The organism is Serratia sp. K-E0102, from assembly GCF_029962625.1.
GTDB lineage: Bacteria > Pseudomonadota > Gammaproteobacteria > Enterobacterales > Enterobacteriaceae > Serratia > Serratia sarumanii.
The window spans coordinates 572,009-800,991 of sequence record NZ_CP124754.1; the positions used below are offsets into that span (position 1 = coordinate 572,009).

At 61.2% G+C, this 228,983-nt stretch carries 204 protein-coding genes, 3 tRNA genes, 1 riboswitch and 1 other annotated feature (2 of these 209 running past the window's edge); of the genes, 132 read left to right on the forward strand and 75 right to left on the reverse strand.

The window, feature by feature from the left end:
• The 9 genes from hpaE to hpaC form a co-directional block, all read left to right on the forward strand.
• Positions 1–528 carry the 3' end of a 5-carboxymethyl-2-hydroxymuconate semialdehyde dehydrogenase gene (hpaE, locus tag SSARUM2_RS02590; RefSeq protein WP_033636981.1) on the forward strand. It extends 927 nt beyond the left edge of the window, so only the last 528 of its 1,455 coding nucleotides appear in the window; its start codon lies off the left edge, out of view; it ends in the stop codon at positions 526–528.
• Positions 529–565: 37 nt separating this feature from the next.
• Positions 566–1,639 (forward strand): 3,4-dihydroxyphenylacetate 2,3-dioxygenase, encoded by a 1,074-nt coding sequence (hpaD, locus tag SSARUM2_RS02595; RefSeq protein ID WP_004933173.1) that lies wholly within the window; start codon positions 566–568, stop codon positions 1,637–1,639.
• 50 nt (positions 1,640–1,689) lie between these two features.
• The gene (locus tag SSARUM2_RS02600; protein WP_060452795.1) at positions 1,690–2,076 is read left to right on the forward strand and encodes a 5-carboxymethyl-2-hydroxymuconate Delta-isomerase; all 387 of its coding nucleotides are present in this window, start codon (positions 1,690–1,692) and stop codon (positions 2,074–2,076) included.
• A gap of 14 nt (positions 2,077–2,090) precedes the next feature.
• The gene (hpaH, locus tag SSARUM2_RS02605) at positions 2,091–2,894 is read left to right on the forward strand and encodes a 2-oxo-hept-4-ene-1,7-dioate hydratase (protein WP_039567496.1); all 804 of its coding nucleotides are present in this window, start codon (positions 2,091–2,093) and stop codon (positions 2,892–2,894) included.
• Positions 2,895–2,972: 78 nt separating this feature from the next.
• Complete coding sequence (gene hpaI / locus SSARUM2_RS02610; protein WP_033636985.1) at positions 2,973–3,767, forward strand: 4-hydroxy-2-oxoheptanedioate aldolase; 795 nt, start codon at positions 2,973–2,975, stop codon at positions 3,765–3,767.
• Between the two features lie 3 nt (positions 3,768–3,770).
• On the forward strand, positions 3,771–5,141 hold the full coding sequence (hpaX, locus tag SSARUM2_RS02615; protein WP_033636986.1) for a 4-hydroxyphenylacetate permease: 1,371 nt from the start codon (positions 3,771–3,773) through the stop codon (positions 5,139–5,141).
• A gap of 34 nt (positions 5,142–5,175) precedes the next feature.
• The gene (hpaA, locus tag SSARUM2_RS02620; protein ID WP_033636987.1) at positions 5,176–6,072 is read left to right on the forward strand and encodes a 4-hydroxyphenylacetate catabolism regulatory protein HpaA; all 897 of its coding nucleotides are present in this window, start codon (positions 5,176–5,178) and stop codon (positions 6,070–6,072) included.
• 178 nt (positions 6,073–6,250) lie between these two features.
• On the forward strand, positions 6,251–7,813 hold the full coding sequence (hpaB, locus tag SSARUM2_RS02625) for a 4-hydroxyphenylacetate 3-monooxygenase, oxygenase component (protein ID WP_047569441.1): 1,563 nt from the start codon (positions 6,251–6,253) through the stop codon (positions 7,811–7,813).
• 16 nt (positions 7,814–7,829) lie between these two features.
• The gene (hpaC, locus tag SSARUM2_RS02630; RefSeq protein WP_060452794.1) at positions 7,830–8,345 is read left to right on the forward strand and encodes a 4-hydroxyphenylacetate 3-monooxygenase, reductase component; all 516 of its coding nucleotides are present in this window, start codon (positions 7,830–7,832) and stop codon (positions 8,343–8,345) included.
• Between the two features lie 33 nt (positions 8,346–8,378).
• On the opposite strand, the gene ampH is transcribed toward hpaC, so the two are convergent.
• The gene (gene ampH / locus SSARUM2_RS02635; RefSeq protein WP_047569437.1) at positions 8,379–9,521 is read right to left on the reverse strand and encodes a D-alanyl-D-alanine-carboxypeptidase/endopeptidase AmpH; all 1,143 of its coding nucleotides are present in this window, start codon (positions 9,519–9,521) and stop codon (positions 8,379–8,381) included.
• Positions 9,522–9,647: 126 nt separating this feature from the next.
• Positions 9,648–10,406, reverse strand: a complete 759-nt coding sequence (locus tag SSARUM2_RS02640; protein WP_033636991.1) for a FadR/GntR family transcriptional regulator — start codon at positions 10,404–10,406, stop codon at positions 9,648–9,650.
• A 235-nt stretch (positions 10,407–10,641) separates the two neighbouring features.
• Here SSARUM2_RS02640 and SSARUM2_RS02645 point away from each other — a divergent pair, with 235 nt between their 5' ends.
• The 7 genes from SSARUM2_RS02645 to fucP are packed head-to-tail and all read left to right on the forward strand — an operon-like array spanning position 10,642 to position 16,803.
• The gene (locus SSARUM2_RS02645) at positions 10,642–11,382 is read left to right on the forward strand and encodes an SDR family oxidoreductase (protein ID WP_049194555.1); all 741 of its coding nucleotides are present in this window, start codon (positions 10,642–10,644) and stop codon (positions 11,380–11,382) included.
• 25 nt (positions 11,383–11,407) lie between these two features.
• Positions 11,408–12,253, forward strand: coding sequence for a fumarylacetoacetate hydrolase family protein (locus SSARUM2_RS02650; RefSeq protein WP_033648523.1), 846 nt, complete (start codon positions 11,408–11,410; stop codon positions 12,251–12,253).
• Positions 12,254–12,267: 14 nt separating this feature from the next.
• Positions 12,268–13,545: an L-fuconate dehydratase gene (locus tag SSARUM2_RS02655; RefSeq protein WP_041037809.1), complete on the forward strand. Its 1,278-nt coding sequence runs from the start codon at positions 12,268–12,270 to the stop codon at positions 13,543–13,545.
• 14 nt (positions 13,546–13,559) lie between these two features.
• A complete protein-coding gene (locus tag SSARUM2_RS02660) occupies positions 13,560–14,423 on the forward strand; it encodes an amidohydrolase family protein (RefSeq protein ID WP_060452793.1) in 864 nt (287 codons plus the stop codon).
• Positions 14,401–15,177, forward strand: coding sequence for an SDR family oxidoreductase (locus tag SSARUM2_RS02665; protein ID WP_033636997.1), 777 nt, complete (start codon positions 14,401–14,403; stop codon positions 15,175–15,177). Before SSARUM2_RS02660 ends, SSARUM2_RS02665 begins: the two co-directional genes overlap by 23 nt.
• Positions 15,174–15,533 carry an L-rhamnose mutarotase gene (locus tag SSARUM2_RS02670; protein ID WP_033636999.1) on the forward strand — a complete coding sequence of 120 codons (360 nt, stop codon included), beginning with the start codon at positions 15,174–15,176 and terminating at the stop codon, positions 15,531–15,533. The genes SSARUM2_RS02665 and SSARUM2_RS02670 overlap by 4 nt, the downstream gene beginning before the upstream one ends.
• Before the next feature lie 40 nt (positions 15,534–15,573).
• On the forward strand, positions 15,574–16,803 hold the full coding sequence (gene fucP / locus SSARUM2_RS02675) for an L-fucose:H+ symporter permease (RefSeq protein ID WP_033641777.1): 1,230 nt from the start codon (positions 15,574–15,576) through the stop codon (positions 16,801–16,803).
• A gap of 1 nt (position 16,804) precedes the next feature.
• On the opposite strand, the gene SSARUM2_RS02680 is transcribed toward fucP, so the two are convergent.
• Positions 16,805–18,007, reverse strand: a complete 1,203-nt coding sequence (locus SSARUM2_RS02680; RefSeq protein WP_049212457.1) for an MFS transporter — start codon at positions 18,005–18,007, stop codon at positions 16,805–16,807.
• 108 nt (positions 18,008–18,115) lie between these two features.
• On the opposite strand from SSARUM2_RS02680, the gene SSARUM2_RS02685 reads away from it, so the two are divergent.
• Positions 18,116–19,027: a LysR family transcriptional regulator gene (locus tag SSARUM2_RS02685; protein WP_049212455.1), complete on the forward strand. Its 912-nt coding sequence runs from the start codon at positions 18,116–18,118 to the stop codon at positions 19,025–19,027.
• 10 nt (positions 19,028–19,037) lie between these two features.
• On the opposite strand, the gene SSARUM2_RS02690 is transcribed toward SSARUM2_RS02685, so the two are convergent.
• Positions 19,038–20,234: an MFS transporter gene (locus SSARUM2_RS02690; protein WP_060452792.1), complete on the reverse strand. Its 1,197-nt coding sequence runs from the start codon at positions 20,232–20,234 to the stop codon at positions 19,038–19,040.
• Positions 20,235–20,371: 137 nt separating this feature from the next.
• Between SSARUM2_RS02690 and SSARUM2_RS02695 the strand changes: the two genes are divergently transcribed.
• Entirely contained in the window at positions 20,372–20,968 is a 597-nt protein-coding gene (locus tag SSARUM2_RS02695) for a TetR/AcrR family transcriptional regulator (RefSeq protein ID WP_060452791.1), read from the forward strand.
• 13 nt (positions 20,969–20,981) lie between these two features.
• On the opposite strand, the gene SSARUM2_RS02700 is transcribed toward SSARUM2_RS02695, so the two are convergent.
• Positions 20,982–22,067, reverse strand: coding sequence for a GGDEF domain-containing protein (locus SSARUM2_RS02700; RefSeq protein ID WP_033652865.1), 1,086 nt, complete (start codon positions 22,065–22,067; stop codon positions 20,982–20,984).
• Between the two features lie 259 nt (positions 22,068–22,326).
• Here SSARUM2_RS02700 and SSARUM2_RS02705 point away from each other — a divergent pair, with 259 nt between their 5' ends.
• Positions 22,327–22,611 (forward strand): DUF1435 domain-containing protein, encoded by a 285-nt coding sequence (locus SSARUM2_RS02705; RefSeq protein ID WP_033637006.1) that lies wholly within the window; start codon positions 22,327–22,329, stop codon positions 22,609–22,611.
• Between the two features lie 89 nt (positions 22,612–22,700).
• Here SSARUM2_RS02705 and SSARUM2_RS02710 read toward each other — a convergent pair.
• The 4 genes from SSARUM2_RS02710 to SSARUM2_RS02725 form a co-directional block, all read right to left on the reverse strand.
• Positions 22,701–22,787, reverse strand: a tRNA-Leu gene (locus SSARUM2_RS02710).
• A gap of 42 nt (positions 22,788–22,829) precedes the next feature.
• Positions 22,830–22,916, reverse strand: a tRNA-Leu gene (locus SSARUM2_RS02715).
• 36 nt (positions 22,917–22,952) lie between these two features.
• A tRNA-Leu gene (locus tag SSARUM2_RS02720) sits at positions 22,953–23,039 on the reverse strand.
• Positions 23,040–23,111: 72 nt separating this feature from the next.
• On the reverse strand, positions 23,112–24,056 hold the full coding sequence (locus SSARUM2_RS02725; RefSeq protein ID WP_041037819.1) for a LysR family transcriptional regulator: 945 nt from the start codon (positions 24,054–24,056) through the stop codon (positions 23,112–23,114).
• A 118-nt stretch (positions 24,057–24,174) separates the two neighbouring features.
• Here SSARUM2_RS02725 and SSARUM2_RS02730 point away from each other — a divergent pair, with 118 nt between their 5' ends.
• Positions 24,175–25,167: an aldo/keto reductase gene (locus tag SSARUM2_RS02730; RefSeq protein WP_060452790.1), complete on the forward strand. Its 993-nt coding sequence runs from the start codon at positions 24,175–24,177 to the stop codon at positions 25,165–25,167.
• Positions 25,168–25,217: 50 nt separating this feature from the next.
• On the opposite strand, the gene rsmC is transcribed toward SSARUM2_RS02730, so the two are convergent.
• Positions 25,218–26,258: a 16S rRNA (guanine(1207)-N(2))-methyltransferase RsmC gene (gene rsmC / locus SSARUM2_RS02735; RefSeq protein ID WP_060452789.1), complete on the reverse strand. Its 1,041-nt coding sequence runs from the start codon at positions 26,256–26,258 to the stop codon at positions 25,218–25,220.
• A gap of 146 nt (positions 26,259–26,404) precedes the next feature.
• Between rsmC and SSARUM2_RS02740 the strand changes: the two genes are divergently transcribed.
• The 14 genes from SSARUM2_RS02740 to yjjJ all read left to right on the forward strand — a co-directional run bounded on the left by SSARUM2_RS02740 (position 26,405) and on the right by yjjJ (position 40,190).
• Positions 26,405–26,842 carry a DNA polymerase III subunit psi gene (locus SSARUM2_RS02740; protein ID WP_033637012.1) on the forward strand — a complete coding sequence of 146 codons (438 nt, stop codon included), beginning with the start codon at positions 26,405–26,407 and terminating at the stop codon, positions 26,840–26,842.
• Positions 26,787–27,230 (forward strand): ribosomal protein S18-alanine N-acetyltransferase, encoded by a 444-nt coding sequence (rimI, locus tag SSARUM2_RS02745; RefSeq protein WP_033649119.1) that lies wholly within the window; start codon positions 26,787–26,789, stop codon positions 27,228–27,230. The genes SSARUM2_RS02740 and rimI overlap by 56 nt, the downstream gene beginning before the upstream one ends.
• A gap of 151 nt (positions 27,231–27,381) precedes the next feature.
• Positions 27,382–28,971 carry a peptide chain release factor 3 gene (prfC, locus tag SSARUM2_RS02750; RefSeq protein ID WP_004933094.1) on the forward strand — a complete coding sequence of 530 codons (1,590 nt, stop codon included), beginning with the start codon at positions 27,382–27,384 and terminating at the stop codon, positions 28,969–28,971.
• A gap of 516 nt (positions 28,972–29,487) precedes the next feature.
• Positions 29,488–30,102 carry a molecular chaperone OsmY gene (gene osmY / locus SSARUM2_RS02755; RefSeq protein WP_049213064.1) on the forward strand — a complete coding sequence of 205 codons (615 nt, stop codon included), beginning with the start codon at positions 29,488–29,490 and terminating at the stop codon, positions 30,100–30,102.
• Between the two features lie 161 nt (positions 30,103–30,263).
• Complete coding sequence (locus SSARUM2_RS02760; protein ID WP_004857650.1) at positions 30,264–30,425, forward strand: DUF1328 domain-containing protein; 162 nt, start codon at positions 30,264–30,266, stop codon at positions 30,423–30,425.
• Between the two features lie 68 nt (positions 30,426–30,493).
• Positions 30,494–30,679, forward strand: a complete 186-nt coding sequence (locus tag SSARUM2_RS02765; protein WP_033649120.1) for a stress response protein — start codon at positions 30,494–30,496, stop codon at positions 30,677–30,679.
• A gap of 10 nt (positions 30,680–30,689) precedes the next feature.
• Positions 30,690–31,808 (forward strand): patatin family protein, encoded by a 1,119-nt coding sequence (locus SSARUM2_RS02770; protein WP_049196002.1) that lies wholly within the window; start codon positions 30,690–30,692, stop codon positions 31,806–31,808.
• Positions 31,805–32,587 (forward strand): TatD family hydrolase, encoded by a 783-nt coding sequence (locus SSARUM2_RS02775; RefSeq protein ID WP_033649122.1) that lies wholly within the window; start codon positions 31,805–31,807, stop codon positions 32,585–32,587. The genes SSARUM2_RS02770 and SSARUM2_RS02775 overlap by 4 nt, the downstream gene beginning before the upstream one ends.
• 183 nt (positions 32,588–32,770) lie before the next feature.
• Positions 32,771–34,048 carry a NupC/NupG family nucleoside CNT transporter gene (locus SSARUM2_RS02780; RefSeq protein ID WP_033637021.1) on the forward strand — a complete coding sequence of 426 codons (1,278 nt, stop codon included), beginning with the start codon at positions 32,771–32,773 and terminating at the stop codon, positions 34,046–34,048.
• A 370-nt stretch (positions 34,049–34,418) separates the two neighbouring features.
• Positions 34,419–35,198, forward strand: a complete 780-nt coding sequence (deoC, locus tag SSARUM2_RS02785) for a deoxyribose-phosphate aldolase (RefSeq protein WP_033641793.1) — start codon at positions 34,419–34,421, stop codon at positions 35,196–35,198.
• Between the two features lie 66 nt (positions 35,199–35,264).
• Positions 35,265–36,587 (forward strand): thymidine phosphorylase, encoded by a 1,323-nt coding sequence (gene deoA, locus SSARUM2_RS02790; RefSeq protein ID WP_049196005.1) that lies wholly within the window; start codon positions 35,265–35,267, stop codon positions 36,585–36,587.
• Positions 36,588–36,657: 70 nt separating this feature from the next.
• Positions 36,658–37,881 (forward strand): phosphopentomutase, encoded by a 1,224-nt coding sequence (deoB, locus tag SSARUM2_RS02795; protein ID WP_033649124.1) that lies wholly within the window; start codon positions 36,658–36,660, stop codon positions 37,879–37,881.
• 96 nt (positions 37,882–37,977) lie between these two features.
• Positions 37,978–38,709, forward strand: a complete 732-nt coding sequence (gene deoD, locus SSARUM2_RS02800) for a purine-nucleoside phosphorylase (protein ID WP_004933059.1) — start codon at positions 37,978–37,980, stop codon at positions 38,707–38,709.
• A gap of 137 nt (positions 38,710–38,846) precedes the next feature.
• Complete coding sequence (gene yjjJ / locus SSARUM2_RS02805) at positions 38,847–40,190, forward strand: type II toxin-antitoxin system HipA family toxin YjjJ (protein ID WP_049213065.1); 1,344 nt, start codon at positions 38,847–38,849, stop codon at positions 40,188–40,190.
• Position 40,191: 1 nt separating this feature from the next.
• On the opposite strand, the gene SSARUM2_RS02810 is transcribed toward yjjJ, so the two are convergent.
• Positions 40,192–40,875: a YtjB family periplasmic protein gene (locus SSARUM2_RS02810; RefSeq protein WP_033637029.1), complete on the reverse strand. Its 684-nt coding sequence runs from the start codon at positions 40,873–40,875 to the stop codon at positions 40,192–40,194.
• 110 nt (positions 40,876–40,985) lie between these two features.
• On the opposite strand from SSARUM2_RS02810, the gene serB reads away from it, so the two are divergent.
• The 4 genes from serB to SSARUM2_RS02830 all read left to right on the forward strand — a co-directional run bounded on the left by serB (position 40,986) and on the right by SSARUM2_RS02830 (position 46,267).
• Positions 40,986–41,963 carry a phosphoserine phosphatase gene (gene serB, locus SSARUM2_RS02815; RefSeq protein WP_016929162.1) on the forward strand — a complete coding sequence of 326 codons (978 nt, stop codon included), beginning with the start codon at positions 40,986–40,988 and terminating at the stop codon, positions 41,961–41,963.
• Between the two features lie 19 nt (positions 41,964–41,982).
• The gene (radA, locus tag SSARUM2_RS02820; protein ID WP_025159617.1) at positions 41,983–43,368 is read left to right on the forward strand and encodes a DNA repair protein RadA; all 1,386 of its coding nucleotides are present in this window, start codon (positions 41,983–41,985) and stop codon (positions 43,366–43,368) included.
• 58 nt (positions 43,369–43,426) lie between these two features.
• Positions 43,427–44,701 (forward strand): multifunctional transcriptional regulator/nicotinamide-nucleotide adenylyltransferase/ribosylnicotinamide kinase NadR, encoded by a 1,275-nt coding sequence (gene nadR, locus SSARUM2_RS02825; protein ID WP_049196006.1) that lies wholly within the window; start codon positions 43,427–43,429, stop codon positions 44,699–44,701.
• 132 nt (positions 44,702–44,833) lie between these two features.
• Entirely contained in the window at positions 44,834–46,267 is a 1,434-nt protein-coding gene (locus SSARUM2_RS02830; RefSeq protein ID WP_060452788.1) for a glycosyltransferase family 39 protein, read from the forward strand.
• Positions 46,268–46,298: 31 nt separating this feature from the next.
• On the opposite strand, the gene SSARUM2_RS02835 is transcribed toward SSARUM2_RS02830, so the two are convergent.
• On the reverse strand, positions 46,299–47,300 hold the full coding sequence (locus tag SSARUM2_RS02835) for a zinc-binding alcohol dehydrogenase family protein (RefSeq protein ID WP_043148173.1): 1,002 nt from the start codon (positions 47,298–47,300) through the stop codon (positions 46,299–46,301).
• Positions 47,301–47,397: 97 nt separating this feature from the next.
• Between SSARUM2_RS02835 and SSARUM2_RS02840 the strand changes: the two genes are divergently transcribed.
• Positions 47,398–48,309, forward strand: coding sequence for a LysR family transcriptional regulator (locus SSARUM2_RS02840; protein WP_033649131.1), 912 nt, complete (start codon positions 47,398–47,400; stop codon positions 48,307–48,309).
• A gap of 41 nt (positions 48,310–48,350) precedes the next feature.
• Here SSARUM2_RS02840 and SSARUM2_RS02845 read toward each other — a convergent pair whose 3' ends face one another.
• Both SSARUM2_RS02845 and SSARUM2_RS02850 read right to left on the reverse strand, forming a co-directional pair.
• Complete coding sequence (locus tag SSARUM2_RS02845) at positions 48,351–49,346, reverse strand: NADP-dependent oxidoreductase (RefSeq protein ID WP_060452787.1); 996 nt, start codon at positions 49,344–49,346, stop codon at positions 48,351–48,353.
• Between the two features lie 13 nt (positions 49,347–49,359).
• Positions 49,360–50,328, reverse strand: a complete 969-nt coding sequence (locus tag SSARUM2_RS02850; RefSeq protein ID WP_060452786.1) for an SDR family NAD(P)-dependent oxidoreductase — start codon at positions 50,326–50,328, stop codon at positions 49,360–49,362.
• Positions 50,329–50,491: 163 nt separating this feature from the next.
• Between SSARUM2_RS02850 and SSARUM2_RS02855 the strand changes: the two genes are divergently transcribed.
• Entirely contained in the window at positions 50,492–51,397 is a 906-nt protein-coding gene (locus SSARUM2_RS02855) for an AraC family transcriptional regulator (protein ID WP_060452785.1), read from the forward strand.
• 29 nt (positions 51,398–51,426) lie between these two features.
• Here SSARUM2_RS02855 and ettA read toward each other — a convergent pair whose 3' ends face one another.
• The 4 genes from ettA to SSARUM2_RS02875 all read right to left on the reverse strand — a co-directional run bounded on the left by ettA (position 51,427) and on the right by SSARUM2_RS02875 (position 55,634).
• The gene (gene ettA, locus SSARUM2_RS02860) at positions 51,427–53,094 is read right to left on the reverse strand and encodes an energy-dependent translational throttle protein EttA (protein ID WP_025159620.1); all 1,668 of its coding nucleotides are present in this window, start codon (positions 53,092–53,094) and stop codon (positions 51,427–51,429) included.
• 142 nt (positions 53,095–53,236) lie between these two features.
• On the reverse strand, positions 53,237–53,734 hold the full coding sequence (locus SSARUM2_RS02865; protein WP_033649136.1) for an OmpA family protein: 498 nt from the start codon (positions 53,732–53,734) through the stop codon (positions 53,237–53,239).
• Between the two features lie 38 nt (positions 53,735–53,772).
• Positions 53,773–55,032, reverse strand: coding sequence for a diguanylate cyclase (locus SSARUM2_RS02870; RefSeq protein WP_060436093.1), 1,260 nt, complete (start codon positions 55,030–55,032; stop codon positions 53,773–53,775).
• Complete coding sequence (locus SSARUM2_RS02875; RefSeq protein ID WP_033637038.1) at positions 55,029–55,634, reverse strand: YfiR family protein; 606 nt, start codon at positions 55,632–55,634, stop codon at positions 55,029–55,031. The genes SSARUM2_RS02870 and SSARUM2_RS02875 overlap by 4 nt, the downstream gene beginning before the upstream one ends.
• Before the next feature lie 639 nt (positions 55,635–56,273).
• Between SSARUM2_RS02875 and sltY the strand changes: the two genes are divergently transcribed.
• Positions 56,274–58,202 (forward strand): murein transglycosylase, encoded by a 1,929-nt coding sequence (gene sltY, locus SSARUM2_RS02880; RefSeq protein WP_049196015.1) that lies wholly within the window; start codon positions 56,274–56,276, stop codon positions 58,200–58,202.
• Between the two features lie 54 nt (positions 58,203–58,256).
• Entirely contained in the window at positions 58,257–58,586 is a 330-nt protein-coding gene (gene trpR / locus SSARUM2_RS02885; protein WP_004933017.1) for a trp operon repressor, read from the forward strand.
• A gap of 11 nt (positions 58,587–58,597) precedes the next feature.
• Here trpR and yjjX read toward each other — a convergent pair whose 3' ends face one another.
• Positions 58,598–59,116 carry an inosine/xanthosine triphosphatase gene (gene yjjX, locus SSARUM2_RS02890; RefSeq protein WP_033637040.1) on the reverse strand — a complete coding sequence of 173 codons (519 nt, stop codon included), beginning with the start codon at positions 59,114–59,116 and terminating at the stop codon, positions 58,598–58,600.
• 101 nt (positions 59,117–59,217) lie between these two features.
• On the opposite strand from yjjX, the gene gpmB reads away from it, so the two are divergent.
• Positions 59,218–59,865, forward strand: coding sequence for a 2,3-diphosphoglycerate-dependent phosphoglycerate mutase GpmB (gene gpmB, locus SSARUM2_RS02895; RefSeq protein ID WP_025305227.1), 648 nt, complete (start codon positions 59,218–59,220; stop codon positions 59,863–59,865).
• Here gpmB and robA read toward each other — a convergent pair.
• Complete coding sequence (gene robA, locus SSARUM2_RS02900) at positions 59,862–60,731, reverse strand: MDR efflux pump AcrAB transcriptional activator RobA (protein ID WP_033637041.1); 870 nt, start codon at positions 60,729–60,731, stop codon at positions 59,862–59,864. The genes gpmB and robA overlap by 4 nt on opposite strands.
• Positions 60,732–61,073: 342 nt before the next feature.
• Between robA and creA the strand changes: the two genes are divergently transcribed.
• On the forward strand, positions 61,074–61,553 hold the full coding sequence (creA, locus tag SSARUM2_RS02905) for a protein CreA (protein ID WP_060430907.1): 480 nt from the start codon (positions 61,074–61,076) through the stop codon (positions 61,551–61,553).
• A 51-nt stretch (positions 61,554–61,604) separates the two neighbouring features.
• On the opposite strand, the gene arcA is transcribed toward creA, so the two are convergent.
• The gene (gene arcA, locus SSARUM2_RS02910; RefSeq protein ID WP_004933003.1) at positions 61,605–62,321 is read right to left on the reverse strand and encodes a two-component system response regulator ArcA; all 717 of its coding nucleotides are present in this window, start codon (positions 62,319–62,321) and stop codon (positions 61,605–61,607) included.
• Positions 62,322–62,950: 629 nt separating this feature from the next.
• Here arcA and SSARUM2_RS02915 point away from each other — a divergent pair.
• The 5 genes from SSARUM2_RS02915 (at position 62,951) to thrC (ending at position 68,683) form a co-directional block, all read left to right on the forward strand.
• Positions 62,951–63,637 carry a tRNA/rRNA methyltransferase gene (locus SSARUM2_RS02915; RefSeq protein ID WP_060439101.1) on the forward strand — a complete coding sequence of 229 codons (687 nt, stop codon included), beginning with the start codon at positions 62,951–62,953 and terminating at the stop codon, positions 63,635–63,637.
• A gap of 212 nt (positions 63,638–63,849) precedes the next feature.
• Positions 63,850–63,918 (forward strand): thr operon leader peptide, encoded by a 69-nt coding sequence (thrL, locus tag SSARUM2_RS02920; protein WP_086581142.1) that lies wholly within the window; start codon positions 63,850–63,852, stop codon positions 63,916–63,918.
• Positions 63,857–63,974, forward strand: a sequence feature (Thr leader region). Its footprint overlaps the gene before it by 62 nt.
• Before the next feature lie 25 nt (positions 63,975–63,999).
• Complete coding sequence (gene thrA / locus SSARUM2_RS02925; protein WP_060422500.1) at positions 64,000–66,459, forward strand: bifunctional aspartate kinase/homoserine dehydrogenase I; 2,460 nt, start codon at positions 64,000–64,002, stop codon at positions 66,457–66,459.
• 1 nt (position 66,460) lies between these two features.
• Positions 66,461–67,390, forward strand: coding sequence for a homoserine kinase (gene thrB / locus SSARUM2_RS02930; RefSeq protein WP_049213070.1), 930 nt, complete (start codon positions 66,461–66,463; stop codon positions 67,388–67,390).
• Between the two features lie 3 nt (positions 67,391–67,393).
• Entirely contained in the window at positions 67,394–68,683 is a 1,290-nt protein-coding gene (gene thrC, locus SSARUM2_RS02935; RefSeq protein ID WP_033649143.1) for a threonine synthase, read from the forward strand.
• Between the two features lie 46 nt (positions 68,684–68,729).
• On the opposite strand, the gene yaaA is transcribed toward thrC, so the two are convergent.
• Both yaaA and SSARUM2_RS02945 read right to left on the reverse strand, forming a co-directional pair.
• The gene (yaaA, locus tag SSARUM2_RS02940; protein ID WP_049213071.1) at positions 68,730–69,506 is read right to left on the reverse strand and encodes a peroxide stress protein YaaA; all 777 of its coding nucleotides are present in this window, start codon (positions 69,504–69,506) and stop codon (positions 68,730–68,732) included.
• 106 nt (positions 69,507–69,612) lie between these two features.
• Positions 69,613–71,049, reverse strand: a complete 1,437-nt coding sequence (locus tag SSARUM2_RS02945; protein WP_033637048.1) for a sodium:alanine symporter family protein — start codon at positions 71,047–71,049, stop codon at positions 69,613–69,615.
• A 383-nt stretch (positions 71,050–71,432) separates the two neighbouring features.
• On the opposite strand from SSARUM2_RS02945, the gene tal reads away from it, so the two are divergent.
• The 3 genes from tal to SSARUM2_RS02960 all read left to right on the forward strand — a co-directional run bounded on the left by tal (position 71,433) and on the right by SSARUM2_RS02960 (position 74,556).
• Positions 71,433–72,386, forward strand: a complete 954-nt coding sequence (gene tal / locus SSARUM2_RS02950; RefSeq protein WP_033637049.1) for a transaldolase — start codon at positions 71,433–71,435, stop codon at positions 72,384–72,386.
• A gap of 150 nt (positions 72,387–72,536) precedes the next feature.
• Positions 72,537–73,124: a molybdopterin adenylyltransferase gene (gene mog, locus SSARUM2_RS02955; RefSeq protein ID WP_004932980.1), complete on the forward strand. Its 588-nt coding sequence runs from the start codon at positions 72,537–72,539 to the stop codon at positions 73,122–73,124.
• Between the two features lie 124 nt (positions 73,125–73,248).
• Positions 73,249–74,556: an MFS transporter gene (locus tag SSARUM2_RS02960; RefSeq protein ID WP_033637050.1), complete on the forward strand. Its 1,308-nt coding sequence runs from the start codon at positions 73,249–73,251 to the stop codon at positions 74,554–74,556.
• Between the two features lie 44 nt (positions 74,557–74,600).
• Here SSARUM2_RS02960 and satP read toward each other — a convergent pair whose 3' ends face one another.
• Positions 74,601–75,200, reverse strand: a complete 600-nt coding sequence (satP, locus tag SSARUM2_RS02965) for an acetate uptake transporter (RefSeq protein WP_033638663.1) — start codon at positions 75,198–75,200, stop codon at positions 74,601–74,603.
• A 325-nt stretch (positions 75,201–75,525) separates the two neighbouring features.
• Here satP and dnaK point away from each other — a divergent pair, with 325 nt between their 5' ends.
• The 4 genes from dnaK to nhaR all read left to right on the forward strand — a co-directional run bounded on the left by dnaK (position 75,526) and on the right by nhaR (position 81,165).
• Positions 75,526–77,439, forward strand: coding sequence for a molecular chaperone DnaK (gene dnaK, locus SSARUM2_RS02970; RefSeq protein ID WP_004932972.1), 1,914 nt, complete (start codon positions 75,526–75,528; stop codon positions 77,437–77,439).
• A gap of 106 nt (positions 77,440–77,545) precedes the next feature.
• Positions 77,546–78,670, forward strand: a complete 1,125-nt coding sequence (gene dnaJ, locus SSARUM2_RS02975) for a molecular chaperone DnaJ (protein ID WP_033637051.1) — start codon at positions 77,546–77,548, stop codon at positions 78,668–78,670.
• 236 nt (positions 78,671–78,906) lie between these two features.
• Positions 78,907–80,073 carry a Na+/H+ antiporter NhaA gene (gene nhaA, locus SSARUM2_RS02980; RefSeq protein ID WP_033649145.1) on the forward strand — a complete coding sequence of 389 codons (1,167 nt, stop codon included), beginning with the start codon at positions 78,907–78,909 and terminating at the stop codon, positions 80,071–80,073.
• Positions 80,074–80,265: 192 nt separating this feature from the next.
• Positions 80,266–81,165 (forward strand): transcriptional activator NhaR, encoded by a 900-nt coding sequence (gene nhaR / locus SSARUM2_RS02985; protein ID WP_004932962.1) that lies wholly within the window; start codon positions 80,266–80,268, stop codon positions 81,163–81,165.
• Between the two features lie 71 nt (positions 81,166–81,236).
• On the opposite strand, the gene rpsT is transcribed toward nhaR, so the two are convergent.
• The gene (rpsT, locus tag SSARUM2_RS02990) at positions 81,237–81,500 is read right to left on the reverse strand and encodes a 30S ribosomal protein S20 (protein WP_004932960.1); all 264 of its coding nucleotides are present in this window, start codon (positions 81,498–81,500) and stop codon (positions 81,237–81,239) included.
• A 390-nt stretch (positions 81,501–81,890) separates the two neighbouring features.
• Between rpsT and ribF the strand changes: the two genes are divergently transcribed.
• From ribF to ispH, 5 genes are read left to right on the forward strand one after another with little or no spacing between them, the layout of a single operon-like run.
• Positions 81,891–82,829 (forward strand): bifunctional riboflavin kinase/FAD synthetase, encoded by a 939-nt coding sequence (gene ribF, locus SSARUM2_RS02995; RefSeq protein WP_060452783.1) that lies wholly within the window; start codon positions 81,891–81,893, stop codon positions 82,827–82,829.
• 32 nt (positions 82,830–82,861) lie between these two features.
• Positions 82,862–85,678, forward strand: coding sequence for an isoleucine--tRNA ligase (ileS, locus tag SSARUM2_RS03000; protein WP_033649149.1), 2,817 nt, complete (start codon positions 82,862–82,864; stop codon positions 85,676–85,678).
• Positions 85,679–85,691: 13 nt separating this feature from the next.
• A complete protein-coding gene (gene lspA / locus SSARUM2_RS03005) occupies positions 85,692–86,201 on the forward strand; it encodes a signal peptidase II (RefSeq protein ID WP_033637056.1) in 510 nt (169 codons plus the stop codon).
• A gap of 1 nt (position 86,202) precedes the next feature.
• The gene (fkpB, locus tag SSARUM2_RS03010; RefSeq protein WP_033637057.1) at positions 86,203–86,673 is read left to right on the forward strand and encodes an FKBP-type peptidyl-prolyl cis-trans isomerase; all 471 of its coding nucleotides are present in this window, start codon (positions 86,203–86,205) and stop codon (positions 86,671–86,673) included.
• Entirely contained in the window at positions 86,654–87,607 is a 954-nt protein-coding gene (gene ispH / locus SSARUM2_RS03015) for a 4-hydroxy-3-methylbut-2-enyl diphosphate reductase (protein ID WP_033637058.1), read from the forward strand. The genes fkpB and ispH overlap by 20 nt, the downstream gene beginning before the upstream one ends.
• A gap of 274 nt (positions 87,608–87,881) precedes the next feature.
• On the opposite strand, the gene SSARUM2_RS03020 is transcribed toward ispH, so the two are convergent.
• A complete protein-coding gene (locus SSARUM2_RS03020) occupies positions 87,882–88,808 on the reverse strand; it encodes a LysR family transcriptional regulator (RefSeq protein WP_039568761.1) in 927 nt (308 codons plus the stop codon).
• A gap of 190 nt (positions 88,809–88,998) precedes the next feature.
• On the opposite strand from SSARUM2_RS03020, the gene pvcA reads away from it, so the two are divergent.
• The 4 genes from pvcA (at position 88,999) to dapB (ending at position 93,293) form a co-directional block, all read left to right on the forward strand.
• On the forward strand, positions 88,999–89,964 hold the full coding sequence (pvcA, locus tag SSARUM2_RS03025; RefSeq protein ID WP_033649152.1) for an L-tyrosine isonitrile synthase: 966 nt from the start codon (positions 88,999–89,001) through the stop codon (positions 89,962–89,964).
• A gap of 96 nt (positions 89,965–90,060) precedes the next feature.
• Entirely contained in the window at positions 90,061–90,924 is an 864-nt protein-coding gene (locus SSARUM2_RS03030; RefSeq protein ID WP_049213074.1) for a TauD/TfdA family dioxygenase, read from the forward strand.
• A gap of 24 nt (positions 90,925–90,948) precedes the next feature.
• On the forward strand, positions 90,949–92,208 hold the full coding sequence (locus SSARUM2_RS03035) for a nucleotide disphospho-sugar-binding domain-containing protein (RefSeq protein WP_060452782.1): 1,260 nt from the start codon (positions 90,949–90,951) through the stop codon (positions 92,206–92,208).
• A gap of 263 nt (positions 92,209–92,471) precedes the next feature.
• Positions 92,472–93,293 (forward strand): 4-hydroxy-tetrahydrodipicolinate reductase, encoded by an 822-nt coding sequence (gene dapB, locus SSARUM2_RS03040; RefSeq protein WP_033649157.1) that lies wholly within the window; start codon positions 92,472–92,474, stop codon positions 93,291–93,293.
• 126 nt (positions 93,294–93,419) lie between these two features.
• On the opposite strand, the gene SSARUM2_RS03045 is transcribed toward dapB, so the two are convergent.
• Positions 93,420–93,647 carry a hypothetical protein gene (locus tag SSARUM2_RS03045; RefSeq protein WP_133160031.1) on the reverse strand — a complete coding sequence of 76 codons (228 nt, stop codon included), beginning with the start codon at positions 93,645–93,647 and terminating at the stop codon, positions 93,420–93,422.
• Between the two features lie 116 nt (positions 93,648–93,763).
• Between SSARUM2_RS03045 and carA the strand changes: the two genes are divergently transcribed.
• The 4 genes from carA (at position 93,764) to kefC (ending at position 100,733) form a co-directional block, all read left to right on the forward strand.
• Complete coding sequence (carA, locus tag SSARUM2_RS03050) at positions 93,764–94,912, forward strand: glutamine-hydrolyzing carbamoyl-phosphate synthase small subunit (protein ID WP_049234046.1); 1,149 nt, start codon at positions 93,764–93,766, stop codon at positions 94,910–94,912.
• A 16-nt stretch (positions 94,913–94,928) separates the two neighbouring features.
• Positions 94,929–98,153: a carbamoyl-phosphate synthase large subunit gene (gene carB, locus SSARUM2_RS03055; protein WP_038873387.1), complete on the forward strand. Its 3,225-nt coding sequence runs from the start codon at positions 94,929–94,931 to the stop codon at positions 98,151–98,153.
• Positions 98,154–98,329: 176 nt separating this feature from the next.
• Positions 98,330–98,887, forward strand: a complete 558-nt coding sequence (gene kefF / locus SSARUM2_RS03060; RefSeq protein WP_033637069.1) for a glutathione-regulated potassium-efflux system oxidoreductase KefF — start codon at positions 98,330–98,332, stop codon at positions 98,885–98,887.
• Positions 98,880–100,733, forward strand: coding sequence for a glutathione-regulated potassium-efflux system protein KefC (gene kefC / locus SSARUM2_RS03065; protein WP_033637070.1), 1,854 nt, complete (start codon positions 98,880–98,882; stop codon positions 100,731–100,733). The genes kefF and kefC overlap by 8 nt, the downstream gene beginning before the upstream one ends.
• 35 nt (positions 100,734–100,768) lie before the next feature.
• Here kefC and SSARUM2_RS03070 read toward each other — a convergent pair whose 3' ends face one another.
• Positions 100,769–101,383: a LysE family translocator gene (locus tag SSARUM2_RS03070; RefSeq protein WP_015376619.1), complete on the reverse strand. Its 615-nt coding sequence runs from the start codon at positions 101,381–101,383 to the stop codon at positions 100,769–100,771.
• Positions 101,384–101,510: 127 nt separating this feature from the next.
• Between SSARUM2_RS03070 and SSARUM2_RS03075 the strand changes: the two genes are divergently transcribed.
• The 4 genes from SSARUM2_RS03075 (at position 101,511) to SSARUM2_RS03090 (ending at position 105,468) form a co-directional block, all read left to right on the forward strand.
• Positions 101,511–102,311: a threonine/serine exporter ThrE family protein gene (locus SSARUM2_RS03075; RefSeq protein ID WP_041033215.1), complete on the forward strand. Its 801-nt coding sequence runs from the start codon at positions 101,511–101,513 to the stop codon at positions 102,309–102,311.
• Positions 102,308–102,772 carry a threonine/serine exporter gene (locus SSARUM2_RS03080; RefSeq protein WP_033637072.1) on the forward strand — a complete coding sequence of 155 codons (465 nt, stop codon included), beginning with the start codon at positions 102,308–102,310 and terminating at the stop codon, positions 102,770–102,772. The genes SSARUM2_RS03075 and SSARUM2_RS03080 overlap by 4 nt, the downstream gene beginning before the upstream one ends.
• Before the next feature lie 143 nt (positions 102,773–102,915).
• Positions 102,916–103,398 (forward strand): type 3 dihydrofolate reductase, encoded by a 483-nt coding sequence (gene folA, locus SSARUM2_RS03085; RefSeq protein ID WP_033637073.1) that lies wholly within the window; start codon positions 102,916–102,918, stop codon positions 103,396–103,398.
• A gap of 180 nt (positions 103,399–103,578) precedes the next feature.
• Complete coding sequence (locus SSARUM2_RS03090; RefSeq protein WP_043148156.1) at positions 103,579–105,468, forward strand: PhoX family phosphatase; 1,890 nt, start codon at positions 103,579–103,581, stop codon at positions 105,466–105,468.
• Between the two features lie 44 nt (positions 105,469–105,512).
• On the opposite strand, the gene apaH is transcribed toward SSARUM2_RS03090, so the two are convergent.
• From apaH to lptD, 6 genes are all read right to left on the reverse strand, one after another.
• Entirely contained in the window at positions 105,513–106,364 is an 852-nt protein-coding gene (gene apaH, locus SSARUM2_RS03095; RefSeq protein ID WP_033637075.1) for a bis(5'-nucleosyl)-tetraphosphatase (symmetrical) ApaH, read from the reverse strand.
• Between the two features lie 2 nt (positions 106,365–106,366).
• A complete protein-coding gene (gene apaG, locus SSARUM2_RS03100) occupies positions 106,367–106,744 on the reverse strand; it encodes a Co2+/Mg2+ efflux protein ApaG (RefSeq protein ID WP_016929119.1) in 378 nt (125 codons plus the stop codon).
• Between the two features lie 12 nt (positions 106,745–106,756).
• Positions 106,757–107,575, reverse strand: a complete 819-nt coding sequence (gene rsmA / locus SSARUM2_RS03105; RefSeq protein WP_033637076.1) for a 16S rRNA (adenine(1518)-N(6)/adenine(1519)-N(6))-dimethyltransferase RsmA — start codon at positions 107,573–107,575, stop codon at positions 106,757–106,759.
• Complete coding sequence (gene pdxA, locus SSARUM2_RS03110; RefSeq protein WP_033649277.1) at positions 107,568–108,560, reverse strand: 4-hydroxythreonine-4-phosphate dehydrogenase PdxA; 993 nt, start codon at positions 108,558–108,560, stop codon at positions 107,568–107,570. The genes rsmA and pdxA overlap by 8 nt, the downstream gene beginning before the upstream one ends.
• A complete protein-coding gene (gene surA / locus SSARUM2_RS03115) occupies positions 108,547–109,848 on the reverse strand; it encodes a peptidylprolyl isomerase SurA (RefSeq protein ID WP_033637077.1) in 1,302 nt (433 codons plus the stop codon). The genes pdxA and surA overlap by 14 nt, the downstream gene beginning before the upstream one ends.
• 65 nt (positions 109,849–109,913) lie before the next feature.
• Positions 109,914–112,274: an LPS assembly protein LptD gene (gene lptD, locus SSARUM2_RS03120; protein ID WP_049213076.1), complete on the reverse strand. Its 2,361-nt coding sequence runs from the start codon at positions 112,272–112,274 to the stop codon at positions 109,914–109,916.
• Positions 112,275–112,501: 227 nt separating this feature from the next.
• Here lptD and djlA point away from each other — a divergent pair, with 227 nt between their 5' ends.
• Positions 112,502–113,323, forward strand: a complete 822-nt coding sequence (gene djlA / locus SSARUM2_RS03125; RefSeq protein ID WP_033637079.1) for a co-chaperone DjlA — start codon at positions 112,502–112,504, stop codon at positions 113,321–113,323.
• Positions 113,324–113,465: 142 nt separating this feature from the next.
• Here the strand turns inward: djlA and rluA are convergent, their stop codons facing one another.
• From rluA to SSARUM2_RS03140, 3 genes are all read right to left on the reverse strand, one after another.
• Positions 113,466–114,116, reverse strand: a complete 651-nt coding sequence (rluA, locus tag SSARUM2_RS03130; RefSeq protein ID WP_033637080.1) for a bifunctional tRNA pseudouridine(32) synthase/23S rRNA pseudouridine(746) synthase RluA — start codon at positions 114,114–114,116, stop codon at positions 113,466–113,468.
• A 57-nt stretch (positions 114,117–114,173) separates the two neighbouring features.
• A complete protein-coding gene (gene rapA, locus SSARUM2_RS03135; RefSeq protein ID WP_033637081.1) occupies positions 114,174–117,080 on the reverse strand; it encodes an RNA polymerase-associated protein RapA in 2,907 nt (968 codons plus the stop codon).
• Between the two features lie 245 nt (positions 117,081–117,325).
• Positions 117,326–119,692 carry a DNA polymerase II gene (locus SSARUM2_RS03140; RefSeq protein ID WP_060452781.1) on the reverse strand — a complete coding sequence of 789 codons (2,367 nt, stop codon included), beginning with the start codon at positions 119,690–119,692 and terminating at the stop codon, positions 117,326–117,328.
• 214 nt (positions 119,693–119,906) lie between these two features.
• On the opposite strand from SSARUM2_RS03140, the gene SSARUM2_RS03145 reads away from it, so the two are divergent.
• Complete coding sequence (locus SSARUM2_RS03145; RefSeq protein WP_033637083.1) at positions 119,907–120,677, forward strand: DedA family protein; 771 nt, start codon at positions 119,907–119,909, stop codon at positions 120,675–120,677.
• Positions 120,678–120,703: 26 nt separating this feature from the next.
• Here SSARUM2_RS03145 and ilvN (SSARUM2_RS03150) read toward each other — a convergent pair whose 3' ends face one another.
• The 7 genes from ilvN (SSARUM2_RS03150) to sgrR all read right to left on the reverse strand — a co-directional run bounded on the left by ilvN (SSARUM2_RS03150) (position 120,704) and on the right by sgrR (position 128,144).
• Positions 120,704–120,997, reverse strand: coding sequence for an acetolactate synthase small subunit (ilvN, locus tag SSARUM2_RS03150; protein ID WP_016929110.1), 294 nt, complete (start codon positions 120,995–120,997; stop codon positions 120,704–120,706).
• A gap of 3 nt (positions 120,998–121,000) precedes the next feature.
• A complete protein-coding gene (gene ilvB, locus SSARUM2_RS03155; RefSeq protein WP_060452780.1) occupies positions 121,001–122,695 on the reverse strand; it encodes an acetolactate synthase large subunit in 1,695 nt (564 codons plus the stop codon).
• 111 nt (positions 122,696–122,806) lie between these two features.
• On the reverse strand, positions 122,807–122,905 hold the full coding sequence (ivbL, locus tag SSARUM2_RS03160) for an ilvB operon leader peptide IvbL (protein ID WP_099785722.1): 99 nt from the start codon (positions 122,903–122,905) through the stop codon (positions 122,807–122,809).
• A gap of 103 nt (positions 122,906–123,008) precedes the next feature.
• A complete protein-coding gene (thiQ, locus tag SSARUM2_RS03165; protein WP_025301552.1) occupies positions 123,009–123,713 on the reverse strand; it encodes a thiamine ABC transporter ATP-binding protein ThiQ in 705 nt (234 codons plus the stop codon).
• Complete coding sequence (gene thiP, locus SSARUM2_RS03170) at positions 123,700–125,307, reverse strand: thiamine/thiamine pyrophosphate ABC transporter permease ThiP (protein WP_060452779.1); 1,608 nt, start codon at positions 125,305–125,307, stop codon at positions 123,700–123,702. The genes thiQ and thiP overlap by 14 nt, the downstream gene beginning before the upstream one ends.
• Positions 125,283–126,269, reverse strand: a complete 987-nt coding sequence (thiB, locus tag SSARUM2_RS03175) for a thiamine ABC transporter substrate binding subunit (protein ID WP_033637088.1) — start codon at positions 126,267–126,269, stop codon at positions 125,283–125,285. The genes thiP and thiB overlap by 25 nt, the downstream gene beginning before the upstream one ends.
• Positions 126,270–126,326: 57 nt before the next feature.
• Positions 126,327–126,445: riboswitch (TPP riboswitch) on the reverse strand.
• A gap of 37 nt (positions 126,446–126,482) precedes the next feature.
• On the reverse strand, positions 126,483–128,144 hold the full coding sequence (sgrR, locus tag SSARUM2_RS03180; protein WP_060452778.1) for an HTH-type transcriptional regulator SgrR: 1,662 nt from the start codon (positions 128,142–128,144) through the stop codon (positions 126,483–126,485).
• 88 nt (positions 128,145–128,232) lie between these two features.
• Here sgrR and sgrT point away from each other — a divergent pair, with 88 nt between their 5' ends.
• The 3 genes from sgrT (at position 128,233) to SSARUM2_RS03195 (ending at position 131,377) form a co-directional block, all read left to right on the forward strand.
• On the forward strand, positions 128,233–128,409 hold the full coding sequence (gene sgrT, locus SSARUM2_RS03185) for a glucose uptake inhibitor SgrT (RefSeq protein WP_170310358.1): 177 nt from the start codon (positions 128,233–128,235) through the stop codon (positions 128,407–128,409).
• 154 nt (positions 128,410–128,563) lie between these two features.
• Complete coding sequence (locus SSARUM2_RS03190) at positions 128,564–129,760, forward strand: sugar efflux transporter (protein WP_033652907.1); 1,197 nt, start codon at positions 128,564–128,566, stop codon at positions 129,758–129,760.
• 144 nt (positions 129,761–129,904) lie between these two features.
• Positions 129,905–131,377, forward strand: a complete 1,473-nt coding sequence (locus tag SSARUM2_RS03195; protein ID WP_033649188.1) for a DASS family sodium-coupled anion symporter — start codon at positions 129,905–129,907, stop codon at positions 131,375–131,377.
• Between the two features lie 38 nt (positions 131,378–131,415).
• On the opposite strand, the gene leuD is transcribed toward SSARUM2_RS03195, so the two are convergent.
• Genes leuD through leuA form a run of 4 tightly spaced genes read right to left on the reverse strand, consistent with a single transcriptional unit; the run spans position 131,416 to position 136,098 of the window.
• Positions 131,416–132,018, reverse strand: a complete 603-nt coding sequence (gene leuD / locus SSARUM2_RS03200; protein ID WP_025159634.1) for a 3-isopropylmalate dehydratase small subunit — start codon at positions 132,016–132,018, stop codon at positions 131,416–131,418.
• Between the two features lie 9 nt (positions 132,019–132,027).
• Complete coding sequence (gene leuC, locus SSARUM2_RS03205) at positions 132,028–133,428, reverse strand: 3-isopropylmalate dehydratase large subunit (protein ID WP_033637093.1); 1,401 nt, start codon at positions 133,426–133,428, stop codon at positions 132,028–132,030.
• Position 133,429: 1 nt separating this feature from the next.
• Positions 133,430–134,521 (reverse strand): 3-isopropylmalate dehydrogenase, encoded by a 1,092-nt coding sequence (gene leuB, locus SSARUM2_RS03210; RefSeq protein WP_033649192.1) that lies wholly within the window; start codon positions 134,519–134,521, stop codon positions 133,430–133,432.
• Between the two features lie 2 nt (positions 134,522–134,523).
• Positions 134,524–136,098 (reverse strand): 2-isopropylmalate synthase, encoded by a 1,575-nt coding sequence (gene leuA, locus SSARUM2_RS03215; protein ID WP_004932820.1) that lies wholly within the window; start codon positions 136,096–136,098, stop codon positions 134,524–134,526.
• Between the two features lie 872 nt (positions 136,099–136,970).
• On the opposite strand from leuA, the gene leuO reads away from it, so the two are divergent.
• The 5 genes from leuO (at position 136,971) to cra (ending at position 143,945) form a co-directional block, all read left to right on the forward strand.
• Entirely contained in the window at positions 136,971–137,918 is a 948-nt protein-coding gene (gene leuO / locus SSARUM2_RS03220; protein WP_033649194.1) for a transcriptional regulator LeuO, read from the forward strand.
• Positions 137,919–138,384: 466 nt separating this feature from the next.
• On the forward strand, positions 138,385–140,193 hold the full coding sequence (locus SSARUM2_RS03225) for a long-chain fatty acid--CoA ligase (protein ID WP_060452776.1): 1,809 nt from the start codon (positions 138,385–138,387) through the stop codon (positions 140,191–140,193).
• Positions 140,194–140,509: 316 nt separating this feature from the next.
• Complete coding sequence (ilvI, locus tag SSARUM2_RS03230; RefSeq protein ID WP_049213085.1) at positions 140,510–142,228, forward strand: acetolactate synthase 3 large subunit; 1,719 nt, start codon at positions 140,510–140,512, stop codon at positions 142,226–142,228.
• A 2-nt stretch (positions 142,229–142,230) separates the two neighbouring features.
• Positions 142,231–142,722 (forward strand): acetolactate synthase small subunit, encoded by a 492-nt coding sequence (gene ilvN / locus SSARUM2_RS03235; RefSeq protein ID WP_004932806.1) that lies wholly within the window; start codon positions 142,231–142,233, stop codon positions 142,720–142,722.
• 218 nt (positions 142,723–142,940) lie between these two features.
• The gene (gene cra, locus SSARUM2_RS03240) at positions 142,941–143,945 is read left to right on the forward strand and encodes a catabolite repressor/activator (RefSeq protein WP_004932801.1); all 1,005 of its coding nucleotides are present in this window, start codon (positions 142,941–142,943) and stop codon (positions 143,943–143,945) included.
• A 37-nt stretch (positions 143,946–143,982) separates the two neighbouring features.
• On the opposite strand, the gene SSARUM2_RS03245 is transcribed toward cra, so the two are convergent.
• The gene (locus SSARUM2_RS03245; protein WP_033637098.1) at positions 143,983–144,423 is read right to left on the reverse strand and encodes an L-alanine exporter AlaE; all 441 of its coding nucleotides are present in this window, start codon (positions 144,421–144,423) and stop codon (positions 143,983–143,985) included.
• Positions 144,424–145,285: 862 nt separating this feature from the next.
• Between SSARUM2_RS03245 and mraZ the strand changes: the two genes are divergently transcribed.
• From mraZ to lpxC, 16 genes are all read left to right on the forward strand, one after another.
• Positions 145,286–145,744: a division/cell wall cluster transcriptional repressor MraZ gene (gene mraZ / locus SSARUM2_RS03250; protein ID WP_025159638.1), complete on the forward strand. Its 459-nt coding sequence runs from the start codon at positions 145,286–145,288 to the stop codon at positions 145,742–145,744.
• A 2-nt stretch (positions 145,745–145,746) separates the two neighbouring features.
• On the forward strand, positions 145,747–146,688 hold the full coding sequence (gene rsmH, locus SSARUM2_RS03255) for a 16S rRNA (cytosine(1402)-N(4))-methyltransferase RsmH (RefSeq protein WP_060452775.1): 942 nt from the start codon (positions 145,747–145,749) through the stop codon (positions 146,686–146,688).
• Positions 146,685–147,005 carry a cell division protein FtsL gene (gene ftsL, locus SSARUM2_RS03260; protein WP_012005204.1) on the forward strand — a complete coding sequence of 107 codons (321 nt, stop codon included), beginning with the start codon at positions 146,685–146,687 and terminating at the stop codon, positions 147,003–147,005. The genes rsmH and ftsL overlap by 4 nt, the downstream gene beginning before the upstream one ends.
• A gap of 42 nt (positions 147,006–147,047) precedes the next feature.
• A complete protein-coding gene (locus SSARUM2_RS03265) occupies positions 147,048–148,811 on the forward strand; it encodes a peptidoglycan glycosyltransferase FtsI (RefSeq protein ID WP_004932790.1) in 1,764 nt (587 codons plus the stop codon).
• The gene (gene murE / locus SSARUM2_RS03270; protein WP_033652911.1) at positions 148,798–150,285 is read left to right on the forward strand and encodes a UDP-N-acetylmuramoyl-L-alanyl-D-glutamate--2,6-diaminopimelate ligase; all 1,488 of its coding nucleotides are present in this window, start codon (positions 148,798–148,800) and stop codon (positions 150,283–150,285) included. The genes SSARUM2_RS03265 and murE overlap by 14 nt, the downstream gene beginning before the upstream one ends.
• Entirely contained in the window at positions 150,282–151,643 is a 1,362-nt protein-coding gene (murF, locus tag SSARUM2_RS03275) for a UDP-N-acetylmuramoyl-tripeptide--D-alanyl-D-alanine ligase (protein ID WP_049196039.1), read from the forward strand. The genes murE and murF overlap by 4 nt, the downstream gene beginning before the upstream one ends.
• On the forward strand, positions 151,637–152,719 hold the full coding sequence (gene mraY, locus SSARUM2_RS03280) for a phospho-N-acetylmuramoyl-pentapeptide-transferase (RefSeq protein ID WP_004932782.1): 1,083 nt from the start codon (positions 151,637–151,639) through the stop codon (positions 152,717–152,719). The genes murF and mraY overlap by 7 nt, the downstream gene beginning before the upstream one ends.
• Before the next feature lie 2 nt (positions 152,720–152,721).
• A complete protein-coding gene (murD, locus tag SSARUM2_RS03285; protein ID WP_033652914.1) occupies positions 152,722–154,041 on the forward strand; it encodes a UDP-N-acetylmuramoyl-L-alanine--D-glutamate ligase in 1,320 nt (439 codons plus the stop codon).
• Positions 154,038–155,240: a cell division protein FtsW gene (gene ftsW / locus SSARUM2_RS03290; RefSeq protein ID WP_047569331.1), complete on the forward strand. Its 1,203-nt coding sequence runs from the start codon at positions 154,038–154,040 to the stop codon at positions 155,238–155,240. The genes murD and ftsW overlap by 4 nt, the downstream gene beginning before the upstream one ends.
• A 3-nt stretch (positions 155,241–155,243) precedes the next feature.
• Complete coding sequence (gene murG, locus SSARUM2_RS03295) at positions 155,244–156,308, forward strand: undecaprenyldiphospho-muramoylpentapeptide beta-N-acetylglucosaminyltransferase (protein ID WP_004932773.1); 1,065 nt, start codon at positions 155,244–155,246, stop codon at positions 156,306–156,308.
• 84 nt (positions 156,309–156,392) lie between these two features.
• Positions 156,393–157,868, forward strand: a complete 1,476-nt coding sequence (gene murC / locus SSARUM2_RS03300; protein WP_033637105.1) for a UDP-N-acetylmuramate--L-alanine ligase — start codon at positions 156,393–156,395, stop codon at positions 157,866–157,868.
• Positions 157,861–158,781: a D-alanine--D-alanine ligase gene (locus SSARUM2_RS03305; protein WP_033641257.1), complete on the forward strand. Its 921-nt coding sequence runs from the start codon at positions 157,861–157,863 to the stop codon at positions 158,779–158,781. The genes murC and SSARUM2_RS03305 overlap by 8 nt, the downstream gene beginning before the upstream one ends.
• A gap of 1 nt (position 158,782) precedes the next feature.
• A complete protein-coding gene (ftsQ, locus tag SSARUM2_RS03310) occupies positions 158,783–159,634 on the forward strand; it encodes a cell division protein FtsQ (protein WP_033637108.1) in 852 nt (283 codons plus the stop codon).
• On the forward strand, positions 159,631–160,887 hold the full coding sequence (ftsA, locus tag SSARUM2_RS03315; protein WP_004932758.1) for a cell division protein FtsA: 1,257 nt from the start codon (positions 159,631–159,633) through the stop codon (positions 160,885–160,887). Before ftsQ ends, ftsA begins: the two co-directional genes overlap by 4 nt.
• Before the next feature lie 74 nt (positions 160,888–160,961).
• Positions 160,962–162,116 (forward strand): cell division protein FtsZ, encoded by a 1,155-nt coding sequence (ftsZ, locus tag SSARUM2_RS03320; RefSeq protein ID WP_004932757.1) that lies wholly within the window; start codon positions 160,962–160,964, stop codon positions 162,114–162,116.
• A 103-nt stretch (positions 162,117–162,219) separates the two neighbouring features.
• Positions 162,220–163,137, forward strand: a complete 918-nt coding sequence (gene lpxC, locus SSARUM2_RS03325) for a UDP-3-O-acyl-N-acetylglucosamine deacetylase (RefSeq protein WP_025159644.1) — start codon at positions 162,220–162,222, stop codon at positions 163,135–163,137.
• Between the two features lie 104 nt (positions 163,138–163,241).
• Here lpxC and SSARUM2_RS03330 read toward each other — a convergent pair whose 3' ends face one another.
• Complete coding sequence (locus SSARUM2_RS03330) at positions 163,242–163,757, reverse strand: DUF721 domain-containing protein (protein WP_060452774.1); 516 nt, start codon at positions 163,755–163,757, stop codon at positions 163,242–163,244.
• Positions 163,758–163,783: 26 nt separating this feature from the next.
• Between SSARUM2_RS03330 and secM the strand changes: the two genes are divergently transcribed.
• The 3 genes from secM to mutT all read left to right on the forward strand — a co-directional run bounded on the left by secM (position 163,784) and on the right by mutT (position 167,589).
• On the forward strand, positions 163,784–164,314 hold the full coding sequence (secM, locus tag SSARUM2_RS03335) for a secA translation cis-regulator SecM (protein ID WP_033649205.1): 531 nt from the start codon (positions 163,784–163,786) through the stop codon (positions 164,312–164,314).
• An 82-nt stretch (positions 164,315–164,396) separates the two neighbouring features.
• A complete protein-coding gene (gene secA / locus SSARUM2_RS03340) occupies positions 164,397–167,105 on the forward strand; it encodes a preprotein translocase subunit SecA (protein WP_049213091.1) in 2,709 nt (902 codons plus the stop codon).
• Positions 167,106–167,184: 79 nt separating this feature from the next.
• Positions 167,185–167,589 carry an 8-oxo-dGTP diphosphatase MutT gene (gene mutT, locus SSARUM2_RS03345; RefSeq protein WP_033652916.1) on the forward strand — a complete coding sequence of 135 codons (405 nt, stop codon included), beginning with the start codon at positions 167,185–167,187 and terminating at the stop codon, positions 167,587–167,589.
• Between the two features lie 39 nt (positions 167,590–167,628).
• On the opposite strand, the gene yacG is transcribed toward mutT, so the two are convergent.
• Genes yacG through coaE form a run of 3 tightly spaced genes read right to left on the reverse strand, consistent with a single transcriptional unit; the run spans position 167,629 to position 169,244 of the window.
• Positions 167,629–167,820: a DNA gyrase inhibitor YacG gene (gene yacG / locus SSARUM2_RS03350; protein WP_004932737.1), complete on the reverse strand. Its 192-nt coding sequence runs from the start codon at positions 167,818–167,820 to the stop codon at positions 167,629–167,631.
• 51 nt (positions 167,821–167,871) lie between these two features.
• A complete protein-coding gene (zapD, locus tag SSARUM2_RS03355) occupies positions 167,872–168,624 on the reverse strand; it encodes a cell division protein ZapD (protein WP_033637118.1) in 753 nt (250 codons plus the stop codon).
• Between the two features lie 5 nt (positions 168,625–168,629).
• Entirely contained in the window at positions 168,630–169,244 is a 615-nt protein-coding gene (gene coaE / locus SSARUM2_RS03360) for a dephospho-CoA kinase (protein ID WP_060439090.1), read from the reverse strand.
• A 362-nt stretch (positions 169,245–169,606) separates the two neighbouring features.
• On the opposite strand from coaE, the gene SSARUM2_RS03365 reads away from it, so the two are divergent.
• Complete coding sequence (locus tag SSARUM2_RS03365) at positions 169,607–170,650, forward strand: GMP reductase (protein WP_015376656.1); 1,044 nt, start codon at positions 169,607–169,609, stop codon at positions 170,648–170,650.
• A gap of 53 nt (positions 170,651–170,703) precedes the next feature.
• On the opposite strand, the gene hofC is transcribed toward SSARUM2_RS03365, so the two are convergent.
• From hofC to nadC, 4 genes are all read right to left on the reverse strand, one after another.
• On the reverse strand, positions 170,704–171,903 hold the full coding sequence (gene hofC, locus SSARUM2_RS03370; RefSeq protein ID WP_060452773.1) for a protein transport protein HofC: 1,200 nt from the start codon (positions 171,901–171,903) through the stop codon (positions 170,704–170,706).
• Positions 171,900–173,342 (reverse strand): type II secretion system protein GspE, encoded by a 1,443-nt coding sequence (gspE, locus tag SSARUM2_RS03375; protein WP_060452772.1) that lies wholly within the window; start codon positions 173,340–173,342, stop codon positions 171,900–171,902. The genes hofC and gspE overlap by 4 nt, the downstream gene beginning before the upstream one ends.
• Positions 173,343–173,347: 5 nt before the next feature.
• Complete coding sequence (ppdD, locus tag SSARUM2_RS03380; protein WP_033649215.1) at positions 173,348–173,785, reverse strand: prepilin peptidase-dependent pilin; 438 nt, start codon at positions 173,783–173,785, stop codon at positions 173,348–173,350.
• 189 nt (positions 173,786–173,974) lie between these two features.
• The gene (gene nadC / locus SSARUM2_RS03385; RefSeq protein WP_019455086.1) at positions 173,975–174,865 is read right to left on the reverse strand and encodes a carboxylating nicotinate-nucleotide diphosphorylase; all 891 of its coding nucleotides are present in this window, start codon (positions 174,863–174,865) and stop codon (positions 173,975–173,977) included.
• An 84-nt stretch (positions 174,866–174,949) separates the two neighbouring features.
• On the opposite strand from nadC, the gene ampD reads away from it, so the two are divergent.
• Entirely contained in the window at positions 174,950–175,546 is a 597-nt protein-coding gene (gene ampD, locus SSARUM2_RS03390) for a 1,6-anhydro-N-acetylmuramyl-L-alanine amidase AmpD (protein WP_039568845.1), read from the forward strand.
• Positions 175,546–176,400 (forward strand): beta-lactamase regulator AmpE, encoded by an 855-nt coding sequence (ampE, locus tag SSARUM2_RS03395; protein ID WP_025301586.1) that lies wholly within the window; start codon positions 175,546–175,548, stop codon positions 176,398–176,400. The genes ampD and ampE overlap by 1 nt, the downstream gene beginning before the upstream one ends.
• Positions 176,401–176,460: 60 nt before the next feature.
• Here ampE and hemL read toward each other — a convergent pair whose 3' ends face one another.
• Entirely contained in the window at positions 176,461–177,750 is a 1,290-nt protein-coding gene (gene hemL / locus SSARUM2_RS03400; RefSeq protein WP_060452771.1) for a glutamate-1-semialdehyde 2,1-aminomutase, read from the reverse strand.
• 174 nt (positions 177,751–177,924) lie between these two features.
• Between hemL and clcA the strand changes: the two genes are divergently transcribed.
• On the forward strand, positions 177,925–179,364 hold the full coding sequence (clcA, locus tag SSARUM2_RS03405) for a H(+)/Cl(-) exchange transporter ClcA (RefSeq protein WP_033637129.1): 1,440 nt from the start codon (positions 177,925–177,927) through the stop codon (positions 179,362–179,364).
• Positions 179,365–179,453: 89 nt separating this feature from the next.
• A complete protein-coding gene (erpA, locus tag SSARUM2_RS03410; RefSeq protein ID WP_004932708.1) occupies positions 179,454–179,798 on the forward strand; it encodes an iron-sulfur cluster insertion protein ErpA in 345 nt (114 codons plus the stop codon).
• A 56-nt stretch (positions 179,799–179,854) separates the two neighbouring features.
• On the opposite strand, the gene SSARUM2_RS03415 is transcribed toward erpA, so the two are convergent.
• From SSARUM2_RS03415 to mtnN, 4 genes are all read right to left on the reverse strand, one after another.
• A complete protein-coding gene (locus SSARUM2_RS03415; protein ID WP_072270130.1) occupies positions 179,855–180,100 on the reverse strand; it encodes a hypothetical protein in 246 nt (81 codons plus the stop codon).
• A gap of 200 nt (positions 180,101–180,300) precedes the next feature.
• On the reverse strand, positions 180,301–180,915 hold the full coding sequence (locus tag SSARUM2_RS03420; protein ID WP_033637131.1) for a TRIC cation channel family protein: 615 nt from the start codon (positions 180,913–180,915) through the stop codon (positions 180,301–180,303).
• Positions 180,915–181,700, reverse strand: coding sequence for a vitamin B12 ABC transporter substrate-binding protein BtuF (gene btuF / locus SSARUM2_RS03425; protein ID WP_060452845.1), 786 nt, complete (start codon positions 181,698–181,700; stop codon positions 180,915–180,917). Before btuF ends, SSARUM2_RS03420 begins: the two co-directional genes overlap by 1 nt.
• Before the next feature lie 22 nt (positions 181,701–181,722).
• Complete coding sequence (mtnN, locus tag SSARUM2_RS03430; protein ID WP_033637132.1) at positions 181,723–182,424, reverse strand: 5'-methylthioadenosine/S-adenosylhomocysteine nucleosidase; 702 nt, start codon at positions 182,422–182,424, stop codon at positions 181,723–181,725.
• A 129-nt stretch (positions 182,425–182,553) separates the two neighbouring features.
• Between mtnN and dgt the strand changes: the two genes are divergently transcribed.
• Positions 182,554–184,071 carry a dGTPase gene (dgt, locus tag SSARUM2_RS03435; RefSeq protein ID WP_033649226.1) on the forward strand — a complete coding sequence of 506 codons (1,518 nt, stop codon included), beginning with the start codon at positions 182,554–182,556 and terminating at the stop codon, positions 184,069–184,071.
• A gap of 180 nt (positions 184,072–184,251) precedes the next feature.
• Entirely contained in the window at positions 184,252–185,691 is a 1,440-nt protein-coding gene (gene degP, locus SSARUM2_RS03440) for a serine endoprotease DegP (protein WP_033649228.1), read from the forward strand.
• A 65-nt stretch (positions 185,692–185,756) separates the two neighbouring features.
• On the opposite strand, the gene barA is transcribed toward degP, so the two are convergent.
• Positions 185,757–188,483: a two-component sensor histidine kinase BarA gene (gene barA, locus SSARUM2_RS03445; RefSeq protein ID WP_120150917.1), complete on the reverse strand. Its 2,727-nt coding sequence runs from the start codon at positions 188,481–188,483 to the stop codon at positions 185,757–185,759.
• Positions 188,484–188,549: 66 nt separating this feature from the next.
• Here barA and rlmD point away from each other — a divergent pair, with 66 nt between their 5' ends.
• The 5 genes from rlmD (at position 188,550) to eno (ending at position 196,400) form a co-directional block, all read left to right on the forward strand.
• Positions 188,550–189,899, forward strand: a complete 1,350-nt coding sequence (gene rlmD, locus SSARUM2_RS03450) for a 23S rRNA (uracil(1939)-C(5))-methyltransferase RlmD (protein ID WP_060452770.1) — start codon at positions 188,550–188,552, stop codon at positions 189,897–189,899.
• 9 nt (positions 189,900–189,908) lie between these two features.
• Entirely contained in the window at positions 189,909–192,140 is a 2,232-nt protein-coding gene (gene relA / locus SSARUM2_RS03455; protein WP_033637137.1) for a GTP diphosphokinase, read from the forward strand.
• A gap of 102 nt (positions 192,141–192,242) precedes the next feature.
• Positions 192,243–193,037: a nucleoside triphosphate pyrophosphohydrolase gene (gene mazG / locus SSARUM2_RS03460; protein ID WP_060452769.1), complete on the forward strand. Its 795-nt coding sequence runs from the start codon at positions 192,243–192,245 to the stop codon at positions 193,035–193,037.
• A gap of 348 nt (positions 193,038–193,385) precedes the next feature.
• Entirely contained in the window at positions 193,386–195,023 is a 1,638-nt protein-coding gene (gene pyrG / locus SSARUM2_RS03465) for a glutamine hydrolyzing CTP synthase (protein WP_033637139.1), read from the forward strand.
• 81 nt (positions 195,024–195,104) lie between these two features.
• Positions 195,105–196,400 carry a phosphopyruvate hydratase gene (gene eno, locus SSARUM2_RS03470; protein WP_033637140.1) on the forward strand — a complete coding sequence of 432 codons (1,296 nt, stop codon included), beginning with the start codon at positions 195,105–195,107 and terminating at the stop codon, positions 196,398–196,400.
• A gap of 116 nt (positions 196,401–196,516) precedes the next feature.
• On the opposite strand, the gene SSARUM2_RS03475 is transcribed toward eno, so the two are convergent.
• From SSARUM2_RS03475 to SSARUM2_RS03490, 4 genes are all read right to left on the reverse strand, one after another.
• On the reverse strand, positions 196,517–197,911 hold the full coding sequence (locus SSARUM2_RS03475; RefSeq protein WP_060427209.1) for an amino acid permease: 1,395 nt from the start codon (positions 197,909–197,911) through the stop codon (positions 196,517–196,519).
• Between the two features lie 102 nt (positions 197,912–198,013).
• Complete coding sequence (hutH, locus tag SSARUM2_RS03480) at positions 198,014–199,549, reverse strand: histidine ammonia-lyase (protein ID WP_060452768.1); 1,536 nt, start codon at positions 199,547–199,549, stop codon at positions 198,014–198,016.
• Positions 199,546–201,237: a urocanate hydratase gene (gene hutU, locus SSARUM2_RS03485; RefSeq protein ID WP_025159649.1), complete on the reverse strand. Its 1,692-nt coding sequence runs from the start codon at positions 201,235–201,237 to the stop codon at positions 199,546–199,548. Before hutU ends, hutH begins: the two co-directional genes overlap by 4 nt.
• Positions 201,238–201,616: 379 nt before the next feature.
• Positions 201,617–202,957: an aromatic acid/H+ symport family MFS transporter gene (locus SSARUM2_RS03490; protein ID WP_060452767.1), complete on the reverse strand. Its 1,341-nt coding sequence runs from the start codon at positions 202,955–202,957 to the stop codon at positions 201,617–201,619.
• A 326-nt stretch (positions 202,958–203,283) separates the two neighbouring features.
• On the opposite strand from SSARUM2_RS03490, the gene queE reads away from it, so the two are divergent.
• Entirely contained in the window at positions 203,284–203,955 is a 672-nt protein-coding gene (gene queE, locus SSARUM2_RS03495; RefSeq protein ID WP_041033308.1) for a 7-carboxy-7-deazaguanine synthase QueE, read from the forward strand.
• Positions 203,956–203,984: 29 nt separating this feature from the next.
• Here the strand turns inward: queE and queD are convergent, their stop codons facing one another.
• Entirely contained in the window at positions 203,985–204,344 is a 360-nt protein-coding gene (gene queD, locus SSARUM2_RS03500; protein WP_004932638.1) for a 6-carboxytetrahydropterin synthase QueD, read from the reverse strand.
• Positions 204,345–204,780: 436 nt separating this feature from the next.
• Here queD and cysJ point away from each other — a divergent pair, with 436 nt between their 5' ends.
• The 3 genes from cysJ to SSARUM2_RS03515 all read left to right on the forward strand — a co-directional run bounded on the left by cysJ (position 204,781) and on the right by SSARUM2_RS03515 (position 209,095).
• A complete protein-coding gene (gene cysJ, locus SSARUM2_RS03505; RefSeq protein ID WP_033649245.1) occupies positions 204,781–206,583 on the forward strand; it encodes an NADPH-dependent assimilatory sulfite reductase flavoprotein subunit in 1,803 nt (600 codons plus the stop codon).
• On the forward strand, positions 206,583–208,298 hold the full coding sequence (gene cysI, locus SSARUM2_RS03510; RefSeq protein ID WP_060452766.1) for an assimilatory sulfite reductase (NADPH) hemoprotein subunit: 1,716 nt from the start codon (positions 206,583–206,585) through the stop codon (positions 208,296–208,298). The genes cysJ and cysI overlap by 1 nt, the downstream gene beginning before the upstream one ends.
• Before the next feature lie 62 nt (positions 208,299–208,360).
• Positions 208,361–209,095: a phosphoadenylyl-sulfate reductase gene (locus SSARUM2_RS03515; RefSeq protein ID WP_016929052.1), complete on the forward strand. Its 735-nt coding sequence runs from the start codon at positions 208,361–208,363 to the stop codon at positions 209,093–209,095.
• Between the two features lie 55 nt (positions 209,096–209,150).
• Here SSARUM2_RS03515 and SSARUM2_RS03520 read toward each other — a convergent pair whose 3' ends face one another.
• Positions 209,151–210,221: an aminopeptidase gene (locus SSARUM2_RS03520; protein WP_060419678.1), complete on the reverse strand. Its 1,071-nt coding sequence runs from the start codon at positions 210,219–210,221 to the stop codon at positions 209,151–209,153.
• 261 nt (positions 210,222–210,482) lie between these two features.
• Here SSARUM2_RS03520 and cysG point away from each other — a divergent pair, with 261 nt between their 5' ends.
• The 5 genes from cysG (at position 210,483) to SSARUM2_RS03545 (ending at position 215,322) form a co-directional block, all read left to right on the forward strand.
• Positions 210,483–211,913 carry a siroheme synthase CysG gene (gene cysG / locus SSARUM2_RS03525; RefSeq protein ID WP_060439083.1) on the forward strand — a complete coding sequence of 477 codons (1,431 nt, stop codon included), beginning with the start codon at positions 210,483–210,485 and terminating at the stop codon, positions 211,911–211,913.
• A 22-nt stretch (positions 211,914–211,935) separates the two neighbouring features.
• A complete protein-coding gene (gene cysD / locus SSARUM2_RS03530; RefSeq protein WP_004932620.1) occupies positions 211,936–212,844 on the forward strand; it encodes a sulfate adenylyltransferase subunit CysD in 909 nt (302 codons plus the stop codon).
• 11 nt (positions 212,845–212,855) lie between these two features.
• On the forward strand, positions 212,856–214,283 hold the full coding sequence (gene cysN / locus SSARUM2_RS03535; RefSeq protein WP_049196054.1) for a sulfate adenylyltransferase subunit CysN: 1,428 nt from the start codon (positions 212,856–212,858) through the stop codon (positions 214,281–214,283).
• Entirely contained in the window at positions 214,222–214,911 is a 690-nt protein-coding gene (gene cysC / locus SSARUM2_RS03540; protein WP_077791443.1) for an adenylyl-sulfate kinase, read from the forward strand. Before cysN ends, cysC begins: the two co-directional genes overlap by 62 nt.
• Before the next feature lie 84 nt (positions 214,912–214,995).
• Positions 214,996–215,322 (forward strand): DUF3561 family protein, encoded by a 327-nt coding sequence (locus tag SSARUM2_RS03545; protein WP_004932611.1) that lies wholly within the window; start codon positions 214,996–214,998, stop codon positions 215,320–215,322.
• A 52-nt stretch (positions 215,323–215,374) separates the two neighbouring features.
• Here the strand turns inward: SSARUM2_RS03545 and SSARUM2_RS03550 are convergent, their stop codons facing one another.
• The 3 genes from SSARUM2_RS03550 to SSARUM2_RS03560 form a co-directional block, all read right to left on the reverse strand.
• Positions 215,375–216,097 (reverse strand): amino acid ABC transporter ATP-binding protein, encoded by a 723-nt coding sequence (locus SSARUM2_RS03550; RefSeq protein ID WP_049234102.1) that lies wholly within the window; start codon positions 216,095–216,097, stop codon positions 215,375–215,377.
• Positions 216,081–216,848 carry an amino acid ABC transporter permease gene (locus tag SSARUM2_RS03555; RefSeq protein ID WP_120150918.1) on the reverse strand — a complete coding sequence of 256 codons (768 nt, stop codon included), beginning with the start codon at positions 216,846–216,848 and terminating at the stop codon, positions 216,081–216,083. The genes SSARUM2_RS03550 and SSARUM2_RS03555 overlap by 17 nt, the downstream gene beginning before the upstream one ends.
• Before the next feature lie 180 nt (positions 216,849–217,028).
• Positions 217,029–217,799, reverse strand: coding sequence for a basic amino acid ABC transporter substrate-binding protein (locus SSARUM2_RS03560; protein ID WP_060422407.1), 771 nt, complete (start codon positions 217,797–217,799; stop codon positions 217,029–217,031).
• A 403-nt stretch (positions 217,800–218,202) separates the two neighbouring features.
• Between SSARUM2_RS03560 and ftsB the strand changes: the two genes are divergently transcribed.
• The 8 genes from ftsB (at position 218,203) to rpoS (ending at position 224,508) form a co-directional block, all read left to right on the forward strand.
• Complete coding sequence (gene ftsB / locus SSARUM2_RS03565) at positions 218,203–218,523, forward strand: cell division protein FtsB (protein ID WP_016929043.1); 321 nt, start codon at positions 218,203–218,205, stop codon at positions 218,521–218,523.
• 3 nt (positions 218,524–218,526) lie between these two features.
• Entirely contained in the window at positions 218,527–219,234 is a 708-nt protein-coding gene (ispD, locus tag SSARUM2_RS03570) for a 2-C-methyl-D-erythritol 4-phosphate cytidylyltransferase (protein ID WP_033649254.1), read from the forward strand.
• 10 nt (positions 219,235–219,244) lie between these two features.
• Positions 219,245–219,718 carry a 2-C-methyl-D-erythritol 2,4-cyclodiphosphate synthase gene (gene ispF, locus SSARUM2_RS03575; RefSeq protein ID WP_004932594.1) on the forward strand — a complete coding sequence of 158 codons (474 nt, stop codon included), beginning with the start codon at positions 219,245–219,247 and terminating at the stop codon, positions 219,716–219,718.
• Between the two features lie 4 nt (positions 219,719–219,722).
• The gene (truD, locus tag SSARUM2_RS03580; protein ID WP_060426881.1) at positions 219,723–220,769 is read left to right on the forward strand and encodes a tRNA pseudouridine(13) synthase TruD; all 1,047 of its coding nucleotides are present in this window, start codon (positions 219,723–219,725) and stop codon (positions 220,767–220,769) included.
• Positions 220,750–221,511 (forward strand): 5'/3'-nucleotidase SurE, encoded by a 762-nt coding sequence (surE, locus tag SSARUM2_RS03585; protein ID WP_033637163.1) that lies wholly within the window; start codon positions 220,750–220,752, stop codon positions 221,509–221,511. The genes truD and surE overlap by 20 nt, the downstream gene beginning before the upstream one ends.
• Positions 221,505–222,131: a protein-L-isoaspartate(D-aspartate) O-methyltransferase gene (locus tag SSARUM2_RS03590; protein WP_033637164.1), complete on the forward strand. Its 627-nt coding sequence runs from the start codon at positions 221,505–221,507 to the stop codon at positions 222,129–222,131. The genes surE and SSARUM2_RS03590 overlap by 7 nt, the downstream gene beginning before the upstream one ends.
• A gap of 325 nt (positions 222,132–222,456) precedes the next feature.
• Positions 222,457–223,455, forward strand: coding sequence for a murein hydrolase activator NlpD (nlpD, locus tag SSARUM2_RS03595; protein WP_033652940.1), 999 nt, complete (start codon positions 222,457–222,459; stop codon positions 223,453–223,455).
• A 54-nt stretch (positions 223,456–223,509) separates the two neighbouring features.
• The gene (gene rpoS, locus SSARUM2_RS03600; RefSeq protein WP_004932578.1) at positions 223,510–224,508 is read left to right on the forward strand and encodes an RNA polymerase sigma factor RpoS; all 999 of its coding nucleotides are present in this window, start codon (positions 223,510–223,512) and stop codon (positions 224,506–224,508) included.
• Positions 224,509–224,587: 79 nt separating this feature from the next.
• Here the strand turns inward: rpoS and mutS are convergent, their stop codons facing one another.
• On the reverse strand, positions 224,588–227,143 hold the full coding sequence (gene mutS, locus SSARUM2_RS03605) for a DNA mismatch repair protein MutS (RefSeq protein ID WP_060439187.1): 2,556 nt from the start codon (positions 227,141–227,143) through the stop codon (positions 224,588–224,590).
• A 392-nt stretch (positions 227,144–227,535) separates the two neighbouring features.
• On the opposite strand from mutS, the gene SSARUM2_RS03610 reads away from it, so the two are divergent.
• The gene (locus tag SSARUM2_RS03610) at positions 227,536–227,703 is read left to right on the forward strand and encodes a hypothetical protein (protein ID WP_162846236.1); all 168 of its coding nucleotides are present in this window, start codon (positions 227,536–227,538) and stop codon (positions 227,701–227,703) included.
• Here the strand turns inward: SSARUM2_RS03610 and SSARUM2_RS03615 are convergent.
• Positions 227,700–228,317: a Fic family protein gene (locus SSARUM2_RS03615; RefSeq protein WP_041033331.1), complete on the reverse strand. Its 618-nt coding sequence runs from the start codon at positions 228,315–228,317 to the stop codon at positions 227,700–227,702. The two genes, SSARUM2_RS03610 and SSARUM2_RS03615, sit on opposite strands and share 4 nt — an antisense overlap.
• Positions 228,318–228,513: 196 nt before the next feature.
• Positions 228,514–228,983, reverse strand: partial view of a hypothetical protein gene (locus SSARUM2_RS03620; protein WP_223915604.1) — the final stretch only. Its footprint extends 523 nt past the window's final position; 470 of the gene's 993 nt are visible here — the last part of the coding sequence; the start codon falls outside the window, past its right edge — the gene reads right to left on this strand; the stop codon is at positions 228,514–228,516.

The following is a 228,983-nucleotide window of genomic DNA, read 5'->3' on the forward strand; positions in this document are numbered from 1 at the left end:
CCGCAAGATCCCAACACCCAGGTGGGGGCGCTGATCAGCCCGCAGCACTGGGAAAAAGTCTCCGGCTATATCCGCCTCGGGGTGGAAGAAGGGGCGACCCTGTTGGCCGGCGGCCCGGACAAACCGGCCGGTTTGAGCCACGGCAACTTCCTGCGCCCGACGGTGCTGGCGGATGTCGACAACCGGATGCGCGTGGCGCAGGAAGAGATCTTCGGGCCGGTGGCCTGCCTGCTGCCGTTCAAGTCGGAAGAAGACGGCCTGCGCATGGCCAACGACGTGGAATACGGCCTGGCGTCGTACATCTGGACGCAGGATGTGAGCAAGGTTCTGCGCCTGGCCCGCGGCATCGAAGCGGGCATGGTTTTCGTCAACACCCAAAACGTACGCGATCTGCGCCAACCGTTCGGCGGCGTGAAAGCCTCCGGCACCGGCCGCGAAGGCGGCGAATACAGCTTCGAAGTGTTCGCCGAAATGAAGAACGTGTGCATTTCCATGGGCGACCACCCGATCCCGAAATGGGGCGTCTAAGCCTCGGGCCACAATAATAACGAAAGAGATGAGAACAATGACGACAAAACTTACCACTAATGCTGTCCCTGCTCCCGACGTCGTGCGCTGTGCCTACATGGAAATTCAGGTCACGAACCTTAAAGCCGCACGCGAATTTTACGTCGATATCCTCGGCCTGGTCGTGACCGCCGAGGATGACAAAACCCTCTACCTGCGTTCGATGGAGGAGTTCATTCACCATAACCTGGTGCTGCGCGAAGGCCCGGTCGCCGCCGTTGCGGCGTTTGCTTTCCGCGTGCGCACGCCGGAAGACGTCGATCGCGCCGAAGCGTATTTCAAGGCGCTTGGCTGCCGCACCGAGCGGCGGGTGAACGGGTTCGCCAAAGGCATCGGCGATGCGGTGCGGGTCGAGGATCCGCTCGGCTTCCCGTATGAGTTTTTCTACGACGTGCAGCACGTCGAGCGTCTGGCCTGGCGCTACGATCTGTATACGCCGGGCGCGCTGGTGCGCCTCGACCACTTTAACCAAATCACCCCTGACGTGCCGCGCGCCGTGGAATACATCCAGGGGCTGGGCTTCCGCGTAACGGAAGACATCCGCGATGAAGACGGCGTGGTTTATGCCGCCTGGATGCGCCGCAAGGCGACGGTGCACGATACCGCGATGACCGGCGGCGCCGGGCCGCGCATGCACCACATCGCCTTCGCCACCCATGAAAAGCACAATATTTTGGCCATCTGCGACAAGCTCGGCGCGCTGCGCAAATCCGATTTGATCGAACGCGGCCCCGGCCGTCACGGCGTCTCCAACGCGTTCTACCTCTATCTGCGCGATCCCGATGGCCACCGCGTGGAGATCTACACGCAGGATTACTACACCGGCGATCCGGACAACCCGACCGTGACCTGGGACGTGCATGACAACCAGCGCCGCGACTGGTGGGGCAATCCAGTGGTGCCGAGCTGGTATACCGAAGGATCGCTGGTGCTGGATCTCGATGGGCAGCCGCAGCCGGTCATCGAACGCAGCGCGCCCAGCGAAATGGCCGTCACCATCGGCGCAGACGGTTTTTCCTACACCCGTGAGGGCGATACGGAAAAAGGTTTCAAACTTGGCAATACGCTGTAAATGCCGCTGCGCGGGCCGCGCCCGCGCCTATGCGCCGTCTGGAGAACGCTATGCCCCATTTTTACGCTGAATGTACCGACAACATCCGCCGCGAGGCGGATTTGCCCACCCTGTTCGCCAAGGTCAACGAAGCGCTGGCGGCGACCGGCATGTTTCCGCTGGCCGGCGTACGCAGCCGCGCCATCTGGCTCGACACCTGGCAGATGGCCGACGGCAAGCAGGACTACGCCTTCGTGCACATGACGCTGAAGATCGGCCACGGCCGCAGCCTGGAAAGCCGGCAGCAGGTGGGCGAGATGCTGTTTGCGCTGATCAAGGAACACTTCGCCGCGCTGATGGCGCAGCGTTACCTGGCGCTCTCTTTCACTATGGAAGAGCTGGATCCGGTGCTGAATTACAAACAGAACAATGTCCACGCGCTGTTCAACAAGGCGTGAATAAGGGGTCGTAAATGCTGGATAAAGAGCAGGTTAACCGCGCCGTACAGCGCCTGCATCAGGCGGAAAAGAGTCGTGAACAGATCCGCGCGCTGTCGCTCGATCATCCCGAGATCACCATCGAGGACGCCTACGCCATTCAGCGGCAGTGGGTGGAGCTGAAGATCGCCGAGGGGCGCAAGCTCAAGGGCCACAAGATAGGCCTGACCTCGCGCGCCATGCAGGTGAGCTCGCAGATCACCGAGCCGGACTACGGCGCGCTGCTGGACGACATGTTCTTCAATGACGGCAGCGACATTCCGATCGATCGCTTTATCGTGCCGCGGGTGGAGGTGGAGCTGGCGTTCGTGCTGGCCAAGCCGCTGCGCGGGCCGAACTGCACGCTGTTCGACGTCTACAACGCCACCGACTACGTCATTCCGGCGCTGGAGATCATCGACGCGCGCAGCCACAACGTCGATCCCGAGACGCAGCGGCCGCGCAAGGTGTTCGACACCATCTCCGACAACGCCGCCAACGCCGGGGTGGTAATGGGCGGGCGGCCGATCAAGCCGGATGCGCTGGACCTGCGCTGGATAGCCGCGCTGCTGTACCGCAACGGCGTGATTGAAGAATCCGGCGTGGCGGCGGCGGTGCTCAACCACCCGGCCAACGGCGTGGCCTGGCTGGCCAACAAGCTGGCGCCGTATGAGGTGGAGCTGGAAGCGGGGCAGGTGATCCTCGGCGGCTCCTTCACCCGGCCGGTGCCGGCGCGGCGCGGCGACACCTTCCACGTCGACTACGGCCCGATGGGCTGCATCAGCTGCCGCTTTGTCTAATAAGCAGGCTCGGCGAACCGGGCCGCAATAAACCGGGCGGGGGGCCACGCGCCGCGCCCGCTTGTCAGGGAGAATGCGATGTTAACCAACCACTTCAAGCGTGCGCTGCAGGAAAAACGCCCGCAGATCGGGCTGTGGCTCGGGCTGTGCAGCAGCTACAGCGCCGAGCTGCTGGCCGGCGCCGGTTTCGACTGGCTGCTGATCGACGGCGAACATGCGCCCAACAACGTGCAAACGGTGCTGGGGCAGCTGCAGGCGGTCGCGCCTTACCCGAGCCGGCCGGTGGTGCGGCCGCCGTGGAACGACGCGGTGATCATCAAGCAACTGCTGGACGTCGGCGCGCAAACCTTGCTTATCCCGATGATTCAAAACGCCGAACAGGCGCGCGATGCGGTGCGTGCCACGCGCTATCCGCCGCACGGCGTGCGCGGCGTCGGCAGCGCCCTGGCGCGCGCTTCGCGCTGGAACCGGGTGCCCGATTACCTGCAGCAGGCCGACGAGCAGATGTGCGTGCTGGTGCAGATTGAAACCCGCGAAGCGGTGAAAAACCTCGACGCCATTTTGCAGGTGGAAGGGGTGGACGGCGTGTTTATCGGCCCGGCGGATCTCAGCGCCGATATGGGCTTCGCCGGCAATCCGCAGCACCCGGAGGTGCAGCGCACCATCGACGACGCGATTGCGCGCATCCGCGCCGCCGGCAAGGCGCCCGGCATTTTGATGGCCAACAAGGCACTGGCGCAGCGCTATCTGGAAGCCGGCGCGCTGTTCGTCGCGGTGGGGGTGGACACCACCCTGCTGGCGCGGGCGGCGGAAGCCCTGGCTGACGAGTTCAAACAGGGCGGGGTGCAAGCGCCTTCATCGGGAGTTTACTGAACCATGAACCACGTCGATTCGCTGCCGCCGGCCAACCCGGCGCAGCAACATAAAGCGTTAACCGCCGCCGAGCAATCGGTGATTAAAAAGTTGTTTCGGCGCCTGATCATTTTCCTGTTCGTGTTGTTTGTTTTCTCTTTCCTCGACCGTATCAACATCGGCTTCGCCGGGCTGACGATGGGCAAAGATCTCGGCCTCAGCTCGACCATGTTCGGGCTGGCGGCGACGTTGTTCTATGTCACCTACGTGATCTTCGGCATTCCGAGCAACATGATGCTGAGCCGGGTCGGCGCGCGGCGCTGGATCGCCACCATCATGGTGCTGTGGGGCATCGCCTCCACCTGCACCATGTTCGCCACCGGACCGACCAGCCTGTACGTGCTGCGCATGATCGTCGGCATCACCGAGGCCGGTTTCCTGCCGGGCATTCTGGTGTACCTCACCTACTGGTTCCCGGCGTTCTACCGCGCCCGCGCCAACGCCTTGTTCATGATCGCCATGCCGGTGACCATGGCGATCGGCTCGCTGGTCTCCGGCTATATCCTGGCGCTGGACGGGGTGATGAACCTGAAGGGCTGGCAGTGGCTGTTTCTGCTGGAAGGCATTCCGTCGGTGCTGCTGGGCGTGGTGGTGTGGTTTTACCTCGACGATACGCCGGCCAAGGCCAAGTGGCTGACCGACGAGGAAAAATCCAGCCTGCAGGCGATGATGGAGGCCGACAAGCTGCAGCTGGTGCAGCCCAACGGGCCGAGCAGCCACCGCGCGCTACAGCAACGCAGCCTGTGGCGCGAAATTTTCACGCCGATCGTGCTGATGTACACGCTGGCTTATTTCTGCCTGACCAACACCCTGAGCGCGATCAACATCTGGACGCCGCAGATCCTGCAAAGCTTCAACCAGGGCAGCAGCAACGTGACGATCGGCATTCTGGCGGCGATCCCGCAGATCTGCACCATCGCCGGCATGGTGTGGTGGAGCAAACGATCCGACAGGCTGCAGGAGCGCAAGCATCACACCGCGCTGCCATACCTGTTCGCCGCCGCCGGCTGGCTGCTGGCGTCCGCCACCGATCACAGCCTGATCCAGCTGCTGGGGATCGTGATGGCCTCGGTCGGCTCCTTTACCGCCATGGCGATCTTCTGGACCACGCCGGATCAGTCGATCAGCCTGGAAGCGCGCGCGGTGGGGATCGCGGTGATCAACGCCACCGGCAATATCGGATCGGCGCTCAGCCCGCTGTTGATCGGCTGGTTCAAGGATCTGACCGGCAGCTTCAACTCCGGGCTGTATTTCGTCTCGGCGCTGCTGATCGTCGGCGCCGTGCTGGTGTGGCGCATCCCGATGAAGGATTCGCGCCCGAGGGCGACGCCTTGATGCGCAAGTGGGCATGATTGCAGGAGGTCATGAGGTGCGGAAAAGTACCGGCTTTATCGCCAACATCGATATTTGCAAAGAGTATGACGCGCGCTACGCCGCCGACGAGGTGCACTACGAAACCTTCGCCGGGCTGGCGGCATTCTTCGGCCGCGACATGCAGGTGCACTGGCACGACTGCTTCTTTCAGGTGCATTTCCTGGAAACCGGCAAGATAGAGCTGCAGCTCGACGATCAGCACTATTCGGTGCAGGCGCCGCTGTTCATCCTCACGCCGCCGTCGGTGCCGCATGCGTTCTTCACCGAACCGGACAGCGACGGCCACGTGCTGACGGTGCGCCAGGAGCTGATTTGGCCGCTGCTGGAGCGCCTGTATCCCGGCAGCAACCTGGCGCTGGACATGCCGGGCATCTGCCTGTCGCTGGCCGATGCGCCGCAGGAGCTGACGGCGCTCAGCCACTACTGGGCGCTGATCCGCCGCGAGTTCGGCCAGAACCTGGCCGGGCGCGAACAGACGCTGGCGCTGCTGGCGCAGGCGGTGTTCACGCTGCTGCTGCGCAACACCGCGCTGGAAGACAACGCCAACAGCGGCGTGCGCGGCGAACTGCAGCTGTTTCAGCGGTTCAACAAGATGGTGGACGAGCGTTTTCGCGAGCACCTGCCGGTGCCGGAGTATGCGCAGGCGCTGGGAGTGACCGAATCGCGGCTCAACGACCTGTGCCGGCGCTTCGCCAACCGGCCGCCCAAGCGGCTGATCTTCGATCGGCTGCTGCGCGAGGCCAAACGCATGCTGTTGTTCAGCGCCTGCACGGTGCATGAAACCGCCTACAGCCTCGGCTTCAAGGATCCGGCCTATTTCGCCCGTTTTTTCAATCGGCTGGAAGGCTGTTCCCCCTCGACCTACCGCGCGGCGCAACACGCCCTTTCGTAACCGCGATCACAGTTTGCCGCGAAAGCGGCAAACTGACCTGAAAAGTACCGGCGATTGCCGCAAAAGTCTCTTCTCGAAACCGGCTTTGGCAGCTTCAATTAAGCAACCAAAAGAAAACATTATTTTAACAAATGGCCGGATCCACGGCCTGAAAAATGCCGATGACGAGGAAGACCCGATGAAACCAGAAGACTTTCGTGCCGACAGCAAACGCCCGTTTACCGGCGCCGAATACCTGAAAAGTTTGCAGGACAGCCGCGAAATCTACATTTACGGCGAGCGCGTGAAAGACGTCACCACCCACCCGGCGTTCCGCAACGCGGCGGCGTCTGTCGGCCAGCTGTATGACGCGCTGCACGATCCGGCCAGCCAGGATCGCCTGTGCTGGAATACCGACACCGGCAACGGCGGCTACACCCACAAGTTCTTCCGCTATGCCCGCAGCCCGGAAGAGATGCGCCAGCAGCGCGACGCCATCGCCGACTGGTCGCGCCAAAGCTACGGCTGGATGGGGCGCACGCCGGACTACAAGGCGGCCTTCGGCTGCGCGCTGGGCGCTTATCCGGAGTTCTACGGCCAGTTCGCCGACAACGCGCGCCACTGGTACAAACGCATTCAGGAAACCGGGCTCTATTTCAACCACGCCATCGTCAACCCGCCGATCGACCGCCACAAGCCGGTCAACGAGGTGAAGGACGTTTACATTCAGGTGGAGAAAGAGACCGACGCCGGCATCGTGGTCAGCGGCGCCAAAGTGGTGGCCACCAACTCGGCATTGACCCACTACAACTTCATCGGCTTCGGTTCGGCGCAGGTGATGGGTGATAACCCGGACTTCGCGCTGATGTTCGTGGCGCCGATGGACGCCGAAGGGGTGAAGCTGATTTCGCGCGCCTCTTACGAGCTGGTGGCCGGCGCCACCGGATCGCCGTTCGACTACCCGCTCACCAGCCGCTTCGACGAGAACGACGCGATCCTGATTATGGATCATGTGCTGATCCCCTGGGAAAACGTGCTGATCTACCGCGATTTCGACCGCTGCCGGCGCTGGAGTACCCAAGGCGGTTTCGCCCGGCTGTTCCCGCTGCAGGCCTGCGTGCGCCTGGCGGTGAAGATGGACTTCATCACCGCGCTGCTGCAAAAGAGCCTCTCTTGCACCGGCGTGCTGGAGTTCCGCGGCGTGCAGGCCGATCTGGGCGAAGTGGTGGCCTGGCGCAACCTGTTCTGGTCACTGAGCGACGCGATGTGCGCTGAAGCCACAAAATGGGAAAACGGCGCCTACCTGCCGGATTCCGCCGCGCTGCAAACCTACCGCGTGATGGCGCCGATGGCCTACACCAAGGTGAAACACATCATCGAGAAGAACGTCACCAGCGGCCTGATCTACCTGCCGTCCAGCGTGCGCGACATGAACAACCCGGAGATCGACAAGTACCTGGCGCGCTACGTGCGCGGATCGGACGGTATGGATCACGTCGAACGCATCAAGATCCTCAAGCTGATGTGGGATGCGATCGGCAGCGAATTCGGCGGCCGTCACGAGCTGTATGAGATCAACTACGCCGGCAGCCAGGATGAGATCCGCCTGCAGTGCCTGCGCCACGCGCAGGGATCCGGCAACATGGATCGCATGATGCAGATGGTCGACAAGTGCCTGGCCGATTACGATCAGCACGGCTGGAAGGTGCCGCACCTGCGGAACAATGACGATATTAATCAGTTGGATAATCTGCTGAAGTAATTCAGGAGGAGGTTGTATGTCTCAGGAAAATGAACAGCGCCTGCGCTTTCGCGACGCCATGGCCAGCCTGTCGGCGGCGGTGAATATCGTCACCACCGACGGCCCGGCGGGGCGCTGCGGCATCACCGCCACGGCGGTGTGCTCGGTAACCGATACGCCGCCGACGCTGCTGGTGTGCATCAACCGCAACAGCGCGATGAACCCGGTGTTTCAGGAAAACCGCAGGCTGTGCGTCAACGTGCTCAACCACGAGCAGGAGCTGATGGCGCGCCACTTCGCCGGCATGACCGGCGTCAGCATGGAAGATCGTTTCCGGCTGGAAGAGTGGCAGCTCGGCGCGCTGGGGCAGCCGGTGCTGCGCAATACCCTGGCCAGCCTGGAAGGGGAGATCGAGCAGATCCAGAGCATCGGCACCCACCAGATGTACCTGGTGCAGATCAAACAGATCGCGCTGAGCGAAGCCGGCAACGGGCTGATCTACTTCAAGCGCAATTTCCATTCGGTGATCCACCCGATGGCGATGCCGGCCTGAGGCGTTGGGGCGCAGCCCGCTGCGCCCCGCATATCAACTCTTGTTGGCCGCCAGATCGCTCACCAGGCGGTTGACCGGATCGCTCATGTTGGTGAACTTGCTCAGTTCCGAGCGGGTCACCACCACGAACACCCCGACGTTTTTCGCCGGGATCATCGCCATGTAGGTAATGAACCCGCCGCCGCCGCCGGTCTTCTGAATGATGCCCGGCAGCCCGTCCTTCGGCGCCATATACACCCAGCCCAACCCTAGCGCATCCGCTTGCCCCGGCACGTCCATGCCCTTCAGCGACACCAGATCGTGACGCTGGAAGTACATGGTTTGCTCGCTGGCGGCGGTGGCTTTGCGCGGGCCGCTGGCGCTGGAGGAGAGGAACTGTTGCATCCAGCGCTGCATGTCGCGCGGGGTGGAGTAGACGCCGCCGCTGCCGGCCGCGGCGGTGGTGTCGCGGCAGGCGCTCGGGCCGGCCGCCGCCACCATCAGGCGCGAGCACTGTTCGGGGCTCGGTGTCAGCGTGGTGTCGACCATGCCGAGCGGCGCGGTGATTTTCTCTTTCAGCAGCGCGTTGTAAGGCTTGCCTGCGGCGCGCGACAGCGCGTCGGCCAGCAGGTCATACGCCAGGTTGGAGTAGGCGGCGCGTACGCCCGGCGGCACCGTAACGTTGGCATGCGCCAGCCACTGCCAGCGCTGGGCCTTGGTCGGCCAGGTGAACACCGGCGTCTTCGGCGGCTTCTTGCCCGGCTGCTCGCGCGGCAGCGCGCTGGTGTGCGTCGCCAGGTTCAGCAGGGTGATCGGCTGCCCGGCGTTGTAAGCCGGCACATAGGCGCCTTTGGGGGCGTACTTGCGCAGCGGGTCAGTCAGTTTGACCTGGCCTGCCGCCGCCATTTTCACCATCACTTCGCTGGTCATCAGCTTGGTGATCGAAGCGATGCGGATCAGCGAATCCGGGCGCGGGCGCAGGTTGTTGCCGGGTTTGGTATCGCCAAAGCTGCGGTTAACCACCTGATTGCCGTCGATCACCACCAGCGCCATGCCGGTGGCGCCGCTGTTGTAGAAAATATGTTCGGCATACTGGTCGACGATTTGCGAAGCCAGCTGCGGGGGGGCGGCCAGCGCGGCCAGCGGCGCGGCGCACAGGCCCAGCGCCAGCAATAAAGCGGAGACAGAGTTCTTCAACGGTCGTTATCCATTTAACAATGCAGCGGGGAAAGGGCTTATTCGTCGCCCAGTGTAATGCGCTCAGGCCCCGGCTGCATGTAGAAAAAAGAGCGGTGGCGATAAAATTTTTTGACCGCTGGCGGCCTACTGCGCGCGGGCGAAAATGGCGATCACTTCATCGAGGTGCGCCTTCATCGCCTTGCGGGCGCCGCGCACGTCGCGCGCTTCGATCGCCGCCAGGATCGCCCGGTGTTCCAGCTCGGAACGGTGCGGCATGTCGTCCGGCGTATAGTGGCGCTGCAGCACGCGAAACATGCTGCCGTAACGGTGGCCGAGCAGGTGGCCGATAATGAACGCATAGGCCGGGTTGCCGCTGGCCTGGGCGATGCGGATGTGGAACAGCCGATCGCCGGGGTGAGTGGCGGAGCCGGCGCGGTTATCGCGGCAGTTCTGCTCGTAGGCGGCGCGGATGCCCGCCAGCTCTTCGTCGGTGGCGTGGCGCGCGGCCAGCGCGGCGGTCTCCGGTTCGATCAACAGGCGGGTTTGCAGCAGTGAAAACGGCGGCAGCTCGGCGTTGAAATCCAGTTCGATATTCAGTTCGTCGTCGATCTCCGCCCATTGGTTGCGGCCGGCCTGCGCCATCACCGGCTCCTGCGACGGCGCCAGCGGCGTTTGCGAGCGCACGATCACCCCGTTGCCGACCTTGACGTCCACCAGGCCGATCACTTCCAGCGCGATCAGCGCTTCGCGCACCGACGCGCGGCTGACCTGCAACTGCTGGGCGAGATCGCGCTCCGAGGGCAGGCGGCTGCCCGGCGGAAATTCGTTATTTTCGATCAGACGTTTGAGCTGGTCTGCTATCTGTCTGTAAATTCTTGGGTTTTCCAGTCGGGTAATCGGCATTTTTGACCTTTGACGATTCGGCGTTCAGTGATTTGGCGCACAATTATGCGACAAGGCGCTTGAGTAATCGTTATTCAAGTGTAAAAAAATGGTTAATTGAAATGCGGTTTCAAGGCTGTTTTATTAACTTCTTCCCCCAACGATAACGCGTAAAGCGTCTTTTGTCATGTTAGAGGCCTGACCTTTAACCGCCTTTAGTGGCCTGACCATTAGACCTTTAGGCCGAGGAGTCAAGATGGATTTAACCGGGAAACGCGTACTGATCACCGCCGCCGGGCAAGGGATCGGTTTTACCACCGCCAGGCTGTTCGCCGCCGCCGGTGCCGAGGTGATCGCCAGCGACATCAACCTCGAGCGCCTGCAGGGCTGCGCCGGGATCCGCGCACTGACGCTGAACGTCACCGATCCGGCCGCCATCGCGGCGGCGGCGGAAGCGATCGGCCCGATCGACGTGCTGTTCAACTGCGCCGGCGTGGTGCACAGCGGATCGATCCTCGATTGCAGCGAAGATCAGTGGGCGTTCGCGCTCGATCTCAACGTTACCGCGATGTTCCGCATGATCCGCGCCTTCCTGCCGGGCATGTTGGCGCGCGGCAAAGGCTCGATCATCAACATGTCCTCGGTGGCCTCGAGCGTGAAAGGGGTGCCGACCCGCTTCGCTTACAGCGCCAGCAAGGCGGCGGTGATCGGCCTGACGCGCTCGGTGGCGGCGGACTACGTCACGCAGGGCATCCGCTGCAACGCCATCTGCCCCGGCACGGTGGAGTCGCCGTCGCTGCGCCAGCGCATTGCCGAGCAGGCGCGCGAGCAGGGGCGCAGCGAGCAAGAGGTGTATCAGGCGTTCGTCGCCCGTCAACCGATCGGGCGCATCGGCACCACCGAGGAAATCGCCCAACTGGCGCTGTATCTGGCCTCCGACGCCAGTTCGTACACCACCGGCACGGTGCAGATCATCGACGGCGGCTGGAGCAACTGAGCCGCCATTTTTGAGAGAGGAACGCATGAAACTTTTACGTTACGGGCAACCCGGGCAAGAGCGCCCCGGCATGTTGGATGCGCAGGGCCGCCTGCGCGATCTGTCGCAGCATATCGCCGACGTGGGGGGCGCCGCGTTATTGCCGGCGTCGCTCGCCAAACTGCGCGCGCTGGACAGCGCCGCGCTGCCGCTGGTCGAAGGGCAGCCGCGCCTCGGCGCCTGCGTCGGCGGCATCGGCAAGTTTATCTGCATCGGCCTGAACTACGCCGATCACGCGGCGGAAACCGGCGCGGCCATTCCTGAAGAACCGGTGGTGTTCAACAAATGGACCAGCGCGGTGGTCGGCCCCTATGACCAGGTGGAGATCCCGCGCGGCTCGCAGAAAACCGACTGGGAAGTGGAGCTGGGCGTGGTGATCGGCCAGGGCGGGCGCTACATCAGCGAAGCTGACGCCATGCGCCACGTCGCCGGCTACTGCGTGATCAACGACGTTTCAGAACGCGAATATCAAATTGAACGCGGCGGCACCTGGGACAAGGGCAAAGGCTGCGACACCTTCGGGCCGATCGGCCCCTGGCTGGTGACTGCCGACGAGATCGCCGATCCGCACAGCCTGAACCTGTGGCTGGAGGTGGACGGCAAGCGCTATCAGGACGGCAACACCAGCACCATGATCTTCCGCATTCCGCAGATCGTCAGCTACCTCAGCCGCTTTATGAGCCTGCAGCCGGGCGACGTGATCTCCACCGGCACGCCGCCGGGCGTCGGCATGGGGCAGAAACCGCAGCCCATCTACCTGCGGGCGGGCCAGACGATGCGTCTGGGCATCGAAGGGCTGGGCGAACAGCGCCAGCAAACCGTACAGGCCTAACCGGGAGCGCCGCCATGACCACCATTACCGCACTGCGGGTTGAAGACATTCGTTTCCCCACGTCGCTGGGGCTGGACGGATCCGACGCCATGAATCCGGATCCCGACTATTCCGCCGCCTACGTGATCCTGGAGACCGATCGCGCGGATCTCAGCGGCCACGGGCTGACGTTCACCATCGGCCGCGGCAACGAGATCTGCTGCGCGGCGATCCGCGCGCTGGAGCATCAGATCGTCGGCGAGCGGCTGGAGGATATCGCCGCCGACATGGGCGCCTTCTGGCGGCGCTTCACCAGCGACAGCCAGCTGCGCTGGATCGGGCCGGACAAGGGGGCCATTCATCTGGCGACCGGTGCGGTGGTCAACGCGGTGTGGGATCTGTGGGCCAAATCGGTCGGCAAGCCGGTGTGGCGGCTGGTGGCGGAGATGACGCCGGAGGAGCTGGTGCGCTGCATCGACTTCCGTTACATCACCGACTGCATCACGCCGCAGGAAGCGCTGGCGCTGCTGAAACAGCGTGCCGAGGGCAAAGAAGAGCGTCTGGCGCGGCTGCTGCAGGAGGGGTATCCCTGCTACACCACCTCCGCCGGTTGGCTGGGTTATCCGGACGACAAGCTGCGTCGCCTGTGCCAGGAAGCAGTCGACGCCGGTTTCTCCTACCTGAAGCTGAAGGTCGGGCGCGATCTGGAAGATGACATCCGCCGGGTGCGCATCGCCCGCGAGGTGATCGGCCCGGATCGCCGGCTGATGATCGACGCCAACCAGGTGTGGGAGGTGGACGAAGCCATTCCGTGGGTGAAGCATCTGGCGTTCGCCAAACCCTGGTTTATCGAAGAACCGACCAGCCCGGATGATGTGGAAGGGCACCGCCGCATCCGCGAAGGGGTGGCGCCGGTCAAGGTGGCCACCGGCGAGATGTGCCAGAACCGCATCATGTTCAAGCAGTTCATCATGCGCGGCGCGGTAGACGTGGTTCAGATCGACGCCTGCCGCCTCGGCGGCGTCAACGAAGTGCTGGCGGTGATGCTGATGGCGGCCAAATACCAGCTGCCGGTCTGCCCGCACGCCGGCGGCGTCGGGCTGTGCGAGTACGTGCAGCACCTGTCGATGATCGACTACCTGTGCATTGCCGGCAGCCACGAAGGCCGGGTGATCGAGTACGTCGATCATCTGCATGAACACTTTGTCGATCCCTGCGTGATCAACGGCGCGGCCTACATGCCGCCGAGCCGCCCCGGCTATTCGATCGAGATGCATCCGTCGTCGATCGAGCAGTATCGGTTCCGCGGGTGAGGCGGGAGGAACGCATGCCGCGCATCGACGCTCATCAGCACTTCTGGCGCTATCAGCCACGGCACTACCCGTGGATCGACGAGCGGATGCGCGTGCTGCGGCAGGATTTCGATCCGCCCCGGCTGCGGCCGCTGTTGCAGGAACAGGGGTTCGACGGCGCGCTGGCGGTGCAGGCGCGCCCCAGCGAGGGCGAGACGCTGGCCCTGCTGGCGCTGGCTGAGCAGAGCGAGGGCGTATGCGGCGTGGTGGGCTGGCTGGATATCGCTTCGCCACAGCTGGCGCAGCGTCTGGAGGCCTTGCGGCCTTATAGCGCGCTGCGCGGGGTGCGCCATCAGGTGCAGGACGAAGCGGATCCGGCGGCCTGGCTGGCGCGGCCGGAAGTGGGGCACGGCATGCAAACGCTGCAGCGCGCCGGGTATGTGTACGAGATCCTGGTGACGCACCGGCATCTGGCGGCCGCGGCGGCGTTCGCCGCCCGCCACGATGAGCACTGGTTGGTGTTGGATCATCTCGGCAAGCCGGATATCGCGCGCGGCGCGCGGCACTGGGCGCAGCAAATCCGGCCGCTGGCGGCGCTGCCGCACGTGGCCTGCAAGCTGTCGGGGCTGATCACCGAAGCGCCGAGTGGCCGGTGGCGGGCGGAAGAACTGCTGCCGTTCTTCGACGCCGCGCTGGAGGCGTTCGGCCCGCAGCGGCTGATGTTCGGCTCCGACTGGCCGGTGTGCCTGCTGGCCGGCGATTACCGCCAGGTGGTGCAACTGTGCGAACGGGCGCTGTCGACGCTGGGGGCCGCCGAGCAGGCGGCGATTTGGGGCGACACCGCCTGGCGAATTTACGGTTTAACGGAGTCTGGTTATGGATCTGTATCTGCAAGATAAGGTGGTGCTGGTCACCGGCGGCGGTGCCGGCATCGGCGCGGCGATTGCACATGTGCTGGCCGAAGAAGGGGCGATCCCGGTGTTGGTCACCAACGCCGCGCCGGAGGCGGCGCTGCTGGCCGATTTGCAGCGGCTGCAGCCGCGCACCGAGGTGATCCTCACCGAACTGTGCGACGAGGCGGCCTGCCGCCGCGCGGTCAGCCAGACGCTGGCGGCCTTCGGCCGCATCGACGGGCTGGTGAATAACGCCGGAGTCAACGACGGCGTCGGGCTGGAGGCGGGGCGCGAAGCCTTCGTCGGCTCGCTGGAAAAGAACCTGGTGCACTACTACCTGATGGCGCACCTGTGCCAGGCGGCGCTGCAGGAGAGCCGGGGCGCTATCGTCAACATCGCCTCCAAGACCGCGCTCAGCGGCCAGGGCGGCACCAGCGGTTACACCGCCGCCAAGGGCGCGGTGCTGGCGCTGACGCGCGAATGGGCGGTGTCGCTGCGCCATGACGGCGTGCGGGTGAACGCGGTGGTGCCGGCGGAGGTGATCACCCCGCAGTACCAGCGCTGGCTCAACACCTTCGCCGAGCCGCAGCGGCAGATGGCGAAAATCACCGCGCGCATTCCGCTCGGGCAGCGCATGACCACGCCGCAGGAGATCGCCGATACCGTGGCGTTTCTGCTGTCGTCGCGGTCATCGCATACCACCGGGCAGTGGCTGTCGGTGGACGGCGGCTACCTGCATCTCGATCGGGCGCTGACGTGAGCGGCGCGGCGGCAGGGCGGCGCCGTTTCTGCCAGGCGCTCGATCTGATTGACTCACCGGCGCTGATTGCGGAGTACCAGCAGCAGCATCAGCGCATCTGGCCGGGCATCGCCGCGCATTTGCGTGAGCACGGCATTCTGGACATGGAGATTTACCGGTTGGGCACCCGGCTGTTCATGATCGTGGAGGTCAGCGCCGATTTCGACGCCGCGCGTTTTGACGCCGCCAGCCTGAACAACCCCGAAGTACAGCGATGGGAAGCGCTGATGTGGCACTACCAGGCCGCCACCCCCTGGACGCCGCAGGGCGAAAAATGGGTGGAAATGGCGCGGATATTTTCTCTGCAACAGCAATAACGCCAACATCATCATCGCCAGACGATACGAGGGTATCACCATGCTTGCTGAAAAAAGTGCGGCCTCCGCGCAGCCGGGCGTCGCCGTGACCGCCAATCTGCGCTGGGCCTTTATCCTGGTCACCAGCCTGTTCTTCATGTGGGGGCTGTCCTATGGCCTGCTGGACGTATTAAACAAACATTTTCAGGAGACGTTGCACGTCACCAAGGCGCAATCGGGGCTGCTGCAGGCGGCCTATTTCGGCGCCTATTTCCTGGTGGCGCTGCCCGCCGGGTACTTTATGGACCGCAAGGGCTATAAGGCGGGCATTCTGGTCGGGCTGTGCCTGTATGCGCTGGGAGCGCTGCTGTTCGTGCCGGCGGCGTCGGCCAACAGCTTCGGCGTGTTCCTGTTCGCGCTGTTCGTTATCGCCAGCGGTTTGGGCTGCCTGGAAACGGCCGCCAACCCGTACGCCACGGTGCTGGGCGACGCGCAGGGCGCCGAACGGCGGCTCAACCTGGCCCAGTCGTTCAACGGCCTCGGGCAGTTTATCGGCCCGCTGATCGGCGGCACGCTGTTCTTCTCCGCCAGCCAGTCCGCCGGCGGCGGCGATCAGAGCGCGGTGAAGATGACCTATGTGGCGATCGCCGTGCTGGTGCTGCTGATCGCGCTGTTGTTCAGCCGCACCCGGCTGCCGGCGATCCGCGAAGAGGAAAAACCGGTGCACGGCGTGATAGCGCAGGGATTATGGCAGCATCCGCATTTCGTCGGCGGGGTGATCACGCAGTTCTTCTACGTGGCGGCGCAGGTGGGCGTGGGGGCGTTCTTCATCAACTACGCCACCGAACACTGGCGCGAGGTGTCTAACCAAAGCGCCTCTTACCTGCTGTCGATCGCCATGATCTGCTTTATGGTCGGGCGCTTCTTCAGCACCTGGCTGATGGGGCGAGTCAAACCGGCGACGCTGCTGGCGGCCTATGCGCTGATCAACATCGCGCTGTGCGGCGTGGTGATGCTGAGCGTCGACGGGGTGTCGGTGGTGGCGCTGATCGCGGTGTTCTTCTTTATGTCGATCATGTTCCCGACCATTTTCGCCCTGGGGGTGAAAAACCTGGGTAAACACACCAAGCGCGCCAGCTCCTTTATGATCATGGCGATCGTCGGCGGCGCCATCATGCCGTACTTTATGGGGGCGCTGGCCGACCGTTACAGCACCGCGCTCTCTTATCTGTTGCCGCTGCTGTGCTTCGCGGTGGTGCTGGTTTACGGCCTGCGGCAGCGCCGCGCCTGATTCACCCCGGCGGCGAATCGGCCTTCGCCGCCGTTGTCAGCGCCTGTGGGCGCGTTCGCATCAGGATCGCCAGCGCCAGCAGCAGCACGATGCCGGATAGCACGCCGTTTATCGTCAAGCCTCCGGCGTCCACCACCAGCCCGCCCGCCAGCGAGCCGCAGGAAATCGCCATATTAAACAGCGCGATATACAGCGAAGAGGCGACCTCGACCGCGTCGGGTGCCGCCTTGAGCATCCACGCCATCAGCGAAACGGAAACGCCGCCGTAGGCGATGCCCCACAGCAGGAGGAAGGCACCGCCGCTCAGCGGCGCGCGGCCCAGCAACGGCAGCAGCAGGACGGCGAGCGTCAGCCCGAAGGCGATCAGCGCCAGGGTGCGGCGCAGCCGTTTGGCGGCGGCCTGGCCGGCGATGAAATTCCCGACGATACCGGCGACGCCGTAGGCGAACAGCAGCGGCCCCACCCAGCGGCTCTCGATGCCGGCGACCGTCTGCAGCAGCGGGCGGACAAAGGTGTAAGCCATAAAGTGGCCGGCGACCAGCAGAAACGTCAGCAGCAGCCCGAGGAGCAACCGGCGATTCGCGCGCTGCGCGGTGAACGACCGCCAGCTCACCGCCTGCGTGACCGGCAGCGGCGGCAGCACGCACAGCAGCAGGAGCAGGGTCAGCGCCGCCAGGACGGCGACGGCCAGAAACGCCATGCGCCAGCCCAGCGCTTCGCCGAGGAACACCCCGAGCGGCACGCCGAGCACCGAGGCCGCCGCTACGCCGCCGAAGATGACGGACAGCGCCAATCCGACGGAGGCCGGCGGCACCAGACGTTCCGCCAATCCGCCGGCGATGGCCCAGATACCGCCGATGCAAAAGCCCAGCAGGATGCGCGCAGCGAACAGCAGCGCCATGGAGGTAGCGGCGGCGGCCAGCAGGTTGGCGGCGATCAGCAGTAGCAGAAAGACGATCAGCAGGCTGCGGCGATCTGTGCGCCGGGCGCCCAGCACCACCAGCGGGGCGAACAGCGCGGCGAACAGGGCAGGCAGGGAAATCAGCAGCCCGGCGCGGCCTATCGATGCGTTCAAGGTGCTGACTATCGGGGTCAGCAGCCCGACGGGCAGCATTTCTGCCGTGACGACGGTAAAGGTGGATAGGCCGATGGCGAAGGTCGCCAGCCAGGGTTTTGCGCCGCCGCCGGCGTGTAAGGCACTCATAATGACTCTCCCAACAGATGAAGAGCCTCAGTGTATCCGCGCCAAAATGGCTGATAAACTGGCCTGAATGCGCAACATTGGGGACAAATCGTGGCTAATTTACCGTCTATGCCGTTGGATAACCTGACCGACCTGCTGGTGTTCATTCGCGTCGCCGACGCCTGCAGCTTCACGCTGGCGGCCGAGAGGCTGGGCATCTCCCGCTCGGCGGCGGGCAAATGCGTGATCCGATTGGAGGAGCGATTGGCCACCCGGTTGCTGCAGCGCACCACGCGCAGCGTCAGCCTGACCGAAGACGGCGCGGTGTTTTACGAGTATGCGCAGCGCATCCTGTCGCAGGCCGAAGAGGCGGAAACGGCGCTCAATACGCGGCGGCAAACCCCACGCGGGCGGCTGCGGCTGGATCTGCCGGTCTCGTTGGGGCGGTTGCATATCCTGCCGATTCTGCGGGAGTTTTTGGCGCAGTGGCCGGAGGTGGACGCCGACGTCAGCTTCTCCGATGATTACAGCGATCTGGTGCGCGACGGCATAGACGTGGCTGTCCGCGTCGGCGGCAACGACGACAGCCGGCTGGTGCGGCGGGTGCTCGCGCCACATCGCCTGATCACCTGCGCGGCGCCGGATTATCTGGCGCGGCACGGCACGCCTGCGAAACCGGAGGCGTTGGGCGATCACGAGACGCTGGTCTTCAGCCATCAGGGGCTGCCGGCGCCCTGGCGCTATTTGGTCAACGGCCAACTGCACGAACAGCCGGTGCGCGGCCGGATGCGTTTCAACAACGTCGAGGCCTTGCGGGATGCGGCCGTCGCCGGAGCCGGCCTGTGCCAGGTGGGGGCGTTTCTGGTCGGCGAGCAGATTGCGGCCGGCACGCTGGTGCCGGTGCTGGAGCGCTATTGCCGCCCGGGGCCGCCGATCTGCGCCGTCTATCCCAGCCGGCGCCATCTCTCCCCCAAGGTGAAACTGTTCCTGGCGGCGATCGAAGGGCGCTGGCAGGGCAAGGCGATTTGGGAAACCGCTTAGCGCGGGCGATTCACGCCGCTTTCAAGGCCAGCGTTCGCCGCATTAAGCGGTAGCCGCCGGCCGCCACCAGCAGCACGATCAGCCCGGCGGTGAGCGTGACGCCGAAGCCGGCCGCTATCCCGGCGGCATCGATCGTCAGGCCCGCCAATGCGGCGCCGAGCGCCACGCCTATCCCCAGGCCGGTGACCATCCAGGTCAACCCCTCCGTCAGCCGGGAGGGCGGCACGATGTTTTCAACCAGCCCCATGGCAATGATCATGGTCGGAGCAAAAAACAGTCCGGCGACAAACATCGCCGCCGCCAGCGTCAAGACATCGTGCACCCACAGCAGCGGCAGGGTGGTGAAGGCGGTGGCGAACGCTGCGTATAAGAACAGGCGAGGCAAGGGGACGGGGATCTTCATTGCGCCGAAAATCAGCCCGGCCAGGCAGGAGCCGAACGCGTAAACCGACAGCACGATGCTGGCGGCGGCCGGCTGTCCTTGCTGCTCGGCGAAGGCCACGCTGATGACGTCCACGGTGCCGACGATGGTGCCCAGGGCGATCAGCGCCAGCAGCAGGATCTGCATTGACGGCATGGCCAGGATGGCGCGCTGCCGCTGGTTATTGCGGGTGTAGACCGGGGGCTGAGTGCTTTTTTGCGAGGCGAATGCCGCAACGCCCGCCACCAGAAGCAGCGCGGCCACCAGAGGGCCGGCTTCTGGGAAGAGTGAAACGCTAAGCCCCACGGCGATCGGTGGGCCGACGATAAAGGCCACTTCATCTAACACGGACTCGAATGAAAATGCCGTGTGCAGCTGTGGTGTGCCGCGATAAATTTCGCTCCAGCGGGCTCTGACCATCGCGGAGATGCTGGGCATGCCGCCCGCAAGCGCGGCGAAGACGAACAGCGTCCAGTCCGGCGCCCGATAGTGGGTGCAGAGCAACAGCAGTAGCAGGGCGAGCGTACTGATCCCGGTGGCATACGGCAGCACGCGGCTTTGGCCGTGACGATCCGCCGCGCGCGCGATTTGCGGCGCAAGCAGCGCCATGGAAAAGGCGAACGTCGCCGCCACCGCGCCCGCCAACCAATAAGAGCCGCGTACCTGTGAGAGCATGGTGATGATGCCGATACCGGTCATCGAGACCGGCAGGCGCGCGATCAGCCCGGCAGAGGAAAACGCCTTGCTGCCCGGGACGTTGAACAGGTTGAAATAAGGATTTGCCATGGAAAGGGCTCCAGAAGTTGGCGGCTCAGTATTCGCTCAATGGCCATCATTGACATACGCCACGTATGTTACGTTAATTGACATACATGGTGTATGTCAATTATAACGTTCATCAATAACGAGGCGGGAGTGGACCCATGGCACGTAAAGCGCGCGCAGAAATGATTGAAGAAACCCGACAAAAACTGGTGGCTGCCGCCCGTCAGCAGTTCGGCAGCGTGGGGTATGCCGAGACGGTGATGGATGAACTCACCGCGCAAGCCGGCATGACGCGCGGTGCGCTCTACCACCACTTTGGGGACAAGAAAGGTTTGTTTTTGGCCGTCGTGCAAGAAATCGACGCCGAGATAGATGCGCGCCTGGCCGACATTACCGCGCGTACGGCGGATGACTGGGAGGCGTTTGCGGCGCGTTGTCGCGGTTATTTGATCATGATGACGGAGCCGCAAGCGCAACGCATTTTGTTGCGCGATTCACCTTCGGTGCTGGGGGCTGAATATTTGCAGGCCAGTAAGCTGCAATGCATTGTCTGGATGACGGGCGCATTGCAGGCGTTGATGGCGCAGGGGCGCATCGCCGTCGCCGAGCCGGAATCGCTGGCGCATTTGATCAACGGCGGCCTGATGGATGCCGCGCTTTGGATCGCGCACCAGCCGGATGAGAAAACCGCTTTGGAGCAGGCGTTGGCCGGTTTGTCGCTGTTGCTGAACGGCTTGCGGCCAATGGCCGCTTAACCGGGCAGGGTATTTACTCCTGCGGCAGCAGCAGGGCGGGCTGGACGTTTTGCGCCAGCTGAATATTGTTGCGGCCGCTGTGCTTCGCCAGATAGAGCGCGGCGTCGGCCGCGCCGATCGCCGATTCGACGTCCAGTTTTTCCAATGCCGAGATGCCGGCGCTGAGCGTCAGCGTACCGCTGTGCTGCGGGCTGGCGCCGTGCGGGATATTCAGTTCCGCCACCCGTTGGCGCACCCGTTCGGCCAGCTGCGCCGCGTAGCCTTCGTGCACGTTGGTCAGCAGCACCAAAAACTCTTCCCCGCCGTAGCGCACCACGATGTCGCGCGAACGCACCGCATCGCGGATGGCGATCGCCACCTGCACCAGCGCCCGGTCGCCCATGGCGTGGCCGTAGCTGTCGTTGTAGACCTTGAAGTGGTCGATATCCAGCAGCAGCACGTAGTGGCGGCCGGTTTGCGGTTCCAGCAGCATGTTGATCTTATTCTCCAGCCCGCGGCGGTTATAAAGGCCGGTCAGGGGATCGAGCATGCTCAAATTATTGAATTTGTCCCGCTCGTTATACAGGTTGGCCACCAGCGCGTGGGTAAAGATTTCACTGCGTTTCAACATCAGGTGATGAATGGAGAAAGCGATAATAGGCAATAGCGTGGTGAATAATATCCGCAGGGTATTATGCATACCGTCTAAAGCCAGGATCATCATTGCGGAAGGCACAGCGTGTAAACAAAAGGCGGTAAAGTTGTCCGTCAGAGAAATAGCGCTGATAAAAAAGATGCTGAACAAACTAATTAATAAAAAATCTTGGTTATTCGGCAGGCAATATTGACTTTTAACGTAGATATGCGCAGCCCACAGCAGGCCGAGCACGCTGGCGAACAGGTTGAGTTTGTACAGGTATTGCCGCGGCGTATGCAGAGAAAATAGCGCCGCCGCCAGACAAAATAACGGGATGCATAATAAAGGCAGAGTAAAAGAAGGGACATCCCTAAAAGGGAACAATAACGTAAATATGGAAGAGGCGGCATTCATCATTAGAAAAAGAAATAATGCCAGGCGCTGCTTGCTGTTCAGTAATTCCTGATAAGAACGGGCGTTCATACGGAGGTCACTCTTTGCAAAGTCGTACTGTCGAATAATTAAGGTTGAGAAGCATTCCCTTGGCGCGAAATATCCACTTGAATTGCATGGTTGACCGTTGTGATTATTATCATGCAAACAGGACTAGGAATTTTCTTATGTCAAATTATCATTTTTTCCTGCTGGTGTCATCTGGGTTTGGTCATCGCAGCGAAAATGATGCGGCGGCCAAAAAAGTGTTATATGATATTGGTTATCATTATCACTTGAGGGGGTTGTCATGCTCACTGCCATGATTGCCGCATGCGGGCTGTGGGGCGTCAGCTGGTGCCTCGGCGATCGCCTGGCCAGCGCCTGGGGCGTTTTGCTGCCGTGCGCGCTGATGCCGCTGCTGGCCTTGATCGATCTCGATATGATGCAGCTGCGCAGCCTGATCGTGATAGCGATGTTGGCAACGCTGGTGATGCTGTTCAACAGCCGGCTGCGTCATTATCTGCTGCTGCCTTCCTGCATGGCGCTGGCGGGCGGCCTGGCGGCGGTCAGCCTCAACTTCAGCTTCGGGTAAAACGCCGGAAACGGCAAAACCACGCTTAGGCGTGTTTTTCATCAATGCGTTGGGATTTTTTCGAAGGAACTACCGGAGAGATCATCAATTGGTGCGAAGAGAGGGACTTGAACCCTCACGTCCGTAAGGACACTAACACCTGAAGCTAGCGCGTCTACCAATTCCGCCACCTTCGCACAGTCGATGTTGTTGCTTTGATTTATATTACGTCGCCAGCGTGGTGCGAAGAGAGGGACTTGAACCCTCACGTCCGTAAGAACACTAACACCTGAAGCTAGCGCGTCTACCAATTCCGCCACCTTCGCATCGATGCTGAGTGCAATATAAATCATGTGGTTATTTGGTGCGAAGAGAGGGACTTGAACCCTCACGTCCGTAAGGACACTAACACCTGAAGCTAGCGCGTCTACCAATTCCGCCACCTTCGCGTACCAGAAACATTACCGGAGTAACGTTACCACGGAGGCGAATTCTAGAGATTTTGGCGGGCACGTCAACAGTTATTTCCCCGCATTGCGGGCGTTTGCTGGAAAAACAGCCATATCGCCGCTTTTCCGCTGGTCAAACAGCCAAATCAGCCAATCAATCAACACCCTGACCCGTGGCGCCAGGAAACGGCCGGGCGGATACATGATGTAAATCGGCATCGGCGGCGGCGGCGTGTCCGCCAGCACTTCCACCAGTTCGCCCCGTTCCAGCCAGGGGGCAAGCGAATAGCGCGCCGCCTGAATCAACCCCATGCCGGCCCGCGCGCCGGCGATGTAGGCGTCGGCGCCGCTGACGCTCAGCCGGGCGGGGAGTTCGCGCAGTTCCACTTTGCCGCCGCGGCAGAATTCCAGCGGGTAATCGCGGTTGCTGGCCAGGGAAAAATACCCTACCGCGCGGTGCGGCTCCAGGCTATCAATGTCGCGTGGCATGCCGCAGGCCTGCAGGTAAGCGGGAGAAGCGCAGGTGACCTGTGGCAGCTGGGCGATGCGCCGCGCCACCAGGCTGTCGTCTTCGGTTTCCCAGGCGCGCAGCACGCAGTCCACGCCTTCGCGCAAAAGATCGACGTGGGTGTCGTTGGCGCCCAGCGCCAGCGTGATGTCGGGATAGCGGCGGTAAAAGTCGTCCAGCGCCGGAATGACAATCTGGCGCGCCAGCGAATGGGGCATATCGATGCGCACTTTGCCGGACGGTTGCAGCTTATGGTGGCTGAACAGCGTGTCCGCCTCCTCAAGCGCCCCCAGCAACTGTACGCAGCGTTGATAGTAGAGGCTGCCTTCGCTGGTCACCTGCACCTGGCGGGTGGTGCGGATCAGCAGGCGCACGCCCAGCCGCTGCTCCAGCCGTTTCAACGCGTTGCTGACCGTGGCGCGCGGCAGCTGCAGGCGCTCGGCCGCCCGGCTGAAGCTGCCCAGTTCGACGATGCGGGTAAAAATGCGCATGGCTTGAACCTGATCCATGTCCACTCCGGATTGTTGGTGATTTTTGAACAGTGATGTGCAATCTGCATTATTTATCTTTGTAGCGTAAACAACCAGACTTTGCTGCGTTATCCGTTCATCGCATGAGGGCAGCACAATGCAACAACGTAAACTGGGTTCTCACGGCCCCCTCGTCTCCGCCCTGGGGTTGGGATGCATGGGCATGAGCGACTTCTACTCCACCGGCGCCGATCGGCAGGAAGCCATCGCCACGCTGCACCGGGCGCTGGAGCTGGGCGTCACGCTGCTCGACACCGCCGACATGTATGGCCCGCACACCAACGAGGAATTGGTGGGGGAAGCGATCAAGGGCAAACGGCAACAGGTGTTCCTGGCCACCAAGTTCGGCATCCTGCGCGATCCGGTGGATCCTTCGGCGCGCGGCGTCAGCAGCCGGCCCGAGTATATCCGGCGCTCGGTGGAAGGCAGCCTGCGGCGCTTGGGCGTAGAAGAGATCGATCTTTATTATCAGCATCGGGTCGATCCGCAGGTGCCGATCGAAGACGTCGTGGGCACGATGGCGGATCTGATCCGCGAAGGCAAGATCCGGCATATCGGCCTGAGCGAGGCGTCGGTCGCCACGCTGGAGCGGGCGCACAAGGTGCATCCGATCACCGCGCTGCAGACCGAGTATTCGCTGTGGACGCGCGATGCCGAACAGGGCGTGCTGGCGGCCTGTGAGCGCCTCGGCATCGGCTTTGTGCCTTACAGCCCGTTAGGGCGCGGTTTCCTCACCGGCGCTATCCGGCGGCCGGAGGATCTGGCCGAGGACGATTTCCGCCGCGGCAACCCGCGCTTCCAGGGGGAAAACTTCGCCCGCAACCTGGCGCTGGTGGAGAAGGTGGGGGAGCTGGCGGCACAGAAGGGCGTCAAGCCTTCACAGCTGGCGCTGGCCTGGGTGTTGGCGCAGGGCGAGCACATCGTGCCGATCCCCGGCACCAAACGCCGTCGCTACCTCGAAGAGAACGTCGCGGCGGCGGAGATAACGCTGAGCGCGGCCGAGCTGGCGGCGATCGACGCGGTGTTTCCGCTGAGTGCGGCGGCCGGCGATCGCTACGGCGCTGAGTCGATGGCCTATATCAACGGCTAAAAAAAAGCGCGGCCTCAGGCCGCGCTCTGTCGTTTTCCGCCAACGGCGAATTATTTCTTCTTCGGCGCGCGCGGCGGGCGGCCGACGGTGGCCTGATACACCTTGAAGCGGCCGTTCTGCGCCAGCACTTCGTGGCTGCCAAAGGTGGCGTCCAGAATGTCCGGGTACGGCAGGAAGGCGTTGGCGACGATGCGCAGCCGGCCGCCGATCGGCAGGTGTTTCACCGCGCCGCGGATCAGGGTTTCGGCGGCGGTCAGGCTGGTCTGCAGCCCGTCGTGGAACGGCGGGTTGGAGATGATCATGTCGAAACGGCCGGTGATGTCGGAGTAAACGTTGCTGACGATCACTTCGCCTTCGATGCCGTTGGCGGCCAGCGTCGCGCGGCTGGACTCCACCGCGGCGGCGTTAACGTCGCTGAGGGTCAGTTTCACCTTCGGCGACAGCTTGGCCATCACCGAGGCCATCACGCCGGCGCCGCAGCCGATGTCCAGCACCTTGCCTTTCATGTGTTTTTCCAGCGTCGACAGCAGCAGCGAGCTGCCGACGTCCAGGCCGTCGCGGCTGAACACGCCCGGCAGCGTTTTCACTTCCAGATCGTGCAGCTGATAGCTGTCCCACCAGTCGTCCAGGCTGAACTCGGTCTGTGCGTCCAGGCGGCCGTGATACAGGCCGCAGCGGCGCGCGCTGTCGATTTTCACCAGCGTGGCGTGGCCTTCCAGCGTTGGCTCGGCGCTGCGCACGCCGCTGCGGTTTTCACCGACCACGAACACGTCTACGCCCACCGGCAGCAGCGCCAGGATGTTGCACAGCTGGAATTGCGCTTCCTGCTTGCTCTTCGGCCAGTAGTAAACCAGCGTGTCGCAGTTGGCGACGAAAGCGGGATCGACGGTCAAACCGAACTGCACGTTATCGCCCATCGTCCGGTTCAGTAACTGCCAGTGATGGTATTGCTGAGTGTGGACGCGCACGTCCGCGGCCTCGAATTGGGCCGGCAGGCTGTCCTGCAGGTCGCCGGCAAACAGCACGCGGCGTTCGATAAATTCATCACTGTGGCGCAGCATGACTTCACTGGCGGGGGTTAATGCAGACATCAGATATTGGCTCCTGGAAATGAGACCGGGGATTATAGAGCTTTGTGGCGATATGTTCGACGGGTTTGTTGGCGCGGGCTGCGCGGGTTTGTTAGCATAGCGCGGCGCATGGCAGGCATGGCGCACCACAACGGGTAGGAATCGGCATGGCATCAAAACGCGACTGGCTGTTACAACAACTGGGTATTACGCAGTGGACATTGCGCCGCCCGGGCGTGTTGCAGGGCGAAGTGGCGGTCAGTCTGCCACCCGAGGCGCGCCTGCTGGTGGTGGCGCAGACGCTGCCCGCACCGGACGATCCGCTGTTTTGCGACGTGCTGCGCAGCCTGGGGCTGACGCCGGCGCAAACTTACAGCCTGACGCCGGAACAGGCGGCGATGCTGCCTGAAGAGACCGCATGCAACAGTTGGCGGCTGGGCGTGGCGGAACCGCTTGCGGTCGCCGGTGCGCAGCTACACAGCCCGGCGCTGGCCGAGCTTTCCCAAGACGCGGGGGCCAAACGCGCCCTCTGGCAGCAGATTTGTCATCATGAACACGATTTCTACCCTGACGGCGGCCGACCTGGCCACGGCCTTCACCATTGAGCAAGCCAGCCACGCTTTCCCCTGGACGGAAACCACCTTCGCCAGCAATCAGGGCGATCGCTATCTTAACCTGAAGCTGAGCGCCGACGGGGAGATGGCGGGGTTCGCCATCACGCAGATCGTGCTGGACGAAGCCACGCTGTTCAACATCGCCATTCATCCGCAGTACCAGCGCCGTGGCTTTGGCCGCCTGTTGCTCAACGCGTTGATTGAACGGCTGGAGAGCCGCGGCGTGGTCACGCTGTGGCTGGAAGTGCGCGCCTCCAACCAGGCGGCGATCGCGCTGTATGAAGATCTCGGTTTCAACGAGGTTACCGTGCGCCGCAATTATTACCCGAGCGCCCACGGCCGCGAAGACGCGATCGTGATGGCGCTGCCGCTGGCGTAATCCGCCCGGCCGGTAAAAGCATTGATTGTCACCGGTTGGCAAATCGGCGAAAATGCCCGGCTGTTATCTTTTATTCACCGCTTTGCCCGGCGCCGCGATCGGCGCGTTCTGATGATGTCGCAGGGCGGACTAACCGTAGAACCTGAAAACCATGTCTCCTAGTGAATTTGCCCGCGAAGTCTCCAAAAGAAGAACTTTCGCCATCATCTCGCACCCCGATGCCGGTAAAACCACCATTACCGAAAAAGTGCTGCTGTTCGGACAGGCGATCCAGACCGCCGGTACGGTAAAAGGCCGCGGCTCCAGCCAGCACGCCAAATCCGACTGGATGGAAATGGAAAAGCAGCGTGGGATCTCGATCACCACCTCGGTGATGCAGTTCCCGTACCGCGACAGCCTGGTCAACCTGCTGGATACCCCGGGGCACGAAGACTTCTCCGAAGATACTTACCGTACTCTGACCGCCGTCGACTGCTGCCTGATGGTGATCGACGCCGCCAAGGGCGTTGAGGATCGCACCCGCAAGCTGATGGAGGTTACCCGTCTGCGCGACACGCCGATCCTGACCTTCATGAACAAACTGGACCGCGATATCCGCGATCCGATGGAAGTGATGGATGAAGTCGAGCGCGAACTGAAGATCGCCTGCTCGCCCATCACTTGGCCGATCGGCTGCGGCAAGCTGTTCAAGGGCGTTTACCACCTGTACAAGGATGAAACCTACCTGTACCAGACCGGTAAAGGCCACACCATTCAGGAAGTGCGCATCGTCAAGGGCCTGAACAACCCGGAGCTGGATGCGGCGGTGGGTGAAGATCTGGCGGCGCAGCTGCGCGATGAGCTGGAGCTGGTGCAGGGCGCTTCCCACGAATTCGATCAGGAAGCCTTCCTGAGCGGCGAGCTGACCCCGGTGTTCTTCGGGACCGCATTGGGCAACTTCGGCGTGGATCACATGCTGGACGGCCTGGTGGCCTGGGCGCCGGCGCCGATGCCGCGCAAAACCGACACCCGCGAAGTGACGGCGGCGGAAGAGAAATTCACCGGCTTCGTGTTCAAGATCCAGGCCAACATGGATCCGAAACACCGCGACCGCGTGGCCTTTATGCGCGTGGTTTCCGGCCGCTACGAGAAGGGCATGAAGCTGCGCCAGGTGCGCACCGGCAAAGACGTGGTGATCTCCGACGCGCTGACCTTTATGGCCGGCGACCGTTCGCACGTGGAAGAAGCCTATCCGGGCGACATCATCGGCCTGCACAACCACGGCACCATTCAGATCGGCGATACCTTCACCCAGGGTGAAGACATGAAGTTCACCGGCATCCCGAACTTCGCGCCGGAACTGTTCCGCCGCATTCGCCTGCGCGATCCGCTGAAGCAGAAACAGCTGCTGAAGGGGCTGGTGCAGCTGTCCGAAGAGGGCGCGGTGCAGGTGTTCCGTCCGATCGCCAACAACGATCTGATCGTCGGTGCGGTCGGTGTGCTGCAGTTCGACGTGGTGGTAGCGCGCTTGAAGAGCGAGTACAACGTGGAAGCGCTGTACGAGTCGGTCAACGTGTCGACCGCGCGCTGGGTCGAGTGCGACGACGTGAAGAAGTTCGAAGAGTTCAAGCGCAAGAACGAGATCAACCTGGCGCTGGACGGCGGGGACAACCTGTCCTATATCGCGCCGACCATGGTGAACCTCAACCTGACGCAGGAACGTTATCCTGACGTGACCTTCCGCAAGACGCGCGAACACTGATCAATCGGCAGGGCGCCCAGTGCGCCCTGCACGCCTCTCCTATTCCCACTGCGCTAATTAATAAACCTCCCTCATATTTTTCTTGCGAACCTAGGACACCAGGCGATGTTCGTTCGGCCTGCATTTTCTGTCTAATGGTCTATCTTTAACGGGATGTCCGCACATTGCTTGAGAGTAAATCACTGTAATATGTTGTTTGTTTGGTGAGTTATTCTGATGTGTTGCCGATAGGAGACAGTCAGTATCTTTAAATATCAATGAGATAACTATATTTCAGTTTTGTGTGACTTAGCCTGTCGTCAATAGGCGACAGTTTTTTGGCTAAAAATCCAACGTCTGATTTGTTTTCTTTGATTTTTAAGGTTTTTTTTGAGTTGGCACGGCCGTTGCAATATTCCTGTCGTGAACGCTTAATCGTATAGCGATGATGAAGTATTTACCGAGAAGGCCGCGTGAAGGTGGCCGCAGGGTTCCGGCGCTCTGGCGTTGTGAGCCCCCAACAAAAGGAAGAGATCGATGAAAAAGACCAAATTTGCACACTCGTTGATGGCTGTTGTATTGGGTTCTGTCTTGGTCAGCGGCAGTGCGCTGGCCGAAGAGAGTCTGCTCAACAAGGCGTCTAACACCGCGGACAGTGCCGGTGCCAAAATCGATAGCTCCATGAAAAAAGTTGACGGTTACATGGATGACAGCGCGATAACGGCTAAAGTTAAAAGTGCGTTGGTGGAAGATAAAACCATCAAAAGTTCCGACATTTCGGTGAAAACCGAAAAAGGCGCCGTGACCCTGAGCGGGTTCGTCGGCAGCCAGGCGCAGGCGGAGCATGCGGTCGCTGTCGCCGGCAAGGTGGAAGGCGTCAAGACCGTCAGCGACAAGCTGCACGTGAAAGATGAAGCCAACCAGTCGATCAAATCGTATGCCGGCGACACCGCCACCACCAGCGAGCTGAAAGCCAAGCTGCTGGCCGATGACATCGTGCCGTCGCGCAATGTGAAAGTGGAAACCACCGATGGCGTGGTGCAGCTTTCCGGTGAGGTGAAAACGCAGGCGCAGTCTGAGCGTGCGGAAAGCATCGCCAAGGCCATCGACGGCGTGAAAAGCGTGAAAAACGACCTGGTGGTCAAGCCGTAATCCCGCCAGGCGCCCGTAACAAGTAACAACAAGCCGCATCGGTCGGGCCGTGAAGGCGGCCCGACATGTACCACCAAAAAAAGAAACTGATTTGCCGTCGACGCCCCGTTGTCGGGGCGGTAGACAGCAGCGAATTTTTTCACAATGGTAAGGAGAAGCTTATGTTTCGTTGGGGCATTATCTTTTTAGTCATCGCGCTTATCGCTGCGGCACTGGGGTTCGGTTCGCTGGCGGGCACCGCCGCCTGGGCGGCTAAAATCGTGTTTGTCGTCGGCATTATCCTGTTCCTGGTCAGCCTGTTCACCGGCCGCCGGCGCCCTTAGCCGGCCGGTATTTTCCTGCAAACTGTAACAAAGCTTAATTCCTTTTCTCACGTCGGGGAGGGCCGGCCATGAACAGCGACATCATCGTCGGGCGCTGGAAACAGCTGAAAGGCCAGGTATGGCAGGCATTGGCCGAATGGTCCGGCAGCGATTGCGTCTGGTTGGCCGGCAGCAATGATTTCCTCGCCGGCGTGCTGCAAGAGGATTACGGAAGAGAGCGAGACGCGGTATCCTCGGAGAAAACGTCTCACTGAGGATGCCAAGTTGGGATACAGAATACCCATCACGCTCGGCAATATAGAACCGCTGGCGTCTAAGCCCTTTCGGCCAGGCAAGATGGCGTTGGTCTGCGAAGGCGGCGGCCAGCGCGGCATTTTCACCGCCGGCGTGCTGGACGAGTTTCAGCGCGCGGGCTTTAACCCTTTCGACCTACTGATCGGCACGTCGGCCGGCGCCCAGAATCTGTCCGCCTACATTTGCGGGCAGGTGGGCTACGCGCGCCGGGTGATCACCCGTTACACCACCTCGGCTCAATTCTTCAATCCGCTGCGCTTCGTGCGCGGCGGGCATCTGATCGATCTCGATTGGCTGGTTGATACGGCGGCGGCGCAGATGCCGCTGGCGATGGACGTAGCGGAACGGCACTTTACCGACGGGCGCGAGTTTCTGCTGTGTGCCTGCCGCAGCGACGATTTCGAACCGACCTATCTGCCGGCGCAGCGCGAGCGCTGGCTGCCAGCCATCAAGGCGTCCAGCGCCATTCCCGGCTTCTATCGCCAAGGCGTGGAGCTGGACGGCATCAGCTATCAGGACGGCGGCATCAGCGATGCGATCCCGGTGGAAGAGGCCTATCGCCGCGGCGCCGACACCATCGTAGTGATCCGCACCGTGCCTTCGCAGATGTACTACACCCCGCAGTGGATGAAGCGCATGGAGCACTGGCTGAGCGACAGCAGCCTGCAGCAGATGGTGCGTATCCTGCAGCATCACGAGCAAAGCTATCACCGCATCCAGCGCTTTATCGAGAAGCCGCCGGGCAAGCTGCGCATCTTCGAGATCTTCCCGCCGAAGCCGCTGGCCAGCAATGCACTGGGCAGCCGACTGGGGTCGCTCAATCAGGATTATCACCTGGGGCGCCGCTGCGGCCGCTATTTCCTGGCCACCGTCGGCCAGTGGATGGCGCAGCCGGAGCCGGACGGCATGAGGGTGAAAAAAGCGCTGTCGCGCCGCCTGATCCAGCCGGAGAACGTCAGAATGCCTTCGCCGATCGTGACCGACATCGTCATGCCGTCCGATCTTGGCGCGCAGCCGGAGGCCGCGGTGGCGGCGCCGAAGATCATTCTGCCGGGCGATCTGCCGCCGGGTGAAGGGGGCGCGCTGTGAGTTATGCCTTTACCGACACCCACTGTCATTTCGATTTCCCGCCCTTTACCGGGCATGAGGGCGAGAGCCTGGTGCGAGCGGCAAGCGCCGGCGTCACGCGCATCATCGTCCCGACGGTCACCGCCGATCGCTTCGCGCGGGTGCTGCGGCTGGCGCAGGATCACGCGCCGCTGTTCGCCGCGCTGGGGCTGCATCCGCTGTATATCGCGCAGCATCATGAGCCGCAGTTGGAGCAACTGGCGGCGCTGCTGGCCGAACGGCCGCGCAAGCTGGTAGCGGTGGGGGAGGTCGGGCTCGATCTGTATATGGACAACCCACAGTTCGAGCGCCAGCAAAGCGTGCTGCTGGCCCAGCTGCGGCTGGCGAAACAGCATGACCTGCCGGTGATCCTCCATTCGCGCCGCACCCACGATCAGCTGGCTGCAGCCCTGCGGCGCGTGCAGCTGCCGCGTCGCGGCGTGGTGCACGGCTTCGCCGGCAGCCTGTCGCAGGCGCAGGCGTTTATCCGCCTCGGCTATTACATCGGCGTGGGCGGCACCATCACCTATGAGCGGGCGCAGAAAACGCGCGGCGTGATGGCGCAGCTGCCGCTCGAGGCGCTGCTGCTGGAGACCGATGCGCCGGACATGCCGCTGGCGGGCTATCAGGGGCAGCCGAATCGCCCCGAACGCGCCGCCGAGGTGTTTCAAACGCTGTGCGAGCTGCGGCCGGAACCGGCCGACGAGATCGCCGCCCATCTGCAGCGCAATGCTCAGGCGCTGTTTGCCATGCCGGATTGATGAGGTGATAACGTGACATGCGTCACGTTATAAGATTTTCATTTGCGTCTCGTTGTATGCATTTGTGACATAAATCGGTGCGAGAGTGACCTCGCTCAGTATAATCCCCCCGAAACTCTCCAATAGCAGACCTCTCTTTATGAGCAGGGATGTATTTTATTTTTTGCAACAGGGAAACTTTGCATGCAACTCATCATGAGCCTAGTCGGCATGGCGGTGCTGATCGCCATTGCGGTGCTGCTCTCCAGCAACCGCCGGGCCATCAAACTGCGCACCGTCGCGTGGGCGTTCATCATTCAGGTCGGCATCGGCGCGCTGGTGCTGTATGTGCCGCTGGGCCGCAGCATCCTCGGCAGTATGTCGAACGGCGTGGCAAACGTTATCGCCTACGGCAATCAGGGCATTTCGTTCATTTTCGGCGGGCTGGTGTCCGACAAGATGTTCGAGGTGTTCGGCGGCGGCGGCTTCGTGTTCGCGCTGCGCGTCCTGCCGGTGATCGTGTTCTTCTCCTCGCTGATTGCGGTGCTGTACTACCTCGGCATCATGCAGTTGGTGATCCGCGTGCTGGGCGGCGGGCTGCAAAAGCTGTTGGGCACCTCGCGCACCGAATCGCTGTCGGCGACCGCCAACATTTTCGTTGGTCAGACCGAAGCGCCGCTGGTGGTGCGTCCGTATATCGCCACCATGAGCCAATCAGAACTGTTCGCGGTGATGTGCGGCGGCCTGGCCTCGGTGGCCGGTTCGGTGCTGGCGGGATATGCGCAGATGGGCGTGCCGCTGGAATACCTGATCGCCGCGTCCTTCATGGCCGCGCCGGGCGGGCTGCTGTTCGCCAAGCTGATGGTGCCGGAAACCGAGCAGACCCACGATAAAGACGATGCGATGAAGCTGATCGCCGAAGAGGATCGTCCGGCCAACGTGATCGACGCGGCGGCTTCCGGCGCGGCCTCCGGCATGCAGCTGGCACTGAACGTCGGTGCGATGCTGCTGGCGTTTATCGCGCTGATCGCCTTGCTTAACGGCATTCTCGGCGGCATCGGCGGCTGGTTCGATTATCCGCAGCTGTCGCTTGAACTGATCCTCGGCTGGGTGTTCTCGCCGATCGCCTTCCTGATCGGCGTGCCGTGGAGCGAGGCGATGACCGCCGGTTCGTTCATCGGCCAGAAGATCATCGTCAACGAGTTCGTCGCCTACATGAACTTCGGCGCCTATCTGCGTCCGGATGACGTAGTGGCGGCGGAAGGCCTGCAGGTGCTGTCGGCCCATACCAAGGCGATCATCTCCTTCGCGCTGTGCGGCTTCGCCAACCTTTCCTCGGTGGCGATCCTGCTGGGCGGTCTGGGCAGCATGGCGCCCAATCGTCGCCACGACATCGCGCGCTTCGGTCTGAAGGCCGTGGCGGCGGGCACGCTGTCCAACCTGATGAGCGCCACCATCGCTGGCTTCTTCCTGGCGCTGTAAGCCATCCCGAGGCCCGCGACGGCGCGACCGATCGCGGGACTCCGCCTATACTCTAAGCAACGCGGGTGCGTGCCGCACCCGCGATCTTCAGCCGCTTCTTTAGCGAATTTGTGAACGATATCGCGTTATTTTGTGATGTTCTTCACATATAATTCCGGTCTGTTACAGTGCTATTTCATATAGTGTGACGATGAACGCGAATCGCCCCCGGCATTCGTGTTCAAATAGCTATTACTGGCCGGCCGCAAGGCGGGTGGCCATGTGCGGTGAGAAGGATCTCAGTTGCCGCCGCGGGAACGCCGTTCCCCAGCGCTATCTTCATGGAACCAAGTCCGCTCGCCAACACCCAGGTACTCAGTTGGAGAGTTTTATGACCGAATTAACCGCAGCAGCGCAACGTGCGCTGAATTTGATGGATTTAACCACGCTGAATGATGATGACACCGACGAGAAAGTGATCGCGCTCTGTCGTCAGGCCAACAGCCCGGCCGGCCACACGGCGGCCATCTGCATCTACCCGCGTTTTATCCCGGTGGCGCGTAAGGCGCTGCGCGAGCAAGGCACGCCGGACATCCGCATCGCCACCGTGACCAACTTCCCGCATGGCAACGACGATATCGACATCGCGCTGGCGGAAACCCGCGCGGCCATCGCCTATGGCGCGGATGAAGTGGACGTGGTGTTCCCTTACCGCGCGCTGATTGCCGGCAACGAACAGGTCGGCTTCGAGCTGGTGAAACAGTGCAAGCAGGCTTGCCAGGCGGCCAACGTGCTGCTGAAAGTGATCATCGAAACCGGTGAGCTGAAGCAGGCCGATCTGATCCGCAAGGCGTCCGAGATCGCCATCAAGGCCGGGGCGGACTTTATCAAGACCTCCACCGGCAAGGTGCCGGTCAACGCCACGCTGGAAAGCGCCGAGCTGATGATGTCGGTGATCCGCGATATGGGCGTGGCGAAGACGGTGGGCTTCAAGCCGGCCGGCGGCGTGCGCACCGCAGAGGATGCGCTGCATTATCTGCAGCTTGCCGATCGTATTCTGGGCGAAGGCTGGGCCGATGCGCGGCATTTCCGCTTTGGCGCTTCCAGCCTGCTGGCCAGCTTGCTGGCCGCGCTGGGCCACCAGACCCAGACCGCCGGCGGCGGCTACTGATCGATTTCGTTGGCGGGCGCCAGGCGCGCCCGTCTGCACCGACTCTCGGCGACACAGGGGGATGCCTTGTTCCTGGCTCAAGAAATTATTCGTAAGAAACGCGACGGCCAGCCGTTAAGCGAAGCGGAAATCCGCTTTTTCATCAACGGCATTCGCGACAACGTGGTGTCGGAAGGGCAGATCGCCGCGCTGGCGATGACCATTTATTTCCATGACATGAGCATGCCGGAGCGCGTGGCGCTCACCATGGCGATGCGCGATTCCGGCACCGTGCTGGACTGGAAAAGCCTGGCGCTGAACGGCCCGATCGTCGACAAGCATTCGACCGGCGGCGTGGGCGACGTGACCTCGCTGATGCTCGGCCCGATGGTGGCGGCCTGCGGCGGCTATGTGCCGATGATCTCCGGCCGCGGCCTGGGGCATACCGGCGGCACGCTGGACAAGCTGGAAGCCATTCCGGGCTTCAATATTTTCCCGGACGATAACGCCTTCCGCAAAATCATTCAGGACGTCGGCGTGGCGATCATCGGCCAGACCAGCTCGCTGGCGCCGGCGGACAAACGTTTTTACGCCACTCGCGACATCACCGCCACCGTGGATTCGATCCCGCTGATCACCGCCTCCATTCTGGCCAAGAAGCTGGCGGAAGGGCTGGATGCGCTGGTGATGGACGTGAAGGTCGGCTCCGGCGCCTTTATGCCGACCTATGCCCTGTCGCAGGACTTGGCGCAGGCGATCGTCGGCGTGGCCAACGGCGCGGGCTGCAAGACCACCGCCCTGATGACCGACATGAACCAGGTGCTGGCCTCCAGCGCCGGCAACGCGGTGGAAGTGCGCGAAGCGGTGCGTTTCCTGACCGGCGAATACCGCAACCCGCGCCTGCTGGAAGTGACGCTGGCGCTGTGCGTGGAAATGCTGCTGTCCGGCGGCCTGGCGCAAGACGAGGCCGACGCGCGCGCCAAACTGCAGGCGGTGCTGGACAACGGCAAGGCGGCGGAGGTGTTTGGCCGCATGGTGGCGGCGCAGCAAGGGCCGATAGACTTCGTCGAACGCTACGATAGCTATCTGCCAGCGGCAACGCTGAGCAAGCCGGTGTATGCTGAAAAACCGGGCATCGTCAGCGCCATGGATACCCGCGCGCTGGGCATGGCGGTGGTTTCGCTGGGTGGCGGCCGTCGCCGGGCGAGCGACGCCATCGATTACAGCGTTGGCCTGACCGAGGTGGCGCGCTTGGGCGAGAAAGTGGATGCCCAGCAGCCGCTGGCGATGATCCACGCCAACGATGAAGAGAGCTGGCAGCAGGCGGCCGATGCGGTGCGCAGCGCGATGATGCTGAGCGACAAGGCGCCGGAAGCGACGCCGGTGGTGTATAAGCGCATCACGGAATAACCCAAGAATCAGGAACGGTCGCGGCTTTTTCGCGGCCGTCCAAAGCGTGAGAACACGCAGGAGAGCACAGATGAAACGCACATTTATTATGGTATTGGACTCCTTCGGCATCGGCGCCAGCGAAGACGCCGAACGTTTTGGCGACCAGGGTTCCGACACCCTGGGCCACATCGCCGAGGTTTGCGCGCGCGGTGAGGCCAACGTGGGCCGCCAGGGCCCGCTGACGCTGCCTAACCTGAGCCGTCTGGGCCTTGGCAAAGCGGCGGAAGAGTCCACCGGCAACTTCCCGCAGGGGTTGGATCGCAACGCCGACATCATCGGCGCTTACGCTTACGCCAGCGAACTTTCTTCCGGTAAAGACACGCCGTCGGGCCACTGGGAAATCGCCGGCGTGCCGGTGCTGTTCGACTGGGGGTATTTCAAGGACGAGCACAACAGCTTCCCGCAGGCACTGCTGGACAAACTGGTCGAGCGCGCCAAGCTGCCGGGCTACCTGGGCAACTGCCACTCATCCGGCACCGTGATCCTCGATCAACTGGGTGAAGAGCACATGAAAACCGGCAAGCCGATTTTCTACACCTCCGCCGACTCGGTATTCCAGATCGCCTGCCATGAAGAAACCTTCGGCCTGGATCGCCTGTACGAGCTGTGCGAAATCGCGCGTGAAGAGCTGACCGAAGGCGGGTATAACATCGGCCGCGTGATCGCGCGTCCGTTCGTCGGCGACAAGCCGGGCAACTTCCAGCGTACCGGCAACCGTCACGATCTGGCGGTAGAGCCGCCGGCGCCGACCGTGCTGAAAAAGCTGGTGGACGAGAAGGGCGGCGAAGTGGTGTCGATCGGTAAAATCGCCGACATCTACGCCAACGTCGGCATCACCAAGAAGGTGAAGGCGACCGGCATCGACGCGCTGTTCGACGCGACCCTGATCGAAATGGAAAAGGCCGGCGACAACACCATCGTGTTCACCAACTTCGTGGACTTCGACTCCTCCTATGGCCACCGCCGTGACGTGGCGGGCTACGCCGCCGCGCTGGAGCTGTTCGACCGCCGCCTGCCGGAGCTGCTGAAGCTGGTGAAAGACGAAGACATCATCATCTTCACCGCCGACCACGGCTGCGACCCGACCTGGCCGGGCACCGACCACACCCGCGAGCACATCCCGGTGCTGGTTTACGGCCCGAAAGTGAAACCGGGCTCGCTGGGCCACCGCGAGACCTTCGCCGACATCGGCCAGACCGTTGCCAATTATTTTGGCCTGTCGCCGATGGATTACGGTAAGAGCATGTTTTAATCCGTGAGTTTAAGGCGGCGGCGCAGTTGGCCGCCGTCTGACATGCCACGGCTTATACGTTTAACGCTATTTAATACGATTTAAAGGAAGAGAATTATGGCTACGCCGCACATTAATGCTGAGATGGGTGATTTCGCTGACGTAGTACTGATGCCGGGCGATCCGCTGCGTGCAAAATACATCGCCGAAACCTTCCTGGAAGGCGCGGTGGAAGTGAACAACGTGCGCGGCATGTTGGGCTTCACCGGCACCTACAAAGGCCGCCGCATCTCCGTAATGGGCCACGGCATGGGCATCCCGTCCTGCTCCATCTATGCGCGCGAGCTGATCGCCGAATTCGGCGTGAAGAAGATCATTCGCGTGGGCTCCTGCGGCGCGGTGCGTGACGATATCAAACTGCGTGACGTGGTGATCGGCATGGGCGCGTGCACCGACTCCAAGGTGAACCGTCTGCGCTTCAAGGACAACGACTACGCGGCGATCGCCGACTTCGACATGGTGCGCAACGCGGTCGACGCGGCGGCGGCGCAGGGCATCCCGGCGCGCGTGGGCAACATCTTCTCCGCCGATCTGTTCTACACCCCGGATCCGGACATGTTCCAGGTGATGAAGAAGTACGGCATCCTGGGCGTGGAAATGGAAGCGGCCGGCATCTACGGCGTGGCGGCAGAGCTGTACGAAGAGTTCGGCTGCAAGGCGCTGACCATCTGCACCGTGTCCGACCACATCCTGCGTCACGAAGCGACCACGGCGGCGGAACGCCAGACCACCTTTAACGAAATGATCGTTATCGCGCTGGAATCCGTGCTGCTGGGCGACAAAGCATAATACCCCGGCGGGCGTCATCATGGCGCCCGCCCGTCAATCTATTCATTCCGTTTGGCCAGTTTTGGCTAACGCTTTACCTTTCTGCCATTTAACGCTATTACTTCCTTTATCAATCTATTCACCAATCTATTCATCCGATGCTCACCGTTGAACAAGTTTTGCGTCATGGGCCGGCTACGGCTCGTCAACTGACAGAAGCGTTAGGCATCAGCCAGCCGACGCTATCGCGCCGTCTCCGTGAACTGGCGGGCGCCGTATTGATCCTCGGTAAAGGTAAGGCGACGCGCTATGCGTTGCGGCGCGGGATCGGCGGTGAGAGGCAGTTTCCGCTATATCGGGTTGATGAACGGGGTAAGGCGCACCTGTTTGCCACGCTTTGCCCGCTGTATCCTGCCGATAACTGTGCGGTGTGCGATGAGCGCAGCGGAGAGTGGCAGCTCTATGACGGCATGCCATGGTATTTGAACGACCTACGGCCGATTGGCTTTCTCGGGCGAGCCTGGGGAAAAGCAGCGGCGCGCGAGTTGAATTTGCCGGAGGATGTGCGGCGATGGGATGAAGGTCAACGCTTGTTGGCGCTCTGCCGTTATGGCGAAGACATGACCGGCGATCTGTTGCCTGGTGCCGACAGCTATCAGCGTTGGTTAATGCGGGATACAGCCGTCGCCATCACGGTGGAAGATAAAATCGAGCGTTACGCCGCATTGTCTGTCCAGGCGCTGGCCGGGGAGCTGGTAGGCTCTTCCGCCGGTGGCGAGCAACCCAAGTTTGCCGCCTATGCTGAGCTGGCGCCAGGGCGCCGTGCGCATGTTTTGGTGAAGTTCAGCCTGGCGCCGACGCATGTCATTGCACAGCGCTGGAGCGATTTGCTGATCGCCGAGTCGCTGGCGTTGCAGACGGTCGCCGCTGCGGGATTGCCTGCCGCATCGGCGCAAATCCTGTTCGGTGCTGACCGACAATGCTTTTTAGAGATCGAGCGCTTTGATCGCATCGGTGAAGAAGGGAGGGTAGCGATGGTGTCGCTGGAGGCGCTGGATGCCGAGTTCAGCGGCAGCGGCCACGCCAACTGGGTCGTGGCCGCCGAGCGGTTATTGCAGCAAGGGGTGATCGATCACTCAGTCTACCAACGGGTTGCCCTGTATTGGGCCTTTGGCCGGTTGATCGCCAACAGCGATATGCACCAAGGCAACCTGTCGTTCTTGCGGATAACCCAGCGGCCGGTCATGTTGGCGCCTTTGTATGATATGTTGCCGATGGCTTTTGCCCCGGCAAGCAGCGGTAATCTGCGCCACGACGCGCTGGAGATCCGTTTGAGCAACGAGGTGAGCGGCGCCGTCTGGCGGCAAGCGGAGCTATTGGCTCTCGAGTTCTGGCGGCGAACGGCGCAACATGACGACATCAGCGAGGCGTTTCGGGCGATTGCCGAGCAAATGTTGGTGCAACTGCAGAAGCTGCACGAGCGCATTCAGCGCCTGGCCTGAGTTACCCCTTCTTCGGCGCTTCCTGTTTTGCCTCAGGCGCATCCTCTTCGTCGTCTTCCACCGTATTGCCTTCTGCCAACGGCGTGTTGGCGGTCAACAGGTACGGTGACTGCTGCCAGCGGCTGCGGCGGTGTTGCAATAGGGTGCGCGCCAGAATGATGCCGATCGCCAACGCCAGCAGGATCATCAGGCGCAGCAGGTTGGTGGTGTTGTCCACCTGCTTGGACTCGGTCGCCAGCACGTGGGTGTCGAGGGTGATGCGGATAAAGCCGATCGGGCCGTCTTTGCCCTGAATGGATTCGACCAACTGGTGGTTGAAGTAGCTGCCAGCGCGCTTGCCGTCGAGCGACAGCCGATCGCGTATACTTATCTGCTCCCCGGCGTGGGAGACCAGCGTGCCGTCCAACTGATACACGCTGACGTCGAGAATGCGGCTGTGATCGGTGAGCTGCTTGAGGATGGCGTCGATGCGCGGGTTGTTGCCGTCGTCGTCCAGCAGCGGCGCCAGGCTGTAGGCGACCTGTTTGGTCAGCGTCTGCGCCAGCTCTTCGACCTGTTCGGATCGCGCCATTTGGTGACTCAGGCTAAAATAAGAGGCACCCTGCATCAGCAGCACCAGCAAAGCCAGGCAAATCAGGATAATAGCGGTACGGTGCAGGCGAAATTTCAGTTTAGCGCGAGCCATGCAGGTTCCTTGGGCATCGGGGACACTTTATGTTGCCAGAACCGCTGGCGATAGGATAGCTTGATGCGTCGTTTTATCATGCAGCGTTTTTGTCCATTCAGGAGTCAATGATGTCAAACAGTCTGACCTATTGCGATCTTCCGGCGGAGATCTCTCAATGGCCGGGTCTTCCCCTTTCGCTCAGCGGCGACGAAGTGATGCCGCTGGACTACCGGGCGGGCAATACCGGATGGCTGTTATACGGCAGAAAGCTGGACAAGGCGCGCATTACACAATTCCAACGCAAGCTGGGCGCGGCGATGGTGATCGTCACCGCCTGGGGCGTGGACGACTATCAGGTGGTGCGCCTGGCAGGCACCTTGACGCCGCGCGCCAAGCTGCTGGCGGCGGAAAGCGGGCTGGACGTGGCGCCGCTCGGCAAGATCCCGCACCTGCGCACGCCGGGGCTGCTGGTGATGGACATGGATTCGACGGCGATCGAGATCGAGTGCATCGACGAGATCGCCAAGCTGGCGGGCGTCGGTGAGCAGGTGGCGGAAGTCACCGAACGCGCGATGCGCGGCGAGCTGGACTTTACCGCCAGCCTGCGCCAGCGCGTCGGCACGCTGAAAGGAGCCGACGCCAACATCCTCAAGCAGGTGCGCGACGAGCTGCCGCTGATGCCGGGGCTGACCAGCCTGGTGGGCAAGCTACAGGCGATGGGCTGGCATGTGGCGATCGCCTCCGGCGGCTTCACCTACTACGCCGAATACCTGCGCAACCGGCTGCGGCTGGTGGCGGCGGCGGCCAATGAGCTGGAGATCCGCGACGGCAAGCTGACCGGCGAAGTGCTGGGGCCGGTGGTGGACGCGCAGTTCAAAGCCGATACGCTGCTGCGGCTGGCGGAGAAGCTGGAGATCCCGCTGGCGCAGACCGTGGCCATCGGCGACGGTGCCAACGATTTGAAAATGATGCAGGCGGCGGGGCTGGGCATCGCCTACCACGCCAAGCCGAAAGTATATGAAAAAGCGCAGGTGGCGATCCGGCATGCGGATCTGATGGGCGTGCTGTGCATTCTCACCGGCAGCCTGAAACACGAAGTGCGATAACGAAAGATTGAGGTAAGACGTGGCAAAAGCGGCAAAACGGGCATTTGTGTGCAATGAGTGCGGGGCGGACTATCCGCGTTGGCAGGGGCAGTGCAGCGCCTGTCATGCCTGGAACACCATCACGGAAGTGCGTTTGGCCGCGTCGCCCGCAGCGGCGCGCAACGATCGCCTCAGCGGCTATGCCGGCGACGCCGGCGTCAGCAAGGTGCAGAAGCTGTCGGAAATCAGCCTTGAGGCGCTGCCGCGCTTCACCACCGGCTTTCTCGAGTTCGATCGCGTGCTGGGCGGCGGCGTGGTGCCCGGCAGCGCCATTCTGATCGGCGGCAACCCCGGCGCCGGCAAGAGCACCCTGTTGCTGCAGGTGCTGTGCAAACTGTCCGAGCAGATGAAAACCCTGTACGTCACCGGCGAGGAGTCGCTGCAGCAGGTGGCGATGCGCGCTCATCGGCTGGGGCTGCCGACCGGCGGCCTGAACATGCTGTCGGAAACCAGCATCGAGCAGATCTGCCTGATCGCCGAGCAGGAACAGCCGAAGCTGATGGTGATCGACTCGATCCAGGTGATGCACATGGCGGACATTCAGTCTTCGCCGGGCAGCGTGGCCCAGGTGCGCGAAACCGCCGCCTACCTGACGCGCTTCGCCAAGACGCGCGGCGTGGCGATCGTCATGGTCGGCCACGTCACCAAAGACGGCTCGCTGGCCGGGCCGAAAGTGCTGGAACACTGCATCGACTGTTCGGTGCTGCTGGATGGCGACGCCGATTCCCGCTTCCGCACCCTGCGCAGCCACAAGAACCGCTTCGGCGCGGTCAACGAGCTGGGGGTGTTCGCCATGACCGAACAGGGGCTGCGCGAAGTCAGCAACCCTTCGGCGATCTTCCTCAGCCGCGGCGATGAAGTCACCTCCGGCAGCTCGGTGATGGTGGTGTGGGAAGGCACCCGGCCGCTGCTGGTGGAGATCCAGGCGCTGGTGGATCACTCGATGATGTCCAACCCGCGCCGCGTGGCGGTGGGCCTGGAGCAGAACCGGTTGGCGATCCTGCTGGCGGTGCTGCACCGGCACGGCGGGCTGCAGATGTCGGATCAGGATGTGTTCGTCAACGTGGTCGGCGGGGTGAAGGTCAGCGAGACCAGCGCCGATCTGGCGCTGCTGATGTCGCTGGTTTCGAGCCTGCGCGATCGGCCGCTGCCGAACGATCTGGTGGTGTTCGGCGAAGTGGGGCTGGCGGGAGAAATCCGTCCGGTGCCGAGCGGCCAGGAGCGCATCTCCGAAGCGGCCAAGCACGGTTTCAAGCGCGCCATCGTGCCGCACGGCAATATGCCGAAGAAGCCGCCGGCCAACATGCAGGTGTTTGGGGTCAAGAAGCTGGCGGACGCGCTCGACGTGCTGGAAGAGTTTTATTAATGTCGCCGACGGCGAGTAAGATATGCTATTTTGTTTAGCATACTAAACGGAGGTGGCCATGCCGCAATTTGATTACCTGAAGACGTCCATTAAGCAAAAGGGCTGTACTTTGCAGCAGGTGGCGGATGCCAGCGGCATGACCAAGGGCTATCTGAGCCAGCTGTTGAACGACAAAATCAAAAGCCCGAGCGCGCAAAAGCTCGAGGCGCTGCACCGTTTTCTCGGGCTGGAGTTCCCGCGTAAAGAGGTCAAAGTCGGCGTGGTGTTTGGTAAATTTTACCCGCTGCACACCGGCCACATCTATCTGATCCAGCGCGCCTGCAGCCAGGTGGACGAGCTGCACGTTATCTTGTGCCACGACGAACCGCGCGACCGCGAGCTGTTCGAGAACAGTTCGATGTCGCAACAGCCAACGGTCAGCGATCGCCTGCGCTGGCTGCTGCAGACCTTCAAGTACCAGAAAAACATCCATATCCACTCGTTCGACGAGCAGGGCATCGAGCCCTATCCGCATGGCTGGAACGTGTGGAGCGACGGCATGAAGGCCTTTATGGAACAGAAGGGCATCGTGCCGAGCTTCATCTATTCCAGCGAAGCGCAGGATGCGCCGCGCTACCGCGAGCATCTGGGCATCGAAACCATCTTGGTCGATCCCGAGCGTTCGTTCATGAACATCAGCGGCAATCAGATCCGCCAGGATCCGTTCCGCTATTGGGACTACATCCCGACCGAGGTGAAGCCGTTCTTCGTGCGCACCGTGGCGATCCTCGGCGGCGAGTCGAGCGGCAAGTCGACGCTGGTCAACAAGCTGGCCAACATCTTCAACACCACCAGCGCCTGGGAATATGGCCGCGATTACGTGTTTTCGCACCTGGGCGGCGACGAGATGGCGCTGCAGTACTCCGACTACGACAAAATCGCTCTCGGGCAGGCGCAATACGTGGATTTCGCGGTCAAGTACGCCAACAAGGTGGCGTTTATCGATACCGATTTCGTCACCACCCAAGCGTTTTGCAAAAAGTACGAGGGGCGTGAACACCCCTTCGTGCAAGCGCTGATCGACGAATACCGTTTCGATCTGGTGATCCTGCTGGAAAACAACACGCCGTGGGTGGCGGACGGCCTGCGCAGCCTTGGCAGCACCGCCGATCGCCTGGCGTTCCAGCGCCTGTTGGAGGACATGTTGCGCGCCAACAACATCGAGTATGTGCACGTCGAGTCCAGCGATTACGAAGAGCGTTTCCTGCGCTGCGTCGAGCTGGTGCAGCAGCTGCTGGCGGCGGACGCCGGCCGGTTGGCGAATGCGCCCACCCATCGCCACGCCGCAGGCTGAGAAAATTAGCGGAATGTGCGGTCGCGGCGGCAGAAACGCCTCTGTGGCGCACATTTAACGGCTTGTTTAAACATGGTTCATTCGGTAGCGACTAGGTTAAGATTTTCTTTACAATAACGCTCAGAAGAAGACATGTCTTATCGCTTACTCGCTCTCTGGTTGATCTGCTATGCCGCAGCCTGGACGCTGCTGACTGTTCATCTCGATCCCACTCTGCCTTACGACGCCGTCGAGGCGCTCAACTGGGGCCTCAACGCCGAGTGGGGCTCACCGAAAAATCCTTGGCTGGTCGGTGCGGCGATGCAGCCGGCGATCTGGCTCCCGTGGCTGCCGCTGAACCTGTACTGGTATGGCGGGCACTTCATCGCCATCGCCATCGGTATGTTGGGCGTCTGGCTATTGGCGCGCCGCCTGAGCGGCAGCACCTCGCTGGCCTGGATGGCGCTGCTGACGCTCAACCTGTCCGGTATCATCAATTTCGACATCATTCCCTACAACGATAATTACCTGTTGGTGATGCTGTGGCCGTGGATGGCGCTGTTCTTCCACCTGGCGATCTCGCGTTCGGCCAACTGGTGGCCGGCTTTCGCATTGGTGGCAGGTCTGGCGATGATGGCGAAATACTCGACCTTCGCCTTCGTCTATTTCGCGGCGCTGTCGACGCTGTTCGTACCGCAGATCCGCCGCTGCTATCGCCAGCCGCAGTTCTATCTGGCGGTGGCGATCTGGTTGGCGCTGGTGCTGCCGAACCTGTTCTGGCTGTGGAACCACGACTTCGCCGCCTTCAAGTGGGTGGATTCGCAGATCAAGATGCAGCTCAACCTCGATATGCTGCAGTCGCTGCTGCTGGTGTTCTATCCGTCGCTCGCGCTGTGGGTGATCCTGCGGCGCAGCGGGGCGGTGCTGGCCTGGCCAGCGGCGTTGCCGATGCGGGTGTTGCTGTGGGTCTACCTGTTGCCGCTCGGCATCATTACCTTCTGGTTCTCTTTCAACGTCGGCGGCCGGCTGACCGAGTGGCTGCAGCCGTTCTTCATGCTGGCGCCCGCGCTGCTGGTCGGCTGCGTGCGCCAGCCGCCGGTGCGTTCGCTGCGCGCGGCGACCATCGGGCTGATGTGCGCGGCGCTGGCGATCTATCTGGGGTATGCCGCGGTGATGCTGGGCAACGTGCGCAACGCCGGCCAGAAAATGGTGGGTATCAAGGCGTTCAGCGTCGGAGTGGAGCGGCTGTGGCAGGAGCGGTATGGCGTCAGCCTGCGCTACGTCGGCGGCGAATACCTGTCGCAGTGGATGACGGTGTACGCCGGCTCCCGGCCGCAGACCATTACGCGCTGGTCTAATCATACGCGCCCGAATATCTACAACGTCAACATCAGCTATCCGCAGATTGCGCAGCACGGCGTCGCCCTGTTCGGGCGGTTGGGTGAAGACTGCGCGCACAGCGACTTCGGCGGCGAGTTGGCCCACTGGCCGAAGATGCGCCTCGATTGGCAGCAGACGCTGACGTTCCGCGCCGATCCGCATGCCGACGAGCAAGCGCTGTGCGTCGGCTTCGTTCGTCCGCAGTAACGGCGGCGCAAAACGCCGCCGCGATTCAGGCTTAGTAAGCGATAACCAGCTTGCCTTGCATATGGCCGCCGAGCAGCCGTTGATGCGCGGCGGTCAGCGTCTCTACCGACAGCCCGTGCAGGGTTTCGCTCAGCGTGGTGCTCAGCTTGCCCTCGTCCAGCAGCTGCGCCACCTGCTGCAGGATGCGCCCCTGCTGCGCGATGTCCGGGGTGGTGAACATGCTGCGGGTGAACATGAATTCCCAGTGCAGCGCGGCGCTTTTCAGCTTCAGCGCGTTTTGATCCAACGGCTGCGCGTTCTCGACGATGGTGCAGATATGGCCCAGCGGCGCGACCAGCTCGGCCATCGCCGGCCAGTGGCCGTCGGTATCGTTCAGGCACAGGATGTAATCCACCTGCTCGATGCCGTGCTGCGCCAGCTCGCCCTTCAGATCGCGGTAGTCCACCACCAGATCGGCGCCGCGCTCACGGCACCAGGCGGCGGATTCCGGCCTTGAGGCGGTGGCGATCACTTTCACCTTGCTGCGCAGCGCGGCCAGCGGAATGGCCAGCGAGCCGACGCCGCCGGCGCCGCCGATGATCAGCAGCGTCTTGTTCTCCGGCGCGTCCTGAATGTTCAGGTGTTCGAACAGCGCTTCCCAGGCGGTGAGGGCGGTGAGCGGCAGGGCGGCGGACTCGGCCCAGTTCAGGCTGCGCGGCTTGTGCGCGGCGATGCGTGAGTCGATCAGCTGGTGGCTGCTGTTGCTGCCGGGGCGGGTGATGTCGCCGGCGTACCACACTTCATCGCCGGGCTTGAAGCCGCTGACGCCGCTGCCCACGTCTACCACCACGCCGCTGGCGTCCCAGCCGAGGATGCGCGGCTGCTGCAGGCCGCTCTTTTGCAGACCGGCGTGCACTTTGGTGTCCACCGGGTTGACCGACGCCGCTTTCACTGCCACCAGCAGATCGTACTGGCCGGGAACCGGCATTTCCGGTGAGATTTCGATGAAACCGGCGGGGTTCTGCGGGTCTACGGCAATGGCTTTTATCGACATGATTGTGCTCCTTTTAAATGATGCCCCCAGTGTAGACCCGCGGCAGTGGGGTGATAAGATGGACAATATCTAACGGAGTGTTCGTTTAAGGTGAACAATGGAATTCAAACAGCTGCAGGACATGGCGCTGTTCGCGCTGGTGGCGGAGTGCGGCAGCTTCACCGCCGCCGCGCAGCGCGTCGGGTTGCCGAAGTCCAGCGTCAGCCAGCGCATCAGCCAGCTCGAACAGACGCTGGGGCTGCGCTTGCTCAATCGCACCACGCGCCAGCTGAACCTGACCTTCGCCGGTGAGCGCTATCTGGAACATTGTCAGGCGATGATGTCCGCCGCGGAACGCGCCGATCTGGCGTTGCAGCGGCTGCGCGATAACCCGAGCGGCCGCCTGCGCATTTCAACGCCCGCCGGGCTGGGGGCGACCCTGGTGGCGCGGCTGGCGGCGGATTTTCAGCGCCAATACCCGGACGTTTCGCTGGAGGTGTCGGTGTCCGACGCCATGGTGGATCTGGTACAGGAAGGCTTCGACGCCGCGCTGCGCACCGGCAAGCCGCAGGATTCTTCGCTGATCGGTCGCCGTCTCGGGTATGCGCCGCGCTATCTGTTGGCCGCGCCGTCTTATCTGGCGCAGCATCCGCCGATCGAACACCCGCAGCAGCTGCAACAGCATCGCTGCATTGCCCACCGCGCCTGGACGGCCTGGAACCTGCGCTGCGGCGATGACTATTACCGCTGGCAGCTGCCGCTGGCGCACACCACCGACAACCTGCTGTATGCGCGTGAATGCGCTATCGCCGGCGCGGGGATCACGCTGTTGCCGGCGTTTCTCAGCCGCGAGGTGGTGGCGCAGAAGCTGTTGGTGGAAGTCTTGCCGGCGTGGCGCGCGGAGGGCAACGAGCTGTATCTGGTTTACCCGAGCCGCAAGCTGAATTCCCCGGCGCTGGCCTGCTTCATAGATGTGGTGCTGCAGCATCCGACGTTCGACGACTACGCCCGCGAGCTGCCGCGGGAATAAGAACCAAGGAAGCCCAGGCCACTCCTGGGTTAAACAAGATATTACGTCACTTGCACGATGCGCTTTCCTGTGTTTTCCCCCGCCAGCAGGCCAACCAGGGCCGCGGGCAGCAGCTCAAAACCGGCGATCAGATCTTCGATGACCGCTAATTTCTTCTCCGCGACCCAGGCCGTGAGCGCCGTCAGCGCCTGTTCTTGTCGGTGAAGGAAGTCGGCCAACAGGAACCCCCGCATCGTCAAGCTGTGGACGATCAGCAAACCGGGGATCCCGGCCGGCGCGGCCGGTGGGGAGGCCGTATCGTACTGCGACACCGCGCCGCAGCAAACAATGCGCCCCTGTTTCGCCATGTGCGGCAGGCAGGCCGCCAAAATATCGCCGCCGACGTTGTCGAACAGCACGTCAATGCCGTTGGGGCACGAGCGGCGCAGGCCGTCATGCAGATTCCCCGCCTTATAATCTATCGCCGCGTCGAAACCCAGCCTGTCCGTCAGCAGAGCCGTTTTGGCGGCGCCGCCGGCAATGCCCACCGTGCGGCAGCCGTGGAGCCGGGCGATTTGTCCGGCGAACATGCCTACCGCCCCTGCGGCGGCGGAAATGACGACGGTTTCACCGGCCTTGGGGCGTCCGCATTCCAGCAGGCCGAAGTAAGCGGTGAGTCCGGGCACGCCGTAAACGCTGAGCAAGTGCGTATGCGGAACGATGTCCGGCTGTTTTAGCGCCTCAGCCGCCGGCAGGGCCGTGAAGGTTTGCCAGCCGGTTTCCGCCAACACGATATCGCCGGCGGCCAGCAGGGGAGAGCGCGACGTGACGACTTCGGCCAGCGTCTTCGCGGCCATGATGTCTCCTGGCTGCAATCCGGAACGATAGGTGACGCCCTGCATCCAGGCTCTGCTGGCCGCATCCAAAGGCACGTAAAGCGTGCGCAACAGAACCTCTCCGGGGCCGGGGATCGGCATCGGGGTCTCGCGAGTCTGAAAACAATCGACGGTCAGCTTTCCCTGTGGGAGTTTGCCGAGGATGATTTGGCGATTCTGCATAGGGGGCTCCTGTTTAAATCTTGCCGAAGATGTCGATGCCGGTGAGTTGCGCCGACAATTCCCACAGGCGTTGGGCCTGTTCAGGATCGACGGCGTAGCTTTTTACGCCGCTGAAGGAAAGGCCCTCGTCATCGTTGCGCCGGGCGATATCGCAGTCTTCGCAATACAATCCGCCAAGGCCATTGAGTTGAGGCGATGTCGCCGCCCACACCTGGGTTGCCGCACCCTGTTGCGGCGTTTTCAGCATTTCCGGGTGGGCGGGTTTGCCGTCGGCGTCGATCCAGTCCAATGCGAGCATCTCTTCCTGCGAGAGGTAACGCTGCAGTGGCGTGGGGATCATGCCGGGATGCAGCGTGAAGGCGCGTACACCGGCGGCTCGTCCTCGTTTGTCGAGGTGCACGGCGAATAACGCATTAGCGGTTTTCGACTGGCCGTAGGCCCGCCACTTGTCATAGCCGCTGTGAAACTGCACGTCATTCCAGCGTACGGCGCTGGCATGGTGGCCGGAAGAGGAGATGACGACAACGCGGGCGCCGCCCGCCAATGCCGGCCAGAGGTGGTTCACCAGCGCGTAATGCCCCAGGTGGTTGATCGCGAATTGAGCCTCCCAGCCTGGGCCGATGCGGGTTTCAGGACAGGCCATGATGCCGGCGCCGCAGATCACCATATCGAGGTGGACGCCGGTCGCCAGAAGATGTTGCGCGAACTCTCTAATGTTGTTCAGATCGGCCAAATCAAGCTCATAAATGTCGACGTTGCTGATACCGGCGAGGGCCAGACGAGTGCGGGCGATGACGGGATCGCGGGCGGCGACGATCACCTGTGCTCCCGCCTGCGTCAATGCGCGAGTCGTTTCCAACCCCAGGCCGGAATGGCCGCCGGTGACCAGCGCCGTCATGCCGGCCAGTTGACGATCTTTGAGCACGTCGGCGGCGGCGGTGGTGGCGTTGAAGCCAGAGCCGATGGGCGTTTGTTTGTTCATTGGGGATTCCTCGCTGTGGTTGGCTGTGACACAGGGAGTGTAAATCGGCGCTATCCGGCGGATGAATGCAACAAAAACCTAATTTCTGTCGCCATCGTCCTAAAGTCTTCGACCAGCGCATCGCGCGGGTTATGCTCTTGCAAGATCTTTATGGGGAGAGGGTATGGATCCTTTATCGGAAGTGCTGGCGCCACTGAACAGCCAGAATGCGTTTTTCGGCGGCCTGAAGGCCGGCGGCGACTGGGCCGTTCATTTTCCCGCTCCGCAAGGCGGGAAGTTCAATGCGGTGGTGCGCGGCGGCTGTTGGTTGGCGGCGGAAGGGCTGGCAGAACCGCTGTGGCTGGCGGCCGGCGACTGTTTACTGCTGACTCGCAGCCTGCCGCTGACCGTCGGCAGCGACTTGTCACTGCCGGCGCTCGACGCCGACGCGCTTTATCTGCAGGCGAAAAACGGCGTGGCGAGCTGCGGCGAGGGGGAAACGTGCCTGTTTATCGGCGGCCGTTTTAGCTTTGGCGAGGAGGTGGAGCGGCTGTTCGGCAGCCTGCCCGCGTTAATGGTGATCCGCGGGGGCACGGAAGAGGCAGCCGTGCTGCAATGGGCGCTGCAGCGGCTGGCGGATGAGCTGGTGAGGCCTTCGCCGGGCAGTACGTTGATGGCGCATCATCTGGGGCAAATCATGTTGACCCAGGCGCTGCGGATTTACCTGATGGGGGAGGAGAGTGCGGCGTCCGGCTGGCTACCCGCTTTGTTCGATCCGCGCATCGGCGCCGCGATGCAGGCGGTACATGCCGATCCGGCCCGGCGCTGGACGGTGGCGGCGTTGGCCGACGCGGCGAGCGTTTCCCGTTCGACGTTGGCGCTGCGCTTCAAGCAGAAAGCCGGCATGGCGCCGCTCGAGTACGTGTCGCGCTGGCGCATGCTGCTGGCGGCGCGGGCGCTGCGTACCGGCGGCGAACCGGTCTCCGCTATCGCGCAGCGTTTGGGGTACGATTCCGACAGCGCTTTCAGCCACGCGTTCAAACGCGTGATGGCGTGCTCACCGCGCGACTATCGCCGGGCGCAGGCGTAAAAAAGGCGCCGCATGCGGCGCCTCGGGCATTACTTGGCGATCTTCTTGTACTTGATGCGGTGCGGCTCGAGCGCGTCGGCGCCCAGCGTACGCTTCTTGTACTCTTCGTACTCGGTGAAGTTGCCTTCGAAGAATTCCACCTTGCCTTCATCCTGGTAGTCCAGGATGTGGGTGGCGATACGGTCGAGGAACCAACGGTCGTGCGAGATCACCATGGCGCAGCCAGGGAATTCCAGCAGGGCGTTTTCCAGCGCGCGCAGGGTTTCGATATCCAGGTCGTTGGTCGGTTCATCGAGCAGCAGCACGTTGCCGCCAACCTGCAGCAGCTTGGCCAGGTGCAGACGGCCACGCTCACCGCCGGACAGCTCGCCCACGCGTTTGCCCTGATCGACGCCCTTGAAGTTGAAGCGGCCGACATAGGCGCGGCTCGGCATCTCGGTGTTGCCGATGCGCATGATGTCCTGCCCGCCGGAGACTTCTTCCCACACGGTTTTCGAACCGTCCATGCTGTCGCGGAACTGATCGACGGACGCCAGCTTGACGGTGTCGCCCAGCACGATGCTGCCGGAATCCGGCTGTTCCTGGCCGGACATCATGCGGAACAGCGTGGATTTACCCGCGCCGTTCGGGCCGATGATGCCGACGATTGCCCCTTTCGGCACCGAGAACGACAGGTCGTCGATCAGCAGGCGGTCGCCGTAGGACTTGCGCAGGTTGCTGACTTCGACCACTTTGTCGCCCAGGCGTGCGCCAGGTGGAATGAACAGTTCGTTGGTTTCGTTACGTTTCTGGTATTCGGTGTTGTTCAGCTCTTCGAAGCGGGCCAAACGGGCCTTGCCTTTGGACTGACGGCCTTTGGCGCCCTGACGCACCCACTCCAGCTCTTTCTCGATCGACTTGCGGCGAGCGGCTTCGGCGGACGCTTCCTGCGCCAGACGCGCGTCTTTCTGCTCCAGCCAGGAAGAGTAGTTGCCTTCCCACGGGATGCCCTCGCCGCGGTCCAGTTCGAGGATCCAGCCGGCCACGTTATCCAGGAAGTAACGGTCGTGGGTAATCGCCACCACGGTGCCTTCGAAGTCGTGCAGGAAGCGTTCCAGCCAGGCCACGGACTCGGCGTCCAGGTGGTTGGTCGGTTCGTCCAGCAGCAGCATGTCCGGCTTTTCGAGCAGCAGGCGGCACAGCGCGACGCGGCGGCGTTCACCCCCGGACAGGTGGGCGATTTTGGCGTCCCAGTCCGGCAGGCGCAGCGCGTCGGCGGCGCGTTCCAGCTGGGCGTTGAGGTTGTGACCGTCGTGCGCCTGAATGATCTCTTCCAGGCGGCCCTGTTCGGCGGCCAGCTTGTCGAAGTCTGCACCTTCTTCGGCGTACAGCGCGTACACTTCGTCCAGGCGCTTCAGCGCGCCGACCACTTCCGCCAGCGCTTCTTCCACCGACTCACGCACGGTGTGTTCGAGGTTAAGCTGCGGCTCCTGCGGCAGGTAACCGATCTTGATGCCCGGCTGCGGGCGCGCTTCCCCTTCGATATCGGTATCGATGCCGGCCATGATGCGCAGCAGGGTGGACTTACCGGCGCCGTTCAGGCCCAGTACGCCGATTTTGGCCCCGGGGAAGAAGCTCAGGGAGATGTTTTTCAAAATATGACGCTTCGGCGGTACCACCTTGCCGACGCGGTGCATGGTATAGACGTATTGAGCCACGTTGCTCTAAGCCTCTCTATATCAGTATTTATAGGATGTCTGGCGGCATGAGTGTAGCCCGTTTCGATCTCGGATCCCAGACATCGCTCAGCGATCGCTAAGTATAACCGTTTATGCGCCGATAAAGGCGCATATTGGTGGCTTATGGCGTGACGACGATCGCGACGCGGCGGTTTTCCGCGCGGCCGCTGGAGGTGCGGTTGTCGGCAACGGGATCGCGTTTGCCCATGCCGCGGGTTTCGATATTGGCGCGCGGAATGCCGACGCTGGCCAGCAGATCGGCCACCGCATCGGCGCGGCGCAGAGAGAGCTGGTCGTTATAGCTGTCTTCACCGTAGTTGTCGGTATGGCCGTCCAGGCGGAACTTGGTGATGCCGACGCTCAGCAGCGCGCGGCCCATCTTCTGCACCGTCTCGGTGCTTTCCGGGTTCAGCTTGCCGATGTTGTTGCCGAACAGCACTTTATCCGACAGGCCGAACTCCCAGCCGTTATCGGTCAGTTTGAAGCCCTGCGATTGCAGCAGCGCGATCTGCTCGGGCGTCAGGCCCTGCGGTTTGCTCTGGCAGCCGGCGAGCGCCAGCAGGGCGACGAACACCATCGTCAGCAGTGAAAAACGACCTTTAAACAGTTGCTGTATCATAGTCAAAATCCCTAGTTCAAGTGTTATAGCCGGGGCTCTTATTTATGTATAGCCAGCCGCCAGCCTCCGTTATAACGATGCTTTGCCTGATACATCGCATCGTCAGCTTCGTGCAAAAGACCCTGAGGCGTCGACGCGTGATCAGGGTACAGCGCAATACCGATACTCAGAGAGGTAATGACCGCCTCGTCGTTCGGCAAAATGACCGGTTGCGTCATGCAGTCGATGATGTTGTCAGCGATCTGCAGGACATCTTCCGTGCCGTGTACCGGCGCCAGCAGCACGGCGAATTCATCCCCGCCCAGACGCGCGACCAGATCGGTCTCGCGCAGCTGCGCGCGAATGCGCCCGGCAATGGTGGTCAGCACCGCATCGCCTGCGGCGTGGCCGTAACTGTCGTTCACCTCCTTGAAGCGATCGCCGTCGATAAACAGCACCGCCAATTTCGCCGGCGGTTCGATATCGCCCAGCGCCCGGCTCAGCCGCCCTTCGAAGAAGGCGCGGTTCGGCAAGCCGGTCAGGCTGTCGTGCGTCGCCCGGTGAGCCAGCGAGTCGTTCTCCTGCTTCAGATGGGCCTGCCAGGCCTCCAGCTCGTCGAGCAAGCCGTTGAAATCGTTGCTGAGCTCATGCAGCTCGGCGATCGGCGCCGACGGCACCCGCAGGCCGAAGGTGCGATCGCGGCGCACCGCGTGCGCCACGTTGGCGATGTCGTCCAGCGAACTGACGATGCCGACCAGCATACGGCGCGATAACACCAGAGCGCACAGGGTGCTGAGCACCATGCAGGCGATCATGCCGACCAGGCCGCGCAACAGGAAACGCAACAGGAAACGCAACAGGCTGCCGCCGTTGCCGCTCAACCAGACCTGGCCGACCTGTTTGCCCCCGTGAGAAATAGGCAGGATGACCGGCTCGGGCAGCGCCCAGTGCGCAACCATCTGCTCCAGACCGTGCAGCGGGCTGTCGGAGGGATGGCGCCAGCTGGCCAGCATCTTGCCTTTATTATCCAGAATGCGCGCCTCCAGGATCTCTTCGTTGGAGGCGATCAGCATCAGCGCCTCACGCGCGGCGGCGCCGTCTTCAAACACCACGGCGGCCTCGACGGTATAGCTGATGGAGCGCGCGATCAGGTGCAGGTTGTGGTCGGCATAGGCGCGCAGCGCAAACAGCGCCACCAGCGTCAAAAAGATGCCGGCGGTGCCGACGGCGATCAGCGCCAGCCCAAGATGCACCCGCTGCAGCACTCGGCCCAGCGTCGGGCGCGCATTGCCGGCGCGGTTTCTGTGCAACAGCCTCATAGCGGCGGCGCCTGTTTGCGTGCCAGCTGCAGCACGTTGGGGTGAACGCGCACGCCGCTGCGCGCCAGAGCATCCAGGTTGACCTTGAAACTGGCCTGGTCCCCATCGATCTGCAGGCAAAATGCGCTGCCGGCGGAGCATTCGCTATCGTTCTCGCTGATGCTGAGAATGGAGTTGCCGGAAATGCGCTGCATGAAATTTTGTCTCTGCGCGGCGGTGATGTTCCCTAAGTAGATGACATCGCAGCCGGTACTCAGCGTTGGGCTGTCGAACGGCACACGCTCGGCTTTAATCGGACGCGGGGCGCTCAGCAGGATCGGATCGAACAGCCCTTCGGCATACTGGGTGGGTGCGGTCACGCACAAGCGGATCGGATTGGGTTCACGCGACCAGCGGGCGTAGCTGATGATGCCTACCACCACGGTCGTCACGGCGTGCGTGCGTTTTTGATAGGGATCATCGGCGGCGCGCGCAGGCCCGGACAACGTCAGCAGCACCAACAACACGATCAGCAGCAGGCGACCGATATTCAGACGTGCGCCAAGGAAGCCCGGCACGGGGCTTTTTGCGCAACGCATCGCTATCGCGGTCTTATTCGCCATCTTCACCCGCCATTCCGGCCTGATCCACCGCCCGCAGGCCGTGGCCTGACAAGGAAAAGTTCGGCCCGCTTGAAGGGACAATCGTTTTGCTGAAAGCTGTCAGTCGCACTGCCTAATGAACACTATCTCACCCATAATTGGCGCGGATTGTATTATAAGATGTCTTCGTTGGGCGCTTTATGTGCTGTTTTCTCGGAATTATCCTACTTATTTTTGATAGTATAAAAATGCCTACCCGGGTTTGCCACCGCTTTTCTGCAAAGTTGGCGCGTTTGGCCAGCTGTCAGGCGATTTGCGCAACGGCGGCGTCATCTCACAAATGCAATAATGTCATAGCTAATAATTAAAAATTATTTTACTTCTCTTATAAATGCCGGGGTGGCTAATAAAAATCCGGTGGCTGGAAATATCCCGTCGGCCTGATTTGTCAGCCAAAGTAAACGTTTTTTACCTGGCTCCCGTCATGGCGATACACTTCTTCTTCTACAGTATTGAATGGATGAGCGATTGCGCTGTCTATGGTAGATATCTGCGTCCGGGCCGTGCGCCCGGCTTTATTTTGTCCCGCTGCGCCGTGGCGCGGCGGTCACCGGGGAGCTGGGCGGCTCCTGCGGTCCAACCAGTGAGGAAAGAGCGAGGATGGTCAAGGTGGACAAGCGACGGCTGTTGGCAATGGGCCTGTGCCTGACGGCGTTTTCAGGCGCGGCGCTGGCGGATTCTCTGGATGCGCAACGTCAGCGCTACCAGCAGATCAAACAGGCATGGGACGGCAATCAGATGGGCGTGGTGGCGCAGCTGATGCCGACGCTGCGCGATTATCCGCTTTATCCTTACCTGGAATACCGCGAGCTGACACAGGATCTGAGCCAGGCGGGGTTCTCCGAGGTGAACGACTTTATCAAACGCAACCCGACGCTGCCGCCGGCGAAATCACTGGTCCCGCGCTTCGTCAATGAGCTGGCGCGGCGCGAAGACTGGCGCACCCTGTTGGCCTTCAGCCCGCAGCCGCCCAAACCGGTGGCGGCGCGCTGCAATTATTACTACGCCAAGTGGGCCACCGGCGATCAGCAGGCGGCCTGGAGCGGCGCCGACGAACTGTGGCTGAACGGCAAAACGCTGCCGGGCGCCTGCGATCGGCTGTTCAGCGTCTGGCGCGGCGCAGGCAAGCAAACGCCGCTGGATATTCTGGCGCGCATGAAGCTGGCGTTGAAGGAGGGCAACAGTTCGCTGGTCAGCAACCTCTACAGCCAGCTGCCGGCCGACTACCAGACCATGGGCAACGCCCTGGTGCGCTTGCAAAACGATCCGACCACCGTGGAAGCCTTCGCCCGCAGCGTGGGGCCGACCGACTTTACCCGTGCCGCCACCGGCATCGCCTTTGAGCGCCTGGCGCGGCAGGATGTGGAAAACGCGCGGGCGATGATCCCGACGCTCGCGCGACTGCAAAAAATGAGCGACGACGAGCGGCTGGGGCTGGAAGAGGCGGTGGCCTGGCGCCTGATGGGCAGCGATGCCACCTATGAACAGGCGCAGTGGCGCGATCGGGTGATTCTGCGCAGCCGTTCGCCTTCGCTGCTGGAGCGCCGGGTGCGCATGGCGTTGGGCAACGGCGATCGGCAGGGCGTGGCGACCTGGCTGGCCCGCCTGCCGGAAGCGTCGCGCAACAAGGATGAGTGGCGCTACTGGCGCGCCAGTCAGTTGATGGACGAAGGCAAACGCGCCGAAGGCGAGGAGATATTGCGTAACCTGATGACCGAACGCGGCTTCTATCCGATGGCGGCGGCGCAGAAGCTGAACGCCACTTATCCGGTGATGGTGGCGGTGGCGGCCAAGCCGCGCGCGTCGCTGGTCGACGGGCCGGAGGTTGCCCGGGTGCGCGAGCTGATGTACTGGAACATGGACAACCTGGCCCGCAGCGAGTGGGGCTCCTACGTCGCCAGCCGCAGCCGGCCGGAACAAGAGGCGCTGGCGCGCTACGCCTTTGAGCAAAAATGGGCCGATCTGAGCGTGCAGGCGACCATCGTCGGCAAGCTGTGGGATCATCTGGAGGAGCGCTTCCCGGTCGCCTGGCCGCAGGAGTTCCGCCGCGCCACCGATGACAAGGGGATCACCACCAGCTACGCGATGGCGATAGCGCGCCAGGAGAGCGCCTGGAATCCGAAGGCGCAGTCGCCGGTTGGCGCTTCCGGCCTGATGCAGGTGATGCCGCGCACCGCGCAGCATACGGTGCAGATGTTCAATATTCCCGGCTACGTCGGCCCGAGCCAGCTGTTCGATCCGCAGACCAACATCACCATCGGCACCAGCTATCTGGAGTCGGTCTATCAGCAGTTCGGCCGCAACCGCATCCTGTCGAGCGCCGCCTATAACGCCGGCCCGTCACGGGTGAACACCTGGCTGGGCAACAGCGCGGGGCGTATCGATCCGGTGGCGTTCATCGAAAGCATTCCGTTCTCGGAAACCCGCGGCTACGTCAAGAATGTGCTGGCCTACGACGCGTTTTACCGCTATCTGACGCACCGGCCGGCCAAGGTGTTGACCGACGCCGAGTGGCAGAGACGTTATTGATTTTGACGGCCCTATGGTATGCTGCTGTACTAGTTAAATAGTATGGTGGCTGCCATGACGCAATTATCGTTAAACGACCCCGCTCTTTCAGAACAAGGCAATGAGGATTGGCTGCGCTTCGTCGCGCTGCTGCAGAATTCGTTTGCGCAAGAGCTGCATCAACCGCTGCTGCAGCTGATGCTGACGCCGGACGAGCGCACCGCGCTGGGCACCCGGGTGCGGATCATTCAGGAACTGATGCGCGGCGAGATGAGCCAGCGCGAGCTGAAAAATGAACTGGGCGCGGGGATCGCCACCATCACCCGCGGCTCGAACAGCCTGAAAGCGGCTTCACCCGAGCTGAAACAGTGGCTTGAGCAGCAACTGTTGCACGACGCGCCCTAGCGGGATCGGTGCTATTGCTGATAGATGGCGTTGTGAAACGGCACCAGCGCCAGCAGCAGCGCCTGGTGGTAAACGCTGGTGCGGCTCAGCCGGCCGTCGGTGAAGACGCCGATGGCGCCGCCCTGGCGCTTCACCTCGGCATTGCCGGTGATCGCCGCCATTTCGCTGCCCAATTCGCGACCGGCGCGAATACCTTGTAAGATGACTTCCGGCAGCATCAGGCTCGCCGAGCGGGATTCGCCGCGGATGTGCGGGTTCTCGATGGTCATCCAGGCGAAGGTCATATTCTCTTCAATCCCGGCTTCCACGCCGACCCAAAAATCGGCCTCGGGCCTGACCTGGCGCGCTTCCATGACGCGTTGACGCGAGCCGGTGCGGGTTTCGTGGTTGCCTATCGGCTGCAGCGAGACGCCGCTGGCGACGTCAACGGATTCAATGCGGTATTGGTTCGCGCCAAAGACGTCATCGAAGGCCAGTTGAATAGCCTTGATCTTTGCCGGGTTGGTAGTTGCAGCGACAACATGGTACATAACGGGTTTGATATCCTTCTGGCCGATACGCCGGGCAGCGGCAAAAGCGCCGCCGGGCCGGGGATAAACGCAAATTTCACGCAGTATAACGGAAAACAAAAATGTTACAGGTATACCTCGTTCGCCATGGCGAAACGGAATGGAACGCGGCTCGCCGCATCCAGGGTCAGTCCGACAGCCCGTTAACCGCCATGGGTGAACACCAGGCCCGTCTGGTCGCCAGGCGCGTCAGTAAGGAAGGCATTACGCACATCATTACCAGCGATCTGGGGCGCACGCGCCGCACCGCGCAGATCATCGCCGAAGCCTGTGGCTGCGAAGTGATAGGCGATCCGCGTTTGCGTGAGCTGCACATGGGGGTTCTGGAAGAACGCCTGATCGACAGTTTGACGCCGCAGGAAGAGCAGTGGCGCAAACAGATGGTCGATGGTACTCCTGACGGCCGTATCCCTCAAGGCGAATCCATGGAGGAACTGGGCGAGCGCATGCGCGCCGCGCTGGAGAGCTGCCTGATGCTGCCGGAAGGCAGCAAGCCGCTGCTCGTCAGCCATGGCATCGCGTTGGGGTGTTTGATCAGTACGGTGCTGGGGTTGCCGGCCTATGCGGAACGCCGTTTGCGCTTGCGCAACTGTTCACTGTCGCGCGTCGATCACCAGCAGAGCCCGTGGCTGGCTTCCGGCTGGATCGTGGAGACCGCGGGCGATGTCACGCATCTGGACATGCCCGCGTTGGACGAACTGCAGCGTTAACGCCGAATCGGGATCAGGTAGTCGCACTTGATCTCGATAGGCGCCTGATGCGGACGGCGTTCGCCTTTCGGGTAGAAGCGTTCGATGTCGTGCCCTTTGCGGCGCGTCAGCTGGAGCGCCGGCAGGCAGGTGCCGTAGACCGTCAGAATAAAGTCTTGCAGGCCCTCAGTGGGCCCTTCGTAGCTGAACATCGCAAACTCACCGCCCGGCAACACCAGCGGCTGGCCTTCCTGCGCCTTGTCAGGCACCTGATCCGGCTCCAGCGCCGTGGTGTACAGCACTTCCTGTTCGTCGTCCTTCTCCTGGCTCGGCCGCGAGTGGTGCAGCCCGTACAGTACCGGCGGCAGGGTTTCGACGTCACCGAGGAACTGGCGCCAGAACTGCGAGCGCAGCTCGGTGCGCACGGTGGTGATCTGTTCCAGCGTACAGGAGTAGCTTTGGGTCAGGCCGACCAGGCGCTTGTCCGGCAGCGAGACGAATTCCGGCTGCGGCAGGGTGAAAGCCCCCAGACGGATCGGCGGGCAGATGCCGAATGCGTTCCAGTCCTCGGCGCGGCGGTACAGCGCCGGCGTTTGCGCAAACTGTTTTTTGAAGGCGCGGGTGAAGGTCTGCTGCGAGTCGAAGCGATACTGCAGGGCGATATCCAAAATCGGCCGGCTGGTCAAACGCAGCGCGACGGCGGCTTTGGACAGCCTCCTTGCCCGGATGTAAGCACCGATGGCGTTACCGGTAATATCTTTGAACATCCGTTGCAGGTGCCATTTGGAATAGCCAGCCTTGGCCGCCACGTTATCCAGCGACAAGGGTTGGTCCAAATGGCTTTCCAGCCAGCTAAGCAGATCACGAATGATACCGGCTTGATCCATAGATCTTCCTCGTAAAGCTTGGGGGTAGGAACCCGAACTGTTGATTCGTCACGCTGGTGCTGCGCTATCAGACCGATCCATGAGCCATTATGCGTTGCACTCTTTGCCTCTGCTGCGCTTGCCGCGCCAGAGTTGGATTGGGGTACACCGTAGTGGGCGCAAAGAAATAACGACGCCGCATCATAGCAATTTTTTTACTCCGCGACTCTCAAAGATTTTTGTCACGCTCTGTGCTAAAACGGTCGGTGCGGACCCGTAAAAAACCGATTCCGTGAGCTTAGACATAAATAATGGCGATCGCCGAACCTATTTTTGCGGCAAGGTTATATCGGAGTTAAGTAAATGAAAAAAGGCTGGATATTTTTATTCGGTTTGGTTTGCGCAACCGTTGGCAGCGCGCAGGCGGAGCAGGTGGGCTCCGTTGATACCGTGTTTAAATTGTTGGGGCCGGACCACAAAATCGTGGTGGAAGCGTTCGACGATCCGGATGTTAAAAATGTAACTTGTTATATCAGCCGCGCCAAAACCGGCGGCATCAAAGGCGGTCTGGGGCTGGCGGAAGACACCGCCGACGCGGCCATTTCCTGCCAGCAGGTGGGGCCTATCGAGCTGAGCGACAAGATCAAAAACGGCAAGTCGGAAGGTGAGGTGGTATTCCAGAAACGCACCTCGCTGGTGTTCAAGAAGCTGCAGGTGGTGCGCTTCTACGACACCAAGCGCAATTCGCTGATTTACCTGAGCTACTCCGACAAGGTGATCGACGGTTCGCCGAAGAACGCGCTGAGCGCGGTGCCGATCATGCCGTGGGCTGAGACGAAATAAAAAAACGGGGTTCAGCATGCTGAACCCCGTTTTCATGACGGCAGGCCGGAATTACTCTTCCAGATCGCCGCAGAAGCGGTAGCCTTCGCCGTGAATGGTGGCGATGATTTCCGGCGTGTCCGGCGTCGATTCGAAGTGTTTGCGAATGCGACGGATGGTGACGTCCACGGTGCGGTCATGCGGCTTCAGCTCGCGGCCGGTCATTTTCTTCAGCAGTTCGCCGCGGGACTGGATCTTGCCCGGGTTTTCGCAGAAGTGCAGCATGGCGCGGAATTCGCTGCGCGGCAGCTTGTACTGTTCGCCGGCCGGGCTGATCAGCGAGCGGCTGTTGATGTCCAGCTCCCAACCGTTGAACTTGTAGCTCTCGACCAGGCGGCGCTCTTCGCCGAGGCTGCCCAGGTTCATGGTGCGCGACAGCAGGTTGCGCGCGCGGATGGTCAGCTCACGCGGGTTGAACGGCTTGGTGATGTAATCGTCGGCGCCGATTTCCAGGCCGAGGATTTTGTCCACTTCGTTATCGCGACCGGTCAGGAACATCAAGGCGACGCTGGCCTGTTCACGCAGTTCGCGCGCCAACAGCAGGCCGTTTTTGCCTGGCAGGTTGATGTCCATGATGACCAGATTGATATCATTTTCAGACAGGATATTGTGCATCTCTGCACCATCATTGGCTTCATGAACAATGTAGCCTTCCGCCTCGAAAATGCTCTTCAGGGTGTTACGAGTGACTAACTCGTCTTCGACAATCAGAATGTGCGGGGTCTGCATATTTGCTACCTAAAATTGCCAACAAAATAGAAAATAGGAAGTACAGAAGTCTTTGTTTTCTTAGAGGAGGGCAGAGATAGCGCCACGTTCCCTCTCAGCAAATGACTAAAGTACGTAAACTCGTTCTTGATGCACTTTCCATCTCATGTCAACAAGATCGCTAGCCTGGTGGGGATGCTGTTCCCTACAACCCCTGGGGTGCCAAATTGGCGCATATCCTAACCCCATTAACAGCAATATAACAGCGCGTGCCGAATTCATCACCCAACAAAACTACGCTTTGTTGACATATATCAAATTCAATTGTAGCACGTTAACAGATTTGTGAAAAACACTTACAGAAATGCCAGTTTAAGTCACAGAACCTCAAATTCTGTGAACGATTCAGCATTATCCGGCCCGATAGGATACAATTATTCGCTTATTGATCATCGCCTTGTTTTAACTCATTGATAAATAAATGCAGTAAAACATAAGCACGAATAATGACTATTACGACGGGTTTATTAGCTCAACGAGCCGTTTAATCTTGTTTGTTGCTATTAACGCGTTTATTGTTACGCAATTGTAAATATAAGCGGGCGCTGCGCCATCGTCAAAAGTGCAGGCCTGCCTTCGGTGGAAGAGTGATGCAGCTTCATATTGTTTTAGTGGCTCCGGCGCGGCCGGAAAATGTCGGCGCGGCGGCGCGCGCGATGAAAACCATGGGCTTCACGTCGTTGCGCATCGTCGACAGCGAGGCGCACCTGCAGCCGGCGGCGCGCTGGGTGGCGCACGGAGCCGGCGAGATCCTCGACGGCGTGCAAACGTTCGCCATGCTGGAACTGGCGCTGGCGGACGTGGATTTCACCGTCGCCACCACCGCCCGCAGCCGCGCGCGTTTTCACTATTACTGCACGCCGCCCGAGCTGCTGGAACAGCTGAGCGAGCGCAAGCAGTGGGTCGGCCAGGCCGCGCTGGTGTTCGGCCGCGAAGATTCCGGCCTGACCAACGAAGAGCTGGCGCTGGCGGATTTGCTGACCGGCGTGCCGATGCAGGCGGACTATCCATCGCTTAACCTGGGCCAGGCGGTGATGGTTTACTGCTACCAGCTGGCGAGCCTGATGGGCGTCAGCACGCCGCAGGAAACGGCGGCGTCGGAAGGGCAGCTCAAGGCGCTGCGCCGCCGCGCCGATGCCTTGTTGAACGCATTGGATGTCGGCGATGACCAAAAATTGCGCGACTGGCTGCACCAGCGGCTCGGCGCGCTGCAACAGCGCGATACGGCGATGTTGCATACGCTGCTGCACGACATCGAAAAAAAACTCGCCAAGTGATAGCGGCTCCATCAGACGGTTACCCAGCGTGATCCACTGGTAAATCGGCTTTAAGTTGTTTTTTTGTTCTGTCGTTTTGCTTTTCACCTGTTGCATCGCGCATTACCGTCGCTGAACGGAAAATAAGCAAAAAAAAGAAATCGTTTGACTTGGGATAGCGATTGCTTTAACCAATAGAGGGGACAGAGTATTTCATGAGACAGACAGACAACATGCGCAACATCAGCCTGAAAACCACAATTATTACCACCACCGATACCACAGGTAACGGGGCGGGCTGACGCGCACAGGAAACACAGAAAAAAGCCCGCACCTAATCAGTGCGGGCTTTTTTTTTCGGCTTAAATTCGGAGAGATCACACATGCGAGTGCTGAAATTTGGCGGAACCTCGGTGGCGAATGCAGAACGTTTTCTGCGCGTTGCCGACATCATGGAGAGTAATGCGCGTCAGGGACAGGTAGCCACGGTCTTGTCCGCCCCTGCAAAGATCACCAACCATCTGGTGGCGATGATCGACAAAACGGTGGCGGGCCAGGACATTCTGCCGAATATCAGCGACGCCGAGCGGATCTTTGCCGATCTGCTGAGCGGCCTGGCGCAGGCGCTGCCGGGCTTTGAATACGATCGCTTGAAAGGCGTGGTCGATCAGGAGTTCGCGCAGCTCAAACAGGTGCTGCACGGCGTTTCGCTGCTGGGGCAGTGCCCGGACAGCGTAAACGCGGCGATCATCTGCCGCGGCGAAAAGCTCTCCATCGCCATCATGGAAGGGGTGTTCCGCGCCAAGGGCTACCCGGTCACAGTGATCAACCCGGTGGAGAAACTGCTGGCGCAGGGCCACTACCTGGAGTCCACCGTGGACATCGCCGAGTCCACGCTGCGCATCGCCGCGGCGGCGATCCCGGCTGACCACATCGTGCTGATGGCCGGTTTCACCGCCGGTAACGACAAGGGTGAACTGGTGGTGCTGGGCCGCAACGGCTCCGACTATTCCGCCGCGGTGCTGGCCGCCTGCCTGCGCGCCGACTGTTGCGAAATCTGGACCGACGTCGATGGCGTGTATACCTGCGATCCGCGCACCGTGCCGGACGCCAGGCTGCTGAAATCGATGTCGTACCAGGAGGCGATGGAGCTCTCCTACTTCGGCGCCAAAGTGCTGCACCCTCGTACCATCACGCCGATTGCCCAATTCCAAATCCCTTGCCTGATTAAAAACACCTCCAACCCGCAGGCCCCCGGCACGCTGATCGGCAAAGACAGCACCGATGACGGGATGCCGGTGAAAGGCATCACCAACCTGAACAACATGGCGATGATCAACGTCTCCGGCCCGGGCATGAAAGGCATGGTCGGCATGGCCGCGCGAGTGTTCGCCGTGATGTCGCGCGCCGGCATTTCGGTGGTGCTGATCACCCAATCCTCTTCCGAATACAGCATCAGCTTCTGCGTGCCGCAGGGCGAACTGCTGCGCGCGCGCCGCGCGCTGGAGGAGGAGTTCTATCTGGAGTTGAAAGACGGCGTGCTGGATCCGCTGGACGTGATGGAACGCCTGGCGATCATCTCGGTAGTCGGCGACGGCATGCGCACCCTGCGCGGCATCTCCGCGCGCTTCTTCTCCGCGCTGGCGCGCGCCAACATCAATATCGTCGCCATCGCCCAGGGCTCTTCCGAGCGTTCAATCTCGGTGGTGGTCAGCAATGAATCCGCCACCACCGGCGTGCGCGTCAGTCACCAGATGCTGTTCAACACCGATCAGGTGATCGAAGTGTTCGTCATCGGCGTCGGCGGCGTTGGCGGAGCGCTGATCGAGCAGATCTACCGCCAGCAGCCATGGCTGAAGCAAAAGCATATCGACCTGCGGGTGTGCGGCATCGCCAATTCACGCGTGATGCTGACCAACGTACACGGCATCGCGCTGGACAGCTGGCGCGACGAGCTGGCCGGCGCGCAGGAGCCGTTCAATCTCGGCCGCCTGATCCGGCTGGTGAAGGAGTATCACCTGCTGAACCCGGTGATCGTCGACTGCACTTCCAGCCAGGCGGTGGCCGATCAGTATGTGGACTTCCTGGCGGACGGTTTCCACGTGGTGACGCCGAACAAAAAGGCCAACACCTCGTCGATGAACTATTATCAGCAACTGCGCGCGGCGGCCGCCGGTTCGCACCGCAAGTTCCTCTACGACACCAACGTCGGCGCCGGTTTGCCGGTGATTGAGAACCTGCAAAACCTGCTGAACGCCGGCGATGAGCTGGTACGCTTCTCCGGCATCCTGTCCGGCTCGCTGTCCTTTATCTTCGGCAAGCTGGACGAAGGGCTATCGCTGTCGGCGGCGACCCTGCAGGCTCGAGCCAACGGCTATACCGAGCCGGATCCGCGCGACGATCTGTCCGGTATGGACGTGGCGCGCAAGCTGCTGATCCTGGCGCGCGAAGCCGGTTACAAGCTGGAGCTGAGCGATATCGAGGTCGAGTCGGTGCTGCCGCCGTCCTTCGACGCGTCGGGCGACGTGGAGCATTTCCTGGCGCGCCTGCCGGAGCTGGATAAAGAGTTCGCGCGCAACGTGGCCAACGCCGCGGAGCAAGGCAAGGTGCTGCGCTATGTCGGCCTGATCGACGAAGGCCGCTGCAAGGTGCGCATCGAGGCGGTGGACGGCAACGATCCGTTGTATAAAGTGAAGAACGGCGAGAACGCGCTGGCCTTCTACAGCCGCTACTATCAGCCGCTGCCGCTGGTGCTGCGCGGCTACGGCGCCGGTAACGATGTGACCGCAGCGGGCGTGTTCGCCGATCTGCTGCGCACACTGTCATGGAAGTTGGGAGTTTAATATGGTTAAGGTGTATGCACCGGCCTCGATCGGTAACGTCAGCGTCGGTTTCGATGTGCTGGGCGCGGCGGTTTCGCCGATCGACGGCACGCTGCTGGGCGACTGCGTCAGCGTAGAAGCCGCCGAGACGTTCAGTTTGCAGAATGCCGGGCGCTTCGTCAGCAAGCTGCCGGCCGAGCCGAAAGAGAACATCGTTTATCAATGCTGGGAGCGCTTCTGCCAGGAGATCGGCCGCGAAGTGCCGGTGGCGATGCGGTTGGAAAAGAACATGCCGATCGGATCGGGGCTGGGCTCCAGCGCCTGTTCGGTGGTGGCCGGGCTGATGGCGATGAACGAATTCTGCGATCGGCCGCTGGATGAGACGACGCTGCTCGGCCTGATGGGCGAGCTGGAGGGCCGCATTTCCGGCAGCGTGCATTACGATAACGTGGCGCCATGCTACCTGGGCGGCCTGCAGCTGATGCTGGAAGAAGAAGGCATCATCAGCCAGGAGGTGCCGTGCTTCGACGATTGGCTGTGGGTCATGGCCTATCCGGGCATCAAGGTCTCCACCGCCGAAGCGCGCGCCATTTTACCCGCGCAATACCGTCGTCAGGATTGCATCAGCCACGGTCGCTATCTGGCCGGCTTTATCCATGCCTGCCACACCCGTCAGCCGCAGCTGGCCGCCAAATTGATGCAGGACGTGATAGCCGAACCGTACCGCACCCGGCTGCTGCCGGGCTTCGCCGAAGCGCGCAAGGCGGCGCAGGAGATCGGCGCGCTGGCCTGCGGCATCTCCGGCTCCGGCCCGACGCTGTTCGCCGTCTGCAACGACGGCGCCACCGCGCAGCGCATGGCCGCCTGGCTGCAACAACACTATCTGCAAAACGACGAAGGTTTTGTTCATATTTGCCGTCTGGATACCGCAGGCGCTCGACTACTGGGATAACGCATGAAACTGTACAACCTTAAGGATCACAACGAGCAGGTCAGCTTCGCGCAGGCGATCAAACAAGGCCTGGGCAAGCAGCAGGGGCTGTTCTTCCCGCTGGAGCTGCCGGAGTTCGAACTGACCGAGATAGACCAACTGCTGGAGCAGGACTTTGTCACCCGCAGCAGCCGTATTCTGTCGGCCTTTATCGGCGAAGAGGTACCGGAAGCGGCGCTGAAGAAACGCGTGCAGGCCGCTTTTGAGTTCCCGGCGCCGGTGGCGAAAGTGACCGAAGACGTCTCCTGCCTGGAGCTGTTCCACGGCCCGACGCTGGCGTTCAAAGACTTCGGCGGCCGCTTTATGGCGCAGATGCTGGCGGAAGTGGCCGGCGATCAGCCGGTGACCATTTTGACCGCCACCTCCGGCGACACCGGCGCCGCCGTGGCGCACGCCTTCTACGGCCTGAAAAACGTCCGGGTGGTGATCCTCTATCCGCAGGGCAAAATCAGTCCGCTGCAGGAGAAGCTGTTCTGTACTCTGGGCGGCAACATTCACACCGTAGCGATCGACGGCGACTTCGATGCTTGCCAGGCACTGGTGAAGCAGGCGTTCGACGATCGGGAATTGAAGGACGCGCTGCACCTGAACTCGGCCAACTCGATCAACATCAGCCGCTTGCTGGCGCAGATCTGCTACTACTTCGAAGCGGTGGCGCAGCTGCCGCAGGAAGCGCGCAATCAGCTGGTGATTTCGGTGCCGAGCGGCAACTTCGGCGATCTGACCGCCGGGCTGCTGGCCAAGTCGCTGGGCCTGCCGGTGAAGCGCTTTATTGCCGCCACCAACGCCAACGACACCGTGCCGCGCTTCCTGACCAGTGGCCAGTGGCAGCCGCACGCCACGGTCGCGACGCTGTCCAACGCCATGGACGTCAGCCAGCCGAACAACTGGCCGCGCGTGGAAGAGCTGTTCCGTCGTAAGGTCTGGCAGCTGAAAGAGCTGGGCCACGCGGCGGTCAGCGATGAGACCACCAAGGAAACGATGCGTGAACTGGCCGAGCTGGGTTATATCTCCGAACCGCACGCGGCCATTGCCTATCGCGCGCTGCGCGATCGGCTGCAGGAAGGGGAGTTCGGTCTGTTCCTCGGCACCGCGCATCCGGCCAAGTTTAAAGAGAGCGTAGAAGCGATCCTCGGTCAGGAGCTGCCGTTGCCGAAAGCGCTGGCGCTGCGGGCCGATCTGCCGCTGCTGTCGCACACGCTGCCGGCCGGCTTTGCCGAGCTGCGCAAGTTCCTGATGGCGCTGCCGGCCTGAGGTTCGGCAGGCTAGAATGCGAAAAGCCGTCTTGCGACGGCTTTTTTTATGCCTGCTCCGGGCGTTTGAACACCAGTTCATTGCCCTGCGAGGCGGCTTCGTCGAAGGCGTAGCCTTCCAGGTTGAAGTCCACCAGCTGTTCGCTGCGCGTCAGGCGATTTTTGATGATAAAGCGGCTCATCAACCCGCGCGCTTTCTTGGCGTAGAAGCTGATGACCTTGTACTTGCCGTTCTTCTCGTCGAGGAACACCGGTTTGATCAGCGCGCCGTGCAGTTTGGCCGGCTTCACCGCCTTGAAATACTCGTCGGACGCCAGGTTGACCACCACGTTGTCGCCCTGCTGCTCCAGCGCTTCGTTGAGTTTCTGGGTGATTTTATCGCCCCAGAAGCTGTACAGGTCTTTGCCTTTCGGGTTTTCCAGCCTGATGCCCATCTCCAGCCGGTACGGCATCATCAGATCGAGCGGGCGCAGCACGCCATACAGGCCGGACAGCATGCGCAGATGCTGCTGGGCGAAGTCGAAATCGGCTTCGCTGAAATCCTGCGCCTGCAGGCCGGTGTAAACGTCGCCCTTGAACGCCAGCAGCGCCTGACGGGCATTGTCCGGGGTAAATTTCGGCTGCCACTCGCTAAAGCGCGCGGCGTTCAGCCCGGCCAGCTTGTCGCTGATGCTCATCAGGCTGGCGATTTGCGCCGGCGTCAGCTCGCGGCAAATTTTGATCAGCTGTTTCGACTTGTCCAGCATTTCGGGCTGCGTGAAGCGTTCTGTCGCCAGCGGGCTGTCGTAATCGAGAGTTTTTGCAGGGGAAATAATAACGAGCATGGCCAGATCCTGTTTATCCAAGTGCGGATACTGTAGCAAAAAGCGCGGGAAAAAGGGGCAATCGGTCCAATAGGCAGGGGCGCGCACCGTACGCGCCCCGGAAAACTCAGCGCGGCGGCTTTTGGTCGTCCCACACGCCCGGCTCCAACTGCGACTTCAGCTCCGGATAACGGTTGGCGTCGAAGGTCGGCAGCTTGCCCAGACGGCGTTGGCGATGGTAGTCGTCGGCCAGCTTAAGCGCCACCCGCGACAGCAACAGGATGGCCGTCAGGTTGGTGATGGCCATCAGCGCCATGGAGGTATCCGCCATTTTCCACACCAGCGGCAGCTCCGCCAGCGCGCCGAACATCACCATGCCCAACGCCACGCAGCGGAAAATCAGCAGGCCGCCCGGATGGTTGTGCTCGAGGAACACCAGGTTGCTCTCGGCATAGGCGTAGTTGGCGATGATCGAGGTGAAGGCGAAGAAGAAAATGGCGATGGCGACGAACGGCGCGCCCCAACTGCCGACGGCGGTCGACAGCGCGCGCTGGGTCAGATCGATGCCGCTGATGCTGTCGGTCGGCTGATCGAGAATGCCGGAGGAGAGGATGATCGCCGCGGTGGCGCTGCAGATGACGATGGTATCGATAAACACCCCGAGCATTTGCACATAGCCCTGTGAGGCCGGATGCGGCGGATAAGGCGAAGCGGACGCCGCCGCGTTGGGCGCCGAGCCCATGCCGGCTTCGTTGGAGAACAGGCCGCGCTGCACGCCCTGGGTCATCGCCTGGGAGATGCCGTAACCGACGGCGCCGGCCGCGGCTTCCTGCAGGCCGAAGGCGCTTTTGAAGATCAGCGTCAGGATCGCCGGCATGTGTTCGATGTTATGGCCAATCACCCAGAGGGCCAGCAACAGGTAGGCGCCGGCCATCAGCGGCACCACCAGCTCGGCCACTTTGGCGATGGAGCGGATGCCGCCGAAGATCACCACGCCGCTCAGCAGCACCAGGCCGATGCCGACGTGCAGCGGCTGCAAATGGAAGGCGACGGCGGAGGCCTGCGCGATGGAGTTGGCCTGCACGGCGTTGAACACCAGGCCGAACGCGATGATCAGGAAGATCGAGAACAGCACGCCCATCCAGCGCATGCCGAGACCCTTTTCCATGTAGTAGGCCGGGCCGCCGCGGTAGTTGCCGTTATCGTCTTTGGTTTTGTAGAGCTGCGCCAGCGAGCTTTCCACAAAGGAGGTGGCCATGCCGATAAACGCCACCACCCACATCCAGAAGATGGCGCCGGGGCCGCCGGCGGTCAGGGCGATGGCGACGCCGGTCAGGTTGCCGGTGCCGACGCGCGCCGCCAGCGTGGTGCACAGCGCCTGGAAAGAGGAGATGCCGGCGCTGTCGCTTTTATTGCTGTTTTTCAACACCGAGAACATGTGGCTGAAGTGGCGGAGCTGGATAAAGCGGGTGCGCAACGTGAAGTAGATGCCGGTGCCGAGCAGCAGATAAATCAGCACCGACCCCCACAAAATGTTGTTTATAAAATTCATCAGGTCCGTCAAGGGATCCCTCCTTTTATCGAAATTTAATGCGCACCTTGCAGCATCCACCGCAGGTGAAAAACATTGGCCTATTTTTTACAAGAGCTTAGCTGGAATCTGTCCGGCGTCAGTCGATTAAGATTTTTCGCAGATTAGCGGACGAATTGCATCAATTTTTTCGAATTTAACATAATTTATTCGGACAATAGCACGTTATTGCCTTTCCATCCGCTCGGTAATGGCGAAAGATATCGGCGTAAACGGTTGCTCGCCCAAGGATAAAACAGATGCCTGCGCGCCGCGGTTTTCCAGCCTTGCACCGGGCTTGGCGCATGTTATTATCAGGGCAGGGCATGGTTGAACAATGCCAAAAGTTCATGCACAAACGATGAGATAATGCCAACATGACCGACAAATTAACTTCCCTGCGCCAGCTGACCACGGTGGTTGCAGATACGGGTGATATCGCGGCAATGAAGCTGTATCAACCGCAGGACGCCACAACCAACCCTTCGCTGATCCTCAATGCAGCCCAAATTCCTGAATACCGTAAACTGATTGACGAAGCCATCGCCTGGGCGCGCGGCCAGAGCAGCGATCGCGAGCAGCAAATCGCCGACGCCGCCGACAAGCTGGCGGTCAACATCGGTCTGGAAATCCTCAAACTGGTTCCGGGCCGCATCTCAACCGAAGTGGATGCACGTCTGTCTTACGACACCGATGCCAGCGTGGCCAAGGCCAAGCGCCTGATCAAGCTGTACAACGAAGCCGGCATCAGCAACGATCGCATTCTGATCAAACTGGCCTCGACCTGGCAGGGCATCCGCGCGGCGGAGCAGCTGGAGAAAGAAGGCATCAACTGTAACCTGACGCTGCTGTTCTCCTTCGCTCAGGCTCGCGCCTGTGCCGAAGCCGGCGTTTACCTGATCTCGCCGTTCGTCGGCCGTATCCTCGACTGGTACAAAGCCAACGGCGACAAGAAAGAGTTCGCCCCGCATGAAGATCCGGGCGTGATCTCCGTGACCGAGATTTACCAGTACTACAAACAGCACGGTTACAACACCGTGGTGATGGGCGCCAGCTTCCGTAACGTCGGCGAAATCATCGAACTGGCCGGCTGCGACCGTCTGACCATCGCCCCTGCGCTGCTGAAAGAGCTGGCGGAGAGCGAAGGCGCGCTGGAGCGCAAACTGTCTTACACCGGTGAAGTGAAGGCGCGTCCTGCCGCACTGACCGAACCTGAGTTCTACTGGCAGCACAACCAGGATCCGATGGCGGTTGAGAAACTGACCGACGGCATCCGCAAGTTCGCCGTAGACCAGGGCAAACTGGAAAAAATGATCGCCGACCTGCTGTAATTCCGGCAGATCGCGCAGTAAAAAGGTGGCTCAGGCCACCTTTTTTTATGCCCGACTCTCCCGCCGGCGGGGGAAGCCCTTATACTCTCGGCAATGACAACAGAACGGGGACGAACCCGTTCGGACCCCATCAGGCTGTAGAGGTTACGCATGGATATTTTACGTATTGGTTTGGTTTCCGTTTCCGACCGCGCTTCCGGCGGCGTTTATCAGGATAAAGGCATTCCGGCGCTGGAGGAATGGCTGAGCGGCGCGCTGGCGACGCCGTTCAAGCTGGAAACCCGGCTGATCCCCGATGAGCAGACGCAAATTGAACAGACGCTGTGCGAGCTGGTGGACGAAATGGGTTGCCATCTGGTGCTGACCACCGGCGGCACCGGGCCGGCGCGACGCGACGTCACCCCCGACGCCACGCTGGCGATCGCCGATCGCGTGATGCCTGGCTTCGGCGAGCAAATGCGTCAGATCAGCCTACACTATGTGCCAACGGCAATTCTTTCTCGCCAGGTGGGGGCGATCCGCAAGCAGGCGCTGATCATCAACCTGCCCGGCCAGCCGAAGTCGATCAAGGAAACGCTGGAAGGGGTAAAAGATGAGCAGGGCAATGCGGTGGTGCACGGCATCTTCGCCAGCGTGCCTTATTGCATTCAACTGCTCGACGGGCCTTACGTCGAAACGCACGCCGCGGTGGTAGCAGCATTTCGGCCAAAGAGCGCGCGTCGCGAGATAAACCTCTAAATTTCAGCGTTCTGCGAGATCGGCTTCAGCCCGTCTGGTGTGAAAATAATTTGCCGCTATAGTAAGGATTCTTTTACAGAAAGCCTGCGGCTTTTATTTTTACAGCCTTTACCGACGGTGCCCTATGCCTCACGACAATAATCGCCGGCTGAACCGGCAAGACTACAAAACGCTGACGTTGGCCGCGTTGGGCGGCGCGCTGGAGTTTTACGACTTCATCATCTTCGTGTTCTTTGCCGCCGTGGTCGGCGATCTGTTCTTCCCGGCGGACATGCCGGAATGGCTGCGGCTGGTGCAAACCTTCGGCATCTTCGCCGCCGGCTATCTGGCCCGTCCGCTGGGCGGCATCGTGATGGCGCACTTTGGCGATCTGGTCGGCCGCAAAAAGATGTTTACCCTGAGCATTCTGCTGATGGCGTTGCCGACGCTGGCGATGGGCCTGCTGCCGACCTACGCCAGCATCGGCATCGCTGCGCCGCTGCTGCTGCTGTTGATGCGCGTGCTGCAGGGGGCGGCGATCGGCGGTGAGGTGCCGGGCGCCTGGGTCTTCGTCGCCGAACACGTGCCGCGCCGGCGCATCGGCTTCGCCTGCGGCACGCTGACCGCCGGGCTGACGGTAGGCATCCTGCTGGGCTCGGTGGTGGCGACGGTGATCAACACCACGCTCAGCCCGCAGAGCATTGCCGGCGGCGGCTGGCGCATTCCTTTCCTGTTGGGCGGCATGTTCGGCCTGGTGGCGATGTACCTGCGCCGTTGGCTGCAGGAAACGCCGATCTTCATCGAGATGCAGGCGCGTAAAGCGCTGGCCGAAGAGCTGCCGCTGAAGTCGGTGGTGCTCAACCACAAACGGGAGGTGGCGGTATCGATGCTGCTGACCTGGCTGCTCTCCGCCGGCATCGTGGTGGTGATCCTGATGACCCCGACCTATCTGCAAAAGCAGTTCGGCATCGCGCCGGCCTTGACGCTGCAGGCCAACAGCATCGCTACCATCATGCTGATCGCCGGCTGCATCGTCGCCGGTTTGTCGGCCGATCGCTTCGGCGCCAGCAAAACGCTGGTGGTCGGCAGCGTGCTGCTGGCCGGCTGCAGTTGGCTGTTCTATCAAACGGTGGGCGTGCGCCCGGAAATGCTGTTCGCCTGCTATGCCTTGGTGGGGTTCAGCGTAGGCGTGGTGGGGGCCGTGCCGTACGTGATGGTGCGGGCTTTCCCGGCGGAAGTGCGGTTTACCGGTATCTCGTTCTCATATAACGTCTCGTACGCTATTTTTGGCGGTCTAACCCCTATTTTTGTGACGCTGATCATGAAATTAACCCCGTTAGCACCCGCTTACTACGTGTTGGCGCTGTCGCTCATCGGGCTGCTGCTCGGCGTCTACCTGCATCGCGACCTGAACAGCGAAGCCGGGGAGCGGCAAGCCGATTCCTACAGCTAAAAAAAAGCCCTGCAATGCAGGGCTTTTTCGTCAGGGAAGGGCGATTATGCGGTGACCGGTGAGGTCGCGACGCGGGCCGGGGCCGGTTCGCCAATCGGCAGCACGGTGCGGCCGTATTGCTCGTTGAGCACTTCGGCCATCGCCAGGTAAATGGCGCTGGCGCCGCAGATGATGCCTTCATAACCGGCGAAGGTCAGCAGCGCGTGGTTGCCGGTGATGTTGCCGACGGCCAGCAGGGCGAACAGCAGCGTGAGGCTGGCGAACACGAACTGCAGTACGCGGTTGGCGCCCAGGGTGCCGAAGAACATGAACAGGGTGAAGATGCCCCACAGCGCCAGGTAGATGCCCAGCACGTGCGCCTCGGTGGCCTCAGCCAGGCCCAGACGCGGCAGCAGCAGCAGGCCGACCAGGCTCAGCCAGAAGCTGCCGTAGGCGGTGAAAGCGGTCATGCCGAAGGTGTTGCCCTTCTTGTATTCCAGCAGACCGGCCAGGATCTGGGCCAGGCCACCGAAGAAAATCCCCATGCTGATGATGGCGGAGTTCAGTGGGAAAAAGCCCGCGTTGTGCAGGTTCAGCAAGACGGTGGTCATCCCGAAGCCCATCAGGCCGAGAGGGCCGGGATTCGCCAACTTGTTGGTGTGCATAAGTCCTCTGCGATAACAGAAAATTAACGGAAACAGCGAAGTAAAATAATAAATGGTCTGAATGGCCAAAAAATCGAAGTTTTCCACCAGAGCGCGCGCATCATAATGATCCCCGCAGCCGGAAACAATGATCTGAATGACGATAAAAAAAAGAAATTTTTTTCGCCTTGCCCCTTGATGCCGGATTGGATGGCCCCATCTTATTTGCAACCGCAGCTGCTAACCGCGGGTCGCACTGAGATATCGGGCAGTTGAAAAGCAAAAAATCGCCCGCATATAGGTTAGCAACCTGACTGATTATGAATTTTTTAGTGGAGACGTTTAGATGGGCAAAATTATTGGTATCGACCTGGGTACTACCAACTCTTGCGTAGCAATTATGGATGGTGCCAAGGCACGCGTGCTGGAAAACGCCGAGGGCGACCGCACCACTCCTTCTATTATCGCATATACCCAGGACGGTGAAACTCTGGTTGGCCAGCCGGCTAAGCGTCAGGCAGTGACCAACCCTGAAAACACCCTGTTCGCCATCAAGCGCCTGATCGGTCGCCGCTTCCAGGATGAAGAAGCGCAGCGCGACAAAGCGATCATGCCGTACAAAATCGTCGAAGCCGACAACGGCGACGCCTGGCTGGAAGTGAAAGGCCAGAAAATGGCTCCGCCGCAGATCTCTGCGGAAGTGCTGAAAAAAATGAAGAAAACGGCGGAAGATTACCTGGGCGAACCGGTAACTGAAGCGGTTATCACCGTACCGGCTTACTTCAACGACGCCCAGCGTCAGGCGACCAAAGACGCCGGCCGCATCGCGGGTCTGGAAGTAAAACGCATCATCAACGAACCGACCGCTGCGGCCCTGGCCTACGGCCTGGACAAAGAAGTCGGCAACCGCACCATCGCGGTTTATGACCTGGGCGGTGGTACTTTCGATATCTCCATCATCGAAATCGACGACGTTGACGGCGAAAAAACCTTCGAAGTGCTGGCGACCAACGGTGACACCCACCTGGGTGGCGAAGACTTCGACAGCCGTCTGATCAACTACCTGGTGGAAGAGTTCAAGAAAGATCAGGGTATCGATCTGCGCAACGATCCGCTGGCGATGCAACGCCTGAAAGAAGCCGCTGAGAAAGCGAAGATCGAACTGTCTTCCGCTCAGCAGACCGACGTTAACCTGCCGTACATCACTGCAGACGCGACCGGTCCAAAACACATGAACATCAAAGTGACTCGCGCCAAACTCGAGTCGCTGGTTGAAGATCTGGTTGCGCGCTCTATCGAGCCGCTGAAAGTGGCGCTGAAAGACGCAGGCCTGTCGGTTTCCGACATTCAGGACGTGATCCTGGTGGGCGGCCAGACCCGTATGCCAATGGTGCAGAAGAAAGTCGCAGACTTCTTCGGCAAAGAACCGCGTAAAGACGTGAACCCGGACGAAGCGGTTGCCGTGGGCGCGGCGGTACAGGGCGGCGTGTTGGCCGGTGATGTGAAGGACGTTCTGCTGCTGGACGTGACCCCGCTGTCGCTGGGTATCGAAACCATGGGCAGCGTGATGACGCCGCTGATCACCAAAAACACCACGATCCCGACCAAGCACAGCCAGGTGTTCTCTACCGCTGAAGACAACCAGTCTGCGGTAACCATCCACGTGCTGCAGGGTGAGCGTAAGCGCGCCAGCGATAACAAATCTCTGGGCCAGTTCAACCTGGACGGCATCCAGGCGGCACCGCGCGGCATGGCGCAGATCGAAGTGACCTTCGATATCGATGCCGACGGCATCCTGCACGTGTCCGCCAAAGACAAGAACACCGGCCGTGAGCAGAAGATCACCATCAAGGCATCTTCTGGCCTGAACGAAGACGAAATCCAGAAAATGGTGCGCGACGCCGAGCTGAACGCTGAAGCCGACCGCAAGTTCGAAGAGCTGGTGCAGACGCGTAACCAGGCGGATCATCTGATCCACGGCACGCGCAAGCAGCTGGAAGAAGCGGGCGACAAACTGCCGGCGGAAGACAAAACGGCGATCGAAGCGGCGCTGAAAGATCTGGAAGCGGCGGTGAAAGGCGAAGACAAAGCCGAGATCGAAGCGAAAACTCAGGCTCTGGTGCAGGTTTCCGGCAAACTGCTGGAAATGGCTCAGGCGCAGCAGGCTCAGCAGGGTGCTGACGCCGGCGCGGACAACGCGGCGCAGAAAGACGACGACGTGGTTGACGCTGAGTTCGAAGAAGTTAAAGACAAAAAATAATCGCCCTTAAGCGGGCACGGGGCGGCCGAGGTGCCGTTCCCGGAAACCAGCACGGGCGTCGAGGCAACTCTGCGCCCGTGCACGCATGTTAAGGGTAAGCAAAAGAATGGCGAAGAAAGACTATTACGAGATTCTCGGCGTCAGCAAGACGGCGGATGAACGTGAGATCAAAAAGGCGTACAAACGCCTGGCGATGAAATACCATCCTGACCGCAACCAGGAACAAGACGCCGAAATCAAGTTTAAAGAAGTTAAAGAAGCTTACGAAGTCCTGACCGACGACCAGAAACGCGCGGCCTACGACCAGTATGGGCACGCGGCCTTTGAACAGGGCGGCATGGGCGGCGGCGGCTTTGGCGGCGGTGCCGACTTCAGCGATATCTTTGGCGACGTGTTTGGCGACATCTTCGGCGGAGGCCGCCGTCAGCGCGCCAGCCGCGGTTCCGATCTGCGCTATAACATGGAGCTGACCCTCGAGGAAGCGGTACGTGGCGTCACCAAAGAGATCCGCATCCCGACGCTGGAAGAGTGCGACGTCTGCCACGGCAGCGGCGCCAAGCCGGGCAGCTCGCCGGTGACCTGCCCAACCTGTCACGGCCAGGGCCAGGTGCAGATGCGCCAGGGCTTCTTCACCGTGCAGCAGGCGTGTCCGCACTGCCATGGCCGCGGTCAGATCATCAAAGATCCATGCAACAAGTGCCACGGCCACGGCCGGGTAGAGAAATCCAAAACGCTGTCGGTGAAAATTCCGGCCGGCGTCGATACCGGCGACCGCATCCGCCTGGCGGGTGAAGGCGAAGCCGGCGAGCACGGCGCACCGGCGGGCGATCTGTACGTTCAGGTGCAGGTGAAGGCGCACCCGATCTTCGAGCGTGAAGGCAATAACCTGTACTGTGAAGTGCCGATCAACTTCGCCATGGCGGCGCTGGGCGGCGAGATTGAAGTGCCGACGCTGGACGGCCGGGTGAAACTGAAGGTGCCTTCGGAGACCCAAACCGGCAAGCTGTTCCGCATGCGCGGCAAGGGTGTGAAATCGGTGCGTGGCGGCAGCCAGGGCGACCTGCTGTGCCGCGTGGTGGTGGAAACCCCGGTCAATCTGAACGACAAGCAGAAGCAGCTGCTGCGTGAGCTGGAAGAGAGCCTGGGTGGCCCGTCCGGTGACAAGAACAGCCCGCGTTCGAAGAGCTTCTTCGACGGGGTGAAAAAGTTCTTTGACGATCTGACTCGCTAACCTGCTGTTTCTGTTGGTTTATGTTCTAACCCCGGGCGTTTGTCCCGGGGTTTTTATTTGCACGCCACGCCCCTAATCCCCTATAAATAATGTGACTTATTCGTGCTTTTGATCGGTTTTATCGAGCTATTTAGCATTTATAAACTTATTTTTTCGAACTAAAACGCCCTCTATACTCACTTCATGACTGTGGTTTGCAGGGCGCTACGCCCTGCACAGATTTGGAGAGACGTACTGTGACCAATATCATTCGTCAATTTTTACGTCAGGAAGCTGCGGGCGGCATCATTCTGATCGCGGCGGCAATCGTCGCCCTGATCATGGCCAACACCCCGGCGCAGGGGATCTATCAGGCATTCCTTAACCTGCCGGTGATGGTGAAGATTGCTTCGCTGGAGATCGCCAAGCCGCTGCTGCTGTGGATCAACGATGGCCTGATGGCCATCTTCTTCCTGGTGGTGGGGCTGGAGGTCAAGCGCGAGTTGATGCAAGGCTCGCTGTCCGGGCGCGACAAGGCGGTGTTTCCGGCGATCGCCGCGCTGGGGGGCATGCTGGCGCCGGCGCTGATTTACCTGTTGTTCAACGGCGCGGATGAAGTCACCCGCCAGGGCTGGGCGATCCCGGCCGCGACCGATATCGCCTTCGCGCTGGGCGTAATGGCGCTGCTGGGCAACCGGGTGCCGACCAGCCTGAAAGTGTTCCTGCTGGCGTTGGCGATCATCGATGACCTGGGCGTGATTATCATCATCGCGCTGTTCTACACCCACGAAGTGTCGATGGTGGCGCTGGGCGTGGCGGCGGCGGCGACGGTGCTATTGGCGGTAATGAACTGGCGTGGCGTGGGTAAAACCTCGCTGTATATGATGGTCGGCCTGGTGTTGTGGGTAGCGATCCTCAAGTCCGGGGTGCATGCGACGCTGGCCGGGGTGATCGTCGGCTTTATGATCCCGCTGAACGTGAAGAAGGGGCCGTCGCCGTCGGAAACGCTGGAACATGAGCTGCACCCCTGGGTTGCGTTTATGATCCTGCCGCTGTTCGCTTTCGCCAACGCCGGGGTTTCTTTGCAGGGCGTATCGCTGGAAGGATTGACGTCGCTGCTGCCGGTTGGGATTGCGGCCGGCCTGTTTATCGGTAAACCGCTGGGGATTTTCCTCTTCAGCCTGCTGGCGGTGAAAATGGGCATCGCCCGTTTGCCTGAAGGCATCGGCTTCAAACAGGTGTTTGCCGTTTCGGTGCTCTGCGGCATTGGTTTCACCATGTCGATTTTTATCGCCTCGCTGGCGTTCGGCGATGCGGATGCGGCGCTCAGCACCTATTCCCGCCTGGGGATCTTGTTGGGCTCCACCGCTGCGGCGGTGGTAGGGTATGGATTGCTGCGTCTGGCGTTGCCGCGCGTACGTTAATCCTGAATGTGTCTGGTAAGGGCACATAATAAAATGGCTGGTCGGAGCTGCACGGTATAAAATATGTGCAGCTTCGGCCGTTGTTCGTTGGGACTAATGGGGCTATACGTTGTCTGAAGCAGGGAAAGGAAGTTTGTCGCTCGTCACGGCACACCGTTTGCCGCTGCGAAACGTTGTTAAGGAGAGCCGCTCGTGAGGATGTCGCATATCAACTTTAATCACCTTTACTATTTCTGGCAGGTCTGCAAGGCCGGTTCCGTGGTCGGTGCCGCCGAAGCGTTGTTTCTGACGCCGCAGACCATCACCGGCCAGATCAAGGCGCTGGAAGAGCGGTTGGACGGCAAGCTGTTCAAACGTCAGGGGCGCGGGTTGGTGCCTTCGGAGCTGGGGCAACTGGTGTTTCGTTATGCCGACAAGATGTTTATGCTCAGCCAGGAAATGCTGGATATCGTCAACTACCGAAAAGAGTCGAATCTGCTGTTCGACGTCGGCGTGGCCGATGCGCTGTCGAAGCGCCTGGTCAGCCAGGTATTGGAAACGGCGGTGGTGGTAGACAACGAACAGATCCACCTGCGTTGCTTTGAATCGACGCACGAGATGCTGCTGGAGCAGCTCAGCCAGCACAAGCTGGATATGATCCTGTCGGATTGTCCGGTGGACTCCAGCCAGCAGGAAGGGCTGTTCTCGCTGAAGCTGGGCGAGTGCGGCATCAGCTTCTTCTGCCGCCAGCCGGCGCCGGAGCTGCCGTTCCCGGCTTGTCTGGAGCAGCGCAAACTGCTGATCCCCGGCCGCCGCTCGATGCTGGGGCGCAAGCTGCTCAACTGGTTCAATACGCAGGGTATTCAGGTGGAGATCCTGGGCGAGTTCGACGATGCGGCGCTGATGAAGGCCTTCGGCATGTATCACAATGCGATTTTCGTGGCGCCGACGTTGTATGCGCAGGATACCTACAACGATGACAACGTGGTGGAGATTGGGCGCATCGACAGCGTGCAGGAGGAGTATTACATCATCTTCGCCGAGCGCATGATCCAGCATCCGGCGGTGCAGCGCGTGTGCAACAAAGATTTTTCTGCGCTGTTTTCCTGCTAGCGGTTCACTGAATGCAGGACGTAAAAAAACCGGCCTGAGCCGGTTTTTTTATCAAGCAGATAACGAAATGCTTATTGCATTGCGTTGATGCGTGCAGTCAGGTTTGACTTATGACGCGCTGCTTTGTTTTTGTGGATCAGGCCTTTAGCTGCCTGACGGTCCACCAGTGGCTGCATTACCAGGAATGCATTTTGTGCTGCTTCTTTGTCGCCAGCTGCGATAGCTGCGTCTACCTTCTTGATGAAGGTACGCACCATTGAGCGACGGCTTGCGTTATGCTTGCGGCGTTTCTCAGACTGTACGGCGCGTTTCTTAGCTGATTTGATATTAGCCAAGGTCCAACTCCCAAATATATTCTATTGAGGACAATTCAAAGGCCGAGGAATATGCCCTTTTAGCCTTCGTTTGTCAATGGATTTGTGCAAATAAGCGCCGTTTGTACAGGCGGCACTCGCTACGTTGTGATGGCGCAGGATTTTACCAGCTTCGCTCTTGGGAATACAGTGTTTCGCGAGAAAATTCGCCAATGTTTTGCCGCGGCGGGCGCAAGCCGTTGGCTGCGGTCGAGAATCGGCCCGGCGGCGCCGGATAAACTGCGGCGAAGCCGTTTCACGCGCAGATTATCTCCGGTATGGTGTGTCTATTACATAAAGGCACCAATCGCGGGTTAACCTTACCGGCTGTACAAGGTATAATCCGCCGATTTCCACTGTTTTGAGCCAGCTATGGAGCTAATTCGCGGCATTCACAATATCCGGGCGCGCCACCATGGTTGCGTGCTCACCATCGGCAACTTTGACGGCGTGCATCGCGGTCATCAGGCGTTGCTGGAGCAGTTGAAGCAACAAGGGCAACGCCTCGGGCTGCCGGTGATGGTCATGATCTTTGAGCCGCAGCCGCTGGAGATGTTCGCCGCAGACAAGGCGCCGGCCCGCTTGACGCGCCTGCGCGACAAGGCCAACTACCTGGCGCAGGCGGGCGTCGATTACCTGCTCTGCGTCAAGTTCGATCCGCGTTTTGCCGCCAACACCGCGCAGGCGTTCGTCGCCGAGCTGCTGGTGGAAAAGCTGGGCGTCAAATTCCTGATGGTGGGGGATGATTTTCGCTTTGGCGCCGGGCGCCAGGGCGATTTTCCGCTATTGCAGCAGGCCGGAAAAGAGTACGGCTTCGAGGTGGTCAGCACCCCGACCTTCCGCGAAGGCGATCGGCGCATCAGCAGCACCGCGATCCGCACCGCGCTGAGCGAGGACGATCTGCCGCTGGCGGAGACCCTGCTGGGCCACCCGTACAGCATCTCCGGGCGCGTGGTGCATGGCGACGAGCTGGGCCGCACCATCGGCTTCCCGACCGCCAACCTGCCGCTCAAGCGCCTGGTGGCGCCGGTGAAAGGGGTGTATGCGGTGGAAGTGTACGGCCTGGGGCCGCCGCCGCTGCCGGGCGTGGCCAATATCGGTACGCGCCCGACCGTCGCCGGCGTGCGCCAGCAGCTGGAAGTGCATCTGCTGGATGTCACAATGGATCTTTACGGGCGCCATATTGAGGTGGTGCTCCGCGCAAAATTGCGCAATGAACAGCGGTTTGCTTCGCTCGATGCCCTGAAGCAGCAAATCGCCAATGATGTGGTGACGGCCCGGAAGTTCTTCGGGCTACAGACACCGGTTTAATCTCTATAGCCGAAAACGGAACCGAGAATCTAATGAGTGACTACAAGAATACCCTGAACTTGCCGGAAACAGGGTTCCCGATGCGCGGCGATCTCGCCAAGCGCGAACCTGGCATGCTGCAACGTTGGTATGAACAGGATCTGTACGGGATTATTCGTACTGCCAAAAAGGGCAAAAAAACCTTCATTTTGCATGACGGCCCTCCGTATGCGAACGGCAGCATTCACATTGGTCACTCGGTTAACAAGATTCTCAAAGACATTATCATCAAGTCGAAAGGGATGGCCGGCTTCGACTCGCCTTATGTGCCGGGTTGGGACTGCCACGGCCTGCCTATCGAACTGAAGGTTGAACAGCTGTACGGCAAACCGGGCGAGAAGCTGACGGCGGCCGAGTTCCGCCAGAAGTGCCGCGAGTACGCGGCCGAGCAGGTTGAAGGCCAGAAAAAGGACTTCATCCGCCTGGGCGTGCTGGGCGACTGGGATCGTCCGTACCTGACCATGGACTTCAAAACCGAAGCCAACATCATCCGCGCGCTGGGCAAGATCATCAGCAACGGCCACCTGCTGAAAGGCGCCAAGCCGGTTCACTGGTGCACCGACTGCGGATCGTCGCTGGCGGAAGCGGAAGTGGAGTATTACGACAAGACTTCGCCGTCGATCGACGTGACTTTCCATGCGGCCGACGCGGCTGCCGTGGCGGCCAAGTTCGGCGTGAGCAACTTCAGCGGCGCCATCTCCCTGGTTATCTGGACCACCACCCCGTGGACCCTGCCGGCCAACCGCGCGATCTCGCTGCACCCGGACTTCACCTATCAGCTGGTGCAGGTTGACGGCCAGTGCCTGATCCTGGCGGCCGAGCTGGTGGAAAGCGTGATGAAACGCGCCGGCATCACCGAATGGACGGTGCTGGGCAGCTGCAAAGGCGCCGATCTGGAGCTGCTGCGCTTCAAACACCCGTTTATGGGCTTCGACGTGCCGGCCATTATGGGCGAGCACGTGACGCTGGACGCCGGTACCGGTGCGGTGCATACCGCAGGTGGCCACGGTCCGGATGACTTCGTCATCAGCCAAAAATACGGTCTGGAGATCGCCAACCCGGTAGGGCCGAACGGCTGCTACCTGACCGGTACCCATCCGCTGCTGGACGGCAAGTTCGTCTTCAAGGCCAACGATCTGATCGTCGACCTGCTGCGTGAGAAAGGTGCGCTGCTGCACGTCGAGAAGTTCCTGCACAGCTACCCGTGCTGCTGGCGCCACAAGACGCCGATCATCTTCCGCGCCACGCCGCAATGGTTCATCAGCATGGATCAGAAAGGCCTGCGTCAGCAGTCGCTGGAAGAGATCAAAGGCGTGCAGTGGATCCCGGATTGGGGCCAGGCGCGCATCGAAATGATGGTGGCCAACCGCCCGGACTGGTGCATCTCGCGTCAGCGCACCTGGGGCGTGCCGATGTCGCTGTTCGTGCATAAAGAAACCGAGCAGCTGCACCCGCGCAGCGTTGAGCTGATGGAAGAAGTGGCCAAGCGCGTCGAGCAAGACGGCATTCAGGCCTGGTGGGATCTGGACGCGGCCGACATCCTCGGCGCGGACGCCGCCGACTACGTGAAAGTGCCGGATACGCTGGACGTGTGGTTCGACTCCGGTTCCACCCACGCTTCGGTGGTCGACGTGCGTCCTGAGTTCCACGGCCACAGCGCCGACATGTATCTGGAAGGCTCCGACCAACACCGCGGCTGGTTCATGTCATCGCTGATGATCTCCACCGCGATGAAAGGCAAGGCGCCTTATAAAGAAGTGCTGACCCACGGCTTCACCGTTGACGGCCAGGGCCGCAAGATGTCCAAGTCGATCGGCAACACCGTCAGCCCGCAGGACGTGATGAACAAGCTGGGCGGCGACATTCTGCGTCTGTGGGTGGCGTCGACCGATTACACCGGCGAGATTGCGGTGTCCGACGAGATCCTCAAGCGTTCCGCCGACTCTTATCGCCGCATCCGCAACACCGCGCGCTTCCTGCTGGCCAACCTGAACGGGTTCGAGCCGAGCACCGATTGCGTGGCGCCGGAAGACATGGTGGTGCTGGATCGCTGGGCGGTCGGCCGTGCGCTGGCGGCGCAGCAGGATATCGAGCAGGCTTACGCCAACTACGATTTCCATGAAGTGGTGCAGCGTCTGATGCAGTTCTGCTCGGTCGAGATGGGCTCCTTCTACCTGGATATCATCAAGGATCGTCAGTACACCGCGAAGAGCGACAGCGTCGCCCGCCGCAGCTGCCAGACCGCGCTGTATCACATCGTGGAAGCGCTGGTGCGCTGGATGGCGCCGATCATGTCGTTCACTGCGGACGAGATCTGGGGCTTTATGCCGGGCAAGCGCGCGCAGTACGTGTTCACCGAAGAGTGGTACGACGGCCTGTTCGGGCTGGCGGAAGGCGAGCCGATGAACGACGCTTTCTGGGCCGAGCTGCTGAAAGTGCGCGGCGAAGTGAACAAGGTGCTGGAGCAGGCGCGCGCCGACAAACGCCTCGGCGGTTCGCTGGAAGCGGCGGTGACGCTGTATGCCGACAGCGAGCTGGCGGCGCGCCTGAACAGCCTGCAGGATGAGCTGCGCTTCGTGCTGCTGACCTCTGCGGCAAGCGTGGCGCCATTGGCGGAGGCGCCGGCCGACGCGCAGGCTTCCGAGCTGCTGAAAGGGCTGAAGATCGCCTTCAGCACGGCACCGGGTGAGAAGTGCCCGCGCTGCTGGCATTACACCACCGATATCGGCCTGGTGGCGGAGCATGCAGACATCTGCGGCCGCTGTGTAAGCAACGTCGCCGGTGACGGCGAGAAGCGTAACTTTGCCTGAGAACTCGCGCCTGATGAGTAAATCAATTTGTTCGACCGGCCTGCGTTGGCTGTGGGTTGTGGTGGCGGTGCTGGCGCTGGATTTCGGCAGCAAGCAGTGGATCCTCGCTAACTTTACGCTGGGCCAGTCCCAGCCGTTGATCCCGTCGTTCAACCTGTTTTACGCGCGCAACTACGGCGCCGCGTTTAGCTTCTTGGCCGACCATGGCGGCTGGCAGCGCTGGTTCTTCGCCGGCATCGCCATCGCCATCGTTGCGGTGCTGCTGGTGATGATGTACCGCAGCACCGCGCAGCAGAAGCTGAACAACATCGCCTACGCCTTTATCATCGGCGGGGCGTTGGGCAATCTGTTCGATCGCCTGTGGCACGGTTTCGTAGTCGATTTCATCGACTTCTACGTTGGTGACTGGCACTACCCGACCTTCAACCTGGCGGACAGCTTTATCTGCGTGGGCGCGGCGATGATCGTGCTGGAAGGTTTCCTGTCGCCGGCGAACAAAAGCGCAAAGAGTAAAGGTGAGTAATATGACGGCTCAGGTTATCAGTGACAGCGCGGTGCTGGTTCACTTTACGCTGAAACTGGAAGACGGTTCGACCGCCGAATCCACCCGCAGCAGCGGCAAGCCGGCGCTGTTCCGCCTCGGGGACGGCAGCCTGTCGGCACCGCTGGAAGCGCAGCTGCTCGGCCTGCGCGCGGGCGACAAATGCGCCTTTACCCTGCAGCCGGAAGCGGCGTTCGGCGCGGAGAACCCGGATCTGGTTCAGTTCTTCTCGCGCCGCGACTTCGCGGAAACCGGCGTGCCGGACGTGGGCACTATCATGCTGTTTACCGCCATCGACGGCAGTGAAATGCCGGGCGTGGTGCGCGCGGTGGCGGAAGATTCGATCACCGTCGATTTCAACCATCCGCTGGCGGGCCATCCGGTGACCTTCGATATCGAAGTGCTGGAGATCGATCCGCAGCAGGAGGAGATGCATGCAAATATTGCTGGCTAACCCGCGCGGCTTCTGCGCCGGGGTTGATCGTGCGATCAGCATCGTGGAACGCGCGCTGGAGCTGTATGGCGCGCCGATCTACGTGCGGCATGAAGTGGTGCACAACCGCTACGTGGTCGACAGCCTGCGTGAGCGCGGCGCCGTGTTTATCGAAGAGATCGCGGAAGTGCCGGACGGCTCTATCCTGATCTTCTCGGCGCACGGCGTTTCTCAGGCGGTGCGTGCCGAAGCCAAGGCGCGCGATCTGACCATGCTGTTCGACGCCACTTGCCCGCTGGTGACCAAGGTGCATATGGAAGTAGCGCGCGCCAGCCGCCGCGGCACCGAAGCGATCCTGATCGGCCACGCCGGGCACCCGGAGGTGGAAGGCACCATGGGCCAGTACAGCAACCCGCAGGGTGGCATGTACCTGGTCGAATCGCCGGAAGACGTGTGGAAGCTGCAGGTGAAAGACGAAAACAACCTGTGCTTCATGACGCAGACCACGCTGTCGGTGGATGATACCTCGGACGTGATCGACGCCTTGCGTCAGCGTTTCCCGAAAATTATCGGGCCACGTAAGGATGATATCTGCTACGCCACCACCAACCGTCAGGAAGCGGTGCGCAACCTGGCCGGCGATGCGGACGTGGTGCTGGTGGTGGGGTCGAAGAACTCCTCCAACTCCAACCGTCTGGCGGAACTGGCGCAGCGCGTCGGCAAACCGGCTTATCTGATCGACTCGGCGGCGGATATTCAGGAAAGCTGGCTGAGCGAAGCGCGCAATATCGGCGTTACCGCCGGCGCCTCGGCACCGGACGTGCTGGTGCAGGAGGTGATCTCTCGCCTGAAAGCGCTGGGTGGCCTGGACGTGCATGAAATCAGCGGGCGTGAAGAGAACATCGTGTTTGAAGTGCCTAAAGAGCTGCGCGTGGACGTTCGTCAGATCGACTGACATGCGCCGGCGGATGACAACGGGGAGCTTAGGCTTCCCGTTTTTTTTGGAAAGCGCGCCGCGTAAAAAAATAATATTCCATGCATATTCAAATTTTCTGCTAACTAAAGTCAAATTTATTCTGAGTATTTGAAATAACGTCGATGTGATTAATTATATAGGCTGGCGAAAAGTCATTAATAAAAATATCATTAGGCTGCAATCTAAATGGGGCCCGGTGTTGGCAAGGTGATTACAATAATTACAATAATAGATGTTGCAGATGTTTCTTATTTTATTCCTGCCGAATATGTTCTACGGCGCTTAATCCCTTCTCCTGCAAATAGAGTTTCATATGTTCAAGCAATCGTCTGACTTTTAATGGCTGGATCTCCCTGCGCGGCATAATGGCATAGCAATTAATTTCCGGTAACCGCCAATCGGGCAATATTTCAATCAGCTCGCCGCTGCGCAATTCACGTTCAACGTTGGCGAAGAAATTGCGAATGATACCCTTGCCGGTCAGCGCCAACTCCTTCATCGCCATACCGCTGTTGGTGAACAAGCGCCCGGTCATACGCATGCGGTGTTCACCGCCGTTGCGATGGATCAGGCGGACAAACTGCGGGTTGCCGAGCGGCGTAAAGGTGACCCATTGGTGGTGCGTCAGCGCCTGTGGCGAATCCGGCACGCCGTGATGCGCCAGGTAAGCCGGCGAGGCGCACAGCACTTCGCGGCAGCGCGCCAGCCGCGTGGAAACGTAGCTGGAGTCGGCCAGCACGCCGCCGCGTATCGCCAGATCGATGCGCTGCGTGATGAGATCTATCTTCTCATCGTGAATTTCCAGCCGCAGCGTGAGACGGGGATGTTCGTCGAGAAAACTTTGCAGCGCCGGCACCAGATAGTGAGTGGCGAATTCGGTGGAGGTGGCGACGCGCAGCTCACCGACCAGTTCGCCGCGCAGCGCGGCGATCCGTTGTTGGCCACGTTCGGCGGCGTGGATCATCAGCAGGCAATCTTCATAAAAGCACAATCCGGCTTCGGTCAGACTCAATGAACGCGTCGATCGCAGCAGTAATTGAATGCCCAGATGTTCCTCCAACTGGCGAATATGCTGGCTGACGGCGGAAGTCGTCATGCCCAATTCTTTTGCCGCCATGCTGAATGCGCCGCAATCGACCACTTTTGAGAAAATGGCCATGCGTTTTAAAATATTGCTCATAGTTTGTTAAGCACAACTTAACCAAGATTGTGAATTATACGGGCTAATAATATAGCACTATCTCTTCTATATTGCCTGAAGCATATAAACGCCGGGCTGATTATTATTTCGCAGAGTTTTTTCTCTTTTTGATAAATCTTATTGCGCTTATCAATAATGCACCCGCGCCACATCGCAACAGGAGCTCATTGTGGACAGCGCTCAGAAAGAAGAAATATCGTTAAAAATCCTACGTGAATTATTGCAATACCGCCGCCGCTTCCCCGGCGACGATACCTCGATTGCCGAAGAAGAACGGCGGGTCACTCAGGTGCAATTGCCGCGCATTCGGGCATTCATTGAAAACGAGCAACGTATCGAATTCGTGCTGCCGGCCTTTCCCACCAAGTCGCCCAACACCAACAAGGTGATCGGCGCGGTGCCGGACATGGCGGAGCGGCTGTCGCTGATCTTCCTCAACTCGCTGTGCCAGCGCATTCAACTCTATTACCCGCCGGGGGCGCATATCGTTATCTGCTCCGACGGCCACGTGTTCGGCGATCTGATCCGCGTCAGCGATGAAGCGATCAACCACTATCAGCGTGAGATTGAAAGCCTGCTGCATGAAGTGGGCGCGACGCACCTGAGCGTGTTCAACCTCGGCGACGTCAAAGGCCTGGCGGAGCATACCGATGATTACGATCTGCTGCGCCGGCTGTTGGTGGAGGGCTATGCCGAAACGGAAGAGGCGATCAAGCAACAGCTGATGCAGGACGAACAGGGCCTCTTGCTGTACCGCGCCATCACGCGCTTCCTGTATGAAGACAGCCAGCTGCCGGGCTACAGCGGTTCCAACGCCGCGCTGCAGAAAGACGCCAAACAACGTGCCTGCGGCGTGATCCAGCGCAGCTGGGCCTGGGGCAACCTGCTGGCGCAGCATTTCCCGGCGGCGATCCGCCTGTCGATTCACCCGCAACCGGCCGACAGCCTGAAAATGGGCATCCACATGATGCCGACCAAAGACGACTGGCTGACGCCGTGGCACGGCGTGGCGGCCAACGTGAACGGCCAGTTCGTGCTGATGAAGCGTAAAGACGCGCAGAGCCTGGACGGCGAACTGGTGGAGATCCGCGGCACGCCGAGCCATTACCTGATCGAACAACCGCAGATGGCCTGAGGCCGTGGCGGGCTTTTGCGCCCGAAATCCTGGCGGGCGCGTTTTTGACGGCACGTTGCCGTGTGAGCAGCACATTCGATGCAAGGAGAATCACCGATGAACAACCAACCGCTTAATTGCCATATTCAACCGAATACCCCGTTCGGCGCGATCCTGACGCCGCAGCATCCGGGGCAAAAGATCGGCGAGCTGCCGGTGGCGGCGCTGCGGGCGCTGGCGCAGGAACACCACTTGCTGGTGCTGCGCGGATTCGACTCGGGTTTCAGCGAGGCGGAAGTTCTGACTCGCTACGCTGAGCTGTGGGGCGAGATCATGATGTGGCCGTTCGGCGCGGTGCTGGACGTGAAGGAGCATCCGGACGCCAAGGATCATATCTTCGACAGCAGCTACGTCCCGCTGCACTGGGATGGCATGTATAAGCCGACCATCCCCGAGTTTCAGCTGTTCCACTGCGTGGCGGCGCCGTCGCCGGACGAAGGCGGATGCACCACCTTCGTCGACACCACGCGGCTGTTGGCCAATGCGGACGAAGCGCTGCTGGATCAGTGGCTGTCGGTCTCGATCACCTACCGCATCAAGCAGGTGGTGCATTACGGCGGCGAAGTCTGTTCGCCGCTGGTGGTGCAGCACCCGAACGGCAGGGGCTTGATCATGCGCTACAATGAACCGCCGACGGAAGGGAAAAAATTCCTCAACCAGCATGCGCTGGAATATCACGGCGTGCCGGAACAGCAGCAGGAACAGTTCCACCACACTCTGCAGCAGCATCTGTACGATCCGCGTCACTATTATGCCCACCAATGGCAACAGGGCGACGTGGTGGTGGCGGACAACTTCTCGCTGCTGCACGGCCGTGAGGGCTTTACCGCCCGTTCCGCGCGTCATTTGCAGCGCGTGCATATTCAGAGCAACCCGGTGTGCGCCAATCTGGCGCTGAAGCCGGCCAACGCAGAAGCGTAAAGGAGCATTATGGCAAGGATACTGATGGCGGCGGTCGCCACTCCGGGGCACGTCTACCCGATGTTAGCCATCGCTCGCCACCTGATTGCCCAAGGGCATCAGGTGCGGGTGATGACCGGCGCGCTGTTTCGCGAACGCGCCGAGGCGGCGGGCGCGAGCTTCGTGCCGTTCGACGCGCAGGTGGATTTCGATTACCGCCACCTGGAAGAGCACTTCCCCGAGCGCGCCGCGCTGCCACCGGGCAATGCGCAGATGGCGCTGGCGCTGAAGGATTTCTTCGCCGCGCCGATCCCGTTGCTGGATCGGCAGCTGCGTGCGGCCATCGCCGCCGAAAAGACCGATCTGCTGATGGTGGAGAACTGCTTCTACGGCGTGCTGCCGCTGCTGCAGTCCGCCGCGCGGCCGCCGGTCTTCGGTATCGGCGTTACGCCGCTGTCGTATTCTTCGCGCGATGCTATTTTTTATGGCCCGCGTATCCCGCCGGCGCTGCTGCCGCAGGCGTTGACCCGTGAGCAGTTGGTGGATGAGGAAACGCGCGTGCTGATCGATGACGTGCAGCAGAGCTTCGATGCGGCGCTGCTGCAGGCGGGCGGGCGGGCGCTGGATCGCCCGTTCACCGACGCGCTGATCGGCGGCTGCGAGCGTTTCCTGCAGCTGGCTACCACGGCGCTGGAATATGAGCGTGACGATCTGCCGAGCGGCGTGCGATTCGTCGGCTCGCTGCGCAGCGGCGGCCAGCCGGCGGCGGAAGAGACGCTGTGGGAGGCGGACGATCGTCGGCCGCTGGTGATCGTGTCTCAGGGCACGTTGGCCAATGTCGATCTGCATCAGCTGATCGTGCCGACGCTGCAAGCGCTGGCGCATCTGCCGGTGCGGGTGCTGGCCACCACCGGCGGACGGGCGACGGAAGGGCTGATGGACGCGCTGCCGGGCAATGCCAGAGTGCGGGAGTTTATCTCCTTCGAACGCTGGCTGCCGGAGACGGCGCTGCTGATCACCAACGGCGGTTACGGCTCGATCAACTATGCGCTGGACAGCGGCGTGCCGCTGATCGTCGCCGGCACCGGCGAGGACAAGCTGGAGGCGGCCGCGCGCGTGGTGGCCGCCGGCTGCGGCATCAGCCTGCACACCAGCACGCCGAGCGCTGAACAGATCCTGGCGGCGGCGACGCGCATTCTGCAGCAGCCGATCTATCGGCAACGTGCGGCGCTGGTGCGTGAGGACTATGCCCGCCACGACGCGCTGACGGCGATCGCCAACGAAGTGGCCGCCATTACCGCCTGACCTCGCCGTTCTCCCTTCCCCAGGCGCCGTTTTCGGCGCCTTTTTTCTGCATTTTTTTGCGATGGAAACTGCATGATTATGTACAATCGTCGCAGGCCGCCAAATCGGTTGAATGTTAATCTCACGACAGCGCCGCTGATGAAAGCGGGGGAATATCATAATTTTCTAATTATGAAATGAATCCTCTGGCGACGCTGAAGCGGGGCGGTTACCCTGAATCGATAGCCTAATGGGATAGGCGTCAAATCAAGAAGAGAGCAAGCATGAGTGATACACAAATCCGCATTGCGATTGCGGGCGCCGGCGGCCGGATGGGCCGTCAGTTGATCCAGGCGGTGCAGCAGGCGGAAGGCGTGGTATTGGGGGCGGCGCTGTCGCGCCCGGGTTCCAGCCTGATCGGCGTCGACGCCGGTGAGCTGGCGGGCATTGGCGCGCTGGGTGTCAAGGTGAGCGACAGTCTGGAGAAGGTGGCGAACGAGTTCGATATTTTGATCGACTTCACCCGCCCGGAAAGCACCCGGGGCTACCTGGATTTTTGCGTGGCGCACCACAAGGCGATGGTGATTGGCACTACCGGCTTCGATGACGCCGGCAAGCAGGCGATCCGCGATGCGGCGCAGCATATCGGCATCGTGTTCGCCGCCAACTTCAGCGTCGGCGTCAACCTGGTGCTGAAACTGCTGGAGAAGGCCGCGCAGGTGATGGGCGACTATACCGATATCGAAATCGTTGAGGCGCACCACCGCCACAAAGTGGATGCGCCGTCGGGCACGGCGTTGGCCATGGGCGAAGCGATCGCCGGCGCGCTGGGGCGCGATCTGAAAAGCTGCGCGGTCTATGCGCGCGAAGGCCATACCGGCGAGCGCGATCCGAAAAGCATCGGCTTTGCCACCATTCGCGCCGGAGACATCGTTGGCGAGCACACCGCGATGTTCGCCGACATCGGTGAACGGGTGGAAATCACCCATAAAGCCTCCAGCCGTATGACTTTTGCCAGCGGCGCGGTGCGCGCGGCTTCCTGGTTACATAACCGTGATAAAGGTCTGTTTGATATGCGAGACGTGTTGAATTTGGACCAATTATAATTGATTTGCATACCATCGTGATGTGGTTGTATTGATCATAATGCTATGATAATCGGACAATAAATTTATTGTCCTTTTTTTTAACATGAAAAATGAAGTGTTGGTTTGATTTTGTTGTCGTGATTGTTATTTATCGATGATTATCTCGCTAATCACCCCGTTTTCATCCACCAGATCCCATTTCAGCGTCTTTTTAAGCCCATTCTGGCGCCATTTTCCGTCATTCAGCTTCGCAACCGTTTTCCAGCCCCGGTTTTCTGTGTTTTTATCGACGCTCAAGCCACATGAGCGCCGAGAACTGCAAAAATAAAACAAAAAACGGCAGTTTGGGTAGACAAGCCGGGCACTCATCATTAAAATGCGCCCAATTTGCCAAAAATTGGCCTCGCGGACGGTTTTTGCATTGATTTAGATCGCGATATCTGAATTAATATGCAAATATTGTGATTGATTATTCCTCGGAGGATGTTTTGATAAAGTCAGCGCTATTGGTTCTGGAAGACGGAACCCAATTCCACGGTCGGGCCATCGGGGCAGAGGGAACGGCAGTGGGGGAAGTGGTCTTCAATACGTCGATGACCGGTTATCAAGAAATCCTCACTGATCCTTCCTATTCCCGCCAGATCGTTACTCTTACTTATCCTCATATCGGCAATGTCGGCACCAATGCTTCCGACGAAGAATCCTCCGCAGTACACGCCCAAGGCCTCGTCATTCGTGACCTCCCGCTGATCGCCAGCAACTACCGCAACGAAGAAAGCCTGTCCGACTACCTCAAGCGTCACAACATCGTGGCGATCGCCGATATCGATACCCGTAAATTAACCCGCCTGCTGCGCGAGAAGGGCGCCCAGAACGGCTGCATCATCGCCGCCGACTCGCCGGACGCCGCGCTGGCCCTGGCCAAGGCGCAAGGTTTCCCGGGGTTGAAGGGCATGGATCTGGCGAAAGAGGTCACCACCCAAGAGGCTTACAGCTGGCAGCAAGGCAGCTGGACGCTTGAAGGCGACCTGCCCGAAGCCAAAACCGCCTCGGAGCTGCCGTTCCACGTGGTGGCTTACGACTACGGCGCCAAGCGCAACATCCTGCGCATGCTGGTGGATCGCGGCTGCCGCCTGACCGTGGTGCCGGCGCAGACCCCGGCCGACGAGGTGCTGAAAATGAATCCGGACGGCATCTTCCTGTCCAACGGCCCGGGCGACCCGGAGCCGTGCGACTACGCCATCGCCGCCATCAAACAGTTCCTGGAAACCGACATCCCGGTGTTCGGCATCTGCCTGGGCCACCAGCTGCTGGCGCTGGCCAGCGGGGCGAAAACCATGAAGATGAAGCTCGGCCACCACGGCGGCAACCACCCGGTTAAGGATCTGGACAACAACACCGTGATGATCACCGCGCAGAACCACGGCTTCGCCGTCGATGAAAACAACCTGCCGGCGAACCTGCGCGTCACGCACAAATCGCTGTTCGACCACACGGTGCAGGGCATTCACCGCACCGACAAGGCGGCGTTCAGTTTCCAGGGTCACCCGGAAGCCAGCCCTGGCCCGCACGATGCCGCGCCGCTGTTCGATCACTTTATCGAACTGATTGAGACTTACCGTTCTAACGCCAAATAATCAGGAGCAGTAAAAAATGCCAAAACGTACAGACATAAAAAGCATCCTGATCCTCGGCGCTGGCCCGATCGTTATCGGCCAGGCGTGTGAGTTCGACTACTCGGGTGCCCAGGCGTGTAAAGCGCTGCGCGAAGAGGGTTACCGCGTCATTCTGGTCAACTCCAACCCGGCGACCATCATGACCGACCCGGAAATGGCCGACGCGACCTACATCGAGCCGATCCACTGGGAAGTGGTGCGCAAGATCATCGAAAAAGAGCGCCCGGATGCGGTGCTGCCGACCATGGGCGGCCAGACGGCGCTGAACTGCGCGCTGGAGCTGGAGCGTCAGGGCGTGCTGGCCGAGTTCGGCGTGACCATGATCGGCGCCACCGCCGATGCGATCGACAAGGCCGAAGACCGTCGCCGTTTCGACGTGGCGATGAAGAAAATCGGTCTGGACACCGCGCGTTCCGGCATTGCGCACACCATGGAAGAAGCGCTGGCGGTCGCCGCTGACGTCGGCTTCCCGTGCATCATCCGCCCTTCCTTTACCATGGGCGGCACCGGCGGCGGCATCGCCTACAACCGCGAAGAGTTCGAAGAGATCTGCGAACGCGGTCTGGATCTGTCGCCGACCAACGAGCTGCTGATCGACGAATCGCTGATCGGTTGGAAAGAGTACGAGATGGAGGTAGTGCGCGATAAGAACGACAACTGCATCATCGTCTGCTCGATCGAAAACTTCGACGCCATGGGCATCCACACCGGCGACTCGATCACCGTCGCACCGGCCCAGACCCTGACCGACAAGGAATACCAAATCATGCGCAACGCCTCGATGGCGGTGCTGCGTGAGATCGGCGTGGAAACCGGCGGCTCCAACGTGCAGTTCTCGGTCAACCCGAAAACCGGCCGCCTGATCGTTATCGAAATGAACCCGCGCGTGTCGCGCTCTTCGGCGCTGGCGTCGAAAGCCACCGGCTTCCCTATCGCCAAGATCGCCGCCAAGCTGGCGGTGGGCTACACCCTCGATGAGCTGATGAACGACATCACCGGCGGCCGCACCCCGGCATCGTTCGAACCGTCCATCGACTACGTCGTGACCAAGATCCCGCGCTTCAACTTCGAGAAATTCGCCGGCGCCAACGACCGCCTGACCACCCAGATGAAATCGGTCGGCGAAGTGATGGCCATCGGCCGCACCCAGCAGGAGTCGCTGCAAAAAGCGCTGCGCGGCCTGGAAGTGGGCGCCACCGGCTTCGACCCGAAAGTGAGCCTGGACGATCCGGAAGCGCTGACCAAAATCCGCCGCGAGCTGAAAGACGCCGGCTCTGACCGCATCTGGTACATCGCCGACGCCTTCCGCGCCGGTCTGTCGGTTGACGGCGTCTTCAACCTGACCAACGTCGACCGCTGGTTCCTGGTGCAGATTGAAGAGCTGGTGCGCCTGGAAGAGCAGGTGGCCGAAGCGGGCATCAACGGCCTGAACAAAGCGTTCCTGCGCACCCTGAAGCGCAAGGGCTTCGCCGATGCGCGTCTGGCCAAGCTGGCCGGCGTCGCCGAAAGCGAAATTCGCAAGCTGCGCCACAGCCACGGCCTGCATCCGGTGTACAAGCGCGTGGATACCTGCGCGGCGGAATTCGCCACCGACACCGCCTACATGTACTCCACCTATGAAGAAGAGTGCGAGTCCAACCCGACCAACGACCGGCCGAAAGTGATGGTGCTGGGCGGCGGGCCGAACCGTATCGGCCAGGGCATCGAGTTCGACTACTGCTGCGTGCACGCCTCGCTGGCGCTGCGCGAAGACGGCTACGAGACCATCATGGTCAACTGCAACCCGGAAACCGTCTCCACCGACTACGACACCTCCGACCGTCTGTATTTCGAGCCGGTAACGCTGGAAGACGTGCTGGAAATCGTGCGCATCGAGAAGCCGAAGGGCGTGATCGTGCAGTACGGCGGCCAGACCCCGCTGAAGCTGGCGCGTGAGCTGGAAGCCGCGGGCGTGCCGATCATCGGCACCAGCCCGGACGCCATCGACCGCGCCGAAGACCGCGAGCGCTTCCAGCAGGCGGTTAACCGTCTGGGCCTGAAGCAGCCGGCCAACGCCACCGTCACCGCCATCGAGCAGGCGGTGGAGAAGGCGGCGGGCATCGGCTATCCGCTGGTGGTGCGCCCTTCCTACGTGCTGGGCGGCCGGGCGATGGAAATCGTCTATGACGAAACCGACCTGCGCCGTTACTTCCAGACTGCGGTCAGCGTGTCCAACGATGCGCCGGTGCTGCTGGACCGCTTCCTGGACGACGCGGTGGAAGTGGACGTCGACGCCATCTGCGACGGCGAGCGCGTGCTGATTGGCGGCATCATGGAGCACATCGAGCAGGCGGGCGTGCACTCCGGCGACTCCGCGTGTTCGCTGCCGGCATACACCCTGAGCCAGGAAATTCAGGACGTGATGCGTCGTCAGGTGGAAAAACTGGCGTTCGAGCTGCAGGTACGCGGCCTGATGAACGTGCAGTTCGCGGTGAAAGACAACGAAGTCTATCTGATTGAAGTCAACCCGCGTGCCGCGCGCACCGTGCCGTTCGTCTCCAAAGCGACCGGCGTGCCGTTGGCCAAGGTGGCCGCGCGCGTGATGGCGGGCAAAACGCTGGTCGAGCAGGGCGTGACCGAAGAAATTATCCCTCCGTACTACTCGGTGAAAGAAGTGGTGCTGCCGTTCAACAAATTCCCGGGCGTCGACCCGATTCTGGGGCCGGAAATGCGCTCTACCGGGGAAGTGATGGGCGTGGGCCGCACCTTTGCGGAAGCCTTCTCCAAAGCGATGCTGGGCAGCAACTCGGGCATGAAGAAACAGGGCCGCGCGCTGCTGTCGGTGCGTGAAGGCGACAAGGCTCGCGTGGTCGATTTGGCTGCCAGCCTACTGAAGCAAGGCTTTGAGCTGGACGCTACCCACGGCACCGCGGTGGTGCTGGGCGAAGCGGGCATCAACCCGCGCCTGGTCAACAAGGTGCACGAAGGGCGTCCACACATTCAGGATCGTATCAAGAACGGTGAGTACACCTACATCGTCAACACCACGGCCGGCCGTCAGGCGATTGAGGACTCCAAGCTGATTCGCCGCAGCGCCCTGCAGTACAAGGTGCACTACGACACCACGTTGAACGGCGGCTTCGCCACTGCGATGGCGCTGAAAGCGGATCCGACCGAGCAGGTGACGTCGGTGCAGGAAATGCACGCGCGCATCGGCAAGTAACCGCGCGATAACGCTACGCCAGGGGCGCTGCAGTTCAATGCAGCGCCCTTTTTTTATTCAGCGAATTTGTCGGCAGGCGTTAAAAATTTCCGCTATCAATCAGTGGCCAAACTGTCACCCTGTGTGATTGGTATATGCTTGGTGTATTGGCAAGGAACGAAGGAACGACGATAACAATGATTCTGATAATTTACGCTCACCCGTATCCCCGGCATTCGCATGCCAATCAGCGCCTGCTGCAGGCGGTGAGGGATCTCCCCGAGGTAGAGGTGCGCTCGCTGTATGAGCTGTACCCCGATTTCAATATCGATATCAACGCCGAGCAGCGGGCGCTGGAGCGCGCCGACCTGGTGGTGCTGCAGCATCCGATGCAGTGGTACAGCTTCCCGCCGCTGTTGAAGCTGTGGATCGACAAAGTGCTGGAGCACGGCTGGGCCTACGGCCACGACGGCAACGCGCTGGTGGGTAAAGACTGCCTGTGGGCGGTGACCAGCGGCGGCGACGAGCACCACTTCGAGCTGGGCGACTTTCCCAACTTCGCTGCGCTGGCGCAGCCGCTGCAGGCCACGGCGATCTACTGCGGCATGAACTGGCAACCCTATTTTGCCGTACATAATACTTTTACCTGCAACGAACCGGCGCTGCTCGCCGCCGGCGAAGCCTACCGGCAGCGGTTGGTCGACTATCTGATGGAACATGCCGAAGCGGAAACTCGGGAGGCCAGCCATGGATAATCACCACATGATGATCGAGGGGCTGATCTACCTCGGCTCCGCCGCGCTGTTCGTGCCGATCGCGGTGCGTCTGGGGCTGGGCTCGGTGCTCGGCTACCTGATCGCCGGCTGCATCATTGGCCCCTGGGGGCTGAAGCTGGTGTCGGACGCCGAGTCGATCCTGACCTTCGCCGAGATCGGCGTGGTGCTGATGCTGTTTATCATCGGCCTGGAGCTGGATCCCAAGCGGCTGTGGACGCTGCGCGCCTCGGTGTTCGGCGGCGGCAGCATTCAGATGGTGGGCTGCGGCCTGGCGTTGAGCGCCTTCTGTTACTTCCTCGGCCTCAACTGGAAGGTGGCGCTGCTGATCGGCCTGACGCTGGCCCTCTCATCCACCGCCATTGCCATGCAGGCGATGAGCGAACGCAATTTGACGCCGTCGCCGATCGGCCGCAGCGCGTTTGCGGTGCTGCTGTTCCAGGATATCGCGGCGATCCCGCTGGTGGCGATGATCCCGCTGCTGGCCAGCAGCGGCGCCACCACCACGCTGGGCGCTTTCGTGCTGTCGGCGGCCAAGGTGGTGGGCGCGTTGACGATGGTGGTGCTGCTCGGCCGCTACGTCACCCGCCCGCTGCTGCACTTCGTCGCCCGTTCGGGCATGCGCGAAGTGTTCAGCGCCGTGGCGCTGTTCCTGGTGTTCGGTTTCGGCATCCTGCTGGAGATGGCCGGGCTGTCGATGGCGATGGGGGCGTTCCTCGCCGGGGTGCTGCTGGCGAGCTCGGAATACCGCCACGCGCTGGAGAGCGATATTCAGCCGTTCAAAGGGCTGCTGCTGGGGCTGTTCTTTATCGGCGTCGGCATGTCGATCGACTTCGGCACGCTGTTCCATCACCCGCTGCTGATCGCCTCGCTGTTGCTGGGCTTTATGCTGATCAAGGCGGCGCTGCTGTGGCTGATTGGGCCGCTGCTCGGCGTGCCGAAGCGCCAGCGCGGCCTGTTTGCCATTCTGCTGGGGCAGGGCAGTGAATTCGCCTTCGTGATCTTCAGCGCCGCGCAGCTGGCCGGCGTACTGCCGGTCGAATGGGCCAAATCGCTGACGCTGGCGGTGGCGCTGTCGATGGCGGCCACGCCGCTGCTGTTGGTGATCGCCGCGCAGCTGGAGAAAAATGCGCCGAAAGAGGAGCGCCCGGCGGACGTCATCGACGACGAAAATGCCAGCGTGATCATCGCCGGCTTCGGCCGTTTCGGCCAGATCGCCGGCCGCTTGCTGCTGGCCAACGGCGTACACACCGTGGTGCTGGATCACGATCCGGACCATATCGAAACGCTGCGCAAATTCGACACCAAGGTGTTCTACGGCGACGCCACGCGCGCCGATCTGCTGGAGGCCGCTGGCGCCGCCCACGCCAAGGTGCTGATCAACGCCATCGATGACGTGGAAGACAGTCTGGCGCTAACCGAGCTGGCCAGGCAGCACTTCCCGCATCTGAAGGTGGTGGCACGGGCGCGCGACGTCGATCACTGGTATCAGCTGCGGCAGCTGGGGGTGGAAAAACCGGAGCGCGAAACCTTCGAAAGCTCGCTGCGCGTCGGCCGTGAAACGCTGGAGCTGCTGGGGCTGGACGCCTATGAGGCGCGCGAGAAGGCGGACACGTTCCGCCGCTATAACCTGAAGATGCTGGAAGACACGCTGGAGAATTATCAGGACACCGAGTTCCGCATCGCCAGCCTGCAGCGGGCCAAGGAGATGCTCAGCGCGGCCATCGAGCAGGATCAGAATCGGCTGGCGCGGGTGCAGCAGACCGGCTGGCGCGGCAGTATCGACGGCAAGGCGCCGGAGGACGAGGTGGTGGAAGCCAAAGGATAAGAGTAGGGGCGCCAGATCGGCGCCCCTTCTTTTGCTTAGCTCAGCGCGACCTTGATGCCCAAGGCGATCAGCATGCCGCCCAGCAGCTTGTCGACGATCTTCTGGGTCTTTTCCAACCCGCGGCGCACCGGCCCGCTCTGGATCAGGAACACCAGCAGCGGCCACCAGATAACCGACAGGCCGAGAATAATCCCCGCGTACCACAGCTTGTCGCCCAGACCGGAATCGATCTGCAGCACCTGGGTGAACACCGCCAGGAAGAACAGGGTGGCCTTCGGGTTCAGCAGGTTGCACAGGTAGCCTTGCGCAAAGGCGCTCTTCAGGCTGACCTGCTGCTGCGGCAGATTGCTGACGTTCATCTTGCCGCCGCCGCGCGACAGCAGCGCCTGGATGCCGATCCACACCAGATAGACCGCCCCGGCGTATTTCAGCAGGTTAAACAGCCACGGCGTGGTGGTGATCACCACCGCCAGCCCGGCGACGCAGTAGGACATGTGGGTGGCGACGCCGCAGATCACGCCGAAGGCGGTCATCATGGCGGCCAGCCGTGGATAGCGGGCGGCGTTTTTGATCACCAGGAAAAAATCCGGGCCGGGGGAGAGCATGCCGAGGGCGGCAATGCCGGCGACGAACAGCGAAGTTTCAAGCATGGGAGCGTCTCGCGCAAAAGACAGAGTTCTGGCGATAATAACGCCGCTTCCTCTGATGCGCATCAACCCAATGAGGTATTGTTAGGCTCTATGATAATAATTCATCTACCGCCAGCAACGGAGCACCATGCAGCAGACTAACGCCACAGACCGGCCGGAGCCGCACCGGCAACAGCGTGAAATTACCCGCCTGTGCATTCAATGCGCGCTGCTGCTGTTGCAGCACGGCGCCGAGAGCACGGTGGTGGAACAGCTGTCGACCCGCCTGGGGCTGGCGCTGGGGATGGACAGCGTGGAAAGCTCGATCTCCGCCAATGCGGTGGTGTTGACCACCCTCAGCCACGGCGCCTGCCTGACCACCACCCGCAAGAACGTCGATCGCGGCATCAATATGCAGGTGGTGACCGAAGTGCAGCATATCGTGATCCTCGCCGAGCACCACCTGGCGGATGCGCACGACGTGGCGCGCCGCTTTGACAGGATCCGGCCGCTGCGTTACCCGCGCTGGCTGGTGGTGCTGATGGTGGGGTTGTCCTGCGGGTGTTTCAGCATGCTCAACGGCGGCGGCGGCGATGCTTTCCTGGTGACCTTTATCGCCAGCGGCGCGGCGATGCTGGTGCGCCAAATCCTCACCGCCCGCCATATGAATCCGCTGATCAATTTTTGCCTGACGGCGTTTGTCGCTACGTCGATCTCCGGACTGCTGCTGCGCCTGCCGGCGTTTAAAGACACCTCGAGCGTGGCGATGGCCGCCAGCGTGCTGTTGCTGGTGCCGGGCTTCCCGCTGATCAACGCGGTGGCAGACATGTTCAAGGGGCACGTCAATACCGGGCTGGCGCGTTGGGCGATGGCCAGCCTGCTGACGCTGGCGACCTGCATCGGGGTGGTGATGGCGATGTCGCTATGGGATCTGCGGGGGTGGTCATGAGTCTGCTGTGGGCCTTGTTGCAGGAGATGCTGTTGGCGGCGGTGCCGGCGCTGGGCTTCGCCATGGTGTTCAACGTGCCGCTGCGCGCGCTGCGCTATTGCGCGTTGCTCGGGGCTATCGGGCGCGGCTCGCGCATGCTGATGATGCACGGCGGCATGAACATCGAGTGGGCCTCGCTGCTGGCGGCGATCCTGATCGGTATCATCGGCATCTACTGGTCGCGCTGGCTGCTGGCGCACCCGAAGGTGTTCACCGTGGCGGCGGTGATCCCGATGTTCCCCGGCATTTCCGCCTATACCGCGATGATAACGGTGGTGGAGATCTCGCATCTGGGCTACAGCGAAGCCCTGATGGAGACCATGATCACCAACTTCCTCAAGGCCAGTTTTATCGTTGGCGCATTGTCGATCGGCCTGTCGTTGCCGGGCCTGTGGCTGTACCGCAAACGCCCCGGCGTGTGAAATGACCTGGCGGGAGATCGTTGGTTATTAGATATACTGATAAGAGCTATCTTATATATTCATCTTGCTTGATTAGCCTATCGACGGCACTCAGGCCTTTACGTATAGTGTCACCAATTTTGCTGCCTACACAGGGTTAAACAATGATTATCAGCCTGATCGCTGCCTTGGCGGCGGATCGCGTTATTGGCATGGAAAACGCCATGCCGTGGCACCTGCCGGCGGACCTTGCGTGGTTTAAACGCAACACGTTGAATAAGCCGGTTATTATGGGCCGCAAGACCTTCGAGTCCATCGGCCGCCCGCTGCCAGGCCGCCACAATATCGTTTTGAGCAGCCGCCCGGGCAATGCCGCCGGGGTGACCTGGGTGACCTCGCTGGATGAAGCGCTGGCCGCCGCGGGCGAGGTGGAAGAAGTGATGGTGATCGGCGGTGGGCGCATCTATACCCAACTGCTGCCGCGCGCCGATCGCCTGTACCTGACGCACATCGACGCCGAAGTCGGCGGCGATACCCACTTCCCGGATTACGAGCCGGACGAGTGGGAAACCACGTTCAGCGAATTCCACGACGCCGACGATCTGAACTCGCACAGCTACTGCTTCGAAATCCTGCAGCGCCGCTGATTTAAGCGCGTTAGCCAACCCTCCCCGGGGGCGCAAGCAATTGCGCCCCCGGCCTTTTTGCGCCCGTCGTTTGTAACCTTTCCGTCACATTACCTGATTAGTATGAAGCCCAACTCCGAGCGCCACGGCAACTCTGGTGAATCTTGACCGCGGCGCCATAACTAAAAAGGTAACCACGCTATGACCAAGCAAATTGAGCAATTAGACGCCGACCGCCTGATCGATCCCACTCGCCGCAAACTGCTGCTCGGCAGCGCCGGCGCCGTCGGCCTGGCCGGTTTTCTCGGCGGCGGCATCTGGTCGGTCTCCAGTGAGGCGTTGGCCGAGGATCTGCCGCCGAACAAGCTGTTGGGTTTTCAGGGCATCGCCGCGTCTACCGCCGATGAGGTGACCATCGCGCCAGGCTACCGCGCCGAGGTGCTGATCTCCTGGGGCGAGCCGCTGGTGGACGGCGCGCCGGCCTTCGATCCGCAGGGCAACAACAGCGCCGCCGATCAGGAAAAACAGTTCGGCGACAATAACGACGGCATGAGCTTCTTCCCGATCGATGACAATCACGGCGTGATGGCCATCAATAACGAATACGTTAACGAGCAGTACCTGTTCGCTCACGGCGGCGCCAAGGCTACCAGCCTGGAAGAGGTGCGTAAATCGCAGGCGGCGCACGGCGTCTCCATCGTGGCGGTAAAGCGCGTCGGCGACGGCCAGCGCTGGGAGGTGGAGCGCCCGTCGCGCTATAACCGCCGCATCACCGCCAATACCGAAATGCAGTTCAGCGGCCCGGCCGCCGGGCACCCGCTGCTGCAGACCGCCGCCGATCCGAGCGGGCGCAAGGTACTGGGCACTTTCGGCAACTGCGCCAACGGCAAGACGCCGTGGGGCACCTACCTGACCTGCGAAGAAAACTTCGATACCTACTTTGGCACTCATCAGGCTGATTACAAAACCACGCCGGAACAGAAGCGCTACACGCTGAAGGCCAGCGAACCGGAGCGCAACTGGCCGGACTATGACGAGCGCTTCGACGTGGCGAAGAACCCCAATGAATTCAACCGCCACGGCTGGATCGTCGAGATTGACCCGCTGAATCCGACCTCGACGCCCATCAAGCACACCGCGCTGGGCCGCTTCAAGCACGAGAACGCGGCGGTGACCGTGGCCAAAGATGGCCGTTTGGTGGTGTACATGGGGGACGACGAGCGCGGCGAACATATCTATAAGTACGTTTCCAAAGGCGTGGTCGACGCCGCCAATCCGGCCAACAATCGCACGCTGCTGGACGAAGGGACGCTGTACGTGGCGCAGTTCGACGGCGATGAGACCGGCACGCCGCTGAAGGGCAAAGGGCGCTGGATTGCGCTCGAGTTCGGCAAGAACGGCCTGACGCCGGAGAACGGTTTCCGCGACGAGGCCGAAGTGCTGATCTTCGCCCGCAAGGCGGCGCAGCAGGTCGGCGCCACCAAAATGGATCGCCCGGAGTGGATCGCGGTGAACCCGCATGACGGCCGCGCGTACTGCACGTTGACCAACAACAGCAAGCGCGGCGAGGAAGGGATGCCGCTGAACGCCGCCAACCCGCGGCCGAACAATATCTATGGCCAGATCATTCGCTGGGACGAGGGCGGCGACGCCACCGCCGGCACCTTCGCCTGGGACATCTATGCGCTGTGCGGCAATCCGATCGCCCATCCGGAAGGCGTCAACCGCGGCACGCCGAACATCACGGCGGAAAATACCTTCAACAGCCCGGATGGGCTGGGCTTCGATCGCGCCGGCCGCCTGTGGATCCTCACCGACGGCAAGTACAGCAACAAGGGCGATTACGCCGGGCAGGGCAACAACCAGATGCTGGTGGGCGATCCGATCAGCGGCGAAATTCGCCGTTTCATGGTGGGGCCGAAGTCCTGCGAACTGACCGGCATCACCTTCACCCCGGACTACAAGACGATGTTCGTCAACGTGCAGCATCCGGGAGAAGAGGGCGATTCGCACTTCCCAAACAACAGCCCGCGCCCGCGTTCATCGGTGTTGATGATCACGCGTGAAGATGGCGGGGTGATTGGGGCGTAAGGCGCTAAAGAGAGCAAAGGCGGCCTGGGGCCGCCTTGATGTTTTCAGAACGCGGCCAGCCTGCCGGCGTGGTCGGGCGCCTCGCCGCGATTAGCGGGCTGCGTGAAGTAACGGCGGTCTTCCCAGCGCAGCATCGTCAGATCGCCGCCCCAGCAGCAGCCTGTGTCCAGCCCGATCACGCCTTCCGGCGTGCCCTTGCCTTCCAGCGAGGCCCAGTGGCCGAAGACGATGGTGTATTCCGGATCCACCAGGCGCGGCAGCTCGAACCACGGTTTCAGCGGCGCGGGTGCGGTGCCCGGCGCATCTTTGCAGATCATGTCGAGCTGGCCGTTGGGGAAGCAATAACGCATGCGCGTCAGCGCATTGGTGCTGAAACGCAGGCGCGCCAGGCCGCTCAGCTCCGGCGTCCAGTTGTTCGGCATATCGCCGTACATGGCGTCGAGGAACAGCGGGTAGCTGTCGCTGCTTAATACCGCTTCCACTTCGCGCGCGCACATTTTCGCGGTGTCGATATCCCACTGCGGGGTGATGCCAGCGTGCGCCATCACCAGCTTTTGCTCATCATCCACCTGCAGCACCGGTTGGCGGCGCAGCCAGTTGATCAGCTCGTCGGCGTCCGGCGCCTCCAACAGCGGGGTGATGCGATCTTTGGGTTTGTTGCGGCTGATGCCGGCGTAAACCGCCAGCAGGTGCAGATCGTGGTTGCCCAGCACCATGCGCACCGCCGGGCCGAGCGAGCGCACGAAGCGCAGCACGTCCAGCGAGGCGGGGCCGCGCGCCACCAGATCGCCGGTCAGCCACAGTTGATCGCGCTCGGGATCGAACGCAACCTGAGCCAGCAGCGACTTCAGTTCATCGAAACAGCCGTGAACGTCGCCGATAAGGTATGTCGACATAATTAATGGATCAGCGTTGGAATGGCTAAGCGAAACACGGGAATAGCGGTGCGGAACGGCTGACCCTGGTGGTCAACCATTTCGTAATGGCCTTCCATGGTGCCCAGCGGCGTTTCCAGAATGGCGCCGCTGGTGTACTGAAACTCTCCGCCGGGCGGAATGACGGGCTGTTCGCCGATCACGCCTTCGCCCTGAACTTCGGTTTGGCGGCCGTTGCTGTTGGTGATCAGCCAGTAACGGCCCAGCAGTTGCACGTCGGTCCGCCCCAGATTGCGGATGGTGATGGTATAGGCGAAGACGTAACGCTCTTCTTCAGGGATCGACTGTGATTCCACATAGATGCTCTGAACCTGAATACACACGCGGGGCGAATCAATCATGACAACAACTCCTTATTGCTGCGGCGCCGGATTGGCTGACAGCCAGTTCGCCAGCTTGCAGTACTGCGCCACAGAAATATTTTCTGCTCTGAGCGAAGGATCGACGCCCAGCTCCGTCAGCTGCTCCGGCGTGAACAGGTCGCCCAGGCTGTTGCGGATGGTTTTCCGCCGCTGGTTGAACGCCTGCGTGGTGATGCGGCTCAGCATGCGCACGTCGCCCACCGGATTCGGCAGCACGCTGTGCGGCACCAGACGCACCACGGCGGAATCGACCTTCGGCGGCGGCGCGAACGCGGTCGGCGGCACTTCCAGCACCGGAATGACGTTGCAGTAGTACTGCGCCATCACGGTCAAACGCCCGTAGGCCTTGCTGTTCGGGCCGGCCACCAGACGGTTGACCACCTCTTTTTGCAACATAAAGTGCATGTCGCGGATTGCCTGAGTATAGCTGAAAAGGTGGAACATCAGCGGCGTCGAAATATTGTACGGCAGGTTACCAAATACGCGCAGCGGTTGGCCAGCTTCCTCGGCCAGTTCGGCGAAATTCACCGTCATGGCGTCCTGCTGGTGGATGGTCAGCTTGTCTTTCAGCCGCGGGTGGTTTTCCAGCCGGGTGGCCAGATCGCGGTCCAGTTCGATCACCGTCATGCGGTCCATGCGCGCGCCGACCGGCTCGGTCAAGGCGCCGAGGCCGGGGCCGATCTCGACCACCGCTTCGCCCGGCTGCGGGTGAATGGCGGAGACAATGCTATCGATGACAAACTGATCGGTTAAAAAGTTTTGTCCAAAGCGTTTGCGGGCAAAGTGCCCTTGGTGGACTCTGTTATTCATTACAATTAATTATCATTTTAATGGCGAGATTCAGGGCCGTTTGGAAACTGCCGACATCGGCGGTGCCGGTGCCGGCCAGTTCCAGAGCGGTACCGTGGTCGACCGAGGTGCGTATGAAAGGCAAACCGAGGGTGATATTCACCGCGCGGCCGAACCCTTGGTATTTTAGCACCGGCAGCCCCTGATCGTGATACATCGCCAGCACCGCATCGGCATCTTGCAGATATTTGGGCTGGAACAGGGTGTCCGCCGGCAGCGGGCCGACAAGATGGATGCCCTCAGCGCGCAGCGCGTCGAGCGCAGGGATGATGGTGTCTATCTCTTCGTGCCCCATATGGCCGCCTTCCCCGGCGTGGGGGTTCAGGCCGCAGACGTAAATGTGCGGCCGGGCGATGCCAAATTTGGTTTTCAGATCGTGGTCGAGGATGCGGATGACTTCGAACAGGCTCTGTTGCGTGATGGCGCCCGGCACCGCCAGCAGCGGCAGGTGGGTGGTCGCCAGCGCCACGCGCAGCTCTTCGGTCGCGAGCATCATCACCACGCGATCGCAGCGGCTGCGATCGGCAAAGAATTCGGTATGGCCGATAAACGGCACGCCGGCGTCGTTGATCACGCCCTTGTTCACCGGGCCGGTGATCAGCGCAGCGAATTCGCCGTTGAGGCAGCCGTCGCAGGCGCGCGCCAGGGTTTCCACCACGTAGGCACTGTTGCCGACGTTCAGCTCCCCGGCGGTGACCGGGTGAGCGAGCGGCACCGGCAGCACGGTCAGCGTGCCGGCGCGTTGCGCTTCGGCCGGTTGCTGCGGCTGGTAGTCGCGCAGCGTCAGCGGCAGGCCCAAACGCTTGGCGCGTTCAAGCAGCAGGGCCGGATCGGCGCACACCACCAGCTCAACAGGCCAATCCTGTTGCGCCAGCGCTGCTACCAAATCCGGCCCTACCCCGGCGGGTTCGCCGGGGGTAATGACGACGCGTTTATTGCTGTGCATCGCTGCCATCGAGGATCTTCACGTAAGCCTGGGCGCGCTGTTCCTGCATCCAGGTCTGCGCTTCTTCGGCGAATTTACGGTTGAACAGCATGCGGTAAGCGCGATCTTTCTGCGCGGCGTCGGTCTTATCCACCTGACGAGTGTCCAGCAGCTGAATCAGGTGCCAGCCGAAGGAAGAGTGGACCGGCGCGCTGATTTCACCCTTGCTCAGCTTCAGCAACGCATCGCGGAAGGCCGGATCGTAGATGTCCGGGGAAGCCCAGCCCAGATCGCCGCCCTGCATGGCAGAACCCGGATCCTGCGACAGCTGTTTGGCTTCGTCGGCAAACTTGGCGCGGCCGCTCTTGATCGCTTCCGCCACGGATTGCAGCTTGGCGCGCGCCTGATCGTCGGTCAGCACCACCGAAGGTTTCAGCAGGATGTGACGGGCGTGCACTTCGGTAACCGACACCGACTGGCTGGCGCCGCGGATGTCGTTCACTTTCAGGATGTGGAAGCCGACGCCGGAACGGATTGGGCCGACGACGTCGCCTTTCTTGGCGCTCACCAGACGTTCCGCGAACAGGGTCGGGATCTCTTGCAGCTTGCCCCAGCCCATGTTGCCGCCTTTCAGCGCCTGAGAATCGGCGGAGTAGGTGATCGCCAGCTTGCCGAAGTCGGCGCCGCTGTTGATCTCACCCACCAGGCGTTTGGCCAGCTCTTCGGCTTTGTCGACCTGCTGCTGCGACGGATTCTCCGGCAGCGGGATCAGGATGTGGCTGATGTTCATTTCGGTGTCGCTGCCGTTCTGCGCGCCCACCTGCTTGGCCAGCGCGTCCACTTCCTGCGGCAGGATGGTGACGCGACGGCGCACTTCGTTGTTACGCACTTCGGAGATCAGCATCTCTTTGCGGATCTGCGAACGGTAGGTGTTGTAGTTCAACCCTTCGTACGACAGGCGGCTGCGCAGCTGATCGACGCTCATCTTGTTTTGCGCGGCGATGTTGGCGATCGCCTTGTCCAGATCGGCGTCGGACACGGTGATGCCCATTTTCTTGGCCATCTGCAGCTGGATGTTATCCATGATCAGGCGTTCGATGATCTGATGGCGCAGCGTCTTGTCGTCCGGCAATTGCTGGCCGGCCTGCTGGGCGTTGAGCTTCACTGACTGCAACAGACCGTTGACGTCGCTTTCGAGTACCACGCCGTTATCCACGACGGCGGCGACTTTATCCACTTCTTGGGGTGCTGCGAACGCGGCATTGGCGCAAACCACCAATCCGAGAATAAGCGTTCTCCAGTTCTTCATACATTTCCCATTATGTAATCCGCAAATGCGGGTGAAAGTTCTCGTTTTCAAAGTGTTGCAAAGCGTCAGAATGCGCGCTGATACGGCAGAATGCCGGAGCGCAGCATTTCTGCGGAGCCGAGACTATGATCGCTGCTCAGGCCGCGCAGTTCGACGTTGAACGAAACTCTGTTGTCGTAAACGCTGGTATTGTTGCTGTTGTTCCAATCGGTGATCTTGCGCTCATAGCCCAGGGTCACCGCCCAGCAGCAGGTGTTGTACTTCAGCCCCACCAGCTGATCGGCGGATTGCTTGGCACGGGTGTCGTAGTAATACGCCCCGACCACAGCCCAACGATCGGCGATCGGCCAGCTGCCGGTGATGCCCACCTGCGAGATGCCGTCCTGGAAGGCCGGAACCGTTTTGGTGTTCAACGCCGTCTGGATGTATTCCGGCGTGGCGTAACGGTAGTTCAACTGCACCACGCGCTCGGCGTCCTGGCGGTATTCCACCACGCCGTTGCCCAGCGAGACGCTGTTCAGGCGGGTGTCGTACTGCAGGCCGCCGCGCAGGCCCCAACGATCGTCGATTTTCCAATAGGTATCGCCGGCCCAGGCCACGCTGCCGGTATCGTCGTTGTTGTCGTACCCGGTTACCTGATCGCCGGTGCGCGAACGGCTGAAGTAGTAGATTTGACCCACGGAAGCGTTAAAACGTTCAACCAGCGCGTCATCATAAATGCGGGTGGTCAAACCGGTGGAGACGCGGTTCTGCGAAGCGATGCGATCCAGGCCGCTGTAGGTGCGGTCGCGGAACAGGCCGGAGTAGTCGGTCTGCAGCAGCGTGGTGTCGTAGGTGTAGATGTTGCTCTGGTCGCGGTACGGCACGTACAGGTACTGTACGCGCGGCTCCAGCGTCTGTGTGGCGCCTTCGGCCCAGATCATCGGGCGTTCGAACACCAGCTTGCCGTCGACCTTGAACTGCGGCAATACGCGGTTGACCGAATCATCAAGCTCCGGTGCAACGGCGCCTTTGCGGCTCTGGTAGTTGGCGGCGAAACCGTCAGGAATATCCTGCTGGTAGTGGGTCGCCATCACCTTGGCTTCGGTGTTCAGGCTGGCCCAGCCGTTGGTGAGCGGCAGGTTGAGCGTCGGCTCCATATGCAGACGGGTGGCGTCCGGGCTGTATGGGTTGACGCTGGTGAACTTGGCCGCCTGGCCGTAAATATGGAAGTCGAACGGGCCGAGGTCGTTTTTGTAGTAGTTCAGATCCAGCTGCGGCTGAACTTTATACGATTCCGACTGCGAGCGATCGGTATTGTCGAAGATCTGGAACTGCTTGGAGCTCAGCGTGGCGTTCCAGTTCTCGTTGGCGTAGCCGAGGCTGAATTTCTGCGTGGCGTAGCCGTCGGTGGTGGAGCCGTACTTGGAGTCCAGATCGGTGAAGTATTTGTAATCGCTGACCTTGGTGTAGTCGACGTTGAAGCGCCACACCTGATCCATGACGCCGTTGTGGTTCCAGTAGAACAGCCAGCGTTTGCTGTCGTCATTATCTTTGCCGTATTCCTTGTCGTCCGGCAACCAGTCGAACTCCATCAGGCCGAGGCCCGGCTGCACCAGATAACGGAACTCGGTCTGCCACTGCAGGCCGCGCTTGGACATATAGTGCGGTGTGATGGTGGCGTCGTAGTTCGGCGCAATGTTCCAGTAGTACGGCAACATGAACTCGAAGCCGTTGTTGCTGCCGTACTTGGCGTTCGGGATCAGGAAGCCGGAACGGCGCTTGTCGCCGACCGGCAATTGCAGGTACGGGCTGTAGAACACCGGCACGCCGCCGATGCGGAAGCGGGCGTTCCACACTTCCGCCACCTGCTCTTCGCGATCGTGGATCACTTCGGAGCCGACCACGCTCCAGCTGTCGTCGCCCGGCAGACAGGAGGTAAAGGTGCCGTTTTCCAGAATGGTGTAACGGTTGGCGCCGCGCATTTTCATCTTGTCGGCGTCGCCACGCCCCTGACGGCCTACCATTTGGTAGTCGCCTTCATAGACGTCGGTATCTTTGGTGTTCAGGTTCGACCAGGCCTTCGGGCCTTTCAGTTTGATCTGATTGTCGCTGTAGTGCACGTCGCCGGTGGCGGTAACCGTGCGCACCGGCTCCGCCTGGCCAGGGTTTTGCGTCTGGTTCAGCTCGACTTCTTTGGCGGTCAGGGTGCTGTTGCCCTGCTCGATATGCACGTTGCCGCTGAACAGGGCGCTTTTCGGATAGTCGGCGCGCGAGTCATCGGCATTGATGGTGACCGGCAGGCTGTTCGGATCGCCGCTGACCAAAGGTTTGTCGTAAACGGGAACGCCAAGCATGCATTGCTCGGCCAGATCAGCCAGCGCGTGCTGACTGTAGAGTGCCGTCCAAATCATCGTGGCCAGCAGTGTTGGGAAACTTTTTTTCATACGCGGTTTTGGTGTTCCGTCATCAGAGGCGTCATGTCCGGCAAACGGTCAGAGACTATATTACTCATCTGCGTTGCGCTAGTGCTAAATCCAGCCGTTTACTTGCGTCGTCGTTAGGCGCAAAGATAAATGACAGGTATGATAATCCAAATTCTGGGAAAAATCGCCTGCGCCCTTTCCTGAAGCGAAGGGGGCGGGCGGCTTTCGGCATGATAATTGAGGAGTATATGCAGTATTGGGGAAAACTGCTCGGCGTCATCGTCGCCATTTGGTCTGGCGCGGGATTCTGGGGTGTAGTTCTGGGGCTGATTATCGGTCATATGATCGATACGGCGCGCAGCAATAAGCGCAGCCGGGGTTTCTTCACCGACCAGCAAACGCGGCAAACGCTGTTTTTCCGCACCACTTTTCAGGTGATGGGCCACCTGACCAAATCCAAAGGACGCGTTACCGAGGCAGATATCCAGATCGCCAGCCTGTTCATGGATCGCCTGCAGCTGCACGGCGAAGCGCGCACCGCGGCGCAGCAGGCGTTCCGCGAGGGGAAACAGAGCCAGTTCCCGCTGCGTGAGACGCTGCAGCAGTTCCGCAGCATCTGTTTTGGCCGCTTCGATTTGATTCGGATGTTTCTGGAAATTCAGATTCAGGCGGCGTTCGCCGACGGCTCGCTACACCCGAATGAACGCCAGGTGCTGTATGTCATCGCCGAAGAGCTGGGCATTTCGCATGCGCAGTTCGATCAGTTTCTCAGCATGATGGAGGGCGGGCGTCAGTTCGGCGGCGGTCAGCAGGGCGGGTATTCGCAGGGCGGCTATCAGCAGGCTCAGCGCGGCCCGACGCTCGACGATGCGTGCAAGGTGCTCGGCGTGCGCAGCAGCGACGATGCCGCCACCATCAAACGCGCCTACCGCAAATTAATGAGCGAACACCATCCGGATAAGCTGGTGGCGAAGGGCTTGCCGCCGCAGATGATGGAAATGGCCAAGCAGAAAGCGCAGGAAATTCAGGCGGCGTACGATCTGATCAAACGCGAGAAAGGCTTCAAATAACGATACTCATCATACTTCGAGCTGCAGGTGTGTTGGCTGCCTGCGCTTACCCCGGTTACGTACTTTTTGTACGCTCCCGGGGCTGCGCTTAGTTGCCGCCTTCCTGCAACTCGAATTATTTAGGGTATCCCTGAGATTAGCCTCAGAAATCCGGTTCGGCGCGAAAGTGCATCGGCGTCTGGAAGGCGGGGTGGGTGATACGCAGCTCTTGCGCATGCAGCTGCAGCCGCGGCGCCATCGCCTTGGCCTCCGGTGGGGCGTAGAAACCGTCGCCGAGGATCGGATGCCCCAGCGCCAGCATGTGCACCCGCAGCTGGTGCGAGCGGCCGGTGATCGGCGTCAGCTTCACGCGCGTGCTGCCGTCGGCGTCGCGTGACAGCACCTGATACTCCGTCTGCGCCGCTTTGCCGGTGTCAAAACACACCTTTTGCAGCGGCCGGTTCGGCCAGTCGCAGATCAGCGGCAAGTCCACCAACCCTTCGTCATGCGCCATATGCCCCCAAACGCGGGCGATATAGGATTTCTTCGGTTCGCGTTCGCGGAACTGACGCTTCAGCTCGCGCTCGGCGGCCTTGTTGAGTGCCACCACGATCACCCCGCTGGTGGCCATGTCCAGCCGGTGCACCGACTCAGCGGCCGGATGATCGGCCTGAATGCGGGTCATCAGGCTGTCTTTGTTTTCCGGCGCGCGGCCGGGCACCGACAGCAAGCCGCTGGGCTTGTTGACCACCATGATGTGTTCATCCTGATACAGGATGTGCAGCGGGTCCTGCGGGGGATTGTAGGGTTCCATCTTGGCTCCGCGAAAAGGGCCGAACGGGGAGGCGGTTGCCGCCCCGCGTCGCGCCGGTTACTGGTGGGTGACCACCACCAGACGAATGGCGTCGAGACGCCAGCCGGCTTCATTAAGGTTGGCCAGCACCTGACGGCGGTTGAACTCCAGCGCTTCGACTTCGTCGTCGCGGATGTTCGGGTTGACCGCCTTCAGCGCTTCCAGACGCGCCAGCTCGGCGCTCAGCTTGTCGTCCGCCTCTTGCTTCGCCTGTTCGATAAGCGTGCGCGCCTGCGCTTCCACCAGGCTTTCCGCCTGCTGCAGCATGGCGTGCACGTCTTGCTGCACGGCGTTGACCAGCTTGCTGGAGGTGTGGCGGTTGACCGCGTTCAACTGGCGGTTGAAGCTTTCGAACTCGACCTGCGCCGCCAGATTGGTGCCCTTGCGATCCATCAGCATGCGGATCGGCGTCGGCGGCAGGAAGCGGGTCAGCTGCAGGTGCTTCGGCGCCTGAGCCTCCACCACGTACACCAGCTCAACCAACAGGGTGCCGACCGGCAACGCTTTGTTTTTCAACAGGGACACCGCGCAGCTGCCGGTATCGCCGGACAGGATCAGATCCAGGCCGTTGCGGATGATCGGGTGCTCCCAGCTGACGAACTGCGCGTCTTCGCGCGACAGCGCCCGATCGCGGTCGAAGGTGACGGTGCAGCCGTCCTGCGGCAGGCCCGGGAAGTCCGGCACCAGCATATGGTCGGACGGCGTCAGCACGATCAGGTTGTCGCTGCGGTCTTCCTGATTGATGCCGACGATGTCGAACAGGTTGAGCGCGAAGCCCACCAGATTGACGTCGTTATCCTGCTCGGCGATGGCGGCAGCCAGCGCCTGGGCTTTGTCGCCGCCGTTGGAGTGCATCTCCAGCAGGCGGTCGCGGCCCTGTTCCAGCTGCGCTTTCAACTGATCGTGCTGCTGGCGGCAGGCGTGGATGAATTCGTCGAAGCCTTCCTGTTCGGTCGGCGCGGCCAGATAACCGATCAACTGCTCGTAGCAGCTGTCGTAGATGGTGCGGCCGGTCGGGCAGGTGTGTTCGAAGGCGTCCAGCCCCTCGTGGAACCAGCGGCCCAGCACCGCCTGCGCGGTGTGCTCCAGGTAAGGCACCATGATTTGGATGTCGTGCATCTGGCCGATACGGTCCAGACGGCCGATACGCTGTTCCAGCAGATCCGGGTTGAACGGCAGATCGAACATCACCAGCTGGCTGGCGAACTGGAAGTTGCGGCCTTCGGAGCCGATCTCGGAACACAGCAGCACCTGCGCGCCTTCCTCTTCGGAGGCGAAGTAGGCGGCGGCGCGGTCGCGCTCGATAATCGACAGCCCTTCGTGGAACACCGCGGCGCGGATCGCTTCACGCTCGCGCAGCACCTGCTCCAGCTGCAGCGCGGTGTCGGCCTTGGCGCAGATCACCAGCACTTTTTCGTTGCGGTTGGCCAGCAGGTAGTCCAGCAGCCACTCGACGCGCGGGTCGAAGTTCCACCAGGTGGCGTTTTCGCCCTCGAATTCCTGGTAGATCTGCTCCGGGTACAGCATGTCGCGCGCGCGCGCTTCGACGGACTTCTTGGCGCCCATGATACCGGACACTTTGATCGCGGTCTGATACTGGGTCGGCAACGGCAGCTTGATCTGGTGCAGGTTGCGGTGCGGGAAGCCCTTCACGCCGTTGCGGGTGTTACGGAACAGCACGCGGCTGGTGCCGTGGCGATCCATCAGCATGGAAACCAGCTCCTGGCGCGCCTGCTCGGCGTTGTCGCCTTCGCTGTTGGCGGCTTTGAGCAGCGGTTCGATGTCCTGCTCGTCGATCAGCTCGCCCAGCAGATTCAATTTGTCGTCGGCCAGGCGTTTACCGCTCAGCAGCAGGGTGACGGCGTCGGCCACCGGGCGGTATTTCTGCTGCTCGGCGACGAACTCGCCGTAGTCGTGGAAACGGTTTGGATCGAGCAGGCGCAGGCGCGCGAAGTGGCTCTGTTGGCCCAGCTGTTCCGGGGTGGCGGTCAGCAGCAGCACGCCGGGGATATGCTCGGCCAACTGCTCGATCACCTGATATTCGCGGCTCGGCGCTTCTTCGCTCCAGGCCAGGTGGTGCGCTTCGTCGACCACCAGCAGATCCCACTGGGCGTCCGCCAGCTCTTCCAGGCGCTGCTTGTTACGGCGTACGAAGTCCAGCGAGCAGATCACCAGCTGTTCGGTTTCGAACGGGTTGCTGCTGTCGAGCTTGGCTTCGGCGTAGCGGCTGTCGTCGAACAGCGAGAAGTAGAGGTTGAAGCGGCGCATCATCTCCACCAGCCACTGGTGCTGCAACGTTTCCGGCACCACGATCAGCACGCGCTCGGCGCGGCCCGCCAGCAGCTGCTGGTGGATGATCATGCCGGCTTCGATGGTTTTGCCGAGGCCGACTTCGTCCGCCAGCAGCACGCGCGGCGCATGGCGCTGGCCGACTTCATGGGCGATGTGCAGCTGGTGCGGGATCAGGCTGGCGCGCATGCCGCGCAGGCCGGCGAACGGCAGGCGATACTGCTCGCTCTGGTACTTGCGCGCGCGAAAACGCAGCGCGAAACGGTCCATGCGGTCAATTTGGCCGGCGAACAGGCGATCCTGCGGCTTGCTGAAGGTCAGCTTGCTGTCCAGTAGGACTTCGCGCATCGCCACACCGCTCTCCTGGGTGTCCTGGCGGGTGCCGATATAGGTCAACAGACCGTTTTCCTCTTTCACCTCTTCCACCTGCAGCTGCCATCCTTCGTGGCTGCTGACGGTATCGCCCGGGTTGAACATCACGCGGGTGATCGGCGAATCGTTTCTGGCATAGAGGCGGTTTTCACCGGTGGCGGGGAAAAGCAGGGTAATCATGCGCGCGTCCAGCGCCACGACGGTGCCCAGTCCTAATTCGCTTTCCGTGTCGCTGATCCAGCGTTGACCAAGAGTAAAAGGCATATATTGTCGGCTCGATTCTTTGTAAGTAAGTCTTGTTACCGGGCGGGAAGGGCCGCGGCACCTGTACTGAACGTCTGCTATCCCGGTTTGTTTTAAATTTGACGGGCAATAGCCGTTCACGCCATGCAGACGTCGCGAGACGGCAGGGCTAAGCGTGGTTCAGTTTTGGGAAGGGCGCTATGGTAATGGAAGGCGGCGCGTTCGTCACCTGCAAAACCGGATGATTTTTCTTAACCTGGCCAATCTCAAAACAGCCCCATCTGCCCGGTGACCAGCGTGGTGAAATCGTCGTGCAAGAAAGGGAGTATAGCGTCTGCCACCGGTTGCAGTTGGCGTTCGAGGTAATGCTGATAGTCGATGGGCGAATGACGGGTTTCCAGCGGTTCCGGCCCGGCGACGGTCATCACGTAGCTGATCCAGCCGCCGTTCTGATACTGCAGCGGCCGCCCCTGGCTGCGGTTGTAGTCATCGGCGATGCGCGCGGCGCGGGCGTGCGGCGGCACGTTGCGCTGATAGTCGTCGAGCTTTCTGCGCAGGCGCTTGCGGTACACCAGCTGATCGTCGAAGTCGCCGTTCAGGGTTTTGCCGACGTAGTCGCGCACATAGTCCTGGTAGGGCTGCCGTTTGAAGATGCGCTGATAGAGCTGCTGCTGGAACTGCTGCGCCAGCGGCGTCCAGTCGGTGCGCACCGTTTCCAGGCCTTTGTACACCATCTCTTCCTCGCCGCCGGCGCGCGCGATCAGGCCGGCGTAGCGCTTCTTGCTGCCCTGTTCGGCGCCGCGAATGGTCGGCATCAGGAAGCGGGAATAGTGGGTTTCGAACTCCAGCTCCAGCGCGTTCTCCAGCCCGAACTGCTGCTGCAGATGCTGCTGCCACCAGGCGTTGACCCGCAGCACCAGCGCCCGGCCGATCTGCGCCGCCTGCTGCTCGTCATGCGGCTGTTTCAGCCACACGAAGGTGGAGTCGGTATCGCCGTAAATCACCTGATAACCTTCGGCTTCGATCAGCTCGCGGGTTTGGCGCATGATCTCGTGGCCGCGCAGGGTGATCGACGACGCCAGCCGCGGATCGAAGAAGCGGCAGCCGCTCGATCCCAGCACGCCGTACAGCGCGTTCATGATGATCTTCAGCGCCTGCGACAGGGGCTTGTTGTGTTGGCGCTTGGCGGCCTCGCGCCCCTGCCAGATCTGCTCGACGATCGCCGGCAGGCAGTGTTTGCTGCGCGAGAAGCGGGCGTTGCGAAAGCCGGGCACCGAATCGGCGTCGTTTGGGTGGCGCATGCCTTCCACCAACCCGACCGGATCGATCAGGAAGGTGCGGATGATCGACGGGTACAGGCTTTTATAGTCCAGCACCAGCACCGAATCGTACAGGCCGGGCCGGGAGTCCATCACGAAGCCGCCGGGGCTGTGTTCCTCCGGCTGTTCGCCGAGGTTGGGGGCGACAAAGCCCAGGCGGTGCATGCGTGGCATATAAAGGTGGCTGAAGGCCGCCACCGATCCGCCGCTGCGATCGGCCGCCAGCCCGGTGACGGTGGCGCGTTCCAGCAGGAAGTTGAGCAAATCGGCCTTGGCGAAGATGCGCGTCACCAGCTCGCAGTCCTTCAGGTTGTAGCGGGCCAGCGCCGGCTTGTCTTCGGCGAAGCGCCGGTCGATCTCCGCCATGCGTTGATAAGGGTTGTCGATCGCCTTGCCTTCACCCAGCAGTTCCTGCGAAACGTATTCCAGGCTGAAGGAGGGAAAATTCCAGGTGGCGGACTTCAGCGCTTCGATGCCGTCGATGATCAGGCGGCCGGCGGCGGCGGCGAAAAAGTGGTTCTGCTTGAAGCCGTGCTCGCGCCACTCCAGCAGGTTGCCGTCGCGCCCCAGCCGCAGCGGGATCTGGTAGCGTTCGGCGTGCTTTTGCAGCACCCGCAGATCGAACTGCACCAGGTTCCAGCCGATGATGGCGTCGGGATCGTGGCGCTCCAGCCACGCGTTGAGTCGTTCCAGCAGTTGGGGGCGGCTGGCGCAGTATTCCAGATCGAAATCCAGCGGCGCATCGCCGCCGTTGGCCGGCCCCAGCATGTAGACCTGCCGCTGGCCGCAGCCTTCCAGCGCGATGGAGTAAAGCTCGCCGTGGGCGGTGGTTTCGATATCCAGCGACACCAGCCTGAGCGTCGGGCGGTAGTCCGGCGCCGGCTTCATCTGGCCATTGAGCAACGGCCCGCCGCCGATGGCCTGGCCGTTGAACCACACCGGCGCGGTGATGAAGCGCTCCATCAGATAGCGTTCGGGCGGGCGAATGTCGGCCTCGTAGACCGTAACGCCGCCTTCCCGCAGCAGTTTTTCCAGCTTGATGAGCTGACGGTGCTGGCGGCAGTACAGCCCCAGCATCGGGCGGTGATGAAAATCCGTCAGTGCCAGCGGTTTCAGTTCCACCTGCCGTTCTTCGCGCAGCAGCAGTTCCGCGCGCGGCTTTTGTTCGGCGGGGATAAACGCCACCGAGGTTTGCGGCGGCAAGCGCAGCTGACGCGGGCCCGCGTCGGTCGCCAGCCAAAATTCGACCTCGGTGCCGGCGGGCGTGTCGCGCCAGTGGCGAGTGAGCAGGAAACCCTGTTGCAGTGCTGTCATAACCCCTTCGTCTTCCGCCGGGCGGCGTGCGCGACATTCAGCGAGATGTCGGTTTTGGCGCTAATATAGATAAATTATAGTATGTGTTTTTATACAGTCATTGTCCATCGGCGTTCGGCGCTGCCAAATACGCATACAATTCATCGATTGACTCGCCAGCGGCGGCGCTGGAAAATCCTCGGCCCCGTTTGGCCGAATAATCCGCAGAGGTGTAATGGAAGCCTATTTACAAGATTTGATCACCCAGTCGCTGGCTTTCACCCTGATGGTCGTCCTGCTGGTCGCTTTTCTCGAGTCGCTGGCGCTGGTGGGGCTGCTGCTGCCCGGCACGGTGATGATGGCCAGCATCGGCGCGCTGATCGGCAGCGGCAAGGTGGACTTCTACTACGCCTGGGCGGCGGGGATCGTCGGCTGCCTGCTCGGCGACTGGATCTCTTATTTCGTCGGCCGCGCCTTCAAGGGGCCCTTGCACCGCTGGTCGTTCCTGAAGAAGAACAAAGCGCTGCTCGACAAAACCGAGCACGCCTTGCACCAGCACAGCATGGCGACCATTCTGATCGGCCGCTTCGTTGGCCCGACGCGCCCGCTGGTGCCGATGGTGGCCGGCATGCTCGATCTGCCGCCGTACAAGTTTGCCTTGCCGAACATCATCGGTTGCCTGACCTGGCCGCCGGTCTATTTCTTCCCTGGCATCCTGGCGGGCGTGGCGATCGACATTCCCGCCGGCGCCAACAGCGCGATGTTCAAGTGGCTGCTGCTCGCCGCGGCACTCACGATCTGGCTGGCTGTGTGGCTGAGCTGGCGCTGGTGGCGTGAGGATAAGCGCAGCGCCGATCGGCTGAGCCGTTGGCTGACGCCGCTGCGGCTGCGCGTGGTTTGCGGATTGAGCTGGCTGGCGGCGCTGGCGGTCGGTTATCTGCTGAGCCAGCAGCCCTTGATGCCGGTGTATCGGCACCTGCTGTGGCAGGTGCTGTCCGGGCAATGATTGCGGGGGCGTAAGCCCCCTTCGTATTACTGAAAGAACGCTTCCAGCTGTTCAAATACCCGCACGTCTTCGCTGTGGCGCTTCACCTGCAGCACGTCTTCCAGCTTTTCCACCTGGCTGATCATTTGCTCCAGCCGCTGATCGTCGGCGACCAATAGCCAAATGCGGCTCTGCTGGCCGTCCTTCAGCGGCAGACACAGAATGCCTTCGACGTTGAACGCGCGGCGAGCGAACAGCCCGCAAACGTGCGACATGACGCCGGGATGGTTGCGCACGGCCAGCTCCAGGATCACCTGGGGTTTATCTTGTGGTTGCAGCATGGCTTATTCTCCAATCATGTCGATGTTGGCGGCGCCCGGCGGCACCATCGGGAACACTTTTTCGTTGATATCGATCAGCGCGTGGATCAGGCAGGGCCCCGGGCGTTGGATCGCTTCGGCCAGCGCCGCCTGCGGATCTTCCGCGGCGTTCAAATCGCAGGTATCCAGCCCGAATCCGGCGGCGATCTTCAGGAAGTCGGTGCGCTTCGGATAGGCGGCGGCGAAGATGCGCTGCTGGTAGAACAGGGTTTGCTGCTGGTGCACCAGCCCCAGCGCCTGGTTGTTCATCAAAATGATTTTCACGTCCAGATCGTGTTCGACGGCGGTGGCCATTTCCTGAATGTTCATCATCAGGCTGCCGTCGCCGGAGAAGCACAGCACTTTACGCTCGGGCTCCGCCAGCGCCGCGCCGATCGCCGCCGGCAGACCGAAGCCCATGGTGCCCAGGCCACCCGACGTCAGCCACTGGCGCGGCCGACTCAGCGGATAGGCCTGCGCCACCCACATCTGATGCTGGCCCACGTCGGTGGTGATAATGGCGCTGTCGTCCACGCAGCGCGCGGCGGCCAGCACCAGGCCGTAATGGCTCAGCGGATCGTCGGCGTTCGGCATGTTGAACGGGAACTCGCGCTTCAGGTCGTTGACGGTGCTCAGCCACGCGCTGCGCGGCTGCGTGTCGATCTGCGGCAGCAGCTGTTGCAGTACCTGGCCGACGTCGGCATGGATCGCCACGTTGGCCTGCTTGACCTTGCCCAGCTCGGCGCGGTCGATATCCACGTGAATGATGGCGGCGTTAGGGCAGAACTGCTCGGTTTTGCCGATTGCCCGATCGTCGAAGCGCGCGCCCAGCACGATCAGCAGATCGGCCTCCTGCAGAATGAAGTTAGTGCTGCGCGCCGCGTGCATGCCCAGCATGCCCAGAGACAGCGGGTGTTCCACCGGCATCGCCCCCAGCGCCATCAGCGTCATGGTGGTAGGCAGACCGGCGCGTTCGGCCAGTTCCAGCGCCTGACGGTGAGCCTCGGCGCAGATGATGCCGCCGCCCAGGTAGAGGATCGGGCGTTTCGCCTGGTTGATCATCGCGGCGGCCTGCGAAACCAGCGCCGGATCGAAGCTCGGTGCGGCGTCCGGCACAGCGATCGGCGGCAGCTCTTCCAGGGTGATGGTGGCGGTCTGCACGTCTTTCGGCACATCGATCCAGACTGGGCCGGGGCGGCCGGATTCGGCGATGCGGAACGCGTCGCCGATCACCTGCGGCAGCTCGCGGATATCGCGCACCAGATGGTTGTGCTTGGTGATCGGGATGGAAATGCCGTAGGTGTCCACCTCCTGGAAGGCGTCGGTGCCGATCATCGAGGAGGGCACCTGACCGGTGATGCACACCAGCGGAATGGAGTCGAGCTTGGCGTCGGCGATGGCGGTGACCAGGTTGGTGGCGCCCGGCCCGCTGGAAGCGATGCACACCGCCGCTTTGCCGTTGGCGCGCGCCATGCCCTGCGCCATAAAGCCCGCGCCCTGTTCGTGGCGCGCCAGTACGTGGTGAATGCGGGTGCTTTGGCTCAGCGCGTCATACAGCGGCAGCGCGGCGCCGCCGGGGATGCCGGCGACGGTGGTGATACCCTGCCGCTCCAGCAGATGAACGATCAATTGTGCGCCGGTGAAGCTGGTGCCCGGTTGAGGCGTGCCCGAAGTTGCCATGTTCCTGTCCTTTCTCAAGGCCGGTGAGCTTTTCTGGGCAGGGTGCTAAAGCAAGAAACCCCGCCCGGTTTGCGCCGGCGGGGTTTGGGAATCGATGCGTTGATTCGGACCCTACGGCGCATTGCCGACGACCACCACCACACGCACGACGACCACCGCGGCTGGTAGCGCGGTAACTAGTAGGGTCGAAGTCAGCGAGGATGCGATCACAGGGAACCTTATCATCAGTAAAAAGAGTCAGGTTTTTATAAAAACACAGGCGCAAAATTCGCACAACAGGTTTATTGGCGCAGCATAAAAAACGCGCGTCAGATCACGCTTTACCCGAAATGCCCAGCACGCGCGCTTCGGGCGCGCTGCCGTCCAGCAGCGCCTGCGTCGGGCCGTCGTAGTAGATGCGGCCATCGACCACCAGCAGCGTGCGCGGGGCGATGCGCGCGGCGTCATCGAGGTTGTGCGACACCATCAGCAGCGTCAGGTTGCGCTGTTCGCACACCGTCTGCAGCAGCTGCAGCATCTCGTTGCGCAGCGCCGGATCGAGCGCCGAGAAGGGCTCGTCGAGCAGCAGGATCGGCCGTTGGCGAATCAAACAGCGCGCCAGCGCGGCGCGCTGACGCTGGCCGCCGGAAAGCTGCGACGGCAGGCGCTCCAGGTGCTCCTCCAGGCCGACCTGACGGGCGATATGCGCCCGCTGTTGGCGCTGCTGTTCAGTCAAGCGCAGACCGGGATCCAACCCCAGCCCGATGTTCTGCGCCACCGTCAGGTGCGCGAACAGGTTGTTCTCCTGAAACAGCATCGACACCGGCCGTTTGGCCGGCGGTGTGGCGGTGTGGTCTTCGCCGTTCAGCAGCAGCCGGCCGCTGGCCGCCGGCAGAAAACCGGCGATCAGGCTCAGCAGGGTGCTTTTACCGGCGCCGCTGGGGCCGAGCACCGCGACGCGCTCGCCCGGCTGGATGCGCAGATCAAAACGCATCGGCAGGTGTTCATACAGATAGGTCAGTTTTTCAAGCGTCAGCATGGCGCCCCGGTAAGCGTTCGATCAGGGTAAACAACAGGAAGCACAACAGCAGCAACAGCAGCGCGGTCACCGCCCCGTCGTTGCTGCGGTAGGCGCCAATCTGCTGATACAGGTAAAAAGGCAGGGTACGGAAATGCTCGTTGCCAAACAAGGCGACCACGCCGAAATCGCCGATCGACAGCACGCAGGCGAAGGCCAGCGCCTGCGCCAGCGGGCGACGCAACGCGCGCAGTTCGATCAGCCGCAGCCGTTGCCAGCCGTGGATATCCAGCGACAGGCACAGTGGGTTGTAACGTTCGGCGAGGTCGCGCATCGGGTTCTCCAACACCTTCAGCGCATAGGGCACCGCCATCAGCGCATTGGTGAGGATCACCAGCGCATAGGGTGACTGCGGCAGCCCGATCGTATCGCTCAGCAGCAGGAAGAAGCCGGTGGCCAGCACGATACCCGGCATCGCCAGGATCACCATGCCGCTCAGCTCCAGCGCCTGGCCGCCGCGCAGATGCTGCCGCAGCTTCAGCTCGCGGCTGCTCCACAGCAGCATCATCGTGAGCGCCACGCACAGTAGCCCGGCGCCGAGGGCGATGCGCAGAGACGTGAACAGCGCCTGCCACAGCACCGGCTGGCGCAGCACGCTGACGATAGCCTGATTGGCGCCGTCGGCGATCACCGCCAGCAGAGGCGGCAGCAGCAGCAGCAGCGCGGCGGCGATCAGCAGAAAATCGCCGACGCGCCGCCACAGGCCGTCTTCCGGGTTGCGCCAGCGCTGGGCGTGGGTATGGCCCACCGGCAGCGCCTGGCTCAGCCGCTGGCTGATCAACACCAGCCCCAGACAACAGCTTAACTGGATCAGCGCCAGCATGGCGGCGCGGCCCAGATCGTAGTCGTAACTCAGCGCCTGGTAGATCGCCAGTTCGATTGTGGTGGCCTGCGGCCCGCCGCCCAGCGACAGCACGGTGGCGAAGCTGGCGAAGCACAGCATGAAGATCAACGCGCCGCTCGGCAGGATCTGGCGACGCAGCGCCGGCCATTCGACGAAACGGAACTGCTGCCAGCCGTTCATGCCCAACTGGGCGGCCAGCTGGCGCTGCTCCACCGGAATGTTCTCCAGCGCCTGCAGCAACAGGCGGGTGGCCAGCGGCAGGTTAAAGAACAGGTGCGCCAGCAGAATGCCCTGCAGGCCGTAGGGCGAGAAGCCATACTCGACGCCCAGCCAGCCGCACAGCGCTGCCAGCCAGCCCTGACGCCCATAGACGCTGAGCAGGCCGAACACCGCCACCAGCACCGGCAGCACCAGCGTCATGGCGCACAGCCGCAGCAGCAGCTGCCGGCCGGGGAAACGGCGGCGATAGAGCGCGCGTGCCAGCAGAACGGCGGGCAGCACCGAAATCAGCGCCGACAGCAGCGCCTGCCAAAAGGTGAAGCGCACCACGTGCCACAGGTAGCTGTCCTGCCACAGGCCGCGCCAGTCGCTGCCCGGCGCGTGACGCCACAGCGAGCCCATCGCCAGCGCGGCGACCAGCAGGATCACGCCGGCGGCCAGCAGCCCCGGCCAGAGCCAGCGGGGGATCAGCGGCTGACGGCGGTTTGCCATGCCCGGATCCAGCCGCCGCGTTGTTTGGCCACCTCTTCGGCGCTGTATTGCAGCGCGGTCTGCGGCACGTTCATCTGCTCAAAGCCGACGGGCAGTGGGGTGTTGATCACCGGGTACATCCAGTTGCCGGTCGGGATGGTGTTCTGGAACGCCGGCGTCACCATGAACTGCATGAAGCGCTCCGCCAGCTCAGGCTGTTTGGCGGCCTTCAGCTTGCCCGCCACTTCCACCTGCAGGTAGTGGCCTTCGCTGAACGTGGCGGCGGCGTAGAGATCTTTTTTCTCTTCGATCAGGTGATAGGCGGGAGAGGTGGTGTAGCTGAGCACCAGATCGCCTTCGCCTTTCAGGAACAGGCCGTAGGCTTCGCTCCAGCCTTTGGTGACGGTGACGGTCTTCTTCGCCAACTGCTGCCAGGCGGCCGGCGCCTTGTCGCCATACACTTTTTGCATCCACAGCAGCAGGCCGAGGCCCGGCGTGCTGGTGCGCGGATCTTCGTAGATCACTTTCCAGTTGCGATCGCTGCTGACCAGCTCCTGCAGGCTTTTCGGCGGGTTCTTCAGTTTTTCTTTGTTGTAGACGAAGGCGAAGTACCCGTAGTCGTAAGGCACGAAGGTCGCGTCCTGCCAGCCGCCCGGCACCGTCAGTTTGGCGGTGTCGACGCCGCTCGGCGCGAACAGGCCGGTTTGCTGCGCCGCCTGCAACAGGTTGTTGTCCAGCCCCAGCACCACGTCGGCGGCGCTGTTCTTGCCTTCCATGCGCAGGCGGTTCAGCAGCGAGACGCCGTCTTCCAGCGCGACGAACTTCAATTCACAGTCGCACTCGGCTTCGAAGGCTTTTTTCACCGCCGGGCCGGGGCCCCAGTCGGCGGCGAAGGAATCGTAGGTGTAAACCGTCAGCGTCGGCTTGGCGAACACCGGCGCGGCGCACAGCAGCAATAAGCAGGGCAGATATGTTTTGACCACGTTGCACTCCTGAAAAATAAGGGGGCAAGGGTATCTGAGGGGGCGAGGCGGCGTCGCCGGTTCGCTGGGCTCAAATCCCTCCGCCGGTATTGACCGGATCAGGTTCGACGGGTGTGCTCTCAGCGGAAAATCGGGCTTATCACGCGGCCCGACTTACCGCACCCCGTTGAGACGGCGCTATTGTAAAGATTAACCGACCCGGGCGAAAGGCGCTTATGCCTCCGGCGGGGCAAACCAGGCGGACTTGAAGTCGAACCAGCCGAGGGTGTTCATCCGCACGCCGCGCATGCTGCGCTGGCCGTGCAGCTGTAGCCAGTGGTGGAACAGCGGATGCAGCTGGTGGTTGCTGACCAGACGCTGGCAGAAATCGGCCAGCGGCAAGCGGTTGGCGCGCCACAGCGCCGCGTCCTGCGCCAGATCTTCGTTCATGCAGTGCTGCATCAGCGGCAGTTCGTACAGCGTGGCGAACAGCGAAAACTCCAGCGGCAGATAGAAGTTGGCGCTGCCGAGCCACAGATCGCTGCGCGCGTCGCCCTGGTGCCAGGTGGCGTAATCCACGCTTTGCACAATCAGGCGGATGCCGTGCTGCGCCAGCAGCGGTTCGATCGCCTGGCGAATGGCGTGAAACTCCGAATGCTCATTGAAGTGGGTCATCGTCAGTTCAGTCAGGCCCGCGGGCTTGGGCTGCTGCGCCAGCGTGCGGTTATGGTGCCAGCGCGGCAGCAGGCCGTACGCCGGCGACCAATAGCGCTGGTAGAGCGGCCCGGCGTGGCTCAGCAGCGAAATGGGGTTGATCAATTCGCACAGCCAACTGCGAATGGCGGGATCGGCGGCCAGCGGGGAGCGCTGATCGAACAGCAGGAAATAGCAGCCCTCTTCCAGCCGGCTTTCCAGCTCGCTGTTGCCGGTTTCATCGCCCTGCAGCTGTACGCCGGAGTGCACCAGCTCTTCGGAAAACTCCGGCAGCACCCAGATGTTCACCTCGTCGATCAGCGCCCGGTAGCCGAAATAGTCGTCGAAGGCGTGGATCTTCATCTGGCTGGGATGGTTGCGCACCATGCGGTAGGGGCCGGTGCCGACCGGATGGCGGGCGAAATCAGGCAGTTCGCGCCATTCGCGCGGCAGGATCATGGCCTGCACGCTGCCCAGCAGCCAGGGCAGCCAGTGGTCGGGGCTGCGCAGCTGCACGTCGATCACGAACGGCGTCGGCGAGGTGACGCTCTCGATATGCGAGAACAGCGGTTGCGAGGTCAGACGCGAGAGGGAAGTGATGACGTCCGCCATCTCCAGCTCGCGGCCGTGATGAAAATGGATCGCCGGGCGCAGGTAAAACCGCCAGTGCAGCGGCGTCAGCGCCTGCCAATGGTGGGACAGATCGGACTCGAGTTCCCCGTTTTCCTCATTTATGCGCGTCAGGCCGTTGAAGATCTGGCGCGCCAAATGGGTTTCCGAACGCCGCAGCGCCGAGCCGGGCAGCAGGTTGTACAGCTGCCGGTAGTAGAGCACCCGCAGTATATGTTTCCCCTGGCGGAAGCTGCGCCCCAGCTGCGACAGCAGCATCTGGCGCACCACGTTTTTGTCGCCCACCAGCTGCACCAACTGATCGATGCGGTCCTGTTCCAACAGCTCCTCGGCCCGCTGTTGCTGCAGCGCCAGGCCGGTGTAGTGGAAGGTTAGCCGCGAACGTTTGCCGCGCCCCGACTCCGCCTGCCAGGTGAGCCAGCCCTCTCGCTGCATGGCGCTCAGCAGGGAGCGCACGTGGCGCCGCGAGCAGCTCAGCACCTCCGCCAGATCCTGCAGCGTGGTGTCGGTGGCTTCACCGTGGCAGCGCTGCCACAGGCGGATGAACTGCTGCTGCAATCGGGACGTGGACATAAAAGAGGAACGCTCCTGCCTCAACTCGTCAATTTTTCTTTCCCTATATTACGCCGATAATTTTCATCAATGAAAGGGGGAGGGCGTAATGATGAAAGCTTTCTTATCCAGACAGTTCTACCAGCGCTATTTCAGCGCGGTGCGCCGCCAGCGCGCAGACTGGCTGAGCGTGGTGCCCGAGCAGGCGCGGCTGGCGATGCTGGCGCACCTGACGCAATGGGACATCAAAGAGATGACCGATAAGCAGTATCGCGAGCACCTGTAGGGACTCCGGCAACCAATTTCTGAGTAATGGTGCTGTTTCACCAGCCAGTGGGGCGACCCACTGGTTTTTTTATGCGTGGTCATGGCAATGCGCTTGCATTTTTCTCGCCGTGGCCTAAGGTTCTTTTTTCTGCTTTGAGGTCAGGGAAGACGATATGCAACGCCTGAGCCGGTTGTCACAGCGCATCAATCCCATCTTTGCCGCATTCCTGCTGATTGCTTTTCTTTCTGGCATCGCCGGCGCGTTGCTGACGCCGACGCTCAGCCTGTTTCTGACCACCGAGGTCAAGGTGCGGCCGCTGTGGGTCGGGCTGTTTTACACCGCCAACGCGGTGGCCGGCATCGTCGTCAGTTTTCTGCTGGCCAAACGCTCCGATACCCGCGGCGATCGGCGCAGGCTGATCCTGCTGTGCTGCCTGATGGCGGTCGGCAACTGTCTGCTGTTTGCCTTTAACCGCGACTACCTGACGCTGATCACCGCCGGGGTGCTGATGTCCGCCGTTGCCAACACCGCCATGCCGCAGATTTTCGCTTTGGCGCGGGAATACGCCGACAGCGAGGCGCGTGAAGTGGTGATGTTCAGCTCGGTGATGCGCGCCCAGCTATCGCTGGCGTGGGTGATCGGCCCGCCGCTGTCGTTTGCGCTGGCGCTCAGCTACGGGTTCACCGTGATGTTCCTGATCGCCGCCGCCACCTTCGCGGTCTGCGTGCTGCTGGTAGGATTCATGCTGCCTTCGGTGCCGCGCGCGGCGGATGGCGAAGGGTTGCGGGAAGGCGCTTCCGCGCCGATTGCGCCCGCCAGCGCCTGGCGCAATCGCGACGTGCGGCTGCTGTTCATCGCCTCGATGCTGATGTGGACCTGCAATACCTTGTACATCATCGATATGCCGCTGTATATCACCGCCGATCTCGGCCTGCCGGAGGGGCTGGCCGGGGTGCTGATGGGCACCGCCGCCGGGTTGGAGATCCCGGCGATGCTGTTGGCCGGTTATTACGTCCAACGCTTCGGCAAACGCAACATGATGCTGCTGGCGGTGGCGGCGGGCGTGCTGTTTTATCTCGGGCTGACGGTGCTGGAGAGCAAGCCGGCCCTGATCGCGCTGCAGTTGCTCAACGCGGTGTTTATCGGCATCGTCGCCGGTATCGGCATGCTCTATTTTCAGGATTTGATGCCGGGCCGGCCGGGCGCCGCCACCACGCTGTTCACCAACAGCATCTCTACCGGGGTGATCCTGGCCGGGGTGCTGCAGGGCGCGCTGGTGGAGAATTTCGGTCATGGCTCGGTGTATTGGATGGCGGCGCTGTTGGCGCTGGCGGCGCTCGGGATGAGCGCCAAAGTGCGTGAAGTGTGAGGTCAAACGACGGCATTCTTGATGCAAGTCATTGAGAAGGCTGAACCGGACGCCCAAGCTGAAGACATATGGCGCGCGATCGTTGCGCCCACGCCCATCTCGCTATTGAGATGCCGCCTTGTCGTTTAGAACAGTGGGAACGTTATGGATAAACTCACACCGCTCAAACCGCTTCCTTCCCTGTGCGCCCTTGCCGCCACGCTGATTATCTGGTTCCTCATTCCCGTGCCGGAGGGCGTCGCGCCTAATGCCTGGCAGCTGCTGGCGCTGTTTATCGGCACCATCATCGCCATCATCGGCAAGGCGATGCCGATCGGCGCAGTTTCGGTGATCGCCATCGCCCTGGTGGCGGTGACCGGCGTCACCAATCCCGGCAAGCCGGGCGCCGCGCTGGACGACGCGCTCAGCGGCTTTTCCAACCAGTTGATCTGGCTGATCGGCTTTTCGATCATGATCTCCCTCAGCCTGAATAAAACCGGGCTGGGCGCGCGCATCGGCTATTACTTTATTTCGCTGTTCGGCAAAAAAACGCTGGGCATCGCCTATGCGCTGACGCTGGCGGAAACCACGCTGGCGCCGGTGACGCCGAGCAACACCGCGCGCGGCGGCGGCATCATTCACCCGATCATGAAGTCGATCGCCGACAGCTTCGGCTCCAAACCCGAGCTCAATACCTCCGGAAAAATCGGCCGCTACCTGTCGCTGGTGAACTACAACATCAACCCGGTCACCTCGGCGATGTTTATCACCGCTACCGCGCCTAACCCGCTGATTGTCAGCCTGATCGCCAAAGGCACACACGGCAGCTTCGAGCTGTCCTGGTCGATGTGGGCAGTCGCCGCTCTGGTGCCGGGACTGTGCTCGCTGATCGTGATGCCGCTGGTCATCTATCTGCTGTATCCGCCGGAGGTGAAAAGTACCCCGGACGCGCCGCGCTTCGCGCGCGAAAAACTGCAGGCGCTGGGGCCGGTAACGCTGCCGGAGAAAATCACCCTCGGGGTGTTCGCGCTGTTGCTGGTGCTGTGGGCCGGCATTCCGGCGATGATCTTCGGCCCGGCGCTGGCGGTCAATCCCACCACCGCGGCGCTGATCGGCCTGGCGGTGCTGCTGGCCACCGGGGTGCTGAGCTGGGAGGATGTGCTCAAGCATAAAGGTGCCTGGGACACCGTGGTGTGGTTCTCGGCGCTGGTGATGATGGCCAGCTTCCTCGGCAAACTGGGGCTGATCGGCTGGCTGTCGCAAACCGTGGGCAACGGCATCGACCATATGGGCATGAGCTGGGTGGGCGGCACGATCTTGCTGACCCTCATCTATTTGTATTCGCACTATTTCTTCGCCAGCACCACCGCGCACGTGACGGCGATGTTCGCCGCTTTCTTCGCCGCCGGCATCGCGCTCGGCGCGCCACCGGCGCTGCTGGGCCTGATCCTGGCGTTCTCTTCCTCGCTGATGATGTCGCTGACGCATTACGGTACCGGCACCGCGCCGATCGTCTTCGGCTCCGGCTACGTGACGCTGGGGGAATGGTGGAAAGCGGGATGGGTGATGAGCGTGGTTAACTTGCTGATCTGGATAGTGATCGGCGGAGCATGGTGGAAGCTGCTGGGCTACTGGTGAGGAAAAAAACTCACCCGCCGGGCGGCGGGTGAAGGGGGTTAATTCAGAAACGCCGGCTGCTGCGCTTCGTAGCGGGAGATGTCCGCTTCGTGCTGCAGCGTCAGGCCGATGCTGTCCAGCCCGTTGATCATGCAGTGGCGGCGGAAGCTGTCGATTTCGAACGGATAGCTTTTGCCGCCGGCGTTGACCGTCTGGTTCTCCAGATCCACCACGAACTCCGTTCCCTCGTTGGCGTCCACCAGCTTGAACAGCTCATCCACCTGCTGTTCGCTCAGCGTCACCGGCAACAGCTGGTTGTTGAACGAGTTGCCGTAAAAGATATCGGCGAAGCTCGGCGCGATCACCACTTTGAATCCGTAATCGGTCAGCGCCCAGGGCGCGTGTTCGCGCGAGGAGCCGCAGCCGAAGTTCTCGCGCGCCAACAGGATGCTGGCGCCTTTATAGCGCGGTTTGTTCAGCACGAATTCCGGGTTCGGCTGCTGGCCGGCGTCGTCGAGGAAACGCCAGTCGTTGAACAGGTGCTGGCCGAAGCCGGTGCGGGTGACCTTCTGTAAAAACTGCTTGGGAATAATGGCGTCGGTGTCGACGTTGGCCGCATCCAAAGGCACCACTAAGCCGGTATGTTGAGTAAATTTAGCCACGTTAGCCCCTTAGTGAATATCACGGATGTCGGCGAAGTGACCGGCAACGGCGGCCGCGGCGGCCATCGCCGGGCTGACCAGGTGGGTGCGCCCACCGCGGCCCTGACGCCCTTCGAAGTTACGGTTGCTGGTGGATGCGCAGCGCTCGCCCGGATTCAGGCGGTCGTTGTTCATCGCCAGACACATCGAGCAGCCCGGCAAACGCCATTCGAAACCGGCTTCGATAAAGATTTTGTCCAACCCTTCGGCTTCCGCCTGGGCCTTCACCGGGCCGGAGCCCGGCACCACGATGGCCTGCACGCCGCTGGCGACCTTGCGCCCCTTGGCGATCGCCGCCGCCGCGCGCAGATCTTCGATGCGCGAGTTGGTGCAGGAGCCGATGAACACTTTGTCGATCGGCACGTCGGTCAATTTGATGCCCGGTTTCAAGTCCATGTAGGCCAAGGCTTTTTCCGCGGAGGCGCGCTCGACCGGATCGCTGAACGATTCCGGCGCCGGGATCGCCTGATTGACGGCGATCACCTGGCCGGGGTTGGTGCCCCAGGTGACCTGCGGCGCGATCTCTTCGGCGCGCAGCGTCACCACGGTATCGAATTGGGCGTCGGCATCGGACTTCAGCGTGCGCCAATAGGCGACCGCCTGCTCCCAGTTTTCGCCGGTTGGCGCGAACTGACGCCCCTTCAGGTAGGCGAAGGTGGTGTCGTCCGGCGCGACCAACCCGGCTTTGGCGCCCATTTCGATCGCCATGTTGCACAGGGTCATGCGTCCTTCCATGCTCAACGCTTCGATCGCCTTGCCGCAGAACTCCACCACGTGGCCGGTGCCGCCGGCGCTGCCGGTTTTGCCGATCACCGCCAGCACGATGTCTTTGGCGGTAATACCCTCGGCGGCGTCGCCGGTGACTTCAATCTTCATGGTCTTGGCGCGGCCCTGCTTCAGGGTCTGGGTCGCCAGCACGTGTTCCACTTCGGAGGTGCCGATGCCGAACGCCAGCGAGCCGAAAGCGCCGTGGGTGGCGGTGTGCGAGTCGCCGCAAACGATAGTCATGCCCGGCAGCGTCATGCCTTGCTCAGGCCCGATCACGTGCACGATGCCCTGGAACGGGTGGTTCAGGTCATACAGCGAAACGCCGAATTCCGCGCAGTTCTTGATCAGCTCCTGCATCTGGATGCGCGCCATCTCGCCGCTGGCGTTGATGTCTTTGGTCTGGGTCGACACGTTGTGATCCATGGTGGCGAAGGTTTTGCCGGGCTGGCGCACCTTGCGGCCCATGGCGCGCAGGCCGTCGAACGCCTGCGGCGAAGTGACTTCGTGCACCAGGTGACGGTCGATATACAGCAACGGCGTTTCGTTCGGCGCTTCGTGCACCACGTGGGCGTCGTACAGCTTCTGGTATAAGGTCTTGGCCATGTTATGCCCCCTGAGCTACAAAGCGAGCGATGATGTCGCCCATTTCATCGGTGCTGACGGCTTTGCCGTCACCGGCCAGATCGGCGGTGCGGTAGCCCTGTTCCAACGCCTGGTTGATGGCGCGCTCCACGGCGTCGGCCGCTTCATCGGCGCCCAGGCTGTAACGCAGCAGCAGGGTGGCGGACAGGATCTGCGCAATCGGGTTGGCGATGCCTTTGCCGGCAATATCCGGCGCGGAACCGCCCGCCGGTTCGTACAGGCCGAAGCCTTGCTCGTTCAGGCTGGCGGACGGCAACATGCCCATCGAGCCGGTGATCATCGCGCACTCGTCGGACAGGATGTCGCCGAACAGGTTGGAGCACAGCAGCACGTCGAACTGGGACGGATCCTTGATCAGCTGCATGGTAGCGTTGTCGATATACATGTGCGACAGCGACACGTCCGGGTAATCCTTAGCGACCTGATTGACCACTTCACGCCACAGGATGGAGCTTTGCAGCACGTTGGCCTTGTCGATCGACGTCACCTTGTGGCGGCGCTTGCGGGCGGATTCGAAGGCGATGCGCGCGATGCGTTCAATCTCGAAACGGTGATACACCTCGGTATCGAAAGCGCGCTCCTGCATGCCCTGGCCTTCGCGGCCCTTCGGCTGGCCGAAGTAGATGCCGCCGGTCAGTTCGCGCACGCACAGAATGTCGAAGCCGCGGGCGGCGATGTCGGCGCGCAGCGGGCAGAATGCCTCCAGCCCTTGATACAGGCGCGCCGGGCGCAGGTTGCTGAACAGTTTGAAGTGCTTGCGCAGCGGCAACAGCGCGCCGCGTTCCGGCTGCTCGGCCGGCGGCAGGTGTTCCCATTTCGGGCCGCCTACCGATCCGAACAGGATGGCGTCGGCCTGCTCGCAGCCGGCGACGGTCGCCGGCGGCAGCGGGCTGCCGTGGCGATCGATGGCGATGCCGCCGACGTCGTATTCGGCAGTGGTGATGCGAATGTCAAAGCGTTGACGCACCGCGTCCAACACTTTGCGCGCCTGAGCCATTACTTCCGGGCCGATGCCGTCTCCGGGCAAGACGGCAATGTGATAAGTCTTCGTCATGTTCACACCGTTTCCTGATTATTTTGATGTTTGTTTTGCTGCAGGCGCTGCTTTTCTTTTTCTACCTGCTGTGAGCGCCAAATATTGTTCAACACGTGCACCATCGCCTTGGCGGAAGATTCGACGATGTCGGTCGCCAGACCTACGCCGTGGAAGCGGCGGCCGTTGTAAGAGACCACGATATCCACCTGGCCCAGCGCGTCGCGGCCATGGCCCTTGGCGGTCAGCTGGTATTTCACCAGCTCGATCGGGTAGTCGGTGATGCGATTGATTGCCTGATAAACCGCATCGACCGGGCCGTTGCCGGTGGCGGCTTCGGCTTTCTCTTCGCCGCCGCAGATCAGTTTCACCGAGGCGGTGGCCATGATGCTGCTGCCGGACTGCACGCTGAAGTAGCCCAGGCTGAAGTGCTCCGGCTCTTCCTGCTGTTTGTTGATGAAGGCCAGCGCCTCCAGGTCATAGTCGAACACCTGGCCCTTTTTGTCGGCCAGCTTCAGGAAGGCGGCGTACAGGGTATCCAGGTTATAGTCCTGCTCCTGGTAGCCCATCTCTTCCATGCGGTGTTTCACCGCCGCGCGGCCGGAGCGGGAGGTCAGGTTCAACTGCACGTCTTTCAGGCCGATCGACTGCGGGGTCATGATTTCGTAATTTTCGCGGTTCTTCAGCACGCCGTCCTGGTGAATGCCGGAGGAGTGGGCGAAGGCGTTGGAGCCGACGATCGCCTTGTTGGCCGGGATCGGCATGTTGCACAGCTGGCTGACGATCTGGCTGGTGCGGAAGATTTCCTGATGATTGATGTTGGTGTGCACGTTCATGATGTCCTGGCGCACCTTAATCGCCATGATCACCTCTTCCAGCGAACAGTTGCCGGCGCGCTCACCGATGCCGTTCAGGGTGCCTTCCACCTGACGGGCGCCGGCCTGAACCGCGGCGATGGAGTTGCCGACCGCCATGCCCAAATCGTCGTGGCAGTGCACGGAAATGATGGCTTTGTCGATGTTCGGCACGCGGTCATACAAGGTGGTGATGATGCCGCCGAACTGGTTCGGCGTGGTGTAACCGACGGTGTCCGGAATATTGATGGTGGTGGCGCCGGCGTTGATGGCGGCTTCGACCACGCGGCACAGATTGTCGATCGGCGTGCGGCCGGCGTCTTCACAGGAGAACTCTACGTCGTCGGTGTAGTTGCGGGCGCGTTTGACCGAGCGCACCGCCATCTCCAACACTTCGTCGAACGAGCGTTTCAGCTTCGATTCAATGTGCAGGGTCGAGGTGGCCAGGAATACGTGGATGCGGAACGCTTCGGCGACGCGCAACGCTTCGGCGGCCACGTCGATGTCTTTGTCTACACAGCGGGCCAGGCCGCAGACGCGGCTGTTCTTGATCTGGCGCGCGATGGTTTGCACCGACTCGAAGTCGCCCGGCGAAGAGACCGGGAAGCCGACCTCCATCACGTCGACGCCCATTCTTTCCAGCGCCAGCGCAATCTGAATCTTCTCTTTTACGCTCAGGCTGGCCTGCAACGCCTGTTCGCCATCACGCAGCGTGGTATCGAAAATAATGACTTGTTGGCTCATCGGTGCATTCCTTATCGTGTTGATTTCACGCTAAGCGGGCAAAAAAAAACCCGCGCAGTAGCGCGGGTTTCTTATGGGTGATCGGCTGAGTCAGCTCCGAACTTCGTCCACAGGCATACCGCGCAAACAAGATGCGTTGAGTAGTAGGCCTAGTAGACGATGAGTACGGATCATAAGGGTTCAGCTTCTCTTAAATTGGGTGTCTGCCTAATTTGATACGTGATTGGCCTGGCGATGTCAACACCTGATTGAATGCGGGGACAATGCACCTGCCCATTGGCCAAACAGAGGATCATTCGGCAAAAAAGCGACGCCTTAGAGAAAAAATGGGGCCAGTTTGCGCGCTGCTTAGCATAAACGAATCGAATATATACTGCGCTAATTGCTTCTGGATTTCGTTGCGTTAAGATTTGCGATGAAAAAATAAGAGGGATTAATCACGGGGGGCAACAAAATAACATTTTTTATACAAATGATTTAAATTGAATTCATATGATTAATTGATTATTTTAGTCATAATATAACAAAATAATGTAATTTTACACAAAGTGAGCGGTGTTTTTAGATGGTTTGATTGCTTATGATGTGTTTTTATAGTTTGTCTCATACAGTGCAGCTATGTTGTTTAGTTGTATTAATCATTGTTGATACCTAATTATTAGTACTACCCAGGTGGCATTCTTCCCGCTGACGGGAGAAACTACTGACATGTATTCCATATACGACTTATATCGTGTCGATAACACGAGGTTTTTTATCGGTTGATGACGGTAATGGCAGGATTTGTCGTGCAAAGATATGACAATGCGGCGTTTCATTGTTTGTCGAGCATAAGGATTAGATTATCTACACAGGATTTAGTGGAGTGAAATATGGCTGAATATGATTCAGAAATCACTATGGTCAAAGAGCCGGCGGACATTCATTTGCGCAGCGTCGATCTTAATTTGCTGACGGTGTTTGACGCCGTGATGCAAATGCAAAATATTACGCGAGCCGCTAATTCGCTAGGGATGTCGCAGCCGGCGGTGAGCAACGCGGTAGCGCGCCTGAAGGTGATGTTCAACGACGAACTGTTCGTGCGCTGCGGGCGCGGGATCCAGCCCACCATGCGGGCCAGGCAGCTGTTTGGCCCGGTGCGGCAAGCGTTGCAGCTGGTGCAGAATGAATTGCCGGGCGCCGAGTTCGAGCCGCTGACCAGCACGCGAGCGTTTTCCTTGTCGCTGTGCAGTCCGCTCGACTTGCGCCTGGGCGCCGGGATAATCAATCACGTCAAACAGATCGCGCCGCAGCTTAATCTGCAAATAAAGTCATACATCAACAATAATATCGAACATCAATTGCGTTATCAGGACGTCGAGTTTGTCATCGGCTACAGCCGTTTCGAATCGGCAGAGTTTCGCAGTTTGGCGATGTTCGACGACGAATTAGTGCTGGCGGCCGCGCAGGCGCACCCGAGAATGGGCGAGGAGGCGACGCCGGAGCAAATGCTGGCCGAACAGCACGCGGCGGTATCCCTGGAAAGTTTTGGATCGTTCAGTAAGCCTTTTTATTTAGAGGAACCGATGCTGCGCGCCGTGACGCAGCAGTGCACGGATCTCTACAGCGTGTTGAATATGGTGTCGCAAACGGAGATGGTGGCGATTGCACCAGCCTGGCTGGTGAGACAACAGACGGAGGCGTTGAAAATAAAGGCGGTTCCTTTGTGCGCCAATCACAATAAAGCAACCTGCTATCTTTCCTGGCATGAATCCTCCGAGCGGGATAAAGGGCACCAGTGGATGAAATCCGTCCTGATTGAGGCAGGTAACCCAAAGTAAATCGATAAAAAATGGGAGCCATATAAAGATAATATTCAACTGAGCGTTTTTTTCTCATGATAAAAACTAAGAACTATCTGTGTTTTTATTAAGATGTTTCTTGGTTTTACGGCGATAAAATAACTTATTTTCATAGTGGGTTTGTTCGTTCAGCAAAAATAATTAATATAAATTAATATTCTGATTTTTACTTTCCGGCTAGTATTTTAAACTAACTCGATGCAGCGGCCCGGATGGGCCGCGTTTTATTGCCGCCGGCAAACCTTTTCTTTCCCGTTCTGTCCAACTGATGAAAGCACGAAAGCCGGCCTGAGTTTTGGCTCACACTTCTACGCTGAAATCGCTTTTCCCCCTGCCTGAGAGTAGGTAGACTGCGCGGAAAAAAGTAAACACGTGTAAGCTGAGATGAGGGCCGCAAGGCGTCGTTCAGGCTTAACTGTATGATTCATTTCAGGCTTAGAGCACTATGATCACTAATCTGCTGCAATACCATCTGATCCATCGTATACAGCATCAAATCACCCACCGAGCCGATCGCACAGCTTTTCGCCAATGGTCGCCCAACGGCGAGTTGCAACTGACTTGGGTAGCGGCCGCCGCCCGCATTGATCGCATCGCCGCCGGGCTGCTGGGGCTGGGCGTCGAAGTGCAAGAACGCATCGGTATTTTCGCCAATAACACGATGGCCTGGTCGTTGACCGATCTCGCGATCCTGCACCTGCGTGGCGTCAGCGTACCGCTCTATTCCACCAATACGCCGGCGCAGGCGGCGTTTGTCACCAACGACGCCGACATCCGCATACTGTTCGTCGGTGAGCAGGCGCAGCTTGACGCCGCCATCGCGCTGCGCGGCGTCTGCCCACAGCTGCGGCACATTATCGTCTTCGACGAGGGGGCCGATCTGCGCGGCTGCGAGATCGCACAGCATCTGAGCGCCTTCGAGCGCGCTGCCGATCCGGCGGCTTTTGCCGCTCAACGTCGGCAGCGTATTGAAGAGTGCGACCTGCAGGATCTCTTCACCCTGATTTATACCTCGGGTACTACCGGCGAGCCGAAAGGGGTGATGCTGGACTACCGCAACCTGGCGGCGCAGCTCTACCTGCATGATGAAAGGCTGACGGTCGGCGAAGAGGATGTGTCGCTCAGCTTCCTGCCGCTGTCGCATGTGTTCGAGCGGGCCTGGAGCTTCTTTGTGATGCATTCCGGCGCGCAGAACGTCTTCCTGCCGAATACCGACTGGGTGCGGGAAGCGATGGGGCAGGTCCGCCCGACGCTGATGTGTGCGGTGCCGCGTTTCTACGAGAAGATTTTCAGTGCGGTGCATGAAAAAGTGGCGCGCGCCCCTTGGCTGCGCCGTGCGTTGTTCCACTGGGCGATCGTCTGCGGCGAGCGCAAGTTCCTGCAGGAGCGCGCCGGCAAACCGTTGGGTAAAGTGTTCGACTTCACCCACCGCTGGGCCGACAAGCTGGTGTTGAGCAAGCTGCGCGGTATCCTCGGCGGCCGGGTGCGCTTTTTGCCGGCGGCGGGCGCCAAGCTGGACGACAATGTGATCCTGTTTTTCCAGGCGATGGGCGTCAACATCAAGTACGGTTACGGCATGACCGAAACCTGCGCCACCGTCTCCTGCTGGGAAGAGGGGAATTTCCGCTTCGGCTCTATCGGCAAACCGCTGCCGGAGGTCGAGGTGCGCATTGGCGAGGAAAATGAAATCCAGGTGCGCGGGCCGATCGTGATGCGCGGCTATTTCAACAAACCTTTGGAAACCGCCGCGACCTTTACCGAGGACGGCTGGCTGAAAACCGGCGACGCCGGGGCGATTGATGAAGAGGGCAACCTGTTCATCACCGAACGGCTGAAGGATTTGATGAAAACCTCCGGCGGCAAATACATCGCGCCGCAGGTGCTGGAAGGCACGCTGGTGCAGGATCGCTTTATCGAGCAGGTGGCGATCATCGCCGATGCGCGCAAGTTCGTTTCCGCGCTGATCGTGCCGTGCTTTGAGTCGCTGGAAGAGTATGCGAAGTCAGTCAACCTGAAATACCAGGATCGCCTGGAACTGCTGCGCAACGGCGAAATCCTCGAGATGTTCGAAAAGCGTCTGCGCGAGATGCAAAAGGAGCTGGCGCGCTTCGAACAGGTGAAGAAGTTCACCCTGCTGCCGGCGGCCTTTTCTATGGAGCTGGGAGAGCTCACGCCAACGCTGAAGCTGCGCCGCAAAGTGATCCTGCAGCGCTATCAGCGCGAAATCGATTCAATGTACCAGGAACAGGCCTGACGCCGCCGCCGGGCCATGTGCCCGGCGAAAAAAGCGGCATATCCTTCACCTGATTTAGTTCTGTAATTTTCCCTCTGTTCGAAACAATGCCTAGCCTGACAACCCTGCGGCTAGCGCATTGTTTTTATAAAGCCGTGATATCCAGCCGCTTGGCAATAACCATGCCTCCGCTAAGCCATTTTGTCGTTTGCCTGCCCCAAATTCTGACGTTATGTTAATTCGATAGCGACAACCCATAAAAACTTTGGGGCATTGCCCCGCAGCAGGCGCCACGTTCCGGCGCCAGAGAAGAATAAGCAAGCCTGGAGGCAAACCCATGGAGATGTTGTCAGGAGCCGAGATGGTCGTCCGATCGTTGATCGATCAGGGCGTTAAACATGTATTCGGCTACCCCGGCGGGGCGGTGCTCGATATCTACGACGCCCTGCATACGGTTGGAGGGATCGATCATATTCTGGTGCGCCACGAGCAGGGGGCGGTGCACATGGCCGACGGCTACGCGCGCGCCACCGGTGAAGTGGGCGTGGTGCTGGTGACCTCCGGCCCCGGCGCCACCAACGCCATTACCGGTATCGCCACCGCCTATATGGACTCGATCCCGATGGTGGTGCTGTCGGGGCAGGTGCCCAGCTCGCTGATCGGCTACGACGCCTTCCAGGAGTGCGATATGGTGGGGATTTCGCGCCCGGTGGTGAAGCACAGCTTCCTGGTAAAACGCACCGAAGACATCCCGGCGGTGTTGAAGAAGGCGTTCTTCCTGGCTTCCAGCGGCCGCCCCGGCCCGGTGGTGATCGATCTGCCGAAAGATATCGTTGGCCCGGCGGTGCGGATGCCTTATGCCTATCCGCAGGACGTGAGCATGCGTTCTTACAATCCGACGGTGCAGGGGCACCGCGGGCAGATAAAACGCGCGCTGCAAACCATTCTGGCGGCCAAAAAGCCGGTGATGTACGTCGGCGGCGGCGCGATCAACGCCAGTTGCGAAGCCGAACTGTTGGCGTTGGCGGAACAGCTGAACCTGCCGGTGACCAGCAGCCTGATGGGGTTGGGCGCTTTCCCTGGCACCCATCGCCAGAGCGTCGGCATGCTCGGCATGCACGGCACCTATGAAGCCAACAAAACCATGCATCACGCCGACGTGATCTTCGCCGTCGGCGTGCGTTTCGACGATCGCACCACCAACAATCTGGCCAAATACTGCCCGGACGCCACCGTGCTGCACATCGATATCGATCCGACCTCGATCTCCAAAACGGTGGACGCCGATATTCCGATCGTCGGCGATGCCAAACAGGTGTTGGTGCAGATGCTGGAGCTGTTGGCACAGGACGAGAAAGCGCAGGATCACGATGCGCTGCGCGACTGGTGGCAGTCTATCGAGCAGTGGCGTGCCCGCGACTGCCTGGGTTACGACAAGCACAGCGGCACCATCAAACCGCAGGCGGTGATCGAAACCTTGCACCGCCTGACCAAAGGCGATGCGTATGTCACCTCGGACGTCGGCCAGCACCAAATGTTCGCCGCGCTCTATTATCCGTTCGATAAACCGCGCCGCTGGATCAACTCCGGCGGCCTCGGCACCATGGGCTTCGGCCTGCCGGCGGCACTGGGCGTCAAGCTGGCGCTGCCGGAGGAAACCGTGGTGTGCGTGACCGGCGACGGCAGCATTCAAATGAACATTCAGGAGCTGTCCACCGCGCTGCAATATAACCTGCCGGTGGTGGTGGTGAACCTCAACAACCGCTATCTGGGCATGGTAAAGCAGTGGCAGGACATGATTTATTCCGGCCGTCACTCGCAGTCCTACATGGATTCGCTGCCGGACTTCGTCAAGCTGGCCGAGGCTTACGGCCATGTCGGCATCGCCATCCGCACGCCGGATGAGCTGGAGAGCAAGCTGGCGCTGGCGCTGGCGGAAAAAGAGCGGCTGGTGTTCGTCGACGTGACCGTCGATGAAACCGAACATGTTTACCCGATGCAGATCCGCGGCGGAAGCATGGACGAAATGTGGCTTAGCAAAACGGAGAGGACCTGATCATGCGCCGTATTTTATCTGTCTTGCTGGAAAACGAATCCGGCGCTTTGTCGCGCGTGGTCGGGCTGTTCTCCCAGCGCGGTTATAACATCGAGAGCCTGACGGTAGCGCCGACCGACGATCCGACGCTGTCGCGCATGACTATCCAGACCGTCGGCGACGAGAAAGTGTTGGAGCAGATTGAGAAACAGCTGCACAAACTGGTGGACGTGCTGCGCGTCAGCGAGCTGGTGCAGGGCGCCCACGTCGAGCGCGAGATCATGCTGGTGAAGCTGCAGGCCAGCGGCTACGGCCGTGAAGAGGTGAAGCGCTGCGCCGACATTTTCCGCGGCCAGATCGTCGATGTGACGGCGACGCTGTACACGGTGCAGCTGGCCGGCACCAGCGACAAGCTCGACGCTTTCCTGAGCGCGGTGCGTGAAGTGGCGGAGATCGTGGAAGTGGCCCGTTCCGGGGTGGTCGGCGTGTCGCGTGGCGACAAAATCATGCGCTGAGCGCGCTCTGGCGGTGAATAATCAGGGGCGCGGCGTGGCTGCGCCCTTTGTTTTTCGGTATTTTTTGCCCGATTGCTGGCACCTTTCGGCAAAAGCGGTTGCTAGGCAGTGTTTTCTGCTGTTAGATCGCAGAGGCTGGATTGAATAACCGCACGGGATGTCATGGTTAATCCGAGCACAGCCTTCACTTCTATTTTCAGCGTCATTAAGGGGTTAATGTGAAACTGGATGAAATCGCGCGTCTCGCGGGCGTTTCGCGCACGACGGCCAGTTACGTCATCAACGGCAAGGCGAAGCAGTATCGTGTCAGCGATAAAACCGTCGAGAAAGTGATGGCCGTGGTCAGGGAGCATAACTATCACCCGAATGCCGTAGCGGCGGGGCTGCGCGCCGGGCGTACCCGTTCTATCGGTCTGGTGATCCCGGATCTGGAAAATACCAGCTATACCCGCATCGCCAACTACCTGGAACGCCAGGCGCGCCAGCGTGGTTACCAATTGCTGATCGCCTGTTCCGAAGATCAGCCGGACAACGAAATGCGCTGTATCGAGCACCTGCTGCAGCGCCAGGTGGACGCCATCATCGTCTCCACCGCCTTGCCGCCGGAGCATCCTTTCTATCAACGCTGGGCCAACGATCCGCTGCCGATCATCGCGCTGGACCGCGCGCTGGATCGCGAGCATTTCATCAGCGTCGTCGGGGCCGATCAGGAAGACGCCTTTGCACTGGCGCAGGAGCTGCGCACCTTCCCGGCTGAATCGGTGCTGTATCTGGGCGCCTTGCCGGAGCTTTCGGTGAGCTTCCTGCGCGAGCAGGGCTTCCGTCAGGCCTGGCAAGAGGATCCCCGCCATGTCGATTACCTGTACGCCAACAGCTATGAACGTGAAGCCGCCGGCGCGCTGTTCGCCGAATGGCTGAAAACGCACCCGATGCCGCAGGCGCTGTTCACCACTTCGTTCTCGCTGTTGCAGGGCGTGATGGACGTGACGCTGAAGCAACGTGGCCGTTTGCCTACCGATCTGGCGATTGCCACCTTCGGCGACCATGAACTGTTGGATTTCCTCGAGTGCCCGGTGCTCGCGGTGGCGCAGCGCCATCGCGACGTGGCCGAACGCGTGCTCGAGCTGGTGTTGGCCAGCCTGGACGAACCGCGTAAACCCAAGCCGGGTTTGACGCGTATTCGCCGCAATCTGTTCCGCCGCGGCAGCCTGAGCCGCAAATAGTTCGCTCTACGGGAGCTCGCTTTGGCGGGCTCCTGGTTTAGACATAGCCCGCCACCCGGAACAGCCGCCTGCAATATTCCAGGAAATAGCCATACACCACGCCCATCGCCATGGAGACCAGCGCATTACTGGTCACCGCCGCCAGCATTTGTGGGCCGTCGGCGCCTACGCTCCACAGAATGGCGGCATAAACCGGCGACTGGAAACTGACGTAGGCCAGCAGATCGGCGAGGTTGCGCAGCACGAACTGGCCGCGCGGGCAGCGGCGCGCCGTGCGGATAAACAGATCGCGATAGCGGCCGTAGGGCCAGGCGATCAGGATGTTGACCGGAATCGACAGCAGGCGCGAAGAGAGGGATTGCTGAAAGCTCATGCCGGAGATCAACACTTCTATCGCCATGCCGGCGATAAAGCAGTACACCACCAGTGCGAACGTATCGGCAGCGGCGCTACGCCAGTGAGCGGCGGGCGAAAGCATGTGTCATCCCCTTTGGTTAACCTGCTGTTAAATTATTAATGCTTGGATGTTAAGTCTGGGTTTTTGCGTTTTTTATAGTGTACTAATCTGCATTATGTTTTTTAACTAGATTTATATTTTTATTTTTAACATTTGTTCGGTTTTTGTCCCGCGGAACCGGGGAAGAGGTGAGGGCGGAGGGATTAAAATCGGCATTTTAAAATAAACTCATTAAAAACATGTGGTTGCGATTTTTTGCTTCAAGTGAGGATTTTTTCCGGCAGAAATTGTGGAAATAAAGGTGTAAGAAAATGAAACCATAATTGTAAACAGGTATTTTGGGAATAATCTTACCAAATTGATTTAAATCGAAATTACTTCTGCTCGTAATATCCGAGCCATTTATTTTTTTCGCGGCCTCATCACGGCAGTGCAAATTGAAGTAAAATAGCGACCGGTTTTACGGTGAATAACGATTGAGCGTTATTAACTCAAGGAGTTATGGCCTTATTCCGCGATCGATTCGCCAGGCGCCGAGCCTTGGCGGGCGCGGCTCGCCAGCGGTTACCGCACTGAGATTGCCGAGCTGAAAAATGAGACATGGCTTGCAGAAGGAAGTAATGAGTTAATTAATCGCCAGTTCGTCAGGTTTTTAATCAGATTCTTTCCGCTTAGAAAATTCTCTCCGTTTATCATGGTGTTAATTTTTAATCGTCGAATAATCAGAGTTTCTTTCGCGAGTCAGCTCCCAAAATGACCAGAGAAATATTGCCAAAGCGCTGGCGCTCTGGCTTGACAAGGTTTTCATACCCTCCGTAAACTCCATTGTGTGGGAATTTGTGGGGTAAAGTGGTGAAAACGGTCACTAAGGGGTAGCTCAGGAATGTTCCGTGGAGCGACGATGGTCAACCTCGACAGCAAAGGGCGGCTCGCCGTACCTACCCGATATCGGGAATTGCTCAACGAGGAATCGCAAGGCCAAATGGTCTGTACCATTGACCTCCATCAGCCCTGCCTGCTGCTTTATCCTTTGCCCGAATGGGAAATTATTGAACAAAAATTATCACGTCTGTCGAGCATGAATCCCGCCGAGCGCCGCGTTCAGCGCCTGTTGCTGGGGCATGCCAGTGAGTGTCAGATGGATAGTGCCGGTCGTTTGCTGCTCGCCAATACGCTGCGGCAACACGCCGGGCTCACGAAAGAAGTGATGCTGGTCGGTCAGTTCAACAAGTTTGAACTGTGGGATGAACAGACCTGGTATCAACAAGTCAAGGATGATATTGACGCTGAACAGTCGACTCAGGAACCGTTGTCTGAGCGGCTACAGGACTTGTCGCTATAAGCATGTTGGAAAACTATAAACACACCACCGTCCTGCTGGACGAAGCCGTCAACGGCCTCAACATCCGCAGCAACGGCATATATATCGACGGTACTTTTGGTCGCGGTGGCCATTCTCGTCTGATTCTGTCCCAACTGGGGCCGGAAGGACGCTTGCTGGCGATTGACCGTGACCCTCAGGCGATTGCAGCCGCCAAATCTATTGAAGATCCTCGTTTTACCATCGTACACGGCCCATTCTCCGAGTTGTCGCACTACGTGCGGGAACGTGAATTGGTGGGCAAGATCGACGGCGTTCTGCTCGATCTGGGCGTTTCTTCGCCGCAGCTTGACGACGCAGAGCGCGGGTTTTCCTTTATGCGCGATGGCCCGCTGGACATGCGCATGGATCCCTCCACCGGTTTGTCCGCCGCCGAGTGGCTGATGAAGGCCGAAGCGGACGACATCGCCTGGGTGCTGAAAACCTTTGGCGAAGAGCGTTTCGCCAAGCGCATCGCACGCGCCATCGTGGAAAGAAACCGCGTGGAGCCGATGACGCGCACCAAAGCGTTGGCGGATCTGATTGCCGATGCCAGCCCGTTCCGTGAAAAGCACAAGCATCCGGCGACGCGCAGCTTCCAGGCGATCCGCATCTATATCAACAGCGAGCTGGAAGAGATCGAGCGTGCGCTCGACGGCGCGCTGGAAGTGCTGGCCCCACGGGGCCGTTTGTCGATCATCAGCTTCCACTCGCTGGAAGACCGCATCGTCAAACGCTTTATGCGTCACCACAGCCGCGGCGCCCAGGTGCCGGCGGGCATTCCGTTGACCGAAGAGCAACTGCGCGGCATGGGCGGGCGAACGCTGAAAGCGCTGGGCAAAATGATGCCGTCGGAAGCGGAAGTGGCGGACAACCCGCGTGCGCGCAGCTCGGTGCTGCGTATTGCTGAGAGGATGCCCGCGTGATCGGCAACGAACGTCATGGCCTGGTCGGGGTGATTGGCGGCGATCTGCTGCGCAATGCCAAGATACCTCTGATTTTACTGATTGCGTCACTGGTCTCCGCGGTTTTCGTGGTGACCACCGCGCACCGCACCCGCCTGCTGACCGCCGAGCGCGAACAGCTGGTGCTGGAGCGCGATGCGCTGGATATCGAGTGGCGCAACCTGATTTTAGAAGAGAACGCCCTCGGCGATCACAGCCGGGTTGAACGTATCGCGACAGAAAAACTGCAGATGCAACACGTTGATCCATCGCAGGAAAATATCATCGTTAAACAATGAATGGTTTAACCGGAATAATGACACGGAGTAGAAAGGAAACGCATGAAAGCAGCGCGCCCCGGTAAGTTGAGACGCCAGGAAGATCAGGCCAGCTTTGTCAGCTGGCGTTTTGCGTTGCTGTGCGGCTGCATTTTGCTGGCGATGGTCGGCCTGATGCTGCGCGTCGCGTACCTGCAGGTCATCAACCCCGATCGTCTGGTGAAAGAAGGCGACATGCGTTCGCTGCGCGTGCAGGAAGTGCCGACCGCGCGCGGCATGATCAGCGATCGCGCCGGCCGTCCGTTGGCGGTCAGCGTGCCGGTCAATGCGGTGTGGGCGGATCCGAAAGAGCTGAACGAGCGCGGCGGTATCACGCTGGACAGCCGTTGGAAAGCGCTTTCCGATGCGCTGAACATCCCGCTGGACCAACTCTCCAACCGCATCAACGCCAACCCGAAAGGGCGCTTCGTTTATCTGGCGCGCCAGGTGAACCCGGCGATCGGCGACTACATCCACAAACTCAAGCTGCCGGGGATCTACCTGCGGCAGGAGTCGCGCCGTTACTATCCGGCGGGGCAGGTGACGTCGCATATCATCGGCGTGACCAATATCGACGGGCAAGGCATCGAAGGCGTCGAGAAGAGCTTCGACCGCTGGCTGACCGGGCAACCGGGCGAGAGAACGGTGCGTAAGGACCGCTTCGGCCGGGTGATCGAAGATATTTCCTCCGTCGACAGCCAGGCGGCGCACAACCTGGTGCTGAGCGTCGATGAACGCCTGCAGGCGCTGGTGTATCGCGAGCTGAACAACGCGGTGGCGTTCAACAAGGCCGAGTCGGGCACTGCGGTGCTGATCGACGTGAACACCGGCGAAGTGCTGGCGATGGCCAACAGCCCGTCTTACAACCCGAACAACATGGCCGGTACGCCGAAAGAGACCATGCGTAACCGTGCTATCACCGATATTTTTGAACCCGGTTCAACCGTGAAGCCGATGGTGGTGATGACCGCGCTGCAAAACGGCGTGGTGAGAGAAAACAGCGTGCTGAACACCATCCCGTACCGCATTCAGGGCCACGAGATCAAAGACGTGGCGCGGTACTCGGAGCTGTCATTGACCGGGATCTTGCAGAAGTCGAGTAACGTCGGTGTTTCAAAGCTGGCGTTAGCGATGCCGTCCTCAGCGTTAGTAGATACTTACTCTCGTTTTGGGCTGGGAAAAGCGACCAATTTGGGGCTGGTCGGAGAAAGCAGTGGCATATACCCAAAAAAACAACGGTGGTCTGACATAGAGAGGGCCACCTTCTCTTTCGGCTACGGGCTGATGGTAACTCCGTTACAGTTGGCGCGAGTCTATGCAACGATCGGCAGCCTGGGCGTATATCGCCCATTGTCGATCACCAAGGTTGACCCTCCGGTCGCCGGCGAGCGCGTTTTCCCTGAACCTCTGGTGCGCACCGTGGTGCACATGATGGAAAGCGTGGCCCTGCCGGGCGGCGGCGGCGTGAAAGCCGCCATCAAGGGATACCGTATCGCCATCAAAACCGGTACCGCGAAAAAAGTGGGCCCGGACGGCAAATACGTCAACCGATACATCGCTTATACCGCCGGCGTCGCGCCGGCAAGTAACCCCCGTTTTGCCCTGGTGGTCGTCATCAATGACCCGCAGGGTGGGAAATACTATGGTGGCGCAATCTCCGCGCCGGTGTTCGGCGCCATCATGGGCGGCGTATTGCGCACCATGAACGTCGAGCCTGACGCGTTGCCTACCGGTGACAAAAGCGAATTAGTGATTAACAAGAAAGAGGGTTCAGGTGGCAGATCGTAATTTGCGCGACTTACTCGCCCCGTGGGTGCCGACGGCACCCGGGCGCGCGCTGCGGGAAATGACATTAGACAGCCGTGTGGCGGCTGCCGGGGATCTGTTTGTCGCCGTTGTCGGCCATCAAACGGATGGACGCCGCTATATTCCGCAGGCCATCGCGCAGGGCGTCGCCGCCGTGATCGCCGAAGCTGACGGTCAGGCCGAAGACGGCGCCATCGTTGAAATGCACGGCGTGCCGGTGATCTACCTGAGCCAACTGAACCAGCGCCTTTCCGCGCTGGCCGGGCGTTTTTATCACCAGCCGGGCGAGCGTCTGCGTCTGGTCGGCGTGACCGGCACCAACGGCAAAACCACCACTACGCAGCTGCTGGCGCAATGGAGCCAACTGCTGGGCGAAACCAGCGCGGTGATGGGCACCGTCGGCAACGGCCTGCTGGGCCAGGTGTGCCCGACCGAGAATACCACCGGTTCTGCGGTGGATGTTCAACACGTATTAAACGAGCTGGCGGAACAGGGCGCGACCTTCGCCGCCATGGAAGTTTCTTCCCACGGTCTGGTGCAACACCGGGTGGCGGCGCTGCCGTTCGCCGCGGCGGTCTTCACCAACCTGAGCCGCGATCACCTGGATTACCACGGTGATATGGCCAATTACGAGGCGGCCAAATGGTCGCTGTTCGCCGCCCACAGCGTGGGGCAGGCGATCATCAACGCCGACGATGAAGTCGGTCAGCGCTGGCTGAGCAAGCTGCCGGATGCGGTGGCGGTGACGATGCAGGGCAACCTGCAGCCGGGCGGCCACGGCCGCTGGCTGAAAACCACGGCGGTCGACTATCACGACAACGGCGCCACCGTTCGCTTCAGCTCCAGCTGGGGCGACGGCGAGATCGAAAGCCGCCTGATGGGCGCGTTCAACGTCAGCAACCTGCTGTTGGCCTTGGCGACGCTGCTGTCGCTGGGCTATCCGCTGGAGGCGCTGGTGGAAACCGGCAGCCGTCTGCAGCCGGTCTGCGGCCGCATGGAAGTGTTTAACGCGCCGGGCAAACCGACGGTAGTGGTGGATTACGCCCACACGCCGGATGCGCTGGAGAAAGCGCTGGAAGCCGCGCGCCTGCACTGCCAGGGGCAGCTGTGGTGCGTGTTCGGCTGCGGCGGCGATCGTGACAAGGGCAAACGCCCGCTGATGGGCGGCATCGCCGAACAGTTCGCCGATCGCGTGGTGATCACCGATGACAACCCGCGTACCGAAGAGCCGCGCGCGATTATCAACGATATCCTGACCGGATTGCTGGACGCCGGGCAGGCGCTGGTGATCCATGGCCGCGCCGAAGCAGTAACCAGCGCCATCATGCAGGCGCAGGAACAGGACGTGGTGTTGGTAGCGGGCAAAGGCCACGAAGATTATCAGCTGGTGGGCAACCGCCGCCTGGATTACTCCGACCGCACGACGGTCGCCCGACTGCTGGGGGTGCTGGCATGATCCCTGTCTCTCTTCAGACACTGGCTGAGGTATTGAGCGCTGAGCTGATTGGCGCCGATTGCCAAATTGTCGAGGTGACGACAGACACCCGCAAGGTGACCGCCGGTTGCCTGTTTGTGGCGCTGAAAGGCGAGCGTTTCGACGCTCACGACTTCGCGGCGGATGCCGTAGCCGCAGGCGCCGGGGCGCTGCTGGTCAGTAAGCGCTTATTGGTGGACGTGCCGCAGCTGGTGGTGCAAGACACCCGTCTGGCGCTGGGGCAGCTTGGCGCCTGGGTGCGTCAGCAGGTGCCGGCGCGAGTGGTGGCGCTGACCGGCTCCTCGGGCAAGACATCGGTGAAAGAAATGACCGCCGCCATTCTGCGCGAATGCGGCGAAGTGCTGTATACCGCCGGCAACTTCAATAACGACATCGGCGTGCCGCTGACGCTGTTGCGTCTGGAGCCGCAGCATGATTTTGCCGTGATAGAGCTGGGCGCTAACCATATTGGCGAAATCGCTTACACCACCGCATTGACGCGTCCGCAGACCGCTTTGGTGAACAACCTGGCGGCGGCTCACCTGGAAGGCTTTGGCTCGCTGGCCGGCGTCGCCCAGGCGAAAGGTGAAATCTTTACCGGCCTGCCGGCCGACGGCGTGGCGATCATCAACGCCGATAACAACGACTGGCCGCACTGGCAGAACATGCTGGGCGGCAAAACCGTCTGGCGCTTCTCGCCGCAGGCCGCCGCAGGCGTGGACTTCTTCGCGGACGACGTGCGGGTAAACGGCGCGCGCACGCAGTTCACGCTGCACAGCCCGTTCGGCACCGCCGAGATCGCGCTGCCGCTGCCGGGGCGCCACAACGTGGCCAATGCGCTGGCGGCGACGGCGCTGGCGATGTCGGTGGGCGCCACCCTCGAAGCGGTGCGTCAGGGGCTGAAACAGCTGCAGGCGGTGCCGGGGCGTCTGTTCCCGGTGGCGCTGGCCGAAGGCAAGCTGCTGCTGGACGACAGCTATAACGCCAACGTCGGGTCGATGACCGCGGCGGCGCAGGTGCTGGCAGAGATGCCGGGCTACCGCGTGATGGTGGTCGGCGATATGGCCGAGCTGGGTGCGGAAGCGGAAGAGTGTCACCGTCAGGTGGGCGAAGCCGCCCGTCTGGCCGGCGTCGACAAAGTGATCAGCGTCGGCGGTTTGAGCCGCGTGCTGAGCGAAGCGTCCGGCAACGGCGAACATTATCAGGACAAGACTGCAGTGATCGCGCGCGTGGCGGAATTACTGTCGGAACATGCGGTCATTACCGTGTTAATCAAAGGTTCACGTAGTGCCGCAATGGAGCAGGTAGTACGCGCGTTACAGGAGAAAGCACCATGTTAGTTTGGCTGGCCGAGCATTTGGTCAAGTATTACTCAGGCTTCAACGTCTTTTCTTATCTGACGTTCCGAGCCATTGTCAGCCTGCTGACCGCGCTGTTCCTGTCGCTGTGGATGGGCCCGCGGGTGATCAAGCGCCTGCAAGAAATGTCCTTCGGCCAGGTGGTGCGTAACGACGGCCCCGAGTCGCACTTCAGCAAGCGCGGCACGCCGACCATGGGCGGCATCATGATCCTGACCTCCATCACCATTTCGGTGCTGATGTGGGCTTACCCGTCCAACCCGTATGTCTGGTGCGTGCTGTTCGTGCTGGTGGGGTACGGCATCGTCGGCTTCGTCGACGACTACCGCAAGGTGGTGCGTAAGGACACCAAAGGGCTGATCGCCCGCTGGAAGTATTTCTGGCAGTCGGTGATTGCGCTGATTGTCGCATTCGCCATGTACGCCGTAGGAAAAGACACGCCAGCCACCGAGCTGGTTGTGCCGTTCTTTAAGGACGTGATGCCGCAGCTGGGCCTGCTGTATATCCTGCTGGCCTATTTCGTCATCGTCGGCACCAGCAACGCGGTCAACCTGACCGATGGCCTGGACGGCCTGGCGATCATGCCGACGGTATTCGTGGCGGCCGGCTTCGCGCTGGTGGCCTGGGCGACCGGTAACATGAACTTCGCCAACTACCTGCATATTCCGTATCTGCGTCATGCCGGTGAGCTGGTGATCGTGTGTACCGCCATCGTCGGCGCCGGCCTCGGGTTCCTGTGGTTCAACACTTACCCGGCCCAGGTATTTATGGGCGACGTCGGTTCGTTGGCGCTGGGCGGCGCGCTGGGCACCATCGCGGTGCTGCTGCGTCAGGAGTTCTTGTTGGTGATCATGGGCGGCGTATTCGTGGTAGAGACGCTGTCGGTGATCCTGCAGGTGGGATCGTTCAAGCTGCGCGGGCAACGCATTTTCCGCATGGCGCCGATTCACCACCACTATGAATTGAAAGGCTGGCCGGAGCCGCGCGTTATCGTGCGCTTCTGGATCATTTCGCTGATGCTGGTGCTGATTGGCCTGGCAACGCTGAAGGTGCGTTAATCATGGCAGACTATCAGGGTAGAAAAGTCGTCATCATCGGGTTGGGCCTCACCGGCCTGTCCTGTGTCGATTTCTTCATGGCGCGCGGCGTGACGCCGCGCGTGATGGATACCCGTATCGCGCCGCCAGGGTTGGACAAACTGCCTGAAAGCGTGGAGCGCCATCTGGGCGATCTGAATCAGGACTGGCTGCTGGCGGCGGATCTGATCGTCGCCAGCCCGGGCGTCGCGCTGGCGACCCCGGCATTGAGCGCCGCGGCGGACGCCGGCGTGGAAATCGTCGGTGACGTCGAACTGTTCTGCCGTGAAGCGCAGGCGCCGATCGTGGCGATCACCGGCTCCAACGGTAAAAGCACCGTCACCACCCTGGTGGGCGAGATGGCGAAAGCCGCCGGTTGGGCGGTGGGCGTGGGCGGCAATATCGGCCTGCCGGCGCTGAGCCTGCTGCGCCAGGAATGCCAGCTTTACGTGCTGGAGTTGTCCAGCTTCCAGCTGGAAACGACGTATAGCCTGCGGGCGGCGGCGGCGACCATCCTGAACGTGACCGAAGATCATATGGATCGCTATCCGTTCGGCCTGCAGCAGTATCGCGGCGCCAAGCTGCGCGTGTATGAAAACGCCGCGGTGTGCGTGGTGAACGCCGACGATGCGCTGACCATGCCGGTGCGCGGCGCCGACGCGCGCTGCGTCAGCTTCGGCGCCGACGTGGGCGACTATCACCTGAACCGTCAGCAGGGGGAAACCTGGCTGCGGGTGCGCGGTGAGAAAGTGCTGAATACGCGCGAGATGAAGCTGACCGGCCGCCACAATTACACCAACGCCCTGGCGGCGCTGGCGTTGGCGGATGCGGTCAATATTCCGCGCGCGTCCAGCCTGAAGGCGCTGACCACCTTCACCGGCCTGGCGCACCGCTTCCAGCTGGCTTGGGAGAACAACGGCGTGCGTTGGATCAACGATTCCAAAGCCACCAACGTCGGCAGCACCGAAGCGGCGCTGAACGGCCTGCAGGTAGACGGCACGCTGCATCTGCTGCTGGGCGGCGACGGCAAGTCCGCCGATTTCTCGCCGCTGGCGCGCTATCTGCAGGGCGACAATGTGCGGCTGTATTGCTTTGGCCGCGACGGCGCCCAGCTGGCACAGCTGCGGCCGGAGGTGGCGACGCTGACCGAGACCATGGAGCAGGCGATGCGCACCATCGCCGGCCGCGTACAGCCCGGCGACATGGTATTGCTGTCGCCGGCCTGCGCCAGCCTCGATCAGTTCCGTAATTTTGAAGTGCGCGGCGATGAGTTCGCCCGCCTGGCGCAGGAGCTTGGCGGATGAAACTACGCTTGCCGAACTTCGGGCTGACAGAGCGGATGAAAGACTGGGTGACCGGCGCGCGCGACAACGATGCGGTCAACATGGTGCTGTACGATCGCACCCTGCTGTGGCTGACCTTCGGGTTGGCATTCATCGGCTTCGTGATGGTGACCTCGGCGTCGATGCCGATCGGCCAACGCCTGGCAGACGATCCGTTCCTGTTCGCCAAACGTGACGCGCTGTACCTCGGCCTGGCGTTCGGTCTGTCGCTGGTGACGCTGCGTATCCCGATGGAAGTTTGGCAGCGTTACAGCAACGTGATGCTGCTGATGTCGATCGTGATGCTGCTGATCGTGCTGGTGGTGGGGAGCTCGGTAAACGGGGCCTCGCGCTGGATCGCGCTCGGCCCGCTGCGTATTCAGCCGGCGGAGCTGTCCAAGCTGTCGCTGTTCTGCTACCTGGCGAGCTATCTGGTGCGCAAGGTGGAAGAGGTGCGCAGCAACTTCTGGGGCTTCTGCAAGCCGATGGGCGTGATGGTGGTGCTGGCGGTGCTGCTGCTGGCGCAGCCGGACCTCGGTACCGTGGTGGTGCTGTTCATCACCACGCTGGCGATGCTGTTCCTGGCCGGCGCGAAAATGTGGCAATTCCTGGCGATCATCGGCTCCGGCGTGTTCGCCGTGGTGCTGCTGATCATCGCGGAACCGTACCGTATGCGCCGCGTGACCTCGTTCTGGAACCCGTGGGCCGACCCGTTCGGCAGCGGCTACCAGCTGACCCAGTCGCTGATGGCGTTTGGCCGCGGCGAGTTCTGGGGGCAGGGGCTCGGCAACTCGGTGCAGAAACTCGAGTATTTGCCGGAAGCGCACACCGACTTCATCTTCTCCATTTTGGGTGAAGAACTGGGCTATATCGGTGTGGTTTTAGCCCTGTTAATGGTATTCTTCGTCGCTTTTCGCGCGATGTCCATCGGGCGCCGCGCGCTGGAGATCGACCAACGCTTCTCCGGCTTCCTGGCCTGCGCGATCGGCGTATGGTTCAGCTTCCAGGCGCTGGTTAACGTCGGCGCCGCGGCGGGCATGCTGCCGACCAAAGGTCTGACGCTGCCGCTGATCAGTTACGGCGGTTCAAGCTTGCTGATTATGTCGACGGCCATCGTGCTGTTGCTGCGAATTGATTATGAAACGCGCCTGACGAAGGCTCAGGCGTTTGTGAAGAGGTAAGGGATGAGCGGGAAACCTAAGCGTTTAATGGTGATGGCAGGCGGTACCGGCGGGCACGTGTTCCCGGGGCTGGCGGTCGCGCATCATCTGATGGCGCAGGGCTGGCAGGTGCGCTGGCTCGGAACCGCAGACCGAATGGAAGCCGATCTGGTGCCGAAGCACGGGATCGAGATTGATTTTATCCGCATCTCCGGCCTGCGCGGCAAAGGCCTGAAGGCCCAGCTGACTGCGCCGCTGCGGATCTGGCAGGCGGTGCGCCAGGCGAAAGCCATCATGCGCAGCTATCAGCCGGATGTGGTGCTGGGGATGGGCGGTTACGTGTCCGGCCCCGGCGGCCTGGCGGCCTGGCAGTGCGGCATCCCGGTGGTGCTGCACGAACAAAACGGCATCGCCGGCTTGACCAACCGCTGGCTGGCGCGCATCGCCGCCAAAGTGATGCAGGCCTTCCCCGGCGCGTTCCCGAACGCCGAGGTGGTGGGCAACCCGGTACGTACCGACGTGTTGGCGCTGCCGTTGCCGGCGGAGCGGTTGCAGGGGCGCGAAGGCCCGATCCGCGTGCTGGTGATTGGCGGAAGTCAGGGCGCGCGCGTGCTGAATCAGACAGTTCCTGAAGTCGCGGCGCGTTTGGGCGATAGAATTACGCTCTGGCATCAGGTTGGCAAGGGCGCGCTGGAAACGGTGCTGCGCGACTACGAAAGGGTAGGGCAGACGCAGCACAAGGTGACCGAGTTCATCGACGACATGGCCGCCGCCTACGCCTGGGCCGACGTGGTGGTCTGCCGCTCCGGCGCGTTGACCGTCAGCGAAATCGCGGCGGCGGGGCTGCCGGCGATCTTCGTGCCGTTCATGCATAAGGATCGTCAGCAGTACTGGAACGCGCGCCCGCTGGAAGAAGCCGGCGCGGCGAAGATTATCGAACAGCCGCAGTTCAACGCCGATGTGGTGGCCGAACTGCTGGCGAGCTGGGATCGCAAGACGCTGCTGGCCATGGCCGAGAAAGCGCGCGCGGTCGCCATTCCGGACGCCACCGAGCGCGTGGCGGCGGAGCTGGTGCGGCTCGCCAAGTAACGAGTGCAGGGGTTCGGTGCGCCGAACCTGAATAAAAGCAATGTGATGTAGGGCCGGGGTACCGGATCCGGATTAGAGAGAGTGATGAATACACAACAACTGGCGAAACTACGTACTATCGTGCCCGAGATGCGTCGCGTCCGGCACATTCACTTTGTCGGCATCGGTGGTGCCGGCATGGGTGGTATCGCCGAAGTGTTGGCAAACGAAGGGTATCAGATCAGCGGCTCCGACCTGGCGCCGAATCCGGTCACCCAACAGTTGAGCGCGCTCGGGGCGACGATTTACTTCAATCACCGTCCGGAAAACGTGCTGGATGCGAGCGTGGTGGTGGTGTCTACCGCCATCTCCGCCGACAACCCGGAGATCGTCGCCGCCCGTGAAGCGCGCATCCCGGTGATCCGCCGCGCAGAGATGCTGGCGGAGCTGATGCGTTTTCGCCACGGCATCGCTATCGCCGGCACGCACGGCAAAACCACCACCACGGCGATGGTTTCGAGCATTTACGCCGAAGCCCGCCTGGACCCGACCTTTGTCAACGGCGGGCTGGTGAAGGCGGCGGGCACCCATGCGCGACTGGGGTCCAGCCGTTATCTGATCGCGGAAGCGGATGAGAGCGATGCGTCGTTCCTGCATCTGCAGCCGATGGTGGCCGTGGTCACCAATATCGAAGCCGACCACATGGACACCTACCAGGGCGACTTTGAGAACCTGAAGCAGACGTTTATCAATTTCTTGCACAACCTGCCGTTCTACGGCCGCGCGGTGATGTGCATCGACGATCCGGTAGTGCGCGAGCTGTTGCCGCGCGTGGGTCGCCACATCACCACCTATGGCTTCAGTGACGATGCCGATGTGCGCATCGAAGACTACCGGCAGATTGGGCCGCAGGGGCACTTTACCCTGAGCCGTCAGGACAAGCCGTTGCTGACGGTGACGCTGAACGCGCCGGGCCGCCACAATGCGTTGAACGCCGCAGCGGCGGTAGCGGTAGCGACCGAAGAAGGCATCGACGACGAAGATATCCTGCGCGCGCTGGCGGGCTTCCAGGGCACCGGGCGCCGCTTCGATTTCCTCGGTGAGTTCCCGCTGGAGCCGGTCAACGGCAAAGCAGGCAGCGCGATGCTGGTGGACGACTACGGCCACCATCCGACCGAAGTGGACGCCACGCTGAAAGCGGCGCGCGCCGGCTGGCCGGACAAGCGTCTGGTGATGATCTTCCAGCCGCACCGTTATACGCGCACCCGCGATCTGTACGACGATTTCGCCAACGTGCTGTCGCAGGTGGATGTGCTGCTGATGCTCGACGTGTACGCCGCCGGCGAAGCGCCGATCCCGGGCGCGGACAGCCGTTCGCTGTGCCGCACCATCCGCAGCCGCGGTAAGCTGGATCCGATCCTGGTTTCCGATGCCGATACCGTGCCGGAAACCCTGGCGCAGCTGCTGCAGGATGAAGACCTGGTGCTGGTGCAAGGCGCCGGCAACGTGGGCAAAATCGCCCGTAAACTGGCCGAGCTGAAGCTGCAGCCGCCGAAGAAAGAGGAGGAGCACCATGGCTGATAAAGTTGCAGTTCTGCTGGGCGGCACCTCCGCTGAACGTGACGTTTCCCTGCAATCCGGCGCCGCGGTGCTGGCCGGGTTGCGCGAAGCCGGTATCGATGCGCACGGCGTCGATACCCGCGATTTCCCGGTGACCCAGCTGAAAGAGCAGGGGTTCACCAAAGTGTTTATCGCGCTGCATGGCCGCGGCGGCGAGGACGGCACCCTACAGGGGCTGCTGGAGTTCCTCGAGCTGCCTTATACCGGCAGCGGCGTGATGGCCTCGGCGCTGACCATGGACAAATGGCGCACCAAGATGGTGTGGCAGTCGATGGGCTTGCCGGTGGCGCCTTACGTGGCGCTGAATCGCCAGCTGTATCTCGGCGCTGAAAAAGCAGCGCTGCTGGCGCGCGTGGCGGATCTCGGCCTGCCGCTGATCGTCAAGCCGAGCCGAGAAGGCTCCAGCGTCGGCATGAGCAAGGTCACCGAGAGCGCCGCGTTGGAAGCCGCGCTGGAAGAGGCCTTCCGTCATGACGACGATGTGCTGGTGGAGAAATGGCTGAGCGGCCCGGAATACACCGTGGCGATGCTGGGCGACCAGGTGCTGCCGTCGATCCGCATCCAGCCGGCCGGCGTGTTTTACGACTATCAGGCCAAGTACATTTCGGACGACACGCAGTACTTCTGCCCGAGCGGTTTGAGCGCCGAGCAGGAAGCCGAGATGGCGGCGTTGGCGCTGCGCGCCTATCGCGGCCTGGACTGCAGCGGCTGGGGTCGCGTCGACGTGATGCAAGACAGCGATGGCAGCTTCTATCTGCTTGAGGTGAATACCTCTCCGGGCATGACCAGTCATAGCCTGGTGCCGATGGCAGCGCGCCAGTTTGGATTAAGCTTCTCGCAGTTGGTGGCGAGAATTTTGGAGTTGGCCGACTGATATGTCGCAAGCTGCCCTGAATGCGCGCGATCGCGAGGTGGATAACGGCCCGCGCCGCAGCAATGGAACCCAGTTGGCGGGAATGATTTTCCTGCTGATGGTGTTGGGAACGGTCGTGTGGAGCGGTTGGGCGGTGCTTGGCTGGATGAAAGACGCCAGTCGCCTGCCGCTCTCAAGGCTGGTGGTGACCGGCGAACGCCACTACACCACCAACGATGATATTCGTCAGGCGATCCTGGCGCTGGGCGCGCCCGGCACCTTTATGACGCAGGATGTGGACGTTATCCAGCAGCAGATCGAGCGTCTGCCGTGGATCAAGCAGGCCAGCGTGCGCAAACAATGGCCGGATGAGCTGAAGATCCATCTGGTGGAGTATGTCCCGGTGGCGCGCTGGAACGATTTGCACATGGTGGACGCCGAAGGTAAAGCGTTCAGCGTGCCGGCGGAGCGGGCGGGCAAGCAGAAGTTGCCGCTGCTCTACGGGCCGGAAGGGAGCGAGCAGGATGTGCTGGAAGGCTATCGGGCGATGAGCGCTTCGTTGGCGGCCAGCAAATATACGCTGAAAATGGCGGCGATGACCGCGCGCCATTCCTGGCAGCTGGCGCTGGACAACGATGTCCGGCTTGAGCTGGGGCGCGATGACCGCAATGGGCGTTTGCAGCGGTTTATCGAGCTTTACCCGGTATTGCAGCAGCAGGGCCAGGCGGAGAGCAAGCGTGTCAGCTATGTCGATCTGCGCTACGAGTCCGGCGCTTCGGTAGGGTGGGCTCCGGTGTTGGTCGATCCGCAGGCGCTTGGCGGTCAGCAAAACAGTAATCAGCAACAGAATCAGGCACAGGCAAAACAACAATGATCAAGTCGACGGACAGAAAACTGGTAGTTGGACTGGAGATCGGTACTGCAAAAGTCTCCGCGTTGGTAGGGGAAGTTCTGCCCGATGGCATGGTCAACATTATCGGGGTGGGCAGCTGCCCGTCTCGCGGCATGGATAAGGGTGGCGTAAACGACCTGGAGTCGGTGGTGAAGTGCGTACAGCGCGCCATCGATCAGGCCGAGCTGATGGCGGACTGCCAGATTTCCTCGGTGTATCTGGCGCTGTCGGGCAAACACATCAGCTGCCAGAACGAAATCGGCATGGTGCCGATCTCGGAAGAGGAAGTGACGCAGGACGACGTGGAGAACGTGGTGCACACCGCCAAATCGGTGCGCGTGCGCGACGAACACCGCATTCTGCACGTGATTCCTCAGGAATACGCCATCGATTATCAGGAAGGCATCAAAAACCCGGTTGGGCTGTCCGGCGTGCGCATGCAGGCCAAGGTGCATCTGATTACCTGCCATAACGATATGGCGAAGAACATCGTCAAGGCCGTGGAACGTTGCGGCCTGAAAGTTGACCAACTTATTTTCGCCGGTCTGGCCGCGAGCTACGCGGTGCTGACCGAAGATGAACGCGAACTCGGCGTTTGCGTGGTGGATATCGGCGGCGGCACCATGGATATGGCGGTGTACACCGGCGGTGCGCTGCGCCACACCAAAGTGATCCCTTATGCCGGGAACGTGGTCACCAGCGATATCGCCTACGCCTTCGGCACGCCGCCGACCGACGCGGAAGCGATTAAAGTTCGACACGGCTGTGCGCTTGGGTCGATTGTTAGCAAGGATGAGAATGTAGAGGTGCCTAGCGTCGGGGGACGTCCTCCGCGCAGTCTGCAAAGACAGACGCTGGCTGAAGTCATTGAGCCACGCTACACCGAACTGTTGAATCTGGTTAACGATGAAATTTTGCAATTGCAGGAGCAACTGCGTCAGCAAGGGGTGAAGCATCATCTGGCGGCAGGTATCGTGCTGACCGGTGGCGCCGCCCAGATTGATGGCCTGGCAGCCTGTGCGCAACGGGTGTTCCACACCCAGGTACGCATCGGCCAACCCTTGAACATCACGGGTCTGACGGATTATGCGCAGGAGCCTTACTACTCGACGGCGGTAGGTCTGCTGCACTATGGAAAAGAGTCTCACCTGAGCGGTGAGACGGAAGTAGAAAAACGCGCCTCGGTGGGCAATTGGTTTAAACGCATCAATAGCTGGCTGAGAAAAGAGTTTTAATGTTTCAACAAAGAGATCATGCTGAGTAATCTTTTTATGATCTCGCAGCGACAGGCACAAAACGGAGAGAAACTATGTTTGAACCAATGGAACTAACCAATGACGCGGTGATTAAAGTCATCGGCGTCGGCGGCGGCGGTGGCAACGCCGTTGAACACATGGTGCGCGAGCGCATCGAAGGTGTTGAATTCTTCGCTGTGAACACGGACGCCCAGGCGCTCCGCAAAACGGCGGTTGGCCAAACCATCCAGATCGGTAGCGGTATTACCAAAGGTCTGGGTGCGGGCGCGAACCCGGAAGTGGGTCGCAATTCAGCGGAAGAAGACCGCGAAGCCCTGCGCGCAGCGCTGGACGGCGCAGACATGGTCTTCATCGCGGCCGGCATGGGCGGCGGTACCGGTACCGGTGCGGCGCCAGTGGTGGCTGAAGTGGCTAAAGATTTGGGTATTCTGACCGTGGCCGTGGTGACCAAGCCTTTCAACTTCGAAGGCAAGAAGCGCATGGCATTCGCGGAGCAGGGTATCGCTGAGCTGTCCAAACACGTGGACTCGCTGATCACCATCCCGAACGACAAATTGCTGAAAGTTCTGGGGCGCGGCATCTCTCTGCTGGACGCGTTCGGCGCGGCCAACGACGTGCTGAAAGGCGCGGTGCAGGGTATCGCCGAGCTGATCACCCGTCCGGGCCTGATGAACGTCGACTTCGCCGACGTGCGCACCGTGATGTCCGAAATGGGCTACGCGATGATGGGTTCCGGCGTGGCTTGCGGTGAAGACCGTGCCGAAGAAGCTGCCGAAATGGCGATCTCCAGCCCACTGCTGGAAGACATCGACCTGTCCGGCGCGCGCGGCGTGCTGGTCAACATTACCGCCGGCTTCGACCTGCGTCTGGATGAGTTCGAAACCGTGGGTAACACCATCCGTGCGTTCGCTTCCGACAACGCGACCGTGGTTATCGGTACCTCGCTGGATCCGGAAATGAACGACGAACTGCGCGTTACCGTGGTTGCAACCGGTATCGGTATGGACAAACGTCCTGAAATCACCCTGGTGACCAATAAGCAGGCCAGCCAGCCGGTGATGGATCACCGTTATCAGCAGCACGGCATGTCGCCTCTGCCGCAGGAAGTGAAACCTGCCGCCAAGGTGGTCAACGACCAAGCTGCGCAACCGAATAAAGAGCCCGACTATCTTGATATTCCAGCCTTCCTGCGTAAACAGGCAGACTAAGAATATCCTGAGAATTTGGAATCTCCGCTCTTTGTGCTAAACTGTCCCGCCGGCCATGCTGTATGCTTGGCTGGTAGGATGGATAACATTGCGAGATAAAACGATGATCAAACAAAGGACATTAAAACGTATTGTTCAGGCGACTGGCGTCGGTTTGCATACCGGCAAGAAAGTCACGCTGACAATGCGCCCAGCGCCGGCTAATACCGGGGTCATCTATCGTCGCACTGACTTGAATCCACCGGTTGATTTTCCGGCTGATGCAAAATCCGTGCGTGATACCATGCTCTGTACTTGCCTGGTGAATGAGCATGACGTGCGTATTTCGACCGTTGAGCACCTCAACGCCGCGCTGGCTGGGTTGGGCATCGACAACATCGTTATCGAAGTCGACGCCGCTGAAATCCCAATCATGGACGGCAGCGCCAGTCCGTTCGTGTTCTTGCTGCTGGATGCCGGCATCGAAGAGCTGAACTCGGCGAAGAAATTCCTGCGTCTGAAAGAGACCGTGCGTGTTGAAGATGGCGACAAATGGGCCGAGCTGTCCCCGCATAACGGGTTCCGCCTGGACTTCACCATCGACTTCAACCACCCGGCTATCGACGCCAGCTCTCAACGCTATCGTCTTGATTTCTCGGCTGAGTCGTTCGTGCGTCAAATCAGCCGCGCGCGCACCTTCGGTTTCATGCGCGACATCGAATACCTGCAGTCCCGCGGCCTGGCCCTGGGCGGCAGCTTCGACTGCGCCATCGTGGTGGATGACTACCGCGTGCTGAACGAAGACGGCCTGCGTTTCGAAGACGAATTCGTACGTCACAAAATGCTGGACGCCATCGGCGACCTGTTCATGTGCGGCCACAACATCATTGGCGCGTTTACCGCGTACAAGTCTGGCCACGCGTTGAACAACAAACTGCTGCAGGCCGTGCTGGCCAAGCAGGAAGCGTGGGAATACGTGACCTTCCAGGACGAAGCCGAAATGCCGTTGGCATTCAAGGCACCGTCTACCGTATTGGCGTAAGGTCTGAATTCCTCGCCCGCTGCGAATAACGGCAGGCGCATCCTCTGAGAGCCTGAGCATTCAGGCTCGTGATGCGGTCTGATGTTTTGCAGTTGTGTCGCTGATTACTTATCACGACTGGTTGTGTTGGTACCCTCTCCGGCCAATGCAGCCAGCCGTTCCAATATATTGCGCAGTTTTTCCGGGCTACGGTTCGCCAATCCTCTCAGTTCTTCCGCACTTTCCAGACTCAAATGCCGCATCGGCACCGGTTTTTCCGGCGCTTTCTCTGCGTTTTGCACCTGGTGGCTGCCTTTCGCCATCAAGGCCGGATTAATCCTGATGTCGATCGACGACAATGATGGTAGAATTTGCGCTCGTAGTGCAGACAGCAAAGCGGGTTGTTCGTAGCGCAAGCGCATCATCCAACTGGCATTTGCCGTTTCGAGCACTAAAATACCCTGTCGGAAATTCGCGACGCGGCACCAGGGATGCAGGGGAGCGGGCAACAGGCCCTTCACTGCACGGTTAAGCTTGAGCAGCGCCACCGCGCGTTGCTGGACGTTATGCAGCGGCCCTTTGCTGCCGGCAGACGCGTCGTCGAACAGGACATCTAATAATTGTGGACGGCTATCGCGCATAATGGGCTCCGGCGGATTATAAACTCGTGATCGGTATTCTAAATCGTTGGCGACAATTTGGCAGACGTTATTTCTGGCCCCATCTCCTGTTAGGGATGGTTGCGGCCACGCTTGGCGCGTCTTCCAGTTTGTCCGGCGCCCCCGATCAGGCCGCACTGCCGAATACGTCGTCCAGCCTTAACCGGCAAAATGCGGCCAATGGCACCTTCAACAGCCTGGCCCTGCTGCAGGACGCGCACCGCCGCCCTACCTTCAGCGTAGATTATTGGCAGCAACATGCGCTGCGCACCGTCATTCGTCACCTCTCATTCGCGCTGGCACCGCAGGCGGTTTATGCGCGGGTGCAGGAGAGCGAAGCCGAAGCGGAACCCCCTTTGCAGGTGGCGCAACTGGCGCTGCTGTCCACACTCAACGCGCTGCTGACGCACGAGCCGAAGCCGCCGACCATCATTCGCCACACCCACCTTGAGGTGCTGCCAACGCTGGCACGGCACCAGACCGGTCTGTGGGTGGCGCAGGTACAGGGCATTCGCGCCGGGCCTGCCGCGCTCGTCTGACTCCGCCCTTCGGGCACAAAAACCATAAATAATAGCAAGTTGACTGCCGTGTCAGGCCGTCATGACAGAGATATCAAACATCATGTTAGTGAAATTATTAACCAAAGTTTTTGGCAGCCGTAACGATCGTACCCTGCGCCGCATGCGCAAAGTGGTTGAGCAGATCAACCGCATGGAACCGGACATGGAAAAACTGTCCGATGATGAGCTGAAAGCGAAAACCAACGAATTCCGCGCGCGCCTGGAGAAGGGCGAATCGCTGGAAAGCCTGATCCCGGAAGCCTTCGCCGTAGTGCGTGAGGCGAGTAAACGCGTGTTCGGCATGCGTCACTTCGACGTGCAGCTGCTGGGCGGCATGGTGCTGAATGACCGCTGCATCGCCGAGATGCGCACCGGTGAAGGTAAAACCCTGACCGCCACGCTGCCGGCCTACCTGAACGCCCTGAGCGGCCGCGGCGTGCACGTCGTGACCGTCAACGACTATCTGGCGCAGCGTGACGCCGAAAACAACCGTCCGCTGTTCGAGTTCCTCGGCCTGAGCATCGGTATCAACCTGCCGGGCATGCCGGCGCCGGCCAAGCGTGAAGCTTACGCCGCCGACATCACCTACGGCACCAACAACGAATACGGCTTCGACTACCTGCGCGACAACATGGCGTTCAGCCCGGAAGAGCGCGTGCAGCGCAAACTGCACTATGCGCTGGTGGATGAGGTGGACTCCATCCTGATCGATGAAGCGCGTACGCCGCTGATCATCTCCGGCCCGGCCGAAGACAGCTCCGAGATGTACATCAAGGTCAACAAGCTGATCCCTAAACTGATCCGCCAGGAAAAAGAAGACTCCGACACCTTCAAGGGTGAAGGGCACTTCTCGGTGGATGAGAAGGCGCGCCAGGTTCACCTGACCGAACGCGGCCTGATCCTGATCGAAGAGATGCTGGTGGAAGCCGGCATCATGGATGAGGGCGAGTCGCTGTACTCGCCGACCAACATCATGCTGATGCACCACGTTACCGCCGCGCTGCGCGCCCACGTGCTGTTCACCCGCGACGTTGACTACATCGTGAAAGACGGCGAAGTGATCATCGTCGACGAACACACCGGCCGTACCATGCAGGGCCGCCGTTGGTCCGACGGCCTGCACCAGGCGGTGGAAGCCAAAGAAGGCGTGGAGATCCAGAACGAGAACCAGACGCTGGCTTCGATCACCTTCCAGAACTACTTCCGCCTGTACGAGAAGCTGGCGGGGATGACCGGTACCGCCGATACCGAAGCCTTCGAATTCAGCTCGATCTACAAGCTGGACACCATCGTGGTGCCAACCAACCGTCCGATGATCCGTAAGGACATGCCGGATCTGGTATATATGACCGAGAAAGAGAAGATCGGCGCCATCATCGAAGACATCCGCGAGCGTACCGCCAAAGGCCAGCCGGTGCTGGTGGGCACCATCTCGATCGAGAAATCCGAAGTGGTTTCCCGCGAACTGACCAAAGCGGGCATCGAGCACAAGGTGCTGAACGCCAAGTTCCACGCCATGGAAGCGGATATCGTCGCCCAGGCCGGCCAGAGCGGCGCGGTGACCATCGCCACCAACATGGCGGGCCGTGGTACCGATATCGTGCTGGGCGGCAGCTGGCAGGCCGAAGTAGCGCTGCTGGAAGCGCCGACCGAAGAGCAGATTGAAGCCATCAAAGCCGCCTGGAAAGAACGCCACGACGCGGTGCTGGCGGCGGGCGGCCTGCATATCATCGGCACCGAGCGCCATGAATCGCGCCGTATCGATAACCAGCTGCGCGGCCGTTCCGGTCGTCAGGGCGATGCCGGTTCATCCCGCTTCTACCTGTCGATGGAAGATGCCCTGATGCGTATCTTCGCTTCGGATCGCGTGTCCGGCATGATGCGTAAACTGGGTATGAAAGAAGGCGAAGCGATTGAGCACCCGTGGGTGACCAAGGCGATCGCCAACGCCCAGCGCAAGGTAGAGAGCCGCAACTTCGACATCCGTAAGCAGCTGCTGGAATACGACGACGTCGCCAACGATCAGCGCCGCGCCATCTACAGCCAGCGTAACGAATTGCTGGACGTGTCCGACGTGAGCGAAACCATCGCCAGCATCCGCGAGGACGTGTTCAAGAGCACCATCGACAACTACATCACGCCGCAGTCGCTGGAAGAAGAGTGGGATATTCAGGGGTTGGAAGAGCGCCTGAAGAACGACTTCGATCTGGAGATGCCGATCGCACAATGGCTGGACAAAGAGCCGGAGCTGCACGAAGAGACGCTGCGCGAACGCATTCTGGAGAACGCCAAAGAGCAGTACCAGCGTAAGGAAGACGTGGTCGGCAGCGAAATGATGCGCAACTTCGAGAAGGGCGTGATGCTGCAGACGCTGGATTCCCTGTGGAAAGAACACCTGGCGGCGATGGACTACCTGCGTCAGGGTATCCACCTGCGCGGCTATGCGCAGAAGGATCCGAAGCAGGAGTACAAGCGCGAATCCTTCAACATGTTCGCCACCATGCTGGAATCGCTGAAATATGAAGTGATCAGCGTGCTGAGCAAGGTTCAGGTGCGGATGCCGGAAGAGGTGGAAGCGCTGGAACAGCAGCGCCGTGAAGAGGCCGAGCGCCTGGCGCAGCACCAACAGTTGAGCCACCACGACGAGAACGCGCTGGTGACCGAAGATCCGAACGCGCCGGCGACCGCCGAGCGTAAAGTGGGCCGCAACGATCCATGCCCATGCGGCTCCGGCAAGAAATACAAGCAGTGCCACGGCCGCCTGCAGTAATGCCGGCCGCGGTTAACCGATAACACCAGGGGTTCAGCTTGCTGAGCCCCTGTTTTTTGACACCCATCAGGAGGGTGAGATGAAACATTTGAATATCGCCGTGGGCATCATCCGCAATGCGCAACGGGAGATCTTTATTACCCGCCGCGCCGCCGACGCGCACATGGCCGGGTTCTGGGAGTTTCCCGGCGGCAAGATCGAACAGGGTGAAACGCCGGAACAGGCGCTGAGCCGCGAGCTGCGGGAAGAGACCGGTATCGAAGCCGAACGTGCCGAGCTGCTGGAGGTGGTGGAGCATCGCTTCAGCGATCGCATCGTGACGCTGAATTTTTATCTGGTGGAGGCCTGGGCAGGCGAGCCGTTCGGCCGTGAAGGGCAACCGATGCGCTGGGTAAAACAGGCGGATCTGCGTGAAGACGAATTCCCGGAAGCCAACGTCGGCATCATCCGACTGTTGGTGGCGCAGGCGAACGCCGCGCAATGACAAGCGTGGCCTGGCGCCTGCCAGGCCAACCGTGGGCGATCAGCGATCGTCCATTTCACTCCAGTCTTCGCTTTCCGACAGATCGCTGTTGCTCGGAATGCGCTTCTCTTCATCGGCCCACTCGCCGAGATCGATCAGCTGGCAGCGCTTGCTGCAAAACGGCCGGAATGGGCTGACTTCACCCCAAACCACGCCGGTGCCACAGGTTGGGCATTTTACTACGGTCGTCATAACGGTTCCTTACGCCTTCTGTCAGTGCTGAGAAGGCTTTCTTTCACAAGTTCAACAACAGGCCAGTTCGAACGTCAGGCGTTCAGGCACCACGCCATTTTCGCTGTCCAGCGGCAGGAAACGAATGGCATAACGCGTCTTGTGGCCGGAAATCTGCGGATAAAGCTGCGGCGCCAGATGGAGGCGCAGGCGCAGCAGATCTGCCCCTTCGGCATTATCCTGGAAAAAGCCGTTCAGGCTGATTTGATTGCGGAACGGTCCGGACTGGCGGATCAGATCCAGCACCATGGTCAGCGCCTGGTTCAGCGGATCCAGCGACTGCAGCCAGGCGGCGACGTCGGCATCGCGATCCTGCTGCGGCGCGTGCATCCACATGTGCAGGGTCGGCAGATCGAAGCTGCAGCAGCCGCCGGGAATGTTCAGCCGTTGACGCACCAGGCCGATCAGCCGGTCTTCACGCAGCGCCTGGCCGAGGCGCGGCGCCGCCATCAGCGCCGATGCGCGCGACTTCAACTGGCCGCGCAACTGATCGATCAGCGCCATGTCCACGCCCGGCACATCGGCCCAGGCCAGCAGTTTTTGCTGCTGGCGCTCCAGCTCTTTGAGCAGTTCGGTGCGCACTTCGCCGCGCTCCAGCACGTCCAGCAAGTCGGAGACGGTGCGAAAGAAGGTGAGGGCGATGGCGGTTTCGCTCAGGGCGCGTTGGCCGTGCAGCTGTTGCAGCAGGAATTCGATGCGCAGCCAGGTGCGCATTTTTTCGTTCAGCGGGTGTTCAAAGAGAACGGTTGGGGAAACATCACTCATGCAGTTTAATCCTGTTGGGGCGCTGTTGCCGCCAGTTCAAGGTAGCGACGATGCAGTGCGGCGACCTGTGGCTCTATCCCCTGAGCGGCGCCGCTGTTGTCAATAATGTCATCCGCCACGGCGAGGCGCTGCCGGCGCGTGGCCTGGGCGGCGAGAATGCTTTGCGCCTGCTCACGGCTGACGCTGTCGCGCGCGATGGTGCGAGCCAGCTGGGTTTCGGCGTCGACGTCGATCACCAGCACCCGATCGGCGCGATCCTGCAGGCCGTTTTCCACCAGCAACGGCACCACCCACAGCGCGTACGGGCTGGCGGCCTGCGCCAGTTGGCGCTGGGTTTCACGGTGTATCAGCGGATGCAGCAGCTGGTTCAGCCAGGTTTTGTCATCGGGATGGCTGAAGATGCGCTGACGCAGCGCAGCACGGTTCAACGCGCCGTCCGGCAGCAACATTTCATTACCAAATCGTTCGGCGATCGCGGCCAAGGCAGGGGTGCCTGGCTCGACGACCTGACGGGCGATCACGTCGGCATCGACAAGGGTTGCGCCGTGGCGCGCAAAGGCGTTCGCGACGGTCGTCTTGCCGCTGCCTATGCCCCCGGTCAACGCAACAATGTAGGCCATGGTGTTAGGTGCATCCGATGTTCATAAAAAAATAATAGTCGAATCATAAAGCGATCGCGCAGAAGTGCAAGTCGGCAGGCGGCGCTTGCGCGTCGGCACCGTTCGGGCGGCGAGAAAAAGCGCAGCGGCACGGCAAAAATGAGCGGGCAATCACACTGCGGTTATGCAGGTAAATTTGTCGGATTGTAGCGTAAATAAAGGCGAATTCGCAGTCTTGTTCGGCGATTATTAGCGCGTATTATAACGTCACTGGAACTGGCATTAATCTCGCCGCCGTCTTTTTGCGCCACTGGAAAGCCGTCGGGCAGAGATTCGAACATCCTCCTTGCGATCCTTCGCCATTAACCAGGAAATCATAAGTCATGCGTATTGAAGAAGATTTGAAGTTGGGCTTTAAAGACGTGTTGATCCGCCCTAAGCGCTCCACGCTGAAAAGCCGCTCCGAGGTTGAACTGGAACGTCAGTTTACCTTCAAGCATTCAGGTTGCAGCTGGTCCGGCGTGCCGATTATCGCCGCTAACATGGACACGGTGGGCACCTTCCGCATGGCCGAGGCCCTGGCTTCTTTCGACGTTCTCACCGCCGTACACAAACATTACAGCGTCGAGCAATGGGCTGACTTTGTGCAGCGCATGCCGGAATCGGTGCTGCGCCACGTGATGGTGTCCACCGGCACCTCCGAAGCCGACTTCGCCAAAATGCAGCAGATCCTGGCCCTGTCTCCGGCGCTGAAATTCATCTGCATCGACGTGGCCAACGGCTACTCTGAACACTTCGTCGCCTTCCTGCAGAAAGCGCGCGAAGCCTGCCCGAATCACGTGATCTGCGCCGGCAACGTAGTGACCGGCGAGATGGTGGAAGAGCTGATCCTCTCCGGCGCCGACATCGTTAAGGTTGGCATCGGCCCGGGCTCAGTCTGTACTACCCGCGTGAAGACCGGCGTGGGCTACCCGCAGCTGTCGGCGGTGATTGAATGCGCCGATGCGGCCCACGGGCTGGGCGGCCAAATCGTCAGCGACGGCGGCTGCTCGGTGCCGGGCGACGTCGCTAAAGCCTTCGGCGGCGGCGCTGACTTCGTGATGTTGGGCGGCATGCTGGCCGGCCACGACGAGTGTGAAGGCACCGTGGTGGAAGAGAACGGCGAAAAGTTCATGCTGTTCTACGGCATGAGCTCCGAGTCGGCGATGAAGCGCCACGTCGGCGGCGTGGCGGAGTATCGCGCGGCCGAAGGCAAAACCGTCAAACTGCCGCTGCGCGGCGAGGTGGAGTTTACCGTGCGCGATATCCTCGGCGGCCTGCGCTCTGCTTGCACCTACGTTGGCGCCGAGCGCCTGAAAGAGCTGACCAAGCGCACCACCTTTATCCGCGTGGCGGAGCAGGAAAACCGCGTCTTCGGCAGCAAATAAGCCGCACCTTGCATTCGGGCGTCGCGTACCGCGGCGCCCGCTATACCTCTCCTTTATCCCAGCACGCTCCCCAGTTGAAAGATAGGCAGGTACATGGCGATCACCAAAGCGCCGACAATCCCGCCCACCACCAGCATCAGCAGCGGCTCCAGCGTTTGCGCCAGCGTATCGGCCAGCTCGTGCGTCTGCCGTTCATACCACTGCGCCAATTTATCCAGCAAGACGTCCAGCGAGCCCGATTCTTCGCCCACCCGCACCAGCTGCCGGCACAGCGGCGGAAACAGCGGTTGCAGGGCGAGGGCGTGATGAAACGCCTCGCCTTCGGCGAGCTGCCGCTGCACCTGCTCCAGCGCCTGTCGGTACAGCAGATGGTCGGCCGCCAGCGCCGCCGCGTTCAACCCTTCCACCAGCGTCAGCCCCGCGCGTTGGGTCATGGTCAGAATACGAAACGTTTGGCTCAGCGCGCCGCCGCTCACCAGCCGGGCGATCAGCGGCAGGCGCAGCAAGGCGGCCTGCTCACGTCGGCGCCACGGCGGGCGCGGATGCAGCCAGCGGCAATAGCCGAACATCAACGCGCCGAGCAGCAGCGCCAAATAGGGGCCAACGGCGATCAGCAGCGCGGACAACCCCAATAACCCTTGGGTAAACCAGGGCAGCGGCGCATCGAACGACTGATAAACCTTGGCGAATTCCGGCAGCACCATCACCAGCATCAGCACGCTGACCAGCAGCGCCACCGCACAGATGAAGAGGGGATAGCGCAGCGCTTTGGTCACTTTGCGGCGCAGCAGCAGCTGGGCTTCCTGCTGTTGCGCCAGCTGCAGGCAACAGCGATCGAGATTGCCGTTTAGCTCGCCGATGGCGATCAGTTGGCGATAGATAAGTGGAAAAACGCCTGGCTGCGCGGCAAGGGTTTCGGAGAGCGGCTGCCCTTCGCGCACCTGTTCTGCCAACTGACGCAACAGGCAACGCCAGGCCGCCGAAGGGTGCTCTGCCGCCAGAAGCTGCAGCGTATTGACCAGCGGCAACCCGGCCTGCAGCAGGGTGGCGAGTTGGCGGGTGAAGTGGATCAAAGGTTCTCCGCGCCACTGGCCGGGCGTGACGCGTTTGCCGTGCCCGATCCGCCAGGGTTGCATACCTTGCTCAATCAGTAACCGGCTCACCTGCCGTTTTTCATCGCTCATCAGTTCGCCGTGGCGCAGGGCGCCCTGAGCGTCGAAAGCCTGCCACAGAAACAGCCGGCGCGCTTTCATGGCGCGGTTACGCCGAGCTGGACGACGTCGATCACGCGGTACAGCTCTTCCAGCGAGGTCGCGCCTTCGCTGGCCAGCGCCAGGCCCGCCTGCAGCAGCGAAAGCTGCCCCTGTTCGCGGGCGATATCCGCCAGCCGGCTGGGCGCGGCGTTCGCCAGCAACGCCGCCTGTATTTCCGGCGTAATGGGCAACAGTTCATACACGCCGATGCGCCCGTAGTAGCCGCCGAAGCAATGCTCGCAGCCATCGGCGCGCCAGGCGGTCAGCGGTTCCGGCCAGACCGAGGCAGGAAAATGCGTGGGTTGGCTGTGCGGGTAGCGGCAGTGGCGACACAGCCTGCGCACCAGCCGCTGCGCGATGACCAGTTTCAGACAGCCGGCGAGCAGGTAGCCGGGGATACCCATGTGCATCAGGCGCGTCAGGGTTTCGCCGGTGGAGTTGGTATGCAGCGTCGACAGCACCAGGTGGCCGGTTTGCGCGGCCTTGACCGCGATCTCGGCGGTTTCCGCATCGCGGATCTCGCCGATCATGATGACATCCGGATCCTGGCGCAGCAGGGCGCGCAGCACCCGGGCGAAGCTCAGCTCGGTTTTGGCGTTGATCTGGGTTTGATTGACGCCGAACAGCGGGATCTCGATCGGATCCTCGACGCTGCACAGGTTGCTTTGCGCATCGTTCAACTGGCGCAGGCCGCTGTACAGCGTTACCGTCTTGCCGCTGCCGGTCGGGCCGGTCACCAGGATCAAACCTTGCGGGCAGGCCAGCGCCGCCGCGTAGCGCGCCAGATCCGCTCGGCCCATGCCCAGTTGATCCAGCGGCAGCTCCTGCTGTTCGCCCTGCTGAACGCGCAGCACCACCTTTTCGCCGTGCAGCGTCGGCAGAGTGGCGATACGCATGGCATAGCGCGCGCCGTCCAACGTCAGGCTGAGCTGCCCGTCCTGAGGCTGACGGCGCTCGGCGATATCCAGCTGGCCGAGGATCTTCAGCCGGGCGATGAGGCGTGCGGTCAGCTGGGGTGACGGCGAGGCGAGGGTTTGCAGCACGCCGTCGATGCGCAGGCGAATGCGAAAATGCTGCCGAAAGGGCTCGAAGTGGACGTCCGAGGCGCGCCGCTGAATGGCCAGGCGCAGCGTCTGGTTGATGAACTGCACCACCGGCGCGTCGCCGTCGTCGGGGTAGGCGATGTCGGCGCTGTCTTCTTCGGCCGCCAGCGGCGCCGGCAGCGGTTCCTGGCGTTGGTTCAGCGCCTGCTCCAGCCTGGCCGCCGGCCATTGCTCCAGATGGATGCGCTTGCCGGTGGCGAAACGCAGCGCCGCCAGCAGCCCTTGCGGCGCCTCTTCGTTGAGGGCGATCGTCAGGGTGGTCGGATCTTCGTTCAGCGCCAGCGCCTGATAGCGCCGGCACAGGGCGTGAACTTCTTCGCTGATTTGCGCGTTCATCGCCGTTACTCCGCCGCGTTGTCGAAGCGGAAGACTTCCTGGCACACTTCAACCAGCGTTGCGTTTTCGCTGCTGCACAGCCGGCTCCAGCGGGTCAGCCCATCGGCGTTCGCTTTGGGGGTTAATGCCACCGCCAGCCCCTGCAGCGTTTGGGTGCCGGTCAGCGTGATCACGCCTTTGACGACTTTCACCCCGCTGACGTAACGCGACGTGCCGCCGGTGGGAATGCCTTTGCTGCCGGCTTCACAGCCGGTGGGGGCGCCTTCGTCCAGCACGCACAGCTCGACCGCCAGTTTGTACGGCGACATGGTTTGCAGCATGTCGGTCATCGCCGCTTTCTGGATATAGCGCTGGTAGGCGGGAATGCCGATGGCGCTGAGGATGGCGATGATGGCGATCACCACCATCAGTTCTATCAGGGTAAAGCCGCGTTGCGTTTCCATGCGTTGTTTCCTCCATTGGGGTGTGGAAGGCAACGGTAGCGGTTTGCGCGGGGGCACGGCGAGGGGCTTTTGCGCGTTTCTCGGCGCGCTTCCATCAGTAATGACGTTGTTTGCAGCGGTGAATAAAAGGGTGCGAGGGGCTTCGCAATTTTACGGTAACGCCCCCGGCAGCGGCCGGGGGCGAGGGGATCATTTGAAGCGCATCGACAGATCGAGCGCGGTCACATGCTTGGTCAGCGCGCCGACTGAAATGTAATCCACGCCGGTCTCGGCGAAGGTGCGCAGCGTCTCACTGGTGACGTTGCCGGATACTTCCAGCTGGGCGCGGCCCTGGGTTTGTGCGACCGCCTGGCGCATCATCTCGACGCTGAAGTTGTCCAGCATGATGATGTCGGCGCCGGCGTCCAGCGCCTGCTGCAGTTCATCGAGCGATTCGACTTCCACTTCCACCGGCACGTCGGCGTGCAGCCAGAAGGCTTTTTCCACCGCGTTCTTGATAGAGCCGGAGGCGATGATGTGGTTTTCCTTGATCAGAAAGGCGTCGGACAGGCCCAGCCGGTGGTTGCTGCCGCCCCCGCACAGCACGGCGTATTTCAGCGCGGTGCGCAGGCCGGGCAGGGTTTTGCGGGTATCGAGCAGGCGAGTCCGGGTGCCTTCCAGCAGAGCCACATAGCGGCTGACCTCGGTCGCCACGCCGGAGAGCGTCTGCACGAAGTTCAGCGCGGTGCGCTCGCCGGTCAGCATCACCCGCGCGGGGCCGCGCAGCCGGCAGAGCGGTTGGTTTGGCGTCAGACGGTCGCCGTCCGCCACCAGCCACTCCACCTGCACCTGATTGCCCAGCTGAATAAAGACCTCATTCAGCCAGCGGCGGCCACAGAATACGCCGGCTTCGCGGGTGATGACGGTGGCTTCGGCCTGCTTGTCCGCCGGTAACAGTTGCGCGGTAATATCGCGCCCGGCGTCGACTTCACCCCCCAGGTCTTCGCGCAGCGCCTGGGCGACGGCATAGGGAATATCACTTTCAATTCGTTCAAGAAGCTCGGTGCGGCGACTGTCGGCACTGTAGCGGCGTGTCGGCATGGAAAACTCCGAAATGGACGGTTAGATCGTAGGGGAACATGCTACTCTGTTGCAGGAATAAGTACCACCGCAGAGAGGTGTCTGATGCAGTTGGAAAATGGCTGGATTATCGGGGTGACGCGAGTGGTCTCGCCGCACTGCGATCGGCGCCCGGATGACGAGCCGCCGTCGCTGCTGGTCATCCACAACATCAGCCTGCCGCCCGGCGAGTTCGGCGGCCCCTATATCGACCAGCTGTTTACCGGCACGCTCGATCCCGCGCAGCACCCCTATTTCGCCGAGATCCATCAGCTGCGGGTGTCGGCGCACTGCCTGATCCGCCGCGACGGGGAGATCGTGCAGTACGTGCCCTTCGACCAGCGCGCCTGGCACGCGGGCGTTTCCCTGTATCAGGGGCGCGACCGGTGCAACGATTTCTCCATCGGCATCGAGCTGGAAGGCACCGATCAGTTACCCTACACCGAGGCGCAATACCGCGCGCTGCAGGCGGTCACCGCGCTGCTGGCCGAACATTATCCGCCGCTGGTGGCCAATATCGCCGGGCATTGCGATATCGCCCCCGGCCGCAAGACCGATCCCGGGCCGGCGTTCGATTGGGATCGCTATCTGGCATCTCTGGAACAACGCGGCGCGCCCGCCGACGCTATGCTTGAGACAAGAAAAAGGGAGAGGAATCGCTAATGACGCTGTTTACGCTGTTGCTGGTTTTGGCCTGGGAGCGCCTGTTTAAGCTGGGAGAACACTGGCAGCTGGATCACCGTCTCGAAGTGGTGTTTCAGCGGCTGCATCGGGTTTCGCTGGCGCAGACGCTGGCGATGACCGCCGCCTGGATGGTGGTCGTCTGGGGCGTTCTGTGGCTGTCGCACGGGTTGTTCTTCGGCGTGGTGACGCTGCTGCTGTGGATCGTCATCGATCTGCTGTGCGTCGGCGCCGGCATCAAGCGCAAACACTACCGCGCCTACCTGAAAGCGGCGCGGCAGGGCGATACCCACGCCAGCGATCAGATGGCGGAAGAGCTGGCGTTGATCCACGGTTTGCCGGTGGACTGCAGCGAAGAGCTGCGCCTGCGCGAGCTGCAAAACGCGCTGCTGTGGATCAACTTCCGTTATTATCTGGCGCCGCTGTTCTGGTTCGTGGTCTTTGGGCCTTACGGGCCGATCGCGCTGGCGGGATATGCCTTCCTGCGCGCCTATCAAACCTGGCTGGCGCGCCACAATACGCCGCTGGAGCGTTCGCAATCGGGCATCGATCACCTGCTGAACTGGCTGGACTGGATCCCGGTGCGCTTGGCCGGGGTGGCCTATGCGCTGTTCGGCCACGGCGAGCGGGCGCTGCCGGCCTGGTTCGCCTCGCTGGGGGATCGGCATTCATCGTCGTATCAGGTGCTGACGCGGTTGGCGCAGTTCTCGCTGGCGCGCGATCCGCATATGGATCCGGTGCAAACGCCGCGGGCGGCGGTGACGCTGGCGCGCAAGGTGACGATGATCATCGTGGTGGTGGTGGCGCTGTTGACCATTTACGGCACGCTGCTTTAAGCGGCAGCGAAAAGCAAAACGGGCGCCGAGGCGCCCGTTTTTTTGGCCATTCGGCCGGGATTACAGCTTGGCGAAGCAGCGACGCGCGGCGTCGATGGTGCGCTGAATGTCTTCCTTGCTGTGCGCCACGGACATGAAGCCCGCTTCGAAGGCGGACGGCGCCAGATACACCCCTTCTTCCAGCATCAGATGGAAGAAGCGCTTGAAGCGTTCCACGTCGCACTGCATCACGTCCTGGTAGCAGGTGACCGCCGGCGCGTCGGTGAAGAACAGGCCGAACATGCCGCCGACGTTGTTGACCACCAGCGGGATATCCTCTTCCTGCGCCGCGTGCAGCAGGCCAGCGGCCAGCATCTCGGTCAGTTCGGTCAGCGTCTGGTGCACGCCCACCTGCGACACTTCGGTCAGGCAGGCATAGCCCGCCGCCATGGCGATCGGGTTGCCGGACAGGGTGCCCGCCTGGTAGACCGGGCCGGTCGGCGCCAGCGCGTCCATCACGTCGCGGCGGCCGCCGAAGGCGCCCACCGGCATGCCGCCGCCGATGATTTTGCCGAGGCAGGTCAGATCCGGCTCGACGCCGTAATAGGACTGTGCGCCGGCCAGCGCCACGCGGAAGCCGGTCATCACTTCATCGATGATCAAGAGCGCGCCGTACTTGTCGCACAGCGCGCGCAGGCCCGGCAGGAATTCCGGCAGCGGCGGCACGCAGTTCATGTTGCCGGCGACCGGCTCGACGATGATACAGGCGATCTCGGACGGGTACTGCTCGAAGGCGGCCCGCACCGAATTCAGGTCGTTATAGGTGCAGGTCAGGGTGTGCTTGGCGAAATCTGCCGGCACGCCCGGTGAGTTCGGCTGGCCGAGGGTCAGCGCGCCGGAACCGGCTTTCACCAGCAGGCAGTCGGCGTGGCCGTGGTAGCAGCCTTCGAACTTGATGATTTTGTCGCGGTTGGTGTAGCCGCGCGCCAGGCGGATGGCGCTCATGGTGGCTTCGGTGCCCGAGTTCACCATGCGCACCATATCCATCGTCGGCACCAGCTCAGTGACCAGCTGCGCCATTTTGACTTCCATCTCGGTCGGCGCGCCGAAGCTCAGGCCGCGCTGCGCCGCTTCGATCACCGCGTCGCGGATCGCCGGGTGGTTGTGCCCCAGCACCATCGGCCCCCAGGAACCGACATAGTCGATATAGGCCTTGCCGTCGGCATCGAACAGATAAGCCCCGTCTGCCCGCTCGATAAACAGCGGCACACCGCCCACGCCGGTGAATGCACGCACCGGAGAGTTCACCCCGCCGGGGATCAACTGTTGCGCCTGGGCGTACAGACTTTCGGACTTGCTGTGTAGGCTCATAAATCGGCTCCTGGATTCTCTTTTGAATGATTTGACCGCGCTATTCTAGAGGAGAGCGCTGCGTTATGAAACGATCACAGTCAGATACCATTAACGGCAGCGCCCGCCGCCGGGTTGGGGTAGAATAACCGCCTTGCCTATTTGTATTACAAATTACCTAACGAATTACTCGCGATGACGGAATCACAATCACAGCCAGTCGGGACGTTGAGCCCGCGTCTTAGCCGCAGCGATGCGGTGCGTCAGTTTATTCGCCGCGATAAAACGCCGGTGGCGATCCTGGTGATGGCCGCGCTGGTGGGGACGCTGGCCGGTTTGCTCGGCGTGGCCTTCGATAAGGCGGTGGAGTGGGTGCAGCAGCAGCGGCTGGCTTCGCTGGCGCAGGTCGCCGACTCCTGGATCCTGGTGTGGCCGCTGGCGTTTATCCTGTCCGCCGCGCTGGCGGCGCTGGGCTATTACCTGGTGCGGCGCTTTGCCCCTGAGGCGGGCGGCTCGGGCATTCCGGAGATCGAAGGCGCGCTGGAGGAGCTGCGGCCGGTGCGCTGGTGGCGCGTGATCCCGGTGAAATTCATCGGCGGCATGGGCACGCTGGGGGCGGGCATGGTGCTGGGGCGCGAAGGGCCCACGGTGCAAATGGGTGGCAACGTCGGGCGCATGGTATTGGACGTGCTGCGCATTCGCGGCGCCGAGGCGCGTCATACGCTGCTGGCGACCGGGGCTGCCGCCGGGTTGTCCGCTGCGTTCAACGCGCCGCTGGCCGGCATCTTGTTCATCATCGAAGAGATGCGGCCGCAGTTCCGCTACAACCTGATCTCGATTAAAGCGGTGTTTATCGGCGTGATCATGTCGAGCGTGGTGTTCCAGCTGTTTAACGGCCAGGGCTCGGTGATCGCGGTCGACAAACTTTCTTCGGCGCCCATCAATACCCTGTGGCTCTATCTGGTGCTGGGGGCGATATTCGGCGCGGTGGGCGTGGGGTTCAACGCGCTGATCTTCCGCACTCAAGACATGTTCGCGCGTTTGCACGGCGGCAGAATGCGCAATGTCTTGCTGATGGGCGGGCTGCTCGGCGGCGTGTGCGGCATTCTGGGGCTGATCCAGCCGGAGGCGGCGGGCGGCGGCTTTGGGCTGATCCCGATCGCCGCGGCGGGCAATTACAGCGTCGGCATGTTGATGTTCATCTTTATTACCCGCATCTTCACTACGTTGCTGTGCTTCGGCTCCGGCGCGCCGGGCGGCATCTTCGCGCCGATGCTGGCGCTGGGCACGCTGTTCGGCACCGCCTTCGGGCTGGCCGGGGCGCACCTGTTCCCGCAGTACGGCATCGAGGCGGGCACCTTCGCCATCGCCGGCATGGGGGCGCTGTTCGCCGCTACGGTGCGCGCCCCGCTGACCGGCATCGTACTGGTGCTGGAAATGACCGACAACTACCAACTCATTTTACCGATGATCATCACCTGCCTCGGCGCCACGGTGGTGGCGCAGCTGCTCGGTGGCAAGCCGCTGTATTCGTCGATCCTGGCCCGCACGCTGCAAAGGCAGGAGGCGCAGCTGGCGCGGGAAGCAGCGGAGAAAACAGGTAAGGAAAATACAACAAATGCGGTGAATACTTGAACGCAACACTCAGGTATCGGATAATCGTTAATATTAATCAGGCAGCCATAGTAGCGATCTGATGCTGAACAATGTTGGGAGTAAAGAGTATGAGTGATCAAACGGCACTGCCCCTGCAATTTACCGAGGCAGCAGCAAACAAGGTTAAGTTCCTGATTGCTGACGAAGAAAACCCGAACCTTAAGCTGCGGGTTTACATTACCGGCGGCGGCTGCAGCGGATTCCAGTACGGCTTCACTTTTGACGACAAGGTCAACGATGGCGACATGACCATCGAGAAGCAGGGCGTGGCGCTGGTGGTCGATCCGATGAGCCTGCAGTATCTGGTCGGCGGTTCGGTGGACTACACCGAAGGGCTGGAAGGGTCGCGCTTCGTGGTGACCAACCCGAATGCCAAAACCACCTGCGGTTGCGGTTCGTCGTTCAGCATCTGAGTTTGCCTGTCAGAATATCAACCCGCTCGCCTTACGGCCGGCGGGTTTTTTTATGCCTACCATTCCACGAGGATCACTTCCGCCCCGTTCTCCAGCGCCGGTTGGCGGGTAATGTTCGGCTGCGCCGCCGCATGGCTGCATTCGGCCCGTGGGGCGGCGGCCTCGAGGCGCACGGCGCATTGCGGTTCAATGGTCAGAGTAACGCCGATCCGGCCGCTGACGGCATCGGCATGCGCGGCGCCACTCAGCAGGGTGCCACAGCATGCAAGCAGAATTTTTTTCATCATTGCGGGAATAGCCATCCGTAAGCAATCTTGTGATGACTTATCGGCAAAAAGTTAAAAAGGTTTAACAGCGCGGGGAAGGGATTAACCTGCGGATAACAGAATTTTACATCGTCACTACGCTATTTATTGGGTGAAAATAATACCACCAAGCCCGTTTTTAGTCTAATGAATCACCAAATGCGGCGTTGCCAAGCGCCGCTCCACAGGGCGACGGCTCAGCGTTCGAGAATAAAGGCGGGCAATTTGAGGTGCCAGCGGATGGCCGCCAACCGAATGGCCAGGGTGATGATCATGCCCAGCATCATGGCCTGTTGCAGCGGCATGCTGAAGGTGTAAAACGCCGTGGCGTGCACGATGCCGCCGATGATGCAGGCGGTGGCGTAAATCTCGGTGCGCAGGATCATCGGGATCTCGCGCGCCAGCACGTCGCGGATAATGCCGCCGCCGACGCCGGTGATCACCCCCATGCAGATTGCCACCAGCGGGCCGGTGCCGGCTGCGAAGGCCTTGTTGACGCCGATGCCGACGAACACCGCCAGTCCGACGGCGTCCAGCACCGGCAGCACCCACTGCGGCAGACGGCGCGGCTGGCGCACCAGCAGCAGCGTCAAGACGCAGGTGATCATCGCCACCACCAGATCGGTGGGATCCTTGACCCAGAACACCGGGCCGTTGGCCAGCGCCATGTCGCGGATGGTGCCGCCGCCGACCGCGGTGACCACGCCCAATACCAGCACGCCGAACGGATCCATGCGCAACTTGCCGGCCAGCAGTACGCCGGAGATGGCGAACACCGCCGTACCGAGAATATCCAACCAGAACACCAGCATCAGCGGATCTCCGCCAGCTGGCGGCACAGCTGCTGCGCCGCCAACAGGATGCGCGGCCCGCCGCGGTTGAACCAGTCTTCGTTCAGCGCGATCACCGGCACCTGCAGCTGCGGCGCCCAGAAGGCTTTCACATTGGCGGCTTCTTTCGCGCCGCCGGTGATGACGATGGCCTGCGGCTGACGCGCCAGCACCTGTTCGCGGCTGATTTGCGGCCAAGGGGTGCGGCTGTCGGCGAAGACGTTCTGCCCGCCGCACAGCGCCAGCACCTGGCTTTGCAATGTGGCGCCGGAGCTGGTGAACAGCGGCTGGGTACCGAACTGCAGCAGCACGCGCCGTGGCGAGTTAGCGGCGTACTGTTGTTTGAGAGCGGCGAACTGGCGGCGAAGGCCTTCCGCCGCCTGATGCGCCTGCTCCGGGTGCGGGCTGTATTGCGCCAGCTTATCCAGCAAGCCGGCGATCCCTTCGAGATTGTCGGCGTCCGCATAGAAAATTGGGATGCCGAACGCGGCGAGCTGATCCAGCACGCGCTGCGGATTGCCGCCGCGCCAGGCGAGGATCAGGTCTGGCTTGAGCGCCAGCACCCGTTCCAGATTGATGCCCTGCCAGGAGGCCACCTGCTCCAGCCTGGCGGCCTGCGGCGGATAATCGGAATAGGCGCTCGCCGCCACCAGCACATCGCCCATGCCGGCGGCATAGGCGAGTTCGGTGGCGTTGGGCGCCAGGCTGATCACCCGCTGGGCGGCGCCGGCCGGCATGGCCAGCCAGAGCGCCAACAAACAGAGCATCGAGGTAAAGCGCAGCCTCACATCAACCGCGCTTGGCCAGGGTTTGCAGCATGGCGTTGACCATCAGCGTGGACTGCTTGGCCGCTACCACCAGGAACTCGTCAAAGCTCATGTGCGACTCGCTGTCGGCGACGTCGGAAATGGCGCGCACCACCACGAACGGCGTGCCGAACAGATGGCAGACGTGGGCGATCGCCGCGGCTTCCATTTCCACGGCGGCGACGCGCGGGAAGGTGGCGCGAATGCGCGCCAGCGGCTCGGCGCCGTTGATGAAGGCGTCACCGCTGCAGATCAGGCCGCGCACCGCGTGCAGATCCAGCTGTTTGATGCAGCCTTCCGCCAGCGCGATCAGCGCGTCGTCGGCGACGAACGCCGCCGGGCAGCCGGCCATCTGGCCCGGCTCGTAGCCGAAGGCGGTGACGTCGGCGTCGTGGTAGCGCACTTCTTCCGACACCACGATATCGCCCACGCGCAGGGTGCTGGCCAGGCCGCCGGCGGAACCGGTGTTGATCACCAGATCCGGGCTGCAGTGTTCCAGCAGCAGGGTGGTGCCCATGGCCGCAGAAACTTTGCCGATGCCGGATTTCAGCAGGGCCACCTCAACGCCGCCGATCTGGCCGGTGTAGATTTCGCAGCCCGCGCGCTGAATGGTTTGACGGTTTTCGATTTGATCGCGCAGCAGGGTGACTTCCTGCTCCATTGCGCCGATGATGCCTACTTTCATAAATAACACTCGCTGATTGGCCGTGAGAATTGCGGCATAGTCTATCATGGCTGTGTGAGAGAGATAATGCGTTGCATCCGCCGCCGGGAATTGTTATCACGGGGGCAGGGCGCAACGGCGGAGAAACAGATGTCCGGGATCGACTTCAAGCAAAAAATCAGCTTCCAACGGCCTTTCAGCAAACCGATCGAGGCCGAGGAAGAGTACGACATCGTGCGGCAGTTCGAGAGCGATCGCGGGCGCATCGTCAACTCGGCCGCCATTCGCCGTCTGCAGCAAAAAACCCAGGTGTTTCCGCTGGAGCGCAACGCGGCGGTGCGCAGCCGCCTGACGCACTCGATGGAGGTGCAGCAGGTCGGGCGCCACATCGCCAAAGAGATCCTCAACCGCTTCAAACAGGCGGGGAGAATTGATGAGCTCGGCCTGACCCGGCTGCTCGATCCGTTTGAAAGCATCGTGGAAATGGCCTGCCTGATGCACGACATCGGCAACCCGCCGTTCGGTCACTTCGGCGAGTCGGCGATCAACGACTGGTTCGCCCAGCGGCTCGATCCCGCCAGCTGCGGCAGTGAGCCGGGCAGCCACGATCGCTGCCAGGTGGCGACGCTGCGCCTGCATGAAGGGGAGAGCGATCTGAACCGGCTGCGCAGCCGGATCCGTCAGGATCTCAGCCACTTCGAGGGCAACGCCCAGGCGATCCGCATGGTGTACAGCCTGCTGAAGCTCAACCTGACCTACGCGCAGGTCGGCTGCATTTTGAAATACACCCGCCCGGCCTACTGGGCGAGCGACATCCCCGCCAGCCACAGCTATCTGATGAAAAAGCCCGGCTACTATCTGGCGGAAGAGGCCTTCGTCGATCGGCTGCGGCGCGAGCTGCACATGGGCGAGTTCGATCGTTTCCCGCTGACCTATATCATGGAGGCCGCCGACGATATCTCGTACTGCGTGGCCGATCTGGAAGACGCGGTGGAGAAGAGCATTTTCACCGTCGAGCAGCTGTATCAGCACCTGATTCAGGAGTGGGGCGAGGTGGCGCCGGGCGATCTGTTCGACAAGACCGTCGCCAGCGCGTTTCGCAAGATCGATCGCGGCGGCGCGCGGCGCAGCGCGGAAGATCAGTTCTTCATGTATCTGCGGGTGTTTACCGTGGCGCGGCTGGTGCCGCACGCGGCGCAGCGCTTTATCGACAATCTGGACGCGGTCTATCAGGGCAGTTTCAATCAGGCGCTGCTGGAGGATTCCAGCCCGGCGTACCGGCTGCTGAAAATATTTAAAAATGTGGCGTTCAAGCACGTGTTCAACCACCCGGAGGTCGAGCAGCTCGAGCTGCAAGGCTACCGGGTGATCAGCGGCCTGCTGGACATTTACAGCCCGCTGCTGGCGATGTCGCTGGCGGACTTCAGCCAGCTGGTGCGCGAGGACAGCCACCGCGCTTACCCGATCGAAACGCGCCTGTTCCACAAGCTGTCCACCAAGCATCGGCTGGCGTATGCGGAGGCGGTAGAGGGGCTGCAGCATTTATCGCCGGAGCAGCAAGCCATTCGGGAATATTATTTCCGCGCCCGTTTATTGCAGGACTATATCAGCGGAATGACCGACCTTTACGCCTATGATGAATATCGTCGATTAATGGCGGCGGAATAATTCAACTGAAGAATAATTGTCAGCAATTCCAACCGGTTGGCTGTCTCGACTTTTGTAAAGACGGACAATATTTGTTTACTATTGCCAATCATCTGTGCCGGAACTTCGGGCTATTAATTAACTCTGAATAAGCACGCAAGACGGCCATTCTTTTTGAACGACTTTATAAGAGACACACAGATGAAAAAAACCGCATTAGTTCTGAGCGCACTGGCATTCAGTATCGGTATGGCGATGGGCCCGGTCACGGCCAGCGCCGCTGAAACCGCCTCTTCCAACACCCAACAGCTGCCGAGCCTGGCGCCGATGCTGGAAAAGGTGATGCCTTCCGTGGTGAGCATTAACGTTGAGGGCAGCACCACGGTCAATACGCCGCGCATGCCGCAGCAGTTCCAACAGTTCTTCGGCGAAGATTCACCGTTCTGCCAGGACGGCTCGCCGTTCCAGGGCTCGCCGATGTGTCAGGGCGGCGAACAGCCAGGGCCGGATGGCCAGCCGCAGGGCACGCAGCAGAAATTCCAGGCGCTGGGCGCCGGGGTGGTCATCGATGCCGCCAAGGGCTATGTGGTGACCAATAACCACGTGGTGGACAACGCCAACAAGATCCAGGTGCAGCTGAGCGACGGCCGCCGTTTCGACGCCAAGGTGATCGGCAAGGATCCGCGTTCCGATATCGCGTTGATCCAGCTGAAAGACTTCAAGAATCTGACGGCGATCAAGATGGCGGATTCCGATCAGCTGCGCGTCGGCGATTACACCGTGGCGATCGGCAACCCGTACGGGCTGGGTGAAACCGCCACTTCGGGCATCGTATCCGCCCTGGGGCGCAGCGGCCTGAACATCGAAAACTATGAAAACTTCATCCAGACCGATGCGGCGATCAACCGCGGTAACTCCGGCGGCGCGCTGGTTAACCTGAACGGCGAGCTGATCGGCATCAACACCGCGATCCTGGCGCCGGACGGCGGCAACATCGGTATCGGCTTCGCCATTCCGAGCAACATGGTGAAAAACCTGACGGCGCAAATGGTCGAATATGGCCAGGTGAAACGCGGCGAGCTGGGCATCATGGGCACCGAGCTGAACTCTGAGCTGGCCAAGGCGATGAAGGTCGACGCGCAGCGCGGGGCCTTCGTCAGCCAGGTGATGCCGAAGTCTTCCGCCGCGAAGGCGGGCATCAAGGCCGGCGACGTGATCGTCACCATGAACGGCAAGGCCATCTCCAGCTTCGCCTCGTTCCGGGCGGAGATCGGCACGCTGCCGGTCGGCAGCAAGATGTCGCTGGGCATTATTCGCGACGGCAAACCGGTGACGATTGACGTCACGCTGGAGCAAAGCGCGCAGACTCAGGTGGCCTCGGGCAATATCTACACCGGCATCGAAGGCGCCGAGCTGAGCAACACCCAGGTCGGCAATGTGAAGGGCGTCAAGGTCGACAGCGTGAAAGCCGGCAGCGCCGCGGCGCGTATCGGCCTGAAAAAGGGCGATGTGATCCTGGGCGTGAACCAGCAGCCGATCCAGAACCTGGGCGAGCTGCGTAAAATCCTCGACAGCAAGCCGTCGGTGCTGGCGTTGAATATCCAGCGCGGCGAAAGCCAGCTGTACCTGCTGGCGCAGTGATAGGCGTCTGGCGTTAAAAAGAAAGGCACGCTGCGGCGTGCCTTTTTGCGTTATGGCCTGAGGATTCAGGCCGGTTGCGTCAGATGCGCGCGCGCCGCGTGGATCACCAGTTCAATCTCATCCAACAGCTCCAGCCACTCCGGCTCCAGCTCGTCGTTGGTGACGCCCTGGCGCAGCTGCCGCTCGAGGTAGAAACACAACTGCTTGAGGCGCGGCACGCCGCTGTAGCTGCAGCTGCCGTGCAGCTTATGGACCAGATCGAGGATCTCGTCGTCATGCTGGCCGTCGAGCAGCGCTTGCACCCGCTCGCGCACCTGCGGCAGGAAATCGAGCAGCATTTGCAGCAGATCGCGCGCCAGATCCGGTTTATTGGCCGCCTGACGCAGCGCCAGCGGCCAGTCGAGCGACAGCGGCGCGTCGTCGGCGACGGCGTTTTCCACGTCGCCGCTGTGGTAGCGCGACAGCACGCGGGTCAGCATTTTCTCGTCGATCGGCTTGGCCAGATAGTCGTCCATCCCGGCCTGCAGCAGGTGCTCGCGCTCGCCGCTGGCGGCATGGGCGGTAACGGCGACGATCGGCGTGGAGTTGTGATGCGGCAGTTGGCGGATCAGCTCGCTGGCGTGAATGCCGTCCATCTTCGGCATCTGAATGTCCATCAGGATCAGATCCAGCACGTTGTCGCGCGCCAGCGCCAGCGCTTCCTCGCCGCTCTCGCACAGCAGGGTTTTTTCTACCTGTTCCCCCAGCAGCGTGCCGATCAGCTTCAGGTTGGCCGGGTTGTCGTCAACCGCCATCACCGTCAGCGGCAGGCGTTTACGCTCAGGCGGCGCGGTGAGGCGTGTCGGTGTCTCCATCCTAAGCAGCGGGAACAACCGGGTGCTGGTGATCGGTTTGATCAGGCAGCCGAGCGCGCCTTGTTGCTTGAGCAGCTCGGCGTCGATCTGCGCCTGGCACGGCAGCGCCAGAATCACCCGATCGGCCAGCTTCAGCGAGGCCAGCAATTTGTCCTCGTGCTGCGCCATATTGGCGCGGAACGGGATGGGCACGCCGGCCAGCAGGAAGTCATAGTGGCCTGGCGGCAGCTGGGCCAGCGTCGGCGAGTGGGTGATCACCAGCTGCGTGACGCTGAGCATGTTGAGCGTCGCCTGCGCCGCCGTCGGGTTGGACTCGATATAGGCCAGCGTTTTGCCGTTCAGATCCGGCAGGCTCGGCGCCAGCGACAGCATGCCCTCGTTCAGATCCAGCGTGATGTGGAACCAGAAGGTCGAGCCGCGGTTCAACTGGCTGTGGAAGCAGATATCGCCCCCCATCTCTTTCACCAGTTTTTGCGTGATCACCAGCCCCAGCCCGGTGCCGCCGTGGCGGCGGGAGATGCTGGCGTCCGCCTGACGAAACGCCTGGAACAGCTGCGACTGCTGGCGTTCGGAGATGCCGATGCCGGTGTCGTGGATCTGCACTTCCACTTCCACCCGGCGATCCAGCCGTTTGCGCAGCTCGACGCGAATATCGATATTGCCGGTTTCGGTGAACTTGATGGCGTTGCCCAGCAGGTTGGTGATGATTTGCTGCAGGCGCAGCGAGTCGCCGATCACCTGCTCCGGCACGTCGTTGTGCACATCCAGCGTCAGCTCCAGCCCCTTATCGTGGGCGCTGGGCGCCAGCAGCACCACCACTTCGTCCAGCGTTTCACGCAGGGCGAACGGAATATGCTCCAGCACCAGCTTGCCGGCCTCCAGCTTGGAGAAGTCCAGCACGTCGTTGATGATGGTCAGCAGGTTGTTGGCCGAGCGTTCGATGGTCTGCAAATAGTCGGTCTGGGTCGTGCTCAAATCGGTTTTCAGCATCTGGCGGGTGAAGCCGATTACGCCGTTGAGCGGGGTGCGCAGCTCGTGCGACATGTTGGCCAGGAATTCGGACTTGATGCGCGCCGCTTCCTGCGCGCGTTTTTTCGCCAGATCCAGCTCGACGTTCTGAATTTCCATTTGCTCCAGCGTTTCACGCAGGTCGGAGGTGGCCTGATCGATGTTCTGCTGCATCTCTTCGTGATAGGCGGTGAGCGACATCGCCATCGAGTTGATGCCGTTCTTCAGCATGTGCAGCTCGCCGAGCATGTAGCCCTCCACGCGGCTGTCGAGCTGGCCGCGGCGGATACGGTCGACGGTATTCACCATGTTGCGGATCGGGCCGGTCACGTCGCGCATCAGCCGGTAAGCGAACAGGATGGCGATGCACATGCACAGCAACAGCAGCAGGGTGGAGACGAACACCTCTTTATATTGCTGCAGCCGCACCGACTGCAGATCCAGCTCGATCGCCACATAGCCCAGGTTGTTGTCGGGGTGGCTGCCGCCGTCGGCGGTTTCATCCGGATACTGGCTTTCCGACAGGATCGGCGTGCGCAGGATCAGCGAATCGCCGCGTCGGGTGAGCATCAGCTCAGTGGGCAACGGCACGCCTTTCGGCAGCTGCAGCTGAGCGAAGTTGTGGTGATAATTGGAGGTGACGAACAAATTGTTCTGCGCATCGAACACGGTGATCGAACGCACGATGTCCGAATGGCGGCGGTGCAACAGACTGACCAACTGCCTGACTGATTCGCGGCTGCGGAACGTCATGCCGTACTCGCTGGCCACCGCCAGCGGCTCGATGATGCTGGCGCCGGCGTCGACCAGTTGCTCCTGCAGCTCGTTATAGCGGTGCACCACGAAGAAGGTGCTGAGCAGCAAACCAATCAGCAAGGTCGGGGCCAGAATCAGGATCATCATGCGCGCACGCAGGCTGTATTTGGTCATGGGATTCCAATGTGGGAGAATTGACAGCTGACACTAGCTTAATGAACCAGCACACAATCGACAAATATGGCGCAATTCTACTCTCCCAAACGCCGCGTGACGACCCGGCAGAGCTCACAAATCTTCACCGTGACGGTGAGCGATCTCGATCCTTTCGGCCAGGGCGTGGCGCGCTACGACGGCAAAGCGGTGTTCGTGCCGGGCGTATTGCCGGGCGAGCAGGCGGAAATCCAGCTGACCGAAGACAAGCGCCAGTTCGCCAAAGGCAAGCTAAAACGCCTGCTGAGCCGCAGCCCACAGCGGGTGGCGCCGCGCTGCCCGCATTTCGGCGTGTGCGGCGGCTGCCAGCAGCAGCATGCGGATGAGGCGCTGCAACAGCAGAGCAAGGCGGCGGCGCTGGTGCGCATGATCGCCCGCGAAACCGGGGTGACCCCGCAGCAGGAGCCGGTGATCGCCGGCCCGGAATACGGCTATCGCCGTCGCGCCCGCCTGAGCCTGGCGTGGCAGCCGAAGTTGCAGCGCCTGATGATGGGCTTTCGCCAGGCGGCCTCCAGCGAGCTGGTGGCGGTGGAGCACTGCCCGGTGCTGCGGCCGGAGCTGGAACGGCTGCTGGCGCCGGTGCGCGCCTGCCTGAGCGGGCTGCAGGCGGTACGGCGGCTGGGGCATGTAGAGCTGGTGCTGGCGGATAACGGCCCGCTGCTGGTGCTGCGCCATCTCGACGCGCTGAAAGAGGCGGATCGGCAGGCGCTGTTGGCGTTTGGCGAGCGGGAAAACCTCGCCGTTTACCTGGCGCCGGACAGCGATCGCGTGGAAAAACTGTGCGGTGACATGCCGTATTATCAGGTTGACGGGCTACGCTTAGACTTCAGCCCGCGCGACTTTATTCAGGTCAATGACGCCGTAAACCAACAAATGGTGGCGCAGGCCCTTGAATGGCTCGACATTCAACCCAATGATCGGGTGCTGGACCTGTTCTGCGGCATGGGCAATTTTACCCTGCCGCTGGCGCGCCGCGCCGCTGCGGTGGTGGGCATCGAAGGTGTTGCCACGCTGGTAGCGAATGGGCAATATAATGCACATAAGAATAAGCTGAATAATGCGTCGTTCTTCCACGAGAATCTGGAGGACGACGTTGCGCGGCAACCTTGGGCAGCACAAGGGTTTGATAAGGTGATGCTGGATCCCGCCCGCGCCGGTGCGGCCGGGGTGATGTCACACATTGTAAAACTGGCGCCGGCGCGGGTGGTGTATGTTTCCTGTAACCCCACCACGCTGGCTCGCGACAGCAAAATGCTGTTGAGCGCCGGTTATCGTCTTGCGCGCGTGCGGATGTTGGATATGTTTCCGCACACGGGGCATCTTGAATCAATGGCGCTGTTTATCAACGAGCGCGCGCCAGAGGTCGCTGCAAAGTAGGGAGAAGTTATGGTTGCGGTAAGAAGTGCACATCTGAATACGGCAGGTGAGTTCGCTCTCGATGAGTGGATAGCCGGCTTGGGGCTACCTAACCCGCAGTCATGTGAGCGATTGGCCGCAACCTGGCGTTATTGTGAGCAGCAGACCCAAAACCATCCCGACGCCTCGCTGCTGCTGTGGCGCGGCCTGGAGATGGTGGAAATCCTCTCGACGCTGAGCATGGATAACGACAGCATGCGCGCAGCGCTGCTGTTCCCGCTGGTGGATGCCGGCATCGTGCAGGAAGAGACCCTGACCGAAGCGTTCGGCAAGGGCATTGTCGCGCTGGTGCACGGCGTGCGCGACATGGACGCCATTCGCCAACTGAAAGCCACCCAAAACGATTCGATGGCCTCCGAACAGGTCGACAACGTGCGCCGCATGCTGTTGGCGATGGTGGAGGATTTCCGCTGCGTGGTCATCAAGCTGGCGGAGCGCATCGCTCACCTGCGCGAGGTGAAAGACGCGCCGGAAGACGAGCGCGTGCTGGCGGCGAAAGAGTGTTCCAACATCTACGCCCCGCTGGCCAACCGGCTCGGCATCGGCCAGCTGAAGTGGGAACTGGAAGATTTCTGCTTCCGCTACCTGCATCCGGAAGAATACAAGCGCATCGCCAAGCTGTTGCATGAGCGCCGCATCGATCGCGAACAGTTCATCGACGATTTCGTTGCCGGGCTGCGCGCCGAAATGGCCAGCGAAGGCATTCGGGTGGAGATCTACGGCCGGCCGAAACACATCTACAGCATCTGGCGCAAGATGCAGAAAAAGCACCTGGCGTTCGACGAACTGTTCGACGTGCGCGCGGTGCGCATCGTGGCGGAGCGCCTGCAGGATTGCTATGCGGCGTTGGGTATCGTGCATACCCACTTCCGCCATCTGCCGGACGAGTTCGACGACTACGTCGCCAACCCGAAACCCAACGGCTACCAGTCGATCCACACCGTGGTGCTGGGGCCGCGCGGCAAAACCGTCGAGATTCAGATCCGCACGCGGCAAATGCATGAAGACGCCGAGCTGGGCGTAGCCGCGCACTGGAAGTACAAAGAGGGCGCGGGCGTGACCGTGCGCTCCGGCTACGAAGAACGCATCGCCTGGCTGCGCAAGCTCATCGCCTGGCAGGAAGAAATGGCGGACTCCGGCGAGATGCTCGACGAAGTGCGCAGCCAGGTGTTCGACGATCGGGTGTATGTGTTTACGCCGAAAGGCGACGTGGTGGATCTGCCGGCCGGCTCCACGCCGCTCGATTTCGCTTACCACATTCACAGCGACGTCGGTCACCGTTGCATCGGCGCCAAGATCGGCGGCCGCATCGTGCCGTTTACCTATCAGCTGAAGATGGGCGATCAGATTGAGATCATCACCCAGAAGCAGCCGAACCCGAGCCGCGACTGGCTGAACCCGAACCTGGGCTATGTCACCACCAGCCGCGGGCGCTCGAAGATCCATAACTGGTTCCGCAAGCAGGATCGCGACAAGAACATCCTCGCCGGTCGTCAGATGCTGGACAACGAACTGGAGCATCTCGGCATCAGCCTGAAAGAGGCCGAGAAGCTGTTGATCCCGCGCTACAACATGAACTCGCTGGACGAGGTGTTGGCGGCGATCGGCGGTGGGGACATTCGCCTGAACCAGATGGTGAATTACCTGCAGGGCAAGTTCAACAAGCCGAGCGCCGAAGAGCAGGATCGCGAGGCGCTGCGCCAGCTGGTGCAGCAGAAAGCGCCGCCGCCGGCCCGCAACAAGGACAATGGCCGGGTGGTGGTGGAGGGCGTGGGCAACCTGATGCACCACATCGCCCGCTGCTGCCAGCCGATCCCGGGCGACGACATCGTCGGCTTTATCACCCAGGGGCGCGGTATTTCGATCCACCGGGCGGACTGCGATCAGCTGGTCGATCTGCAATCGCACGCGCCGGAGCGCATCGTCGACGCGGTATGGGGTGAAAGCTACTCCAGCGGTTATTCGCTGGTGGTGCGCGTGATGGCCAACGATCGCAGCGGGCTGCTGCGCGACATTACCACCATTCTGGCCAACGAAAAGGTCAACGTACTGGGCGTCGCCAGCCGCAGCGACACCAAGAAGCAGTTGGCCACCATCGACATGGATATCGAAATCTACAACCAGCAGGTGCTGAGCCGGGTGCTGGCGAAGCTGAACCAGCTGCCGGACGTGATAGACGCCAAGCGTCTGCACGGCAACTAAGCCCACATCGCCTTTCGGGCCGTATCGATAGCGGATGCGGCCCGAAATCCATGAATTCGGCGGGCGCTCCCCTGCGCCCCCATGCTTTCTCAGAGATTTTTTATGACCCAATCCACTCCGCTGCAGCGTCTGCTGAACATCATGAAAACGCTGCGCGACCCGCAGATCGGTTGCTCGTGGGACCGCAAGCAAACCTTCGCCACCATTGCGCCTTATACGCTGGAAGAGACTTACGAAGTGCTGGACGCCATCGAGCGGCAGGACTATGCCGATTTGCGCGACGAGCTGGGCGACTTGCTGTTTCAGGTGGTGTTTTACGCCCAGATGGGGCAGGAGCAGGGGCTGTTCGATTTCGATGAGGTGTGCACCGCCATCAGCGACAAGCTGGAGCGGCGTCACCCGCACATTTTCGGCGACGCCGAGGGCGGAGACAGCGAAGCCGTGGCGGCGCGCTGGGAGCAGCTGAAGGCCGGCGAGCGCGCCGAAAAAGCGCTGCACTCGGTGCTGGACGACATTCCGCAGGCGCTGCCGGCGTTGATGAAAGCGCACAAGATCCAGAAACGCTGTGCCTCGGTCGGCTTCGACTGGAACACCCTGGGGCCGGTACTGGACAAAGTGTACGAAGAGATCGACGAAGTGATGCACGAAGCCCGCCAGGCGGTGGTCGACGAGAGCAAGCTGGAAGAGGAGATCGGCGATCTGCTGTTCGCCACGGTGAACCTGTCGCGCCATTTAGGCCACAAGGCGGAGAACGCGCTGCAGGCGGCGAACCGCAAGTTCGAGCGCCGCTTCCGCCAGGTGGAAGAGATTGTCCAGCAAAGCGGGCTGCGGCTTGAAGACGCCACGCTCGAGCAGATGGAAGACGCCTGGCAACAGGTGAAACGTCAGGAAAGCTGAATCGCCGCGACAATGTTGATCGCCGACAAGGTTCGCCCGAGCTGAAACGGTTAAGCTTTCAGTCAGGTCACAGGCGCATGGCTGCCGGCGGCGGCAAAAGGGCAACAAACTGAAATCTAAGGCGTTTTATCGCTCCTGAGGGGCGGTAAAAAGAAATTTTCTCTGCTAACTCTTTGTTTTACCTGGAGGGTTTATGCGGCGCCGGCGGAGTAAACCCTGATGAACACGGGAGGGCGGCCGAGATGATGGACAGCAAAACGATCGTTTGTAGGTCAGGAGAGGTTCGGGTATACTACTTTCCCGTCCTGGTTCTTCCATCGTCTTTAAACCTAAACTCTCAGGTTCAGCATGACAACTAATTATATTTTTGTGACCGGCGGGGTCGTATCCTCTCTGGGTAAAGGCATTGCCGCAGCCTCTCTGGCGGCTATTCTTGAAGCCCGTGGCCTCAACGTTACCATCATGAAACTGGACCCGTACATCAACGTGGATCCGGGCACCATGAGCCCGATTCAGCATGGGGAAGTTTTCGTCACCGAAGACGGCGCAGAAACCGATCTGGATTTGGGTCACTACGAGCGCTTCATCCGCACCAAAATGTCGCGTCGCAACAACTTCACCACCGGCCGCATCTACTCCGACGTGCTGCGTAAAGAACGCCGCGGCGACTATCTGGGTGCGACCGTGCAGGTCATTCCGCACATCACCAACGCGATCAAAGAGCGCATCATCGAAGGTGGCGAAGGCCACGATGTGGTGCTGGTGGAAATCGGCGGCACCGTCGGCGATATCGAATCGCTGCCGTTCCTCGAAGCTATCCGTCAGATGGCGGTGGAAGTGGGCCGCGAGCACACTCTGTATATGCACCTGACGCTGGTGCCGTACATGGCGGCGGCCGGCGAAGTGAAAACCAAGCCGACCCAGCATTCCGTAAAAGAGCTGCTTTCCATCGGTATTCAGCCTGATGTGCTGATTTGCCGTTCCGATCGCGCAGTTCCTGCTAACGAACGCGCTAAAATCGCGCTTTTCTGCAACGTGCCAGAAAAAGCGGTTATCTCTCTGAAAGACGTTGATTCTATTTATAAAATCCCAGGCCTATTGAAATCTCAGGGGCTGGACGATTATATTTGTAAACGATTCAGCTTGAACGCACCGGAAGCCAACCTGGCCGAATGGGAACAGGTGATCTACGAAGAAGCCAATCCGGGCGGCGAAGTGACCATCGGCATGGTCGGCAAATACGTTGAGCTGCCGGACGCCTACAAGTCGGTGATCGAAGCGCTGAAGCACGGCGGGCTGAAAAACCGTCTGACCGTGAACATCAAGCTGATCGACTCGCAGGACGTGGAAACCCGCGGCGTGGAAGTGCTGAAAGGGCTGGACGCGATCCTGATCCCGGGCGGCTTCGGTTACCGCGGCGTGGAAGGCAAAGTGATGACCGCACGCTATGCGCGCGAGAACAACATTCCTTACCTGGGCATTTGCCTGGGCATGCAGGTGGCGCTGATGGAGTTCGCTCGCAACGTGGCGGGCATGGAAAACGCCAACTCCACCGAGTTTATGCCAGACTGTAAGTACCCGGTGGTGGCGTTGATCACCGAATGGCGCGACGAAGACGGCAACGTCGAAGTGCGCAGCGAAGAAAGCGATTTGGGCGGCACGATGCGCGTAGGTGGCCAACAGTGCAACCTGATCGACAACAGCCTGGTGCGTCAGCTGTATGGCGAACCGACCATTGTCGAGCGTCACCGTCACCGTTACGAAGTTAACAACATGCTGTTGAAGCAGATCGAAGCCGCAGGGCTGCGTGTCGCCGGTCGTTCCGCCGACAACAAGCTGGTCGAGATCATTGAACTGCCGAATCACCCGTGGTTTGTAGCCTGTCAGTTCCACCCGGAATTTACGTCTACGCCGCGTGATGGGCATCCGCTGTTCGCCGGCTTCGTGAAAGCCGCAGGCGAGCATCAGAAGCGCCAGGTGAAATAAAATATTTGGTAGGCGGCGCGCGGTGAGAACCGCGCGCTGTTTGTCTGGAGTTTTAGTTTAACTTGTACTGAGGAAAACCTAATGTCCAAAATCGTTAAAGTCATCGGTCGTGAAATCATCGACTCCCGCGGTAACCCGACTGTTGAAGCCGAAGTTCATCTGGAAGGCGGTTTCGTCGGCCTGGCTGCTGCGCCGTCAGGTGCTTCTACCGGTTCCCGCGAAGCGCTGGAACTGCGTGACGGTGACAAGTCTCGTTTCCTGGGTAAAGGCGTACTGAAAGCCGTTGCTGCAGTAAACGGTCCGATTGCTCAGGCAGTACTGGGTAAAGATGCCAAAGACCAGGCGAACATCGACAAGATCATGATCGAGCTGGACGGCACCGAAAACAAATCCAACTTCGGCGCCAACGCCATTCTGGCGGTTTCCCTGGCAGCAGCGAAAGCGGCTGCAGCCTCTAAAGGTATGCCGCTGTACGAGCACATCGCTGAACTGAACGGCACCCCAGGCAAATTCTCCATGCCACTGCCGATGATGAACATCATCAACGGCGGCGAGCACGCTGACAACAACGTCGACATTCAGGAATTCATGATTCAGCCGGTTGGCGCGAAAACCCTGAAAGAAGCGGTGCGCATCGGTTCTGAAGTGTTCCACCACCTGGCGAAAGTTCTGAAAGCCAAAGGCATGAACACCGCCGTGGGCGACGAAGGCGGCTACGCGCCAAACCTGGGTTCCAACGCCGAAGCGCTGGCGGTTATCGCTGAAGCGGTAAAAGCGGCGGGCTACGAGCTGGGCAAAGACGTCACTCTGGCGATGGACTGCGCGGCTTCCGAATTCTACAAAGACGGTAAATACGTGCTGGCCGGCGAAGGTAACAAAGCCTTCACTTCCGAAGAGTTCACTCACTTCCTGGAAGATCTGACCAAACAGTACCCAATCGTGTCTATCGAAGACGGCCTGGATGAATCCGACTGGGCGGGCTTCGCTTACCAGACCAAAGTTCTGGGCGACAAAATCCAGCTGGTGGGCGACGATCTGTTCGTTACCAACACCAAGATCCTGAAAGAAGGCATCGAGAAAGGCATCGCTAACTCCATCCTGATCAAATTCAACCAGATCGGTTCTCTGACCGAAACTCTGGCGGCTATCAAGATGGCGAAAGACGCCGGCTACACCGCGGTGATCTCTCACCGTTCCGGTGAAACCGAAGACGCGACCATCGCCGACCTGGCGGTAGGGACTGCGGCTGGCCAGATCAAAACCGGTTCCATGAGCCGTTCTGACCGCGTTGCCAAGTACAACCAACTGATCCGTATCGAAGAAGCGCTGGGTGACCGTGCGCCGTTCAACGGCCTGAAAGAAGTTAAAGGCCAGTAAGTTCGACCGATTCGGTTGCTAAATAAAAACCCGCCGCGGCGGGTTTTTTTATGGCCGGCGTTTGGCCAAAAGCGCAATAAAAAACCCGCCGCAGCGGGTTTTATCAGAAGCGAGCGTTACATCTGCTGCGTTGCCGCGCTCACCGGCGAGCCGCCGCCTTTCTTGCGCACCCACAGCCAGTAAGCCACGGTGAGTAAGGCGATCCACACCAGCCCGACGTACAGCGCGATGCGGCTCTCTTCGAAGTAGCCGAGCAGGCCGATGACGAATGCCATAAAGGCGGTCGCCAATGCCGGCGCCACCGGCCACCACGGCACCGGGAAGCTCAACTGACGAGTTTCTTCCGGCGACAGCGTGCGGCGCATGACGATCTGCGACAGCAGGATCATCAGCCACACCCAGACGGTGGCGAAGGTGGCGATCGAGGCGATGATCATGAAGACCTTCTCCGGGATCAGGTAGTTGAGCACCACCGCCAGCAGCAGGGCGACCGACATCACCAGCACCGTCATCCACGGCACGCCGCTGGCGGTCAGTTTGGTGAAGCTGCGCGGCGCCTGGCCGTCCTGCGCCATGCCGTACATCATGCGGCCGGCGCCGAAGATGTCGCTGTTGATGGCTGAGATGGCGGCGGTGATCACCACCACGTTCAGCACGTTGGCGGCGGAGCTGATGCCGAGGTTGCTGAAGATCTCAACGAATGGGCTGCCGTTCTGGCCGATGCTGTTCCACGGGTAGATCGCCATCAGCACCGTCAGCGTCAGCACGTAAAACAGCAGGATGCGCACCGGCACGGCGTTGATCGCTTTCGGCAGCACTTTGGCGGGATCTTTCGCCTCGCTGGCGGTAATGCCGATGATCTCGATGCCGCCGAAGGCGAACATCACCACCGCCAATGACGCGACCACGCCGCCGATGCCGTTAGGCATAAAGCCGCCGTGCTGCCACAGATTGCTGATACCGGTGGCGTGCTGGGCTTGGCCGAAGCCGAACAGCATCACCGCCGCGCCACCGACGATCATCGCCACGATGGCGGCGACCTTGACCAGCGACAGCCAGAATTCCAGCTCGCCAAACACCTTGACGCTGCACAAATTGAGCGCGCCGATAAACAGAATGATGCTGAGCACCCAGACCCACTGGGCGACGTCCGGGAACCACAGCCCCATATAAATGCCGAAGGCGGTGACGTCCGCCAGGGCGACGATCACCATTTCGAAGGTGTAGGTCCAACCGGTGAGGAACCCGGCCAGCGGGCCGAGATAGTGGCTGGCGTAGTGGCCGAACGAGCCGGAAACCGGCTGGTGCACCGCCATTTCACCCAGCGCGCGCATCACCATGAACACCGCCGCGCCGCCCACCAGGTAGGCCAGCAGCACGGCCGGGCCGGCCAGCTGGATGGCGCCGGCGGAGCCGTAGAACAGGCCGGTGCCGATCGCCGAGCCGAGAGCCATGAAACGGATGTGCCGCGCGTTTAGTCCGCGTCTGAGTTGTGTTGTTTCGTTACGCATGTTGCTTCCCGTTAAGTGTTTGCCGAACAGGCACGCGCTGCCCGCGCCGGGTGGAACGCACCCGGCGGGGCAGAACAAACTGCGTGATTCAGTGTGTGATGATTATGCCTGGCTAGGCAGCAGCGCCGCAGGCAGCAGCGATGTCAGGTGACCGGCCGCCAAGAGTTGGCTGGCGGCTTCAATGTCGGGGGCGAAGAAACGATCCTTGTCGTAGAAACTGACATGCTCGCGCAGCAGACGGCGCGCCTGCTCCAGACCTTCCGAGGTCTTCAGGCCGTTGCGAAAATCCAGGCCTTGGCAGGCGGCCAGCCATTCGACCGCCAGAATGCCGCGCACGTTGTCCGCCATGATCCACAGGCGGCGACCGGCGGCCGGCGCCATGGAAACGTGGTCTTCCTGGTTGGCGGAGGTCGGAATGCTGTCGACGCTCGACGGGTGCGCCAGCGCTTTGTTTTCGCTGGCCAGCGCCGCGGCGGTCACCTGGGCGATCATGAAGCCGGAGTTCACGCCGCCGTTTTCCACCAGGAACGGTGGCAGTTGCGACATGTGCTTGTCCATCATCAGCGAGATGCGGCGCTCGGACAGCGAACCGATTTCGGCGAACGCCAGCGCCAGGTTATCGGCGGCCATCGCCACCGGCTCGGCGTGGAAGTTGCCGCCGGACAGCACGTCGCCCTGTTCGGCGAACACCAGCGGGTTATCCGAGACGGCGTTGGCTTCAATTTCCAGCACCTCGGCGGCCTGGCGGATCTGCGTCAGGCAGGCGCCCATCACCTGCGGCTGGCAGCGCAGGGAGTAAGGATCCTGCACTTTTTCGCAGTTGCGATGCGAGTCGGAGACTTCGCTGCGCGCGCCGAGCAGGTGGCGGTAGGCGAGGGCGGCGTCGATCTGGCCGCGCTGGCCGCGCACCTCGTGGATGCGCGCATCGAACGGGCTGCGAGAGCCCAGCGCCGCTTCCACCGTCAGGCTGCCCGCCACGGTCGCGGCGGCGAACAGGTCTTCGGCATCGAACAGGCCGCGCAGCGCGAAGGCGGCGGAGACCTGGGTGCCGTTCAGCAGCGCCAGGCCCTCTTTCGCCGCCAGCGTCAGCGGTTTCAGGCCGGCCTTGGCCAGCGCTTCGGTCGCCGGCAGCCATTGGCCCTGATGGCGCGCCTGGCCTTCGCCCAGCAGCACCAGGCTCATGTGCGCCAGCGGCGCCAGGTCGCCGGAGGCGCCGACCGAGCCCTTCAGCGGAATATGCGGATAAACTTCGGCGTTGACCAGCGCGATCAGCGCCTGAATGACTTCCAGACGAATGCCGGAGAAGCCGCGCGACAGGCTGTTGATCTTCAGCACCATGATCATGCGCACCAGGTTGTCGTCGGTCGGCTCGCCCACGCCGGCGGCGTGCGACAGCACGATCGAACGCTGCAGGTTTTCCAGATCGTCGCGGGCGATGCGTGTCGAAGCCAGCAGGCCAAACCCGGTATTGATGCCGTAGGTGGTGCGGTTTTCTTCAACGATGCGTTCCACGCAGGCCACGCTCTGTTGGATAGGGCCGTAGGCGTTGTCGTCCAGCGTCAGCGTCACCGGGTGTTGATAGACGTCGCGTAGCTGGGCCAGCGTCAGTTTGCCTGGGCGAATAGTCAGCGCTTTCATGCTTTTTCTCCTTGGGTCGCGGCAACCATCGGCAGGTTCAGGCCTTGCTCACGGGCGCAATCGATAGCGATATCGTAACCGGCGTCGGCGTGACGCATGACCCCGGTAGCCGGGTCATTGTGCAGGACGCGGGCGATGCGCTCGGCGGCTTCGTCGGTGCCGTCGCAGACGATCACCATGCCGGAGTGTTGGGAGAAGCCCATGCCGACGCCGCCGCCGTGGTGCAGGGAAACCCAGGTGGCGCCGCTGGCGGTGTTCAGCAGGGCGTTGAGCAACGGCCAGTCGGAAACCGCATCGGAGCCGTCTTTCATCGCTTCGGTTTCACGGTTCGGGCTGGAAACGGAGCCGGAATCCAGGTGGTCGCGGCCGATGACGATCGGGGCGGACAGTTCGCCCCGGCGCACCATTTCGTTGAACGCCAGGCCCAGCTTGGCGCGCTGGCCGAGGCCAACCCAGCAGATGCGCGCCGGCAGGCCCTGGAAGCTGATGCGCTCGCGCGCCATGTCCAGCCAGCGGTGCAGGTGTTCGTCATCCGGGATCAGCTCTTTCACCATGGCGTCGGTTTTGTAGATGTCCTGCGGATCGCCGGACAGCGCCGCCCAGCGGAATGGCCCGATGCCGCGGCAGAACAGCGGACGGATGTAGGCCGGCACGAAGCCCGGGAAGTCGAAGGCGTTGTCGACGCCGGTTTCTTTCGCCATCTGGCGAATGTTGTTGCCGTAGTCGAAGGTCGGCACGCCCATCTGCTGGAAGGCCAGCATGGCTTTGACGTGATCGGCCATCGACTGCTTGGCGGCGGCGACCACTTTGGCCGGCTCGGTCTGGGCGCGCTGGCGATACTCTTCCCAGCTCCAGCCTTTCGGCAGGTAGCCGTTCAGCGGATCGTGGGCGCTGGTCTGATCGGTGACCATGTCCGGGCGCACGCCGCGGCGAACCAGCTCAGGCAGGATTTCCGCCGCGTTGCCGCACAGGGCGATGGAGATGGCTTTGCCCTCCGAGGTGTATTTTTTGATGCGTGCCAGCGCGTCGTCCAAATCTTTAGCCTGCTCATCGACGTAGCGGGTTTTCAGGCGGAAATCGATGCGGCTCTGCTGACATTCGATGTTCAGCGAGCAGGCGCCCGCCAGCGTCGCGGCCAGCGGCTGCGCGCCACCCATGCCGCCCAGGCCGGCGGTCAGCACCCAGCGGCCCTGCAGGCTGCCGTCGTAATGCTGGCGGCCCGCTTCGACGAAGGTCTCATAGGTGCCCTGAACGATGCCCTGGCTGCCGATGTAGATCCAGCTGCCGGCGGTCATCTGGCCGTACATGGCCAGGCCTTTGGCGTCCAGTTCGTTGAAGTGTTCCCAGGTCGCCCAGTGCGGCACCAGGTTGGAGTTGGCGATCAGCACGCGCGGCGCGTTGCTGTGGGTTTTGAAGACGCCGACCGGCTTGCCGGACTGCACCAGCAGGGTTTCGTCTTCTTCCAGCGTTTTCAGCGTTTCGACGATCTTGTCGTAGCAATCCCAGTCGCGCGCGGCGCGGCCGATGCCGCCGTACACCACCAGCTCGTGTGGGTTCTCCGCAACTTCAGGATCGAGGTTGTTCATCAGCATGCGTAACGGCGCTTCGGTCAGCCAGCTTTTTGCGTTTAATTGTGTGCCGCGTGGCGCGCGTACATCGACATTGCGAACTTTGTTATTTGTAGTCACAGCAGTTTCCTCAAACAGTATCGGTGCAGATTCCATGCCGCGGTGGGGGATGAGTACCACGGCATAACAATGCGTAGGGTTTATTAACATATACTTGTATGTACAAGCATATGCAACACTGACCAGTTGGCGCTGAAAAGTGGCATAAGAAAAAGTTATTTTCTTTTTATATCAGTTTGATATGCGATTTTTTATCTCCGGCTTCATGTATGGAAAGCCGGAGAAAAGTGAGCTGTTCGGCAAAAATGAATTAAAAATGACTCATTTTTGGGCGGCTAGTCACAATATTTTTACAGACTGATTACAGTTGCGGCCAGGGGATAAACAAACCCTATCGCCGCAGGGAAAAAGCCCGCCGTCGGTGGCGGGCTTGCCAGGGTCAGGCCGCCGGTTGCAGCGTTGGTTTGCGGCTCATTTTGCATACCGTGGCGATGGCGGCGATCAGCGCCGGCACGCACAGGAACATCAGGATGCTCTGCACCTCCCACTGCATCGCCAGCAGTTGGGCGCCCATCATGGTGCCGGCGACGCCGCCGAAGCGGCCGATGCCCTGCATCCAGGCGATGCCGGTGGCGCGGCTGTGGGTGGGGTAGAAGGTGGCCGCCAGCGTTTGCAGCCCGGACTGCGCGCCGTTCATGGTGACGCCCATCAGGAAGATGAAGGCGCCCAGCAGCACGATGTGTTTGTCCTCGGTCGCCATCGCCACGATCAGCAGGGCAGTGGCGACAAAGCCGCTCGAGACCACCTTGTGCGCATTCCAGCGATCCATCAGCCAGCCGGCCACCAGGATGCCAAGCGTGCCGCCGAAGGTGAACAGCGAGGTGAGCATCGCCGATTGCTCCAGCTGGTAACCCAGCCCCTGCATCAGGATCGGCATCCAGCTCAGCAACACGTAGTAGATCACCAGCCCCATAAAGTAGGTCAGCCACAGCATCAGCGTGCCGAGCAGGTAAGGGCGGCTGAACAGCAGGCCGACGCTGGTCTTGGTGTGCGTAAGCTTCTCTTCGTGCAGGTAAAAACGCGTCACGCCGTCCAGGCTCTGGCTGACGAAGCGCTGTGCGATGCGCTTGATCTTCGCCGCATCCTGCCCGCGGTTGACCATGTATTTGACCGATTCCGGCAGCAGCAGGATCAGCAAGACCGTCAACGCCAGCGGCGCAATGGCGCCGAGCAGCAGCACGCTGTGCCAGCCGTAGCTCGGGATCAGCCACGATGAAATGGCGCCGCCGCCGGCCGCGCCCAGCGGAAAACCGCAATACATGGTGTTGATCGCCAGCGAACGGCAGCGCTGCGGCGCGTATTCGGAGATCAGCGTGATGGCGTTGGGCATCGCCGCTCCCAGCCCGAGGCCGGTGAGAAAGCGCCACAGCGTCAGGCTGTTGAGCGAGCCGGCGTAGGCGGTGGCCAGGCTCGACAGGCCGAAGAACAGACAGGAAAACACCAGCACGCGCTTGCGGCCGATGCGATCGGAGATTGGCCCGGCGATCAGCGCGCCGAGCGACAGCCCCAGCAGCGCGGCGCTCAGCACCGGCCCCAGATCCTGTTTGACGATGCCCCAGTCTTTGGCGACCGAGGGGGCGATATAGCCCATGGCGGCGGTATCGAAACCGTCGATGGCGAGGATCAGGAATCCGAGAATGATCAGGGTCCAGTGAAACAGCGAAAATTTGCTGTCGTCGATGGCCTGCTGAATGTTCAACTCGCTGGTGGAATGAGTCATGGCACCCTCTAAACGCAGATGTAGTCGTGATGGATGGAACGTGGCCGAAACTGACGCTCGGCTTGTGTTTGCTTGTATATACATCTGCGCGTCGGCGCTTTATGTCAAATATATTTATCTTATGCGTTAAATAAATGTTGTTTTTGCGAAGCAGGTTACACCGTGAATGAAAGGCCAAAGCCTGACTCACAAATTAAATGAACGCCGTGGGTGGTGAGATATGCTGGCGGCGGCGCGGAGAATAAAATTTAATACAATGTTGGCCGTTTGGTCGCCGGGCCGGAATCTGCGATAATCGCTTTTTACTTTTCCAGATTGAGAAACCGATGCAGTACCCGATCAACGAGATGTTCCAAACCTTGCAGGGCGAAGGCTTTTTCACCGGCGTGCCGGCCATTTTTATCCGCTTGCAGGGCTGCCCGGTAGGGTGCAGTTGGTGCGACACCAAACATACCTGGGAAAAGGAAGCCAATCGGGAAGTCGACCTGCAACGGATCCTGGTCAAAACAGAAGAGAGCGACGCCTGGGGCAACGCCAGCGCCGAGCAGCTGCTGGCGGTGATGCGCCAACAAGGTTACACCGCGCGCCATGTGGTGATCACCGGCGGCGAACCCTGCATCTACGATCTGGCGCCGCTGACCGAGCTGTTCGAACAGCATGGCTACGGCTGCCAGATTGAGACCAGCGGCACCCACGAGGTGCGCTGTTCCGCCAACACCTGGGTGACGGTTTCGCCGAAGGTGAATATGCGCGGCGGCATGAAGGTGCTGGATCAGGCGCTGCGGCGCGCCGACGAGGTGAAGCATCCGGTGGCGCGCGAGCGCGACATCGAGGCGCTGGACGCGCTGCTGGCGACGCTGCAGGACGACAAGGCGCGCATTATCGCGCTGCAGCCGATCAGCCAGAAAGAAGAGGCGACCCGCCTGTGCATCGAAACCTGCATCGCGCGCAACTGGCGGCTGTCGATGCAGACCCACAAGTATCTGAACATCGCCTAAAATCAGGGCGCCCTTGGGCGCCCTTTCTTTTAACCTTTATATACGCATCCCGCAGTACAGGTCTCTTTCACCATCACCGCAGTCAGTTCCGGCAACTGGGGCTTGAGCTGCTGCCAAATCCAGGCGGCGAGCACTTCGCTGGTGGGATTTTCCAATCCTGGAATATCGTTCAGATAATGGTGATCCAGCCGCTCCCAGATCGGGGAAAACACAGCCTTGAGCTCGGCGAAATCCATCACCCAACCGGTGTGGGGATCCACTTCACCGGTCACTTCCAGACGCACCATAAACGAATGCCCATGCAGACGGCCGCATTTATGGCCCTCCGGCACGTGGGGCAAACGGTGTGCGGCTTCAAACTGAAAATCTTTAAACAGCGTGGTTGCCATTATTACGGCCTCATTGACTCAAAAACCGCCGCATAGTACCGGAAAGCGCGTCTGCTTGCCATTTATACCGTTATGGTCTACCGCCACGGCAAACGCATCCGGTTAACACTTTTTTTGTTTGGTGTTTGCGGCACCTATCGGCTGGGGTAATGAGCCGAAATGTTGAACGGTGAAAAAACGATGAAAAAAAGCGCTTTAATTTCATCTGGATAAAAAACTTTGTTTAACGGTTTAAGCGTTATCCCTTACCGGAAAAACAGCTTAGTCATTTTGGTTATGATTTATTGCTATCCCTTATTTAATCGTTGCTATTCTGCTCGGTAACCTTACAAACTCTCCTGATCTTTTCCGCACACCCGACGCAGCGAAGAGACAGCGACTGACACTGGCGCGCGCCTGGCAGGAAAGGCGCTAAGTATAGGAAATAAGTACAGCAATGACGACTCAGGCTCCTCCAACATCTTTGCTCCCGCTGACGCCCGAACAGCTGGCGCGCCTGCAGGCGACGATCGGCGACTATTCGCCGACGCAGCTGGCGTGGCTGTCCGGCTATTTTTGGGGCATGGTCAATCAACAGCCCGGAGCCGTGGCCATTGCGCCTGTCGCCCCTGCGGCTGCCGCCGGCATCACCATCATTTCCGCTTCGCAGACCGGCAATGCGCGCCGCCTGGCGGAGCAGCTGCGCGACGATCTGCTGGCCGCCAATCTGAGCGCCACGCTGATCAGCGCCGGCGACTACAAGTTCAAGCAGATAGCTCAAGAGCGCCTGCTGGTGATCGTCGCCTCTACGCAGGGGGAAGGCGAGCCGGCGGAAGAAGCGGTGGCGCTGCATAAATTCCTGTTCTCGAAGAAGGCGCCGAAGCTGAATGACACCGCTTTTGCGGTGTTCGGGCTGGGCGACACCTCTTATGAGAATTTCTGCCAGTCTGGTAAGGATTTCGACGGCAAGCTGGCCGAGCTGGGCGCCGAGCGCCTGGTGGAGCGCGTGGACGCCGACGTGGAGTACCAGGAACTGGCCGCCGCCTGGCGCAAACAGGTGGTGTCGGTGCTGAAGGCGCGCGCGCCGGCGGAAAGCGCCGCACCGGGCGTGTTGGCCAGCGGCGCGGTCGATCTGATCGACAGCAGCCCGTACAGCAAGGAACAACCGCTTACCGCCCAGCTTGCGGTCAATCAGAAAATTACCGGCCGCGCGTCGGATAAAGACGTGCGCCATATCGAAATCGATCTGGGCGACTCCGGCCTGCGCTATCAGCCGGGCGATGCGCTCGGCGTATGGTTCGACAACGATCCGGCGCTGGTGGACGAACTGGTGCAGCTGTTGTGGCTGAAAGGCGACGAACCGGTCGAGGTGGAAGGGCAAACCCTGCCGCTGGCGCAGGCGCTGCGCAGCCATTTCGAGCTGACGCAGAACACCACGCCGATCGTCGATAAATACGCCGCGCTGTCGCGCGACGAAACGCTGATCGGCCTGTTGGCGGATAAAGCTGCGCTGCAGCAGTACGCGCACAACACGCCGATCGTCGACATGGTGCGTCAGGCGCCGGCGGATCTGAGCGCCGAACAGCTGGTCGGCCTGCTGCGCCCGCTGACGCCGCGTCTGTACTCCATCGCCTCTTCGCAGGCGGAGAACGAAAGCGAAGTCCACATCACCGTGGGCGTGGTGCGTTACGACATCGACGGGCGCGCCCGCAGCGGCGGCGCCTCCGGCTTCCTGGCGGATCGCCTGGAGGAAGACGGCGACGTGCGGGTCTTTATCGAACACAACGACAACTTCCGCCTGCCGGCCAACCCGGAAACGCCGGTGATCATGATCGGCCCGGGCACCGGCATCGCGCCGTTCCGCGCCTTTATGCAGCAGCGCGACGCCGACGGCGCCGGCGGCAAAAACTGGCTGTTCTTCGGCAACCCGCACTTCACCGAAGATTTCCTGTATCAGGTCGAATGGCAGCGCTACGTGAAAGACGGCCTGCTGACCCGCATCGATCTGGCCTGGTCCCGCGACCAGCAACATAAAATATACGTACAAGACAAACTGCGCGAACAGGGCGCGGAAGTGTGGCGCTGGATTCAGGAAGGCGCGCACATTTACGTCTGCGGCGATGCCAATCGCATGGCGAAAGACGTGGAAAACACATTACTGGAACTGGTGGCCGAGCACGGTGGCATGGATACCGAGCAGGCGGATGAATTTTTAAGTGAGCTGCGCCTTGAGCGCCGTTATCAGCGAGATGTTTACTGATGAGTGATAAACACCCCGGGCCTTTGGTAGTCGAAGGCAAACTGGCCGATGCGGAGCGCATGAAGAAGGAGAGCAACTTCCTGCGCGGCACCATCGCCGAAGATTTGAACGACGGCCTGACCGGCGGCTTCAACGGCGACAACTTCCTGTTGATCCGTTTTCACGGCATGTATCAGCAGGATGACCGCGATATTCGCGCCGAACGCGCCGAGCAGAAGCTGGAGCCGCGCCACGCCATGATGCTGCGCTGCCGCCTGCCGGGCGGCATCATCAGCCCGCAGCAGTGGCTGGGCATCGACAAGTTCGCGCAGGAGAGCACGCTGTACGGCAGCATTCGCATCACCAACCGCCAGACGTTCCAGTTTCACGGCATTCTGAAAGGCAACGTCAAACCGGTGCACCAGCTGCTGAACCGCCTGGGGCTGGACGCGTTGGCGACCGCCAACGACGTTAACCGCAACGTGCTGTGCACCTCCAACCCGGTGGAGTCCGAGCTGCATCAGGAAGCCTACGAGTGGGCGAAGAAGATCTCCGAACACCTGCTACCGCGCACCCGCGCCTACGCTGAGGTGTGGCTGGATCAGGAGAAGGTGGCCACCACCGACGAAGAGCCGATTCTGGGGCCGACCTACCTGCCGCGCAAATTCAAAACCACGGTGGTGATCCCGCCGCAGAACGACGTCGATCTGCACGCCAACGACATGAACTTCGTGGCGATCGCCGAAAACGGCAAGCTGGTAGGCTTCAACCTGCTGGTGGGCGGCGGGCTGTCCATCGAACACGGCAACAAGAAGACCTACGCGCGGCAGGCCAGCGAATTCGGCTACATTCCGCTCGAGCATACGCTGGCGGTGGCGGAAGCGGTGGTGACCACGCAGCGCGACTGGGGCAACCGCACCGATCGCAAGAACGCCAAAACCAAATACACGCTGGAGCGCGTCGGGGTGGACGTTTTCCGCGCCGAAGTGGAAAAGCGCGCCGGTATCACCTTCGCGCCGGTCCGGCCGTATGAATTCACCGGCCGCGGCGATCGCATCGGTTGGGTGAAGGGCATCGACGATCAATGGCACCTGACGCTGTTTATCGAGAACGGCCGCCTGCTGGACTATCCGGGGCGTCCGCTGAAGACCGGCATGGCGGAGATCGCCAAGATCCATAAAGGCGACTTCCGTCTGACGGCGAACCAAAACGTGATCATCGCCGGCGTGCCGGCAAGCGAGAAGGCGAAGATCGAAGCCCTGGCGCGCGATCATGGCCTGATCGACGACGAGATCAGTGAGCAACGCAAGAACTCGATGGCCTGCGTATCGTTCCCGACCTGCCCGTTGGCGATGGCGGAGGCCGAGCGCTTCCTGCCGCAGTTCGTCACCAAGGTGGAAGGGATCATGCATCGGCACGGGGTGGGTGACGAGCATATCGTGCTGCGCATCACCGGCTGCCCAAACGGCTGCGGCCGCGCGCTGTTGGCGGAGCTGGGGCTGGTGGGCAAGGCGGTCGGCCGCTATAACCTGCATTTGGGCGGCAACCGCGAAGGCACGCGCATTCCGCGCATGTACCGCGAGAACATCAACGAAGACGAGATCCTGAGCGAGATCGACCTGTTGGTGGGGCGCTGGGCGAAGGAGCGCAACGCCGGCGAAGGCTTCGGCGACTTCACCATCCGCGCGGGCATCGTCAAACCGGTGCTGGATCCGGCGCGAGATTTCTGGGAGTGAGGCCGGGCGGCCCCTGGGGCAGAGGGGCCGCACAGGTAATTTCAAGTAGCAGGAGAGACAACATGGCTGAATTCGATCTGGCGGCGCTGAACGCGTTGCCCAAATCCGGGCAGGCGCTGGCATTGGCGGTGGTCAACGGCCAACTGGAGACCCTCAGCGCCGAACAGCGCGTTGCATGGGCGCTGGAGCATCTGCCCGGCGAGTTCGTACTCTCGTCCAGTTTCGGCATTCAGGCGGCGGTATGCCTGCACCTGGTGACGCGCATCCGGCCGGATATCCCGGTGATCCTGACCGACACCGGTTACCTGTTCCCGGAAACCTACCGCTTTATCGATCAACTGACCGACCAGCTGAAGCTGAATCTGCAGGTGTTCCGCGCCGAACAGTCTCCCGCCTGGCAAGAGGCGCGCTACGGCAAACTGTGGGAGCAGGGCGTGGAAGGGATTGAGAAGTACAACCAGATCAACAAGGTCGAGCCGATGAATCGCGCGCTGGAGACGCTGGGGGCGCAGAGCTGGTTCGCCGGCCTGCGGCGCGAGCAGTCCGGCAGCCGCGCCAATCTGCCGGTGCTGGCGGTGCAGCGCGGGGTGTTCAAGATCCTGCCGATCATCGACTGGGACAACCGCAAGATTTACCAGTACCTGACCGAACATGGGCTGAGCTATCACCCGCTGTGGGAGCAGGGCTACCTGTCGGTAGGCGATACCCACACCACCCAGAAGTGGGAGCCGGGCATGAGCGAGGAAGAGACGCGTTTCTTCGGCCTGAAGCGCGAGTGCGGCCTGCACGAAGGCTAAACGGCGCGATCAACATGACGGGGCTCAGCAGTGCTGGGCCCTGTTTTTTTGCGGACTACTTTTTCTTCTGTGCTTTCGGCGGGTGAGCCTGCGCCAGCTCTTTGATCAGCGGCAGCAGGATCTGCACGCTGTCGCGGCTGCGTTTGTCGATCCGCCCCGGCAGGTAGCGATCCAGATACTGCAGGTTGTCATACTGCGGGCGGTGCCAGGTGATGCCCTGCGGGAAGTGCGGGCTGACGGCGCGCTGCTGGTAGCCGTCCTTGTCGCCCAGCGACCAGTTGGTGGCCTCCACCGACAGCACCGGGATGCCTGCGGCGTCGAACACCTCTTGATCGGAGCAGCAGCCGGTGCCCTTCGGATGCTGGGCGCTGCCCGGATTGCTGGCGGCGGCGATGCCGTAGCGATGGGCGATATCCAGCGCGCGATCGCGGGAGCGTTTCGCCATTTGCGGCGGCGTGTTGCGCCCGGCGTTGAAGTACAGACGATCGCCGGTGATCAGGCTGTCGAGGTTGATCACCAGCACGGTGTTGCTTTTCTCTTCCGCGCTCATGCGTTGCAGGTAGTTTTGTGCGCCCAGCGAGCCGATCTCTTCGGCGCTGGTGGCGACAAAGCGCAGGCCGTAGGCGGTGGGGATGCTTTTCAGGCGCTCCGCCAGTTCCAGCATCACGCCGATGCCGGAGGCGTTGTCGTCGACGCCCTGCAGCGTCAGGCCGCCGAGGTTGTTATCCAGGTCTTCGTCGCTCTGCGGCGTGTAGGTGTCGAAGTGGGCGACAATCACTATTTGTTTCGGGCTGTCGCCGTTGCGGGCGGCGATCACCGAGCTGGCGGTGACGTTGTTCCAATTCTTCTTGCCGTCTTTGCTGGTGTAGAGATAGCGCGTGTTGACGCTGCGAATATCGCTTTGATAACCCATCTTGCTGAACTGCTGCTTCAGGTAGTCGGCGGTGAGCAATTCGGCCGGGCTGCCCGCCATGCGGCCGGGGAAGTAAGTGGCGATGTGGCGGGTCTGTTCGGCGGCGAAACGGCCCATTGGCGCGTCTTTTGCGGGCTGTGCGGCACAAACGCTGAAGACGCCGCCGAGTGCGAGGGCCAGCAGGCTGGTCTTCAGGTAAAAACGGGAAAACATACCGAAAAATCCTTCTTTGCTATCGGCGCTGCCGATCATTTTTCTTCGGCACCCAGTATGAGACGCCTGGCGGCATTACACAATTTCCCCGTCTCTTAATTTTCGCGCGAATGCGCAAACCGTCGCCGCAGTTATCACCGTTTGCCTCTGGCGTTGCGGCCTATATTCCATAAAGGAACTAATCATTCCTTTTCGTCATTTCAGAGGCTAAATCTCAGCCCGTATAGTCACACTATCTTTCTGTTATATGAAAAGGCTGTTGTGGACTATCTACCAATATTTGCCGACCTGAAACAACGTCCGGTGCTGGTCGTTGGCGGCGGTGACGTGGCTGCGCGCAAAGTCGATCTGCTTCAGCGCGCCGGGGCTGAAATACGGATAGTTGCGCAGTCGCTCTCACCGGAACTGGAACAACAACGTCAGCAAGGGCAACTGCTCTGGCTGGGGAAAACCTTTGACCCGCAACAGCTGGACGACGTGTTTCTGGCGATCGCCGCCACGGACGACAACGCGCTGAATGCCGCGGTGTTCGCCGAGGCGGATAAACGCCGGGTGTTGGTCAACGTGGTGGACGATCAGCCGCGCTGTTCGTTCATCTTCCCGTCGATCATCGATCGCTCGCCGCTGGTGGTGGCGGTGTCGTCCAGCGGCCAGGCTCCGGTGCTGGCGCGGTTGCTGCGCGAAAAGCTGGAGGCGTTGCTGCCCGCCAGTTTGGGGCAGATGGCGCAGGTGGCGGGCCGCTGGCGCGGCCAGGCCAAACAGCGGCTGGCCTCGATCGGCGAACGTCGTCGTTTCTGGGAGAAAACCTTCGGCGGCCGTTTCGCCACGCTGGTGGCCAACGGCCAGACGGCGCAGGCGGAGCGGCAGCTGGAGCAGGATTTGCAAAGCTTCGCCGCAGGCGATGAAGGCGTGCAGGGCGAGATAGCCCTGGTGGGCGCCGGGCCGGGCGACGTGGGGCTGTTGACCCTGCGCGGGCTGCAGGTGATGCAGCAGGCGGACGTGGTGCTGTATGACCACCTGGTCAGCGGCGAGATCCTCGATCTGGTGCGCCGCGACGCCGAACGCATCTGCGTGGGCAAGCGCGCCGGCGCGCACTCGGTGATCCAGGAAGAGACCAACCGGCTGCTGGTGGAGCTGGCGCAGCAGGGCAAACGCGTGGTGCGTCTCAAGGGCGGCGATCCGTTCATCTTTGGCCGCGGCGGCGAAGAGCTGCAGGTGGCCGCCGCCGCCGGCATTCCGTTTCAGGTGGTGCCGGGCGTCACGGCCGCCGCGGGGGCGACCGCCTACGCCGGCATTCCGCTGACGCACCGCGACCACGCGCAGAGCGTGACCTTTATCACCGGCCACTGCCGCCCCGACGGCGATGGCCTGGACTGGGCCGATCTGGCCCGGGCGCGGCAGACGCTGGCTATCTATATGGGCACCATGAAGGCGGCGGACATCAGCCAACGCCTGATCGCCCACGGCCGCGCTGCCGATACGCCGGTGGCGGTGATCAGCCGCGGCACGCGCGCCGATCAGCAGGTGCAGATCGGCACGCTGGATCAACTGGAACATCTGGCCCAACGGGCGCCGCTGCCGGCGCTGCTGGTGATTGGCGAAGTGGTGGAACTGCACCATCAAATCGCCTGGTTCGGGCATCAATCGCAGACGGAAGGGGCCGCGCGCCCGGCCGTCGTGAATTTGGCATAGGCAAGGCTTTTAAGGATCTGTTATGGACGAAAAACGACTCACTCATTTGCGGCAATTGGAGGCGGAGAGTATCCATATCATCCGTGAAGTCGCCGCTGAATTCGCCAACCCGGTGATGCTGTATTCCATCGGTAAAGACTCTTCCGTGATGCTGCATCTGGCGCGCAAGGCGTTCTTCCCCGGCACGTTGCCGTTCCCGCTGCTGCACGTCGATACCGGCTGGAAGTTCCGCGAAATGTACGAATTCCGCGATCGCACCGCGAAGGAGTACGGCTTCGAGCTGCTGGTGCATAAAAACCCGGAAGGGGTGGCGATGGGCATCAACCCGTTCGTGCACGGCAGTGCCAAGCATACCGACATCATGAAGACCGAGGGCCTGAAGCAGGCGTTGAACAAGTATGGTTTCGACGCCGCCTTCGGCGGTGCGCGACGCGACGAGGAGAAATCGCGCGCCAAAGAGCGCATCTATTCGTTCCGCGATCGCTTCCACCGCTGGGATCCGAAAAACCAGCGGCCGGAGCTGTGGCACAACTACAACGGCCAGATCAACAAAGGTGAGAGCATCCGCGTCTTCCCGCTGTCGAACTGGACCGAGCTGGATATCTGGCAGTACATCTTCCTGGAAAAGATCGACATCGTGCCGCTGTACCTGGCGAAACCTCGCCCGGTGGTGGAGCGCGACGGCATGCTGATGATGGTGGACGACGATCGCATCGATCTGCAGCCGGGTGAAGTGATCAGCCAGCGCATGGTGCGTTTCCGCACTCTGGGGTGCTGGCCGCTGACCGGCGCGGTGGACTCGCAGGCGCAAACCCTGCCGGAGATCATCGAAGAGATGCTGGTCTCCACCACCAGTGAACGCCAGGGGCGGATGATCGATCGCGATCAGTCCGGTTCGATGGAGCTGAAAAAGCGTCAAGGGTATTTCTAAGGAGCCGCCGGATGAACAACGCAATCGCACAACAAATCGCCGACCAGGGCGGCGTCGAATCCTATCTGCACGCGCAGCAGCACAAGAGCCTGCTGCGCTTTCTGACCTGCGGCAGCGTCGATGACGGCAAAAGCACCCTGATTGGCCGCCTGCTGCACGATACCCGCCAGATCTACGAGGATCAGCTGTCGACGCTGCACAGCGACAGCAAACGCATCGGCACCCAGGGCGAGAAGCTCGATCTGGCGCTGCTGGTGGACGGCCTGCAGGCCGAGCGCGAGCAGGGCATCACCATCGACGTGGCCTATCGCTATTTCTCGACCGAAAAACGCAAATTTATCATCGCCGATACCCCGGGGCATGAGCAGTACACCCGCAACATGGCCACCGGTGCCTCCACCTGCGATCTGGCGATCCTGTTGATCGACGCGCGCAAAGGGGTATTGGACCAGACTCGCCGCCACAGCTTTATCGCGACCCTGCTGGGCATTCGCCACCTAGTGGTGGCGGTGAACAAGATGGATCTGGTGGACTACCAGGAAGCGGTGTTCGAGCAGTTCAAACAGGATTACCTGACCTTCGCCCAGCAGCTGCCAGGCGATCTGGACATCAAATTCGTGCCGCTGTCGGCGCTGGACGGCGACAACGTGGCGAGCGAAAGCGCCCATATGCCGTGGTACAGCGGCCCGACGCTGCTGGAAGTGCTGGAGAGCGTTGATGTGGTCAGCGAGCGAGAAAACCAGCCGCTGCGCTTCCCGGTGCAGTACGTCAACCGCCCGAACCTCGATTTTCGCGGCTATGCCGGGACGCTGTCCGCCGGCGTGGTGCGGGTAGGGCAACGGGTCAAGGTGCTGCCTTCCGGCGTGGAGTCCAGCGTGGCGCGCATCGTGACCTTCGACGGCGATCTGCAAGAAGCGGTGCCGGGCGAAGCGATTACGCTGGTGCTGAAGGATGAGGTGGACATCAGCCGCGGCGATCTGCTGGTCGACGCCGGTGAAAGCCTGCAGGCGGCGCAGAGCGCGCTGGTGGACGTGGTATGGATGGCTGAGCAGCCGCTGGTGCCGGGCCAGAGCTACGACATCAAGATCGCCGGTAAAAAGACCCGCGCCCGCGTGGAGAGCATCCGCCATCAGGTGGAGATCAATACGCTGGCGCAACACTCGGCCGACACGTTGCCGCTCAACGGTATCGGGTTGGTGGAGCTGACCTTCGACGAGCCGTTGATGCTGGACAGCTATCAGAGCAATCACGACACCGGCGGGCTGATCTTTATCGATCGCATGAGCAACGTCACGGTGGGCGCCGGTCTGGTACGCGAAACGCTGCAGGCCGCATCGGCGGCACGCGGCGAGTTCAGCGCTTTCGAGCTGGAGTTGAATGCGCTGGTGCGCAAGCACTTCCCGCACTGGGGCGCACGCGATCTGCTCGGTGGCCGATAAGGTGGCCGCTGAACTGAGGGCGACCGGGCCGGACGATGAGAACGTGGTTTGGCATCCGCACGCGGTGACGCGCGCGGATCGCGAAGCGCGCAACGGCCACCGCGGCGCGGTGCTGTGGTTTACCGGGCTGTCCGGCTCGGGCAAATCCACCGTCGCTGGCGCGCTGGAGCAGGCGCTGCACGGGCTCGGCGTCAGCACCTATCTGCTGGACGGCGATAACGTGCGCCACGGCCTGTGCCGCGATCTCGGCTTCTCGGACGAAGATCGGCGCGAGAACATTCGCCGAGTGGGGGAAGTGGCCAAACTGATGGTGGATGCCGGGCTGGTGGTGCTGACCGCGTTCATTTCGCCGCACCGCGCCGAGCGGCAGATGGTGCGCGAGATGCTCGGCGACGATCGCTTTATCGAAGTGTTCGTCGACACGCCGTTGGCGATCTGCGAGGCGCGCGATCCGAAGGGATTGTATAAAAAAGCGCGCGCCGGCGAGCTGCGCAATTTCACCGGCATCGACGCGGTTTACGAGGCGCCGCAGCAGCCGGAAATCCACCTCGATGGCCAACAATTGGTAACAAATTTGATTGCGCAATTGTTAGACGTGTTGCGTGGTCAGGCTATTATCAAACCCTGAATTCAAAAAAAGCGTGTGGCGTTTTTCGCCATGCGCTTTTTACTCTAAGCCGCCGCAGAGCGAGCCGAATAACCAGGGATCACTATGCAAAATGTCACGCCTATCTTGATCGACTCCAAGCAGTCAAAACAGGAGAGAGAGGAGCCTTCTTATTCTTTCCTGGGCGGCGTCAGCGGCTTTGTTTTCTACTGGCTGGCGTTCGCGTTGCCGTTTCTGGTTTACGGTTCCAACACGCTGTTTTTCCTGCTTTATACCTGGCCGTTCTTCCTGGCGCTGATGCCGCTGTCGGTGCTGATCGGCATCACCCTCAGCATGCTGTTGCGCGGCCGTCTGATCCTGACGCTGCTGCTGACCGGCGCCATCGTGCTGTGTCTGTTCTGGCTGGTGTTTAGCTTCTTGACCGGGTGGTGAGAGAGCGGGCGCCGATGCCGGCGCCCGAAGGATTGCAAAGCGGTGCCGAAGGTTACAAAACTTTGCTCAGAAACGCCTGTGTGCGCGGATTGGCCGGATGGCTGAAGATCTGCTGCGGCGCACCTTCCTCCTGAATGATCCCCTGATCGATAAACAGCACCCGATCGGCCACCTCGCGGGCAAAGCCCATCTCATGCGTGACCACCACCATGGTCATGCCCTCGTGGGCCAGCGATTTCATCACCGCCAACACTTCGCCCACCAGCTCCGGATCGAGCGCGGAGGTGGGTTCGTCGAACAGCATGATCTTCGGCTCCATCGCCAGCGCGCGGGCGATGGCCACCCGCTGCTGCTGGCCGCCGGACAGGCTGTTGGGGTAGGCGTCGATCTTGTCGAGCAGGCCGACCTTGCGCAGCAGCTGTTCGGCTTGCGCGATGGCTTCGGCGCGCGGCCGTTTCTTCACGCTCACCGGCGCCATGATGATGTTTTCCAACACCGTCATGTGCGGGAACAGGTTGAAGCGCTGGAACACCATGCCCACGCTTTCACGCATCTTGTTCAGGTCGGTTTTCTGATCGTGGATGGCGAAGCCGTTGACCTCGATCTCGCCGCCGGAGAGCGTTTCCAGCGCGTTGATGCAGCGCAGGAAGGTGCTCTTCCCGGAGCCGGAAGGGCCGATGACGCACACCACTTCGTTGGTGGCGATCCGGCAGGAAATGCCGCGCAGCACGTGGCTCTCGCCGAACTGTTTTTGCAGGTTATGTACGCGAATCACTTTTACCGAACCTCTTTTCCATGTGTTGCACCAGCAGCGAGAGCAGGAAGGTGATGACCCAATAGACCAGCGAAATGGTCAGGTAGGGCTCCCAGTAGGTGGCGTAGGCGCCGGAGACGGTGCGGGCGGCATAGGCCAGATCCGCCAGGCCGATGGCGGAGGCCAGCGACGAATCCTTGACGATGGCGATGGCGTTGTTGCCCAGCGGCGGCAGCATGCGGCGGAAGGCCTGCGGCAGGATCACCTGGCGCATGGTCTTGCCGTAGCTCATGCCCAGCGAACGCGAAGCTTCCATTTGGCCGCGGTCGATAGACTGGATCCCGGCGCGGAAGATTTCCGACACATAGGCGCCGGCGTTGAGCGTGATCGCCACCACGCAGGAGAGAAAGGCGCCGTAGTCGGCGCGCAGCGCGCGGGCGAAATCGACGCTCATCAGGCCGCTGGTGACCAGCAGGCCGTCGCGGGGGTTGATGAACAGCGGTACCAGCGCGAAGTGCACCACCATGATCTGCACGAACAGCGGCGTGCCGCGAAAGGCGCTGATGTAGATGCGCACCGGCCACTGAACGCCGTAATGCAGTATGGGTTTCCAGATGCCGTGCGGCGCCTGCGCCAAACGACCCAGCCCGAGGATCAATCCCCAGGTGGTGCCCAGCAGCACGCAGACAATGGTGCATTTGATGGTCATCCAGGCGCCTTCCATAAACAGCGGCGCGTATTCCTGGATAATCTCCCAGCGGAAGTTCAAGATCAGATCCTTATTTAAGCGTGTTAAGGCTACTGCGCGTTGTCATCTTGGGATTGGGCAGTGCTCGCCATCCTCATGGATTGCGTGTCCACTCCGGTGGCTGTGCGCTGGCCGCACCCAATCTGACTTAGCTCGCTACGCCTGTTTATTTACTGGCCGACTGCGCTGAGGCGCGCCAGTTGATTATTCCTCCGGCAGCGTCGGTACGTTGCTGTCGAACCAGGTTTGGTAGATCTTGGCGTAGGTGCCGTCGGCGACGATCTTCTTCAGGCCGGCGTTAATCTTGTTACGCAGTTCGTCGTTGCCTTTGGCGACGGCGATGCCGAAATACTGGCGCTCGAACTTGGCATCGGACACCAGCTTGAAGGCCTTCTCAGGGTGGGTTTTGATATAGAACTTGGCCACGCCAACGTCGCCGACCGCCGCGCCGATGCCGTCTTCATACAGCTCCTGCAGCATCAGCGGGGTATTATCGAAGCGCTTGATGGCGGTGCTGTTTTTGCCCAGCACATCGGACACCACGATGTCGCCGGTGCTGGAGTTCACCACGCCGACCTTCAGCGCTTTCAGCGCGGCGATGGAATCGACCGTCGAGTCCTGCGGCACGACGATGGCCTGTTCGGCCGGGAAGTAAGGCGCCGAGAAATCAACCATTTGTTTGCGCTTGTCGGTGATGGTGATGCCGGAAATGATGATGTCGCGATCGCCGGAATTCAACGTGGCGAAGATCCCTTCCCACGGCGTATTGATCAGTTTGATTTGGAAGCCTTCGGCCTTGGCCACCGCTTTGATGATGTCGATGTCGAACCCTTCCAGCTGTTTTTGGCTGTTTTCAAATTCGAACGGCCGATAGGTGCCGCCGGAGCCGACGACGTAGGTAGGTTCAGCCGCCAACGCGGCGGTGGAGAAGGTGGCGGCCAGGCAGGCGCCGATCAGAACTAAACGTTTTAACATCGCGATCCCCGATAATGAAAGGTTATACATTGGAATTATTTATGCACTAGTAGTGCATAAAAATAAGCTTCAATGAATGAAAGTGCAACCACTGCATGAGGATTATTCTTTCTATGGTGGTAAATATTCATTTTTTGCATTGCTGTGGCGTAAGCGATGGGCCGGTAAGCGGCGGTGCAGTGATTCTTGCTGCATAATGGAGGAAGGGCAGTGTGTCTCTCATCGGAAAACGCGCCGCGCGCGTCGGGTAAAAGGGGCTTTTTTTGCCGCTTTCGCCGCGGATTTGGGTTATAAACTCGGGAACCCTTCATCCGTATTCTGAATTTGGCGTTGAAATGCCGCTCTCAGTGTGGAGTCCAACGAGAAGTTGTGGGATGATTGGTCGGTTTTTCAGGGGGCGGAGATGGGAAAACTTACGCTGCTATTGCTGGCATTGCTCGGTTGGTTACAGTATTCACTGTGGCTGGGCAAAAATGGTATTCACGATTACGTGCGGGTCAATGAAGACGTTGCGGTCCAGCAGGGCAACAACGCCAAGTTGAAAGCGCGTAACGATCAGCTGTTTGCCGAAATCGACGATTTGAACGGCGGACAGGAAGCGATCGAAGAGCGTGCGCGTAATGAGCTGGGCATGATCAAGCCCGGTGAGACTTTCTATCGTCTGGTTCCTGACCAATCCAGACGCAACGCGGCGTCTTCCTCGCAAAACAACGCACAAAAATAACGCATGAATCACTCCGCAGGCACCTTTCCCTCGGTGATTGCCGTCCTGCCCGCTGCCGGTATCGGCAGCCGCATGCAGGCGGAATGCCCGAAGCAATATTTAACCATCGGCCGGCATAGCATCGTCGAACACGCCATCCATGCCCTGTTGCGCCACCCGCGCATCGAGCGGGTGATCGTGGCGATCGGCCCCGAAGATCGCCAGTTCGAACAGTTGCCGATCGCCCAGGATCCGCGGGTGATCGTCACCGAGGGCGGCAAGCAGCGCGCGGATTCGGTGATGGCCGGGCTGAATCTGGCGGGCGATGCGGACTGGGTGCTGGTGCACGACGCCGCGCGCCCCTGCCTGCACGCCGACGATCTCGAGCGCCTGCTGGCGATTACCGCACACAGTAAGGTCGGCGGTATTCTCGCCGCGCCGGTGCGCGACACCATGAAACGCGCCGAACCCGGCCGCGAAACCATCGCCCATACCGTCGATCGGCAGGATCTGTGGCACGCGCTGACGCCGCAGCTGTTTCCGCTGCCGTTGCTCAAGCAGTGCCTGCAGCGCGCGCTGGATGAAGGCGCAAACGTCACCGACGAAGCCTCGGCGCTGGAGCATTGCGGTTACCATCCGCTGCTGATCGCCGGCCGGGCGGACAACATTAAAGTAACGCGGCCGGAGGATTTGGCGCTGGCGGCGTTCTATTTGACTCAGTTGGACAATTAAGGAGCGCATCATGCGTATCGGTCACGGTTTTGACGTACATAAATTCGGCGGCGAAGGCCCGTTGGTGATCGGCGGTGTTCGCATCCCTTACGACAAAGGTTTGCTGGCCCACTCCGACGGTGACGTCGCGCTGCACGCCGCGACCGATGCCCTGCTGGGCGCGGCGGCGCTGGGCGATATCGGCAAGCTGTTCCCCGATACCGATCCGGCGTTCAAAGGCGCCGACAGCCGCGAACTGCTGCGCGAAGCCTGGAAACGCATTCGCGCCAAAGGGTATCGCCTCGGTAACCTCGATATCACCATTATCGCCCAGGCGCCGAAAATGGCGCCGCACATCCCGCAGATGCGCGTTTTCCTGGCGGAAGATCTGCAGTGCCATATGGATGACGTCAACGTGAAGGCCACTACCACCGAGCAGCTCGGCTTCACCGGGCGCGGTGAGGGCATCGCCTGCGAAGCGGTTGCCTTGCTGATCAAGGAATAACCGCATGGATATGGCGAATCTGACCTGGCTGCATGGCCGGCCGCAGAGCACCGGGGTGTTGAAAGCCAATCCGGAAGATTTCGTGGTGGTGGAAGATCTGGGCTTTGCACCGGACGGTGAAGGCGAGCACGTGCTGGTGAACATCCGCAAAAACGGCTGCAATACCCAGTTCGTGGCCGACTATCTGGCGCGCTTCGCCGGTATTCACGCCCGTTCCGTCAGCTATGCCGGCTTGAAGGATCGCCACGCGGTGACCGAACAGTGGTTCTGCCTGCATATGCCGGGCAAGGACACGCCGGATTTCTCCCGGTTTGCGCTGGAAGGCTGCGAGGTGCTCTCGTATGCCCGCCACCTGCGTAAAATGCGCATCGGCAACCTGAAGGGCAACCACTTTACGCTGGTGCTGCGCCATATTTCCGATCGGCAGGATGTGGAACACCGCCTGCAGGCCATCGCCGCGCAGGGCGTGCCGAACTACTTCGGCAGCCAGCGTTTCGGCCGTGGCGGCAACAACCTGGTGATGGCGCGCCGCTGGGCGAATGATGAAATTCGCGTCAAAGAGCGCAGCAAGCGCAGTTTTTACCTCTCTGCCAGCCGTAGCGCGCTGTTTAATCAGGTCGCGAGCAGGCGCCTGGCGGACGGCCTGCAGCGCACCGTGCTGGAAGGTGACGCCCTGCAGCTGAGCGGCCGCGGCAGCTGGTTTGTCGCCAAAGCCGATGAGCTGGAGACGTTGCAACAGCGCTTGGATGCCGGTGAGCTGGTTGTCACCGCGACGTTGCCGGGCGACGGCGAGCCGGGCACCGCCGGCAGCGCGTTGGCATTTGAACAACAATGCTTGGCGGAGCAGCCGGAATTGCTTACGCTTTTAAAGCGCGAGCGTGTCGACCCCGCTCGTCGGGCCCTGCTGCTGCAGCCGCAAAATATGCGGTGGAGCTGGTGGGATGACGTTACCGTGGAACTGCGCTTCTGGCTGCCGGCAGGCAGCTTCGCCACCAGCGTGGTTCGCGAGATCATGCAGCAGGATGACAGCGATGCGGATATTGCTGAGTAACGATGACGGCGTCAGCGCTCCGGGCATTCAGGTGCTGGCGGCGGCGCTGCGGGAATTCGCCGAAGTGCAGGTTGTGGCGCCGGATCGTAACCGCAGCGGCTCTTCCAATGCTTTAACGCTGGAGTCGCCGCTGCGCACGCAGACGCTGGCCAACGGGGATATTGCAGTGCTGCAGGGGACGCCGACCGACTGCGTTTACCTTGGCGTCAACGCCTTGATGCGCCCGGCGCCCGATATCGTGGTCTCCGGCATCAACGCCGGGCCGAATTTAGGCGACGACGTCATCTATTCCGGCACCGTCGCGGCGGCGATGGAGGGCCGGCACCTGGGGCTGCCGGCGTTGGCGGTGTCGCTGAACGGCCACCGGCACTACGCGACCGCCGCCGTCATTACCTGCCGCATCCTGCGCGCGCTGCAGCGCGAACCGTTGCGAACCGGAAAAATCCTGAATATCAACGTACCGGATCTGCCGCTGGCGGAGATTAAAGGCCTGCGCGTGACCCGCTGCGGCAGCCGCCATCCAGCCGACAAGGTCTTCTGCCAGCAGGATCCGCGCGGACAAAATATCTACTGGATCGGGCCGCCTGGTGATAAATTTGATGCCGGGCCGGATACCGACTTTGCGGCGGTGGAACAAGGCTATGTGGCGATAACGCCGCTGCAGGTGGATTTAACCGCCTACGCGGCGCAAGAAGTCGTGAAAACATGGTTAACCAAAGCAGAGGTTAGCGGGGAATGGTGAACAAGCGCATGCAAACATTGCTGACGCAGCTGCGGCAGCAGGGGATCCGGGACGAAAAGCTGCTGCGGGCGATCGAGGCGGTGCCGCGCGAGCGTTTTGTCGACGAAGCGCTGGATCATAAGGCCTACGAAAACACCGCATTGCCGATCGGCTCCGGCCAGACCATTTCCCAGCCTTATATGGTGGCGCGGATGACCGAACTGCTGAATCTGACGCCCACCTCGCGGGTGCTGGAGATCGGCACCGGTTCCGGCTATCAGACCGCCATCCTGGCGCATCTGGTGCAACACGTTTGTTCCGTCGAACGCATCAAGGGGTTGCAGTGGCAGGCCAAGCGCCGCCTGAAGCAGCTCGATCTCCACAATGTTTCCACCCGCCACGGCGATGGCTGGCAGGGCTGGGCGTCGCGCGGCCCGTTCGATGCGATCATCGTCACTGCCGCGCCGCCGGAGATCCCGCAGGCGCTGGTGGAGCAGTTGGACGATGGCGGTATTCTGGTGTTGCCGGTGGGGGAGCAGGCCCAAACTCTCAAACGCATTCAGCGTCATGGCAACGAGTTCGTTGTCGATGCGGTAGAAGCGGTGCGCTTTGTGCCGCTGGTGAAAGGCGAATTGGCCTAGCGATCGTCTGATTTTTCGACCGTCGGCAAAATCTGTTGCACTTTCATCATGCCCGGATAAGGTTTTCTCGTTCCAATCAGGTTAATTTTCACTAGAATTGGCCTTTCTACGTAGTTGTCTTATGGTGCGGCAACGCCAATCTGGTTAGCATTGGCGCGCGTTTTGATGCTCCGGCGCGAGATGACCTGGCATTCAGGGATCGGCCGGCGGCGCCTTTACATCGCAGAAACTGGGAAGTGGCAAAAGCTCGGCTACGATGTAAAGGGTATTTTGGATATATCACTGATATTGCTGTCATGGGGGAAGCATGAGCACGGGAAGCCCAATGATTACGTTACGCCGGGTTGCGGTGTGTACGATGGTAAGTTTGTGGTTGGCGGGTTGTACGAACAATGCCTCAACGTCGGCCCCTATCAGCAGCGTGGGTGGCGGCGGCGCCGTTCCATCCGGCAATAATAATGGCGGGGCGCAGCAGGCCAGTCCAGAGGGCCGCATTGTCTATAACCGCAGTTATAACGCCATTCCTAAAGGGAGTTACAGCGGCGGCGAAACTTATACGGTCAAGCGCGGCGACACGCTGTTTTATATTGCCTGGATCACCGGCAACGATTTCCGCGACCTGGCGCAGCGCAACAATATTCCCGAGCCATACAGCCTGAATGTTGGCCAAACCATTCAGCTTGGTAATGGTTCCGCCAACGGCGGCGGCGGTATGTTGGCGACGACGGACGCGACCCAAGGCGGCGTTCCGAAGCCACCTTCCACCTCCCAGATCCAGACGGCAACGGTTGATTCTCAATCAACTAACGCGTATTCTGAAAACTCGGGTAAACAGAATGTAGGTAAGATGTTACCTGCAGCAGGGGCTGCAGCGGTTGGGACCGCGGCTGCGCCTGTTACCGCGCCGGAAGCCGCTCCACCAGTGAGCAGCACCGTCAGCAACAGCGCTCCGGTCAGTACCTGGAGATGGCCGACTGACGGTAAGGTTATTGATAACTTTTCCTCATCAGAAGGTGGGAATAAGGGTGTCGATATCGCCGGTTCCCGTGGGCAGCCGATCTTCGCTACCGCCGATGGCCGCGTAGTGTATGCAGGCAACGCTTTACGGGGTTACGGTAATCTAATCATCATCAAACATAATGATGATTACCTGAGCGCCTACGCTCATAACGACACAATGCTGGTCCGGGAACAACAAGAAGTGAAGGCGGGTCAAAAAATAGCCACCATGGGTAGCACCGGTACCAGTTCAGTACGTTTGCATTTTGAAATTCGTTACAAGGGGAAATCCGTAAACCCGCTGCGTTATCTTCCGCAGCGATAGATTGGGCAGAATACGCTGAGATTCTGCTCGCGGTATCACGGGTAGGAGCAGCATATGAGCCAAAATACGCTGAAAGTTAACGAGTTACATGATGATGCGGATTTCGACGAGAATGGAGCTGAGGCCGAGTCGTTTGATGAAAAAGCGCTGGTAGAAGAAGAGACCAGTGAGAACGATTTAGCGGAAGAAGAGCTGTTGTCTCAAGGCGTTACGCAACGCGTATTGGATGCGACGCAGCTCTATCTGGGTGAGATCGGTTATTCACCTCTGCTGACCGCAGAGGAAGAAGTCTATTTTGCGCGGCGTGCTCTGCGCGGTGACGTGCCGTCCCGCCGCCGCATGATTGAAAGCAACCTGCGGCTGGTGGTGAAAATCGCCCGCCGCTACAGCAACCGCGGTCTGGCGCTGCTGGATCTGATCGAAGAGGGTAACCTCGGTCTGATTCGCGCAGTGGAAAAATTCGACCCGGAACGCGGTTTCCGCTTCTCCACTTACGCAACCTGGTGGATCCGTCAGACGATTGAACGGGCGATCATGAACCAAACCCGTACCATTCGTTTGCCTATCCATATCGTCAAAGAACTGAATGTCTATCTGCGCACCGCGCGCGAGCTTTCCCACAAGCTGGATCATGAACCGAGCGCTGAAGAGATTGCCGAGCAACTCGACAAGCCGGTGGATGACGTCAGCCGCATGCTGCGTCTGAATGAGCGCATCACCTCGGTGGATACGCCGCTGGGCGGGGATTCGGAGAAAGCGCTGCTGGACATTCTGGCCGACGAGAAGGACAACGGGCCTGAAGACACCACGCAAGACGACGATATGAAGCAAAGCATCGTCAAATGGCTATTCGAACTGAACGCCAAACAGCGTGAAGTGTTGGCGCGTCGTTTCGGCCTGCTGGGCTATGAAGCGGCGACGCTGGAAGACGTAGGCCGGGAGATTGGCCTGACGCGCGAGCGCGTCCGTCAGATTCAGGTTGAAGGTCTGCGCCGTCTGCGTGAGATTCTGCAGATGCAGGGCCTGAGCATTGAGGCGCTGTTCCGCGAATAACGCCGGTTGTTGAACCGCATCAAATAAAAACGGTGAGCGTCATGCTCACCGTTTTTTTATGCTCGCGTTTGGCGCCAGACTACACCATATTTTTCAGCCGGTAGATCCATTCCAGCGCCTGGCGCGGCGACAGGGAATCCGGATCCAGCGCTTCCAGGGCTTCAACCGCCGGCGAGGTTTCTTCCTGCAGCAGCGTCATCTGGGTGGCATCGACGCTGCCCGATGCGGTGTGGCTGGAGATAGACTCCAGCTCGCGCAGCTTCTGGCGGGCGCGCTTGATGACGTCGCGCGGTACGCCGGCCAATGCGGCGACCGCCAGGCCATAGCTTTTGCTGGCGGCACCGTCCTGCACGCTGTGCATGAAGGCGATGGTATCGCCATGTTCGAGCGCGTCCAGATGCACGTTAACCACGCCTTCCATTTTCTCCGGCAGGGTCGTCAGCTCGAAGTAGTGGGTGGCGAACAGCGTCATCGCCTTGATGCGGTTGGCCAGGTTCTCGGCGCAGGCCCAGGCCAGCGACAGGCCGTCGTAGGTGGAGGTGCCGCGGCCGATTTCATCCATCAACACCAGACTGTGCTCGGTGGCGTTGTGCAGGATGTTGGCGGTTTCGGTCATCTCCACCATGAAGGTGGAGCGGCCGGAAGCCAGATCGTCCGCCGCGCCGACGCGGGTGAAGATGCGATCCACCGGGCCGATGGTGGCCTTGGTGGCCGGCACGTAACTGCCGATGTGCGCCATCAGCACGATCAGCGCCGTTTGCCGCATATAAGTGCTTTTACCGCCCATGTTCGGGCCGGTAATGATCAGCATACGGCGCTGTGGCGACAGGGTGAGCGGGTTGGAGATAAACGGTTCGCTCAGCACCTGCTCCACCACCGGGTGACGGCCTTCGGTAATGCGGATCCCCGGCTGCTCGCTCATGGTCGGGCAAGCGTAGTTCAGGGTATCGGCGCGCTCGGCCAGGTTGGCCAGCACGTCCAGCTCGGCCAGTGCGGCGGCGCTTTGCTGCAGCTCCGCCAGGTGCGGCAGCAGCAGATCGAACAGCTCGTCGTATAGGCTTTTCTCGATCGCTAGCGCCTTGCCCTTGGAGGTGAGCACTTTGTCTTCGTACTCTTTCAATTCCGGGATGATGTAGCGCTCGGCGTTTTTCAGCGTCTGACGGCGCACATAGTGGATCGGCACCAGGTGGCTTTGGCCGCGGCTGACCTGAATGTAGTAGCCGTGTACGCCGTTGAAGCCGACCTTGAGCGTATCCAGCCCCAGCTTTTCACGCTCGCGGATCTCCAGCCGATCGAGGTAATCGCTGGCGCCGTCGGCCAGTGCGCGCCACTCGTCCAGCTCGCTGTTGTAACCGGGAGCGATCACGCCGCCGTCGCGCACCAGCACCGGTGGGGATTCAATGACCGCGCGTTCCAGCAGCTCGCGCAGCTCGTCGAACTGGCCCACCTGAGACAGCAGCTGCTGCACGTGCGGGGTATCCACATCTTGCAGCAGCGCGCGGATGTCCGGCAGTTGCTGGAAAGCATGGCGCATGCGCGCCAGATCGCGCGGCCGGGCGGTGCGCAGCGCCAGACGCGCCAAAATTCGCTCCTGATCGCCCACCTGACGCAGCGAAGGCTGCAGATCGGTGAACAGCTCCTGCAATGCGCCGATCGCCTGTTGGCGGGCGGTGAGAACCTTGATATCGCGGGTCGGCATGTGCAGCCAGCGTTTCAGCATGCGGCTGCCCATCGGCGTGACCGTGCGATCGAGGATCGCCGCCAGCGTGTTGTCGTTGCCGCCGGACAGGCTCTGCGTCAGTTCCAGGTTGCGGCGGGTGGCGGCGTCCATGATGATGCCGTCCTGCTGGCGCTCCATGGTGATGCCGCGAATGTGCGGCAGCGAAGTGCGCTGAGTATCTTTGACGTACTGCAGCAGGCAGCCGGCGGCGCGCAGCGCCTGGTGCGCTTGCTCGACGCCGAAACCGGTCAAATCGCGGGTGCCGAACTGTAGATTGAGCTGCTGACGCGCGGTCTCAAGCTCGAATTCCCACAGCGGGCGGCGGCGCAGGCCGTGGCGCTGTTCGATCAGCGCCATTTGTTCGAAGGTTTCCGGGTAGAGCAGCTCGGCCGGATTGGTGCGCTGCAGCTCGGCGGCCATGGTTTCCAGATCCTGCGGCTCGGCGACGCGAAAGCGGCCGGAGCTCACGTCCAGCGTGGCGTAGCCGAAGCCGCGCGCGTCCTGCCAGATCGCCGCCAGCAGGTTGTCCTGGCGCTCTTGCAGCAGCGCTTCGTCGGTGATGGTGCCGGGCGTGACGATACGCACCACTTTGCGCTCGACCGGCCCTTTACTGGTGGCCGGATCGCCGATCTGCTCGCAGATGGCGACGGACTCGCCGAGCTGCACCAGCTTGGCCAGGTAGTTCTCTACCGCGTGGTGCGGCACGCCGGCCATCGGGATCGGTTCACCCGCCGAGGCACCGCGTTTGGTCAGCGAGATATCCAGCAGCTGGGAAGCGCGCTTGGCGTCGTCGTAAAACAGCTCGTAGAAGTCGCCCATGCGGTAGAACAGCAGGATTTCAGGATGCTGGGCCTTGAGGCGCAGGTACTGCTGCATCATCGGCGTATGCGAATCGAGTTTATCGGTGCTATTCATGCGATTATTTTTCCAATCCATTGAATGTAAAGGGAACTGTGATTTTCATTGTCGTCATTCGCTATCACATTGTTTCAGCAGGCGCCGCCCCATTCAGCGCTTGGCGGGCGGCGCAAATCAAATCATCAAAACGCCAAACGGCGCGCTCAAACCCGAGGTTTGCACAGACGCTTATACTAGCCCAGCGGGCAATCGGCTGTCACAGGTAAAAATGGGAAGCGCTGCGCAAGGAGGAGTTGTAACGAAGCGAGATTGTCGTTCGCCTGCGGGCAACAACGCAAGTCGCCGCCCGCTGAGGCGGCGTGGAGTTTATTGCGCGGCGGTGAGGGGCATGAAGTTATGTACAATCCTTGGTATAATCTCATCAATGAATTTTCTGATCGGGGGGCGTCATGAGTAATACTAAGAAAGTGCCGGTGGGTTATGTTAAGCCATCTCGTACGGACATTGCCCGCTCAGTGGCGACATCAACGGCGGTTGAAACAGGTCAACCTTCAGCCAGAATTGAAGCTTCTTTAGAAGAAGTGCGTAAAAAATTCGCTCATCTGCGCCTTGCCTAATACTTTCTTAGTGCTTGGTTGACCCAGTGTTTCATCGGCTCGTAGTTCATGTTCATACCCGAGTGAATAGCCGAGATATATTGGGCTCTGTTTTGTTCCCAGCTTTGATAATCCAACGGTTTATGCCCACCCTGAACCGCCATCACATCGGCCAGCAGCCGTGACAAACGGCCATTCCCTTCTCTAAAAGGGTGTATGAGTATCAGTTCAACATGGATTATCGCGATCGCTTCTATCAGCTGTTCTTCGCTCATGTCTGAGCAAGGTGTGTAACTTGCCAGGTATTTCACTTCGAAATCGTCCAGTAGTTTGGGCAATCGCGTCGAAGGGGCAAACATGAAGCCTCCTTTGCTGATATTGACGGTTCTTGCTTGTCCAGCCCACGCATAAATATTGCCTAACCAGCGGTGATGCCATCCCTTAAGCATCTCGACGGTGATTTTTCCTAATGGAAAGTGCTGTTCGAAAACGGAACGGTAGAGCTGCTCCAGCAACACCAACTCGGCGCCGTCGAGTTCGTCGCTATCGGTGATGCCCAGCTTATTGGCTAGAACTTGCTCGCCGGATTCTTTCTCATATTGACCTTCGCTGCTGGAAACATGGTATCGGCTCATGAATACGCTCGATGATAATGAGGTGGGGGATAAGGCAAGTATAATCAGCGATGTGTAGTGGAATAATTTAATTAAAATCAGTTTGTTAAGTTAGAATTAATCATAGTTCTGATTAATACCATCGAAATAAATATTTTCAATTCATTGGATGTTAACGGTACAACGCAAGTCGCCGCCCGCTGAGGCGGCGTGGAGTTTATTGCGCGGCGGTGAGGGGCAGGGGCAGTTGATAGAGACGGAAGCTGTCGGGCACTTCGGATTCATGGCCGGGCAGCAGGCGGTGGCGAATGCGCGATTCGCTGACGAAGGCGCAGCCTTGTGGGGTGATAGTCAGATTGACCGGCGATTCCATGCCTTCGCGCAAGACCTCAATCCGGTGCATGCCTGCCGCCTTGGGAGACGGGATCCGCAGGATCCGCCCCTTGCCGCTCTGGATCCCGTTTTCCAGCACGATCAGCGCGCCGTCCGGTGCCAACCCCATCCCGTCCGGGTTTTCAATCAGGCGCGGCAGCTGCATTTCCGTCAGCTGCGGCTTTGGATCGTTATAGCGGAAGGTGTAGAGCTTACCGGTGCCGAAATTGGCGACAGCCAGCAGCCGGTCGTCGAGCAGCACGATCCCGGCGGCGCCCAGCCCGCTGGGCGCCGCTAAGCGTGGATCCTGATACA

Bases quoted from the DNA above. Each gene is read 5' to 3' on its own strand.
- SSARUM2_RS02855 (WP_060452785.1), top strand. From the start codon at position 50,492: ATGGATCCTTTATCGGAAGTGCTGGCGCCACTGAACAGCCAGAATGCG.
- mraZ (WP_025159638.1), top strand. From the start codon at position 145,286: ATGTTCCGTGGAGCGACGATGGTCAACCTCGACAGCAAAGGGCGGCTC.
- yjjX (WP_033637040.1), bottom strand. From the start codon at position 59,116: ATGTACCATGTTGTCGCTGCAACTACCAACCCGGCAAAGATCAAGGCT.
- ilvN (WP_004932806.1), top strand. From the start codon at position 142,231: ATGCGCCGTATTTTATCTGTCTTGCTGGAAAACGAATCCGGCGCTTTG.
- SSARUM2_RS03475 (WP_060427209.1), bottom strand. From the start codon at position 197,911: ATGCGTAACGAAACAACACAACTCAGACGCGGACTAAACGCGCGGCAC.
- trpR (WP_004933017.1), top strand. From the start codon at position 58,257: ATGACGCAATTATCGTTAAACGACCCCGCTCTTTCAGAACAAGGCAAT.
- SSARUM2_RS02655 (WP_041037809.1), top strand. From the start codon at position 12,268: ATGACCACCATTACCGCACTGCGGGTTGAAGACATTCGTTTCCCCACG.
- ispD (WP_033649254.1), top strand. From the start codon at position 218,527: ATGAATCACTCCGCAGGCACCTTTCCCTCGGTGATTGCCGTCCTGCCC.
- SSARUM2_RS02690 (WP_060452792.1), bottom strand. From the start codon at position 20,234: ATGGCAAATCCTTATTTCAACCTGTTCAACGTCCCGGGCAGCAAGGCG.
- SSARUM2_RS03560 (WP_060422407.1), bottom strand. From the start codon at position 217,799: ATGTTAAAACGTTTAGTTCTGATCGGCGCCTGCCTGGCCGCCACCTTC.
- SSARUM2_RS02700 (WP_033652865.1), bottom strand. From the start codon at position 22,067: ATGAACGCCCGTTCTTATCAGGAATTACTGAACAGCAAGCAGCGCCTG.
- SSARUM2_RS02780 (WP_033637021.1), top strand. From the start codon at position 32,771: ATGCAACTCATCATGAGCCTAGTCGGCATGGCGGTGCTGATCGCCATT.
- pdxA (WP_033649277.1), bottom strand. From the start codon at position 108,560: ATGCACAGCAATAAACGCGTCGTCATTACCCCCGGCGAACCCGCCGGG.
- murF (WP_049196039.1), top strand. From the start codon at position 150,282: ATGATCCCTGTCTCTCTTCAGACACTGGCTGAGGTATTGAGCGCTGAG.
- rluA (WP_033637080.1), bottom strand. From the start codon at position 114,116: ATGGAACCCTACAATCCCCCGCAGGACCCGCTGCACATCCTGTATCAG.
- rsmA (WP_033637076.1), bottom strand. From the start codon at position 107,575: ATGAATAACAGAGTCCACCAAGGGCACTTTGCCCGCAAACGCTTTGGA.
- SSARUM2_RS03070 (WP_015376619.1), bottom strand. From the start codon at position 101,383: ATGCTTGAAACTTCGCTGTTCGTCGCCGGCATTGCCGCCCTCGGCATG.
- murG (WP_004932773.1), top strand. From the start codon at position 155,244: ATGAGCGGGAAACCTAAGCGTTTAATGGTGATGGCAGGCGGTACCGGC.
- surE (WP_033637163.1), top strand. From the start codon at position 220,750: ATGCGGATATTGCTGAGTAACGATGACGGCGTCAGCGCTCCGGGCATT.
- clcA (WP_033637129.1), top strand. From the start codon at position 177,925: ATGACGGAATCACAATCACAGCCAGTCGGGACGTTGAGCCCGCGTCTT.
- djlA (WP_033637079.1), top strand. From the start codon at position 112,502: ATGCAGTATTGGGGAAAACTGCTCGGCGTCATCGTCGCCATTTGGTCT.
- SSARUM2_RS03195 (WP_033649188.1), top strand. From the start codon at position 129,905: ATGGATAAACTCACACCGCTCAAACCGCTTCCTTCCCTGTGCGCCCTT.
- SSARUM2_RS03520 (WP_060419678.1), bottom strand. From the start codon at position 210,221: ATGTTTTCCCGTTTTTACCTGAAGACCAGCCTGCTGGCCCTCGCACTC.
- kefC (WP_033637070.1), top strand. From the start codon at position 98,880: ATGGATAATCACCACATGATGATCGAGGGGCTGATCTACCTCGGCTCC.
- nlpD (WP_033652940.1), top strand. From the start codon at position 222,457: ATGATTACGTTACGCCGGGTTGCGGTGTGTACGATGGTAAGTTTGTGG.
- deoD (WP_004933059.1), top strand. From the start codon at position 37,978: ATGGCTACGCCGCACATTAATGCTGAGATGGGTGATTTCGCTGACGTA.
- SSARUM2_RS02680 (WP_049212457.1), bottom strand. From the start codon at position 18,007: ATGAGTGCCTTACACGCCGGCGGCGGCGCAAAACCCTGGCTGGCGACC.
- fucP (WP_033641777.1), top strand. From the start codon at position 15,574: ATGCTTGCTGAAAAAAGTGCGGCCTCCGCGCAGCCGGGCGTCGCCGTG.
- cysJ (WP_033649245.1), top strand. From the start codon at position 204,781: ATGACGACTCAGGCTCCTCCAACATCTTTGCTCCCGCTGACGCCCGAA.
- robA (WP_033637041.1), bottom strand. From the start codon at position 60,731: ATGGATCAAGCCGGTATCATTCGTGATCTGCTTAGCTGGCTGGAAAGC.
- dgt (WP_033649226.1), top strand. From the start codon at position 182,554: ATGTCCGGGATCGACTTCAAGCAAAAAATCAGCTTCCAACGGCCTTTC.
- SSARUM2_RS02845 (WP_060452787.1), bottom strand. From the start codon at position 49,346: ATGCAGAATCGCCAAATCATCCTCGGCAAACTCCCACAGGGAAAGCTG.
- SSARUM2_RS03615 (WP_041033331.1), bottom strand. From the start codon at position 228,317: ATGAGCCGATACCATGTTTCCAGCAGCGAAGGTCAATATGAGAAAGAA.
- SSARUM2_RS03415 (WP_072270130.1), bottom strand. From the start codon at position 180,100: ATGGCTATTCCCGCAATGATGAAAAAAATTCTGCTTGCATGCTGTGGC.
- thrC (WP_033649143.1), top strand. From the start codon at position 67,394: ATGAAACTGTACAACCTTAAGGATCACAACGAGCAGGTCAGCTTCGCG.
- ftsZ (WP_004932757.1), top strand. From the start codon at position 160,962: ATGTTTGAACCAATGGAACTAACCAATGACGCGGTGATTAAAGTCATC.
- SSARUM2_RS03515 (WP_016929052.1), top strand. From the start codon at position 208,361: ATGGCTGAATTCGATCTGGCGGCGCTGAACGCGTTGCCCAAATCCGGG.
- ileS (WP_033649149.1), top strand. From the start codon at position 82,862: ATGAGTGACTACAAGAATACCCTGAACTTGCCGGAAACAGGGTTCCCG.
- hpaD (WP_004933173.1), top strand. From the start codon at position 566: ATGACGACAAAACTTACCACTAATGCTGTCCCTGCTCCCGACGTCGTG.
- SSARUM2_RS02600 (WP_060452795.1), top strand. From the start codon at position 1,690: ATGCCCCATTTTTACGCTGAATGTACCGACAACATCCGCCGCGAGGCG.
- SSARUM2_RS03190 (WP_033652907.1), top strand. From the start codon at position 128,564: ATGCAACGCCTGAGCCGGTTGTCACAGCGCATCAATCCCATCTTTGCC.
- mog (WP_004932980.1), top strand. From the start codon at position 72,537: ATGGATATTTTACGTATTGGTTTGGTTTCCGTTTCCGACCGCGCTTCC.
- deoC (WP_033641793.1), top strand. From the start codon at position 34,419: ATGACCGAATTAACCGCAGCAGCGCAACGTGCGCTGAATTTGATGGAT.
- SSARUM2_RS02660 (WP_060452793.1), top strand. From the start codon at position 13,560: ATGCCGCGCATCGACGCTCATCAGCACTTCTGGCGCTATCAGCCACGG.
- carB (WP_038873387.1), top strand. From the start codon at position 94,929: ATGCCAAAACGTACAGACATAAAAAGCATCCTGATCCTCGGCGCTGGC.
- fkpB (WP_033637057.1), top strand. From the start codon at position 86,203: ATGACGGCTCAGGTTATCAGTGACAGCGCGGTGCTGGTTCACTTTACG.
- SSARUM2_RS03075 (WP_041033215.1), top strand. From the start codon at position 101,511: ATGCAGCAGACTAACGCCACAGACCGGCCGGAGCCGCACCGGCAACAG.
- btuF (WP_060452845.1), bottom strand. From the start codon at position 181,700: ATGCTCTGTTTGTTGGCGCTCTGGCTGGCCATGCCGGCCGGCGCCGCC.
- mutT (WP_033652916.1), top strand. From the start codon at position 167,185: ATGAAACATTTGAATATCGCCGTGGGCATCATCCGCAATGCGCAACGG.
- hpaI (WP_033636985.1), top strand. From the start codon at position 2,973: ATGTTAACCAACCACTTCAAGCGTGCGCTGCAGGAAAAACGCCCGCAG.
- SSARUM2_RS02850 (WP_060452786.1), bottom strand. From the start codon at position 50,328: ATGAACAAACAAACGCCCATCGGCTCTGGCTTCAACGCCACCACCGCC.
- SSARUM2_RS02760 (WP_004857650.1), top strand. From the start codon at position 30,264: ATGTTTCGTTGGGGCATTATCTTTTTAGTCATCGCGCTTATCGCTGCG.
- ilvN (WP_016929110.1), bottom strand. From the start codon at position 120,997: ATGCTGCAACCACAAGATAAACCCCAGGTGATCCTGGAGCTGGCCGTG.
- surA (WP_033637077.1), bottom strand. From the start codon at position 109,848: ATGAAGAACTGGAGAACGCTTATTCTCGGATTGGTGGTTTGCGCCAAT.
- dnaJ (WP_033637051.1), top strand. From the start codon at position 77,546: ATGGCGAAGAAAGACTATTACGAGATTCTCGGCGTCAGCAAGACGGCG.
- SSARUM2_RS02705 (WP_033637006.1), top strand. From the start codon at position 22,327: ATGCTCACTGCCATGATTGCCGCATGCGGGCTGTGGGGCGTCAGCTGG.
- murC (WP_033637105.1), top strand. From the start codon at position 156,393: ATGAATACACAACAACTGGCGAAACTACGTACTATCGTGCCCGAGATG.
- hpaX (WP_033636986.1), top strand. From the start codon at position 3,771: ATGAACCACGTCGATTCGCTGCCGCCGGCCAACCCGGCGCAGCAACAT.
- SSARUM2_RS02650 (WP_033648523.1), top strand. From the start codon at position 11,408: ATGAAACTTTTACGTTACGGGCAACCCGGGCAAGAGCGCCCCGGCATG.
- SSARUM2_RS03035 (WP_060452782.1), top strand. From the start codon at position 90,949: ATGGCGGCGGTCGCCACTCCGGGGCACGTCTACCCGATGTTAGCCATC.
- SSARUM2_RS02695 (WP_060452791.1), top strand. From the start codon at position 20,372: ATGGCACGTAAAGCGCGCGCAGAAATGATTGAAGAAACCCGACAAAAA.
- SSARUM2_RS03020 (WP_039568761.1), bottom strand. From the start codon at position 88,808: ATGAGCAATATTTTAAAACGCATGGCCATTTTCTCAAAAGTGGTCGAT.
- SSARUM2_RS03365 (WP_015376656.1), top strand. From the start codon at position 169,607: ATGCGTATTGAAGAAGATTTGAAGTTGGGCTTTAAAGACGTGTTGATC.
- leuC (WP_033637093.1), bottom strand. From the start codon at position 133,428: ATGGCCAAGACCTTATACCAGAAGCTGTACGACGCCCACGTGGTGCAC.
- SSARUM2_RS03265 (WP_004932790.1), top strand. From the start codon at position 147,048: ATGAAAGCAGCGCGCCCCGGTAAGTTGAGACGCCAGGAAGATCAGGCC.
- queD (WP_004932638.1), bottom strand. From the start codon at position 204,344: ATGGCAACCACGCTGTTTAAAGATTTTCAGTTTGAAGCCGCACACCGT.
- rsmC (WP_060452789.1), bottom strand. From the start codon at position 26,258: ATGTCTGCATTAACCCCCGCCAGTGAAGTCATGCTGCGCCACAGTGAT.
- ftsB (WP_016929043.1), top strand. From the start codon at position 218,203: ATGGGAAAACTTACGCTGCTATTGCTGGCATTGCTCGGTTGGTTACAG.
- thiP (WP_060452779.1), bottom strand. From the start codon at position 125,307: ATGGCAAACCGCCGTCAGCCGCTGATCCCCCGCTGGCTCTGGCCGGGG.
- SSARUM2_RS02765 (WP_033649120.1), top strand. From the start codon at position 30,494: ATGAACAGCGACATCATCGTCGGGCGCTGGAAACAGCTGAAAGGCCAG.
- cysI (WP_060452766.1), top strand. From the start codon at position 206,583: ATGAGTGATAAACACCCCGGGCCTTTGGTAGTCGAAGGCAAACTGGCC.
- SSARUM2_RS02875 (WP_033637038.1), bottom strand. From the start codon at position 55,634: ATGGCGAATAAGACCGCGATAGCGATGCGTTGCGCAAAAAGCCCCGTG.
- coaE (WP_060439090.1), bottom strand. From the start codon at position 169,244: ATGGCCTACATTGTTGCGTTGACCGGGGGCATAGGCAGCGGCAAGACG.
- SSARUM2_RS03420 (WP_033637131.1), bottom strand. From the start codon at position 180,915: ATGCTGGTGTTCTGGTTGGATATTCTCGGTACGGCGGTGTTCGCCATC.
- ampE (WP_025301586.1), top strand. From the start codon at position 175,546: ATGACGCTGTTTACGCTGTTGCTGGTTTTGGCCTGGGAGCGCCTGTTT.
- SSARUM2_RS02730 (WP_060452790.1), top strand. From the start codon at position 24,175: ATGCAACAACGTAAACTGGGTTCTCACGGCCCCCTCGTCTCCGCCCTG.
- mazG (WP_060452769.1), top strand. From the start codon at position 192,243: ATGACCCAATCCACTCCGCTGCAGCGTCTGCTGAACATCATGAAAACG.
- yacG (WP_004932737.1), bottom strand. From the start codon at position 167,820: ATGACGACCGTAGTAAAATGCCCAACCTGTGGCACCGGCGTGGTTTGG.
- SSARUM2_RS03610 (WP_162846236.1), top strand. From the start codon at position 227,536: ATGAGTAATACTAAGAAAGTGCCGGTGGGTTATGTTAAGCCATCTCGT.
- thrA (WP_060422500.1), top strand. From the start codon at position 64,000: ATGCGAGTGCTGAAATTTGGCGGAACCTCGGTGGCGAATGCAGAACGT.
- thiQ (WP_025301552.1), bottom strand. From the start codon at position 123,713: ATGCTGACGCTTGAAAAACTGACCTATCTGTATGAACACCTGCCGATG.
- secA (WP_049213091.1), top strand. From the start codon at position 164,397: ATGTTAGTGAAATTATTAACCAAAGTTTTTGGCAGCCGTAACGATCGT.
- degP (WP_033649228.1), top strand. From the start codon at position 184,252: ATGAAAAAAACCGCATTAGTTCTGAGCGCACTGGCATTCAGTATCGGT.
- sgrR (WP_060452778.1), bottom strand. From the start codon at position 128,144: ATGTCCACGTCCCGATTGCAGCAGCAGTTCATCCGCCTGTGGCAGCGC.
- hpaC (WP_060452794.1), top strand. From the start codon at position 7,830: ATGTCTCAGGAAAATGAACAGCGCCTGCGCTTTCGCGACGCCATGGCC.
- ftsW (WP_047569331.1), top strand. From the start codon at position 154,038: ATGAAACTACGCTTGCCGAACTTCGGGCTGACAGAGCGGATGAAAGAC.
- ftsA (WP_004932758.1), top strand. From the start codon at position 159,631: ATGATCAAGTCGACGGACAGAAAACTGGTAGTTGGACTGGAGATCGGT.
- SSARUM2_RS02870 (WP_060436093.1), bottom strand. From the start codon at position 55,032: ATGAGGCTGTTGCACAGAAACCGCGCCGGCAATGCGCGCCCGACGCTG.
- SSARUM2_RS03090 (WP_043148156.1), top strand. From the start codon at position 103,579: ATGACCAAGCAAATTGAGCAATTAGACGCCGACCGCCTGATCGATCCC.
- osmY (WP_049213064.1), top strand. From the start codon at position 29,488: ATGAAAAAGACCAAATTTGCACACTCGTTGATGGCTGTTGTATTGGGT.
- rsmH (WP_060452775.1), top strand. From the start codon at position 145,747: ATGTTGGAAAACTATAAACACACCACCGTCCTGCTGGACGAAGCCGTC.
- SSARUM2_RS03145 (WP_033637083.1), top strand. From the start codon at position 119,907: ATGGAAGCCTATTTACAAGATTTGATCACCCAGTCGCTGGCTTTCACC.
- murD (WP_033652914.1), top strand. From the start codon at position 152,722: ATGGCAGACTATCAGGGTAGAAAAGTCGTCATCATCGGGTTGGGCCTC.
- SSARUM2_RS02840 (WP_033649131.1), top strand. From the start codon at position 47,398: ATGGAATTCAAACAGCTGCAGGACATGGCGCTGTTCGCGCTGGTGGCG.
- SSARUM2_RS02865 (WP_033649136.1), bottom strand. From the start codon at position 53,734: ATGATACAGCAACTGTTTAAAGGTCGTTTTTCACTGCTGACGATGGTG.
- dapB (WP_033649157.1), top strand. From the start codon at position 92,472: ATGAGTGATACACAAATCCGCATTGCGATTGCGGGCGCCGGCGGCCGG.
- barA (WP_120150917.1), bottom strand. From the start codon at position 188,483: ATGACCAAATACAGCCTGCGTGCGCGCATGATGATCCTGATTCTGGCC.
- queE (WP_041033308.1), top strand. From the start codon at position 203,284: ATGCAGTACCCGATCAACGAGATGTTCCAAACCTTGCAGGGCGAAGGC.
- SSARUM2_RS03045 (WP_133160031.1), bottom strand. From the start codon at position 93,647: ATGATGAGTGCCCGGCTTGTCTACCCAAACTGCCGTTTTTTGTTTTAT.
- SSARUM2_RS02830 (WP_060452788.1), top strand. From the start codon at position 44,834: ATGTCTTATCGCTTACTCGCTCTCTGGTTGATCTGCTATGCCGCAGCC.
- thrB (WP_049213070.1), top strand. From the start codon at position 66,461: ATGGTTAAGGTGTATGCACCGGCCTCGATCGGTAACGTCAGCGTCGGT.
- ilvB (WP_060452780.1), bottom strand. From the start codon at position 122,695: ATGGCAACTTCGGGCACGCCTCAACCGGGCACCAGCTTCACCGGCGCA.
- cysC (WP_077791443.1), top strand. From the start codon at position 214,222: ATGCGCTGGTGCGCAAGCACTTCCCGCACTGGGGCGCACGCGATCTGC.
- SSARUM2_RS02810 (WP_033637029.1), bottom strand. From the start codon at position 40,875: ATGGCTCGCGCTAAACTGAAATTTCGCCTGCACCGTACCGCTATTATC.
- SSARUM2_RS03330 (WP_060452774.1), bottom strand. From the start codon at position 163,757: ATGCGCGATAGCCGTCCACAATTATTAGATGTCCTGTTCGACGACGCG.
- SSARUM2_RS03140 (WP_060452781.1), bottom strand. From the start codon at position 119,692: ATGACAGCACTGCAACAGGGTTTCCTGCTCACTCGCCACTGGCGCGAC.
- SSARUM2_RS02740 (WP_033637012.1), top strand. From the start codon at position 26,405: ATGGCATCAAAACGCGACTGGCTGTTACAACAACTGGGTATTACGCAG.
- arcA (WP_004933003.1), bottom strand. From the start codon at position 62,321: ATGCAGACCCCGCACATTCTGATTGTCGAAGACGAGTTAGTCACTCGT.
- ispF (WP_004932594.1), top strand. From the start codon at position 219,245: ATGCGTATCGGTCACGGTTTTGACGTACATAAATTCGGCGGCGAAGGC.
- nadC (WP_019455086.1), bottom strand. From the start codon at position 174,865: ATGCCGACACGCCGCTACAGTGCCGACAGTCGCCGCACCGAGCTTCTT.
- hemL (WP_060452771.1), bottom strand. From the start codon at position 177,750: ATGAGCCTACACAGCAAGTCCGAAAGTCTGTACGCCCAGGCGCAACAG.
- SSARUM2_RS02640 (WP_033636991.1), bottom strand. From the start codon at position 10,406: ATGCCGATTACCCGACTGGAAAACCCAAGAATTTACAGACAGATAGCA.
- rpoS (WP_004932578.1), top strand. From the start codon at position 223,510: ATGAGCCAAAATACGCTGAAAGTTAACGAGTTACATGATGATGCGGAT.
- SSARUM2_RS03225 (WP_060452776.1), top strand. From the start codon at position 138,385: ATGATCACTAATCTGCTGCAATACCATCTGATCCATCGTATACAGCAT.
- SSARUM2_RS03490 (WP_060452767.1), bottom strand. From the start codon at position 202,957: ATGACTCATTCCACCAGCGAGTTGAACATTCAGCAGGCCATCGACGAC.
- SSARUM2_RS03030 (WP_049213074.1), top strand. From the start codon at position 90,061: ATGAACAACCAACCGCTTAATTGCCATATTCAACCGAATACCCCGTTC.
- lspA (WP_033637056.1), top strand. From the start codon at position 85,692: ATGAGTAAATCAATTTGTTCGACCGGCCTGCGTTGGCTGTGGGTTGTG.
- mutS (WP_060439187.1), bottom strand. From the start codon at position 227,143: ATGAATAGCACCGATAAACTCGATTCGCATACGCCGATGATGCAGCAG.
- dnaK (WP_004932972.1), top strand. From the start codon at position 75,526: ATGGGCAAAATTATTGGTATCGACCTGGGTACTACCAACTCTTGCGTA.
- nadR (WP_049196006.1), top strand. From the start codon at position 43,427: ATGCCGCAATTTGATTACCTGAAGACGTCCATTAAGCAAAAGGGCTGT.
- mtnN (WP_033637132.1), bottom strand. From the start codon at position 182,424: ATGAAAGTAGGCATCATCGGCGCAATGGAGCAGGAAGTCACCCTGCTG.
- hpaH (WP_039567496.1), top strand. From the start codon at position 2,091: ATGCTGGATAAAGAGCAGGTTAACCGCGCCGTACAGCGCCTGCATCAG.
- SSARUM2_RS02645 (WP_049194555.1), top strand. From the start codon at position 10,642: ATGGATTTAACCGGGAAACGCGTACTGATCACCGCCGCCGGGCAAGGG.
- zapD (WP_033637118.1), bottom strand. From the start codon at position 168,624: ATGAGTGATGTTTCCCCAACCGTTCTCTTTGAACACCCGCTGAACGAA.
- sltY (WP_049196015.1), top strand. From the start codon at position 56,274: ATGGTCAAGGTGGACAAGCGACGGCTGTTGGCAATGGGCCTGTGCCTG.
- mraY (WP_004932782.1), top strand. From the start codon at position 151,637: ATGTTAGTTTGGCTGGCCGAGCATTTGGTCAAGTATTACTCAGGCTTC.
- erpA (WP_004932708.1), top strand. From the start codon at position 179,454: ATGAGTGATCAAACGGCACTGCCCCTGCAATTTACCGAGGCAGCAGCA.
- folA (WP_033637073.1), top strand. From the start codon at position 102,916: ATGATTATCAGCCTGATCGCTGCCTTGGCGGCGGATCGCGTTATTGGC.
- SSARUM2_RS03080 (WP_033637072.1), top strand. From the start codon at position 102,308: ATGAGTCTGCTGTGGGCCTTGTTGCAGGAGATGCTGTTGGCGGCGGTG.
- ampD (WP_039568845.1), top strand. From the start codon at position 174,950: ATGCAGTTGGAAAATGGCTGGATTATCGGGGTGACGCGAGTGGTCTCG.
- ribF (WP_060452783.1), top strand. From the start codon at position 81,891: ATGGAGCTAATTCGCGGCATTCACAATATCCGGGCGCGCCACCATGGT.
- cysD (WP_004932620.1), top strand. From the start codon at position 211,936: ATGGACGAAAAACGACTCACTCATTTGCGGCAATTGGAGGCGGAGAGT.
- creA (WP_060430907.1), top strand. From the start codon at position 61,074: ATGAAAAAAGGCTGGATATTTTTATTCGGTTTGGTTTGCGCAACCGTT.
- rapA (WP_033637081.1), bottom strand. From the start codon at position 117,080: ATGCCTTTTACTCTTGGTCAACGCTGGATCAGCGACACGGAAAGCGAA.
- hutH (WP_060452768.1), bottom strand. From the start codon at position 199,549: ATGAAAGCGCTGACTATTCGCCCAGGCAAACTGACGCTGGCCCAGCTA.
- yjjJ (WP_049213065.1), top strand. From the start codon at position 38,847: ATGCTCACCGTTGAACAAGTTTTGCGTCATGGGCCGGCTACGGCTCGT.
- lptD (WP_049213076.1), bottom strand. From the start codon at position 112,274: ATGAAAAAAAGTTTCCCAACACTGCTGGCCACGATGATTTGGACGGCA.
- leuA (WP_004932820.1), bottom strand. From the start codon at position 136,098: ATGAGCCAACAAGTCATTATTTTCGATACCACGCTGCGTGATGGCGAA.
- prfC (WP_004933094.1), top strand. From the start codon at position 27,382: ATGTCTCCTAGTGAATTTGCCCGCGAAGTCTCCAAAAGAAGAACTTTC.
- lpxC (WP_025159644.1), top strand. From the start codon at position 162,220: ATGATCAAACAAAGGACATTAAAACGTATTGTTCAGGCGACTGGCGTC.
- ftsQ (WP_033637108.1), top strand. From the start codon at position 158,783: ATGTCGCAAGCTGCCCTGAATGCGCGCGATCGCGAGGTGGATAACGGC.
- SSARUM2_RS02725 (WP_041037819.1), bottom strand. From the start codon at position 24,056: ATGGATCAGGTTCAAGCCATGCGCATTTTTACCCGCATCGTCGAACTG.
- gspE (WP_060452772.1), bottom strand. From the start codon at position 173,342: ATGAACGCGCAAATCAGCGAAGAAGTTCACGCCCTGTGCCGGCGCTAT.
- apaG (WP_016929119.1), bottom strand. From the start codon at position 106,744: ATGATTGATTCGCCCCGCGTGTGTATTCAGGTTCAGAGCATCTATGTG.
- gpmB (WP_025305227.1), top strand. From the start codon at position 59,218: ATGTTACAGGTATACCTCGTTCGCCATGGCGAAACGGAATGGAACGCG.
- serB (WP_016929162.1), top strand. From the start codon at position 40,986: ATGTCAAACAGTCTGACCTATTGCGATCTTCCGGCGGAGATCTCTCAA.
- cysN (WP_049196054.1), top strand. From the start codon at position 212,856: ATGAACAACGCAATCGCACAACAAATCGCCGACCAGGGCGGCGTCGAA.
- apaH (WP_033637075.1), bottom strand. From the start codon at position 106,364: ATGTCGACATACCTTATCGGCGACGTTCACGGCTGTTTCGATGAACTG.
- deoB (WP_033649124.1), top strand. From the start codon at position 36,658: ATGAAACGCACATTTATTATGGTATTGGACTCCTTCGGCATCGGCGCC.
- SSARUM2_RS02685 (WP_049212455.1), top strand. From the start codon at position 18,116: ATGCCGTTGGATAACCTGACCGACCTGCTGGTGTTCATTCGCGTCGCC.
- SSARUM2_RS02960 (WP_033637050.1), top strand. From the start codon at position 73,249: ATGCCTCACGACAATAATCGCCGGCTGAACCGGCAAGACTACAAAACG.
- ispH (WP_033637058.1), top strand. From the start codon at position 86,654: ATGCAAATATTGCTGGCTAACCCGCGCGGCTTCTGCGCCGGGGTTGAT.
- SSARUM2_RS02835 (WP_043148173.1), bottom strand. From the start codon at position 47,300: ATGTCGATAAAAGCCATTGCCGTAGACCCGCAGAACCCCGCCGGTTTC.
- rimI (WP_033649119.1), top strand. From the start codon at position 26,787: ATGAACACGATTTCTACCCTGACGGCGGCCGACCTGGCCACGGCCTTC.
- SSARUM2_RS03245 (WP_033637098.1), bottom strand. From the start codon at position 144,423: ATGCTTTCGCCCGCCGCTCACTGGCGTAGCGCCGCTGCCGATACGTTC.
- truD (WP_060426881.1), top strand. From the start codon at position 219,723: ATGGATATGGCGAATCTGACCTGGCTGCATGGCCGGCCGCAGAGCACC.
- satP (WP_033638663.1), bottom strand. From the start codon at position 75,200: ATGCACACCAACAAGTTGGCGAATCCCGGCCCTCTCGGCCTGATGGGC.
- rlmD (WP_060452770.1), top strand. From the start codon at position 188,550: ATGGCGCAATTCTACTCTCCCAAACGCCGCGTGACGACCCGGCAGAGC.
- tal (WP_033637049.1), top strand. From the start codon at position 71,433: ATGACCGACAAATTAACTTCCCTGCGCCAGCTGACCACGGTGGTTGCA.
- SSARUM2_RS03545 (WP_004932611.1), top strand. From the start codon at position 214,996: ATGCAAAATGTCACGCCTATCTTGATCGACTCCAAGCAGTCAAAACAG.
- yaaA (WP_049213071.1), bottom strand. From the start codon at position 69,506: ATGCTCGTTATTATTTCCCCTGCAAAAACTCTCGATTACGACAGCCCG.
- SSARUM2_RS03305 (WP_033641257.1), top strand. From the start codon at position 157,861: ATGGCTGATAAAGTTGCAGTTCTGCTGGGCGGCACCTCCGCTGAACGT.
- SSARUM2_RS03590 (WP_033637164.1), top strand. From the start codon at position 221,505: ATGGTGAACAAGCGCATGCAAACATTGCTGACGCAGCTGCGGCAGCAG.
- leuO (WP_033649194.1), top strand. From the start codon at position 136,971: ATGGCTGAATATGATTCAGAAATCACTATGGTCAAAGAGCCGGCGGAC.
- hofC (WP_060452773.1), bottom strand. From the start codon at position 171,903: ATGAAAGCGCGCCGGCTGTTTCTGTGGCAGGCTTTCGACGCTCAGGGC.
- kefF (WP_033637069.1), top strand. From the start codon at position 98,330: ATGATTCTGATAATTTACGCTCACCCGTATCCCCGGCATTCGCATGCC.
- ppdD (WP_033649215.1), bottom strand. From the start codon at position 173,785: ATGGAAACGCAACGCGGCTTTACCCTGATAGAACTGATGGTGGTGATC.
- ilvI (WP_049213085.1), top strand. From the start codon at position 140,510: ATGGAGATGTTGTCAGGAGCCGAGATGGTCGTCCGATCGTTGATCGAT.
- hpaB (WP_047569441.1), top strand. From the start codon at position 6,251: ATGAAACCAGAAGACTTTCGTGCCGACAGCAAACGCCCGTTTACCGGC.
- eno (WP_033637140.1), top strand. From the start codon at position 195,105: ATGTCCAAAATCGTTAAAGTCATCGGTCGTGAAATCATCGACTCCCGC.
- SSARUM2_RS02915 (WP_060439101.1), top strand. From the start codon at position 62,951: ATGCAGCTTCATATTGTTTTAGTGGCTCCGGCGCGGCCGGAAAATGTC.
- SSARUM2_RS02665 (WP_033636997.1), top strand. From the start codon at position 14,401: ATGGATCTGTATCTGCAAGATAAGGTGGTGCTGGTCACCGGCGGCGGT.
- relA (WP_033637137.1), top strand. From the start codon at position 189,909: ATGGTTGCGGTAAGAAGTGCACATCTGAATACGGCAGGTGAGTTCGCT.
- sgrT (WP_170310358.1), top strand. From the start codon at position 128,233: ATGATGAAAGCTTTCTTATCCAGACAGTTCTACCAGCGCTATTTCAGC.
- leuB (WP_033649192.1), bottom strand. From the start codon at position 134,521: ATGACGAAGACTTATCACATTGCCGTCTTGCCCGGAGACGGCATCGGC.
- pyrG (WP_033637139.1), top strand. From the start codon at position 193,386: ATGACAACTAATTATATTTTTGTGACCGGCGGGGTCGTATCCTCTCTG.